This window comes from Haemophilus parainfluenzae (assembly GCF_014931375.1).
Lineage (GTDB): Bacteria > Pseudomonadota > Gammaproteobacteria > Enterobacterales > Pasteurellaceae > Haemophilus_D.
On sequence record NZ_CP063117.1, the window covers coordinates 1 to 230686 of the forward strand.

Genomic DNA, 230686 nt, shown 5'->3' on the forward strand with positions numbered 1-230686 from the left:
GTGAGCCTTTCTACCCTATGGCAAGATTGCTTATCACAACTACAAGATCAGGTTTCCCCGATGGATCTCAGCACATGGTTACGCCCATTACAAGCGGATATCATCTCGCAAGATCAAGTGGTGTTATATGCGTCAAATATGTTTGTGAAAAGCTGGGTAGAAAATCATTACTTGGCCCAAATTCATCAAATTTGCCAAGCCCTTGCTAAAAATCCAAATTTACAAATTATCGTAAAAGAAGGGGTAAAACCGGCTCCAAAAGCTGTTGAATCATCCTCAACTCAAACAACTAATCATCAAGAAAGTGCGGTGAGTTTTCAGCAAGAATCTGATGTGCCGACTAAATTTGAATCACACCTAAATCGTAAACATTTATTTGAAAACTTTGTTGAAGGTAAATCAAACCAACTCGCTCGTGCTGTGGGTCAAAAACTTGCCCTTGCACCTGGTGAACCAACGGCAAACCCATTCTTTTTATATGGGGGGACAGGTTTAGGTAAAACTCACTTATTACACGCAATCGGTAATGGCATTTTAGCGAATAAACCGAATGCCCGCGTGCTTTATATCCATGCTAATAACTTTATGCAGCACATGGTAAAAGCAATGCGTGATAATAAAATGGATCAATTCAAAAAATTCTATCGTTCTCTTGATGCATTATTAGTGGATGATATTCAATTCTTCGCAGAAAAAGAAAAAACACAAGAAGAGTTTTTCCATATTTTCAATAGTTTATTTGAAACTGGTCGTCAAATTATTTTGACCTCTGACCGCTATCCAAAAGAAATTGAGAAAATTGAAGAACGCCTAAAATCTCGTTTCGGCTGGGGGTTAACCACTGCGATTGAGCCACCTGATTTGGAAACTCGTGTTGCGATTTTGCTGAAAAAAGCAGAAGAACATAATATGGAGCTACCAGAAGAAGTGGCATTCTTTATTGCCCAACGCTTACGCACCAATGTTCGTGAATTAGAGGGTGCCTTAAACCGCGTGAAAGCGATGCAAGACTTCAAAGGTGGTCACATTGATATTGATTTTGTTCGTGACACATTAAAAGATATTCTTGCCTTACAAGAACGTTTGGTAACCATTGAAAATATTCAGAAAGTCGTGGCAGAATACTATCGAATTAAAGTGGCTGATTTAAAATCAAAAAGCAGAGCAAGATCAGTCACTCGCCCACGCCAAGTTGCGATGGCGTTAGCAAAAGAATTAACCAATAAAAGCTTACCGGAAATTGGTCGTGCCTTTGAACGCGACCATACGACAGTTTTAAATGCTTGTCGTGAAGTGCCAAAATTCCGTGAAAAAGACAGCAGTATTCAAGAAGATTGGGCGAATTTAATTCGCACATTATCTGCATAAGGAGCCAATGATGCAATTTAGCATTTCAAGAGAAAATCTACTAAAACCCTTACAGCAAGTTTGTGGCGTATTAAGCAACCGTCCGAATATTCCTGTATTAAATAACGTGTTATTACAAATTGAAGATAACCGTTTAACGATTACAGGTACAGACCTTGAAGTTGAGCTTTCTAGCTATACGCAACTGTCATCTTCAACGGCAGATGGTGCTTTCACCATTCCGGCTAAAAAATTCTTAGATATTTGCCGCACACTGTCAGATGAATTTGAAATTACCGTTACCTTTGAAGAAGATCGCGCCATTGTAGAGTCTGGTCGCAGTAAGTTTAACCTCACTACTCTACCTGCTGAAGAATATCCAAATCTGACGGATTGGCAATCTGAAGTGGATTTTGCCTTACCGCAAAGCACCTTACGTCGCTTAATTGAAGCAACTCAATTTTCAATGGCAAACCAGGATGCCCGCTATTTCTTAAACGGCATGAAATTTGAAACCGAAGGTAATTTATTACGTACTGTTGCAACTGACGGTCACCGTCTTGCGGTTTGTACGATCGAATTAGATCAAGATCTGCAAACTCATTCAGTTATTCTTCCTCGTAAAGGTGTATTAGAACTAAACCGCTTATTAGAAAGCAGTGACGAACTTGCTCGTTTGCAAATCGGCACGAATAATCTTCGTATTCACTTAAACCACATTGTGTTTACCTCAAAACTCATTGATGGTCGTTTCCCTGATTACCGTCGTGTATTACCACGTAATGCAACTCGTATCGTAGAAGGTAACTGGGAAACTTTAAAACAAGCCTTTGTACGTGCATCTATCCTTTCAAATGAACGTGTACGTAGCGTGCGTTTAAACTTAAGTGAAAACCAACTAAAAATTACCGCATCTAACCCAGAACACGAAGTGGCAGAAGAAATTGTGGATGTAAATTACCAAGGCGAAGAAATGGAAGTGGGCTTTAATGTGACTTACATTTTAGATGTATTGAACGCCTTAAAATGCCAACAAGTACGTATTCGCCTCACTGATGCATCATCAAGCTGCTTAATTGAAAACAGCGAAGATGCAAGCGCAGAATACGTCATTATGCCAATGCGCCTCTAGAAATAATGGCCATTTCCCGCTTAATTGTTGAAAAATTTAGAAATTTAAATGCCGTGGATCTTGAATTTGATCACGGCTTTAACTTTTTAGTCGGCAACAATGGCAGCGGAAAAACGAGCTTATTAGAAGCAATTTTTTATCTAGGACATGGACGCTCTTTCAAAAGTGCGGTCGCAAATCGCATCATTTCTTACGACGAACCTCATTTCACGCTTTTTGGACAAATACAAGAAAGCCAACATCAATGGTCTGTTGGCTTACAAAAACTTCGTCAAGGTAATACCATTGCGAAAATAAACGGTGAAGACGGCAATAAAATTGCCGATCTAGCTCACCTTTTACCCATGCAATTAATTACGCCTGAAGGACTTACCCTATTAAACGGTGGGCCAAGTTTTCGACGTGCATTTTTAGATTGGGGTTTATTCCACCACCATAATAGCTTTCATTCCTCTTGGGTTGCCTTAAACCGTTTATTAAAACAACGAAATGCCGCACTCAGTCAAAACCAGCCTTATTCTGCAATAAAAATATGGGACATTAAATTAGCTAAATTAGCCCATCAAGTGAGTGATTGGCGCGCTGAATATGCAGAAGCCTTACGTCCTGAGATCGAAAAAACCTGCCAGTTATTTTTACCTGAATTAGAAATTACTGTGAGCTTTCATCAAGGCTGGGAGAAAGAGACAGAATATGGAGAATTATTGGCGCAAAACTTTGAGCGAGATAAAGCCATTGGCTATACGGTTTCAGGTCCACAAAAAGCCGATTTTCGCTTTAAAGCTAATGGGCTCCCCGTGGAAGATGTGCTCTCTCGTGGGCAATTAAAATTATTGATGTGTGCGCTACGTTTAGCCCAAGGTGAACACTTAATGATTCAAAAACAACGTCATTGTATCTTTTTAATTGATGACTTTGCCTCTGAATTGGATCAACATAAACGTGCGCTTCTAGCTGAACGCTTGCAACAAAGTGGATCTCAAGTCTTTGTTACTGCCATCACTCAAGGTCAACTCAAAGAGATGCAAGTGGAAAAAGGAAAATTGTTCCAAGTGGATACCGGTAAGATCACCGAATTGCAACCATAAAAAATAATCCGATCGGTTTAAGGATCGGATTACGTTTAAAACAATGCTATTTTTGACCGCACTTTAGTTTGGTTTCCATTCACCATTCAATACGGTACCAATCACATCATAATCTTTTGTGAACACCGCCAAGTTTGCTACCTTACCAGCTTCAACTGAGCCTAAACGATCATCTACGCCAATCGCTCTCGCAGGGTAAAGGTTACTCATGCGAATTGCTTCTGCTAATGGAATCTCTACATATTCCACAGCATTTTTGATGGATTCCATCATGGTAATTGATGCACCTGCAATCGTACCATTTGCGTCGTAGCAACGACCGTCTTTCACATAAATCGGTTTTCCTACAAAAGTGAAGGTTTCCAATTCAGGTGGTGCACCTGCAGCAGCAATAGAATCGGTCACAATACAAAGTTTATCACCTTTCGCTTTCTTATCTAAACGAACATTACCAAAATTCACATGCACGCCATCTACAATAATGCCAGTGTAAACATCGGAGTCTAATACTGCACCAACTACGCCCATCGCACGTCCTGAGCTGATCGGCGACATCGCATTGTGTAAGTGAGTCGCAAAAGTCGCACCTTTATGAAAAGCGGCTTTCGCTACTTCATAAGTCGCATTAGAATGCCCAATAGACACAATAATACCTGCTTTCACAAAATCAGGAATATATTGCACGGTTGGGTTTTCAGCGGCAATGGTAAGCTTGGTGATAACATCCGCATTATCACATAAGAAATCTTTCATCTCTGGCGTCGCTTCACGGATATATTCTGGGCGATGCACGCCTTTTTTCTCAAGACTTAAATAAGGGCCTTCGATGTGTAAGCCAAGCGCTTGATTTTTATGCTTATTCAAATACTCACGCATGATATTTACTGCGTATTTGATATCTTCATCCGGTGCAGTAATAAACGTTGGTAAGAAACTGGTACAGCCTGATTTTAAGTTCGTGGCTTGCATGATTTCTAATGTTTCTACGCTTGTTTGATCGTTAAACATCACGCCACCGCAGCCGTTTAATTGCAGATCAATAAAGCCGGCTGTGAGATTATGCCCTTTTAAATCAATGGTTTTAATCCCACTTTCTAATTCGCTTTGTGGAATAACGGATTGAATATATTCCCCTTTAATAACCACCGCATAATCTCTTAACACCTCATTTTTCGTGTAGATTACGCTGTTAATTAATGCATACTTCATCATACCTTCCTAAAATCAAATTAAAATTAACCGCACTTATAACACACTATGAATCGCGCGTCCTTCCAATTCAGTAAAATATTTCACTGTTTTGACTTTCAATTCTTGCAATGCAGGCTCATCACAGACTAAAACAAAATGGCGATGGAGCTGTAAGGCACTTACCGTCCAAAGGTGATTAATACCGCCTTCTACCGCTGCTTGCACGGCTAAGGCTTTATTATGGCCCGTAGCTAAAATCATCACTTCTTCAGCATCAAGTAATGTCCCTACACCGATTGTTAAAGCATATTTGGGTACTTGATTTACATCGTTATTAAAGAAACGAGAATTCGCGATAATAGTATCTGGCGTTAAGGTTTTTATACGGGTACGCGAACTTAAAGAAGACGCAGGTTCATTAAAGGCAATATGGCCATCAACACCTACGCCCCCCATAAATAAATGAATTTTGCCGTAAGATTTAATTTTTTCTTCATAACGACGACATTCTCCATCATGGTCATTGGTATTACCATTCAAAATATTGATATTTTGCGGTTGAATATCAATATGATTGAAGAAATTATTATGCATAAAACTGTGATAGCTTTCTGGATGTTCTTTTGGCAAGCCCACATATTCATCCATATTAAAGGTCACCACATGTTTAAAACTCACTTCTCCCGCTTGATTTAATTTAATCAATTCTTGATAGGTCTTAAGTGGAGTACTACCTGTTGGTAAACCTAATACAAAAGGACGTTCTGCTGTAGGTTTAAAATGATTAATTCGATCAGCAATATGACGCGCCGCCCAACGGCTGACTTGTTGTTCATTGTTCAGAGGAATGAGACGCATAATAACCTTCCTTATCCGTACAACACTGACATTCTTTCCTCCCTCCATTGAAGAGAGAGGAAAGAAGTAAGTGCGGTCACTTTTCCATTAATTTATAAATATTTTGCTTTTAACTCTTTTGCTTTTGCTAATTGCTCTGGTGTTGCTTTCGCTGTCATTGGCTCACGGCAATAACCTGCATCCACACCCTCTAGTTTCAATAACTCTTTGATAGTGAGATATAAGCCATTCGCTAAAATGCCTTCGATAAGGTCATTGGTCACGTGTTGAACTTGAAGCGCATCAGCCAATTTACCTTGTTTGGTTAATTCAAAGATTTGTCTTGCACGCACACCATTTACGTTGAATGTACTGCCGATCGCACCATCTACACCAAGAGATACTGCCGGCACCATCATTTCATCAAAACCAGCCCAAATGAGGTGATTTGGATAAGCTTTTTTCAAGCGTTCCAATAGATAGAAATCCCCAGCGGTAAATTTCACACCTAGCACTTTCGGGTTTTTATAAAGTTCGCCGAATTGCTCAATCCCCATATTCACGCCAGTTAAGAACGGAATTGAGTACACGATCATGTTATTGCCTGTTTCAGCAATGATAGTGTCATAGTAATGTTTGATTTCAGGGAAGCTGAATTTATAGTAGAACGGGGTTACTGCAGAAAGACTGTCATAGCCTAATTCGGTTGCATATTTACCTAATTCCACTGCTTCATGTAAGTTCACACTACCCACTTGTGCGATTAGCGCGACTTGGTCTTTTGCTTCATCTTTCGCGATACGGAAAATTTGTTTTTTCTCTTCCGTAGAAAGCATGAAGTTTTCACCTGTTGAACCGCCTACATATAAACCATCAATTTTCATCTTATCAATGTTATAGCGAATGATTTCACGCAAACCTTTTTCATTGATAGAGCCATCTTCATTGAATGATACTAATAACGCACTAAAAATACCTTTTAAGTTACGCATTTTTCTCTCCTATTTGATACGTTGTTCTAAAATGACATTTAATGTTTTTTGCTTTATTTTGACTGCACTTTCCTGTGATGCCTGTACTAATAAAGCGTAAATCAAATCTAATACGAATAATTGGGCAATCTTCGTGCCGATAGAGTCGCCTTGCAACTTGCCTTGCTTATTCCCATTTACTAAAACAAGATCGGCATATTCTGTGATGGGTGAACGCAAACTGTGCGTAATCGCAATGGTTTTGGCACCGTTTTCTTTGGCAATTTTCATGGTATGAGTGGTTTCTTGAGAATAACCGGAATGGCTCAAACCAATTGCCACATCTTTTTTCGTCAATAACAATGCCTGCATATACATAAAATGGTTGTTACCCGTGGCATCTACTTGCACACCGATACGCATCAATTTATTTTTGGCATCTTCCGCGGTAATACCTGATGTACCCACACCAAATAAAAAGACTCGATTTGCTTGCTGAATGGCTTTTACTGCTTCTTCCAACTGCTCAAAATCTAATAAATTAATGGTTTCATCCATCACGTTATTGATGGCAGATTTCAGTTTATGTGCAATATTCAATGAGTTGTCAGAATCGGTAATATCTGAATCTAATACGGTGTTATCTTTGCCATCTTTTGTGGCAAGCTCGATGGATAATTCCAATTTAAAATCACTGAAGCCTTTAAAGCCGAGAGTACGGCAAAAACGCACAAAGGTCGCCTCCCCCACTTCTAAATGGGCGGCAATTTCAGCTAAAGGAGCTTGCACCGCAAGATCGGGATTTAATAAAATCGCATCCGCAATTTTCTTTTCAGTCTTCGTTAAACTACGATACAACGAGCTAATGGTATTTAAAATATTGCCGTTTTTAGCCATAAACCACTCCCGTATTTTTTGCTTGTAATAAGCAATCTTTTACCCAGTAAGCCGCGCCAATCAAGCCTGCATCTTGTCCAAATTGAGCGCTTTCTAATTCGCAGTGATAAACAGCGGGAAGTTCACTTAATAAAGATTGAACTAACGGTAAATAGCCTTCTGCCAATCCTACGCTACCGCCAACCACGACTTTTTGCATGTCTAATCCAATCTTCAAATCCGCAATTAAATTTGCAATGGCTTGTGCTGAACGAGTCACAAGTGCGGTTGCTTTTTCATCATTTTGGCGGAAACGCACAAAGACTTCTTTTGGATCACAAGGATCATCCCATTGAGAAGAAACCGCTTCAATCGCGCGACCTGATGCAATGGCTTCGACGCAGCCACGGCGACCACAACCGCAAATGGGACCATTAGGATCGGCCAAAGTATGGCCTATATGCCCCGCAATACCGTTTGGCTCAGTAAGTAAACGATGATTTAAAATTAAACCGCCCCCTACGCCTGTGGAAACAGTAATAAAGGTAAAGTTTTGAACATCATTAGGATTTTGTAGTTGATACTCTGCATAGGCTGCCGCTTGCACATCATTAAGTAAACCAATCGGTTTATCAGTATGCTGTGCAATGCTGTCTTTTAATGGGAATTGGGCTAATCCACCCAGGTTTTTAGGATTAAGTGCGGTCAGAATGCCTTGATTAATAATGCCCGTTGAAGCAACGGCGACATAATCAAACTGCCCTTCATATTCTTTTACCAACTGAGCAAGGGTTTGATGCATCGCTTGCGCAGCATCATCTTGTGGCGTGGAAATCTGTTTTCGGTGTTGAATTTCACCATTTTTCACTATAGCAGAAGCGATTTTCGTGCCACCAATATCTAATGCCAAACAACGCTGTAATGTCTGACCACTATCCACTGTTAATGACATATCTTCTTCCTTTATTTTTTCGCTGAATGAATGGCTTCGGTAAACCAACTTACGATATGCTCTAAACGCGTTAATGCAGAACCAACTGTCACACAATAAGCACCAATTTCAATTGCTGTTTTCGCCAACTCAGGGGTGTTATAACGTCCTTCCGCCATGACTCGACAGCCTGCAGCTTTCAAATCTTTAACTAATTGATAATCAGGCTCCTCCGGCACACTACCACCTGTGTAGCCAGACATCGTACTGCCCACGATATCAAAACCCAGTTTTTGACAGTACAAGCCTTCTTCTAAATTCGAACAATCCGCCATGGCCAAACAGCCTAATTCGTGGATTTTTTTGACCGCACTTTCAATATCTACCGGTCTAGGGCGATTCGTACCATCCACGGCGATAATATCTGCACCGGCTTTCGCTAAATCTTCAATATCATGCAAAAACGGGGTAATTCGTACAGGGCTGTCAGGTAAATCACGTTTCACAATACCAATAATCGGTACATTCACAGTAGGGCGTGTTGCTTTAAGATTTTCTATGCCCTCGATACGCAATCCGGCGGCTCCACCAGTGACAGAAGCCTGTGCCATGGCTGCCACGATTTCTGGTTTATCCATCGGGCCGTCATCGACAGGCTGACAAGAAGCAATAAGACCAAATTTGATTTTATCTAAGACTTCATTATGTGATAATTTCGACATATAAACTCCTACATTAGACAGTAACACCTGGTTTCCTTTTGGCTTTCTGGCCATTATAGTAAAACATAGTAAAACTTGCACCATAAAAAAATATTTTTTGAAGTACAATTTCAAAATTTGTGATCGGCTTCTCAATTTTGAGATAAAGTTGCCACATTTATACAAAATATTTTTTTTTACTTTAGAATATGAAGTAATACTTCATTACTATAATATAGGAGAAAAAAATGAATGTGTTAGGTTATGCGCAAAAAATTGGGCAAGCCTTAATGGTACCTGTTGCTGTCTTACCAGCAGCGGCTGTACTAATGGGGATTGGTTATTGGCTTGACCCAGATGGCTGGGGAGCTAACAGTCAACTTGCTGCATTTTTAATTAAATCAGGCGGTGCTATCATCGATAACATGGGCCTGCTTTTTGCCGTTGGCGTTGCTTTCGGTTTATCTAAGGACAAACATGGTTCCGCTGCACTTTCAGGTTTAGTGGGTTACTATGTGGTAACCACTCTACTTTCACCTGGCAGTGTTGCTCAGCTACAACATATTGATGTAAGTGAAGTGCCAGCCGCCTTCGGGAAAATCAATAACCAATTTATTGGGATTTTGATCGGGGTGATTTCAGCTGAACTTTACAATCGCTTCTATCAAGTAGAATTGCCAAAAGCGCTTTCCTTCTTTAGCGGAAAACGCCTTGTGCCAATCGTTGTTTCTTTTGTCATGATGTTCATCAGCTTCGTATTGCTTTACATCTGGCCATATATTTTCGGCGGTTTAGTGTCATTCGGTGAAAGTATTAAAGACTTAGGCGCTGTTGGTGCAGGTCTTTACGGTTTCTTCAACCGCTTACTCATTCCTGTTGGCTTACACCACGCATTGAACTCAGTATTCTGGTTTGACGTTGCAGGCATCAATGACATTCCAAACTTCTTAGGTGGTGCGAAATCACTTGCTGAAGGCACTGCAACGGTTGGTGTAACCGGTATGTATCAAGCAGGTTTCTTCCCTGTCATGATGTTCGGTTTACCGGGTGCCGCATTAGCGATTTATCTCAGCGCTAAACCAAGCCAAAGAACTAAAGTGGCATCAATCATGCTTGCGGGTGCGTTTGCCTCATTCTTCACTGGTATCACTGAACCATTAGAATTCTCTTTCATGTTTGTTGCGCCAGTGCTTTACTTCATCCACGCAGTATTAACTGGTATTTCTGTCTTTATCGCAGCAACAATGCATTGGATCGCAGGCTTCGGTTTCAGTGCGGGTCTCGTGGATATGGTGCTTTCATCACGCAACCCATTAGCCGTTGAATGGTATATGCTAATCGTACAAGGCTTAGTATTCTTCGTGATTTACTATGCAGTATTCCGTTTTGCAATTAAAGCTTTCAACTTAAAAACATTAGGTCGTACAGAAGAAGCAGAAGAAACCACTGCAGCACAACCAGCAGCGAGCCAATCTCGCGAAGAAAGAGCTGTCAAATTTATTGATGCTTTAGGTGGTGCTGATAACTTCAAAAATATTGATGCTTGTATCACTCGCTTACGTTTAAGCTTAGTGGACCAACACAAAATTAATGAAGAACAGCTTAAGTCTCTTGGCGCAAAAGGTATCGTGAAAATTGGTAACGATGGCTTACAAGTGGTTCTCGGCCCTGAAGCTGAACTTGTAGCAGAAGCCATGAAACAAAAAGTGAAATAACACACACCAAATGAAATACTGACTCAGAAATGGGTCGGTATTTTTTTGCCAACAAAAAAGTAAAAATGACCGCACTTTAGCTGAGAATTTCTTTCTCGAGTTGAATTAAATGAATATCTAAAAATTAGAAATTATTTTGAAGGGTGGTGGAACTAAGCAGAATTGGTCTTAACAGCAAGTGGCTTACTGCATCGCATCCCTGCGGGATTTCTACCTAGCCCACCATAGATTTAAAGCATCTCTGGGGTTCCAGTCTGCGATATAAAATTAAAAGATTCAGAATCTTTTAAAAGCCACTTATATATTCAGGAGACCAATCCTGACTTCCAAAGAAACTACATTGGAAGGCAGTGGTATGATAGAAGCCTTCCGCTATTTTGTCAATTAAGATATTGCACTAAAAGAAGTATTTTTTCGCTTTTCGTATAAAAATTAACAAAGGCATTTCAACTATCACATCAATGTAACAAAAACAAAATAACCGTCTTATTAAAGACGGTTATTTTTGCTATCGAGTGCCGTAAACCACAATGGTTTTACCGTGCGCATGAATTAAATTTTGATCTTCCAGCATCTTAATTATTCGCCCTACGGTTTCACGTGAACAGCCCACCATTTGACCGATTTCCTGACGCGTAATTTTAATTTGCATACCATCAGGATGAGTCATGGCTTCAGGTTGTTTTGCTAGATGCATAAGCGCCTGAGCAATACGGCCTGCCACATCTAAAAAGGCCAAGTTAGTCACTTGTCGAGATGTATTCTGCAAGCGTTTTGATAACTGAGAAGTAAGGAACATTAAAATCTCAGGATTAATTTGAATAAGCTGACGATATTTTTTATAGGAAATTTCTGCAATTTCACAAGGAGTTTTCGTTTTCACCCAAGCAGAACGTTTCGAACCTTCGTCAAATAAACCCGCCTCACCAAAAAATTGTCCGGCACCTAAATAAGATAAAATCATCTCTTTGCCTTCATCATCTTTCGATGAAACCATCACCGTTCCTTTAATTAAGAAATATAAAATATTGGCATCTTCTCCTGCATGGATTAAAGTCGATTTTGCCGGATATTTATGTAAATGACAGTGAGTTAGGAACCAATCCAGAGCAGGATCGCGTTGCTGATCATCGTCTTGTAACTTTTGTTCTTCAAGTAATTCTACATCTTCTGACATATAAGCTCCTATTGATTCATTTTAGAAATTCCATTTTATCTTTGATATCAATGGATTCATGTAATTCTGACCAAACAATCACTGCACTTCCATTGTGAATCTTGTTTAGTAGGTGTTGTTTTTTTTGTTCTAACGAAAATTCGTGTGAACCATAATCAGTACCTTCTCTAAGTACCACACTTTCCACAATATTTTCTAAGGTTTCTGTTGGCAATTCTTGCCACGGAATAATCATATATTTATCAACTAAAGTCAATTAAGCAAAAAGCGGTTCTAGAAAACGCCATTGCTGTTCAAAACTTTGATTTGCGCCTAAACGGAAGTTTGTGCGGACATAACGCATAAACTGCCCTTCACAAAGCGTCACTAAATGCCCTGCAATAATACGTTCATCGACATTAAAACCCCGCCCTTCGCGTAATTTTCGCATTTGTAAAATATTCACAAATTGCATTTCAAGACGATCGAAAAATTGCGCAACACGAGCCTGTAAAAGAGGCTCTTCAAACATCAAGGCATGTCCGGTCAAAATGCGTGTCAAACCAGGATTTTTACGCGCAAAGTCGAGGATCATCTGCATAATGTCACGCACTCGATTCATCGTATTGGTTTCATTACGAATTGATGTGGTGATACGGCTAAATAAATTCGCTTCAATATTATCGATCAACGCTTCAAACATTTTAGTTTTACTTGGGAAGTAACGATAAAGTGCCGCTTCTGACACCCCTACTTCTTCCGCTAAACGCGCTGTTGTCATACGCTCCATTCCGCGTTCAGAATGCAACATATGGGTAAGCACCGTCAACACTTGTTGCCGACGTTCTTTTACCGTGCGTTTTTCGATTTTTGGCGGTTTGATTTCCGCGGCAATCTCATCAACTTCTACGAGAGATAATTGTTCTACCATAGTCTATTTTTTACCTGAATGACCAAAACCGCCCTCACCGCGTTCAGTTTCGGTAAATTCACTAACAATATTGAATTCAGCTTGTACTACTGGCACAAAGACTAATTGCGCAATACGATCACCAACTTCAATTTTGAACGGTTCATGGCCACGATTCCATACAGACACCATTAATGGACCTAGGTAATCTGAATCAATTAAGCCCACTAAGTTACCTAATACGATACCATGTTTATGACCTAAACCCGAACGAGGCAGAATCACTGCTGCAAGGTTCGGATCGGCAATATAAATTGAAAGGCCTGTTGGGATAAGTTTGGTTTCGCCTGGCTGAATTTCAATGCCCTCTTCAAGCAATGCACGTAAATCCAAACCTGCTGAACCTTCGGTTGCATAGGTTGGTAAAGGAAATTCGTTGCCAATACGGCTATCTAAAATTTTTACATCAATTTTTTTCATGCTTATTTATCCTTTAAAAGAAATCTGTCATACAAAAGTGCGGTCACAAAATCCAACGAATTTTGAACGTATTTTATTTGTGATAATGCTCAACAATTTCGGTGACCAACACTTCTGCCAATTTATTTTTATCAGCTAACGGCAACGCTTTTTCGCCTATTTTCCAAAAGATCTGCAAAGCATTTTGGTCTTGTCCGAATACTTGCCCACCCGATACATCATTCGCACAAATCATATCTAAATTTTTGCGTTGAAGTTTGCTCTTCGCATACTCAGCGACATTTTGCGTTTCAGCTGCAAAGCCCACAACAAATGGACGATCTTTTTCTAAACTAGCCACACTAGCGATAATGTCTGGATTTTTCACCAATTTAAGAGAAAGCTCATCGTTATCATTGGTTTTCTTAATTTTTTGATCGGCAACTTCCGCAACTCGATAATCAGCCACCGCAGCACAGCCAATAAAGATGCTATTTTTGACCGCACTTTCAAGGGAGGCTTGCCACATTTCATGGGCAGTTGTCACATCAATACGATGAACATTTTTCGGTGTAGCCAGATTAACAGGCCCCGCAATTAAGGTAACATTTGCCCCACGTTTTGCAAAGGCCTCGGCAATTGCAAAGCCCATTTTACCTGAGCTGTGATTAGAAATATAACGAACCGGATCGATAGCTTCACGCGTCGGACCAGCTGTAATAGTGACACTTAAATCTACTAAATCTTGTTGGATAGCAAAAAGTGATTGAAGTGATTCGAAAATTTCAGCGGGCTCAGACATTCTGCCTGCGCCCACATCACCACAAGCTTGAAAGCCACTATTTGGCCCAACAAAATGAATACCTCGCGCAGAAAGGGCGGTCAAATTTTGTTGTGTAATCGCCTGGCGGTACATTTGCTGATTCATAGCCGGTGCGAGCAAAATAGGTGCACTTGTCGCGAGACAAATCGTACTGAGTAAATCATTTGCCATTCCAACGGTTAAACGCGCAATAAAATCGGCACTGGCTGGCGCAATCACAATCGCATCAGCCCATTTGGCCAGCTCAATATGTCCCATGGCTAATTCAGCTTGTGGATCAAGTAAAGATTGAGAAACCGCATTACCCGAAATGGCTTGTAGCGTTAAAGGTGTGACAAATTCAGCGGCGGCTGGCGTTAAAGCCACTCGAACTTCTGCGTTAGATTTGCGTAATAAACGAATAAACTCAATGGTTTTATAGGCGGCAATGCCTCCTGTAATCCCGACAACAATACGCTTTCCGCTCAAGCTCATTTGCTACTCCGCTACGACTTAATAGAATGGATATGTTTTGTGTGTTAGTACTTAACAACTTAAGGTCGCCTATTTTACTTCAAATTTCGCCAATAAAAAATTTTATTTTTGCGATCGCGATTCCAAAAATAAAACAGATAAGTCGCAAAGATTGAAAACATCATGAAAATTGACCGCACTTTTTTCTTTTCATTAATTAATATGCAGACAAACTCTCCTTTAATGCCTCGTGAAAAATTATTGGAATACGGCGTTGAAGCCCTAGAAGATCACGAATTACTTGCTATTTTTCTACGAACAGGGATTAAAGGTTGCCCTGTCATGGAATTATCACATAGCGTGCTGCAATATTTTGGTTCCCTTCGAGCCTTATTAAGTGCAGATAAAGAAGCCTTTTGCAAAGTAAAAGGATTAGGCATTACGCAGTTTATTCAACTACAAGCCACCACAGAAATGACAAAGCGGTATCTGAAGCAAGAATTACTGATAGAGCATGTATTTAGCGACACATCTACGGTAAAGCTTTATCTTCAAGCGGAGCTTCATCACGAAGAACGTGAAATTTTTATGGTGTTATTTCTAGATAATCAACATCGTTTGATTAAAAAAGAGCGGTTATTTTTAGGCACAATTAATGTAACGAATGTTTATCCACGAGAAATCATCAAAGAAAGCCTTTACTGCAATGCAGCCGCCTTAATTTTGGCTCACAACCACCCTTCTGGCCTAGCAGAACCGAGCTATTCCGACAAAATGATCACACAAAAAATTATTGAAGCTGCTGAGTTAATGGACATTCGTATTTTGGATCATTTTATTGTCGGCAAAGGGACTTGTTATTCTTTTGCTGAACATAATCTGTTATAGTTTTAGGGAATTTGATGATTTTTTTATCGTTCATTTCCATTTAAAGACGGAAAAATCGCTTTTGGACTTGAGAAATGAAAATAAAGTCAGTATAATTTGCGACCTTTAATATAGTAAGTGGGTCGGATACTGCGACCTGACGAGGAAGCAAGCTTAGTTTTAAGCTTCATTATCCGAACCATAAGCTCGAGCTTATATTTAAATTATTGGAGATTATTATGTCTAGAGTTTGTCAAGTAACAGGCAAGCGTCCAGCTGTGGGTAACAACCGCTCACACGCGTTGAATGCGACACGTCGTCGTTTTCTTCCAAACCTTCACACTCACCGTTTCTGGGTTGAAAGTGAAAACCGTTTCGTGACCTTACGTTTAACTGCGAAAGGTATGCGTATTATCGATAAAAAAGGCATTGATGCAGTGTTAGCTGAAATCCGTGCTCGTGGCGAAAAAATCTAAGGAGCTAAAACATGGCAGCTAAAGGCGCTCGTGAGAAAATCCGTTTAGTTTCTACAGCAGAGACTGGTCACTTCTACACAACTGATAAAAACAAACGTAATATGCCTGAAAAAATGGAAATCAAAAAATTTGATCCAGTAGTGCGTAAACACGTTATCTATAAAGAAGCAAAAATCAAATAATTTTGCTGATTTGAAAAAAGCCCGACATTGTTCGGGTTTTTTTATATCACAAATTCATTACCGAGATTATCTATGCCTGAACTTCCTGAAGTCGAAACAGCCCTACGCGGTGTCAGTCCCTATTTAAAAGGTTTTACCATTGAAAAAATTGTAGTCCGTCAACCACAATTACGCTGGGTTGTCTCTCCTGAATTAACAACGCTCAAAAACGTCAAAATTTTAGATACTTCTCGCCGTGCGAAATACCTCATTATTCATACTGAAAAAGGTTATATCATTAGCCATTTAGGCATGTCTGGCTCTGTTCGAATTGTGCCGCACGATAGTCCTATTGATAAACACGATCACCTTGATATTGTAATGAATAATGACAAATTACTGCGTTATAACGACCCGAGACGCTTCGGTGCATGGTTATGGACGGAAAGCTTAGGTGACTTTCATCTTTTTCTAAAACTTGGTCCAGAACCACTTTCTGATGAATTTAATGCGGAATACCTTTTTAAAAAATCACGCAAAAAATCGACCGCACTTAAAACCTTTTTAATGGATAATGCTGTCGTCGTGGGCGTAGGAAATATTTATGCCAATGAAACACTCTTTTTATGTGGTTTACACCCAATGAAATTAGCCGAAAATCTCACGCGGAACCAATGCGCCTTACTCGTTGAAACAATTAAAAACGTATTAGCGAAAGCTATTACACAAGGTGGAACAACATTAAAAGATTTCTTACAACCCGATGGCCGTCCTGGTTATTTTGCGCAGGAATTGTTAGTGTACGGAAACAAAGATAAACCTTGTCCAAAATGTGGCACAAAGATTGAAAGCATGATTATTGGGCAACGCAATAGCTTTTATTGCCCTCATTGTCAGAAAAAGAAATAGGCGTGATACACGCCTATTGTTTTAGAAAAAGGTACTCCAGAAATGAGAAATCGGCATAGCGAGGAAAAGAGCCGGCAGCATATTCGCCACATGGAACATTTGGATATTACAAATGCGAAAGCCTGCAGCTATCATTAGCATACCGCCTACCGCAGCAAAATCACCTCGCATTTCAGGTGTCACGAAAGGAATAATGAATACCGCAGAATAAGCTAAGATCACTTGAACCAATGTTTGTGGCACAAAAATACTTGCCACAGAAATGCCGAGTGATGTGGCAAAGATCATCGCCGTGAAAAAATCTAAAAAGGATTTCACAATGAGGATATCAAAATTACCACTCATCCCCTCATTCATCGCCCCGAAAATACCTGTTCCACTAAATGAAAATAAAATCACAATCGCAACAAATTTAGACAAGAACTCTTCTTGGCTATGCATGCTACTTGGTGTATCAGGGAACATCTTTTCAACAAGGCCTTTGGCTGATGATGCGAGCTTATTGATCCCGTGTTCTAATAAAAGCAATTCCCCGATTATCGTCCCTAATAACACCGATAAAATCATTGCCGGCATATTGGTGGTTTTCGCCACCATCACAATACCCATGCCCATGGAACACAAACCAAAGATTAAGGTTAGATTAGTGCGTAAACGCTCTGGGATGCGCCCACCGAGTGCTGCCCCAATAACTGCGCCACTGATAATCGCCAGTGCATTAATATAAGGTCCGATAATCATATTCTTCTCCGAGTTAAGTTCTTTCTATTATACGAAAAACAGGATGAAAATCGACCGCACTTTTAGCAATAAAAAAGGCATGGTTTCCCATGCCTTTTGTTTATTAACGATAAATTACCAGTGGTAACCTGCACCAACTGCTACACCCACTTTACCTTGAGTATCGCTAGTACCGGCTAAACGAATAATGATTTTACCATTATCTGAAATACGTGACATACCTAATGCCACTGCATTTTGACCTTGGTAATTACCCGCTGCCACAGATACCATGCTCTTACCTGGAATGTAAGCTTGTGGTAATTGAGACGCCGCTAACGCGCTCGCTGTACCTGCATTGACACGTTTACCTAACTTGTTAACTTGACCATTTAAGTGGTTGATCTTGTTATTCATGTCAGCTTTTACTTCGTGTAATTGGCTGCCGTTTACCGCATCAGTACTGTCTGCTGCAATACGTCCTGGCGCAACATTGGTAATTTGTTTATTACCTGCATCAATACCATTTTTAGTCATACTTGGACCATTTTTAATGGTGACGCCATTGCCATCAATCACCGTATCACCCGTAGTGAATTTATTCGCTGTTACGCTTTCCACTTTAAGGTTTTTCTTGATACCTACACGAACATTACCGCTCTTATCAATGTTTGTCATCACATTATCGCCACCATCAAACTCACTCCAGTTTGTGTTGCTATCTGCGCCTTTCACATTGATTTGGCTATTTAATTTCGCACCGTAAACATCGCCTACGTTTGCGCCAAATTTTAAGCCATCGCTTAATGTTGCGATAGTTTCACCACCAAAGTTCATACGATTTGGTGTTTTACCATCAAGATTCGGCGCTGCATCTTTACCACTTACTACTGTAATTGGCGTTGAATTAGCACCTTCGCCAAGGTTGATAGTGGTGGTATTAACTGTTTTCGCGGTGACATTTTCAGCTTTCAAATCTTTTGTGGTTGAAATGGTAAAATTCATACCAGCTTGCTTAATTTTGATATTTTGTCCAGCAATATAAGTCACGGTATCACCTGGGCTTACCTTTTGACCAGTTTCAGTTTCACCTTCAGCTTCACCACCGTCTTTATTCACAGTGACATTCCAACCAGAATTATTGATTGCATTTGCAACAGTGGTTGCATTCACCAATTTAGAGCCGTCTACAGGTGTATCAATTTTTCCTGTTGTATTAGGTGTTAAATTAGTAGTCGCTACAGCATTATAAAGTTGGCTACCGTTTATTGCATCTTTGCTATCTGCATTCACATCACCATCTGCAACATTAGTGACTTTGTTTCCACCTGCATTCACGCCAGTATTAGAGATTGATACAGTTTTATTTGGATCTTTAACTGAACCATCTGCATTCAAATTATCCGCTTTATTAACTGCAACACCTGCTGGAGTGATTTTTGTCACATCACCTGATGCATCTTTAAATTCAGCGCTATTTAACCCTTTTAAGTCTTTAGCTAACTGAACTTCTAATGTATCAGTGCCATCTGCTTTAACATTGATATTACCTGCTGCTGATTTAAAGTTTGTTGACTCTGCTTCAGCTACACCTTCACCTTTAATTTTCACTAAGGTATTCAGTTTATGTTTGTTTACCGTACTTTCATTATTACCTGTAAACTTCAAGCCATCATTTAAAGTTGCAACACTTTCCCCGTTTACATCTAGGCGAGGTTTCTTAGTTGTATCATCACCATCTACACCAGCAGGGCCCTCTGCGGTCTTAATTGTAAGTGGATTTGCACCATCTTTACCCGCTAGACCGATTGAACCATCTTTTCCGTTAATTGAAACAGCAGAACCATCTTTACCTTTAACATCTAACGATCCATCAGTACCTGGTTTTCCATCTTCTGCTTTTTCGCCTAGTGTCATATTATCTGATGTCGCAATTTCATAACCATTTGTAATTTGGGTAACCTTAATATTTTTACCTTGATTAATTGCAAATGTTTCATTGCTCGTAATACGTTTATCTGCGTCAGAAAGAGCCGGTGTCTCAGTACCATTCGTTGTTAAATTGAAGCCCATACCATCAATTTTCTTATTGATTGTATCGCCTAATGAATATAATTGACTACCGTTCACAGCTTCTTTGCTATCCGGTGCGACATTACCGTCTGCCACGTTGCTAATTTTGTTACCTGCAGCATCAATACCTGATTTAGTCACACTTGGGCCACCAGTAATCGTCAAACCATCGTTATTAATGGTTGTATCACCTGCTGTTACATTACCTGTAGCATTAACATTAGTCACATTAATCGTGTCATTTAACTTAAATGTTACATTATTGCCATCTTTAGTGATTTGAATGTTGTCATTAGCACTTCTTAAATCGACTGTCGCATCTGGTGCGATATTAGATTTATTTTCACCGGTATTTACTGATAGATTCCAACCTTTGTTAGCAATCTCTTTCACTTCTTTCAATTGTGAAACATTCACTGCATCAGTGTCATCGGTACCTGCTGCAACACCTGTGATTTTTTTGTCACCTGCATTAATACCTGATTTGGTTACACTTGGTCCACCGTTAACAGTTAAACCATCGTTATTAATGGTTGTATCACCTGCCTTGACGCTATCAACTTTAAGATCTTTGTTTAACTTAACTTGAACACCATTAGGATTCGCTTCAGTGGTAATATTATCATCACCAGTAATTGCGACTTTATCACCTAATTTCTTAACATCAGACTCTTTAGTATCACCTGTAAACGTTAAACCTTTAGTGTTAACGGTAGTATTCGCATCAACACCTTTTTGAATATCATCTTTTGTTGCTTGAGAAAGATCGACAGCATAATCTGTTACGTCTACGCCATCCGCATTTTTAGTCGTGCCGTTAGTTGTAACAGAAACTGCAGCTGAACCATTTGAAACAGAGGCCGAAACTTCTCTATCAATTTTCTGACGAGTTGCATCATCAATTTTAACTTCAATACCATTGCCAGTTGCGACTGTCGTTAAACCATTTGAACCTGTGATATTTAAAGATTGTGTTGCGAGATTAACCTCGCCAGCCCCTGTATTACCTGCTGTAGTCAGGTTGATGGCTTTAATGGCGGTATCAACTGCCCCACTGGTTACAGCCTTATTATCCCCTGCTGTAACGGCAGTTGATTTATTTAACGTAAATGTCACATTGTTTGCATCGGCTGTACTTGTAATATCGGTACCATCACCTACAATGCCTAAAGATTCACCTAATTTTTTGACCGCGCTTCCGGTATTACCCGTGAAAGTAATTGGCATGTTACGCACCTTATTAATTGCGTCAGTGACATCACCTGCCGTAGCAATATTATTAGGATTTGTAGCTGTTGCATTACCAGTTGTCGTATTAGTCGTGATATTTGTTGTATTCACATCAAATTTCACAATAGTGCCATTTTCAGCATCAGTTACATTTACTGTGGTTAAATTACCATCTTTAAAGTTCACAAAACCATTGTTATTGATACGTGATTTAGAAGTACCATTTTGTTGTACGTTAAAGCCACTATAAGTTAATACGGTATAAAGCTGTGAACCGTTAATTGCATCAGTAGAGTCTGCAGTAACACGGCCCGCACCAACATTTTGAATTTGACGTTCAAAACCCTCTTTACCAACAGAAACAGCACCAAGCGAATTATTAGCTAAACCAGCTTTAAACTGTTTATTTTCACTCACGCCATTATCATTTTTGAAAGCGGCTTCATGGGCTGTTCCACCGAAAATATTGCCACCTGCCACACTATCTTTACCTAACGCAACCGAATTTTGCACCGTTGCATTAGCTGATGAACCAATCGCTACACCATCAGCTGCCGATCCAGCTGCGCCCTTACCGATAGCAATAGATGCTTGTTCTGAAGCATTAGCATTATTACCTATTGCGATACCATAAATGCCACTAACATTTGCATTTGCCCCCGTAGCAACGCCTGCATAAGCAGAAGAGGCAGTATGGCCAATGGCCACGCCTAACTCTTTAGCATCTGTATTAGAACCTAGTGCTGTCGAGTTAGTAACGGCTTTAGCATTTGTACCCACTGCTGTAGCATTACCACCATTAGCATGGGTCGCAAAACCAATCGCTGTAGAATTTGAAAAATTACTGGTTGCATTATTACCTAATGAAACGCCATTAACTGCACTTGATTTCGCATCTGGGCCAATTGCAATAGAATTAACTGCCGTTGCACCATTATTATTTTTATTTCCCTCAACAGTCGAATTAACCGAGAAATAACGAATTTTTTCAATTTCTGCCATCGCAGCATAAAGCTGAGAACCATTGATTGCATCAGTCGAGTTTGCAGAAATATCACCTGGTGATAAGTTGATGAGTTGACGTTCATAGCCTTTTTTACCAATGGAAACAACATCCCCCGCGATAGTATCAGCACCACCCGCCCAAGTATAAGTTGTCCCTAAAATAGTACGAGTAGTATAGGCAACCCCTGCTTTATCCGTTGCGGAACCGCCACCAATCGCTACTGAGTTTGCAAACGATGCATTAGCCCCAGTACCAACAGCGACAGCATTCGTTTTTTGAGCTGCAGCCAATGAACCTAATGCTAATGAAAGATCCCCAGATTTTGTTTTTGTTCCTAATGATACAGCAGCTTCCCCTGCAATTGTATTCATCCAACGAGGGCTTTGAAGCTCCCCTCCAGTTAAATCTCTAAATGCTTGTTGAACCGTTCCCGTTTTATCTTGGCCATTAGTATTGATATAAGTCGTTTGTGTAGCCGCTGCTGAATCAGTATCATCCCCACCAATCGCAACCGATGCATTACCATAAGAAATAACATTACCGCCAATCGCAATTGATTGATCGCCTCGAGCCCATGCACCCTCAGTAATAGAATTACCACCAAATGTAGCCGCTTTATCAGCTCTAATGCCAGCTCCAATAGCAATAGACTGGTTTACTCGTACAACAGAAGTGCTATCGCCAACTTGAGCATTTTGACCGATGAGAATATTACGACTACCCGTTGTTCCACCATAATTTCCTGTGCCATCACCAATCAGCACACTATTGTCATAACGACCATTTACGCCATAACCAATAGCGGTAGTACTTCCACCGCTTGCTGATGTGGCACTGTTCCCAACCGCAATACTAAAAGGATGTACATTTGTAGGCGCATTGCTTCCATCCCCCACAATCACTTTCGCTTGCGCCGGCATCATCACTGCAGATAAAGAAAGTGCAAATGCTGAAAGTTTAAAAAGAGAAGATAAACGTGTTTCGCTTGTTACACGTTGTTCTGAGTTTGAAGAAGCTTTTACGGCTCCTTTTGCTAATTCTGATGTGACGACAAAAGATTGTGTCGTTTTGTTCCAAATAATCTTAAATACTTTGTTCATAAAAAGGTTCTCCCAAACAAATAGGCCAATAAGTTGTTGCGAAGCTAAAATAATGCAAACTAAGCAAGTAAATAGTAAAGTCTTTGGAGTATATAGGAGCTAAGCATAAGATCAAGGAAATGTTTGCTTTTTACACTGTTTTTTACAAAAAATTTACATTTTAACGTTTGCGTAAAAAGCGAACATTAAAAAAGTACTCAGGATGGGCTAATCACATGGGTTTAATCCCTCTCAAACAAGTAAAAAAACACGATGAAAATCAACCGCACTTTTGCCTCTTTTAGAATATTATCCTTTACCACTTTCTCAATACCAGCATACCCCTTTATGAGTATTTTTATTTTAAAGTTTGATCAACCTCAAAGTTTTGAAAAAAAACCTTAGGAAAACTACTGCTTTTTGGTATCTTATGCTTGCGTTGAGCTATTTTTATGAGTGAATTCAAAAGCTTAATAGGAATTGTTCGCATTTAAAATTGTTTTTTTATTCTTTCCTAATGGAGTGATTATCGTGAACGCATTGAGAAAAAGCCTTGTTTTGGCCACTTCTTTCGCAGCTTTAGGTGTGTATAACTCAGCGATGGCTGAAATGGTATACAAGCCTGTTGAACAACCTGTGGAAGCACCAAACCCTAATTTAAAAATCGAAGCAGTGAATGAAAAATTTGCTGAGAAATATCCTAGCCAATTCAATTCGTGGAAAGCGACTGAAAAAGGTGACAAAATTATCTACGCCGACGAACAAGATCCTCGTTTAATCGTGTTATGGGGCGGCTATTCTTTTGCAAAAGAATATAACGCACCTCGTGGTCACGTTTATGCAGTAGAAGATGTACGTAATATTTTACGTACTGGTGCGCCCAAAAATGCAAATGATGGCCCACAACCAATGGCATGTTGGACTTGTAAAGGTCCAGACGTTCCTCGTTTAATTGCAGAATGGGGTGAAGATGGTTACTTTGGTGCCAAATGGGCTAAAGGTGGACCAGAAATTGTCAACTCGATCGGTTGTGCTGACTGTCACGATACGACCTCTAAAGACTTTGCTGAAGGCAAACCTGCATTACGTATTGCTCGTCCACACGTTCTTCGTGCATTAGATCACTTAAATAATGCACTTCAAGCAAAAGCAAAAGCTGAAGGTAAAGAACAAGCTAACTTAAGCTTTAACACAGCTGCTCGTACTGAAAAACGTGCTGAAATCTGTGCAAACTGTCACGTTGAATACTACTTCGCGGGCGACTTAAAACAAGTAACCTACCCGTGGAACAACGGTCAAACTGTTGATGACATCGAAAAATACTACGATGATATCGGCTTCAGTGACTGGACTCACTCTCTTTCTAAAGCACCAATGTTAAAAGCGCAACACCCTGACTTTGAAATTTGGTCTTTAGGTATGCACGGTAAAAACGGCGTAACTTGTATCGACTGTCACATGCCTAAAGTACAAGGTAAAGACGGTAAAGTTTACACCGACCACCAAATCCAAAACCCATTCGATGCATTTGATACCACTTGTGCAAACTGTCACGATCAAAGCAAAGAAAAACTTAAAGACATCGTTGCTTCACGTAAAAAAGAAGTGAAAGATGTAATGGGTCGTTTAGAAGATCAAGTTGTTCGTGCTCACTTTGAAGCGAAAGCGGCATGGGATGCAGGTGCAACTAAAGAAGAAATGGAACCTGCTTTAATGGATATCCGTCACGCTCAATGGCGTTGGGACTACGCAGCAGCAAGCCACGGTGGTCACATGCACGCACCTGATGTAATGCTTCGCGTATTAGGTTCTGGCATAGACAAAGCAGCGGATGCACGCGCTAAACTTGCAGCAATCTTAACTAAACACGGCGTGAAAACTCCGGTTGAAGTACCAGATATTTCTACAGCTGATAAAGCATGGAAAGTAATGGGTATCGATATCGAAAAAGAACGTCAAGCGAAAAAAGAATTCTTAGAAACTGTTGTACCTCAATGGGTAAAAGAAGCGAAAGCCAATGGCAAATTAGCTGAAGATACCGCAACAAAACAATAAAAAAAGAACCGCACTTTGTAACTAAAGTGTCGAAGTGCGGTCATTTTTAACCATATATTTGAGGTAATCAGAATGAATTTAACTTCTTTAATCAGCAAATCGGCAAAATCCCTTGCATTGCTTGCAATGCTTGCGGCAATGCCAATGGCTGCAAGTGCGGAAGAGATGGCAAAAACACCTGCCTCTCAACTCACTTATGAGCCACAATTGGATAACCAACGTGATCCAAACCAATATTGTGCAAAATGTCACAAATTTGACAAAGTCGATAAAAACCAAACTTTAGATCAATCTGGTGGTGAATTACACTTTGGTAAATTCCACGGCGCACACTTAAATCAAAAAAGCCCTAACACAGGTAAACCGATTAACTGTGTAAACTGTCACGGTAATATTTCGGAAGATCACCGTCGTGGTGCAAAAGATGTGATGCGTTTTGATGGCGATATCTTTGGTGATAAAAAACCAATGTATAGCGCACAAGAACAAAACCAAGTTTGTTTTGCTTGTCACCAACCTGCAAAACTTCGTGAAAAACTTTGGGCGCACGATGTTCACGCAATGAAATTGCCTTGTGCAAGCTGCCACACATTACACCCGAAAGATGATGCGATGAAAGGTATTCAACCGAAAAATCGTGTGAAACTTTGTGTAGATTGCCACGGCGAACAACAAAAACGCAAAGCGGCAAAAGACGCACAATCACAAACGCAATCAACCGAACAAAAGGATAAATAATGACAGCTTGTTCACGCCGAAACTTTGTTTCCGGCATGGGGGCACTAATCCTTATGACGGGGACATCAGTTACCTCTTTAGCGAAAGAGGAAAAGGCGGATAAACCGAAACGCTATGCAATGGTACACGACGAAACAGCTTGTATCGGCTGTACCGCTTGTATGGATGCTTGTCGTGAAACAAACCACGTTCCTGAAGGCGTTTCACGTTTGGAAATTCTCCGTAGCGAACCTTATGGCGAATTCCCAAATCAAGAATACGAGTTTTTCCGTCAATCTTGCCAACATTGTACAAACGCCCCTTGTGTGGCTGTTTGTCCAACCGGTGCATCATTTATTGATCCTGAAACAGGTATCGTCGATGTGCATAAAGATCTTTGTGTAGGTTGCCAATACTGTGTTGCAGTTTGTCCTTACCGCGTACGTTTCATTCACCCAGTACACCGTACTGCGGATAAATGTAACTTCTGTCGCGATACAAACCTAGCAGCTGGCAAACAACCTGCTTGTGTAGAAGCTTGTCCAACCAAAGCATTAACCTTTGGCGATATGAATGATCCAAGCAGTGCAGTTTCCCGCAAAGTGAAAGAAAATCCGGTTTATCGCACTAAAGTGGAATTAGGTACTCAACCAAATCTTTACCATATTCCATTCCAACACGGGGAGCCAAGAAGATGACATTAGATTATCCTGTTCCGTTTCACACACCTAATTTGGTGTGGGATTCAACAATCGCTATCTATTTGTTCTTACTTGGTATTTCTTCCGGTGCGGTACAATTAGCGATTGCTTATAAACGTAGTCACAAATTAGAAAATCCTAGCAAAAACTGGATTATCCGAGCGGCCGCCGTTTTAGGTTCTGTGCCAACATTAATTGGTTTAACCCTGTTAATTTTCCACTTGGCACGTCCTTGGACATTCTGGAAATTGATGTTTAACTATCAATTCAACTCTGTAATGTCTATGGGGGTAATGTTATTCCAAGTTTATATGCTGTTCTTGGTATGTTGGTGTGCGGTTATCTTCAAAGAAGATATCATGGCGTTCATTCAACGTTTTATGCCAAAACTTGGCTTCGTCGGTAAAATTATCAATGTATTAGAACGTTTAACTGGTCCTGTAGAAGTTATTCTCTTCATCTTAGCCGCTGTGCTAGGGGCTTATACCGGTTTCTTACTTTCAGCATTGATCAGTTACCCAATGTTAAATAACCCTGTTCTACCAGCGTTATTCTTGGCTTCAGGTACCTCTTCAGGTATCGCTGCAACCTTCTTATTTATCCTCATTGCAGGTAAATTAAAAGGTGATAGCCATGAATCACACTTCATTCACAAATTTGAAGTGCCAATTATGGTAACTGAACTTGGTTTATTAATCTGTTTCTTTGTTGGTCTACACTTCGGTGGTGGTCAGAAAGTGGTTGCATTACACAATGCTCTTTCCGGCTTCTGGGGGGCTGTGTTCTGGATTGGGGTATTCTTAATTGGTATCTTAATTCCACTATTTGCCAACCTTGCCGTAAAAGACAACTTAAAATACAACAAGAACTTTATTATCCTTGTGTCAATCTTCGACTTAATCGGGGTTCTCTGCTTACGTTACTTCATCTTGTATGCAGGACAACTTACCGTTGCGTAAGGATAAATTTCTTATTTAATCAAAAGGCGTATACAATACGCCTTTTGTTTATTTAGAAGACTAAAGTGCGGTTAATTTTACGTATGTTTTTCATGCTTAAAATCAACCTTATTTTGTAAAATACAACCTTTGATACTGAAGAATACTATGCTTCCCGAACTCGGATTTCTCTCATTACTCTTCGCCACCACTGCAGCGCTCTTACTTTCCATCGTGCCGCAAATTGGTATTTGGCGAAATAAACCCACTCTCACCAATACAGCTTGGGGATTAAGCTATTGCTTCGGTATTTTTACAAGCGTATCCATCGGTATTCTCGCCTACTCTTTTGCGACAGATGATTTCACATTGGAATACGTCGCGGCGCATTCTAATTCTCAACTACCGACATTTTTCAAAGTGGCCGCCACTTGGGGCGGGCATGAAGGCTCCATTTTATTTTGGCTTTTCACATTAAGTCTTTGGTTGGTGGCTTTTGCTTTTTTCTCTCGCAAAAATGACCGCTCTTTTTCTGCTCAAACCCTCTCTTTACTCGGCTTAATTTGTCTTGGGTTTGCTATTTTCATTTTGTTCTACTCCAATCCATTTGGACGTGCATTCCCTGCCCCAGCAGAAGGGCGAGATCTCAACCCAATGCTGCAAGATATCGGCTTAATTTTCCACCCGCCGCTTTTATATGTGGGTTATGTGGGCTTTGCCGTTAACTTTGCCATGTCCATTTCAGCTTTAATCTTTAATCGTTCTGCACAAGCAATTGCGCGTGCAATGCGAGCTTGGGTTCTCGTTTCTTGGTTATTCTTAACATTAGGGATCGTGCTCGGTGCATGGTGGGCATATTACGAATTAGGCTGGGGCGGCTGGTGGTTCTGGGACCCAGTAGAAAATGCTTCACTTATGCCATGGTTATTGGGACTCGCACTTTTACACAGTTTGATGGTGACTGAAAAGCAAGGCATGTTTAGCTACTGGACAACACTCTTTTCCCTACTCGCTTTTGCATTCAGTGTATTAGGCACATTTATTGTCCGTTCAGGCGCATTAACTTCCGTGCACGCCTTTGCTTTAGATAGTTCCCGTGGTTATGTGTTATTGCTCATTTTCTTCTTACTGACTGTCGGCTCGCTCAGCTTATTTGCGCTACGCACAAATACCAACGAAAGTGCGGTCAAATTTCCACTCATTTCTAAAACTGGGGCGATTTTAGGTTTAAACATCGTATTGACCGTGGCCACCGTCAGCACATTCTTAGGCACTTTCTATCCAATGCTATTCCAAGCCATGAATTGGGGCAGTATTTCCGTAGGAGCCCCTTACTTTAATAGTATTTTCTTACCCTTGCTTACGTTAGTGCTTTTTGCCATGGCGGGCACTCTTTGCTTAGGCTGGTTTAAAGCCGATAAGAAACACTTTTTCAAACGCTTGTTATTACTCATTCCTGCAGCAGTGATGGCTTATGGCATGATTTGGAATGCGTTGCAAAATGACAGTGCGTTACGTTTCCATTTCTTCGCTTATGTGTTGCTCACCCTCGCTATTTGGGTATTATTCGTCACCTTATGGCAAAATTGGGCAAAAGTCAGACTTGCCTATTTCGGGATGATTCTCGCACACTGTGGCGTGGCTATTGCGACAATGGGCGCCGTGATGAGTAGTTACTTTGGCAGTGAATTAGGTGTTAGACTTGCACCACAACAAAGCCAGCAATTAGGTCAATTTGAATTCCATTATGATCGTTTTTCCAATGAAATTGGGCCAAACTTTACCGCCGAAGTTGCTTTCTTTAACGTGTCAAAACAAGGCAAACCTTACGCTGAAATTGTACCAGAACGCCGCTATTACGACGTTCGTACCATGACCATGAGTGAAGTGGGTTTAGATGCTGGTCTTTGGGGCGATTTATATATTGTGATGGGCGATAACTTAGGCAAAGGTGAGTTCACATTCCGCTTACATTACAAACCACTTATTCGCTGGTTATGGCTCGGAGGCATTTTAATGGCACTTGGCGCATTATGTTCAGCCATCAATTTGAAGAGAAAACGCGATGAATAAAAAGTTTATTTTGTTTTTACCACTGATTTTATTATTGAGCGTTTGCTTACTGCTTTTTGTTGGTTTGCATAAAGATCCCAAACAAATTGCCTCTGCACTCATTAATAAGCCCGTGCCGGAATTCTATCAAGCAAATCTACTTGAACCGAGTCAAATTGTCAGCCCAAGAGATTTCCCAAAGAAACCTTTTCTGCTTAATGTGTGGGGAAGTTGGTGTGGCTATTGCCAACAAGAACACCCTCTTTTGATGGAAATATCAAAAGAAGTCCCCATTGTTGGAATCGACTATCGTGACAAACCTCAAAATGGCATTGCGATGCTCGAACGCATGGGCAATCCGTTCATACTTACCATTGACGATAGCCGTGGTGAATTTGCGATGCAATTGGGCGTAGATGGTGCCCCAGAAACCTATGTTGTCGATGAACACGGCATGATCCGTTATCGTCATTCTGGCTATATGGATCGTGAAACGTGGCTCACTGAGATCAAACCAAAACTTGATGAATTAACAAAAAAGTAAAATGAAAAAATTAACCCGATTTCTGACCGCACTTTTACTGACTTTCGCCCTTTTTGCTCACGCAGAAATGGTGGATACCTATGCGTTTAAAAACCAAGCCGATCGTACTCGAGCTGTTGAACTGGCAAAATCTTTACGTTGCCCACAATGTCAGAATCAGAATTTAGTTGAGTCCAATTCGCCGATTGCTTATGACTTACGTATTGAAGTCTATAAAATGGTAGATGAAGGAAAAACGAATCAGCAAATTATCGACACGATGACAGCACGTTTTGGTAATTTCGTGAACTATAAGCCCCCTTTCCAATGGAATACCGCACTCCTCTGGCTATTGCCTATTTTGCTATTAATTGGTGCTTTTGCATTGATTTTGTTTTCCACTAAAAAATCAGAAGACGCCCCCAAACCACTTGAAAATCAACCTCATACAGCGCCTAAAGAAGAAAAAAGTGCGGTCAAATTTGAAACCAAATCCGCTATTTGGGTCTTTGCAATCTTATTGATTCTTCCTTTAAGTTATTACTTCTCCCTTGATCGTTTTGAGCGTGTTCAACAAGGCGAAAAAGAGATGGTTGAGCTTGCCAATAAAAAAGCCGATACATCAATGGTGCATCAAAAAGAAGATATGGTGCTCAAAATTCAAAATAAAATTCGAGAAGATGTGAATAACCCTGAGCTTTGGGCTCAGCTTGGTGATGCCTATATGCAAAATGATGAATTTGATCATGCGCTCATCGCCTATAGCAATGCAGAAAAAATTTCAGGCATAACACCGGCTATTTTAGGCTTAAAAGCAACCGCACTTTATTATCAAGCAGGTCAAAATATCACACCACAAATCCAGCAAATAATGGATGAGGCGTTAAAACAAGATAAACATGAAATCTCGGTAATCACATTATTGGCGACTGAAGCTTTTAAAAATCACGAAGCTGAAAAAGCCAAAGCTTATTGGCAGCAATTATTAGATTCAGGTAATGCTGCCGTGGATCGTCGTACTGTCATCCAACGAATCAAAATGATAGACTATTTTGAAAAAGGGCAAGTATCACAATAAATTATGAGTCGCTATTCAGAAAATATCATTATTGGAGCCGGTGCAGCCGGCTTATTTTGTGCCGCTCAGTTAGGCAAACAGGGCAAACAAGTCACAATTTTTGATAACGGTAAAAAAATTGGTCGAAAAATTTTAATGTCTGGCGGTGGATTCTGTAATTTCACCAATATGGAAATTACGTCTGGCCGTTATATCAGCCAGAACAAACACTTCGTCAAATCCGCCTTAAAACGTTATACACAATGGGATTTTATTGCTTTAGTCGCTGAGTATGGCATTCCTTACCACGAAAAAGAATTAGGTCAGTTATTTTGTGATAACGGTGCAGAAGATATCGTAAAGATGCTCGGAACGGAATGTGACAAATACGGTGTTCACATTCAACTACGAAGCGAAGTGAGTGATGTTGAAAGCGTTGAACACAGCACTAATGCACGGTTCAAATTAAAGGTAAATGCGATTGAATGGCAATGTCGAAATTTGATTATTGCCACGGGTGGGCTCTCTATGCCTGGCTTAGGCGCTTCGCCTTTTGGCTATCAAATTGCAGAACAATTTGGATTAAATGTGATTCCTCCGCGAGCAAGTCTTGTGCCATTCACGTGGCGAGAAAGTGAAAAATTCTACGCGGCACTATCCGGAATTTCATTAGACGTAGCGGCAACAAATCAAAACAAAACCTTTACTCACCAAATGCTATTTACCCATCGTGGTTTATCAGGCCCTGCTATTTTACAGATCTCCAATTATTGGCAACCGGGTGAAAGCATTCATTTAGATTTATTGCCCTATAACAACATTCGTCATCATTTGGATGAAATGCGTCAATCTTCACCTAAATTACAATTAAAGACCGTATTAAGTCGATTATTACCAAAAAAATTAGTCGAACTTTGGTTAGAACAAGGCTTGATTCAAGACGAAGTGATTGCAAATTTAAGTAAAGTGCGGTTAGAAAATCTAGAGAATTTAATCCACAACTGGCAATTTATACCTAATGGCACTGAGGGCTACCGAACGGCTGAAGTCACGATGGGTGGTGTCGATACTCATGAAATCTCATCTAAAACCATGGAAGCGACAAAGATTAAAGGCCTCTATTTTATTGGTGAAGTGCTCGATGTTGTTGGCTGGTTAGGTGGTTACAACTTTCAATGGGCATGGAGTTCTGCTGCCGTTTGTGCAATGGGGATTGCTGAAGGCTAATAATTCTCTGCATTAATTATTTTCATCATAAATGAAAAAATCATTACTTTGATCATGAAATATCCTTACGTTAAAATCAGCATACGAAAATAAAAAAGAAGGATATAAACATGACATCAAGAACACTTCCCTTTCACGCTGATACAGTCGGTTCATATTTACGTTCTCAACCTTTAAAAGAAGCCCGTGCAAAATTTGCAGCAGGTGAAATTTCTCGTGAACAATTAACGGAAGTTGAGGATCAAGAAATTGCTAAATTGGTACAAGCTCAGTTAGATGCTGGTATTCAAGTCATCACTGATGGGGAATATCGCCGTGCATTTTGGCATATTGATTTCTTAGAAAACCTAAATGGCATCGAAGGTTATCACCCTGAACATGGTTATAAATTTAATGGTGTGGAAACCAAACCTTACAATACTCGCTGCTGCGGTAAAGTATCTTGGAATCCAAACCACCCATTTATCAAACATTTTAAAAAATTAAAAGACATTGTTGGAGATTGCGGTGTCGTAAAATATACCATTCCAAGCCCAAATCAATTAATGTATCCAATTCAATGGGATACTGGCGTTTATGCGACACGTGCAGAATTTGCCAAAGATGTTCAACAGGCTTATAAAGATGCGATCAAAGCCTTCTATGATGCAGGTTGCCGTTATTTACAATTTGATGATGTATATTGGGGATCACTCTGTAACAATCACTTAAAACCTGAATTTGAAGCAGATAAAGCACAAGCGCTTGAAAATATTCAAGTTGTATTAGCTGCTAAACCAGCTGATATGGTTATCACAACGCATGTTTGCCGTGGCAATTTCCGTTCAACCTATTTATTAACCGGTGCATACGATCCTATTGCGGATGCGTTATTTGGCCAAACCCAATACGATGGCTACTTCCTGGAATATGATGATGAGCGTTCTGGTGGGTTTGAACCATTAAAACACTTTGCCAATAATCCACACAAAGGCCGAGTCGTATTAGGCTTAATCAGTTCAAAATTCCCTGAATTAGAAGATAAAGCGGCTATTAAATCTCGCATTGAAGAAGCGACTAAATATGTTCCACTTGAACAGCTTTGCTTAAGCCCACAATGTGGTTTTGCGTCAACCGAAGAAGGGAATATCATGACGGAAGCACAGCAATGGGCAAAAGTCCGTTACGTTGAAGAAATTGCTAAAGAAGTATGGGGTGAAGATTAATTCATTTCATAAAAACATACTGTTTTTTAACCGCACTTTTGTAATCTGAGAGCGTAGCAATACGCTCTTTTTTATTACTTCCTTTCAATAAATAAAAAAGCTGATGTTATTCACATCAGCTTTTCATTATCAATTTGTCACTAGATTTGCGTTAAATCAACGTTTTTCGTTTCTTTTGAGGCTAATAACGCTAACAAGGTTAAGAATGCATTAATGGCTAAATAAATCCCCACGCCCATTAAGCCATAAAGTGCATTGATTTTTAATGAAATCATTGCCGCAATGGTTGCCCCGATAATGGATGCAATATTGTAGGCTAAAGAAGCGCCAGAATAACGTACTTCCGTTGGGAATAATTCAGGTAATAACGCCGCCATTGGACCAAATGTCATGCCCATTAATGCCATACCAATTACTAAGAAAGCAAATACAGAAGCTGGTGTACCGTTTCCAAGGAATAATGGCATACATAATGCAAAAATTAAAATGCTGACCGTTGTCCAAATTAACCATTTGCGACGACCGATTTTATCTGCATAAAGACCTGAAATACTGATAAAAATCGCAAAAACGATCGCACTCATTAAAAGTAATCCCGTGAAGGTATTGGCAGGAATGCCTAACCCCATAGGATAGCCCGCTTCTGAAAGGGTTGCCGGTGTACGAGAATACGCTTGAGCAAAGGCAGTCATAATATAGAACAAGGAATAAGTCGCCACCATAATAAAGGTACCAATCACCATCGGTTTAAAGTGTTTAGTAAATACCACACTCACCGGTGCTTTTAATTTTTTCCCTTTTTCTTCCGCTTCAACGAAGACATGGCTCTCATGTAAAGTTAAACGAACATACAACCCAACTAAAACTAAAGCTAAAGAAGAAACAAACGGGATACGCCATGCCCACTCAACAAGGGCTTGTTGCCCCCAGAAATAGCTCACTAAGAAGAAGGTCGCATTAGCCACAAATAAACCAATTGGCGCACCTAATTGAGGGAATGTGCCATACCAAGCTCGTTTTCCTTCTGGCGCATTTTCTGTTGCCACTAAAGCAGCACCGCCCCATTCACCACCAAGACCAATCCCCTGACCGACTCGGCAAATACATAACAAAATCGGTGCCCAAATACCAATTTGAGAATAAGTCGGCAATAAACCGATAACGACCGTCGATCCGCCCATTAAAACCAAAGAGGCGACCAAGGTTTTCTTACGGCCAATCTTATCACCGAAGTGCCCAAATAAAGCAGAGCCAATTGGACGAGCAAAGAACGCTAAGGCTAGTGTTGAAAGAGAAAGCAAATCATCTGAAAGCGGATCGCCACTATGGAAGAATTGCGTGTTAAAAACTAATACTGCCGCAGCGGCATAGATATAATAATCGAAGAATTCAATTGCGGTACCCACCATAGAGGCTAAAGCAACCTTAAGTGGATCATTACGAAGTTGTGAGGACATTTTGCTTCCTTAAGAGTCAAATAAAATGAAAGGGCTAAATCCTAGCATTTCCCTTAAGGTTGAGCAATTTTTAATACGATATTTTCGATTTTTTCAGCAAAATATGTCGGATTTTCTAAATGTGCATTATGACCAGCGTCAGGAATAAGCGTTAAATTGAGTTGATTAGCCTCTGCCATTTGACGAAACTTCTGATCTCGCTCACCACAAAAATAAAAAAATGGCAGCAAACTTGACCGCACTTTCTCTCGAAAATCAGGCTGTTTGGCAAGGCTAGTGGCTAATAACATATGACCAATGTTTGCCCCACAATTGGCTTTTCGCTTGTCAATTAATGCTTTGCGTTGCTGATGATTTAAATGAGAAAAAACAGGCTGTTGATACCAATCTTCGAGCACGGTTTCAGGCTTTTCATGAAAAAAACACTCAGCCCACATTTCGTCATTGACCAAACGACTTTGCTTTTCTTGCTCAGACTGTAAACCTAAATTCGCCCCTTCTAAAATGACGGCCTTTAAATGCCCTATTTTCACTTTCGCTTGCAGTGCATAATATTGTGCGATTCGTCCACCAAGTGAATAACCGATTAAGATATAAGGCTCATTTTTTATGAGATGTTGAATTTGTTCTTCAAGGCTCTGAGCGGTTTGCTCAAAATCTTCAACGGCAACAGCTTTATTCTCTCCATGAAACGGTAAATCGAGAGAGAGACAACGAAAGTGCGGTAGATTTTCAATGACTTTTTGCCAATCTGATTTCGTGCCTAATAGGCCGTGGAGAAAAACAAGATTCATCATAATAATGCCATATAAAGAAATCCCCTCTATATAAGAGGGGAAAAAATTATTCACCAATCACCGCGTGGCTGATTTGTTCAATCAAGCGCTTATAGGTTGCGCTGCCGTCACTTGGGTTTGTTTTGATTTCAATTAATGTCGCACGGCGGCGAGTATAAGCTTGTTTTAACACGGAGCTTAAATCTGCCCAGGTGTAAGGCAAGGCATATTTTAAGCCAAACATTGCCGCGACTTGAGAGAAATCACCATTATGTGGCAAGCGATAGAACTGCTCTTTCACCTCTTCATCCACTGGCAACATATCAAAGATTGCGCCACCATTATTGTTAATCACAAAAATAATGGTTGGTTGAGTCACATTCTTAAATAAGGCTAAAGAGTTTAAATCATAAAGCGTAGACGTATCACCAATCATGGCCACCACAGGTTGATCGGCACCGATACCAATACCTGCAGCCGTTGCTAATAAGCCATCAATTCCGCTTGCACCACGGTTGGTATAAATCGGATACCCTTCGGGTAATTTGGTTAACGCATCAACCAAACGCACAAAAAGACTGTTTCCTAAGAACAAAATACCGTTGTAAGGTAAAACACGCTCAATATGATGTGCTAATGAGGCTTCATTAAGATTGCCACCGACCTGTTGTTCAATAAAAGTTGAACAGAATTTTGAAAGCGCAAGTGGTTCGAGTAACCAAGGCTTTTGACGCAATGGCGGGTGTGCACGTAACCAATGATGAGCTTTGGCGTTAAAGCGAGTTTGCGTATGGTGGTTTGGATCAACTGCATTTTGACTTTGCTCCACCACCCAAAATTCACCTTGGAATTCCGCTAAGAATTGGTTAATACGTTTACTGATAAAACGAGAACCAAATTGAATCACGATATCAGCTTGAAGTAATTTTTGCTTCACCGTTTGGTTTGCTAGCCAAATATCTGCATAAGGCATGAGAGGCTCAACACCTGATTGAATATCCGTAAGCAAAATCCACCCCATGGTATTTGCCCATGAGTTAATGCCCATTGCTTGTTCAGGCGTTAATTGTCCTGCCACAATCACACCACGTTTCGTACGCCAAGTATCCCAATTCTCGTGCATCAACACTTCTTGTTGTAATGGCTGATGATCAACCCAATTTTTAGGCTGACTTAACCAACGTTGAATTGGCATTAACCACGGATGGCCGTCAATTTCTTGTTCTTGCGCATTATAAAGTGGCTCTGCAAAAGGTACATTAATATGTACCACGCCTGGTTGTTGTTTTTGTTTATAGCAAGCTTGTTCTAACGTAGAAATTAACCATTTCGCCGCATAATCTGCTTGAGGCTTTGGTAGATTGACACTTGCCACTGGGTAATCAGCAAACATATTTTGTTGCACGATAGCTTGATTCGCACCACATTCCCATAATTCAGGTGGGCGATCAGCGGTAAGAATAATTAAATTCACGCCTGTTTGACGAGCTTCAATAATCGCAGGATATAAATTTGCTGCTGCAGTACCCGAGGTGACAATCACGGCAACAGGCGCTTGAGTAGATTTTGCAATCCCCAACGCAAAAAAGCCTAAGCCACGCTCATCAAAATGACTATGGCACGTTGCTCGAGAGGCATTTTGTAAACGCACAGCTTCTAGCGTTAAAGGTGTTGAGCGAGAACCAGGCGCAATACAAAAGTGACTCACTCCTTGGTGAACCAAGGTTTCTAAGATCACTTTTGACCAACAACGATTAAATACGCTTACAGACATTCTTCTTATTCTCCGTTATTCTCTGCAAACAGGGAAATGAGCCCTGCCGCTTTACGTTCAATTTCTAACCACTCTTCTACAGGTTGTGAGCCTTCCACAATACCGGCTCCAGCAAATACACGCACTCGGTTTTCTTCAATAAAAGCCGAACGAATGGTGACGCAAAATTCTGAAAGATGTTGACTCATCATGCCTAATGTACCGGCATACCAACAACGATCAAAAGTTTCAATTTCAGCCAAGGCTTTCTTTGCTTGCTGCTGTGGTAAGCCTGATACAGCCGCCGTTGGATGAATCGCCTTCAGTAAATCGGCATCCGTACAAAGTGCGGTCAATTTTGCTTGCATTTTTCGAATCAAATGCTGCACTTTGCGTAATGACTTTAATGCGACATCATCAACAGTAATTTGTTCCACTAAGTGACTGATATTTTGTGAAATATCCTCAACTACCAACCAGTTTTCATTGAGGTTTTTTTCATCATTTAACAGCCAATTCGCACGTTCATCATTTTCACTTGGATTATCACTAACAGGTGCTGTGCCCGCAAGCGCCTCCGTAAATAACTGACGATCATCTCGTGCGAATAAGCGTTCAGGCGTCGAACCTACAAAACAGTGTTCAGCATTATCTGCCCATAAAAAATGGTAACAACCACTATTTTTTGCTTGGCTTGCTGCAAGAAAATCTTTTCCGTTTAACTCACCCTGAAGACCAAACACGGTTTCATTCGCCAAAACAAGCTTGGTTAATTCCCCTTGTCGAATTCGACTGAGTGCTTGATTGACCCAATCGCACCACGTTTCTTGGTTTGCTTTTGGCACCATGCTTTCGATGGTTAATTGATTAAGTGGTAAAAGTGCGGTCGTTTTTTCGAATGAATTCAATACCGCTTTTGCCAGATTAAGCTCATTTGTTTCAACAAAAACTGAAATCTCAGTCTCGCCATGTTGTTGTTCAATTAAAACTTGAGGCAAAATAAACTGGCTTTCACCTTGAAACTGTAAACCACCGACTAAAGGGAAATCGTGTTCTTGGATAAATTGCTGTGCCAAATTCACATCTGAAAATGACCGCACTTTCCCCACCGCTGCGACGGTTTTATCTTCATCACGAAAACGTAAATAAAATTGTGGATAAACAAGTTGCCCCTTCATCCATGCCAAAAGATCAACACCCAATTTCATCTTCGTCTGAAGACGTGCAATAGCGGATTGCTGATCAGTTGTCACCAAGGTTTCAAACTGGCGAATTAGCTCAGATTTAGCTTGTTCTAAAGGGCCCATGAAAAATAATAAAACACACAAAAAATTAGCCCATATTCTACCGCACTTTAATACATTCAAAAAATTTTTTTATTAAATCTTTTCAAGATAAGAATTTAAGCGTAAATTAGACGTAATTTTTGAATGAAAATCTAATTATCATAGGATGTTATTAATGAGATCTTTTCCGAAATCAGACAAATTAGAACACGTTTGCTACGATATTCGTGGACCGGTTCACAAAGAAGCTTTACGCCTAGAAGAAGAAGGCAATAAAATTTTAAAACTGAATATCGGCAACCCTGCCCCATTTGGTTTTGAGGCGCCTGATGAAATTTTAGTTGATGTTATCCGCAACCTACCATCTGCACAAGGTTACTGCGATTCGAAAGGGTTATATTCGGCACGTAAGGCTATCGTGCAATACTATCAATCTAAAGGTATTCATGATGCGACAGTAAACGATGTGTACATCGGAAATGGTGTATCTGAATTGATTACTATGTCCATGCAAGCACTTCTCAATGATGGTGATGAAGTCTTAGTTCCAATGCCAGACTATCCATTATGGACAGCGGCTGTGACCTTAGCGGGCGGAAATGCAGTACATTATTTATGTGATGAAGAGGCTGGTTGGTTCCCTGCTATTGATGATATTCGCGCAAAAGTCAATGCCAAAACCAAAGCTATCGTCGTGATCAACCCGAACAACCCAACGGGTGCAGTTTATAGCAAAGAGTTACTTGAAGAAATTATCCAAGTTGCACGTGAAAATAATCTGATTATTTTTGCAGACGAGATTTATGACAAAATTCTCTACGATGGTGCTGTCCACCACCATATTGCAGCTCTTGCACCAGATGTATTAACCATTACATTCAATGGCTTATCAAAAGCGTATCGTGTTGCGGGTTTCCGTCAGGGTTGGATGATTTTAAATGGTCCAAAACAACATGCTAAAGGCTATATTGAAGGCTTAGATATGCTGGCATCTATGCGTTTATGTGCAAATGTGCCAATGCAACACGCCATTCAAACCGCATTAGGTGGCTATCAAAGTATTAATGAATTTGTTCAGCCTGGTGGTCGTTTGCTAGAACAACGCAATAAAGCCTATGAGTTGCTCACTCAAATCCCGGGTATTAGCTGTGTAAAACCAATGGGAGCGATGTATATGTTCCCGAAACTCGATATCCAAAAATTCAACATTCATAGTGATGAAAAATTTGTGCTCGATTTATTACGTAAAGAGAAAGTACTTCTCGTGCACGGTAAAGGCTTTAACTGGCATTCACCGGATCACTTCCGTGTGGTGACACTTCCTTATACCGGTCAATTAGAAGAAGCCATTGGCAAATTGGCACGATTCTTAGAGACTTATCGTCAATAATAAAAAAGAGCGGTTAATTAACCGCTCTTTTTTATTTCATGATTTATAACTATGCCCAGAAATAACGCACCACATGGAGGAAAATAGGTGCGGAGAAACAAAGTGAATCCATTCGATCTAAAATACCACCATGGCCACTGATCATATTCCCCCAGTCTTTCACACCCATACTGCGTTTCATTGCTGACATCACGAGCCCCCCTAAGAATCCCATTAAGCAAATTAACAGACTCATTAAAAAGGCTTGCCATGCATTAAATGGTGTCAGCCAATGAAGCAACATACCCAATAAACTTGCGCTTAATACCCCACCAACAAAACCCTCTACTGTTTTAGATGGCGATAAGGTTGGTGCAATTTTATGCTTACCGAAAAGTTTACCCCAAACGTATTGCAACACATCACTTGACTGTACTACCAAGATTAAGAAGATCATTAATAAAAGATTTTTTCCTTCATAACCAGAGATATCAAGGGTCAATAAAGCGGGAATATGTGAAATACAGAATACACTAATCATCAATGCCCACTGAATTTTTGTTGAACGATCTAAGAAATGCGCCGGATCGCCGAGTAATGCCGACAGAATAGGTAAAAATAAGAAGCCATATACGGGAATGAAAATGGTGAACATGCTAAACCAATCAATGGCGACTAAAAAATATTGCAATGGCAAGATCACATAAAAACAAGCGGCTAGCGCAAGATGATCGCCTCGACGAATATTCAATAGAGAAAGAAACTCACGCAATCCCATAAATGAAATAATCAAAAAGAGCCCAATTACGCCATAAAAGCCCAATAAACTCGCAATAAAGATAATCCCAATCATCACCCACCAAGCATTGATGCGTGCATTCAGGTTATCAATAACGCTATTTGGTGTATCCACACCCGATCTGCGTTTTAAAATATATCCTACTGAGGAAGCAAATATTAAGGCGATAAATAAACCACCGAAGAGTTGCCATATTTCTGTCATCATTTGCTCCTAAGATTTGCCTTTTTCACTGACATTTAAACTTAATAATGCTGATTGAGCACGTGTTAAAAAGGCCTCTTTAGCCTCTCCGTTCTCAATCTTTAATGGTTCGCCAACATAAAGATCACATAATAATGGGATCGGTAAAATAAAGCCTTTTGGTAAAACATTATTCATATTACTAATCCAAACGGGCACAAACTCACAATCAGGGTTTTCTTTGGCTAAATAAAACAATCCACTTTTAAACGGCTGAAGTGGTAAATCACCATCCATCTTACGAGTTCCTTCAGGAAAAATAATCAGGGAGTCATTGACTAATGCTTCACTCATTTGTCGTATGGCTGCTTTTGGATCTTGGCTATTACGCTCAATCAGTAACATATTAAACACTTTATAGGCTAGAAAGCGGCGAATCGCACCTTTCGTCCAATAATCTTTGCCTGCAACAGGACGTGTTTGCTTTCTCACTTCATAAGGTAATGAAATCCAAAGTAAGATAAAATCACCATGGCTGTTATGATTAGCAAAATAGACACGATGCCCTTCTGAAGATTGTTCAGCTATCGCTGCTTGAGGTCGAACACCTGTAATAAAAGAGGCAAAACGACACAATAAAAAATCGATTAATCTCGCGATCATATTTACTCCTATTACTCCGTCACTTCCGCTAATCCATTTTTTACTCGCTTAATACAAGTCACGATGAGCAAGATAATCAGGATATTCGCTACCCACCAGAAAAGTGAATGCAAACTACCACTCACCGCATAGAGTAAACCGAGTACACCAAACACAAACGCACGATCGCTTTTACCCATTGGGCCATCATAACGACGCGTTTTGCCTTGAACTTGCCCCAAAATACCACATAACTCACTCAACGCGGCAAGCCAAATAATACTTGAGATTTGAACGCCATCAAAAGGTGCGACAAAAGCAAAAGGAAGGTAAAGTGCTGCATCAGAGACGACATCAGTGATCTCATTAAGATAGACGCCTAATCGACTTTTTTGATTAAATTCACGTGCGAGCATGCCATCAATGGCATTCAACGCCATACGCAAAAACAACCAAATAGGGATAAGGAAGAAAAGAGAAGAAAATGTCGGAAATAGTGCGAGAACCACACCGAGTAAAATAGAAAGTAAGCAGGCAATTAGCGTAACTTGATTTGCCGTTACGCCTTTTGCCGCTAATTGCCTAACTAAAGGTCGAAGTAAATTCTGAAATTTGGGTTTTAAGGCATAGATACTCATCTACCATCTCCTTGTTTTTATTAAAAAACATAAATATGTTTCCAATAATAGGACGGTATAGAGTATTACTCAAGTTTTTTATTCATCCATATAACCTAAACTTCTTAAGGCACGTTCATCATCCGCCCAACCGGACTTCACTTTTACCCAAAGTTCAAGGTGTACTTTATTATCAAATAAGCGTTCCATGTCAGCACGCGCTTCCATACCAATGGTTTTAATTTTTTGCCCTTGAGCACCGATCACCATTTTCTTTTGGCCTTCACGCTCAACTAAAATCAAGCCATTGATTTCATAAGTACCACGCTCATTTACTTTAAATTGTTCAATTTCAACCGTTACCGAATAAGGTAGCTCTTCCCCTGTGAAACGCATTAATTTTTCACGAATAATTTCTGATGCCATAAAACGCTGTGAACGATCCGTTACATAATCTTCAGGGAAGTGATGAACGCCTTTACGTAATGATTGACGAACAATTTTCTCTAATTGATGGACATTATTACCACGTTGTGCAGAAATCGGCACAATGTGAGCAAAGTTAAACTTGCTGCCTAAATCTGTAATAAATGGCAATAAATCATCTTTATTCTTAATATTATCAACTTTGTTGATGGCGAGTACGACAGGTGCTTTCGCATTACGTAATTTGTTTAACACCATTTCATCATCGGCATTCCAATGTGTACCATCCACGACGAAAATAATGAGATCTACATCCCCGATTGCCGAGCTTGCTGCACGGTTCATTAAACGGTTAATCGCGCGTTTTTCTTCGATATGAAGCCCCGGCGTATCTACGTAAATTTCTTGGTAGATACCTTCCGTTTTAATTCCCACAATACGATGACGTGTAGTTTGCGCCTTGCGAGATGTAATCGAAATTTTTTGTCCTAAAATTTTATTTAACAGGGTGGATTTCCCTACATTTGGGCGACCTACTATAGCGATAAAGCCACAATAGGTCTCTTGTTCTTGATTTAATTCGGTCATTTAATTTCCAATGTTTTTAAGATTTGTTCTGCGGCCGCTTGTTCTGCTTTACGGCGGCTAGAACCTTTCGCAATAAAAGTGCGGTCAATATTGGGTACATTTTTTACTGTACATTCTACGGTGAAGGTTTGGCAATGGGCTTCGCCTTCAATTTTTATTACTTCATAGGTTGGTAAGGCAAAATGCTTACCTTGTAAATACTCTTGCAAGCGCGTTTTGGCATCTTTTTGGTTATCACCCGGTTTAATTTCGGCGAGTAACGTTTTATACCAGCTACGCACAATATCTGCCGCTTTATCAAAGCTTGAATCTAATGCCATTGCGCCAATTACTGCTTCAACACAATCCGCCAAAATCGATTCACGACGAAAGCCACCACTTTTCAATTCACCAGAACCTAAGGACATATAATCCCCAAGCTCAAAATTGCGGGCAATCATCGCCAGGGTTGGCTCACGAACTAATGTGGCACGCATTCTGCTAAGTTCACCTTCATTACAACGAGGGAATTGATGATAAAGCGCATCCGCGATGACATAATTGAGAATCGAATCACCTAGAAATTCTAGGCGTTCATTATGTTGAGTGGAGGCACTGCGGTGTGTCAGTGCCAATTTTAAATTTTTTAGATCGGAAAATTGATAACCAATTTTTCGTTCTAGACGATCTAAATGATTCATATTAATTAATTTTTGTAAAGAAACGGTCTAAACGGAAGCCTGTAGGCCACTCATTTGGTTCTTTTTCTAAACTCATCCAAATATAAGTGGCTTTACCCACGATATTTTTTTCTGGTACAAATCCCCAAAAACGGCTGTCATCACTATGATCACGGTTATCCCCCATCACAAAATATTGCCCTTCAGGCACAATCCATTCAGCAGTAGGTAAGCCTTCTTGTGGATAGAATTCAATCCCCGAATAACGGCGCATTGGCTCCACTAAAATACTGTGTGTCACGTCACCGATTTCCAAATATTCCACTTGCGTTGGGAATGCTGGATTTGTGGGTTCTTGTTTATATTCAAACGCTTTAGTTTGGCAATCTACTTCGCAAGGTTTGCCATCTTTGCCATAAACCAGTGTTAGAGCACTTTTTTCAACATCAAGGATAATGCGGTCACCGCCTTTCCCTATAATACGTTTAATGTAATCTACACCAGACATATTGTTTTTAGATGTTAACGCAAGATTTTCAGCATAAGCCGCTCGTGTTGCCCCTAAACTTGTACGAAGTAACGCTTGCTCCGGTGCTTTAAACACAATTACATCACCACGTTCTGGTTTGTTACCTTCAATAATCGTATTTTGGAAAATAGGATCTTTAATGCCATAAGTATATTTGTTCACGACGAGGAAATCCCCTACGCGCAAGGTCGCTTCCATTGATCCAGATGGAATTTGAAATGGCTCAAAAATAAATGAACGCACAAGGAATACCACGGATAACACAGGGAAAAGCGAAGAAATAAATTCTGAGCCTTCTGAAATAGGCTCAATTTTCGCTTTTTCTTCATCCGTTAATGCTTTGCCTGAGCGTTGTTCTGCGCGTGCGATTTGACGACGACGTCTTGGCATCACGGCAAAGCGGTGATAACACCATAAAATGCCAGAAAGTGCGGTCAAAATCAGCAATAAAATGCTAAATGTGTTAGGCAGTTGGAAATGGTCTAACGCTTTCCAACCGGCAAAGCCCACGACTAACAACAGAATAAAAAATACATTCGACATAGCTCTTTCCTATTTATCCTTACCAACGTGTAAGATCGCTAAAAATGCTTCTTGCGGTACTTCCACGTTACCTAAAGACTTCATTCGTTTTTTACCTTCTTTCTGTTTCTGTAAGAGTTTTTTCTTACGACTCACGTCACCACCATAACATTTTGCTAATACGTTTTTACGCAATTGTTTTACCGTTGAACGAGCAATAATGTGGTTACCAATCGCTGCTTGGATCGCGATATCAAATTGTTGACGTGGAATAAGCTCGCGCATTTTTTCAACTAACTCACGACCACGATAAGGCGCATTATCTTTGTGAACAATTAACGCTAACGCATCAACACGATCACCGTTGATCATTATATCCACGCGCACCATGTCTGCCGCTTGGAAACGTTTGAAACCATAATCCAAAGAGGCATAACCGCGAGAAGTTGATTTCAAGCGATCGAAGAAATCTAATACTACTTCGCCCATTGGGATTTCATAAGTTAATGCAATTTGGTTACCGTGATACACCATATTGGTTTGTACGCCACGTTTTTCCACACAAAGGGTAATCACGTTACCTAGGAATTCCTGTGGTACCAACATATTACATTCCGCAATGGGCTCGCGAATTTCCGCAATATTATTTAACGGTGGCAGTTTTGATGGACTGTCCACATAAACTACTTCACCATTGGTCATTTCGACTTCATAAATTACAGTTGGTGCCGTGGTAATCAAATCAAGATCGTATTCACGCTCTAAACGCTCTTGAATGATCTCCATGTGTAAAAGCCCCAAGAAACCACAACGGAAACCAAAACCTAAAGCCGTCGAGTTTTCTGGCTCATAGAAAAGTGATGCATCATTTAGGCTTAATTTACCCAACGCATCACGGAAAGCTTCATAATCGTCAGAGCTAACAGGGAATAAACCAGCATAAACCTGCGGTTTTACTTTCTTAAAGCCTGGCAATACATGACTTGCCGGATTGTGTTGATGGGTTAAGGTATCCCCTACTGGGGCCCCTAAAATATCTTTAATCGCACAAACAACCCAACCTACTTCGCCGGTATTTAATACTGTTGTATCCACTTGTTTTGGCGTGAAAATACCTAGACGATCGACGTTGTAAGCTTGCCCAGTGGACATTACTTTGATTTTGTCACCTTTACGCAACACACCATTCTTAATACGAACTAATGACACCACGCCTAAATAATTATCGAACCAAGAGTCAATAATCAACGCTTGTAACGGTGCATCAGGATCACCTTCTGGTGCAGGAATTTTCGCAACAATTTCTTCTAATACATCTTCAATACCTACACCGGTTTTCGCCGAACAACGTACCGCTTCCATCGCATCAATACCCACTATGTCTTCAATTTCTTCTGCAACACGTTCAGGATCCGCTGCTGGCAAGTCGATTTTATTTAAAATCGGCACGACTTCTAAATCCATTTCAATGGCGGTGTAGCAGTTTGCCAAGGTTTGTGCTTCTACGCCTTGTCCTGCATCCACAACTAATAATGCCCCTTCACAAGCTGCAAGAGAGCGCGATACTTCATAAGAGAAGTCCACGTGCCCTGGTGTATCGATAAAGTTTAATTGGTAAGTTTCACCGTTTTTGGCCTGATAATTTAAGGTTACACTTTGGGCTTTAATGGTAATGCCGCGCTCACGCTCAAGATCCATGGAATCCAACACCTGCGCTTCCATTTCACGATCCGAAAGCCCCCCACAGGTCTGAATTAATCGGTCAGAAAGGGTCGATTTACCGTGGTCAATATGGGCAATAATAGAAAAGTTGCGAATATTCTTCATAAATAGATTAGTTTTCTCAAAAATCATTAAATTTAACTGGCGGATTGTACCTGAAAAGCGCGGAAATCGCTAGGGATGAAAGGGAAAAGTGCGGTCAAATTTTCAAACCTTTTAGATAAAACAAAACCCCGAATTACTTCGGGGTTTCTTTTTCCATTCAAACTGAAATTATAGACTTTCAGTGAAAGTACGAGTAATAACGTCGCGTTGTTGTTCTGGTGTTAAAGAGTTGAAGCGTACTGCGTAACCAGAAACACGGATAGTTAATTGAGGGTATTTATCCGGGTTGTTTACTGCATCTTCTAAAGTTTCACGACGTAATACGTTTACGTTTAAGTGTTGACCACCTTCAACTTTAACAGTTGGTGCTACGTTTACCGGTAATTCACGGTATTCGATTTGGCCTAATTCGCTCACTGCTACTACTTGGTCTTCTGCGAATTCAGCTTTTGCACATAAACAACGAGCTTCATTTTTTTCGCTGTCTAATAACCAGAATGAGTTTAAAAGATTGTCATTTGCTGCTTGAGTAATTTGAATACCTTTGATCATAAAGTGCCTCCTAATTTGGCGGTTGTATATTTATTAAACTGTGCAAATTTTATCAAACTATTTGAAGAATTCAATTAATTTTGACCTAAAACAGGTTCTTTTTTCTGACTAATTTTTGAAAATTGATCTAGATTAAAGTTTCAGCCACAGCAAGGCCTCAACACACTCTAACTTTTAACAAACTGTTAACATAACTCGAATGAAGCCTTTCTAAGCAATTTCATTTATAATGTGCTCAAGCTTATCCAATAAGGAAATACAGAATGAAAACCTGGACAGATGTTATCGGTCAAGAGAAAGAAAAACCTTACTTTAAACACATTCTACAACAAGTTCATCAAGAGAGACTCGCGGGGAAAACTATTTACCCTCCGCAAGACGAAGTGTTTAATGCCTTTAAATATACGGCATTTGATGAGGTGAAAGTCGTTATTTTAGGACAGGATCCCTATCATGGCCCAAATCAAGCGCACGGTTTAGCTTTTTCGGTAAAACCCGAAGTGGCCATTCCGCCCTCTCTGCTGAATATGTATAAAGAATTGACTAATGATATTCCTGGTTTTCAAATGCCAAATCATGGCTACTTGGTGAAATGGGCGGAGCAAGGTGTACTACTGCTTAACACCGTACTAACTGTAGAGCGCGGCATGGCACATTCACACGCTAAATTTGGTTGGGAAGTTTTTACAGACCAAGTAATTGCAGCACTTAATGAACACCGTGAAAAAGTCGTATTTTTACTTTGGGGAAGTCATGCACAGAAAAAAGGGCAATTTATTGATCGCAATCGTCATTATGTTTTAACTGCCCCACATCCTTCTCCCCTTTCTGCACATCGTGGTTTTTTAGGATGTCATCATTTTTCTAAAACTAACGAATATTTAAAACAACATGGTTTAACTGAAATTGATTGGCAAGTTTAAGATTGCGACTCAACATCAAGCGGGAGATTCTTTTCCCGCTTTTCTTCCTTTTTCTGCTCTCGTCTTTTTTTAAAAAAATCACTCAATTTCTGACCGCACTTTTCTGCGAGCACGCCAGAGGTAATTTCTAATGTGTGATTCATTTTATAATCATCAAAGAAATGAAAGCGAGAACCTACTGCCCCCGTTTTATAATCTGACGCACCGAAGACTAAACGTTTAATGCGGCTATGTAAAATCGCACCCGCACACATAGTACAAGGCTCAAGGGTGACATAGAGTGTGGTATTGAGCAGGCGATAATTTTGAATATTTTGCGCTGCGTTACGCAATGCGACAATTTCAGCGTGAGCGGTTGGATCATTTTCAATGATAGATAAATTCCAGCCTTCACCGAGAATATTTCCTTCATCATCCACCAACACCGCCCCGACAGGAATCTCACCGAGTGCTTCTGCACGATCGGCAAGCATCAGAGCGTGTTGCATAAATTTCTCGTCTAAATCTGACCGCACGTTAAACGCCTAAACAGAGAAAGGATATTTGATTGGTTCGTGAGATTGATAGCCCACCACCTTGAAATCATCCATTGTTACCCAAGTTTCAAGATCTTCAAGGGTTTTAATATCAGGATTAATTTCTAATTGTGGTGACGGGAATGGTTCACGTTTTAATTGCACATCACGCATTAACTCTAGTTGGTCTTCATAAATATGCGCATTTACAATTTTATGATATGCCTTACCCGGTTTATTACCAGTAATTTGCGCCATTAATGCAAGGAAAGTAAAAACTTGAATTTGATTGAAGTTTAAGCCAAGTGGCACATCACAAGAACGCTGATAACTGGTTAAGTGCAATGTATCGCCCACTAAGGAAAATGTGTGAGTGTGCATACAAGGACGCAAACAACCCAAATCAAATTCGCCTGGATTGAAGAAAGTCAGGATTTCGCCACGATCATCAATACCTCGACTTAAATTATTCACAATTTTACGAAGTTGATCGATGGTTTCGCCATTCGGTTTACGCCATGCTCTACCTTGTACACCATAGACGCGGCCCATATCATCGGTGCCTTTACGATGTGGATTGGCAAGCCAAGCGGCATTTTCATTGGCATTGGCATCCCATGTTTTGGTGCCAAGTTTACGGAAATCTGCCGCATTATCATAACCACGAATATAACCTAAAAACTCCGCAATTGCCGCTTTCCAATAGCTTTTTCGCGTGGTAATTAAGGGGAATTGATTATTAGCAACATCATATTCTAAATCCGCATTAATCACTGTAAGGCAACGCTTACCAGTACGCTCATTAGCAATCCACTCACCCTCATTTACAATACGTCGGCAAAGATCTAAATATTGTTTCATAAAAAACTCCTTACTAATGAACCGCACTTTTCGAGCGATTGTATGCCCATGCCATAATTAACCCACCGCCAATAATCATCGGCAAACAAAGCGCTTGTCCACGAGTCATGATGCCTAAGAAAGATTCCACTTCAGGCTCACGGACATATTCAACGATAAAACGGAAAATCCCGTAACCAACAAGGAATAATCCTGCTACCGAACCTACAGGACGAGGCTTTTTAATAAAGACATTCAGAATAATAAACAGCACGAAACCTTCTAAGAACGCCTCATAAAGCTGTGAAGGATGGCGAGGTAATAACAATGGATCATTTGGGAAAATCATGGCCCAAGGGACATCTGTTTCTCGTCCCCAAAGTTCTAAATTGATGAAATTACCAATTCGTCCCATCCCTAAGCCAAATGGAATCAAGGGCGCCACAAAATCTGCCGTTTGCCAAAAGCTTCTTTTTTGAGAATAAGAGGTCCAAATCATTGAGATAATCACCCCAATTAATCCACCATGGAATGACATTCCCCCTTCCCAAACACGAAATAAATACAGCGGATCTTGTACAAAATGATCGAAATTATAGAAGAAAACATCCCCAATGCGACCACCTAAGAACACGCCCATAAAGCCATTAAAAAGTAACGTATCCACTTGATCGACTGTCCAACCACTATTTGGTTGATTGGCACGACGAACCGCTAGCCAACGAGCAAAGATAAAGCCTAATAAATACATTAAACCATACCAACGCAACCCTATATTGCTATTACCAAAAGTGAAAATAGTCGGATCAAAATGCGGAAGCATCAAAAATTCTGAATTCATAACATTCCTTATTTAATAAACATATCAACTGCGATCGCAATTAATAGCAAGGCAAAGCCTTTTTTCAAGGTTGGGACAGGGAGTTTGGAGGTTGCTGTTGCCCCTAGTTTAGAAGTGAAGAATGAAGTGCCCGTAATACCAAGCACGGCAGGCAAATAAACATAACCTAGGGAATAATCTGGCATGGAAGGATTACCCCAACCACTCACCATAAAGCTAAACATGCCTGATAAACCAAGAAGCGCGCCACAGAATGCAGAAGAACCGATAGATTTTTTCATATCAATCCCGCGGGAATTTAAAAATGGCACGATAAAACCACCACCGCCAACGCCTGCTGCACTTGATGCCATCCCAATTAAAATACCACCGATAACAGATGCTTGTGTTGTTAAAGGTTTGGTTTTCCCTGTGTTTTTCTTAATAGAAATCACCATTTTTGCCGCTAAATATACGACTAAACAGGCAAAGATTTTGGCTGATACATCACGATCAAGTTTGCCAATAAACAAACCAGAGATAAAGACCGAGATCATCACCATCGGTGCCAATACTTTCACGGCACTCCAGACTATATTACCTAGTTTATGATGACGCTGTGCAGAAGAAAATCCAGTAATCACAATGGTTGCAAATGAAGTCCCTAATGCGGTAGACATCAGCAAGGGTTCAGGTACGCCTACCATCGGCAATAAATAAACCAAGGTAGGGACGATAATTAACCCACCACCAATGCCAAATAATCCGGCAAGAAAACCAACCACAGACCCGACAAGCAAACAAAGTAAAATAAAAGTGAGCATTATTGCCCCCTTGATTTATAAAACGAACGTTTTTGATATTTAGAAGAACCATTTTTACGCGGCGCATGATAAGGTTTATTTGTCTCATGCTCTTGCGAATTTTCAAGCAATGTTTTTTCGTTGCCAAACATCACTTGGGCAAACTCTTTCATCGCTTTGCGATAAACATCTTTCTTAAAGGACACAACCTGACGTACGGGATACCAAAAACTTACCCAACGCCAACCATCAAATTCTGGTGATTTTGTTGTGTTCATATTAATATTTTTTTCATCCCCCACTAATTGCAACAAAAACCAACGTTGTTTTTGCCCAATACACACGGGTTTGCTGTCATAACGCAGCAATCTTTTCGGCAGCTTATAACGCAACCAATGTTTAGACGCGTAAAGCACCTTCACATCTTTGGGTTGCAAACCAACCTCTTCATATAATTCACGATACATGGCTTGTTCGGCACTTTCATTATCGTTAATTCCACCTTGCGGGAATTGCCACGAATTCTGCCCGTATCGTTTAGCCCAAAGCACCTGCCCTTTGCGATTACAAATGACAATGCCTACATTTGGACGGTAGCCATCAAAATCGATCACTATCGTTCACCTTAAATTTTGTACAAAAATAATTTGCAGATTGTTTCATAAATTCGCTTTTTTATCAACCGAATGGGCATATTTACCCTATTGTGGATAACTCTGTGGGTAACACTTGGATAGTCTAAATTTAACTGTGTATAAAAATTAAAAACCGCTTTTCACACTTCATTTTTTTCATTTTTGCATAACCTTTAATCAAAAATTTTCCAAAAAAAATGACCGCACTTTTTCTCATCAAAGTGCGGTCAAAAATTCAGCCATTTTTTAGTTTAAACATTCCTGGCTTGGTGAAGAAATAACAGCTGTGAGTTATTCAATATTTCTGTGGATAAAATTGTGATTGAGCAAATGGTGACTGTTGCATAACTCTTCTTAGCATTTTACCATAGAGCTTTGAGGAAAAATTTTATCTTTAATTTCATAAAGATAACGATTATTCACAGAAATCATCTTATTCACATTCAAGTAAAAATTTTAGTGGTTATTTTTCATCCAAGCCTTTTTTGACTAACGCTAAATAGCGTTCCCATTCAAAATATTGACCAGGATCGATCTTACGACCAGGCGAAATATCGCAATGCCCAACGATACGATCGAGCGTTATTTTCGGGTAAGCTTGCATGATATCTCGTGTTAATGCAGCAAGCACTTGGTATTGCTCCGCTGTAAAAGGTTGTTCATTACTGCCCTCTAGCTCAATCCCAATCGCAAAATCATTACATTTATCCCGTCCTTCAAAGCAAGAAAGCCCCGCATGCCATGCTCTATCATTGAAACTAACGTACTGTGTCACCTTGCCATCCCGTTCAATTAAACAATGGGCAGACACGCGAAATTGATAAATTTCCTCAAAATAGGGATGGATGGTTGGATCGAGTTTACCTTGGAAAAAATCATCTACATATCCACCACCAAATTGTTCTGGCGGCAAACTGATGTAATGAATGACGAGTAATGAAATATCCTCTACATCAGGACGTTCATCAAAATGTGGTGAAATCACTTTTCTTGCCTGGCTTAACCAGCCATTTTTTATCTTATTCATCTGTTTTTCTGCGATTAAATTTTATTTTTGCGATCGAGATCGCAAAAGAAGTGCGGTCAGTTTCACTTTCATTTTTCCCTTTTACACAATGTTGCAGCCAATCCTGGCATTTTTTTATTCAACCAAAAGGAAATTTAATTTAATGAAACTCACTTTTTCTAAACCTTTACATAAAGGTTTTACGTTAATTGAATTGATGATCGTGATTGCGATTATTGCTATTCTCGCGACGATCGCCATTCCGTCTTATCAAAATTATACCAAAAAAGCAGCTATCTCCGAATTGTTACAAGCTTCTGCACCTTATAAATCTGATGTGGAACTATGTATCTATAGCACCAATGCCCCAACAAACTGTTCAGGTGGCTCAAATGGCATTGCAGCAGATATCACTACCGCAAAAGGCTATGTCAAATCCATCACCACGAAATCAGGTGTGATTACGGTGACTGGAAATGGTGCATTGGATGGGATCAGTTATTCTTTAACGGCGACAGGCTCAACCTCATCAGGTGTTACCTGGACAACTGCTTGCCCAAGTAATGCTGATTTATTCCCTGCAGGCTTCTGTTCTTCTGCTAAATAGCGAAACATGGCTTATCAAGCAATCGCAAAAAATGGCGAGATTTATCATATCTCGCCACAATATTGGCAACAAAACCAACAGCAACAATCATTGCTGCTGCGTTACTTTGCGCTCCCTCTTAAAGAAGACGAACACCATTTATGGCTTGCGGTGGATTCGCTGAATAATCTTGCGGCTTGTGAAACCTTTGCTTTTTTAAGTGGAAAATTGGTTGAACCGATTTTATTTGAAACGACTCAACTCAAACAACTTTTACAATCCCTTGCACCTAAAGCCAATCAAATCGAAGAGCAAACCACGTTTTATCATCATTCAGAAGACGAAAGCACGGCTAATTTAGCTAATGAAGATGAACCCGTTATTCAATTATTAAACAGTATTTTTGAAACAGCCCTGCAAAAAAATGCCTCCGATATTCATTTAGAAACTCAGCCAAATGGGCTCTTAATTCGTTTACGTATTGATGGTGTGCTCCAACCGCAACCGATTATTAGTAAAGCGCTCGCCAATCGTGTAATTTCTCGCCTTAAACTCTTAGCCAAACTGGATATCAGTGAAACTCGGCTACCACAAGATGGCCGCTTTCAATTCAAAACTACATTTTCCGATATTTTAGATTTCCGCCTTTCTACCTTGCCTACGCATTGGGGAGAAAAAGCAGTATTACGATTACAACAAAATAAACCTGTCCAACTAAGTTTTGCTGAGTTGGGTATGACACAAAACCAACAAAGTCAATTTCAACATGCGCTCAGCCAACCGCAAGGTTTAATCCTGGTGACAGGCCCAACAGGAAGTGGAAAAAGTATCTCGCTTTATACTGCACTTCAATGGCTCAACACACCAGATAAACACATTATGACGGCAGAAGATCCCGTTGAAATTGAATTAGAAGGCATCATTCAAACTCAAGTAAATCCGCAAATCGGTTTGGATTTTAGCCGATTACTTCGTACATTTTTACGACAAGATCCCGACATTATTATGCTTGGTGAAATTCGAGATGAAGAAAGTGCATTGATGGCATTAAGAGCCGCTCAAACCGGCCATTTAGTGCTTTCTACCTTACATACCAACGATGCCATCTCAGCGATTTCACGCTTGCAACAACTAGGTATTCAATCTCACGAAATTGAAAATAGTCTCTTATTAGTTATCGCACAGAGATTGGTGCGTAAACGTTGCTTAAAGTGCGGCCAACATTTTAGTGATTCTTGCGATTGCCATCAGGGATATCGAGGTCGTATTGGTGTGTATCAATTTTTACAATGCGAAAACAATCGCTACCAAACTGATTTCGATTCACTTTATCAAAGCGCGTTAGAAAAAGTAAAAGATCACGTCACCGATCTCGCCGAAATTCAACGCGTGTTAGGTAAAAAATAGGTAACACTATGGCAAAGCAAAAACTCTTTTATTTTCAAGCCTATGATCAGCGGCAACAATGGCAAAAAGGTAGTCTTGTTGCACAATCTAAACAAGCTGCGCAATTTCTGTTAATTGCAAAAGGTTTTAGTAGAATTCGCTTGCAACAAGATTGGCAACTTAATCAAAAACCGAAAAATGCAGAAATCAGTGCTTTATTGAATCAATTGGCTACTCTGCTCAGCTCTGCCATTCCATTAAAAAATGCATTGCATATTTTGCAAGATAACTGCACACAATTGGGATTGCATCAGTGGCTTGGTGCCTTAATTGAGTTAATTGAAAGTGGTCTTCCGTTTTCACAAAGTTTAGAAATACAAGGAAAGTATTTAAATTTTCAAGAAATTCAGCTCATTCAGGTGGGAGAAATGACAGGAAAACTGGCAGAAGTATGCACTAAAATCGCAGAACGTCGAACGCAATCATTAGCGCTTCAACGCAAATTACAAAAAATTATGCTTTATCCTGTCATGGTATTAGGTATTTCGCTTTCACTTACGTTAATTTTACTGCTTTTCGTTGTACCACAATTTGCTGAAATGTATGGCGAAAATTCCGCTGAATTGCCTACATTAACAGCTGTGTTATTAGCCATGTCTCAATTCCTACAACATCATTTTATTTCATTGATGATTGTCTGCATTTTCGCTCTTTTTATGCTGAAGATGGCATTAAAACATTCTCTTTGGCTGAACCAAAAAAAGAATACACTGATTGGTCGCATGCCAATTTGGGGCAATATCATTTGCCTTTCTCGTTTAATCAGTTTTAGCCATAACCTGCAATTAATGCTTCAATCAGGAGTGGCATTAACGCCTGCGTTAAATAGTTTTCTTCCCAAACAGCAAACTTGGCAAACACAACGTACCTTAAAAGGCGATATTCTGCTACAACAAGAAGTGCGGTCAATTTTACAGTGGGTTTCTCAAGGCTATCCATTTTCAGAAAGTGTCAGTAGCCATCTTTTTCCAATGGAAGCGCAGCAAATGCTACAGATTGGAGAGAAAAGTGGAAAACTTGCATTGATGTTGCGACATATTGCTGACAACTATCAAGAAAAGCTTAATCATCAAATTGATTTACTTTCCCAACTTTTAGAGCCATTAATGATGCTCATTATTGGTAGTTTAATTGGTATCATAATGATGGGGATGTATCTGCCAATTTTTAATATGGGTTCGGTAATCCAATGATGACATTCGCCTTTTTCTTATTGGGAGGTTTCGCTGGCATCTTTGCTTGGCTTTATATTGATCATTTTATCCCTAATCTCCAACAAGAAATTTATCAGAACTATATCGAACTTTATCCTGAAAACAGACCCATTTTCCATAGCGAAAAAGCAGCCATTCAATCTCAAAAGTGTGGTCATATTTTCCTTTATTTTTTAGGGTTTGGACTCTGTTTTGCTGCACTCTATTATTTTCTTCAGGATGAATTATTTACTTTATGGCTCGCGATTACGCTTAGTCTCATCTTTGTTATCAGTTGGCTAGACTGGCACTATCAACTGATTTCACCTACACCTTGCCTGTTTTTATTTTTCCTGGGTTTATTCGGCGCACATCAAAAACTTTCAATTCTGACGCTTTCTCAAAGTTTAGAAAGTGCGGTTAGTTTTTTCGGTGTTTTTTATATCATCTATCATTTGTCTAAATGGTTTTATAAGAAGGAAGCTTTAGGCCGTGGCGATTATTGGCTTGCTTTGGGAATCGGCACTTATCTCACCATCGCGCACTTACCACTTTTCTTATTCATTGCCTGTCTATTAGGCATCATAGGTTATTGGATTTCTCGTAAACCTGTTTTACCTTTCGCGCCCTTTCTTTGCTTATCTTTAATCATCACCAGTGCAATAACCCTATAAATGTAATATATTGGCAACATTGAAAAATATTATGTTTAAGAAGTGGATGTAAAACATCCTCCTCTTAAATCAAGTAGCAAGGAATATCATGACTTATATTGTAGGCCTTACTGGTGGTATCGGTAGTGGAAAAAGCACGATTGCAAATCTCTTTGTTGACCTTGGTGTACCCATTGTTGATGCTGATATTGTGGCAAGAGAAGTGGTCGAAAAAGGCTCGCCGCTGCTTGCTCAAATTGCTGAGCACTTTGGAAAATCGATTCTGACTGAAGAAGGTGAATTAAATCGAGCTGAGCTACGAAAAAAAGTATTTGCAGACGAAAATGAAAAAAACTGGCTCAATCATTTATTACATCCTGCTATTCGCGAAAGAATGTTAGCGCAATTAAATGCTCAGACCGCTCCTTATACCTTGTTTGTCGTTCCACTGCTTATTGAAAACAAGCTCACCACGCTTTGCGATCGCGTACTTGTTATTGATGTTAAACCTGAAACTCAACTCGCTCGTGCATCATCGAGAGATCATAATAATATTCAGCAAATTCAAGCTATTATGAATGCACAAGTCAGCCGAGAAGAAAGATTAAAATGGGCGGATGATATCATTTCAAATGATGCAAAATTGCCAGAAAACTTACCGCACTTAAAACAAAAAGTGCTAAAATTGCACCAATTTTATTTAAGTGAATCGAGAAAGAAAAATGTCTGATGAAATTTTTGAAGTCCCCTGCCCAACATGTCAAAAGCCAGTGCCTTGGACACAGGAAAGTCAATTTCGCCCTTTTTGCAGCAAACGTTGCCAACTCATTGATTTAGGTGAATGGGCTGCAGAAGAAAAAGCCATTCCAAGTGATACTGCTGATTTTGCCATGGATCCCAATCTCAGTGATGAATGGAGTATCAAATGAGTCTTCAGCATCAAGATAATGGTAAACAGGGTGAGTTTTTCTTACTCGATGAGCAAGGAAAGAAAATCGCGAAACTCACCTATTTTTATGAAACACCCGATACCATTAATGCTAATCACACGTTTGTTGATGAGTCTCTTCGAGGACAAGGTGTGGCAGACAAACTCTATCAAGCCTTAATTCATTTTATCCAGGCTAAAAAGCTGACATTACACCCAACTTGTAGCTATATTGCAAGAAAATGGGAACGAACCCAATCTTCTCAATCCCAAGCTTAAACCTATTAATAAGCATTTTATTTTTAAGGATATTTTTCCGACTTCGTGGTATCCTTAGCCCCATTTATTTATGAGAACCTGTTATTTATTATGCAAGAAAATTATTTAAGTCAGCAGCGGTTTGCTGATCTTCCATTACATCCTATCGTACAAAAAGCCCTACAAGACAAGGGATTTGAATATTGTACTCCGATTCAAGCTTTATCATTACCTATCACATTACAAGGAAAAGATGTTGCTGGCCAAGCGCAAACCGGCACAGGTAAAACAATGGCATTTTTAACGGCAACATTTCATCACTTATTAACACATCAACCTGATTTTGCCACCAATCAACCCCGTGCATTAATTCTTGCACCAACCCGTGAACTGGCCGTGCAAATTAATCATGATGCTGAGTTATTAGCAAAAACAAGTGGATTACGAACCGCACTGGCTTATGGTGGTGATGGCTATGATAAACAACTTAAAGCGATTGAAGCCGGTGTGGATATTTTAATTGGTACAACTGGTCGTGTGATTGACTACGTGAAACAAGGGATTATCCGTTTAGATGATATCCAAGTCGTAGTATTGGATGAAGCGGATCGTATGTTTGATTTAGGTTTCATTCGTGATATTCGTTATTTATTACGTAAATGTCCTTCTCCGCAAGAACGACTCACCATGCTCTTTTCTGCAACGCTCTCTTACAAAGTGCGTGAACTTGCCTTTGAAGATATGAATTCCCCAGAATACATTGAAATTGAACCAGAACAAAAAACGGGGCATCGAATTAAAGAGGAACTATTCTATCCCTCAAATGAAGACAAAATTCCTCTCTTGCTCACGTTAATGGAAGAGGAATGGCCAGAGCGTTGCATTGTTTTTGCGAATACTAAACATAAATGTGAAGAAATTTGGGGCTATTTAGCCGCAGATGGTCATCGAGTAGGATTACTCACGGGTGATGTAGCACAGAAAAAACGTCTTTCATTGCTCAAACAATTTACCGATGGTGAACTCGATGTTATCGTCGCAACCGATGTGGCCGCGCGTGGATTACATATTTCAGATGTGACACACGTCTTTAACTTTGATTTACCTGATGATCGAGAAGATTATGTTCACCGCATTGGCCGTACTGGTCGAGCGGGTGAAAGTGGTGTGTCTATCAGCTTTGCTTGTGAAGAATATGCGATGAATTTACCGGCAATTGAAGAATACATTGGTCATTCTATTCCCGTCAGTCAATATGACCCGAATTCATTGATTAGTGATATTCCAAAACCTTATCGTTTAAAACGCAATCCTACGCCTCAAACGAGAAATATTACGACGAGAAAAACAAACTACCGTCGTAAAAACTAAAAAGAAAAGCTGATGAACCTCTTCATCAGCTTTTTTATGATTAATGCAATCCGACCCGTCGACGTGCAGTACGCATCAATAAGAATACCCACGGCCATAATACGCCTGATGCAATGGCACCAAAGATTTCCTGCCAGTTAAAGAATGCTCCATGTAACGAGAATTCAACCAAGAAAATTGCCACTCGAATGGCAAAAACGAAAAGAAGCACTAATAAACTTTGAAACCAAAGGGAAAGATTGCGCAACATTAAGTAATATTTAGAAACAAAATAGAAGGCGACAGAAAGCACTAATGCATGCACGCCTAGAATAGAGCCAAGCACAATATCCCATAAAACGCCGAGTAAAAATGCCCAACCAATGCTTACTCTATCAGGTAAAGCAAGGGTCCAGTAAAGCAAGACTAAAATCAACCAAGAAGGTTTAAAGGCTTGAAAGCCTGCTGGCCATGGTGCTAACTCCATCACTAATGCTACAACAAAGAAGCATAAAATGGTCGCCCATTGAAAAATAAAACGCCCTTGCATTAGTCTTCATCCCTATGTTCTTGTTGATCTGGAGAAACCGGTTCCTCTTGTTGAGGCATTGTGGTTGGAATTTCAGGATCCACGATTTCTTTTCCTGTATGCGGTTGAGTGTTATCCGCTTGGTCATCCGTAATTTTGGTTTTACTCACAGAATGTGTCGCTTCATGGGCTTGGCTTTCTAAACGTTGCTGTACTAAACGACGCACTTCTTCTGGTGACATGGATTTCACTTTCGACATATCAAGATTGCTCGGCCAAAGTAAAAGCAAATAACGCAAACGATCTAATTCGGCCAAAGGCTTCGCTTTTACCGTCGCAAAATAATTAGAACCATCACGAGACACACTTTGTACCACTGCCACCGGATAGCCTTCCACAAAACGGCCGCCCAAACCCGAAGTTACTAATAAATCGCCTTTTTCAATATCTACGGAACGAGGCACATTATCTAAGGTAAGTTCATCAGAGTGTCCTGTACCGCTTGCGATCACTCGCACATCATTACGTAAAACTTGCACTGGGATAGAATGGGTTACATCCGTTAAAAGCAAGACTCGGCTGGTGTTCTCACCCACAGATATAATCTGCCCAATCATTCCTTTTTCATCAATCACAGGCTGACCAACATACGCACCATCACGTTCACCTTGATTGATCACCACTTGCTGACGATAAACATCAGTTTCAGCAGTAAGTACTTCGGCAATTTTTTTGTATTCATCGGTCCGTAAAGGCGAATTAAGCAGTAAACGAAGACGTTGGTTTTCTACTTTGAGTTGATCCAATAATAAAAGATCAGCATTTTTCTCACGCAATTGCTCACGCAATACTTTATTTTCAATAAGCAGTTTATTGGTATCCACCAAATTGCTTGATACACCATCTAGAACTGTTCTTGGCCCATTCGCAAGGTAATACAATCCTCCAACGGCAGTTTCCATCACACTACGCGCCTTCGTCATTGATGAAGTTTGTCCATCAACTAAAATGAGTGTCATAGAAGCAATCACCGCTAATGCTAGTCGGATACCTAATGGTGGTGCTTTACCAAAAATGGGTTTCATTCACTGTCCTAGGGTTAAAAGGAAAAGTGCGGTCAAAAAATCAGACGAATTAAAAACGCCGATTTTTCTGACCGCACTTTTAGAGATTAAATTTCGTCGCTAAAAATATCGCCGCCGTGCATATCAATCATTTCGATTGCTTCACCGCCACCACGAGCTACGCAAGTTAATGGTTCTTCTGCGATGATTGCCGGTACACCACATTCTTTTGATAACAACACATCAATGTTGCGTAATAAGGCACCACCACCTGTTAACACCATACCGCGTTCAAAAATATCTGCTGCGTGTTCTGGTTGGCATTCTTCAAGTGCTGTGCGTACTGCTGCAACAATACCATTTAATGGTTGTTGAAGAGCTTCTTGTACATCACGAGAGGTTAGTTTGAATGAGCGAGGCGCACCTTCAGCAAGGTTATGACCGTGCACTTCCATTTCTAAAATTTCATCACCTTCTTGAATGTAAGCTGAACCAATTTCGTGCTTGATACGCTCTGCAGTTGGTTCACCTATTACAGAACCAAAAGTACGACGAACATAAGAAATGATTGCTTCATCAAAACGGTCACCACCAATACGTACAGAAGATGAATACACGATACCGTTTAAAGAAATCACCGCAACTTCAGTGGTACCACCACCGATATCAATGACCATTGAACCGATCGCTGTAGAAACCGGCAAGTTTGCACCGATTGCTGCCGCCATTGGCTCTTCAATTAAATAGACTTCACGTGCACCTGCACCTAATGCTGATTCTTTAATTGCGCGACGTTCAACTTGAGTTGCACCAGCCGGTACACAAACGAGCACACGTGGGCTAGGACGCATGAAGTTACCGCTATGTACTTGTTTAATAAAGTATTGCAACATTTTTTCAGTCACAGAGAAATCAGCGATGACACCATCTTTCATCGGACGAATTGCGACAATGCTTTTTGGTGTACGACCAAGCATTTGTTTTGCTTCTTTACCTACTGCCGCAATGCTTTTGTATGCGCCCATACGATCTTGACGAATTGCCACTACTGATGGCTCATCAAGTACGATACCTTGGCCTTTCACGTAAATTAATGTATTTGCTGTACCTAGATCGATAGAAAGATCGTTTGAAAATAAACCACGAATTTTTTTGAATAACATAAGAATTCCGTCATTAGTTTGGTGAAAAATTACTCATTTCTGAGCATAGAAAAAAATTGTGCTAAATGTACCAAAAAATCGAGCTTGATAACAGGATTTTTTGCCTTGATCCTCTACACTTACCTCGCGATTTTTTCTAACAAGGTAAGTGCGGTCAATTTTAGTGTCATTTTATATCTGATTTCGGTCAGTGAATTGCCACTCACCATTACCTAAAATCATCAATTGTTGCTGATGGAAAGCCTGCAAGGTTGAACGATGCCCTACGCTAATAACCGTTGTATGAGGTAAGCGTTCTTTTAATAGACGATACATCGTATCTTCTAAACCTTCATCCATACTCGCCGTGGCTTCGTCCAGAAAGGCGACTTTCGGCTTATGTAATAGCAAACGAGCAAAAGCCAAGCGTTGTTGCTCACCGAGAGAAAGAATTCGTGTCCAATCTTGTTCTTGATCTAAACGATCTTGTAAATGCCCTAAAGACACTTGTTTTAATACCTCAATCATCTCATCACAATTAAAGTCCTTTTCTTCATTCGGATAAGCCAGTGCCGTTAACAAACTACCTTGCGGTAAATAAGGCTTTTGCGATAAGAACAGCTGATGAGTAGGACAATACACATCCCCTTTAGAATATGCCCAAAGCCCTGCCACAGTTCTCAACAACGTGGTTTTACCCACGCCTGAATTACCTTGAATTAATAGAGTTGAACCTTGTGGCAACGTCAAATTTAAATTCTCAATTAAGGTTTTTCCAAATGGATTACTGATGCTTAAATCCTTAAAAATCACGTCAGTTTCATGTTCGTGTAAATGGGAAGTAGATTGGCGATTCGCCATATCAATCGCATAACTAAAGCCAGTTAAACGATCTAATGTGGCCTTGTATCCGGCAAAACCATCGTAAGAATTACGAAAGAACGAAAGATTTGAATGTAATTTACCAAATACTTGTAGCGTTTGCATAAGATCGCCGAGTTTAATTTGCTTCTCAAAATAACGTCCCACTTGAATGAGCAAAGGGAACACAACCGAAACTTGGCTAACCACTAGGTTAAAACCAGAGAATTTTAATGTTCGATAAACAATATCCCACATGTTATTGATCACCGAGCCGAATTGTTTATAAAGTTGACTACTCTCGACTTTCTCACCCGCATAAAATGCTACACTTTCCGCATATTCCTTGATACGAATTAAAGAATAACGATAGTTAGCGTTTAAGCGTTCATTGACGAAATTCAACATAATTAATGGACGCCCTAAACGGAATGCAATCGCGGTCGTGATAATCACATAAGCAAATACCAAGAACACCATCATGCGTGGAATTTCAGTACCAAATACAATCATTGGTCCCGCTAATCCCCACAATAAGATCGTATAAGAAATCATGGAGGTGACAGCATCTATCACCCCTGTACTTAAAGAGAGCGTGGTTCGCACATAGGATTGCACATCTTGTTGAATACGTTGATCGGGGTTATCTAAGTTAGCGGAAACATACTGCGTTTTATAGTACGCGCGATTAGCCATCCATTTATCCACTAGCTGACCATTCAACCATTCGATCCAATCAATAGAAAAACGTTGCTCTAAATAATAGCTCAGCAATGCGGCGATGACTGAGCTTGTCGCAATCACACAAAACAGCACCATTTGATCCCAAAACACAGGTTCATTAAATTCCTGCAAGGATGTGTACATATTGTTATACCACTCAGAATGCACCAAGCTAATACGCACACTGACTAATGTCATCGCCACAATTAATAAGAAAAATAGCAAAGGTTTAATACTTCGACGTGGTGAAAGATACCCGCCCGCAAATTGCCAAAATTGTTTACCCCAGTGGGTAAAACGGACTAATAAGAAAATACCAAAGCTAAACACAACAGCCGTCATCGCTAATGTTTTTACTATCCATAAAAGCGAATTAATGGCCTCTTGAGCGTAATCCATAATCAACCTATAAAATCAAAAAAGTGCGGTCATTTTAGGCGGTGTTTATTTTTAAGCAAGAAAAAATGTGATGGAGATAACATTTTTTGACTTTGTCACAAGCAGGTAAGAAATCTAATTGATATAATCCAAAATAGTTAAATTTTTAATAAATTAGAGGTCGGTATGAGTGAAACTGCGATTACCATTAGTTTGCTTGCCCTCGTTGCCGTGATTGGCCTATGGATCGGGCATTTTAAAATTAAAGGTGTAGGTCTGGGTATTGGGGGCGTGCTATTTGGTGGGATTTTAGTTGCCCATTTTACCACTCAATATGGCATTAAATTAGATAGCCATACATTACATTTCGTGCAAGAGTTCGGCTTAATTCTGTTTGTTTATACGATTGGTATTCAAGTGGGGCCGGGCTTTTTTGCTTCCTTACGAAAATCAGGCTTAACCTTAAATGGGTTAGGCATTTTAATCGTTGCACTTGGTGCAGTGGTGACAATTCTCATTTATAAGCTTGCGGATATTCCTCTTGATGTCGCGCTTGGTATTTACTCCGGTGCGGTAACCAATACCCCATCTCTCGGTGCGGGTCAGCAAATCCTTTCTGAATTAGGTATGTCGCAAACGACGTCTAACATGGGGATGGCCTATGCAATGGCTTATCCTTTTGGAATTTGTGGCATTTTACTTTCTATGTGGCTTATTCGTCTTTTCTTTAAAATTAAAGTGGATGAGGAAGCAGCAAATTTTGAAAAAGAAAGTGGTCATGACAAAGAAGCACTCAAAAGCATGTCTCTGAAAGTCACCAATACTAATCTCAATGGTATCCATTTGATTGAAATTCCAGGTTTTGATGATGAAGATGTTGTCTGCTCTCGCTTGAAACGGGGTGAGCTTGTTATAGTGCCGAAAGCAGATACCGATGTTCAACTTGGCGATATTTTACATTTAGTCGGCAATCCTGAAGGCTTGAAAAAAATGCACCTTATCATCGGGGAAGAAGTGGATATCCCGGTAGCCAGTTTGAGCGGAGAGATTCGTTCTGAGCGCGTGGTCGTCACCAATGAAAAAGTACTCGGAAAACAAATTCGTCATCTCGGCATTCATCAAAAATATGGTGTTGTCATTTCGCGTTTAAACCGTGCAGGTGTGGAATTGGTACCAACTGCCCATACTACCCTTCAATTTGGTGACGTATTACACATGGTTGGAAAAACTGACATTCTCAACCAAGCCATTTCAGTTATTGGTAACGCTAAACAAAAACTACTTCAAGTTCAAATGTTACCAGTGTTTATTGGGATTGGCTTAGGGGTATTACTCGGCTCAATTCCTTTCTATATTCCAGGTTTCCCTGTGGCATTAAAATTAGGGCTAGCAGGCGGACCGTTAGTCGTCGCATTGATCTTGGCTCGAATTGGGTCTATCGGAAAACTCTATTGGTTTATGCCGCCAAGTGCGAACTTGGCGTTGCGCGAAATTGGTATTGTGCTCTTCCTTGCTGTAGTCGGTTTAAAATCTGGCGGTAGCTTTGTAGATACACTCACCAATGGTTCCGGTCTTGAATGGATGGGCTACGGTATTTTCATCACTCTTGTACCATTAATGATTGTAGGTATCATTGCACGTTTATATGTAAAATTAAATTATCTTTCACTTTGTGGCCTATTAGCAGGTTCGATGACGGATCCTCCTGCGCTTGCTTTCGCGAATGAACTGAAAGAAGGAAGCGGTGCCGCAGCACTCTCCTATGCGACAGTCTATCCGCTCACCATGTTCTTACGGATCATTTCACCACAATTATTAGCCATTCTTTTATGGGTTTAATACCCTTTCAAACTTGGGGCAGAATAGCTGCCCCAATATTCATGCTAAGCACTATGACTGCCATAAAACAATTCAAATAAAATCTGCCCCAAGCCTACCCCTTTCCCTCATTCAATGATAGAATTCATCGCTTTATTTAAATAGGAAAAGAAATGTCATTAGTTGAATTTGTAATTGATAAACTCGATGATTTAAAAGGCACCGAAATTGTGCACTTTGATGTAAAGGGCAAATCATCGATTACTGAAAATATGATTATTTGTACCGGCACATCTAGCCGCCAAGTCTCTGCGATGGCCGATAACCTTATTGCAGAATGTAAAAAAGCCGGTTATGAGACCTTTGGTGAAGAAGGCCGTAATGCGGCTGATTGGATCGTGGTGGATCTTGGCCAAACCATCGTGCACATTATGCAACGTGATGCACGTGAGATGTATCAGTTAGAAAAACTTTGGGCATAAAGTGCGGTCAATTTTGACTGTGTTTTGAAAGGGAAAAGGATGAAAATTACATTAATTGCAGTGGGAACGAAAATGCCGGCTTGGGTTACCACCGGATTTGAAGAATACCAACGTCGTTTTCCTAAAGACATGCCTTTTGAACTCATTGAAATCCCTGCAGGCAAGCGTGGAAAAAATGCGGATATTAAACGCATCTTAGAGCAAGAAGGCAAAGCAATGCTCTCGGCTTGTGGAAAAGGCAAAGTCGTGACATTAGATATCCCTGGCAAACCTTGGACAACACCACAACTTGCTGAGCAATTAGAGGGTTGGAAAAATGATGGTCGTGATGTGTGCTTACTCATTGGCGGGCCTGAAGGTTTATCCCCTGAATGCAAAGCGGCAGCAGAACAAAGTTGGTCACTGTCACCACTCACACTGCCCCATCCATTAGTGCGAGTTGTCGTGGCAGAAAGTTTATACCGCGCGTGGTCACTGACGACAAACCACCCTTATCATAGAGAATAACGTATTACATTACCGATGAATTTAAAAAAATTCTTTTCTGCACCAACCAATGAACCGATCCGCGATAAAAAAGCGGAGCGGAACTTGTTTGCGCGTCGAACATTAGTCGCATTCATCGGTATTTTAGCCCTAAGTGGTGTGCTATTTGCTAATATTTACCATCTCCAAGTGGTGAATTACGACATGTATCAAACTCGCTCTAATGGTAACCGTATTAAATTACTTCCGCTTCCTCCTACTCGAGGATTAATTTACGACCGTTACGGCGAATTACTGGCAGAAAACCTCACTTTTTTCGGTTTATATATCGTGCCGGAAAAAACAGAAAATCTAGACCGCACTTTTGAAGAATTGCGCTATGTTGTAGGACTCACTGATGAAGACATTGAGCATTTCAAAAAAGAGCGTCGTCGTGGTACTCGCTATACGCCGATTTTACTCAAACCAAGCTTAACGGAAGAACAAATTGCCCGTTTTGCAGTAAACCAGTATAAATATCCAAGCCTTGATGTACGTCCTTATTTCAAACGAAATTACCTATATAGCGAAGCCATGACTCATATTTTGGGTTATGTTGGACGCATTAATGACCGAGATGTTGAGCGCCTAAAAAAAGAAGAAAAATTTGCTAACTATTCCGGTTCTACGGACATGGGGAAACTGGGTATTGAACGTTATTACGAAGAACAACTCCATGGTACAACCGGTTTCGAAGAGGTTGAAATTAATAACCGTGGTAAAGTTATTCGTAAACTACGTGAACAACCTGCCACCGCGGGTAAAAGTATTCATCTGACTATCGATTTTACTCTTCAACGCTATATTATGTCGCTCCTTTCAGGTCAAAAAGGCGCTGTTGTTGTGCTTGACCCGAAAGATAACAGTGTATTAGCGATGGTTTCAACCCCAAGCTATGACAATAATTTATTCGTCGATGGCATTTCTTCTAGTGATTACAAACGTTTACTAGAAGATCCTACTCGACCGCTTTACAGTCGTGCGACACAAGGTGTGTACCCGCCTGCCTCTACTGTAAAACCATTCGTTGCTGTTGCAGCATTAACTGAAGGGGTGATTACGCCTAATACCACAATTTTTGACCCAGGCTACTGGACATTGCCAAACTCAACAAAACGTTTCCGAGATTGGAAAAAAACAGGACATGGTTATACGGATTTAAACAAAGCCATTACTGAATCATCGGATACATTCTTCTATCAAACCGCCTTTAATTTAGGTATTGATCGTTTCTCCATGTGGATGAAACGTTTTGGGTTTGGTATGCCGACAGGTATTGAAATTCAAGAAGAAGCCACGGCCAATATGCCGAGTAAAGAATGGAAACAAAAACGTTATAAAAAACCGTGGGTGCAAGGCGATACAATCTCTGTAGGGATTGGTCAAGGTTATTGGACAGCGACACCATTACAAGTGGCAAAAGCAACCTCTATTGTGGTCAATAACGGTAAAATTCATACGCCACATTTAATGAAATCCGTTGAAGGCGCCACCATTGAACCGTATCAAGACCCGCTTTTATATGAAGATATTACCGAACCGAAACAAGCTTATTGGGATGCGGCTAAGCGCGGGATGTTCAATGTGGTAAACTCTGGTGCAGGGACAGGACGAAAAGCCTTTATCGGCACGAATTACCATGTAGCAGGGAAATCCGGTACTGCGCAGGTTTTCAGCTTAAAAGAAAACCAAAAATATAATGCTGCAGGATTGAAAAAAGAATTGCATGACCATGCTTGGTTCACAGCTTATGCACCTTATGAAGATCCCAAATTAGTTGTCACCATTATTTTAGAAAATGCGGGCGGTGGTTCAAGTAATGCGGCACCAATTGCACGGCAAATTATGGATTTCTACTTGAATAAACGCTTGCCACAAATTGAACGTCAAGAAAATGCTGAAAAAGAGAAAAAGACGGACCAAACTGATTTAGATGCGCCAGCACTAGAATCTCAACCAAGTGAGAATGAATAATGGAAGAAAAAGTGCCTTTATGCTTGCGATTATGGCAACGCTTACATATTGATTTTTTATTATTTATTGGATTAGCCGCTATTACGGCTTATGGCGTGCTTGTGCTTTATAGTGCATCAGGCGCCAGTGAAGTCATGTTCCAAAATCGTATTATTCAGGTCGTATTAGGTTTTGCCGTGATGATGATTATGGCGCAACTTCCCCCTAAATTTTATCAGCGACTCGCCCCTTACTTATATTTGGTGGGTTTTATCATGCTGATTTTGGTTGATGCTATCGGTACAACCAGTAAAGGGGCGCAACGTTGGTTAGATCTTGGGTTTATTCGCTTTCAGCCTTCTGAAATTGTCAAACTCGCGGTACCATTAATGGTCGCGGTATATTTAGGTAACCGTCCATTACCACCGAAAATGAGCGAAACCTTTATTGCTATCGCCATGATTATTGTGCCAACTTTACTTGTGGCTATTCAACCAGACTTAGGTACATCAATTCTGGTTAGTGCATCAGGCTTATTCGTGGTATTCTTAGCAGGGATGAGTTGGTGGCTTATTCTTGCTGCAGTAGTTGGCTTAGCGGCATTTATTCCTATCATGTGGATGTATTTAATGCATGACTACCAACGCATGCGTGTATTAACCTTACTTGACCCCGAGAAAGATCCACTTGGGGCGGGTTACCATATTTTGCAATCCAAAATTGCTATCGGTTCAGGCGGTATATCTGGCAAAGGATGGATGCAAGGGACACAATCCCAATTAGAATTTTTGCCTGAACCACACACTGATTTTATTTTTGCCGTGATGAGTGAAGAACATGGAATGGTCGGTTTTCTTATTCTGATGGCAATTTATTTGTTTATTATTATCCGTGGCTTAATAATTGCGGTAAATGCAGAAACCTCTTTCGGGCGTATTCTTGCTGGTGCAACCACACTGATATTCTTCGTTTATGTCTTCGTGAATATTGGTATGGTGAGTGGCATTTTGCCTGTTGTAGGGGTGCCTTTACCACTCTTTAGCTACGGCGGTACCTCATATGTCGCCATCATGGCAAGCTTTGGTTTAGTGATGTCCATTCATACTCACAAACCTCGCTTTATGAAAGGGAACTAATTTCCCTTTTGGCTTTCTTATGAAGAGCACCGATAATCTTGAAAGTAATAAGTATGACATTAAAAAATATCTTAAAAACGACCGCACTTTTCACCTTGATAAGCAGCTCAAGTTTTTCTGCTTTTGCCGATACGCAAAAAATGTATGGTATTCAAGGGGATTCGCTGTCGATTACTACGACCGTTCAAGCGCCACAAAGCTATGAAGTGAATGGTAAAACATATACCACACAAGGTGATGAGGCAAAGTCCTATTCAAAAGAAGGGACAGCAAGTTATTACCACCATAAATTTAATGGTCGTAAAACAGCTAATGGTGAACGCTATGATTCGGCACTTTTCACTGCCGCACATAAAACCTTACCTTTGAATTCTTATGCGGTTGTTACAAACTTACATAACAATCGCAAGGTGATTGTGCGAATTAATGATCGTGGTCCGTTTAGTGAGAAACGTATCATTGACTTATCTCATTCTGCCGCAAAAGAATTAGGCCTTATTGCTCGTGGTACAGGGCAAGTAAGAATTGAAGCTTTACATGTGGATCACAAAGGTCAAATTTCAGGTGCGGGAGCAAAAACGCTTGCCAAGCATGCTAAAACGCAAGAAGCCAGTGAGCGTTTAGTCGTCAATAAAAATAGCGAAAAAAAAAATCAAAACTTAGACAGCACAAACGATGCAAAAACTATTTTCAAGCTAAAACTACTCGCGCTGTCGTCAAAAAGCCAAGCAGAAAGCATCATCACAAAACTCGCGTTAGATGACATCAAAACGGAAATTAACCAAAATGGGCAAAACTATGAAATCCATTTTGGTCCATTAGCGGATCAAGCGGATATTAATCAATTAAAAACAAAATTACAAAAAACGATCAATGGGCAACCCGTAATCGTTTATACTTATAAAAACCAATAAGCTATTAAAGGAAATGCTATGTTAAAACAATCTGCAAAATTGAAAAAAATTGTACTCTTCTCGGGATTAATAGCAGCGTCAACATTTGCTGCCGCTGAAGATATTCAATACGGTATCGCTGTACCGGAAGTGAATGCGCAAACTTATGTTTTAATGGATTACAATTCTGGTGCGGTACTTGCATCACTTAACCCAGACCAACGCCAATACCCTGCTTCATTAACAAAAATGATGACTAGCTATGTGGTTGGTGCAGCATTAAAACAAGGTAAAATCCATAATGAAGATATGGTGACAATTAGCGAAAGCGCTTGGGGTAGAAATTTCCCTGATTCATCAAAAATGTTCTTAAATTTAAATCAACAAGTGTCTGTGGGTGATTTAAACAAAGGGATTATCATTGTTTCTGGTAATGATGCCTGTGTTGCTGTAGCTGAACATATTTCGGGTACCGTGGCTAACTTCGTTGATACCATGAATAAATACGTTCAACAATTTGGCTTAAAAAATACTAACTTCACCACACCACATGGTTTAGACGATCCAAACCAATATTCAACTGCACGTGATATGGCGATTATTGGTGCACATATTATTCGTGATTTACCGGAAGAATATAAAATCTACGCAGAAAAAGACTTTACTTTCAACAAAATCAAACAACCTAACCGTAATGGCTTATTATGGGATAAAACCATTAATGTTGATGGTATGAAAACCGGTCACACAAGCCAAGCAGGTTATAACCTTGTCGCATCAGCAACAAGTCCAAACAATATGCGTTTAATTTCTGTTGTAATGGGTGTACCGACCTATAAAGGCCGTGAAGTAGAAAGTAAAAAACTCTTACAATGGGGTTTTGCTAACTTTGAAACCTTAAAAACTCAAAAAGCAGGTGAAGAAATTTCAAAACAATCTGTTTACTACGGTGATAAAGGTGACGTTAAACTTGGTGTCTTAGAAGATGGCTTTATCACTGTGCCAAAAGGTAAACAAACTGACTTAAAAGCTCGTTATGAATTAGATAACAAATACTTACAAGCTCCTTTAGCAAAAGGTCAAGTGGTAGGTAAAATCGTTTATCAATTAGACGGCAAAGATGTCGCTACCGTAAATCTTCAAGCATTAGAAGATGTACAAGAAGGCGGCTTCTTAGGTAAAGGTTGGGACTGGTTAGTGTTAACAGTTAAAGGATTATTTGACTAAACACCTTGAAAATTAACCGCACTTCCCCATTTATATCACATCAATAAATTCGTAAGGTGTGTGAATTTAGCTGATTCACGCACCTTATTCTTAAATTAAGGAAACAACATGGCAACCGAAAACGATTATGAAAAATTAAAAGAAGTAATGGAATTCCCCGCTGCAATGACATTTAAAGTCGCAGGTGTTAACCGTGAAGGTTTAGCGCAAGACATCGTAGCAGTGATACAAAAATATTTACCGGGTGATTATATTCCAAAGGAAAAACGCAGTAGTAAAGGCACGTATAATTCAGTTTCGATTGATATCGTCGCGCAAAACTTTGAGCAAGTAGAAACCCTTTACAAAGAACTTGCAAAAGTTGAAGGCGTCAAAATGGTTCTCTAAGATGAACAATACTGATTTAATTGTCCGTCAATTAGGATTACAAGATTATCAGGAAATCTGGCATAAAATGCAGGAATTCACGGATAATCGAAATGCAGAAACCACCGATGAAATTTGGCTAGTTGAGCATCATCCTGTTTTCACACAAGGCCAAGCAGGCAAACCGGAACACTTATTACAACGCAGTAATATTCCTGTTGTTCAATCTGATCGTGGTGGTCAAATTACCTATCATGGTCCTGGTCAGCAGGTCATGTATGTGCTCATTGATATTAAACGTCATGAACATTTAAATGTTCGCCAATTAGTGACCGCACTTGAACAATCCGTTGTAAAAACCCTAGCAGACTATGGTATTGAAGGTTATCCCAAACCAGATGCACCTGGCGTGTATATTGATGGCAAAAAAATCTGTTCATTAGGTTTACGCATTCGAAAAGGCTGCTCTTTCCATGGCCTCGCGTTTAATATCAATATGGATCTTAATCCTTTCCATTACATTAATCCTTGTGGCTATGCAGGGCTTGAAATGTGTCAGCTTACTGATTTTATCGGTAAAGAAGAGGCAACACTTGACAAGGTTTCCCCAAAATTAATTAAACACTTTGCCGAACTTTTGGGCTATAATGTTACAAATTTATAACATTCACTTTTATAACACATTTAAAAATGCCTGAATCAGGCATTTTTCTTTAGGAAAGAACAATGTCAACGCCTTTTAAAATGGAACGCGGTGTGAAATACCGTGATGCCGCCAAAACATCGATTATCCCTGTTAAAAACATCGATCCTAATCAAGAATTATTGAAAAAGCCGGAATGGATGAAAATCAAATTGCCATCTAGCTCATTAAAGATTGAGACTATCAAAAACGGGATGCGTCGTCATGGGCTACATTCTGTCTGCGAAGAAGCGTCTTGTCCAAATCTACACGAGTGCTTTAACCATGGTACGGCAACCTTTATGATTTTAGGGGCGATTTGTACTCGTCGTTGCCCATTCTGTGACGTTGCACATGGTAAACCCTTACCGCCCGATCCGGATGAACCACGTAAATTAGCTGAAACTATCCAAGATATGAAGTTGAAATATGTGGTAATTACCTCTGTAGACCGTGATGATTTACCCGATCGTGGTGCAGGTCATTTTGCTGAATGTGTAAAAGAAGTGCGTGCATTAAATCCTGGCATCAAAATTGAGATTTTGGTTCCTGATTTCCGAGGACGTATTACTCAAGCCTTAGAAAAATTAAAAGACAATCCACCGGATGTATTCAATCACAACTTGGAAAATGTGCCTCGTTTATATAAAGAAATTCGTCCAGGTGCTGATTATCAATGGTCTTTAAAATTACTCCATGATTTCAAAGAAATGTTCCCAAACATCCCAACTAAATCAGGTTTAATGGTTGGATTAGGTGAAACCAATGAAGAAATTCTTGAAGTGATGAAAGACTTACGTGCAAATGGCGTAACCATGCTTACACTGGGTCAATATCTCCAACCAAGTCGCCACCACTTACCGGTTGCACGCTATGTGCCACCAGCCGAATTTGATGAGTTCCGTGATAAAGCCAACGCAATGGGCTTTGAACACGCAGCTTGTGGTCCATTTGTTCGCTCGTCCTACCATGCTGATTTACAAGCAAGTGGTGGATTAGTGAAGTAATCCAAAACAGCTAAAAAAATGACCGCACATTGAATCTCAAGTGCGGTCATTTTTTATGTCATCCTTTCAGCTAGTCAGTTGCTGCTGGCTTCTCTTCTTCGCCCTCATCAGTCTCCATCATGCTTTCTTGACGAAGGTCTTCAAGGGTGCGACCATTAATTAAGTAGCCATTTTCCGTTTTTTCCACTCTAGAAACGTAATTATCACCTTCTTCTACAAATTCTCGGTGAAGTTTTCCATCATGTTTCACAAAGCTACTTAAATATTGCCAAAAGTATGAATTTTCCTTAATAGCTAAGGCTTTTTCATTTTGATTATCAAATAACATTTTACTTAATGTCAGATTAAATGTGCCTTCAATATTATCTGGAATCATGTCTGATGAATCATCTTCGGGCACTTGAGGCACAATACCACTCACTTCCAATTTAACTGGATAAGCATTGGTCTCTGGATAAGTATTTAGATTTAAATTCAACGTTGCATTATCAACGATTAAATCAAGCTCTTTCCAGGAGTTTTTGATGTATTTATCAAATGTAGCTGACGTTAAATGTGTGCTGCATAAAGCCCCATAAAATGGTGCTGAGCAAAATCTTGCTGATAAATGCGCTTTGCTGTGATTAATTTTAAATGGTGCATCAACTGCTAATTTTTCAAATTGGAACCCTGCACTTGGATAACTGGCTTTATTCGCAGACAATGTGATATGTTCATTATATTGATCATTGTCTAGTGTTTCCGTCTTATCACTGGCTGATACGTCATCAAGCACTAGATCGGCCATATTAAATGATTTTAAGGCTGCCTCAATATTGGTTTTGCCACTGAATTCTCTCACCCATTTATCTTTGGCATTCAAGAAGTCTTTATTGTCTTTTGATGGTGCCTCTTTCTCAGCAAAAGCATCTAATAAAAACGGTACAAACGCCAATTCGTTTGCCACGTTGTAATCATCTAACTGAATATTAACTTTACCGCCTTTAGCTTCCCATTTACGCTCTTCATCAGCAGGGGTTTGTTTCACACTATCAACATTCAGTTTAAAATCTACATTAGCCTTGGTTAAATCCGTATTCGCCAACTTAAGTTCAAGACCGGCATTTTGTAAGTTAAAGTAAGGTTGATTATTTTTAGGCACATTGACAGAAAGCACGGATAATGAACCATCAAAACGATCGTTTTGTGTAAAAATTTTCGTTAACAAATTGACGCCATCTTTAATGTCTAGTGAGCCATCACTTAATTTTTTAAATTCATGATGAAAATTGACTGCACTTGGCACGCCATTTTGTTTAATCAATAAATTCAAACCACCAGCTGTTGCTTGGCTTTCTTCTGTCGTACGGCTTTTATTGGCAATACGTAAAATATCACTACTGAATTTCGTACTCAGATCACGCTTATCTGCCTCACCTGATTTCACGTCAAAGTGGTACGTCGCATTTTTCATATAAACATGGGTGTTTTCGCCATTTAACAACGCCACTTCGGCATTTTTCGCGGTTAAGTCAATACTTGATAGATCGTATTGATTTGCGCCGACAGGCACTAGGCGAGCTTCACCTTCAATTTGTTCCAGTTTAGTGTCTTTATCGTAATTAAAACCACTTAAGGTGGTTTTTAGCTCAACTTCTTTATTTTTTAAGAAATGAAGACCGATAGAAAGGTTTTGGGACTTATTCGCAAAATCACGGAATTCCGTCAAAATATCAGACTGTAAATAATCCCCTACCGGCGAAAATTTACTATTAATCGTGTTTTTATCAATCGTGATATTTAATGTTTTATTTAATTGACGAACTAATTGATCGGACAGCTGAGACTCCGCTGTAATGAAGAAAGGCAGCGCCGTGAGCTTAGTTGAAATCACATTTGTGGTTTTCGCATCACTATCTTTTACACTAAAGATCAACTCACGAATAAAAAAGTTTTTCGCGGTTTGCGTCACATTTAAGGTTGCTTGGTTATCCAAAGAATAAGGGAAATTTTTTAACACCTGATCGATTTTATGATTGGTGTAAAATTGTGCGCCGATCCCAAGTGCCACTGCGATAGCCGAAATCGTCAATGCTATTGTTCTTTTCTTGCTCATAATGTCCCCAAATACGATCTCACTTTACGATCTCAAAATCCTTTTGAAAAATTAACCGCACTTTTATCTTCAAAGTGCGGTCAGTTTCCAGTCTATTTTAGCCTAAGATTTTATCTAACTCTTGGCTTACTTCTTCCACTTTTTGAGTACCATCTAAACGGAAATATTGCGTATTACCTGCTTTTGCTTCAGCTTGGTAATAATCAATTAATGGGCTGGTTTGTTTGTGGTAAACCGCTAAACGATCTAACACAGTTTCTGGTTTATCATCCGCACGGATAATTAAATCTTCACCCGTTACATCGTCTTTACCTTCCACTTTTGGTGGGTTGTAAACGATGTGATAAGAACGGCCAGATGCTTGGTGTACGCGACGACCACTCATACGTTCAACGATCACTTCATCCGGTACATCAAACTCTAAAACGTAGTCAATTTTCACGCCAGAATCTTTTAATGCATCCGCTTGTGGAATCGTACGTGGGAAACCATCTAATAAGAAACCATTTGCACAATCTGGTTGAGAAATACGATCTTTTACTAATGCAACGGTTAATTCATCCGGTACTAATTTCCCTTCATCCATTAATGCTTTTGCTTGTTTACCTAATTCTGTCCCCGCTTTAATCGCTGCACGGAACATATCCCCTGTTGAAATTTGTGGGATGCCAAACTTGTTCATAATAAATTGTGCTTGTGTGCCTTTTCCTGCACCTGGTGCACCTAAAAGAATAATTTTCATACGAATCTCCAATAAATAATAGACCTGTTTAAAATACCGTTAAAGCCTTGTTTGGTCAAATGATTTTGCTGTTAATTTTGACCGCACTTTATTTTATTTTAAGCTTTTTCATTTCCTTTTTCATTCCATGGCGCCACCCAGAATAAACAAATCATTCCTGGGATAGCGAGGAATAAACAAATCCAGAAAAAATGATAGTAACCTACTGCTTTGACCAAGTAACCCGATAACATACCAAGCCCTTTACTCGGTAAAGCAGAAAGACTGGTAAATAAGGCTAACTGAGTGGCAGTATAAAGCGGATTGGTTTCACGAGCCATAAAAGCAACAAAGGCAGCAGTGCCCAGACCAACACCGATATATTCCCCCGCAATCACGAAACCTAATTTCCAAAGTTCAGCTGCACCGATTTGGTCAAAATGCCCAAATGCAGCTAACCAAATAAATCCACCAATAGTGATTAATTGGATAAAACCAAATACCCATAATGCGCGGTTAATGCCTAGGCGCAACATAATCACGCCCCCCACGAGACCGGCAGAGATACTTGCCCAAAGTGAAGTGCTTTTTACCACCAACGCAATATGCTCTTTTTCAAAGCCCATGTCATAGACGAATTTAGTTTGTAACGTAGTAGCAAACGAATCACCAAATTTATACAAGAACAAAAAGAGTAAAAAACCGATGGCTTGGGCGACACCTTTGCGTTGGAAGAACTCTTTCAAGGGTATCCAAAACACCATATAGAAAGGTTGCTCACGATCGACCTGTGCAATCTGCGGTTCTTTCGCTAAAAAGAGCGTCATAAATATGCCCGCTAACATACAAAGTGCGGTCAATAAAAAGACGGTTTCCCATGGATAAATCGTCGCTAAATAAAGTGAGAGTCCCCCAGGAATTAAACCTGCAACACGATAAGCATTGATATGGATGGTGTTTCCCAATCCTAATTCATTATCGGTCAAAATTTCACGGCGATAAGCATCAAGCACAATATCTTGTGTCGCAGATACAAAGGCAATAAATGTCGCAAGTTTAGCCACTGTTCCCAACTGTGCCACAGGATCAAACTGACTAATCGCATAAAGCGAAATCAGCAAAATCACTTGAGAAATCAATAACCAACTACGACGACGCCCTAAAAAATGCGGAAAATAGCGATCTAATAACGGTGCCCATAAAAACTTCAAACCATATGGCACCATCACCCCTGTCAATGCACCGATTAATTCAACGGAAAGCCCTTTATCTGTCAGCCATACCGGCAACATTTGCAATAACACAAAAAGTGGTAAACCTGAGCTAAATCCAGTGAAGACACAGATCAGCATTTTGCGGGTAAATATTTGACTAGAAAGGGATTGTTCTGACATAAAGTGCGGTTATTTTTGAGCGTGTTTCATCTGATTAAAATATTAAGGGCGGAATGATACTCCGCCCAACAAGAGTGAGATTAATCTCTGTATCCTTTCGGATTATTTTTTTGCCAATTCCAGGTATCTTTCATCATTTGCTCAAGGCCTCGCTCAGCTGTCCAATTTAACTCTTTTGCAGCAAGACTTGGATCGGAATAGCAGGTTGCAATATCGCCTGGGCGACGTGCGACAAGACGATATGGAATTTTAATATTGTTCGCTTGCTCAAACGCTTTCACCATATCAAGCACAGAATACCCAGTACCTGTACCCAAGTTATAAATGTGTAAACCCGCGTCATTTTCATGGCGATTTAATGCTTTTAAGTGACCAATCGCTAAATCCACCACATGGATATAATCACGTACCCCTGTGCCATCATGAGTATCATAATCGCTACCAAACACCGAAAGTTGTGGTAATTTACCAATGGCAACTTGGCTAATGTAAGGTAATAGATTATTTGGAATGCCGTTTGGATCTTCACCAATCAAGCCACTTGCATGCGCACCCACTGGGTTGAAATAACGTAAGATCGTCATGCTAAATTGCGGTTCAGCTTTAGCAACATCAGTCAGAATTTGTTCCACCATGTATTTAGATGTACCGTAAGGATTGGTTGTACCGCCCACTTTGCAGTCTTCTGTAATTGGAATAATTTCTGGATCACCATAAACCGTTGCAGATGAACTAAATACAAAGTTCCACACGCCTGCTTTTTTCATTTCTTGAATCAAAACAATCGTGCCCGCTACATTGTTCATATAGTATTCGGCTGGTTTTTGAACACTTTCACCCACAGCTTTTAAACCCGCAAAATGGATGACCGATTGAATACTGTTTTCAGCAAAGATTTTTTGCAATAAAGCACGATCTAAAATATCGCCTTCATAAAACTTCACGTCTTTACCGGTAATTTCTTTGACTCGCTCTAAAGATTTTGGGGAGGAATTGCATAAATTATCCAATACCACCACTTCTTTATTTGCATTTAATAATTCCACTACGGTGTGTGAACCGATATAGCCGGCTCCACCTGTTACTAAAATCGCCATGGGTTGCTCCTTAATCATTTTGTTCGTGAATTATAACATTGATTTCTACGATACATAAATTTATCCCCTTTTTTGACCGCACTTTGGTGTGATCGTTGTCACAGAATAAACATTTTTCTATAGGAATTTGATTTGGGTCATTGAAGCACCTCTCGATGAAGCGAATAATAGCCTGCGAAAATCGAAAAGATAAAGGAAGACAACATGAAACCTCAAACACTTCAAAAAACCGCACTCGCATTACTCGTTGGTTGGTATGCTGCCAATGCAGCCGCTTATTCTGAACAAGGCCAAGCTGGTAATACCAAAAGCTGGGAAAGCGCCGAATATCTCAAGGACTGGGGCTTGACCTCAATGAATGCCTCCACGGCTTACGCCCTTGGCTTTAATGGTTCAGGCGTAAAAATCGGCGTGATGGATTCGGGTGTACTATTAAACCACCCTGAATTTCAAGATGGTCGCATCCACGTTGTAAAAACAAAAGGGACTTACAGTAAAGATGGCATGCGTTATCCCGATGCCTCTGTGGGCAATGGCCCAATTAATAAAAACGAACCGGTAAAAAACGGCAAACGTAATTTTGATAAAACAGATAATGGCGTATTTACTAAAGGTGAAGCCTTCAATATTGACGGCACATGGCATAAATATACCAATGATGCGCACGGCACCCATGTTGGTGGGACAATGGCGGCAACGCGTGACGGCAATGAGATGCACGGTGTAGCATTCGGCGCTAATCTGTATTCTGCCAATACCGGTGGTAACGACAACATGACCTATGGTCCAAATCAAGACTATGGTTTCTTCTTACAAGGCTACTCTGCCCTAGCAGATGCCGGTGCAAAAGTGATTAATAACAGTTGGGGTTCAAACCGTCGTGTCAATTCATCCTTTGCCGGTGCCTTAGGCTATAAACCAAAATATGATTGGCGTGATGTGCCTGAATATGGCGTGCAATATTATGATGTACCAAAAGCACCTGAGCCAATTTCTAGTCCTGCGGCACATATTTATTTAAGTAACTTAGGCGAGGCTGAAAAAGCTTATTATCAATTTGTGACCAGTGGTGAGAAAAACTTTGTTGATGCGGCTTATGAAGTGGCAAAAAATAAACAAGTAATTCAAGTCTTTACCGCGGGTAACCGCAGTATGATGGCGGAATCCTTTACGCGTGCTATGTTGCCCTATTTCAGACCTGATGCAGAAAAATACTGGGTAAACGTCACGGGGCAAGTCGGTGGTGAAGGCTATCCTAATGATTCGAATGACGATGTGAGTGATGAAAAAGCAGGCGCAGATATTCAAGAATTTAACCTCGCCGGCCATTCAAAATGGTGGACGATTGCAGCGCCATCCGCCAACATCTATTCCTCCTACATTCAATTACAAGACAACAATACTTATGGTGACCCTATTTACAAATCAGCTGGTGGTACTTCAATGGCTGCGCCTCACGTAAGTGGTGCATTAGGTGTTATCTTTTCTCGCTATCCATACATGACAACCGATCAAGCACGCGATGTTATGCTCACTACAGCAAGACAAACTACGCTTCGTAAAGGGCTTGAAGGTAAACCGTTAGAACGTTGGGAAACTGAACAAGGTGTACCAAGTAACGTTTGGGGGTGGGGAATTTTAGATCTTGGCAAAGCCATGTTTGGCCCAGGTCAATTCTTAGGAAACATGAAAATCAACCTCAATCAAAATGATGTTTGGTCAAATGATATTAGCGATAAAGCCATCAAAGCTCGTCAAGTCGAAGATCAAGCTGAAGCGGCGACTTGGGCAACACGCAAAGCAGAATTACAAGCGTTAATGCAAAATCGTGCAGGCGCGACAGCTGAAGAAAAAGCTGAATATCAAGTAGGTTTAGCACGTGAAGTGGCTCGTAATGAACGTGCCGCACAAGGTTATGTTGGCGCCTTAACTAAAAATGGGGCTGGCACCTTAACCCTCACCGGTAATAATAGTTTCACTGGCGCGATTACCGTAAATGAAGGGCAACTTTCAGGGTTAAATCAATCCCTTGGTTCGGCACAACAAGTTATCGTAAAACGAGGTGCAACATTGGAAGTGTTACCGAAAGCGGAAGTCACTAAACCAAGTGAGAATGGATTTGTCACCGAAACCTTAACTAGCACCGCGAAAACGGTCACTGCAACAGTGGAAAAAGGTGGTCGTTTCTTACTGAATAATGGTATTGCTAACGTCAATGCAACCTTTGCTGACGGTTCTATTTTAGTACCAAATAAATTTGACGAAGAAATTCTGCCTCAATTACAACAAGATCCACAAAAAGTGGTTTCAGTACAAGGTTCTGGCTCATTTGTAGGAGCTGAAAATGCGGTAGTTGAAACACCTCGCACTTATGATTTCCTTACGGTTAAAAATGAAAGTAATGCGAATACGTTGAAAGTGACCATTCAGAAAAAAGCCCTTGCATCTGCAGCAACCACTGAAAATGAAGCGGCTATCGCCAATGCCTTAGATGCCGCAACAAAAAGCCCGGCTTACCAAAGCCTCATTTGGGGAACAAAAGAAAATGCTCGCCAAGCCTTTGCTCGTTTAAGCTATGATGAAGATCTGGCGACACAACAACACAACGTATTAAACGGCTTATTGCTTCGCCAGCAACTTGCCCAACCAGGTGCAGTAAGAGCGCAACTTAATGCAGGTACACAAATTTGGACGAGTGGCACCTTCACTCACTTCAGCACGGATAGTTTAAGCAGCCATGCGTACAATCAACTTGTGGGTATTGATGCAACCATTGATACAAACAAACATTTAGGTGTATTTGTTGGCTCAACACAAAACAGCCACAAAATTGACCGCACTTCGAAAGATCGTGCTGTGCATTTAGGCTTAACAGCTGAGCATCGTTTCAACGTGTTAACACCAAAAATTGGCTTTATTCAAAGCTGGGGGAAACACGAACAACGTGCTGAATTTGCACAAGGGGTGAAAAGCCATAGCCAAACACAAAATGTCTTTGCTGAACTTGCCTACACTGGCTTAAAAGGCGAACATTTCGCGATTGAACCTTATGCTGGCGTAAGCTATATGCACATCAAAAATAAAGGTGTGACTAAAGGCGAAGTGCAGTTAAAAGACAACAATCGTGATTTAATCGTCACCTCTGTAGGTTTACGTCCATCCATTCCATTTGCAATTGGTGGCGTTCAATTAAATCTATTAGGTGATGTGGCTTATCATCGTTTCCATAAAGATAAAGCCGCTGAAGGCAGCTTGGTGCTCAATAACCAAGGCGTAGCAAATCTTTATGGTAAAGAATTGAAAAATATCGTCACGACAGGTGTGGCATTACAAGCGCAATTTACTCCGGCATTCGGAGTAAAAGTCGGCTATCAAGGTGCTTATAACCACGATACCAAAGCGAATAATGTGAATGCGGAATTACGTTTCTCGTTTTAACGATATCTAATGATGCAAAAGTGCGGTCAATTTTTGAGAGGTTTAAAAACTCTTTGAAAATTGACCGCACTTTGATATTTCCATTTTTCCAATCTACTTGTAAATAATTAAAAATGAGCTTTATATAGCACACCTTTAAAATTTATTCCCAAAGTAAATTAAATGCCCTTTTTGGAATACTTTTCCATTAACTCAATCACCGGTTTAAATTTAGGATCTTGTGAACGATATTTTTTGATCCCTTCTAAAATACCATGCTGTCCAGTAAAGAAATCTACATCTCCCCCGTTATCTAGCATTAATTGAAGCAAATCCAGCCTTTCTGGGAAACCATTAATATAGGATAAAGGTGTAATTCCTCTTTCATTTGGTAAATTAGGGTTTGCACCAGCCTTAAGTAACGCTATCGCAGCATCAATATTTTTACTTCGTAATGCATAATGCAAGGGAGTCATTCCGTACATATCTTGCGCATTAATCTCCACTCCATGTTTTATATAAAACTCCACAACCGACAACGGAGCCGCAAAAATTAAATTACACTGGTGTAGCCAATTCCATTTATCTGCCGATACATAGTGAATATCTAACTTTTTACTTATAAAGAAAATATCCTCCAACATTGCGATATTTCCTTCTCTATCTGCTATCGCAACAAGCATCTTAGGGTCATCTTTATATTCTTCATATAAATTTGTCATATTAGTTTCCTCTTTTGTGTAAAAACAATTTCATATCCTCTTTAATTTTTTGAATATCACCATTTCCCGGCATCTCATTTCTATGGCTTCGATTTTCAGAACGATTCTCTAGCCTAAAAATGTTGGGTCTTGAATTTACGTAATCATTAAATTCCTGTCTTGTTAAACCCAATTGTTTAGCAGCCTCTTCTAATCTTCTATGCTCCCATCCTGGAATATGCCCTATATCAAACGGACCATTCACTATTTCACCTGTTTCTTTATGAAGTAATACATTATCTGAAACCTGCTCATATTGTGAAAGAATATTTTTTCTTATAGTGAATAAAAACAAAAGGCATCAATCTGATGCCTTTTTAATTCATTAAAATGAAAATTAACGTTCGTTCCAACGTTTTATCGATTCACCAATCACTTCTTTGGTTTACTTCAAAAATGCCGCATGATAGGCAATATGCTCACCAATAAAACTGGCGATGAAGTAATAGCTATGATCGTAGCCTTTGTGGAAACGCACATCGACCGGTTGATTTGCCACACGACAGGTTTCGATAAAATCTTCGGTGCGCAATTGTGTTGGCAAAAACTCATCTTCTAAGCCCTGATCAATACGCATACCTTGCACTTTATTACCTTGTTGAATAAGCGAGCTGGCATCATATTGCTGCCATTTTTCACGATCTTCCCCTAAATAAGCAGTAAAGGCTTTTTCTCCCCAAGGCACGAGGCTTGGCGATAAAATAGGCGAAAAGGCAGAAACACTTTGATAAAGTTCTTGGTTTCGTAGTGCCAATACCAATGCACCGTGTCCGCCCATTGAATGTCCCATAATGGAACATTTGCCATTGGTAGGGAAATTTGCTTCAATCAGCCCAGGCAACTCATTCAAAATATAATCATACATTTGATAATTCGTCGCCCAAGGCTGCTCGGTCGCATTAAGATAAAAGCCCGCACCCTGCCCTAAATCGTAAGCCGCATCGTTCGGCACTTGCTCTCCGCGAGGACTGGTATCGGGCGCAACCACAATTACTTGATGTTCTGCTGCATAACGCTGGAAGCCTGATTTGGTAATGAAATTTTGTTCAGTACAAGTTAAGCCTGAAAGCCAATAAATCACACCAAGCGGTCGATTTTCCGGATTATTTGGCAAATAGACGGCAAATTTCATTTCGCATTGAAGCGTTTGGGCATCATGTGCCCAAACTTGTTGCAAACCGCCAAAAATTTGATGTTGTTCAATCAGTTTCATAGCGTACCTTAGTAATGAATAACCGTGCGGATCGATTTACCTTCGTGCATTAACTCAAAGGCTTCATTGATTTGATCGAGTGTCATTGTATGAGTCACAAACGGCTCTAACTGGATGTCACCTTTCATTGAATCTTCCACCATTTTCGGAAGTTCAGAGCGGCCTTTCACGCCACCAAATGCGGTGCCTTTCCAAACACGACCTGTGACCAACTGGAACGGACGAGTTGAAATTTCTTGTCCTGCACCCGCTACGCCGATGATAATGGATTGTCCCCAACCACGGTGTGCACTTTCTAATGCTTGACGCATTACGTTTACGTTGCCGATACATTCAAAAGTGTGATCAATACCCCATTTATTAATGTCTAACAACACATCTTTGATCGGTTTATCGTAATCGTTAGGGTTTAAACAATCCGTTGCACCAAACTGTTTTGCCAACTCGAATTTTGAGGGATTGGTATCGATAGCAATAATACGACCTGCTTTAGCTTGACGTGCACCTTGCACCACAGCTAAACCAATCGCTCCCAAGCCAAACACCGCAACAGAGTCACCTTCTTGCACTTTTGCTGTATTATGTACCGCACCAATACCTGTGGTAACGCCACAGCCAAGTAAACATACTTGTTCGTGGTTCGCTTCTGGGTTGATTTTCGCCAGTGACACTTCTGCAACAACAGAATATTCACTAAAGGTTGAACAGCCCATATAATGATAGATTGGCTGACCTTGATAAGAAAAACGCGTCGTGCCGTCCGGCATTAAACCTTTACCTTGTGTATCACGCACTGAGACGCATAAGTTGGTTTTACCTGAACGACAGAACTCACATTCACCACATTCTGCGGTGTAAAGCGGAATAACGTGATCACCTGGTTTTACGCTTAACACGCCTTCGCCCACAGCAACAACCACACCCGCACCTTCGTGCCCAAGCACTACTGGGAATACGCCTTCAGGATCACTTCCTGATAATGTAAATGCATCAGTATGGCACACGCCCGTGTGAGTGTTGCGGATTAACACTTCGCCTTTGCGTGGCATTTCTACGTCGATTTCTACAATTTGTAAAGGTTGATTTGGGGCGAATGCCACCGCTGCTCGAGATTTGATCGTTGAATTGATTTGTTTAATTTCCATTGTTTTTCCTCTTAATTCATTGACAAAATTGCCTTGCCTAAGCAAGATAGTCATAGTTTATACTTTAGAGCTCACTCTAAGGCAAGCGTTTTTTGCAACTTTTTATTTGGAAGGAAGGGAAATGACTTACACCACAGCTAAAGCTGCCGAAAAAATCGGTATTTCTGCCCACACTTTACGCTTTTACGACAAAGAGGGCTTATTGCCTAACGTTGGACGCGATGAACACGGTAATCGCCGTTTTACAGATAACGACTTGCAATGGTTGAGTTTATTACAATGCTTGAAAAATACAGGAATGAGCTTAAAAGACATCAAACGCTTCGCTGAATGCACCACTATTGGCGACGATACCATTGACGAACGCCTTGCATTATTTGAAAGCCAAACAGAAAATGTGAAGCGCCAAATTGCCGAATTAAAACGCTATCTAAACTTGCTGGAATACAAGTTAGCATTTTATCAAAAAGCCAAAGCATTAGGCTCGGTGGAAGCCGTGAATTTACCACAAATTCCTGAAACGACCTAAGTTAGACGTTGGGTCCAACTTTTTGGGTTGGTCAAAATTGACCGCACTTTTGCTCATAGATAAATAAAAAGGCATCAACGTGATGCCTTTTCAATTCATTAACATGAAAAATTAACGTTCATTCCAACGTTTGATTGATTCACGAATCACTTCTTTCGCTTCTTCTACATCGCCCCAGTGAGTCACTTTTGTTGAACCTGGTTTTTTCAATGCTTTGTAGTTATTGAAGTGGAATTCAATTTGTTTGATTAATTGCGCTGGCACATCTGCAAGGCTGTTGTATGCATTGCCGGTATCGCGGTCATCTGCTGGCACACAAACGATTTTATCGTCTACTTCGCCATCATCAACGAATTTCATCACACCGATTACTTTTGCTTCTAGGAATACACCTGTTGCAAGTGGTTGGCGAGTTAATAATAAAACGTCTAACTCATCGCCATCTTCGTCTAAAGTTTGCGGAATGAAACCATAGTTAGTTGGTTTTGCGAAGATCGCAGGCTCAACACGGTCTAATTGGAACGCTGCAACTTTACGGTTCCATTCGATTTTGTGGCAGCTCCCTTCTGGAATTTCATTTACCACATTGATAATGCCGGCATCTACATCGCCTGGCGTTAAAATTTGATTAAAATCAGCCATTGTTTTTCCTTTTTTGATTACGTTAAAAACTTTCAGAGTATAGCAGTTTTTAGCCGATAAAAAAATATGCGAAAAACATCCTCAAAACTGACCGCACTTTCCCATCCAACTTCTATAAAACAATTACGCAAACGTTTACTTTTAAATGATTTACTATAAAATAGCACATCTTTTTGATTATTAACCTAGGGGACTTTATGTCAAGTTTAGAAAAAACCTTTGAACTCAGTAAACGCGGTTCAACGGTTCGTCAAGAAATCATCGCGGGTTTAACCACCTTCTTAGCCATGGTGTATTCCGTGATTGTTGTGCCTAAAATGCTTGGTGATGCAGGCTTTCCGGCTGAATCTGTGTTTATCGCAACCTGTTTAGTCGCGGGGCTTGGATCGATCTTAATCGGCTTTTGGGCAAATGCGCCAATGGCGATCGGCTGTGCCATTTCATTAACTGCCTTCACCGCATTTAGCTTAGTGATAGGTCAACATGTTTCTATTCCTGTGGCATTAGGTGCCGTATTCCTCATGGGTTTGGTGTTCACCTTAATTTCTGCAACAGGTATTCGTTCATGGATCTTACGTAATCTACCGTCAAGTATTGCACACGGCGCGGGGATCGGGATCGGCCTATTCTTACTTTTAATCGCCGCAAATGGCGTAGGCTTAGTGGTCGGCAATCAAGCGGGTTTACCGGTTAAATTAGGCGATTTCACCTCATTCCCAGTAATGATGTCTTTAATCGGTCTTGCATTCATTATCGGTTTAGAAAAAATGAAAGTGAAAGGCGGAATTTTATGGGTCATCATCGCGATTACTATCGTAGGTTTAATCTTCGATCCAAACGTAACATTCAATGGCCAAATCTTCAAAATGCCAACCTTTGGTGAAAACTCACTTTTCTTACAATTAGATTTACAAGGTGCATTACAACCTGCTATTTTACCGATTGTTTTTGCTTTAGTGATGACTGCCGTATTTGATGCAACAGGTACTATTCGTGCTGTTGCAGGACAAGCGAACTTATTAGATAAAGACGGACAAATCATCAACGGCGGTAAAGCCTTAACCTCTGACTCTGTAAGTAGCTTATTCTCAGGTTTATTCGGTACTGCGCCAGCCGCCGTTTATATCGAATCTGCAGCAGGTACAGCCGCAGGCGGTAAAACGGGGATCACCGCTATCGTAGTCGGTGTATTGTTCTTATTAATGTTATTCTTCCAACCACTTGCATTCTTAGTGCCAGGTTATGCAACTGCACCGGCGTTAATGTATGTGGGCTTATTAATGCTAAGCAATGTGAGCAAATTAGACTTCGATGATTTCGTCGGCGCAATGAGCGGCTTAGTTTGTGCGGTATTCATCGTGCTCACCGCAAACATCGTAACGGGTATTATGCTTGGCTTTGCGGCATTAGTAATTGGACGTATCGTGAGTGGCGATGTGAAAAAACTCAACATCGGCACCATTATCATCGCTATTGTACTTGTCGCATTCTATGCTGGCGGCTGGGCGATTTAATTAAATATCATCATGACAAGGCGAACGAATAGTTCGCCTTTTTTATTTCTAGCCTAAAAAACAATCGAAAAACCAACCGCACTTTTACTTTACAAATCCCTAAATCCGCCTAAAATACAGGCCTTTAATACGGCTTGCCAAAAGCAAGCTACTGACCTGAAATCAGACAAGAGAACATTATGACAACCCCATTTAAACCTGAATTACTCTCCCCTGCGGGCTCCCTCAAAAACATGCGTTACGCCTTCGCGTATGGCGCGGATGCCGTTTATGCAGGCCAACCACGTTACAGCTTACGTGTACGCAACAATGAATTTAATCATGCCAATTTAAAAATCGGGATTGATGAAGCCCATGCACTTGGCAAAAAATTCTATGTGGTCGTAAACATTGCACCGCATAACTCCAAACTCAAAACCTTTATCAAAGATTTACAACCTGTGATCGACATGGGCCCCGATGCCTTAATTATGTCTGACCCAGGCTTAATTATGTTGGTGCGTGAAAACTTCCCGGATATTGATATTCACCTTTCTGTACAAGCAAATGCCGTAAACTGGGCAACCGTAAAATTCTGGAAACAAATGGGGTTAACTCGTGTGATTTTATCGCGCGAATTATCCATTGAAGAAATCGCTGAAATTCGCCAACATGTGCCCGATATCGAACTCGAAATTTTCGTACACGGTGCGTTGTGCATGGCATATTCTGGTCGTTGCTTGCTTTCTGGCTATATCAACAAACGTGACCCAAACCAAGGCACTTGCACGAATGCTTGTCGTTGGGAATACAAAATGGAAGAAGGCACCACGGATGAAGTGGGCAACATTGTGCCTAAAATCGATCCTGCTCAACAAATTGAAGTGAAAAATGTGGCACCAACCTTAGGCGAAGGCTCAGTAACGGATAAAGTCTTCCTTTACACAGAATCACAAAAGCCAGATGAGCAAATGACGGCGTTTGAAGATGAGCACGGCACTTACTTTATGAACTCAAAAGACCTGCGCGCAGTACAACACGTAGAAAAATTGACCGCACTTGGTGTGCATTCTTTAAAAATCGAAGGCCGTACTAAATCATTCTATTACTGCGCAAGAACCGCACAAGTTTACCGCAAAGCCATTGATGATGCGGCAGCAGGCAAACCATTTGATGAAAGCTTAATGGATACGTTGGAATCCCTTGCCCATCGTGGTTATACCGAAGGTTTCTTACGTCGCCATACGCACGATGAATACCAAAATTACGAATACGGCTACTCTATCTCTGAACGCCAACAATTTGTCGGTGAATTTACCGGTAAACGTAATGAACAAGGTATGGCTGAAGTAGCGGTGAAAAATAAATTCTTGCTTGGTGATGAGGTCGAAATGATGACACCACAAGGCAACATCGTCTTTAAGATTGAAAAAATGCTTAATCGTAAAAACGAAAATGTGGAAGCTGCACTTGGCGATGGCCACTTTGTCTTTTTAGATGTGCCACAAGACATCCAACTTGATTATGCTTTGTTAATGCGTAACTTGGTCAACACCAACACTCGCAATCCACATAATTAATTTGTTAAAAAATTGTTGCATTTGTTAAAGAATGTACTATAATACGTCCCATACCTGATTTGTTAATTCAACAACTCATAGTATGACTCCAAATATTTTGCCCTTTCACCTTTTTGAAAGGGCTTTTTTTATGTCAAAAAAACACTCCAAATCATATAAATCACTCCATTTTAAAATCAATTAACTTCATATTATTTATAAAAAAATATATAAAAAATCATTATTGACATTAAAATGAGATCAGGAGTAAATTAAGCGAAGTAATTAAAGTAATCATAAATATAAGGGATTATTTTATGTTTGCGAAACTCTCCTACTACGCCCATTCCGCCCAAGACGAACTCGGCAACCTCTTGCCTTACGAACACTGGCAAACCTTGCAAAGCCATTCGGTCAATGTTGGGGAAATAGCGGCGGAGTTTGCTCGGGTATTTGGTGCGCAGGAAATTGCCTACCAGACGGGACAACTTCACGATTTAGGGAAATATTCAGAACCCCTTAATCAGCGATTGCATGGTGGCCCATCAGTCGATCATGCTACTGCCGGAGCAAAAATTGCTGTCGAACGTTGGGGAAATGCTATCGGCAAACTGATGGCGTTTTGCATAGCTGGGCATCATGCAGGGTTGGCTAATGGATGTAGAGAAGGTGATAACCGCAGTACTTTGAAACAGCGTTTGGCGTTGCAATTTGGTACAGATATTCCCGCTCTCGATAACTTGTGGCAACAAGAAATCAAACTCCCTCAAAACCTATCCCCACCGCCACTCAAAGCCGACGCGCATCATCCTTATTTCTCCTACGCTTTTTTCACCCGAATGCTCTATTCCTGCTTGGTGGATGCTGATTATCTCGATACCGAAGCCTTTTATTTAAACCTAGAAAACAACACCGTCGAGCGCGGCGGTTATCCCGATTTAAACGCCTTACAACACAATTTCAATCAATTTATCAACGCTTTCCGACGACGTGTCGCCCAAGCTCCAGAGCAAACCGAAGCCGAAAAACGCAATGCCGCCTTAAACCGCCTGCGCAGCGAAATTCTCGATCATGCCGTAGAACAAGCGGCACAACCGCAAGGGCTGTTCACGCTCACGGTGCCTACCGGCGGAGGCAAAACTTTTACTTCTATGGCATTCGCATTGGGACACGCCAAACAGCACGGTATGCGACGTGTGATTTACGTCATTCCGTTCACCAGCATCATCGAACAAAATGCCGCCGAATTCCGCAAAGCCTTTGGCGAATTGGGTGAGCAAGCCGTGTTGGAGCATCACAGCACCTTCGACGATGACAAACTGCAAGACGAAGCCACCAAAGACAAATTGTGCCTTGCCTCGGAAAACTGGGACGCGCCGATTGTCGTGACCACCGCCGTGCAATTCTTTGAATCCCTCTTTGCCGATCGCTCCTCGCGCTGCCGCAAGCTGCACAACATCGCAGGCTCCGTCATCATCCTCGACGAAGCACAAATGCTGCCGCTTAATCTTTTGCTGCCCATCATGCAAGCCATCAAAGAATTGGCGCAAAACTACCGCTGCAGCGTCGTCATGTGCACCGCTACCCAGCCAGCCGTGCAAGCCGAAAACGGCTTCTATCGCGGCTTTGAAAACGTGCATGAAATAGCCCCAAAACCGACCGCACTTTTCGACAAACTGCGCCGCACCACCGTGCAACACATCGGCACACAAACCGACGCCGACCTGCTCGCCAAACTTACTGAACACCCGCAAATGCTCGTCATCGTCAATAACCGTCGCCACGCCCGCAGCCTGTACGACCAAGCCAAACACCTTGACGGTACGTTCCACCTGACCACCTTAATGTGCGCCAAACACCGCAGCCAAAAGCTCGATGAGATCAGAGGTCGTCTGAAAAGCGGAGAACCCTGCCGCGTTATCGCCACCTCCTTAATCGAAGCCGGCATTGATGTGGATTTTCCGCTGGTAATGCGCGCCGAAGCAGGCCTAGACAGCGTTGCCCAAGCCGCAGGACGCTGCAACCGCGAAGGCAAAAGGCCGTCTGAAAACAGCTTTGTATGGATATTCGCGCCCGAAGAACAATGGAAAGCCCCGCCCGAACTTGTTACCCAAGCCGCCGTTATGCGCCTGACCGCCGACAGCTTTTCAGACGACCTCTTATCAACCCAAGCCGTCGCCGCCTACTTCGCCGAGCTTTATCAATTAAAAGGCAGCGAACTGGACAATAAAAAAATTCTGAAAATGCACAACGATACAGGGCAAAGCCTCGATTTCCCATTCCAAACCATCGCCGACAAGTTCCGCATGATCGAAAGTCACATGCAGCCGCTGATTATTCCGTTCGATGTTGATGCTGAAAACCTCATCAGCAGCCTGCACCACGCCGACCACATCGGCGGACTCTTACGCAAACTGCAACCCTACACCGTCCAAATCCCCGAAAAAGCCCTCGCCGCTTTGTATAAAGCAGGACGTATCGAACCGATTAACGAGAAAAACTTCGGAAAACAGTTTTATACGCTGATTGGACTGGATTTGTATGATGAAGTGGCGGGGTTGAGTTGGGAGGATGTGGAGTTTTTGAAGGGGGAGAGTTTGGTGTTTTAACTCGATCTCTATTTTTAACCTAATAAAAGGAAACCGTTATGTTTATAAAAGTATTTGTTTATCTAATTTTAAAGGATTTATCGGTGATAACCATCGGATTAACTTTAAGACCCCTGATGGCACTACGCCAGGTAGTGGTTTAAATATTTTTATTGGAGAAAATAATTCAGGAAAGTCAACAATTTTTGAAGCTATAGATTTTTTACAAAATGGTACAAAAGGTGATATTGATAGAATCATAAGTAAATCCGAAGGTAATGGAATATCACGCCAAGCTTGTGTTGAGTTAACTTTTTGTGGTGATATTCAACACACTATAGAACATTTTTGCCAGCCTAATAAAAGAGCTGTATTTTCTGGGTTGCTTAGAGTTATTCAAGAACTTAAAGCTAAAAGAAGCACAGAAAATTTGGGTAGAGTAGATTTATGGGATGAAGATAAACAAGAATATACTAATCCTAGTGGTATAGATGCACCATTCAAAAAACTTTTTGAAACAAATTTTATTTGGGCTGACACAAATCCAAATGACGAAGCTGCTTTCGGTTCTACAACACTATGTGGGTTATTACTTAAAGAAATAGCCAAAGCACATGTTAACTCTACTGATTATAAAGAATTTCAAGATAGCTTTAATAAGGTGTTTAATACGTCAACATCTAGTTTGCGCCAACAAATTGCAGTTATTGAAGAAAAAGTTCAGAGTATTTTTAGTGAGCAATTTGGGCAAGCTGATATTCGTTTCAAATTTGATGAATTAAAAGTAGATTCTTTTTTTAAAAACACTTCTATCTTTATTAATGATGGCGTGGACATTCCAATGTCGGAGAAAGGTAATGGAATGCAACGTTCGGTTGCATTAGCATTACTTCAAGTTTATGCAGAAGAATCTGCACATGATGAAGAACAGGGACAGACTAAGCCATTCTATTTGTTTATTGATGAACCTGAACTTTGCTTACATCCCAAAGGGCAAACTAAATTACTTGAAGCATTATTAGAAATCTCAAGAACTAAGCAAGTATTTTTAACCACACATTCTCCATATTTTTTGGTTACTCCGTACTTAAACAATGTTGGTCTGTTTATTTTTAGAAAAGATGGAATTAGCAATATTGTAGAAGACGCTTCATTGAAGCCAATGTATCCTTGGAGCCCAACTTGGGGAGAAATTAATTTTAAAGCGTATAAATTGCCTACAGTAGAGTTGCACAATGAATTATATGGAAAATTACAACATGACAGTGGAAAATTTCGAGAAAAGGAATTTGACCAGTGGTTGCAGAGTAAGAATATTCAGTTCACTAAGCAATGGATACGAGAGAGTAATGGAGCTGCACAAGCTCCATATGGCGTAACATTGCAAACATTTATCCGTAACCATATTCATCATCCTGAAAATCGACAAAATACACTTTATACGGAAGATGAGCTTAAACAATCCATTGAGGAAATGATTGGATTGTTATAGTTGAAAGAGTAAAAAGTGCGGTCAATTTCCCCAACGTTTTCAAAACGTCGTCTGAAACCGCACTTCCCAACCAAACAAAGAAAATCCAGCTATTCGAAATTTTCGAATAACTGCCGATGACAACCAAAAGGAGAACCAAATGAACCAAATCCGCCTACATATTTGGGGCGATTATGCCTGTTTTACCCGTCCGGAGATGAAGGTGGAGCGGGTGTCTTATGATGTCATCACACCGTCGGCGGCGCGCGGGATTTTGGCGGCGGTGCATTGGAAGCCGGCGATTCGGTGGGTGATAGACCGCATTTATGTGTTGAAACCGATTCGGTTTGAGTCGGTGCGGCGCAATGAGTTGGGCGGTAAGATTTCGGCGGGTAAGGTCAGCGGCGCGATGAAGCGCAAGCGTGTTGCCGATTTATATACGCTGATTGAAGACGACCGCCAGCAGCGCGCGGCGACGGTGCTTAAAGACGTGGCTTATGTGATTGAAGCCCATGCGGTGCTGACAGCAAAAGCAGGGGCAGATGAGACCGTTACCAAGCATATCGAGATGTTCAAACGCCGTGCGAAAAAAGGGCAATGCTTCCAGCAGCCTTGTTTGGGGGTGCGTGAGTTTCCTGCCGATTTTGCGTTGATTGACGAAGGCGAACCACTGCCGCCATCAGCATTATCGGAAAGCGAGGCAAACCGCGATTTAGGCTGGATGCTGCACGATATTGATTTTGACCACGGCAACACGCCGCATTTTTTCCGCGCAGAAATGAAAGACGGCGTGATTGATGTGCCGCCGTTTTACGCCGAGGAGGTGAAAGCATGATTCTTGCGTCCCTTGCCCGCTATTACCGCCGTTTGGCAGCGGAAACCGATGAAATGGGCAATCCGAAAGTGCCGCCTTATGGCTTTAGCGAGGAGAAAATTGGCTGGATTTTGGTGTTGGATAAAGAAGGTCGTCTGAAAGATGTGATACCACATTTATCCGAAGATAAAAAACCACAGCCTAAATATATGAGTGTTCCTAAAGTTGGTGGTTCTGATAGTAATAGTATAAAACCAAAATTTTTATGGGGTAACAGCCAGTATATATTAGGCATAACTGCAAAGGAAACAAAGGATCCTAGTAGAACCACACGGTGTTATAACTCTTTCAGAAGCTATCACTTGGGTTTACTAAAAGACTCTCAAGATGAAGGTTTATTGGCACTAAGAAAATTTTTAGAAACATGGCAACCTGATATGTTTCAAAATCAGCCATGTAAAAAAGAAATGCTAGATACCAATATGGTATTTAAACTTAGTGGTACAAGTGGATATATTCATCAACGAAAAGATGCTTTAAAACTATGGATTCAAGAAATAGAGAATGAAGAAATCTCGGATGGTTTTTGCTTAATTAGTGGTGAACAATCAAAAATTGCAGAAAAACATCCTGTAATTAAAGGGGTAAATGGCGGTAAAGCAGAACAAATGATTGTATCGTTCAACAAAGAAGCCTTTGCCTCTTTCGGCAAGGAGCAAGGCGCAAATGCGCCTGTTTCCGAACAATCCGCTTTTGCCTACACCACTGCGCTGAACTATCTGTTGCGCCAACGTAATCAAGAAGCGAATAACCACTGCCTGACCATTGGCGATACCAGCACGGTCTTTTGGGCGGAAGCGGATGATAACGCCACGGCGCAGGCTGCCGAAGGCTTCTTCGCGCACGTGTTCACGCCACCGGATAATGAACAAGAAAGCGCCAAAATTTTCAACGTATTGGAACAAATCGGCAAAGGTCGTCCGCTGCAAGAAATTGCGCCCGAACTTTCTGCCAATACCCGTTTTTATATCTTAGGGCTTGCCCCCAATGCCGCACGGATTTCTGTTCGGTTTTGGCTGGACACCACGTTTGGGCAGCTGGCGGAAAATTTGGCGCAGCATTGGCAAGATTTAGCCCTTGAGCCTTGCGCATGGAAAACGCCGCCGTCTATTTGGCGACTCTTATTGCAAACTGCCGTATTGGGCAAAAGCGAAAATATCTCCCCCGTGTTGGCAGGTGAAATGACCCGCGCCGTGATTTGCGGCACGCCGTACCCCTTGAGTTTGCTGTCGCAACTGATTACCCGAATCCGCGCCGACGGCGATGTAAACAGCCTGCGCGTGGCAATGATGAAAGCCGTATTAGAGCGGCGTTTTAGAAAAGGTTTTATCGAAGAAGGAGTTCCTATGAGTTTGAACAATGAAAGCCCGAATCGCGCCTATCTTTTAGGGCGGCTGTTTGCCGTGTTGGAGCGCATTCAATATCAGGCGTTGGGCGAATTAAATGCCGGCATTGCCGACCGCTATTACGGCTCTGCATCTGCCGTGCCGTTTTCCGTTTTTCCGCGCCTTTTGTCGGGCGCAAAACACCATTTATCGCGCTTGCGTAAAGACAAAGCCGGTATGGCAGTGAATTTGGATAAAGATTTGGGCGAAATCATTGCCAAACTGCCCGAAACCTTTCCGCGCCATTTGAGCATTGACGAGCAAGGCCGCTTCGCTATCGGCTATTACCATCAAAAACAAAGCTATTTTGCTAAAAAAGAAACCGCTGAAACCATTGAAAACTAAGGAGCCAGAAAATGTCTGCCATTCAAAACCGCTATGAATTTGTTTACTTTTTTGACGTAACCAACGGCAACCCCAACGGCGACCCAGATGCGGGCAATATGCCGCGTCTTGACCCTGAATCCAGCAAAGGTTTGGTAACCGATGTCTGCCTGAAACGCAAAATCCGTAATTTTGTAGAAATCAGCAGCGAAAACGAAGCCGGTTACGAAATCTACGTCAAAGAAAAGAGCGTGTTAAACCTGCAAAACAAACGTGCTTATGAAGCGCTTGGCATTGAGCCGGAAGCCAAAAAACTGCCAAAAGACGAAGCCAAAGCCCGCGACATTACCGCTTGGATGTGCAAAAACTTCTTTGATATCCGCACCTTTGGCGCCGTGATGACCACCGAAGTCAACAGCGGACAAGTGCGCGGCCCGGTACAACTGGCGTTCGCCCAATCCATCGACCCGATTGTGCCGCTGGAAGTTTCCATCACCTGCATGGCGGTAACCAAGGAACAAGATTTGGAGAAAGAACGCACTATGGGGCGTAAATACATCGTCCCTTACGCGCTCTACCGCGTGCACGGCTTTATCTCCGCCAACCTTGCCGCCAAAACCGGTTTTTCAGACGACGACTTAGCCAAACTCTGGCAAGCCCTGACGCTGATGTTTGAACACGACCGCTCCGCCGCCCGTGGCGAAATGGCGGCGCGCAAACTGATCGTTTTCAAACACGACAGCGCACTCGGCAGCCAGCCTGCACATAAACTGTTTGATGCCGTGAAAGTCGAACGCGTAAACGGCGAATCAGGTACGCCCGCAAGCGGTTTTGGCGATTACAAAATCAGCGTAGTTTCAGACGGCCTGAATGACGTAAGCGTGGAAAAGTTACTTTAAAAAACACTTGAAAAGATGACCGCACTTTTAACCGAAACCCAAAGGGAAAATCAGGACACGCGCCTGATTCCCCTTTCCGCTTTGCAACACTACGCCTTCTGTCCGCGCCAATGCGCGCTGATTCACAACGAGCAGGCGTGGGCGGAGAATTATTTAACCGCGCAGGGCAAAGCGCTTCATGAGCGGGTGGATTCGGGCGAGCCCGAAACTCGCAAGGGCGTGCGTTTTGAGCGGACGGTGCATGTGTCTGCGGAGAAACTGGGCATCAGCGGCGTGTTGGATTTGGTGGAAGTGGACACGAAAACAGGTAGCCTGAAACCCGTGGAATACAAACGCGGCAAGCCCAAACCCGACCCGATGGATGAAATCCAGCTTTGCGCCCAAGGCTTGTGTTTGGAAGAGATGACAGGGCAAGCCGTCTCTGAGGGCGCATTGTGGTATATGCAAACCCGCCACCGCGTCCCCGTCGTGTTTTCAGACGACCTACGCGCCCAAACACGCGCCACCATCGCCGCCGTGCGCGAACTCCTAAACAGCGGCCAAACCCCGCCGCCCGACTACGGCAAACGCTGCAAAGCCTGCTCGCTGGTAGAGATTTGCCAGCCTGAGTTGTTGGGAAAACGGGATAGGAGTGTGGGGTATGTGGAGGGGTTATTTACTAATGATTAAAGGATATAAACATGAATTGCATATATTGTAGGGAAGAGAAACAAATTGATGAATTCAGCTTGGAGCATGTTGTCCCACAGTTTCTTGGTGGAAATTTTGTATCAGATAAATTTAAAACAAGAAATGTGTGCAAAAAATGTAATAACAATCTAGGACTTTTTGTTGATGCTGCATTTGAAAAAGATTGGTTGGTATTCAATCATCTAAAGAGTCAGGCGTATGCATTTTTTAATCCGAAAGCACCAACATCTCTTCCTTTGCATTACATGGGGCATAGTGTAATAAATCCACCGCATATGGTAGATGGAGAAATATGTGAGTATTGGTTAGGACCACTAGGGGAGCAAATCTTTTGGATTAGACCGGATGATGAAAAGCTATATTGGTACGCTGGAGGAAATCCGCGTACAGTTAAAAAGCAGAAAACAAGAGCATATTTTATTTTTGCTGAACGTTCTTTAAAAAATTTTGAGTTGGCATTACTGTCATTTAAAGATGCTTTTGAGGGCAAGCCTGTCAAGAAAATTATGTGTACTCGTTTAGACGAAGAAAATATTTTACCTAGAATAGGCTTTTCAAATCCTGATGACATAGATCAAGAAAGAATAGAATTCTTTTTAGAAAGTGTAAGAGGTGGAAAAGAACAGCATTGCAAATACCATAAAAACGTATTTGCTGAAAATCGATTTATTGCGAAATTAGCACTTGGAATTTTGCATTGTTTATTCAATAAGAGCAAATTTTCTAGTGAGTACATGGAAGAGCTTTATAAGGGCTTGTGGTATAGAACAGGAGATAATATCCCTAAAATTCCTGGTTCAGGGGCACTTCATGAAGGTAAAGATTTAAAAAGGTTATTAGGTGTTCCGTATGGCACGACTATATCTATTTTAAAGAGTAACAATCTATTGATTATGAATTTAAATATTGGCACAGAACTTAATTATTCTATTCAATGTGGAGAAATTGAAGAGTTAGATAGTCAAGAGGCAGAAATATTTGATCAAGGCGGATTATGTATTGTTATTTATAAACCTTTACAACGTTTTATTGAGTTGGGACTGTATGAATTTATAGCACATAAAAGTGGAGATTATATTAATGATGACTTATCTGAGATTGAAAGTATGCTCCACAATAATGAGGATTATTTTAAGAATTTATAACTGAGAGTTGGTTAGGTTATGGAGTTCCTCTTAACCCAACATACCGTCTTCAAGTAGTCTGTATGCGCCGTTATCCCCAAAGTGCGGTCAAAATCTAAGGAGTTTCCCCATGCGCAAACTGCAAAACACGCTCTACATCACTACCCAAGGCAGCTATTTGCATAAGGAGCGGGAGACGTTGGTGGTGGAGCAGGAGCGTAAAAAGGTGGCGCAGTTGCCGGTGCATTCCATCGGGCATATTTTCTGTTTTGGGAATGTGTTGGTGTCGCCGTTTTTACTGGGGTTTTGCGGTGAAAATAATGTGAATTTGGCGTTTTTTACCGAAAACGGACGTTTCTTGGGACGGCTTCAGGGACGGCAGAGTGGCAATGTGCTGCTGCGTCGGGCGCAGTATCGGGTGTCGGAGCAAAATCCCGTGCCGATTGCGCGCAATATCATTGCGGCGAAGATTCAGGCGAGTAAGCGGGTGCTTCAGCGGCAGATTCGCAATTACGGCGAGAATGCGGCGATTCAAAGTGCGGTTGATGCTTTGAATATTTCGCTGCGGCAGTTGAAGGGCGCGGCGGAGCTGGACGTAGTGCGTGGTATTGAGGGCGATGCGGCGGCGCGTTATTTCGGCGTGTTCGGGCAGCTTTTGAGCGAAAAAAGCGGCTTTACTTTTGACGGACGCAACCGCCGTCCGCCCAGAGATGGGGTGAATGCGCTGTTGTCGTTTGTGTACAGTATTTTGGGCAAGGACATCAGCGGTGCACTGCAAGGCGTGGGGCTGGATCCACAGGTAGGTTTTCTGCACGCCGACCGACCAGGGCGCGACAGTTTGGCGCAGGATATTTTGGAAGAATTCCGCTCGTGGTGGGCAGACAGGCTGGTGTTGTCGCTGATTAACCGTGGGCAAATCAAACTGCAGGATTTTATTACCGAGGCAAGCGGCGCGGTAAGCTTGAAAGCGGAGGCGCGTAAGCTACTGTTTCAAGCCTTGCAGGCGAAAAAACAGGAGAAAATCGTTCATCCGTTTTTGGACGAGGAAGTGGAAATCGGGCTGCTGCCATATATTCAAGCGATGCTTTTAGCGCGCCATCTGCGCGGGGATTTGGCGGAATACCCGCCGTTTTTGATGAGATAAACCATGTTAATGCTGATTACTTATGATATTTCTTTTGACGATCCAAACGGGCAAGCGCGATTGCGCCGTATCGCAAAACATTGCTTAGATTACGGCGTGCGCGCGCAATATTCAGTATTTGAATGTGATGTCACGCCTGACCAATGGGTCGCGTTGAAAAACAAACTGTTGGAAACCTACGATCCCACATGTGACAGTCTGCGTTTTTATCATTTAGGCAGTAAGTGGCGTAATAAAGTGGAGCATCATGGGGCAAAACCGGCAGTAGATGTATTTAAAGACGTGCTTGTCATTTAGTTCGCTAACCTGTTGTTCTCATTAAAACCCTGATGGGATAGCGATCTTTATTTTCTTTAACAATTTGGATGAATTAATTTATTTGTATAACGACAATGTGGCCGTTATACTTACCAAACTCCTTATCATAAAATCAGTTAGCGAAATACAGTGTTTAATGCACTGATTTTTCTTGTTTTTTTATGTAGGGAGCAGCCGCCTTCGGGCGGCTGTGTGTTGAAACCTTATAATATTGTCTAACTTCAGATAATGCTTTACGCAGCCGCCTTCGGGCGGCTGTGTGTTGAAACTTTCACTATTTGAATCAATGTGCTGAATAGGGTCGCAGCCGCCTTCGGGCGGCTGTGTGTTGAAACATTGTTGCTTTTTTTGCCTTTATGGTCTAATGCTGCAGCCGCCTTCGGGCGGCTGTGTGTTGAAACAAACCAAGCTTATTCGATACAACAGCATTATTTTGCAGCCGCCTTCGGGCGGCTGTGTGTTGAAACTGCTGCGCAAAAAGGAGAAGGTACGGACAGCTTGGCAGCCGCCTTCGGGCGGCTGTGTGTTGAAACATATCATTTAATAATATGCGCTCCTGCTTGCCTGCAGCCGCCTTCGGGCGGCTGTGTGTTGAAACTAATGGCTCAAATTCCTCAAAATATTTCCCATTTTGCAGCCGCCTTCGGGCGGCTGTGTGTTGAAACAAGGTTGCGAAATACGACCAAATTCCACAAAGCCAAGCAGCCGCCTTCGGGCGGCTGTGTGTTGAAACAACATGGGATAAGTTACCACCAAATGCTCAAGCTGCGCAGCCGCCTTCGGGCGGCTGTGTGTTGAAACTAAGGTTACCAGTTATGAATCAAATTTAGATCCAAGCAGCCGCCTTCGGGCGGCTGTGTGTTGAAACTAATTCTTGGTTTTTTTGACCTTTTACGATAGAAGGCAGCCGCCTTCGGGCGGCTGTGTGTTGAAACACTATAATGCTCCTTGGTTAGATGCAACTTTATGGCAGCCGCCTTCGGGCGGCTGTGTGTTGAAACATTATTGCATCGCCTGTTGGCAATAAATCACCTTGGCAACCGCCTTCAGGCGGTTTTGCGTTGCAATAAAACTCAATAAATTTGAATAGTATAATATTTACCTTCCTACTCTATCCCTCAACCCAATTCATACCCAACAACATTCCCCCTTGTATTTCCCACCCATTCGCTCTAGACTATGCCCCATTTTTAGCTTTCATGATTTATAATTATGCGTGTTTCCGACTTTCATTTTGACTTACCTGATGAGCTGATTGCTCGTTACCCTAAAAAAGATCGCTCTTCTTGTCGTTTACTACAACTAAACGGCGAAAACGGGGAAATTTCTCACCGCACGTTTACTGATGTATTAGATTTAATCGGCGAAGGTGATTTGTTGATTTTTAACAATACGCGCGTAATCCCTGCTCGTATGTTTGGTCGTAAAGCCAGCGGCGGGAAAATTGAAGTGTTGGTGGAACGTGTTTTAAGTGAACATCATTTCTTAGCGCATATTCGTTCATCAAAAGCTCCGAAAGAAGGTGCTGAATTATTTTTAGGTGAAGATAAGCTCGGTGAAAATAATGGCGTAAAAGCGATTATGGTCGGTCGTCAAGATGCCCTTTTTGAGGTGGAATTAGCGGATAAAAGTCGCAATGTACTTGATGTGTTACAAGAAATCGGTCATATGCCTTTGCCGCCTTATATCGATCGCCCTGATGAAGAAGCGGATCAAGAATGTTATCAAACCGTATATAACAAAGTGCCAGGTGCAGTGGCTGCACCAACAGCTGGTTTGCATTTTGATGATGAGCTTTTACAAAAATTACACGAAAAAGGCGTTAATTTTGAATTTGTAACTTTACATGTGGGCGCCGGTACATTCCAACCCGTACGTGTTGAAAATATTGAAGATCACATTATGCATGCAGAATATGTGGAGCTTTCTCAAGAAGTCTGCAATGCCATTATTGAAACGAAAAAAGCGGGCAAACGTGTCATTGCTGTGGGGACAACATCAGTGCGTTCTGTCGAAACCGCTGCCCTATCTGCGGAAGAAAATGGCAACCCAGATTTAATTGAACCTTATTTTTCTGATACGTCCATTTTTATTTACCCGGGCAAATCATTCCGTGTAGTGGATGCGTTGATTACCAACTTCCACTTGCCAGAAAGTACATTGATTATGTTGGTGTCTGCCTTTGCTGGCTTTAGCCACACCATGAATGCCTATAAAAGTGCGGTCGAAAATCGCTATCGTTTTTTCAGTTATGGCGATGCAATGTTCATTACCAAAAATCCCAATGTGAAAGGCTTAGAATAAGTGGTTTGACTTATTTTCAACCAACTCATAAAATACCTATCAAGAAGCCTGTACTAACAGGCTTTTTTATTGAACAACAACCTACGAACTGTTTATTCGTTGAGGAAAAAAATGAAATATGAATTAGATAAAACCAGCGGCAGTGCACGTCGTGGTCGCTTGGTGTTTGAACGTCCACAAGGCACGTTCACCGTAGAAACCCCTGCTTTTATGCCAGTGGGTACTTATGGCACCGTAAAAGGCATGACACCAGAAGAAGTGCGTGCGACAGGTGCAGAAATTTTGCTTGGTAACACGTTCCATCTATGGCTTCGTCCTGGACAGGAAGTGATGCGTAAACACGGTGATTTACATGACTTTATGCAATGGCATCGTCCGATTTTGACTGACAGTGGCGGTTTCCAAGTATTTAGTTTAGGTAAATTACGCAAAATCACCGAAGAAGGCGTAAAATTCCAAAACCCAATTAACGGTGAGCGCATTTTCCTTTCGCCTGAAAAATCCATGGAAATTCAATATGATTTGGGTTCTGACATCGTGATGATTTTCGATGAATGCACGCCTTATCCTGCGACTTTCGATTATGCAAAAAAATCCATGGAAATGTCTCTTCGTTGGGCAAAACGCAGCCGCGATCGCTTTGATGAATTAGGCAATAAAAATGCACTATTCGGTATTATTCAAGGTGGCGTATTTGAAGAATTACGCAAAGTATCACTAGAAGGCTTAGTCAATATTGGCTTTGACGGTTATGCGGTGGGCGGTTTAGCGGTAGGCGAACCAAAAGAAGACATGCACCGTATTTTAGAATACATCTGCCCACAAATTCCAGCTGACAAACCGCGCTATTTAATGGGCGTGGGTAAGCCAGAAGATTTAGTGGAAGGCGTGCGTCGTGGTATTGATATGTTTGACTGTGTAATGCCAACCCGTAACGCACGTAACGGCCATTTATTCGTCACGGACGGCATTGTTAAAATCCGTAATGCAAAATACCGCGATGATACGAGTCCATTGGATCCAGAATGTGATTGCTACACCTGTAAAAACTACACAAAAGCGTATTTATATCATTTAGATAAATGCGGTGAAATTTTAGGTGCACGCTTAAATACCATTCACAATTTACGCTATTATCAACGTTTAATGGCGGAAATTCGTCAAGCTATCGAAGACGATCGTTTTGATGATTTTGTGGTGGAATTCTATGCTCGCATGGGCAAACCTGTTCCCCCATTACAATTAGTAGATAAATCATAATTGATGAAAGTGCGGTAGAAAAGTGATTCGTTTTTTGACTGCACTTTTTAACAAAGGAAACCTTATGCAAATCCTTGAACCTCAGCAATTTGCCACTTGGAATGAGCCGATTGATATGCTTTACGCCTGTCATAGCAAGGTGAAACGCTTTTGTAAGCAGCTCACCATTCTTCCAGGCTATTTAGAAAAGAATGGCGTGAATCAAGCCGTATTAAATGATGTGAAAACCATTTTGCAGTATTTTAATCACGCGGCGCCACTTCATCATGATGATGAAGAAAAAGATTTTTTCCCTGCTTTAATTGAAAAAGCGCCTCAAGCGAAAGAATCGGTAGATGAATTAGAACGCCAACATGTTACTTTGCATGAAAATTGGGCAAAGCTTTCGGAGCAGCTGGAAGAATTGATTGCAGAGAAACGCACTGATGTAGATGAAAGGCTGATTACGCTATTTGTAGCAAGTTATGATAGACATCTTGCCCTTGAAGAGCCGCTATTTGAGCTTGGTAAGCAATATTTATCCGCAGAACAACTCACAGCTATGGGCAAAATTATGTTTGCTCGTCGCCAAGCTTAAACCATGAAATATCAATTAAATTTGACCGCACTTTCCTGCCCGATTCCGCTTTTAACGGCGAAGAAAGCTTTGGCAAATTTAGCGCCAAATGATGAATTAGTTTTGCAATTAAATCGTCAAAGTGCGGTAGAAAATTTTGTTGTTTTTTGTGAAGAAAATCAATGTGAATTAGTGGATAAACATTGGCTTTCCGAGCAAATCTTCGAAGTTTGCTTGAAAAAAATCAATTAATCCTAAAATTCTCGTTGTTATTGCCTTCATCGGCTTTTACTGAATGCCGTTTTATGGTATTTTACGCACACTTTTAACTTTTCATTTATAAGGAAAACACAATGGAAGCACAAAGCCCAATGTCCACGTTATTTATTTTCGTGATCTTCGGTTTAATTTTTTATTTTATGATTTACCGTCCACAAGCGAAACGTAACAAAGAACACAAAAAATTAATGTCTGAATTAGCGAAAGGCACTGAAGTATTAACCGCTGGTGGTTTGATTGGTAAAATCACCAAAGTAACCGAAGGTGCTGAAATTGTTATCGCTTTAAACGATACTACTGAAATCACGATTAACCGTAACTACATCGTTTCAGTATTACCGAAAGGTTCTGTAAAATCTCTCTAATTTAAATTCCTAAAGGGAAAACTATGTTAAATCGTTACCCATTATGGAAGAATCTAATGGTGATCCTTGTGGTCGCCATTGGTGCTTTATACTCTCTTCCAAATATCTATGGTGAAGATCCTGCGGTGCAAATTTCCGGTACACGCGGACAACAAGCAGACACCACCGCATTAACTGAAGTACAAAATGTACTGAAAGAAAATAACCTTCCAACCAAATCTATCGTTCTTGAAAATGGCTCCATTCTTGCCCGTTTCACCAACACAGATGACCAACTTCTTGCCAAAGATAAAATTGCAGAAAAACTTGGCACTAACTACACCACCGCATTAAACCTTGCACCGGCAACACCGGCTTGGTTAAGCAGCATTGGTGCAAATCCAATGAAATGGGGTTTGGACTTACGTGGTGGTGTACGCTTCTTAATGGAAGTGGACATGAATTCTGCGCTTGCTAAACGTCAAGAACAGTTACAAGACACATTACGCAACGAATTACGTAAAGAAAAAATTCAGTTTACGGCGATTAAAAATGGCGACAAATTTGGTACAACGGTCACATTAGAAAACGCAGACCAAATGTCAAAAGCAGCGCGTATTATTCGTCAGTTACACCCAACATTAGACGTGTCTGACATTGGTGACAACACCTTAAACCTTGCCCTTTCAGAAGCGGCATTAACAGAATCACGTAACTTAGCCATCGAGCAAAACTTAACGATTTTACGTAAACGTGTCGCTGAATTAGGCGTAGCTGAAGCGGTTATCCAACGTCAAGGTGCAGAACGTATCGTTATCGAATTACCGGGTGTTCAAGATACGGCGCGCGCAAAAGAAATCTTAGGGGCAACCGCAACACTTGAATTCCGCATTGTGAATTCATTAGTGAACCCTGAATCCGCTGCTCGTGGTATGTTGCCTTCTGATACAGAAATCAAATATGACCGTCAAGGTCGACCTGTTGCGCTTTACAAACGTGCGGTATTGGGTGGTGAACACATCATCAACTCAAGTTCTGGTTTAGACCAAAACACCAGTACGCCACAAGTAAGTGTAACCTTGGACAGTGAAGGCGGCGAAATCATGTCGCAAACTACCAAGAAATACTACAAAAAACCAATGGCAACCTTGTATGTAGAATACAAAGACAACGGTAAAAAAGACGAAAATGGCAAAACCATTTTAGAGAAAAATGAAGAAGTCATTAACGTCGCAACCATTCAAGGGCGCTTTAGTTCTAACTTCCAAATTACGGGTGTAAGCAGTTCTGCAGAAGCACAAAACCTTTCTATGTTATTAAAATCAGGTGCATTAATTGCGCCAGTGCAAATTGTTGAAGAACGAACAATCGGTCCTTCTCTTGGTGCACAAAACGTAGAACAAGGTATTGATGCAAGCTTCTGGGGCTTAATTGCCGTCATAGTCTTCATGCTGATTTACTATAAAATCTTCGGTATTATCGCAAGCTTCGCCTTGGTGATTAATATCGTTTTATTAGTCGGTTTGATGTCTATCCTACCTGGTGCAACACTCACCATGCCGGGGATTGCGGGTATCGTATTAACCCTGGGGATGTCGGTGGATGCCAACGTACTTATTTTTGAGCGTATCAAAGAAGAAATTCGTAATGGTCGTCCAATCCAGCAAGCCATTAACGAAGGTTATAACGGTGCATTCACCTCTATCTTCGATGCGAACTTAACCACAATTTTAACGGCAATCATTCTTTATGCTGTGGGTACCGGTCCAATTCAAGGCTTTGCGGTAACCCTTGCATTAGGTGTAGCAATTTCAATGTTTACAGCGATTACTGGAACACGTGCTATCGTGAACTTCCTATACGGCGGTAAACGTCTTGAAAAATTATCAATTTAGGTAGGATAAGATGAGATTATTTGCAAAAGATAAAAACGGACATTTTATCCGTGAAGTGAATGGGATTAAATTGCCATTCCCTCTCACTGAATTTATGAAAGTGAGATTTGTAGGGTATGCATTTTCCGCAATTTTAATGGCGATTTCCCTCTTCTTCATTGTGACAAAAGGCTTCAACTGGGGCTTGGATTTTACCGGTGGTGTGGTATTTGATACTCACTTCTCACAACCGGCTGATTTAGAAAAAATCCGTGGCACATTAAATCAAAATGGGATTGCAAGCCCGATTGTACAAACAACGGGTTCTGTACAAGACGTGATGATTCGCTTACCGGCTGACAATAACGATTCTGCTATTGGTGATCACGTTAAAAGCATGCTCCAAACAATTGACCCTAATATTCATATTAACAGTATCGAATTCGTCGGTCCAAACGTTGGTGAAGAACTGGCTCAAGGTGCGGTTTATGCGACCCTTGCAACCCTAGCAATGATGTTAATTTACGTGGGCTCACGTTTTGAATGGCGTTTAGGTTTTGGTGGTATTGCCTCACTTGCGCATGACGTGGTGATTACACTCGGTGTATTCTCTGCATTACAAGTCGAAATGGATTTAACCTTCGTGGCGGCGATTCTTTCCGTTGTAGGTTATTCTATCAACGATAGTATCGTGGTATTCGACCGTGTTCGTGAAAACTTCCGTAAAATTCGCCGTGTAGAAACCATCGATATTATTGATATTTCCTTAACGCAAACCTTATCGAGAACCATCATGACATCTCTCACAACGCTTCTTGTTGTGATTGCCTTGTTCTTCTTTGGTGGTCCATCAATTCATAACTTCTCATTAGCGTTATTAATTGGTATCGGTTTTGGTACTTATTCATCAATCTTTATCGCGATTGCGATTGCTTATGATATCGGCCTACGCCGTGAACATATGATTCCACCAAAAGTGGATAAAGAAGTAGATGATTTACCTTAATCTATTAAACATCAGATAAAAAGAAAGCCACCATAACGGTGGCTTTTTTATTGCTAAAATTATGACATTTTATGACCGCACTTTAGTCGTTTACATCACCTAATAAAGCCGCATATTTCTTCGTTGATTCAGAGCTTTCTAAGGTAATTTTAAACGCCATTGTTAGCGGCACTGAAAGTAACATACCGACTGTACCGAGCAACCATCCCCAGAAAAGCAACGAAAAGAATACGACCAAGGTAGAAAGTCCTAAGGTTTTCCCCATCATTTTCGGTTCAATAATATTACCAATCACAATATTGGATGCAATAATACCAGCTGTCACGCCCATACCTACACCAAATCCATTCAGTAATAACGCTTGAACAATAATAGGCACTGCGGCAATAATCGAACCAATATTCGGAATGTAATTTAATAGGAAACTTAACGTCGCCCATAAAATGGCATATTGGACATCCATGACATCCAACAAAATCCACGTCGAGACGCCGGTAAGCAGACTAATCACCGTTTTCACACCAAGATAACTAATCACACCGTCTAAAATACGATCGATGTGATGTTCTTCCGCGACAACATCATGTTCATTATCACTTAAAACTAAAGCAAGTTTATGCTTCATGGTTGGTGCTTCAAGCAGCATAAAAATCACCGCTAAGATCAACACAAAAACATTCGTCACCACACCAGAAAAGTTTAATAACAAACGGCTCACAAAGTTCATGATCACACTTGGATCAAAATGCTCCATAATGGCTTCGCGAGAAATTACAATCGGCAATTTCAGTTTTTGAGCTAATGCCATGGCATCATTTATACGCTCTGAAAGCAACACTTTATATTGAGGAATTGAGCGAGTGAATTCCTGCACACTGCTGTTAATTAATCCTGCCAGGAAAAAGAATATGATTAAAATTAAGATAAACAACAAGGCAATCGCAATACCATGTGGCACTTTGCGTTGTGTCATCGCTTTAATTACCGGCGAACAAATAATGGCGATAAATAATGCCAATAAAAAAGGCACGACAATCTCCGCCGCCAATTTAATTCCCGCAAATACAATCACTAAAGCTGCCATTGCGACTAAAGTGCGGTTAAAATTTAAGTTTTTTTCCACTAAATGGCTTCCTCATTTTCTTCGCCTGTACGAACACGGATCACGCGTTCTACATCATAAACAAAGATCTTCCCATCACCGATTTTCCCTGTTTGGCAAGTTTCAACAATGGTTTCAAGACATTGTTCAAGTAAATCATCCGGCACGACAATTTCCATTTTCACTTTAGGTAGAAAATCCACCATATATTCCGCACCGCGATAAAGCTCTGTATGCCCTTTTTGGCGGCCAAAACCACGGACTTCAGTCACGGTCATTCCGCTAATACCGATATCAGATAAATTTTCACGCACATCATCTAATTTAAATGGCTTAATAATGGCTTCGATTTTTTTCATCTTATTTCTCCAAATTTTCACGGCGCGCGGCTTTCGGGCGGAAGCTTGTAATCACTTCAGGTTTGGTATCAATATAAATACCATCAATTAATTGCAAACAGTAAGGCACTGCACTAAAAATCCCTTTCACTAAGACTTTGCCTTGTTCATCTTTCACGCCTTCTAAGGTTTCTTTGATGGCTTTTGGTTGACCCGGTAAATTCAAGATGAGACTGTTTTTACGAATCACACCAACTTGACGAGATAGAATCGCTGTCGGCACAAAATGCAAACTGACTTGACGCATTTGCTCGCCAAATCCTGGCATTTCACGATCGGCTACCGCTAACGTTGCATCTGGTGTCACATCACGTTTTGCCGGCCCTGTACCACCAGTGGTTAGCACTAAATGACAATGGTGCTCATCCACCAATTCTTTCAACGTTTGTTCAATTAATGGCTGATCGTCTGGAATTAATCGTGTTTCCACTTCAAAAGGATCTACCAACGCTTGCTCTAGCCATTGTTGTAATTCGGGAATCCCTTGATCTTGATACACACCACTTGATGCACGATCTGACACTGAAACCAAACCAATTTTTAAAAGTGCGGTCATTTTTTTCCTCATTTTTATACGCAATACACAGCGTCATTCTACCCTATTTTATCTTTTACCAAAGCATAAAAAAGCCATTTAGCTTTCACTAAATGGCTTTTCATTTTACAAATTATTGTCTGGCTTGAACTTTGCCATCCACATAATCCACTGTGACTACTTTACCTGGTAATAATTGACCAGATAGAACTTGTTGTGCCAAGCTGTTTTCGATCTCTTGTTGGATTGCACGTTTTAATGGACGAGCCCCATAAATTGGGTCGTAACCCACTTCACCAATGAAATCTAATAACGCTTCGGTAAATACCAATTCGTAACCACGGGTTTCCATACGTTTTGCTAAACGTTCTAATTGGATGCTTGCAATCGCACGGATATTGTCTTTACCAAGTGGGTGGAATACCACAGTTTCGTCAATACGGTTGATGAATTCCGGACGGAAATGTTGACTCACCACAGACATCACTAAGGCTTTCATTTCACCATAGCTTTCGTCTTTGCTACCTTGGATCAAATCAGAACCCAAGTTAGAGGTCATAATCACCACCGTGTTACGGAAGTCCACAGTACGGCCTTGACCATCAGTTAAACGACCATCATCCAATACTTGTAACAAGATATTGAATACATCCGCATGGGCTTTTTCCACTTCATCAAGCAAAATCACCGAATATGGACGACGACGTACAGCCTCAGTTAGGTAACCACCTTCTTCATAGCCTACATATCCTGGAGGCGCACCCACTAAACGAGATACGCTGTGTTTTTCCATAAACTCTGACATATCGATACGCACCATCGCATCTTCGCTGTCAAAGAGGAATTTCGCCAATGTTTTGCAAAGCTCAGTTTTACCCACACCAGTTGGACCTAAGAATAAGAAAGAACCAATTGGGCGGTTAGGATCAGAAAGCCCTGCACGGCTACGACGAATCGCGTTTGCAACGGCATCGACTGCTTCTTCTTGACCGATCACACGTTTGTGCAATTCTTCTTCCATGCGTAAGAGTTTTTCTTTCTCACCTTCCATCATTTTAGAAACTGGGATACCCGTTGCTTTAGAAAGCACTTCGGCAATTTCTTCATCAGTTACACGATAGCGCAATAGGCTCATTTCTTTGCCTTCACCGGTTTCAGCGGCAGCAAGTTGTTTTTCCAATTCAGGAATACGACCATATTGAAGCTCAGACATTTTGCTTAAATCGCCAGCACGACGTGCTTGCTCCATTTCAGTTTTCGCTGCATCTAACTCTTGTTTGATGTGTTGAGAACCTGAAAGCGCTGCTTTTTCTGACTTCCATACTTCTTCAAGCTCAGCATATTCACGTTCTTTGTCAGAAAGTTCTTTTTCTAACATGTCTAAACGTTTACGGCTTGCTTCGTCTTCTTCTTTTTGTAACGCCTGTTGTTCCAATTTTAATTGGATGATACGGCGTTCAAGACGATCAAGCGGCTCAGGTTTAGAGTCAATTTCCATACGGATACTAGAAGCCGCCTCATCGATTAAGTCGATGGCTTTATCCGGCAATTGACGATCGGAAATATAACGATGCGAAAGTGTTGCCGCTGCTACGATTGCTGGGTCAGTAATATCTACATGGTGATGGATCTCATAACGCTCTTTCAAACCACGTAAGATCGCAATGGTATCTTCTACACTTGGTTCATCTACAAAGACTTTTTGGAAACGACGTTCAAGCGCCGCATCTTTCTCGATATATTGACGATATTCGTCTAACGTTGTTGCACCCACACAGTGTAATTCACCACGTGCCAAACTTGGTTTTAATAAGTTACCTGCATCCATCGCACCGTCAGTTTTACCTGCACCAACCATGGTATGGATTTCATCAATAAAGAGGATCACGCGACCTTCTTCTTTTGCAAGTTCATTTAATACCGCTTTTAAACGTTCTTCAAATTCACCACGATATTTTGCACCTGCAATCAAGGCACCCATATCTAAAGAAAGGACACGTTTGTTTTTCAAGCCTTCCGGTACTTCACCATTGACAATACGTTGTGCCAAACCTTCTACAATAGCGGTTTTACCTACACCAGGCTCACCGATTAATACTGGGTTGTTTTTGGTACGACGTTGCAATACTTGAATGGCTCGACGAATTTCTTCATCACGACCAATAACCGGGTCGAGTTTGCCACTTTCAGCACTAGCTGTTAAATCAATCGTATATTTTTCAAGAGCTTGTCTGCTTTCTTCTGCATTTTGATCGTTCACGCTTTGTCCTCCGCGAATATGTTGAATCGCTTGTAAAATTTGTTCTTTTTTCGCACCACATTTTTTCAAAATGTCATTTAATGCACCGCGCTCTTCAAGAGCCACTAATAAGAACAATTCACTGGAAATAAATTTATCTTGTTTTTGTTGTGCTAATTTGTCACATAAATTCAATAAGTTGAGTAATTGACGAGAAATTTGCACGTCTCCGCCATTACCTGACACTTGTGGCAATTTATTCAATTCTGCGTTTAATTCATTACGTAATAACGCGACATTCACGCCACTTGCTGTCAAAATCGGTGCAATTGAACCGTCTTGTTGATTTAAAAGTGCGGCCAATAAATGCACTGGTTCGATAAACTGATTATCTTTACCAAGCGCTAATGACTGCGCTTCACTGAGTGCTTGTTGGAATTTAGTGGTAAATTTTTCAATATTCATATCTTATCTTCTCCTGCATAAAATTGTTGGGGTCATCCCCTTTATGAGTAATTAAATAAGACCCTTTTTTGGTATTTCAAGAGAAAAAATCAACTATTTTTAATTTTTTCTATCAAACTTTACTTCTTGATAGGTTTAAGCAACTAAGATTTGATGAAGTGGCACGTCCCACGCTTCTGTTGGAAGCTGTTCGACTTGCTGACATTGATGAGCTAATCCCACTGGGATAAAAGAAGACTTCTGCCAATGTTGTAAGGTGCGATCATAAAAACCACCACCCATACCTAGACGATTACCTTGTTTGTCAAACGCGACGAGTGGCGTAAAAAGAATATCTAATTCCTCTAAAGGCAATACGCTCTGAACATTGAGTTTTGGCTCCCAAATGCCAAATTTATTTTTCAGCATCGGAGTATCAGGCAAATAACGTAAAAACAAAAGGTGATTCGGATTGAAAGGATGCAAGACAGGCAAATAAACCTGTTTACCTTGCGCCCAAAGGGTTTTGATAAGTTTCTCTGTGGAGATTTCACCATCAAAGGAAACATACAGGGCAATATGCTGTGCATTTCGTTCTTCAATTAATGCAAGCGCTTGTTGAGTGATGGAGTCTTCCGCCTGTTGCTGCTGAAGTGCGGTCAAATTTGCTCGTGTTTTACGAATTTGTTGACGGAGTTGATTGCGAAGCGTCTGCTGTGTTGATTTCATTCGATTGGAAAGAATGGATTTAAGAGAAAGGTCCCAGAGTGCCGCTACGAGTAGTAGTCCTTGAACCCGACGGTCCAAGGAAACCGGTAAGGCCATTTTTAGGTTTCTTTAGTCCAATGACAAAGTCAAAGGTCAAGCCTACACACCAATGGCGGGAAACCGATTTATAAAGTTCTAAGTATCGGCTCAGGGACATAACCCATCCACGAACACCCCAGGAAATCTTTTAAATTTATACTAGCTCAATTTGATTGGTTTGACTAGCCTTTATTTGAATAATTTTGCTTATTTAAGCACGTCCCACAAGGGACGGGATTATTTTTTAACCGGTTGAATTAAATCAGACTCTTCCGGTTTTTTCACGTCCGCAAATTGTTTATCTTTATTCGCATCGATGACTTGTTGAGTTTGACTTGCTAATTGTTGTAAACCCATTTTTTCATAGGCTTCTTTCATTAAGAATAAGCCTTCGTAAGTCGCTTTAGCATCTGGATATTGTTGTAACATACCCACTACACGGTTTGCTACCGCTACCCATGCATCACGTTTTGCATAGAATTTTGCAATTTCTAATTCATGACGAGCTAATGAATCTTTGATGTATGCCATACGTGCTACTGCATCTTGTGAATATGGGCTATTTGGGAACGCACGCACTAAGCTTTGGAAGTTTGAAAACGCTGTTTTCATTGAAGTTGTTTCACGCGTTGCACGATCGATACCAAAGAAATCTTGAATCATGTTATCAGCCGTTGCCAAGTTAGTTAAACCCGCCATATACACTGCATAGTCACGGTTTGGACTTTGTGGGAATTGGTGTAAGTAGTTATCTACAGTTACCAACGTTGCGGTGTAATCTTGCGTTTTATAGTTTGCATAAATTAAATCAAGCATTGCTTGCTCTTGGTAAGTACTACCAGGGAAACGCTCTGTTGCTGCTTTTAAATAACGAATCGAGTCAGAATAGCTTCCTTCTTGCAATGCTGCAGCCCCTTTTGCATAAAGATCATCAACAGAAGCTTGTTCAACTTCTTTATTACCACTGCTACAAGCTGCAATCGCGAATGAGGTCAATGCAATAAGTGCAAGAGATTTTATTTTACGCATTCTTTTTTCCTTAATTTTTACGAAAATCAATAAATAAGTTACAATTAACGAATATTGTATAGAACATTACACAATAAGCCAACTTTTTAAATTTTTAGATGGATTTTTTATGCCACAAATGACCTTAATGGCTGAAATTCAGCCCGAACAAATGGGACAGCGTTTAGACCAAACCCTCGCAGAGTTGTTCCCAGAATATTCCCGTTCGCGTTTAAAAGCCTGGATTGAAGCAAAACAGGTAAAAATGAACGGTGAAATTGCCGATATTCCACGTGCAAAAGTTTATGGCGGAGAGCAAATTGAGATTTCGGTAGAAGTGGAAGATGAAAACCGTTTTGAGCCACAAAATATTCCGCTCAATATCGTTTATGAAGATGACGATATTATCGTGATTAATAAACCTAAAGATCTCGTCGTCCACCCTGGTGCGGGCAATCCAAATGGCACGGTACTTAACGCGCTACTCTATCACTATCCACCTATTGCCGAAGTACCGCGCGCAGGAATTGTGCATCGTTTAGATAAAGACACAACGGGTCTCATGGTTGTTGCTAAGACGATCCCCGCACAAACGAAACTCGTACGAGACTTACAAAAACGTAAGATCACTCGTGAATACGAAGCCGTCGCAAGTGGCATTATGACTAAAGGTGGAACCGTAGATCAGCCAATGGCTCGCCACGCGACAAAACGCACATTGATGGCGGTTCACCCAATGGGTAAACCGGCTGTGACGCACTATCGCATTATGGAGAATTTCCGTAATTACACGCGTTTACGCTTACGTTTAGAAACGGGGCGCACTCACCAAATTCGTGTGCACATGGCGCATATCGCACATCCATTATTAGGTGATCAAACTTATGGCGGCCGTCCTCGCCCACCTAAGAATGCAAGCGAAGCCTTCACTGAAGTACTACGCAATTTTAAACGCCAAGCCTTACATGCGGTTATGTTGCGTTTAGCTCACCCGATTACGGGAGAAATGATGGAATGGTATGCGCCATTGCCGGATGACTTTGTCGAATTACTGCATGCGTTAAAAGCGGATTACCTCGAACATAAAGACGAGTTAGATTATTAAGATGAAAACCATTGTTCCAAACTGGAATGTTCCACCACATATCCAAGCGTTTACAACCACAAGAGAAGGTGGTGTAAGCCTGCCGCCTTTCGAGAGTTTCAATTTAGGCGATCATGTCGAAGACGATAAAAGTGCGGTCAAAACTAACCGCACTTTATTGGTCGAAAAATTTAATCTGCCACATTTCCCGTTGTTTTTAACTCAAACACACAGCACTCGTGTAATCACGGTGCCTTATGAGGGCAATCATTTAGAAGCCGATGCGGTTTACACCAATCAACCTAACCAAGTATGTTTGGTCATGACGGCTGATTGCTTGCCAGTTTTATTCACCAATAAACAAGGCACTGAAGTGGCTGCAGCCCATGCGGGCTGGCGTGGACTCTGTGATGGTGTATTAGAAGAAACAGTGAAATGTTTCCAATCAGCCCCCGAAGAGATTATTGCGTGGTTTGGACCTGCTATCGGCCCTAATGCATTCCAAGTTGGCAAAGAAGTGATTGAGCAATTTATGGCTTTTGACCCAATTGCAGAAACGGCTTTTCGACCCGATCCGAATGAATCAGGAAAATACCTCGGCAATCTTTATCAAATTGCTACTCAACGCCTCAACAAATTAGGTATTACCCAAATTTACGGTGGGGAGCATTGCACATTCAATGAAAAAGAGAGCTTCTTTTCCTATCGTCGAGATGGCAAAACAGGTCGAATGGCGAGTCTGATTTGGATAAAAAAATAAACCTATCAATACAACAAACCGCACCTTAAAGTGCGGTTTATTTTTGGCTTATTCTGGATAGTTTTCGAACCAACTTTCTAAAATCAAGCAAGCAGAAATCCCATCGACTTTGCCTTTATTGAGAGCACGATAACCGCCACGCTGGAAAATTTCATCGCGTGCAGAAACCGTTGTCAAACGCTCATCTTGAAGTTCTACCTTTATACCGAAACGACCATTTAAGCGATTGGCAAATTTTTTCGCACGAAGTGTTAAATCTTGCTCGGTACCATCCATATTTAAAGGCAATCCCACCACGATAACATCAGGTTTCCAGTCTTTTAAGCATTTTTCAATAGCATCCCAGTTTGGAATTCCATCTTGCGCTTTAAATGCAGGTAATGCTTGTGCCGTACCTGTGATACTTTGCCCGACCGCACAACCAATGCTTTTTGTGCCAAAATCAAACGCGATCGCCGTGATGCCCATTAACTATGCCCTACTTGTGAAAAGACAAAATTATGAGGATTAATCCCTAATAATTGATTCGCGGCAGGATAACGATCTTCATAAATAGTTTCAAATAAAATGGTGTCTGAAGCCGGTGCCACTAACCACGCATTATCTACAATCTCTTGTTCAAGCTGTCCTGCTGTCCAACTGGCACAACCGAGTGCAACCAGATATTTCTCAGGCGCATCCGCTGAACCAAAGGTTTCCACAATATCTGCTGACGTGGTGAGATACATATCATCAGTAATTTTATAACTATGCTCAAATTCTTTCGCTGTTTTCTTATGCAAAATAAAACCACGCTCAGAATGTACCGGTCCACCCGCAAGTACAAGTTCATTGCTAAAAGTGCGGTCATTTTTCATCATAAAATTCATTTTTGAATATAGCTCTGCAATGCTTAAATCGGTGGGCTGATTAATCACTAAGCCCATCGAACCTTGCTCATTATGCTCGCACATATACACCACAGTATTTTGGAAATAATCCTCCAACTGTGGCATCGCAATTAAAAATTGCCCTTGTAAATCCATCATTATCCCAAATCTCCAAAACAAATTTGTAACGCACTAATGGCTGCTAAAGAAGCCGTTTCTGTGCGTAGTACACGCTTTCCTAATAAAATTTCAGTAAATCCTTGTTGTTCAGTTTGTGCGATTTCTTGAGGTGATAAACCACCTTCTGAACCAATAAGCAAACGAACCCCTTCTTTTGGAATAGAAGGCAAGGTTTTAATAGAATATTGGGCTCTTGGATGTAAATTCAATTTCAATGCACCATCATTCTCTGCACACCAATCTTGTAATTTCATTAACGGACGAATTTCTGGCACAACATTGCGACCACATTGTTCACAAGCGGCAATAGCAATTTTTTGCCATTGTTGAATTTTCTTATCCATGCGTTCGCCGTCTAGCTTCACGCCACAGCGTTCTGACCATAATGGTGTAATCACATTCACGCCCAATTCCACAGATTTTTGAATGGTAAATTCCATTCGATCGCCGCGTGAAATAACCTGCCCTAAATGAATCGATAAATTCGACTCTTTATCGCTCAATTCACAGCCTAGAATTTCCACTTTAACGGCTTTTTTGCTCGCTTCAATAATTTTGGCCGAATAAATATGATTACTACCATCAAATAATTCAATTTGCTCACCTTCAGTCATGCGAAGTACACGTCCTACGTGATTAGCCGCATCTTCTGAAAGTTGGCAAGTAGATTGATTTTTAAGGGATTCTGGATGATAAATTCTTGGAATACGCATAATATTGAGTCTTTGATATAAGGAAAAAGTGCGGTCATTTTCAACCGCACTTTTCATATTATTCTGTTGCTAAATCTTTTGGCAAACTTTCTAAAATGGTTCGCCAATAAGCGGAAGTCACTTGCTTGTGTTTACGAATACAACCTACCACTAAATCAGATTGACCACTTTCACAAATATCACGCAATTCTACATAAAAATCATGTGTCACTTGGCGATGTTTTTCCTCACTAAAGAATAGCAAACCAATTTTATGATAAACACCACGTAAGCTATTAAAAATTAAACGGTAGAAAGGTTTATTCGCCATTACGGTAAACTGACGGAATAAAGCATAGTCAAATTCCATGTAGCTTTCAGCAGTATTCTCTAAAGCATCCATCCCTTTAAACAAGGCGGCAGAGGCTTTAGGTGAATATTTTACGGCTTCATAAATATAAGATTCCGACATGCGACTACGCAATGACAACATATTTTCAATAATTAACGGCGCACTTTGGCGATCTAAGGTAATTAAAGTTTCAATGATGCTTGGACCTGCTGTATCCCAAATATCATTGACTTTTGTCGGTTTGCCATGTTGAATGGTAAGCCAGCCATCACGAGCCAAACGCTGTAATACTTCACGTAATGTCGTGCGTGTTACACCGATTTTATCGGCTAAATCACGTTCAGAAGGAAGGTTAGTGCCGGCAGGAAATACATCATCCCAAATACTTCTAACAATATATTCTTCGGCAAGCGCGGCTGGGCTTTGAGCCCGTAAAAGGGTATTATCTGTTTGCATGAGTATGAAATAAATATAAAAAAGTCTAAAAAGATCAAAAAAATGTGATTTATTCACTAAATCTTCAACTGGTCTATTATCCTTTAAAGCAGTATATATTACAATGACAGGACTATAAAAAAACGGAGTTCGATATGACTTACACACAAGCATTTATGAAAAACTTTCTGGGCTCGAGCCCTGATTGGTATAAATTAACTATTATTACCTTCTTGGTAATTAATCCCATTTTATTCTTTTTTGTCAGCCCATTTTTTGCAGGCTGGTTACTCGTCGCAGAATTTATTTTCACCCTAGCCATGGCATTAAAATGTTACCCTCTTCAACCAGGTGGTTTATTAGCATTTGAAGCCATTGCTATTGGTATGACAAATGCGGAACACGTTAAAGCCGAGATCATGGCAAACTTTGAAGTGGTTTTACTTTTAATCTTCATGGTGGCTGGTATTTATTTTATGAAGCAACTTTTGCTTTATGTGTTCACCAAATTATTAGTCCGTATCCGTTCTAAAATCGTACTTTCCTTAGCATTCTGTTTCAGTGCAGCATTTCTTTCAGCTTTCTTAGATGCGCTTACTGTTGTTGCTGTAATCATCAGTGTTGCTATGGGTTTCTATGGGGTTTATCACAAAGTCGCATCCGGTAAAACACTACAAGATGCGCTTGATATTTCTGATGATAACAAAATCAATAATCATGAAACCTTAGAAAAATTCCGCTCTTTCTTACGTAGCTTAATGATGCATGCTGGTGTGGGTACTGCACTCGGTGGCGTAATGACTATGGTGGGCGAACCACAAAACTTGATCATTGCAGAACAAGCTAAATGGAATTTCATTGAATTCTTCTTCCGTATGGCGCCTGTGACTATTCCTGTCTTTATCTGTGGATTACTCACTTGTGTTTTAGTTGAAAAATTTAAAGTGTTCGGCTATGGCGAAAAATTACCAGAAGAAGTATGGCAAGTCTTAGCGGATTTAGATCGCGAAAATGCAAAAAAAATGTCTAAACAAGATAAGATTCGTCTTTCTGTCCAAGCTATTATCGCGGTTTGGTTAATCTTAGGCTTAGCCTTCCACTTAGCGGCTGTCGGCTTGATTGGTTTAAGTGTGATTATTCTTGCAACAACCTTTACAGGTGTAACTGATGAACATGCCATTGGTAAATCATTCCAAGAAAGTTTACCTTTCACTGCGTTATTAGTGGTATTTTTCTCTATTGTTGCGGTGATTATCGATCAAAAACTCTTTGCGCCAATTATTCACTTCGTATTAAGTTCTGAAGAGAAAACACAGTTAGCGCTATTCTACGGTTTCAACGGTTTACTTTCCGCAATTTCGGATAACGTATTCGTTGCAACGGTTTACATTAATGAGGCGAAACATGCGCTTGCGACAGGTGCTATTGCACCGCATCAATTTGAATTACTTGCTGTAGCAATCAATACAGGGACAAACTTACCTTCTGTTGCGACACCAAACGGTCAAGCCGCATTCTTGTTCTTATTAACATCATCGCTTGCACCGTTAATTAAACTTTCTTATGGTAGAATGGTCTATATGGCATTGCCTTACACTATCGTATTAACGCTAGTTGGTTTCCTTGCAATCGAATTTATTCTACCAGAAATGACAATTTGGCTTGCAAACCTTGGCTTAATTCTTCCAATTTAATGAAGCATAAGGAGAAAGAATGCTCGACTTTTTTAAGCAATTGTCCCTTAAGCGTTCGGCGTGGATCTTTTTGGCATTTACTGCATTTGCCTTAGAGTCGACCGCACTTTATTTTCAATACGGCATGGGTTTGCAACCTTGCGTACTTTGTGTTTATGAACGTTTAGCTGTTGTGGGTTTATTCGTCGCTGGTCTTATCGGTGCCTTAGCGCCAAGTTCGCTTATTATCCGCATTCTTGCTCTTATTGTTGGTTTATTTAGTGCAATCAAAGGATTAATGATCTCCATTCGACACCTCGATTTACAAATGAACCCAGCGCCCTGGAAGCAATGTGAATTTATACCAAACTTTCCAGAAACATTACCATTACATAAATGGCTACCTGCGGTCTTCAATCCGACAGGTAGCTGCAACGAAAGCCAATGGTCACTTTTCGGTATCACCATGGTGCAATGGTTGGTATTTATTTTCGCTGTCTATGTCATTGTGTTGGGATTAATTACACTTTCACAAGTGAAGAAAAGTCGAAATCGACGCCTCATTTTTAAGTAGTCTAATCGCATACTAAAAAGCCTAGAGATATTCTCTAGGCTTTTTTTATTACTGAAAGTCATTCTGTACTCAACATTATTCAAGAAAGAAATACCAATAAGGCATTAAGATCAACCAAATAAAGGCACTGAGAATAACAACAAATTTAAAACTGAAATGTTTGGTTTTATGACGAAAGCGTTTCATCCCGCAATAAACACCAATAAACCCACCAAGCAGGCTTAATAGAAAGAAAGTATTTTCAGAAATTCGCCAGCCATGACGAACCGCGCGGACTTTGTCTTTCCACATTAAAAAATAAGCGGCGATATTCACCGCCGCTAACATCACAAATAAAAGCTGAATCAGCATTATGCGTAAACTGGAAGACGTTTGCAGATTGCCAATACTTTTTCTTTGGTTGCTGCAATCACTTGTTCTTCGTTTTCTTTGCCTAATGCATCTAATACATCACACATCCAGCCGGCTAACTCACGACAGTCTTGTTCGTTAAAGCCACGACGAGTCACCGCTGGTGTACCAACACGAATACCAGAGGTCACAAATGGTTTTTGTGGATCATTTGGTACAGAGTTTTTATTCACTGTGATGTTCGCTTTACCTAACGCAGCATCAGCTGCTTTACCGGTTAAGCCTTGTTTAATGAAGCTCACTAAGAATAAATGGTTTTCTGTGCCATTTGAAACCACGTCATAACCGCGTTGTTTAAACACTTCTACCATTGCTTTCGCATTTTTAATCACATTCGCTTGGTATTCTTTATAAGCTGGCTCTAACGCTTCTTTGAAACATACTGCTTTCGCCGCAATAATGTGAACTAATGGACCACCTTGGTTTGCAGGGAAAACAGAAGATTGTAAGCGTTTATAAAGCTCTTCATCACCGCAAGAAGAAAGGATTAAACCGCCACGTGGACCACCTAAGGTTTTATGGGTAGTTGTTGTGACAACATGTGCATATGGTAATGGGTTTGGATATAAACCTGCTGCGATTAAACCTGCAACGTGCGCCATATCCACAAATAAATACGCGCCCACTTCATCCGCAATTTCGCGCATTTTTTTCCAATCTACAACCTGAGAATAAGCAGAGAAACCCGCCACAATCATTTTTGGTTTGTACTCTAATGCTTTTTGACGGACATCTTCATAGTCAATTAAACCATCAGCAGTGATACCATAAAGTACAGAATTATAGATTTTACCAGAGAAGCTCACTTTCGCCCCGTGGGTTAAGTGACCACCGTGTGCTAAATCCATCCCTAAAATAGTATCGCCAGCATTGATTAATGCGCCATATACCGCCGCATTGGCTTGTGAACCTGAGTGTGGTTGTACGTTTACATAATCCGCACCAAACAACTCTTTAGCACGATCAATCGCTAACTGCTCAACAATGTCTGCGTACTCACAACCGCCGTAGTAACGTTTACCTGGGTAGCCTTCAGCATACTTGTTAGTAAACTGTGAACCTTGCGCTTCCATTACGCGTGGACTTGCATAGTTTTCAGATGCGATAAGCTCGATATGCTCTTCTTGACGACGATTTTCGCCCTGAATAGCTTGCCATAGAACCGGATCGTAATCAGCGATGTTCATACTTTTTTTAAACATTGTGTTTTCCTCGTTGTTTGAATTATTTGTGTATAGTTTACCTGTTTCCAAGTAAAAACTTAATCAAAAATTTCGATCATATTTTTCATTATTACAATGAAAAACATTCATTTATCTAAATCGAGCCTTTTTCTTTCACTAATTTCTCAATTAGTTTAACTTCTTTTGTTTTCTCGCCAGCACCCAGTTTATGGCATTGGCTGGTTTCTTTCGTATAAGTATTAAAATTGGTCATCCTTGTTGGGCTTTTCATTTTAATCTTCATATCCAAATGATTACCGCAGTTATTACAAGGTGAAACAAATTCCTTATCTAACTCTTTAAATTCTGGAGATTGTTCAATAATTTTCGCAACTTGTGGTGAATGTGCTGTTTTAAATAGACGATCCGTAAAGTCATAACTTAACTTGCCATCATTCGCCTGCCATTTGGCTTTAGCTTGCAATAAATAACGCATCCAGCCTTCTTTTGTATCAATCTGAGAGATACCACGCATCAGCACAGTTTGATCCGCTCGATAAGTGACATAATCAAAATGCTCAACCGGTAAAGGGGATTTGGCTGCAGGTTTTACATGGCAAATCCAATCGCCGACTAAGGCTTTTTCCTGTTCTGTTTGTTGATGTGCCGTTGCACATCCCGATAACAATACTGCGACAAGACTACTTAATACTAATTTTCTCATCATAATTCTCCTCTTATTAATCAGATCCCCGCGCCTAAAAATAAAGTGCGGTTGAAATCGTATTTGTTTTTCTTAATCGTGCCTATTTCTTCACAAACCACTTATTTAATAACTGAATGTCTTTGTCATTCTCAGTGACTCGTCGGCAAGTCGCATAATTCTTACCGAGAATAAGTTGATTGCCATTTTGTTTCAGCTCAATTGGCATATCCGTATGATTAGCAGATTTACTATAAAATGCTGCCAACTCTTCTTTTTCTTGTTTTTGTAAGGCTTTATTTTGCTTGATGACTTTAGCCACATTTTTACTGTGAGCCGGCACCATAGAACGATTGATAAAATCAAAACTCAAGACATTATTTTGAGCCTGCCATTTCACCTTGCCTTTGGTTAAATAACGAATAGTGCTCTCTTTATCTAATTCGATACTAGAAATGCCTCGTAACATCCCTGTTCCATCAGATTTCAAAACAAAATGATCTAAACGATCGTAAGTTTGTTTATCTTTTGTCGGAATAGTATGACAAATCCATTCGCCATCTAACGTTGAGCTTAATGTTGAGCTTTGTGAAACATTTGAAGCTCCGGCACAACCTGTTAATAATACTGCTACAATACTACCTAATATTAACTTTCTCATAAGATACTCCTTTTATTGACAGTAGGGATAACATTGATTACAACAAAGTAGGGAAATTTTTATTTAATCCGGAATATGCAAAAGGCGGCAGTTACATAAATCATCACTTTCAAATTCTGATATTTCACCTGCAACCTTATTCGGAATGGGAAATAAGCGTACAGTTAGTGGTTTATTTAAGCGAAATGCCATCGTTCCTGTGTCGCGCATAATAGCTGCTATGCTTTCTGCCTTAACATTTCCCGCCACGGGAACCGTGTCTAAACCGATACCACATACGGCGCTATAAGTCAGTAAAGCTCGAATATCAAAATAGTGTTTTTGAGTCCCTTCGGCTAAACCTAAATCTTCTGTCACCGCCAACATTAATCCAGAAAACCCAACTAATGGTACGCGTTGGATTGATTTAAACACTTTTGTCAGTAAGGCAGAAACCTCGACTGAACCAGCTGCACCAAAATAAGGTAATCCCATTAATTCATAGATTTTTGTCATGGATGAACAATTTTTCGATGGTGCAGCCGAACTATCAATGCCTGCAAACTCAAATTCACCTGATAATTTGACCGCACTTAGCATTTCTAATACTTGATCTACATGATATTGCAGCGCTTGTGACATAGCCTGATAACAATCAGCATAAAATTGATTATGAGGCGATTTTGGCACAGGTTTTAATACTTCGACTAATAAATCGGGTGTTTCTAACCCAATGACAAAACTGTTTGGCAAATGACTTAGATGATAACCGGCGGGGAAATAAGGAATAAATGGCTTGCAGTTAAAATTCACAGTAAAGTTAAAATTACCTTCGCCACGTGGTGTGATGTTTGCAATTTTTTGCACGGCATAAACAGATTGCTCGATAAGTTCATTATCTAACACGCCATTTTCATCTAATGGCACATTGACACAAGCATTACACAAGTCACCATAAGCTGCGATTAACTCTGGCAATAACGCGATTTCCTCTTTATTTCTCGCCGCACCTATCGCAAATCGAAGACGAATGCCACTTTCATTAAACTTATTCAGTAACTCTGTTAAATACTGCAAATCTGCTTTTGCTGTTTGCAAATTGGTTAAATCCAAATATTCACCAAAAGGATTGGTAATTACTCGAATCGATTGCAAGGTATAACCTGCTTTCTGCACAGCTGGCAATAACAAATCCACATCACGTTTCACCGAATAAAGGGCGTCTTCCCATTGCGTTTTATCTTTATGTAACGTCAGAAAAAAACTTATGGTACGAAGACGACATAATTCCTTATTTTTATAATCCATTCGAGCCCTTACCATTAAAGTAGTTGATTTTTATTGTTCACGAGCGACGGCACGATGACCAATGTCTCGACGATAAAAACGTCCAGTCCATTGAATTTGCTCAGCGAGTTTTAAGGCTTTTTGTTGCGCTTCAAATACGCTTTCGCCTAATGCAGTAACACAAAGTACGCGACCGCCATTCGTAACTAATTTGCCTTCTTTTTCTGCGACGCCCGCTAAGAAAACTTTCTCATTTTCGACCGCACTTTGTGGTAAACCGCTAATCACATCGCCTTTACGATAATCGCCTGGATAGCCTTCCGCGGCTAACACAATACCTAAGGACGCTTTTGGATTCCATTGGGATTTCACTTCATTCAATTTTCCCTCGCAAGCTTTAAGACAAAGCTCAACGAGATCTGATTCGAGGCGTAGCATAATAGGCTGTGTCTCTGGATCGCCAAAACGGCAGTTAAATTCAATTACTTTCGGCTGACCATTTGGCATGATCATTAATCCTGCATACAAGAAACCGGTGTAAACATTGCCTTCTGCCGCCATGCCATTAACCGTTGGATAAATCACTTCACGCATAATGCGATCATGAATTTCAGGTGTCACCACAGGTGCAGGCGAATACGCCCCCATGCCACCAGTATTCAAACCTGTATCATTTTCGCCCACGCGTTTATGATCTTGACTGGTTGCCATAGGCTCGACGTTTTTACCGTCCACCATGACGATAAAGCTGGCTTCTTCGCCATCTAAAAACTCTTCAATCACCACTCGGCTACCCGCTTCACCAAAGGCATTGCCAGAAAGCATATCACGCACAGCGTCTTCCGCTTCTTGCAATGTCATTGCAACGATTACGCCTTTGCCCGCCGCCAAACCATCTGCTTTTACGACAATTGGTGCACCTTTTTCACGCAAGTACGCCAATGCAGGCTCTACTTCAGTAAAGTTTTGATATTCTGCCGTTGGAATTTTGTGGCGCGCGAGGAAATCTTTGGTGAATGCTTTTGAACCTTCCAATTGTGCAGCCGCTTGAGTTGGACCAAAAATTTTCAATCCCGCCTCACGAAATGCATCAACCACACCAATCACTAATGGAGCTTCAGGGCCAACAATGGTTAATCCAATTCGTTTATCTTGAGCAAATTTCACTAAGGCAGGGATATCTGTCGCAGAAATATTTACGTTTTCTACTTTGTGTTCCAATGCTGTACCCGCATTGCCCGGTGCGACAAAAACTTTGTCCGCTAATGGAGATTGTGCAGCTTTCCAAGCCAAGGCGTGTTCACGACCGCCATTTCCGATGATGAGGATGTTCATGTTATAGTCCTTGCGTATGCCTAATTTAAAAAAGTGCGGCTATTTTTTCCTGTAATTTCCCCTCTTTTGTAAAGAGGGGGCTAGGGGGAGATTTAAACGATATTGAATTTAGTATGAGCTTGAGATCACTTCTGCCAAATCTCCCCTTCCCCTCTTTGCTAAAGAGGGGGATAGTTAGATAAATTAATGTCTAAAATGTCTCATTCCAGTTAATACCATCACCATATTATGTTCATCCGCTGCATCGATGACTTCTTGATCGCGCATTGAACCACCTGGATGGATAACACATTGAATCCCTACTTTCGCCGCCGCATCAATACCGTCACGGAATGGGAAGAATGCATCAGATGCCATCACACAACCGGCTACGGTTAAACCTTCATCCTGTGCCTTAATCCCTGCAATCTTCGCAGAATATACGCGGCTCATTTGGCCTGCACCAATGCCGATAGTTTGATTATCTTTGGCGTAAACAATGGCATTCGATTTCACAAATTTTGCCACTTTCCAGCAGAACAATAAGTCTTTTAGTTCTTGTTCAGTTGGTTGACGTTTACTTACCACTTTTAAATCATCCACGCCAACCATGCCTAAATCCGCATCTTGTACTAATAAACCGCCGTTTACACGTTTAAAATCCAAACGTTCAGAACGAGAGATCCATTCACCACATTCAAGTAAACGAACATTTTTCTTACGTTTCACGACTTCTTGCGCTTCAGCTGATACTTTCGGTGCAATAATCACTTCAACGAATTGGCGCTCCACGATTTCATTCGCAGTTTTTTCGTCTAATTCACGGTTGAAAGCAATAATGCCACCAAATGCAGAAGTTGGATCGGTTTGGTAAGCGCGGTTGTAGGCGTCTAAAATATCTTTACCTAAAGCTACACCACATGGATTAGCGTGTTTAACGATCACGCAAGCCGGCTCATCAAATTCTTTCACGCATTCAAGTGCGGCATCAGTGTCAGCAATATTATTGTAAGACAAGGCTTTACCTTGTAGTTGGTGGGCTGTAGCTACACTTGCTTCTTTCACATTTAAATCAACATAGAAAGCCGCATTTTGATGAGAGTTTTCGCCGTAACGCATGGTTTGTTTACGCACGAAGTTAAGGTTTAAAGTACGTGGGAATTGACCGCACTTCGCATTCGCGTCTTCTTCCTCTGCCACATGATACGGTTTCACCATTTGTCCAAAATAGTTGGCAATCATAGAATCATATTGAGCGGTATGTTCAAATGCTTTAATCGCAAGGTCAAAACGAGTTTCAAGTGTTAGGCTGTTGTGGTGTTTATCCATTTCAGCAAGAATGTTGTTAAAATCATGATTATTCACCACGATCGCCACATCTTTGTGGTTTTTCGCTGCAGAACGCACCATGGTTGGTCCGCCGATATCGATATTTTCTACCGCGTCTTCTAACGTACAATTTGGCTTCGCTACTGTTGCGGCAAATGGATATAAATTCACAACGACCATATCAATGCCTTCAATGCCATGTTGCTGCATAATAGCGTCATCTGTACCACGACGACCAAGAATACCGCCATGTACTTTTGGATGTAAGGTTTTCACTCGACCGTCCATCATTTCAGGGAATCCCGTATAATCAGACACTTCTGTCACCGGTAAACCATGTTGCTCCAATAATTTTGCGGTACCGCCAGTGGAAAGTAGTTTTACACCACGCTGTACTAAGCCTTGAGCAAATTCTACGATACCGGTTTTATCAGAAACACTCAGTAAAGCCTGACGAATTGGACGATCTGTCATTACATTTTCCTTTCATTAAATGGTTAAAAATAAGCGGGGGGAATTATAGCGCAAACGTTTGCGTTTATATAGAAAAAATTTTCCTGGTAAGCGCACTTAAAGTGCGGTGATTTATTTAAGCGATTTTAAAAACAAAAAAGCCCGCAAAATGCGGGCAACAAAGTAATGAGATGATTGATTAACGTTTGCGGTTATCTAGAGCAAATGCGCCAGCACCCGCAAACACAAAATAGAAGAACACTAAAGAATAAAGTAAAGCGAGTTCACCACCGTTCGCGATTGGGAAGAATAAATTCCCTTTACCTGCAGCGTGCATAAAGAAATACGCATAAGCCATTTGACCAGAAAGGATAAATGCCGCAGGGCGAACAAATAAACCTAAAATTAATAGGATTGAACCGACAATCTCAATTACCCCACCGACGATCATCAGTGGATCGCCCACTGCGCCATTACCGCCCGTCATCGAAATTGGGAATTCCCAGAATTTCGCTGTGCCGTGTAAGATAAACATATACGCGGCGACGATACGTAATAAAGCTAAAACATACGGAGAGTATTTTTCTAAGTTTTTCATAAAGTTTTCCTAATAAAAATAAAAAGTGATTTGAGAACGGGGTGTATATTAATGATTAACTCAAAGCCAAACAATACCTCAAATCGAAAAGGACTTTTTACTATTAGGAAATAATTTTATGCTTTACTGATTTTCTCAATCCATTGTAAAAACTCAACTGGTGGCATGAATCCGTTAACACGACTCCCCTCAATTTCTTTTCCATCTCGGTTAAAGAACAAAATAGTCGGTAAACCTAACACTTTATATTTTGCCATTAAAGCGCGGTTTTCTTCGGAGTTTTTTGTCATATCAACCTGAAGGAGCAGCATGTCATCAAAGGCTTTTTGTACACTTTGATCACTGAATGTTTCTTTTTCAAACTCTTTACAAGCGACACACCAATCCGCATAAAGATCGAGCATCACAAGCGGTTTGTTATTTTCCACCAGAACTTGTTGCAATTCAGCTTCGCTTTTCACTTTCTTAAATTCAACATGAGAAACCGCTTTATTTTCGACCGCACTTGGTGCTTGGCTTTCGCCCCACACCCAAGTTTGAAGCGGTTTAACACTAATCATGGCTGCCACTAAAAAGAGAATTCGGAATACCCAACCGGTACCATTTTTTGGCATTTGGAAAGCAAACCAAATAAAGAATGCGGTACCAAGCATCGCCCATAATCTTGGCGTCCATTCATCCGGCAAAATACGAGAAATTAAGAATACTGGTAACGCGAGCATCACAAAGCCAAAGAGCTTTTTAACGGTTTCCATCCACATGCCTGATTTAGGCAAGATTTTATTCCCAAATAAAGTGATTAAAATCAGCGGTACGCCCATACCCAACGCGAGCAAATAAAGCGTGAGCGCACCCGTAAATAAATCACCACTCTGCGCCACATAAAGCAAGGCGCCAGAAAGCGGTGCTGACGTACAAGGCGAAGCCACAAGCCCTGCAATCATCCCCATTAAGAACACGCCACCAAAGGCACCAGCTTTTTGCTGTTGGCTAAGTAAAGACAGTTTTGTTTGTAAGGAGCTTGGAAGCTGTAAAGTGAATACACCGAACATCGACAATGCTAACAAGACAAAGATGATTGATAAGCCAATCATCACATAAGGATGTTGTAAAGCGACTTGGAATGGCAAACCAATTGCAGCCACAATCAAGCCTAGCAAGGTATAAGTCAGCGCCATCCCCTGCACATATACAAAACTTAATGCGAAAGCGCGCCACATATTAGGGCGTTGATTTTGACCAATCACTATCGCTGAAAGCAACGGCAGCATTGGTAACACACAAGGGGTAAAAGCCAAACCTAAGCCCAATAAGAAAAAGCCAAATACGGCATATTTGCTATTAAATAAGCTTTCCGCTAAACGATCTTGCTCTGCTTTAGGTTGTGCGGAAAGTGCGGTCGATTTTTCCGATGTTTTTTCAGTATTAGCAATCTGTGCGATAGGCAAATCAGCCACTTTGATTTCTTTCACTTCAGGCGGATAACAAAAGCCCGATGTACAACCTTGGTAAGCAATTTCAACCACATCTTCGGCTTTTAATGGCGGATGGCTTGCTTTAAAAATAGCTTGCACGGGCTTTTTGAAAATCTTCATTAAGCCAAAATAAGGATCGTTATAATCTTCAGGTGAAATAGAAAATGTCGGCACATCAAATGATGAGGTTTCCTCTTGGTTGAGCTTCACAGAAATTTTCTCTTGATAGAGATAATAGCCTTCTGCAATAGACCAATTGACGATCACATTTTCTTGATTCTCGCTTTTCGCAGCTGAAAATTGAAAAGCCTCATCCACAGGTAAGAAAGCCGGTTTCTTATCAAAAAGACCGGCTTGAGTGGAAAGAGCGGTAAAAATAAAAAATAAAAAAAGAAGAATTCGCTTCATCATAAAGTCCCAACTATTGTTCCTACTAAAATTCTAGCATAGATCAAAAGAATGTTAATAATTTATGACTTAGATCATAAAATTAAATGTAATTTAAACAATGACCGCACTTTTCTGTTGTTACAGCAATGTTACAATTATAGAATATGCCCATAACAAAGAATAACAAGGAGCAACGAATGGCTACCCCCAAAATTCTCATCGTGGAAGATGAAGCGGTAACCCGTAATACGTTAAAAGGAATTTTTGAAGCTGAGGGCTATGAGGTATTACAAGCACAAGATGGTGCCGAAATGTATCGTCAGTTAAGCTCAGAAACGGTTAATCTCATCGTATTAGATATCAACTTACCCGGTAAAAATGGTTTATTACTGGGCCGTGAATTACGTGAAAAAACACCTATTCCTCTGATTTTCCTCACAGGGCGAGATAATGAAGTTGATAAAATTTTAGGTTTAGAAATTGGGGCCGATGATTATCTCACTAAGCCATTTAACCCAAGAGAACTCACCATTCGTGCAAGAAATTTATTGCATCGTACGATGACATTAAATGGCAAAGAGGCCCATTTACAACGTGAGAACTATCGTTTTAATGGTTGGACACTGGATTTAAATAGTCATAATTTAATTACACCTGAAGGCACTGAGTTTAAGCTACCGCGTAGTGAATTTCGTGCCATGTTGCATTTCTGTGAAAACCCAGGAAAATTGCAAACTCGCGAAGAATTATTGCTAAAAATGACAGGGCGTGAATTAAAGCCACAAGATCGTACTGTGGATGTAACAATTCGCCGCATTCGGAAACATTTTGAAGATCATCCTAATACACCTGAAATCATTGCTACCGTGCATGGTGAAGGTTATCGTTTCTGTGGTGAATTAGAAGAATAATCTCTCATTAAGTAACAAAAGGCTGAGTCAAATCAGCCTTTTGTTTTTTTGCTATCCAGGGCGAGATTCGGTAAAATCAACGCCAATTTACGATTAATGAACAACGGATACCAATGACCAAAAAGAAAGTCAAAGTCGGCTCCAACACCATTGCCTTAAACAAACGAGCTCGACACGAATATTTTATTGAAGATGAAATTGAAGCCGGCCTTGAATTACAAGGTTGGGAAGTGAAATCAATGCGCGCAGGTAAAGCCAATATCAGCGATAGCTACATCATTTTTAAAAACGGTGAAGCCTATTTATTTGGTGCGACCATTCAACCATTAAGCTTGGCCTCTACTCACGTGGTTTGCGATCCAACGCGTACACGTAAGCTTTTATTGAATAAACGTGAACTAGATAATCTTTTCGGTAAATCAAGCCGTGATGGTTTTACTATTGTTGCCCTTTCTCTTTATTGGAAAGGCCCTTGGGCTAAGATCAAAATCGGTCTTGCGAAAGGTAAAAAACAACATGATAAACGTGATGATATTAAAGAACGTGAATGGAAAGTGGCGAAAGAGCGTATTATGAAAAATGCGAATCGTGGATAACTGTCCAACCAAACAGACAAAATGCCTTTCAATCGAAAGGCATTTTTCTTTTTCTCAATATGAAAAAAATTCTCATGGTTATGAATAAAAGTACATTGATAATCATTCTCTTTTAAATTAGTATCTTCGCCCAATTCTTTTCGTTATATAAGGAGCTCTAATGAAAAAAGGCATTCACCCTGAAAATTATCGTACCGTTTTATTTTATGATTCCAACGCGAAACAAGGCTTTCTGATCCGCTCTTGTGCTAAAACTAACAACACCATGAAATGGGAAGATGGTAACGAATACCCTGTATTTATGTGTGATACCTCATCTGCATCTCACCCATTTTATACCGGTAAAACCCGTCAAATTGGGAATGAAGGTCGTGCAAGTGAATTTGCAAACCGCTATGGCAAATTTGGTGCATTTAAATCAAAATAGGAATATTCAATGAAAGTATTATCTTCGCTAAAAAGTGCTAAAAACCGTCCTGGCTGCAAAATTGTTCGCCGCCACGGTGTCGTTTATGTCATTTCGAAAACCAACCCTCGCTTTAAAGCACGTCAAGGTGGGAAAAAGAAAGGTTAACAGCAATAAAAAAAGAGCGGTCAATTTCCGCTCTTTTTTTCATTTAGGCATTAAGGTTTATAAATAAACTCAACGCCTTCTTCATCTTCTTCGTCCCAATCATCCCAGTCGTCATCTTCATCATCAAATTGATGTTCAGAAAGCTGTTCTTGATGGTAGTCTTCCCATTTGAATTTCACTTCTTCCGGTTTATTTTCTTCTACTTCAGCGTCACGCGGATTCGCTTCAATGAAATCCATAATATCACGACAAAGTGGCGGTACATTCTTACCGGTTGCGGCAGAAATGAGGTGATACCCTTCTTCCCAACCAAGACGCTCGGTAATCTCTTGAGCTCGTTCATGCGCCTCTTCTTCTGTCATCGTATCAATTTTATTGAAGACTAACCAACGCGGCTTATCTGCCAATTTTTCGCTATATTGGAATAATTCTGACTCGATGATCGCAATATTATCTGCAGGATCGGATTCATCAATTGGGTTAATATCTACTAAATGAATTAACACACGACAACGTTCCAAGTGTTTTAAGAAACGAATCCCTAAACCAGCGCCATCCGATGCACCTTCAATCAATCCAGGAATATCTGCCACCACAAAGCTATGACTCTCATCCACTTTCACCACACCTAAACTTGGTACTAAAGTGGTAAATGGATAATCAGCGACTTTTGGTTTTGCGGCTGAAACGGCACGAATAAAGGTGGATTTACCCGCATTCGGTAAACCTAGCATCCCGACATCCGCAAGAAGCATTAATTCTAATAATAAATCACGTTTTTCACCTGGTGTACCCATGGTTTTTTGGCGAGGCGCACGGTTCACTGAAGATTTGAAACGTGTGTTCCCTAAACCATGATAACCGCCTTTTGCCACTAACATTTTAGCGCCATGCTTTGTTAAATCGCCAAGCACTTCTTTGGTATCATTATCAATTGCACGCGTTCCCACCGGCACACGTAACGTAATGTCTTTACCGCGACGACCGGTACAATCTGAGCTATGGCCATTTTCACCACGCTCTGCAGCAAAACGTTTCGTAAAGCGATAATCGATCAAAGTATTTAAGTTTTCGTCTGCAACCAAATAAACATCACCGCCATCACCGCCATCCCCGCCATCTGGGCCACCTTTTGGGATAAATTTTTCACGGCGGAAACTTACACAACCGTTTCCACCATCCCCTGCTTCCACACGAATCAGGGCTTCATCAATAAATTTCATAAAAACTCTCCAATATTTAACCGCACTTTACTTTGATTGCGGTAATAATTTATGTCCGATTGCCGACAAAATTGCTCCGCATACTACAACAAACGCCCCAATATAGCTAATCATATTTAATTCTGGTGCGGCAAAATTCTCAGGGCTCACATAATGGGCAAGATGGGCAAAGAAAATGGTAAAGAGTGGTACTAAGGTTATCACTACGCTTACTTTAGAAACCTCCCAACGATTAAGTGCCTCAGCATAAGCCCCATAACCAAATAAGGTATTTAAGCAGCAATAAACAAAACAACCGAATGCAAACGGGGTGAGGTTACTCACTTGTGAGAATTCAGCTACAGGTGTAAAGACTAAAAGACAGCCGAAATACATCATTAATAAAATTTGTTGCGAACTAAAACGACGGAGCATAAGCTTTTGTGCCATACCATAAGCCACCCAAACTAATGAAGCAGTCAGGCTGAGTAAGACACCTGTTAAATAACCACTCTCTCCTTTAAACACATCAAGCTTGTCATTGAAGAAAAGCACCAACCCAGCCAATAACAGACCTAAACCAATCTTTTGATGTAATCCGAGCTTTTCTTTAAAGACAAAAATACCGCAAATTAACATACCAAAAGAAGAAAAATGAATAAAAATTTGGGCTGAAGAAGGATCGATAAAATTAAGTGAGCTATTAAATAAAAAGAAATTACCCGCTAATCCTGCTACACCGATGAGTACAAGCCAAATGAAACGACCACCTTTCGAAAATTGTGGCAATTTTTTCTTGTAACCTAACAGAATCAATAGTGCAAGAGAAGCCACCGCAAATCGATACCAGACGATCGTTTGTGGTGTCATCACTGATAGAACCTGTTTTAACGCAATAGGTAAAGATCCCCACGCCATCGCCGTAATTAAAGCGAAGAGAAAACCTAAAAGCGGTTGTTGTTTCATGATATCTTCCTTTATTTTACTAAAGTGCGGTTAGGAATTAAGATAAATTTCGACTAAGAAATATCAAGATAAGCAATAGTGCCAGAATAACAAATGTGATTGATGATTGTAAATTACAGATAAAAAAGAAAACGCCCCACAGATAATGCGGGGCGTTTATCAAATCAGATGTAAAATTATTCAGTTACAATACTTACGTATTTACGGCTTTTCTCGCCTTTAACTTCAAATTTTACTTTACCGTCAGCGGTAGCAAATAAGGTGTGGTCACGACCCATACCTACGTTGTTACCTGCGTGGAATTTAGTACCACGTTGACGTACAATGATGCTACCTGCTAATACAGATTCGCCACCGAAACGTTTAACACCAAGGCGTTTAGCTTCAGAATCACGACCGTTACGAGTTGAACCACCAGCTTTTTTAGTTGCCATCTACTTGATCTCCTCTGAAATTATGCTTGAATCCCAGTGATTTTCACTTCTGTGAACCACTGACGATGACCTTGTTGTTTACGGCTGTGTTTACGACGACGGAACTTAACGATTTTAACTTTATCGCCACGACCTTGTGCCACAACTTCAGCCACTACTTTCGCGCCAGCTACTACTGGTGCACCAATTTTAACATCTTCACCATTAACGACCATCAACACTGAGTCGAACTCAACTGTTGCGCCAGTTGCAAGTTCAAGTTTTTCTAAACGAACTACTTGACCTTCGCTCACACGGTGTTGTTTACCGCCACTTTGGAAAACTGCGTACATAAATACTCCGCTATAATTGTGCTTCTCCGTTACTATTTTCGGTCCGCACTTCAAAATTCATATAAATAGGTTGCAAATTCTACGGAAAAAACAACTCGATCGCAAGCACTTATTTGCAATAAAATAAAAAAAAGCGCTTTTCCTCGAGTTTAATTTCAGAAACCCTGAAAAATCGGGTAAAATTCACCGCACTTTTCTTTTATATACACAACCATCGAACCAAATGAAGATGAACAAACAAGATTTAATGGATATGCATGCAATCCAAGCATTAACAGATGCGGATATGCAGAAAGTCAACCAAGCCATTTTAGCACAAATTAACTCCGATGTGCCGATGGTTAATCAGCTTGGTTTTTATATTGTACAAGGTGGCGGAAAACGTATTCGACCACTTATTGCGGTTTTAGCAGCACGTGCATTAGGCTATGAAAGCGATAAAGTGGCGACTTGTGCTACCTTTGTAGAATTTATTCACACGGCTTCTTTATTACATGATGATGTGGTAGATGAATCGGATATGCGTCGTGGTCGAGCAACGGCAAATTCTGCCTTTGGTAATGCGGCTAGCGTATTAGTGGGAGACTTCATTTATACTCGCGCCTTCCAGTTAGTGGCGCAGTTACAATCGCTAGATATTCTTCGCATTATGGCGGACGCCACCAACGTGTTGGCTGAAGGTGAAGTTCAACAATTAATGAACGTGAACGATCCGGATACCACTGAAGAAAGCTATATGCGCGTGATTTATAGTAAAACGGCACGTTTATTTGAAGTGGCAGCACAATCTGTTGCAATTGTTGCAGGTGCTGAAAAATCAATTGAAACCGCATTTCAAGAATATGGTCGCTATCTTGGTACCGCATTCCAATTAGTAGATGACGTGCTAGATTACAGCGCAAACGCTGCAGCATTAGGTAAAAATGTGGGTGATGACCTCGCTGAAGGTAAGCCTACTCTTCCTTTATTACACGCAATGCGTCACGGCAACCCACAACAAGCCGCGCTTATTCGCGAAGCTATTGAACAAGGCGGAAAACGTGATGCAATTGATGAAGTGCTTGCGATTATGGCAGAACATAAATCCCTTGATTACGCGATGGATCGTGCGAAACAAGAAGCGAAAAAAGCGGTTGATGCCATTGCCTTATTACCTGAAAGTGAATACAAAAAAGCCTTAATTTCACTGGCTTATTTATCGGTAGACCGAACTTATTAATATGACTGAAGAACAAATTCAACCGCAAAGTGCGGTCGATTCTCAACCTAAATTTCAAAAAACACGTAAACAAAAAGTGCGCAAGGATCCCAATGCGCCTTTTATTCGTGAAAAACTCGAATTACCTGAAGGGCATAATAAGCTACTTCTCCACTCTTGCTGTGCGCCTTGTTCGGGTGAAGTGATGGAAGCCATTTTGGCCTCAGGTATTGAGTTTACGATTTATTTTTACAACCCGAATATTCATCCATTGAAAGAATATTTAATTCGTAAAGAAGAAAACATCCGATTTGCCCAAAAATTCGGGATTCCATTTATTGATGCAGACTACGATCGCCAACAATGGTTTGATCGCGCAAAAGGCATGGAGTGGGAACCTGAACGTGGCATTCGCTGCACCATGTGTTTTGATATGCGTTTTGAAAAAGCTGCTGAATATGCTCATGAACATGGCTTCCCTGTATTTACCAGCTGTCTTGGTATTTCTCGCTGGAAAGACATGGATCAAATTAATGGTTGTGGTCACCGTGCGGCTGAAAAATATGATGATGTGATTTATTGGGATTACAACTGGCGTAAAGCAGGTGGATCGCAACGCATGATCGAAATCAGTAAACGCGAACGTTTTTATCAGCAAGAATATTGTGGCTGTGTTTATTCTTTACGAGATAGCAATAAATGGCGTGAAGAAACAGGGCGGCAAAAAATTGAAATTGGTAAACTCTATTACACGCCAGATTAAAAAACACATAAAAAAAGAACCGCACTTTCAACATGCGGTTCTTTTTTATTTAATCTACGATGGTACGCCCACCTAATGCATTCTCTAAAGAATGATCTAACTGCTGAATTCGCGTACATAACACGTTTTCAATCTGGGCATTTTTATTCTTTTCTTGGGTTAATTCAAAACTTAAATTCAAGGCAACAATAGAAAGCACTCGGTCTAATTGTAATAAACCTGTACGCTCTTTCATTTCAGACACTTGAAGATCTAAATTACGCGCCGCTTGACGCAAAATCTCTTCTTGTTCTGCAGGGACATTCAAGCGCAGCACTTGCCCTAATACAACAACTTCAACCAGTTTTAATGACATGTTATTCCCTTATGTTGAATGCTCAAGTGAGCCTATTATGCCACAGCCAAACGCCTTCGTCATACTTTTTACGTTTAATTGACCGCACTTTATCCGTTCGCCCCATTTCGCAATTTACGCTATAATGCGACACTTTTCATTATTTTTGAACGGAATATTTATGCCAACTATCGCTCCTAATCCATTAGTCCTAGTGGACGGTTCATCTTATTTATATCGTGCTTTTCATGCTTTTCCGCCACTCACCAATTCAGCCGGCGAGCCGACTGGTGCCATGTACGGTGTATTAAATATGCTCAAAAGCCTGATTTCGCAAGTGCAACCGAGCCATATTGCGGTAGTCTTTGATGCAAAGGGCAAAACGTTCCGTGATGAAATGTTTGAACAATATAAATCCCATCGTCCACCGATGCCGGACGATCTGCGCAAACAAATTCAGCCATTGCACGATATTATCCGTGCCCTTGGCATTCCTCTGTTAGTCATTGAAGGCGTGGAGGCTGACGATGTCATCGGTACCTTAGCGGTAGCGGCTTCTAAAACCAATCAAAAAGTCTTGATTAGTACCGGTGATAAGGATATGGCACAACTGGTGGATGACAACATTATGTTGATCAACACCATGAATAACACCTTATTAGATCGCGAGGCCGTGATTGAAAAATACGGTATTCCGCCAGAACTCATCATTGATTACTTAGCGCTAATGGGCGATAGCGCCGATAATATTCCAGGCGTTGCGGGTGTCGGTGAAAAAACGGCTCTCGGTCTCTTGCAAGGTATCGGCAGCATGGCAGAGATTTATGCCAACTTAGACAAAGTGGCCGAATTGCCAATTCGTGGGGCAAAAAAATTAGGGGATAAATTATTGGCTGAAAAAGAAATGGCCGATTTATCCTATCGTCTTGCCACGATCAAAACCGATGTCGCTCTCGATATCACTCCGGAACAACTTACCCTTGGTGCAAGCAATAACGATCAACTCACTGAATATTTCGGCCGTTATGAATTCAAACGTTGGCTCAATGAAGTGATGAATGGTGCTGATTCCATTACTAATAATAACGAACGACCAACCAAGATTAATCACTATCAAGCTACGCCTGCGCTCGCTCAAAATAATGACGATGAAACATTGCCGGCAATTCAAATTGATCGTAGCCGTTATGAAACCTTGATCACCGAATCGGATTTAAATCGTTGGGTAGACAAACTCAATCAAGCCAAACTTTTTGCTCTAGATACTGAAACCGATAACTTAGATTATATGGCTGCCAACTTGGTGGGCATTTCCTTTGCGTTCGAAAACGGTGAAGCGGCTTATTTACCGCTACAATTAGATTATTTAGGCGCACCAAAAACGCTTGAAAAAACAACCGCACTTGCTCTGTTAAAACCGATTTTAGAAAATCCTGCTATTCAAAAAGTCGGGCAAAACTTCAAATACGATCTCACTATTTTTGCTCGTAATGGTATTGATGTGCAAGGTGTGGCTTTCGATACTATGCTTGAATCCTACGTGCTCAACAGCACAGGCCGTCATAATATGGACGATCTGGCGAAACGTTATTTAGGGCATCAAACCATCAGTTTTGAAGAGATTGCAGGCAAAGGTAAAAATCAGCTGACCTTCAACCAAATTCCGTTGGAAAAAGCCGCCGAGTACGCTGCGGAAGATGCTGATGTAACGATGAAGCTGCAGCAAGTGCTATGGGAAAAACTCTCTAAAGAACCTACTCTTAAAAAACTCTTTAAAGAAATGGAATTGCCGTTGTTAGGCGTACTTTCCCGTATGGAACGTCGCGGTGTTTTAATTGATAGCGATGCGCTATTCCTACAATCCAACGAAATTGCTAACCGTTTAAGTGAATTAGAAGAACAGGCCTATGTCTTGGCGGGACAGCCATTTAATTTAGCCTCTACCAAACAATTACAGGAAATTTTATTTGATAAATTAGGTTTGCCGGTCATTCAAAAAACACCAAAAGGGGCGCCATCCACCAACGAGGAAGTATTGGAGGAACTCGCATTTAGCCATGAATTGCCGAAAGTGTTGGTAGAACATCGTGGTCTCAGCAAACTAAAATCGACCTACACTGATAAATTACCGCAAATGGTAAATCCGCAAACTGGTCGAGTGCATACTTCCTACCATCAAGCGGTGACAGCCACCGGTCGTCTTTCATCAAGTGATCCGAATTTACAAAATATTCCGATTCGTAATGAAGAAGGTCGTCGTATTCGTCAGGCATTTATTGCGCGCGAAGGCTTTACTGTTGTGGCAGCCGACTATTCGCAAATCGAGCTACGCATTATGGCGCACCTATCACAGGATCAGGGCTTAATTAATGCCTTTACCCAAGGCAAAGATATTCACCGCTCTACTGCGGCAGAAATCTTTGGTGTCTCACTAGATGAAGTGACTTCCGAACAACGTCGTAATGCTAAAGCGATTAACTTCGGGTTAATTTACGGTATGTCAGCCTTTGGCTTATCGCGTCAACTCGGTATTGGCCGTGCCGATGCTCAGAGCTATATGGATTTGTATTTCAAACGCTATCCGGGCGTACAAACTTTTATGCACGATATTCGCGAAAAAGCCAAAGCCCAAGGCTATGTAGAAACCCTATTCGGCCGTCGTTTATATCTGCCAGATATTAACTCTTCTAATGGTATGCGCCGTAAAGCTGCCGAACGTGTCGCGATCAATGCACCAATGCAAGGCACCGCCGCAGACATTATTAAACGTGCCATGATTCAATTGGATCAAAAACTACAAAACGATCCCGATATTGCGATGATTATGCAGGTGCATGATGAATTGGTGTTTGAAGTGCGGTCAGAAAAAGTCGCGTTTTATAGCGACCTCATCAAAACACAAATGGAAAGTGCCGCTGATTTAGTGGTGCCATTGATTGTAGATGTGGGGCAAGGCACTAACTGGGATGAGGCTCACTAACAAATTTAGTCATGAATAAAGTTATTAGAAGTCACCTATTTACGGCTGAACGCGCTTGGGGAGCCCTTGATATTACCAATATGAATGGCATTTCCGTGCGTCTTCACTGGACAGATAAACCTTACAAATGGCATATCAATGACGGTGAAGAAGTCTTTGCTGTCATGGATGGTACGGTGGAAATGCGCTACAAAGAAGAGGGCCAAGAGAAAGCCGTATTACTCCATACGGGTGATATTTTTTATGCGGATATCGGTACCGAACATGTTGCTCATCCACAAGGCGAAGCACGTATATTAGTCATAGAGAAAGAAGACAGTATTTAATAAATTAAAAGAATTTTATGAATCAAGAAAGACTCAACGAAATCGAAAAACCATTAATTCAAATTGTAGAACGCGATGTCGTTCCTGCACTTGGCTGTACTGAACCTATCTCTCTGGCGCTTGCAGCAGCAACGGCAGCTAAATATTTAGGCAAAACACCTGAACGTATTGAAGCCAAGGTGTCACCAAACTTAATGAAAAATGGATTAGGCGTTGCGGTACCTGGAACAGGCATGGTGGGCTTGCCTATTGCCGCGGCGATTGGTGCTTTAGGCGGTGACCCAGGGGGTGAATTAGAGGTATTAAAACACATCACACCAGAACAAGTTTCACAAGCCAAAGCGATGCTTGATAAAAAGCTCGTTAATGTCGATATTCATCAAACCGATCATATTTTATACTCGGAAGCCGTGTTGTTTGCGGATAATGACCGAGTGAAAGTAGCCATTCAAGATCAACACACAAACATCATTTTAATTGAAAAAAATGGCGAAGTTATTTTTGAGAAAGAACATGATGAATGTGCTGATTGCGCTCCTTGTGATATTTTCAAACAGGTGAGCGCACGTGAAATCTTTGAATTTTCTTGTGAAGTTGAGCTCGATAAAATCAGCTTTATCGGACAAGCTGCCACTCTAAACCGAGCGCTGTCTAACGAAGGATTACGTGAAAATTACGGCTTACACATTGGCAGAACGTTACGCAAACAAGTTGGTAGTGGCTTAATGTCAGATGATTTACTCAGCAAAATCATGATCGAAACCACTGCAGCCTCCGATGCACGTATGGGTGGAGCTACATTACCAGCAATGAGTAATTCAGGCTCTGGCAACCAAGGGATTGCCGCGACTATGCCCGTGGTTGTGGTCGCCGATTATTTAAACGTGAATGAAGAAAAACGTCTCCGAGCCCTCTTCTTATCACACTTAATGGCTATTTATATCCACAGCAAATTACCTAAACTGTCAGCCCTTTGTGCGGTAACAACTGCCTCTATGGGGAGCTGTGCAGGCATTGCCTATTTGCTTACGGGCAAATTTGAAACCGTGAGCATGGGGATTTGCAGCATGATTGGTGACATCAGCGGAATCATCTGCGATGGCGCATCCAATAGCTGTGCAATGAAAGTATCCACCAGCGTAGCTTCTGGCTATAAATCAGTTCTCATGGCAATGGATGAAACCCATGTGACAGGCAATGAAGGTATCGTTGAACACGATCTCGATCGCACTATCGACAATCTATGCTCGATCGCTTCGAAGAGTATGCATCATATTGATCGCCAAGTGATTGAAATTATGGTGAGTAAACCCTGTCCTTAATATCGTGATAACTTACGATAAAGTGCGGTCAGAAAAACACACAAATTTCTGACCGCACTTTTTTTATATCAAAAAAACATATTTTCTAGCCAAAAGTTATTGGCGTCACCTTCTTATTTTTTTAGAAAATACCAACCTACTTAGTTCTAAAAGAGAAGGAATATTTATGCTTTTAACCGGATTACTTTGCGGAATTTTACTCGGATTTGTGATGCAGCGTGGGCGCTTTTGTATTACTGGCGCATTTCGCGATATGTATGTCACCAAAAATAACAAAATGTTTGTCGCCCTTCTATTGGCGATTACCGTGCAATCCATCGGTTTCTTTCTCTTAAAAGAAATCGGTGTATTAAATGTCGATCCCGCTGAAAATTTTGCCTTTTTAGCGGTGATTATCGGTGCCTTTGTATTTGGTATCGGCATTGTTCTTGCTGGCGGTTGTGCAACAGGAACTTGGTACCGTGCTGCGGAAGGCTTAGTCGGCAGTTGGGTCGCGTTATTCACTTATATGTTGTTAAGTGCCATCATGCGTACTGGCCCATTAGGCGAATTCAATAAAACTTTACGCAGTATCAATATCGAACAACGCAACATTTACGATACATTCGGTATCTCACCTTGGTGGTTAGTCGCATTATTAACTTTAGTGACAGCTTTCTATGTGTACAAACATCTCAGTAAACCAAGCGTAAAAGTCGCGGCATTAAAACCGAAGAAAAAGGGACTTGCTCACTTATTATTTGAAAAACGCTGGCACCCATTTTTCTCTGCCGTATTAATCGGATTAATCGCACTTGCCGCTTGGCCACTCAGTGTTGCTACGGGTCGTGAGTTTGGACTTGGGATCACTGGTCCATCCGCTAATATCATGCAATTCCTCGTTACTGGCGACGGTAAATTTATAAACTGGGGCGTATTCTTAGTTTTAGGGATTTTTATCGGGTCATTCATCGGTGCGAAAGCAAGCAATGAATTCCGTGTTCGTGTACCAGATGCCACCACGATTCTACGCAGTGGGCTCGGTGGTATTCTCATGGGCATTGGCGCAACCCTTGCGGGTGGCTGTTCTATCGGTAATGGCTTAGTCGAAACCGCCTTTTTCTCTTGGCAAGGTTGGGTATCATTGCCATTGATGATTCTCGGCACTTGGGTGGCCGCCTACTTCACCATTATCCGTCCACAACGTTTAAAATTAACAAAAGCATCATAAGGAGTTTATATGATCGTTAAATTACCAACACTCGGCCTAGTTTGCCCCTTTCCTCTCGTTGAAGCCAAAGAAGCTATGGCTAAGTTAAATAAAGGCGATGGTCTAGAAATTGAATTTGACTGCACACAAGCCACTGAAGCCATTCCCGCTTGGGCGGCTGAAGAAGGTTATGAAGTCACAAACTTCGAGCAAATTGATGATGCCAAATGGTCGATTACAGTGATTAAATAATAAAAAAGTGCGGTCAGAAAAATATATAAATTTCTGACCGCACTTTTGCTTTAATAAATCGAAATAATTAAATCAATTCTACTGGTACTTTCACCACCAGTTTTTTCACAAAACTTGATTTGCCGTTTACGGTGCAACCTGGTTTATGTGGCTCATAAGGGAAAAAGACAGCGAACATTTTTGGTAAAAGTGTCACCGTACTTTTATTTTCAATTTGTGGGGTAAGTTGATAGTCATCGGCATCACGATATTCATCGTATAAGCTGAGGTTTGGATAAGTCGCGCTTACTTCAACATTCTCTTCACCACGAATAAGTAATTGAATATCTAGATATTTGTGGTGAAGTTCAGCTTGTTTGCTATCCGCTTCAACCGTATCAAATTCCATGACATTCATATAAACTTGATCGCTTAAATCATGACGGCCATTTTCTAATGCTTCAAGATCTAAAGTATTGAGATGATCGCAAATGTCCGCGATAACTTTTGGTAAACCCACTTTGAAATTTGGGTTATTTAATGCACTGATAATCATAGAGTCTCCTTACGTATGTATTTGTATGAGAATATGATAACAAGTTGCTTATATTAAATAAAGTTACCAATAAATTTAAAACTCTGTATAATAAGCGAGCTTTATTTTCTGCATTAGCGTGCGGCTATCAAAAGAAATTTTTAAACGCCAAAAGTGCGGTCATTTTTCGAGAGATTTCTTTTGCTAGTCGCAATCTGGAAAATAAAGCTTTGTTTTAAATATTATTTTGAAGGAAAACATTGTGAATCCAATTGTTAAACAATTTAAATACGGTCAACATACCGTTACTCTAGAAACCGGCGCAATTGCACGTCAAGCAACTGCTGCGGTTATGGCAAGCATGGACGATACCACGGTATTCGTGACTGTTGTGGCTAAAAAAGATGTGAAAGAAGGTCAAGACTTCTTCCCATTAACCGTAAACTATCAAGAGCGTACTTATGCGGCGGGTAAAATCCCTGGTGGTTTCTTCAAACGTGAAGGTCGTCCATCTGAAGGCGAAACCTTAATCGCACGTTTAATCGACCGTCCAATTCGTCCATTATTCCCAGAAGGTTTCTTCAACGAAATCCAAGTTGTGGCAACTGTAGTTTCTGTAAACCCACAAATCAGCCCTGACTTAGTGGCAATGATCGGTGCTTCTGCAGCATTAACTTTATCAGGTGTACCTTTCAATGGCCCTATCGGTGCTGCGCGCGTTGGTTTTATTGACAACCAATTCGTATTAAACCCAACTATGGCTGAACAAAAACAAAGCCGTTTGGACTTAGTGGTTGCAGGTACTGACAAAGCCGTATTAATGGTTGAATCTGAAGCTGACATTTTAACTGAAGAACAAATGTTAGCGGCGGTCGTATTTGGTCATCAACAACAACAAGTTGTGATTGAAGCAATCAAAGAATTTGCAAAAGAAGCGGGTAAACCACGTTGGGATTGGGTTGCACCACAACCAAACACAGATTTAATCAACAAAGTAAAAGCGATTGCTGAAGCACGTTTAGGCGATGCATACCGCATTACTGAAAAACAAGCACGTTACGAACAGATTGATGCGATTAAAGCGGATGTGATTGCACAAATCACAGCTGAAGATGAAGAAATCAGCGAAGGTAAAATTGTGGATATTTTCACCGCACTTGAAAGCCAAATCGTTCGTGGCCGTATCATTGCAGGTGAACCACGTATTGATGGTCGTACCGTTGATACCGTTCGTGCATTAGATATTTGTACTGGTGTATTACCACGTACTCACGGTTCTGCAATTTTCACCCGTGGTGAAACGCAAGCATTAGCCGTTGCAACGTTAGGTACTGAACGTGATGCACAAATCATTGATGAATTAACAGGTGAACGTCAAGATCACTTCTTATTCCACTACAACTTCCCTCCATACTCTGTAGGTGAAACGGGTATGATCGGCTCGCCAAAACGTCGTGAAATCGGTCACGGTCGTTTAGCAAAACGCGGTGTAGCAGCGGTTATGCCTAGTCTTGCAGAATTCCCGTATGTCGTGCGTGTTGTATCTGAAATCACTGAATCTAACGGTTCTTCTTCTATGGCATCTGTATGTGGTGCGTCTTTAGCATTAATGGATGCGGGCGTTCCAATCAAAGCGGCTGTTGCTGGTATCGCAATGGGCTTAGTGAAAGAAGAAGAGAAATTTGTGGTTCTTTCAGATATTTTAGGTGATGAAGACCACTTAGGTGATATGGACTTTAAAGTGGCCGGTACACGTGAAGGTGTCACCGCACTTCAAATGGATATCAAAATTGAAGGTATCACCCCTGAAATTATGCAAATTGCATTAAACCAAGCAAAAGGTGCACGTATGCACATTCTTGGTGTAATGGAACAAGCAATCCCTGCACCTCGTGCAGATATTTCTGACTACGCGCCGCGTATTCACACCATGAAAATTGATCCGAAGAAAATCAAAGATGTTATCGGTAAAGGTGGTGCAACTATCCGTGCATTAACTGAAGAAACTGGTACTTCTATCGATATCGATGATGATGGTACAGTGAAAATTGCTGCAGTAGATAGTAGTGCAGCGAAAAACGTGATGGCACGTATTGAAGAAATCGTTGCTGAAGTTGAAGCGGGCGCAATTTACAAAGGTAAAGTGACTCGTCTTGCTGACTTCGGTGCGTTCGTGGCTATCGTTGGAAATAAAGAAGGTTTAGTTCATATTTCTCAAATCGCTGAAGAACGTGTAGAGAAAGTGAGTGATTATCTTCAAGTTGGTCAAGAAGTGACAGTTAAAGTGGTTGAAATCGATCGCCAAGGTCGTATCCGATTAACCATGAAAGATCTTGCACCAAAACAAGAAACTGAAGCAGAATCTGCACCAGCAGAAGAGACTTCTGTAGAACAAGAATAATCTCACAGGGTGTGTAAAAAACCTTACACACCCGTTTTGATTATCAAACTAACTTATAAAACAATGCAATATTTTCGGTTATTCCGTTTTCTAGTTTCATTATCTAGCCTAAGTCTGACTTTATTTATTTCCGGTTGTGTACAATCGGGAAACGTGTTTGTCGCACCAAATAAAGTCGTACTCGCAGATCAAACGCCGAATACGCACTTCGAACAAGAAGTGATGATTACCCGAATCGGGCAAGTTTTATTAGTTGGTAAAATGAGTAATGAAGAACGAGCGACGCTTCACTTTGAACGTGGCGTTTTATATGATTCCCTCGGTTTATGGGGCCTCGCACGTTATGACTTTACACAAGCCCTTGCGTTACAGCCAAAGATGGCTTCCGTTTATAATTACTTAGGGCTTTACTTACTGCTTGAAGAAGATTACGACAGCGCATTAGAAACCTTTAATGCGGTGTTTGAGTTGGATCCAAGTTATGACTATACCCACCTTAATCGTGGTTTAAATTTTTATTACGTCGAACGCTATAATCTTGCTGAAGACGATTTGATGAAGTTTTACGAAGCCGATACTAAAGATCCCTATCGCGTACTCTGGCTCTATTTGAACGAACAAAAATTAAAACCACAAGAAGCCCATGCCAACCTTGTTGAACGAGCTAAAGGGCTATCTAAGGACTTCTGGGGAACAAATATCGTTCAATACTATTTGGGTAATATTTCCGTGAGCGACTTGCAAGAACGGGCAACCAAATTTGCAGAAAATTCACAACAATATGCAGAAATATTAACCGAAACCTACTTTTATCTAGCAAAACAAAAACTCAATTTGGGGCAAATTGATGAAGCTGCAGCTTTATTCAAACTTGCTATTGCGAATCAGGTGTATAACTTTGTTGAGTATCGTTTTGCCGTGTTAGAGCTGATGAAATTGAAACCGGCTCAAACAGAAGACGAAAAAGAAGAAAAAAGTGCGGTCACAAAAACTGCTGTTTTTTAGACTTGCCTCTTTCTTGTGTAACAAATAAACCTGAAAGCGAAATTGAGCTTTCCTTACTTATATTCGAGCATTTTAATGACAGACAAAATCACTTTTAATGATTTAGGCTTGCCTGAATTCATTCTAAAAGCCGTTTCTGACCTTGGTTTTGAAACACCTTCGCCAATCCAACAAGCTTGTATTCCTGCTCTTCTAGAAGGCAGAGATGTACTTGGTATGGCGCAAACCGGTAGTGGTAAAACTGCCGCATTCTCGTTACCTATTTTGGCAAAAATTGATCCTGCCGCAAAACATCCACAATTATTGGTGATGGCACCGACCCGTGAACTTGCCATTCAAGTTGCCGATGCTTGTGAACACTTTATGAAATATGCAAAAGGCATCAATATCGTTACTCTTTATGGTGGTCAACGTTATGACATCCAGTTACGTGCATTAAAACAAGGTGCACAAGTTGTTGTTGGTACACCAGGCCGTATTTTGGATCATATCCGTCGTAACACATTAAATCTATCTGAATTAAAAGCTATCGTACTTGATGAAGCTGATGAAATGCTTCGTATGGGCTTTATTGATGATGTAGAAACCGTTATGGCTGAATTACCGGAAGAACACCAAACAGCCCTTTTCTCAGCGACTATGCCTGAGCCAATTCGTCGTATCACAAAACGCTTCATGAACAACCCACAAGAAGTGAAAATCAAAGTAAATAACGATAATGCGCCAGATATTGAGCAAAATTGTTGGTATGTTCAAGGTTTCCGTAAAAATGAGGCATTATTACGTTTCTTAGAAGTGGAAGAGTTTGATGCAGCAATCATTTTTACCCGTACCAAAACGGGTACACTTGATGTGACCGAATTATTAGAAAAACACGGTTTCCGTGCTGCGGCATTAAACGGTGATATGACTCAGCAATTACGTGAGCAAACCTTAGATCGCTTACGTAATGGTAGCCTTGATATCGTCGTTGCAACCGATGTGGCTGCGCGCGGTATTGATATTGAACGAATCAGCCTTGTAGTGAACTATGACATCCCACTTGATGCAGAGTCTTACGTTCACCGTATCGGCCGTACTGGCCGTGCTGGTCGTTCTGGTCGTGCATTATTATTCGTTGAACCACGTGAACGCCGTTTACTTCGCAATATCGAACACTTGATGAAAAAACCAATCAATGAAGTTGAATTGCCAAATCATGAAGTATTGCAAGCCTGTCGTCGTAAAAAATTCCAAGACAAGATCACCAAGCAATTGGAACATCACGATCTGGAAATGTATCGTAGCTTATTGGAAGATTTATTCACGGCAGATCAGGATCAAGAAGATATTGCTGCAGCCATGTTGATGTTACTTCAAGGAAAACAAAAACTCATTCTTCCACCTGATCCACCAATGGATAAACGTCGTCGTGACCGTCATGATCGCGGTGATCGTCGTGAAAATCCACGTTCAGCTGAACGTCGTGGTGAACGTAAAGGCTACGGCACACCACAGCCGATGGATTTATATCGCATCGAAGTAGGTCGTGCAGATGGTGTAGAAGTGCGTCATATCGTAGGTGCGATCGCAAATGAAGGTGATATTAACAGCCGTTACATTGGCCATATCAAACTTTACGATGACTACTCTACTGTTGAATTACCACAAGGTATGCCAAAAGAATTGCTCCAACAATTCGGAAAAACTCGCGTTTTAAATAAACAAATGCAAATGAGCTTTATGGGTGCAGCACAGTCAGACAATAGACGTGGTGGCAATGACTTTGGTGGAAAAGGTCGCCGTAATGAACGTGGAGACCGAGGCCAAGATCGTTTCCGTGGTGAACGTAATGGTGAGCGTCGTCAGCGTAAATTTAACGATAAAAATGACCGCACTTTTAATGAACGTAGTCGCCGAGATCGCCAACGTTAATCCTTATTTAACAGCCCCTTGAAGTAAAAGGGGCTTTTTTATTGTCTTAATTCTCGTTACAATCGTCTCTTATCTCAATTTATAAGGTTTATCTATTGAAAGGTCTATTTTTACGTATTATTGCTGCTTTTGCATTATTACTTTGGGCAATTGATATGGTTTTCCCTTGGCAAAAAATTATGCAATCGGAGCAAAACCCTTACACCACGATCAAAAATCGCGGTAGCCTAATTGTCGGCACCATTAACAATCCCATTTACTATTTTATTGGGAATGAAGGCGAATCAGGCTTGGAATACGAATTAGCAAAAAACTTTGCTGATTATTTAGGGGTTCGCTTACAAATTAAAACCTTAGAAAATAATGATCAACTTTTTAATGAATTAGAGAACAATAATATTGATATCGCCGCTGCGAATCTTTTGTTCCAGCCTCAGCGTGCAGAAAAATTTCAGTTAGGACCATCTTACACCTCCGCCTCTTGGCAGCTTGTGTATAAAAAAGGTGAAAATCGCCCGAAAGATTTAGCGCAAGTCCAGCAAGAAATTATTATTTCTGCGGGGGAAGACTTAGAAAAATTATTATCCCTCGCGCAGAAAAAACTTCCTGCACTTAAATGGCAGAATAACAAACAGTTAACCCAAGAGGAATTATTAATTCAAGTGGCGGAAGGCAAAATTCCTTATACCATTGCAAACAGTATTGATGTGGCGGCTGCACAACAAATTCGCCCTAACTTAGCAATTGCATTTGACCTAACGGATGAAATGACCGTGCATTGGTATCTTTCCAATCAATCCTATAATGAGCTACAAGCAGGCTTATTGGATTTTATGAATAATGCCATTGAAACGGGATTAATTGATCGTATTGAGGAAAAATATTTCCGCCACATTACTGCCTTTGATTATGTAGATACTCAGGCTTATTTAGAGGCGGTTGAAAAAATCCTTCCTCAATATCAACCGCTCTTTGAAAAATACAAAGGGAATTTAGACTGGCGATTATTAGCTGCTGTAGCCTATCAAGAATCGCATTGGGACCCTTATGCTACCTCTCCAACAGGTGTGCGCGGGATGATGATGCTTACCAAAGATACGGCTGTGCGGATGAATATTAATAATCGCACTGATGCCGAACAAAGTATAAAAGCGGGATCGGAGTATTTGCATTGGCTACTCGACCAAATGCCAGACAGTATTCCAGAAGAAGATCGAATTTGGTATTCTTTAGCAGCATATAATATGGGATTAGGGCATATTTTGGACGCACGTCGCTTAACAAAAAAATTAGGTGGTAACCCAGATAACTGGTTAGATGTAAAAAATAATCTTCAACTATTATCGGAAAAGCGCCATTATTCAAACTTAAAATATGGCTACGCCCGAGGCTATGAAGCCTACCAATATGTCGAAAATATTCGCCGTTACATGAACAGCATTGTGAATTATCATCGCGTTCAAGAAAACCAAGCGACTGCAACAGAGTAAGTGCGGTCAGAAAAAGCAACGTTTTATTGAACTCAAAGAAAACAAGGAGAAAAAGATGTTAAAAAGAAAAACTTTTTTAAAGAAAAAAGCATCAAGAGATATCTCTGCCTCACGCAACTTGCGTTTAAGACGCTTAAAACACCGTAAAGCAAAACAATTCCAACGCCATGCATTACAATTAGTGATTCAAGATATCTAAAAAAGGGCGAACATCATGTTCGCCCTTTTTATTTATTCATTATCCTTTATTTTTCAAAAGAATCTTTCAAACGCTCATCTGCTCGGCGGGATTCGCCTTTATGTTGAAGTTTATTTAATTGGCGTTCTAATTTTTCTTCAACTTCATTGATCGCTTTATACATATCATCAGCCGTTGCAGTGGCTAACAGATTACCTAACGGGGTTCCAATTGAAGCCTCTACAGAAAAGCCGTTTGGCACTTTACTTAAAACAAAGTGCGGGCTAATCAGTTGAGTGTGCCATTTCTCTAATTTTGCAAGTCTTCCCTCCACATGTTCACGAATTGCAGGGGTGATTTCCATTTGTTTACTTGTGATATTGAGTGTCATAGCATTTACCTCTTTTGCTTAAATGAACCCTTCGGTTCCGTTCATCTTTAATAACAACATATCGACCTTGAACCACTTTTTCAAGTGCTTTTAGGTAAATAAAAAAACAAATGTTCAAAAATATGATCGGGATCTAATTTCTGAAAAAATGTGATTTCATTTCCGTGTAAACTTGTTATGATGTAAAGCTGTAAACAACAAAGGGAAGCGTTCAGCTTCCCTTTTCTTTTTACGATATGAATTAGGCTAATTCATCTTGATCATGTTGTGTGGCTTTTAAACGTTCAAAGTAATCTTTGGTTTCTGAAATAATCTCTTTGCGTAAACCAATTAATGCGACTAAGTTCGGGAAGGCCATTAAACCATTCACAATATCCGCTAAGATCCAAATTAAATCTAAAGTAAGGAATGAACCTGCTCCGACTAAAACAATAAACATGAAGCGATACAATTTAATACCACGAATACCAACTAAGTAAAGGAAACAACGCTCACCGTAGTAGCACCACCCTAAAATAGTGGTGAAAGCAAAGAATAATAATCCTACTGTTACAATCGTTGCACCAAATGATGTACCTAATCCCTGTGCAAAAGCATAGTTAGTCACACTTGCACCTGAGAGCTCTGGGTTACTCCATGCTCCCGTAATAACTAGCACTAAGCCCGTCATCGTACATACGATGATGGTATCTAAGAATGTCCCTGTCATCGAAATTAAACCTTGGCGAACGGGCTCTTTCGTTTGCGCTGCTGCGGCTGCGATTGGCGCACTTCCTAAACCTGATTCATTTGAGAAAATACCGCGCGCCACACCCGATTGAATGGCTTTCATCACGGTAAAGCCAACTGCACCACCTAAAGCTGCCTGAGGATTAAACGCACTCTGAATAATTAATGAAATTGCAGCAGGTAATTTATCGTAATTAACGATTAAGATGATAATTGAGGTCGTCACATAACCCAGCGCCATAAAAGGCACAATGACTGCAGAAGCTCTCGCAATACGTCTTACTCCACCAAGAATAATCATAGCGACCAATACCGTCACCACAGTTGCACTAATCACAACAGGCACGTTAAAGGTGTCTTGCATCGCATGCGTAATCGCATTCACTTGAGGGAAAGTACCGATACCGAAAAAGGCCACCAACACCCCAAATAACGCAAATAATTTCGCTAACCATTTGATACCAAGACCACGTTCGATGTAATACATTGGTCCACCAGCCATAAAACCGTATTTATCGCGCACACGATATTTCACTGCAAGCAAACATTCGGCATATTTGGTTGCCATGCCTAATAATGCAACTAGCCACATCCAAAAAATCGCGCCAGGTCCACCCGCTTGTACTGCGGTCGCTACACCCACGATATTCCCTGTACCAATGGTTGCCGCTAATGCGGTACAAAGTGCAGCAAAAGAAGACACGTCCCCTTTGCCTTTATTTGCACCACGAGCAAATAAATAGCCCAAGGCACGAGGCAAATAACGAATTTGCAAAAAGCCTAAACGAAGGGTGAGATAAAGTCCGGTTCCGGACAAAAGAATAAGTAGGGGCGGTCCCCATATAAAGCTACTAACAGCCGATAAGATTGTCTGTAATGACATTGATGATTCCTCGTCGTTTAAAATACAAATAAACTCGACAAGGAGACAAGAAGAATCCCGATAGAAATATATTGATAATACGGATTGTCTTTTGCCCCTGTCCTTTTGCCTGAGCGTTTGGAAAACAATCGAAAAATCGACCGCTCTTTTGCGCCTTCGGCGTCCATTTACATCGATAAAATGCAATGGATCTCTCCAAGGGTTCGTCCAGTAACAGTCCCTGCAATCTTGCGATTGCGCCTGAAAGATTTTACCTCGTCGGCGTAGGGGCAATTCCCTACTCTCCAGCTACCTTCTTCCGAACTCACTTTTTACGTTTTATTTTTTATCGCAAAAAGTGTCGCGAATTTTAGCAAACTTGAAAGGCTAACTCAATGGATTGACAAAAAAAGGCTTAGATAACAAGGTGAAAGCAGATAAAAACAAAGTGCGGTCAAAAATTTTCTTATTTTTTGACCGCTCTTTTTTTTAATCAAAAAAGAAAGGCAGGTCATTACCTGCCTTTATCCATTTTAATAATTATAAAATCTCTTTTGCTTTTGCTACCACGTTATCTACGGTGAAACCAAAGAGTTTAAATAATTGATCTGCTGGTGCTGATTCGCCAAAGCTGTTCATGCCTACTACACGACCTTCAAAGCCAACGTATTTATACCAGAAGTCTGCAATACCTGCTTCGATTGCAACACGTTTAGTTACAGCAGCTGGTAATACGCTTTCACGGTACGCTGCATCTTGTTTATCGAAACGGTTAGTGCTTGGCATAGAAACTACGCGTACTTTTTTACCTTCAGCACTCAACACATCTGCAGCTTTCACTGCTAATTCCACTTCAGAACCAGTCGCAATGAAGATTAACTCAGGTGTGCCATCACAGTCTTTTAATACATAAGCACCACGTTTAACTGCCTCTAATTGTGCAGAAGTGCGGTCCATTTGTGCTAAGTTTTGACGGGTAAAGATCAACGCACTTGGGCCATCTTGACGCTCAACCGCTTGTTGCCATGCGATGGCTGATTCCACTTGGTCACATGGACGCCATGTTTCAAGATTTGGAATTAAGCGTAATGATGTAGTTTGCTCAACTGGTTGGTGAGTTGGTCCATCTTCGCCTAAACCGATCGAGTCGTGTGTATAAACAAAGAGTGAGCGTTGTTTCATTAATGCCGCCATACGCACCGCATTGTGTGCATATTCGTAGAACATTAAGAAAGTTGCGCCATAAGGAATGAAACCGCCGTGTAAAGCAATACCATTCATGATCGCAGACATACCAAACTCACGCACACCATAGTTGATATAGTTACCGCCTATGTTTTCGTGTGCACGAATTGGTTTAGAACCGCTCCATAACGTTAAGTTAGAGCTTGCTAAGTCTGCAGAGCCACCTAAGAACTCAGGTAATACATGTGCATAAGCTTCGATTGCATTTTGTGATGCTTTACGGCTCGCAATGCTTGCAGGATTCGCTTGTAATTTTTCAATGAACGCTTTAGATTCTACTGTCCAATTTGCCGGTAATTCACCGTTTACACGACGTGTAAATTCTGCAGCAAGTTCTGGATATGCTTTTGCATAAGCCGCAAATTTTTCTTCCCAAGATTTTTCTGCTGCAGCGCCTTTTTCTTTCGCAGACCATTCTGCATAGTACTCAGCCGGAATTTCAAATGGAGCATATTCCCAGCCTAGAGCTTTACGGGTTAATGCGATTTCTTCATCACCTAATGGTGCACCGTGGCAATCATGAGAACCTGATTTATTTGGTGAACCGAAGCCGATGATGGTTTTACAAATAATTAACGTTGGTTTTTCTTTTTCGGCTTGAGCAAGAATGGTTGCAGCACGAATTTGTTCTGCATCGTGACCATCTACATTACGGATTACTTGCCAGCCATAAGCTTCAAAACGTTCTGCCGTATCATCGCTGAACCAACCATCAACATGACCATCAATCGAAATATTGTTGTCATCGTAGAATGCGATTAATTTACCTAGGCCTAATGTTCCTGCTAAAGAGCAAGCTTCGTGAGAAATCCCTTCCATTAAACAGCCATCACCTAAGAACACATAAGTGTGGTGATCGACAATTTCATGACCTTCACGGTTAAATTGACCTGCTAATGTTTTCTCAGCAATCGCCATACCCACGGCATTAGTGATACCTTGGCCTAGTGGACCAGTAGTGGTTTCAACACCTGGTGCATAACCATATTCTGGGTGTCCAGGGGTTTTAGAATGTAATTGACGGAATTGTTTTAAATCTTCGATAGAAAGATCATAGCCTGTTAAATGTAATAAGCTATAGATCAACATTGAACCGTGGCCATTAGAAAGTACAAAACGGTCGCGATCGGCCCATTTAGGATTGCTTGGGTTGTGTTTTAAGAAATCGCGCCATAATACTTCAGCGATATCTGCCATTCCCATCGGTGCACCTGGGTGGCCTGATTTCGCTTTTTGTACCGCATCCATTGATAGCGCACGAATTGCGTTGGCGAGTTGTCTACGAGTTGCCATGTTTTTCTCCTATCTAAATAATTCCCAGTATTCTACCTTATTTACTGATTGGCTTAACCAATATTTGCAATTTTATTTACCTTGATCAAATTCTTCGACGACGTTGATGGAAACGTTGGCTACTCGATTTACCTTGTAAATTGACCACCGTTTTAGTTTCCACTGGTTTTCGATATGTTCGACGATAATGACTTAAAAAATAATGAATGGAACTGGCGAATAAAGCGCCTAATAAAAAGACCACGACAATTTCACCATATAAGCGGTGAAAAACTTGATTGATTTTATTCTGTGTTGTTTGAGCATATTGGGCGTCAAAGGTCACGCGCAAAAAGCCACGAACCGCGTTATTAGAAGCAGAATAAATAGGCTCAACAATTTGTTGTGTTGAAAACTCACCTTCATTTTTATGTTCTAGGCCTAGTTGCTCACGAAGGTTGCCTGTATTGGTACTTTGTGCCAATTCTTTACCGTTATAATCATAAATAGTCGCATCGAGCACAAAGTTTTCTTTGACTAAATTATCTAAATTTTCGACGAGCTGATCGGATTTCGCATTATTGGTTAATAAAACTGAAAATAAATTGGTTTGCTGACGAACCAAAGTATGCGATAAATTCGCTACTTGATTCACACTTGAAAGCTGTGAACCAATCTTAAATTGTTTCACACCAAACAAAATCACCGTCATGGCACCGATACAAAGCAGCACGATGAGCCCAAACATCAGTGATTTTTGAAGTTTTTCTTTAATTAATTGCACGTTGTTTTTCCATTTTTTCGCCAAGATCGGCTAGAATAGATGAGTATTCACAATTTACAGGATTTTCTATGCAAATTCAAAACCTTGCAAGCATTACCCAAAAATATCCCCAATTTCCTACCGCACTTTCGTCTGATTTGCCTCATCCCGATGAAACTCATGCGTTTATTTTATACGGCACAACGCTGAATTTAGCCAAATTACTCGAATTCCAACAAAAGTGCGGTCAATCTTTCCTGTGTTTTGATGCATGGAACGTAGAAAAAAATACCGTTGTCCTTTTAAAAGGCAAATGGCTAGCCGATTTTATTGCCCATGCCCACGACCTGCAATTAGACATCGCTAAACTGGATTTTGATGCAAAATTATCAGAAAAAGGTTTATTGGTGATGGATATGGATTCTACGGTAATTCAAATTGAATGCATTGATGAAATCGCTAAACTGGCTGGCACAGGTGAATTAGTTTCTGCCATTACTGAAAGTGCCATGCGTGGCGAGCTCGATTTTGAACAAAGTTTGCGTCGACGTGTGAGAACACTTAAAGGCGCACCAGAAACGATTTTGCAACAAGTACGTGAAAAATTACCGTTAATGCCGGGCTTAATTGAAACCATTAAGACATTACAACAACATGGTTGGAAAACTGCCATTGCTTCTGGTGGTTTTACCTATTTCGCCGATTACTTAAAAAGTTTATTAAACCTCGATTTTGCGGCGTCTAATCAATTTGAAATTATTGATGGCACGCTGACTGGCAATGTAAAAGGTAGCGTGGTCGATGCACAATACAAAGCGAATACCTTGCAAAAACTCGCTGAAGAATACAACATTCCACGCAAAAATACCCTTGCTATTGGTGATGGCGCTAATGATTTAGCGATGATGAAGGTCGCCGGATTAGGCGTAGCATTCCATGCCAAACCGAAGGTGCAACAACAAGCACAAATTGTGGTAAACTTTGCTGACTTAACCGCACTTTTATGTCTTTTAAGTGCAAATGATCGAATTTAATTCATTTTGGGAGAAAACTTATGCCATCTTTTGATATCGTATCTGAAATTACTATGCACGAAGTGCGTAATGCGGTTGAAAATGCAAACCGCGTATTAAGTACACGTTATGATTTCCGTGGTGTGGAAGCCGTCATTGAATTAAATGAAAAAAGCGAAACAGTGAAAGTGACCACAGAATCTGATTTCCAATTAGAACAATTAATTGAAATCTTGATTGGTGCGTTTGTAAAACGTGGCATTGAGCATAGCTCATTGGATATTCCAACAGAAAGTGAACATCACGGTAAACTTTACACCAAAGAAATCAAATTAAAACAAGGGATTGAACCAGAGATGGCGAAAAAAATCACTAAATTAGTGAAAGATTCAAAAATCAAAGTTCAAACTCAAATTCAAGGTGAACAAGTACGCGTAACCGGCAAATCCCGTGATGATTTACAAGCTGTTATTCAATTAGTGAAAGGCGCTGAATTAGGTCAACCATTCCAATTTAATAACTTTAGAGATTAATTTAATGAAAAAATATCTTTGGGTATTTTGGGCTGCCGTTCCACTATGTTCGTTCGCAAATGAGAATGCCATGAATCTCGGTGATAGCGTCATTGATGTTGTAAAATGTGAAAGCACCAAAGGGGAAAAACTTTGGGTCGCGCTAAATAATCTTAAAACATTCACTTACATGAAAAACGATGTGAATGTGGCTGATCAAACGATAGATAATGCTTACTTACAAGCTTATGCCACAGAAGCGACTCTTTTTCTTCCATCAACAGAAAATAATCAGTTGTGGACGATAATAAAAGAAAGAGCAGTAGATAAGACGAGCATCAGTCAAGTTACTATCGATTTGCGTAATAAGAAAGGTAAGCTAATTTCTCATGCTGCTTGCAAACGAAATGACGAGACTTTTTCATTATTAATGGGATCGAGTTTCGATATAAAAGAGCCTACCGATAAAATCCTTGAATTAATGGATCCACTTCCACAATAAAACTAAAGAGCGGTCAAAAAACACAACATTTTTTGACCGCTCTTTTTATTTGCGTTAATTAAGCTAATCTCGCTTTTGCTTCTGCAATCGCTTCTGCTACACGAAGTGGTGAAACCCCACCTTTCGCACAACGTTTATCTAAACAAGATTGTAGTGAAAGAATGTCATATACATCATCCCCTACCACATCACTGAATTGACGGAATTCAGGAATGGTTAAGTCTTCCAAGGCTTTGCCTTTTTCAATGGCATAAACCACGGTTTCACCGACAATATGGTGAGAATCACGGAATGGTACACCTTTTGCTACAAGATAATCTGCTAGCTCTGTTGCATTTGAGTAGCCTTTTAAAGCAGCTTCACGAGTACGATCGGTATTCACTTTTAATTCATCTAATACAAAAGTCGCCATATCTACGCAATCTTGCCAGGTATCTAATGCATCAAAGATCCCTTCTTTGTCTTCTTGCATATCTTTGTTATACGCTAACGGTAAACCTTTTACAGTCATCAACATACCGGTTAATGCCCCCATGACACGGCCAGCTTTACCACGAATCAATTCACAAGCATCAGGATTTTTCTTTTGCGGCATTAAAGACGAACCTGAAGTCACACGATCTGACAATTCCACAAAATTCGCTTCACCACTGTTGAAAATAATCATATCTTCAGCAAAGCGAGAAAGGTGCACCATACTTAAAGAAGCTGTTGAGAGTAATTCCACAATATGGTCACGATCAGAGACGCTATCCAAACTATTACGCGTCGCAAAAGCAAAACCTAAATCTGAGGCTAATTGTTCACGATCGACCGCATAGGCAGTTCCCGCAAGTGCACCGCTGCCTAATGGGCAACTATTCATGCGTTTATAAGCATCGGCGAGACGTGAATAATCACGCTCAAACATTTCCACATAAGCCATGCACCAATGAGCAAAAGTGATTGGTTGTGCACGTTGTAAATGGGTATAACCCGGCATCACCGCATCTTGCGTATTTTCCGCTGTTTGCACCAAATGACGTTGAAGATTACGAATAGATGCTTGCAACTCCGTTACACGTTGTTTGCACCACATTTTAATATCAAGTGCAACTTGGTCATTACGGCTACGACCCGTGTGTAATTTTTTACCTAAATTACCCACTTTATCAATAAGTTTACTTTCCACCCAGCTATGAATATCTTCTGCATCATCCTGCAAAATCGCTTGTGGATTTGACCGCACTTCGATTAATAATTCATTTAAGGCAACTTCTAGCTGTTGTTGCTCTTCAGCACTTAATACACCGACATTGACTAAAGCTTTAGACCAGCCAATGGAGCCTTCAATATCTTGCTCTGCCAAGCGATAATCAAAACGCAGGCTATCATTAAAATCTTTAAAACGTTTATCTGCCGCTTGTGTAAAACGACCACCCCAGAGAGCCATAGGTTATCCTTCTTTTAATATTAAAATTGATTAATTATTCAATTATTACGCATAACTAATCAAGATGCAATAATAATCTCTTTATGGTTTGCTATTTTACCCTGTTTTTTCTAACAAAAACTAGACAGTATTAAATTTTAGTGGTAATTTACGCACCATTCTTAAGGGCATTGCCCACCATTCAAACATTTCAGTATTATCAACTCTTATTCGTTCCAACATTATTAATTATGCATCTTACAGAACTTAAAAATACGCCTGTTTCTGATCTTGTGAAACTTGGCGAAGAACAAATGGGTTTGGAAAATCTTGCCCGTTTACGTAAACAAGATATTGTTTTTGCGATTTTGAAACAACACGCAAAGAGCGGTGAAGATATTTTTGGCGGTGGCGTGTTAGAAATTTTACCCGATGGTTTCGGTTTCTTACGCTCCGCAGACAGTTCCTACCTTGCTGGTCCTGATGACATCTACGTTTCTCCAAGTCAAATTCGTCGCTTCAATCTTCAAACTGGTGATAAAATCGAAGGCAAAATCCGTCCACCAAAAGAGGGCGAACGCTATTTTGCACTTTTAAAAGTCGACCAAGTCAATGATGACAAACCTGAAGTCTCTCGTAGCAAAATCCTTTTCGAAAACTTAACTCCATTACATGCGAATTCCCGTTTAAGAATGGAACGTGGTAATGGCTCAACCGAAGATTTAACCGCGCGTATTTTGGATTTAGCCTCTCCGATTGGTAAAGGTCAACGTGGTCTTATCGTGGCACCACCAAAAGCCGGTAAAACCATGTTGCTACAAAATATTGCACAAAGCATCACGCACAACTACCCAGAATGTGAACTTATTGTACTTTTAATCGATGAGCGTCCAGAAGAAGTAACGGAAATGCAACGTTCGGTAAAAGGTGAAGTGATTGCCTCTACCTTTGATGAACCTGCTGCTCGTCACGTTCAAGTGGCTGAAATGGTTATCGAGAAAGCCAAACGTTCTGTTGAGCACAAAAAAGATGTGGTGATTTTACTCGACTCTATCACGCGTTTAGCACGTGCTTATAACACCGTTACGCCAGCATCCGGTAAAATTCTCTCTGGTGGTGTGGATGCAAATGCGTTGCATCGTCCAAAACGTTTCTTTGGTGCGGCGCGTAACGTAGAAGAAGGCGGGAGTTTAACCATTATTGCTACCGCACTTGTAGATACCGGTTCAAAAATGGATGAGGTTATCTTTGAAGAATTTAAAGGTACCGGTAATATGGAATTACATCTTTCTCGCAAAATTGCTGAAAAACGAGTGTTCCCAGCAATCGACTTCAACCGTTCTGGTACGCGTAAAGAAGACTTACTTACCACACCAGATGAATTACAAAAAATGTGGATTCTTCGCAAAATCCTTAACCCAATGGGTGAAGTGGAAGCGATGGAATTCCTCATCGACAAACTTATGGTGGCAAAAACCAACGATGAGTTTTTTGAAATTATGAAGCGGTCTTAATGTTGACCGCACTTAAAAACAAAAAAGGCTTGGAAAACCAAGCCTTTTTTATTTTGCGAATTATTCGCCCAAACGCTCTTTAATACGAGCTGATTTACCTGAACGTTCACGTAAGTAGTAAAGTTTAGCTTTACGTACTGCACCTTTACGTTTAACAGCGATAGAATCTACAGCTGGAGAGTGAGTTTGGAATACACGCTCAACACCTACACCGTTAGAAATTTTACGTAAAGTGAATGCTGAGTGCAAGCCACGGTTACGAATTGCAATAACCACGCCTTCGAATGCTTGCAAACGACGTTTGCTACCTTCAACTACCCATACTTTAACTTCTAAAGTATCACCTGGGCGGAAGCTAGGTACGTTTTGTTTTAATTGTTCTTGTTCAAGTTGTTTGATAATGTTAGACATTGTTTGATCCTTTATTGATCCTAGATGTAACTGAAACTAACTGTTATGCTCGGCTTGCGCCTCTTTTAACAGTTTACGTTGTTCGTCAGTCAGAGCTAGGCCTTCTAAGAGCTCAGGGCGTCGGAGCCACGTTCTTTGTAGCGATTGTTTTAATCGCCATTTCCGAATTTCTTCGTGATGTCCCGACATCAGCACGGGTGGTACAGTTAATCCTTCTAACACTTCCGGTCTGGTGTAATGCGGACAATCTAATAAACCATCTGCGAAAGAATCTTCTTCTGCAGAGGCTTGCTTACCTAATACACCGGGAATAAAACGCGCAACAGCATCAATTAATGTCATTGCCGGCAACTCCCCACCGGTCAGAACGTAATCGCCGATTGACCATTCTTCATCGATTTCAGTTTGAATCAATCGCTCATCAATACCTTCGTAACGTCCACATACCAAAATCAATTTCTGATTTTGAGCAAGTTCGGTTACGCCACCTTGATCGAGTTTACGTCCTTGTGGCGAAAGGTATATCACCTTTGCGCCTTCTCCTGCAGCAGCTTTTGCTGCATGAATCGCATCCCGTAAAGGTTGCACCATCATCAGCATTCCCGGACCACCACCATAAGGGCGGTCATCCACAGTTTTATGCTTATCGAATGTAAAATCTCTTGGATTCCAACATTCCACCTGCAGAAGATTATGTTTTACGGCTCTACCTGTAACCCCAAATTCCGTAATCGCTTTAAACATTTCGGGGAATAATGAAATCACCCCTATCCACATAAAAAGCCTACTACATTACGTTTATGCATACTTGAGATTAGAAACCAGCGTCCCAATCCACTTCAATTGTTTTCGTGGTGAGATCGACTCTTTTAACTACTTGTTCATACAAAAACGGAATTAACCGCTCTTGTTTCCCAAAAGCATCTTTAGTATTGGCTTTAACCACTAACACATCATTAGAACCGGTTTCCATCATCTCTGTTACGGTTCCCATTGTATAACCTTCTAGGTTGACGACTGAACAACCGATTAAATCGTGCCAGTAATAATCCCCTTCTTCCAGTTCTGGGAATACAGATAAATCCACACCAATTTCAACATTTGCTAAAGTTTGTGCGGCTTCACGATCATCAACGCCTTTTAATTTAACGATGATTTCGTGATTATGATGACGCCAGTTTTCTAATTCCGTTGGCTGCCATTCGCCTTTGATTTTTAAAAACCAAGGTTGATATTCAAAAATGCTTTCAGCTTGTTCTGTTGATGAATAAATACGTAACCACCCACGGATACCGTAGGTTGAGCCTAATTTGCCCACAACTTCAATACGTTGTTGTTCCATATTTTTCACCTATCTTAGTTTAAGAACTAAATCAAAAAGCGAGATTATGCTTTTTGAGCTTCTTTTACCAAAGTTGCAACACGATCTGAAAGTGATGCACCTTGAGCAACCCAGTGGTTTACACGCTCAAGATCAACACGAAGACGCTCTGCATTACCTTGTGCGATTGGGTTGAAGAAACCTACACGCTCAATGAAACGACCGTCACGTGGTGAACGACTGTCAGCTACTACGATTTGATAAAATGGGCGTTTTTTAGCTCCGCCACGAGATAAACGAATGGTTACCATAACCTTCCTCTAAATGTTTAATTACTAAAAGAATATTCTCAAACTCGAAAGTAATTTAAGAATATAGCTTACTTTTTTCTCTGTATATATAGACAAAAAGCCTGAAGATTTTACACTTTTTGAGCAAAAAAGCAAGCCAATAGCCTATTTCTACTTGAGAAATTCACCATAAAAAATGACCGCGCTTCATCACAAAGTGCGGTCAATTTTTCATTCATTTATTGGATTAATAAACCCCTTGAGCCAACATTGCATCGGCTACTTTTACAAAGCCTGCTACGTTTGCGCCAACTACATAGTTAATGTTTGCTTGGCCTTCTGCTGAACCGTATTTTTTACAGTTTGCATGAATATCTAACATGATACGATGAAGCTGTCTGTCCACCTCTTCAGCTGTCCAGTATAAACGTTGTGAACTTTGCGCCATTTCTAAACCTGATGTTGCAACACCACCTGCATTAGCCGCTTTACCAGGGCCAAATAATACACCAGCTTCTAAGAATGCTTCTGTCGCTTCGATAGTGGTTGGCATGTTTGCACCCTCAGCAACCAATTTCACACCGTTTGCAATTAGAGCTTTAGCGTCTAAAATCTCTAATTCGTTTTGGGTTGCGCAAGGAAGTGCAATATCTGCTTTCACTTCCCAAGGGCGTTTACCCGCAACATATTGCAAACCAAACTGTTCCGCAAATTCTTTTACGCGACCACGTTTTACGTTTTTGAGTTCTAATAACGCGGCTAATTTTTCACGATCAAAACCTTCTGGTAAATACACATAACCCGCTGAGTCAGAACAAGTTACGACTTTCGCACCGAGTTCCATCGCTTTTTCAATGGCATATTGAGCCACGTTACCCGAACCAGAAACTAAAACCGTTTTATCTTGGAAGCTATCCCCTTTCTCTGCAAGCATTGCTTGGGCAAAATAAACCAATCCATACCCCGTTGCTTCAGGGCGTATTAAGCTCCCACCGAATGAAAGACCACGACCAGTAAAGACACAAGCAGCTTGGTTTGATAATTTTTTCATATAGCCTGCAAGATAACCGACTTCGCGACCACCCACACCTATATCTCCCGCAGGCACATCGGTATCCGGACCTACATGACGATACAATTCAGCCATTAATGCTTGGCAGAAACGCATCACTTCAGCATCTGATTTGCCTTTAGGATCAAAATCAGATCCCCCTTTTGCACCGCCCATTGGCAATGTGGTTAAGGCATTTTTAAAGATCTGTTCAAAACCTAAGAATTTTAAGATTGATAAGTTAACGGATGGATGAAAACGCATACCCCCTTTAAAAGGCCCAATTGCACTGTTGAATTGCACGCGGAAAGCACGGTTTACTTGAACTTGACCTTTATCATCAGTCCATGCCACACGGAATTGGATTGCGCGCTCTGGCTCAACTAAACGCTCTAATAAAGCTTCTGAACGGTATTTAGGGTTTGCTTCCAAGAAAGGCCAGATTGACGTGAAGACTTCACGAACGGCTTGTAAAAATTCAGGTTGGTGACCGTCGCGTTGAGCCACTTTTTCAAGAAATGCGTCTAATGATGCTACTGCTGACATAGGATTTTCCTTCTAGTAGTGAGTTAATATGATGTGTGTAACGTTATTTTATTTATCACCGTCTTGTTGCGGCGTGTCATCAATATAACAATAGAAAAATCAACTAGGCAATAGTTTTTTTATAGAAAAAATGAAAAAAAAATAAAAAACGAGAAAACATTTAATATTTCCTCGTTTTTATTAGATGAAATCTAAAATTAGCTCCTAGATTAGCACTTCAAGTTAAAAAGTGCTTATTTATTTTTACCTTCTAAGTAAAGCCATTCAGCGACTTGCTTCGCAAAATACGTCAAAATACCATCCGCACCCGCACGCTTAAAGCAAAGCAATGATTCCATAATGCATTCTTTTTCTTTCAGCCAACCATTTTGAATGGCTGCCATATGCATCGCATATTCACCAGAAACTTGATAAGCAAAGGTTGGCACGCCGAAATAGTCTTTCACACGATATACCATGTCTAAATATGGCATACCTGGTTTCACCATCACCATATCCGCGCCTTCTTGTAAATCAAGAGCCACTTCTTGCAAGCCTTCATTACCGTTGGCTGGATCAAGTTGATAGGTTTTCTTGTCACCACCTTTAAGGTTGCCGGCAGAACCAACGGCATCACGGAATGGACCATAATAATTAGACGCATATTTTGCAGAATACGCCATAATTTGCGTATTGATATGACCATTTTCTTCCAATGCCTGACGAATACGACCAATACGTCCATCCATCATATCACTCGGAGCCACAATATCAGCACCTGCTTCAGCGTGTGAAACAGCCTGTTTAATCAGGATATCTGTTGTAATATCGTTTAATACATAGCCTTCTTCATCAATGATCCCGTCTTGTCCATGTAGTGTATAAGGATCGAGTGCGACATCGGTTAATACCCCTAATTCTGGATAAGCGGCTTTCAATGCTCTCACTGCACGCTGTACCAAACCATTCGGGTTAAATGCCTCATCCGCCATTAAAGATTTTTTATCTTGCTCAACTACAGGGAATAATGAGATCACTGGCACGCCGTATTTCACTAAAAGACCTGCTTCGATTAATAACTGATCGATCGTTAAACGTTCAACTTTAGGCATAGAAGGAACTGGTTCACGATGATTTTTACCTTCAATGATAAATACCGGATAAATTAAATCATTCGCGGTTAAAGTATTTTCTGCCACTAAACGGCGACTAAAATCATGTTTACGTAAACGACGAAGACGACGGGTTGGAAAACCGCCTAAAATTTGTTGAGTCATAATAATATTTCCTGTTTTTATGATATTAAAAGGGCGTATCACCTACGCCCATTTTCTTAATCTTTGTGATTCAAATCACCCTGATTTTCTACCGCACTTGCCTCTTCTTCATCCTCTTTCGGTTGATAGAAACGTGCAACTAACAAGCCTAATTCAAAGAGAAGACACATTGGTACAGCAAGTAAAGTTTGAGAGAACACGTCTGGTGGCGTTAAGATCATGCCAACAAAGAATGCTCCCACAATAATATAAGGGCGTTTTGCCGCCAATGCTTTCGTTGTTGTGACACCTGTCCAGCAAAGCAAAATAATGGCAACGGGTACTTCAAAGCACACACCGAAAGCCAAGAATAATGCTAGCGCAAAATCAAGGTAACTGCTGATATCTGTTGCGATAGCCACCCCTTCTGGTGCAGTTTGCGTAAAGAAACTAAACACGAAAGGGAAAACAACATAATAAGCAAACGCTACACCGCAATAGAATAAAACTGTACTGGAAAATAATAATGGATAAATTAAACGTTTTTCATGTTGATACAGTGCCGGTGCGACAAATGCCCAAATTTGATAAAGCAAATAAGGTACCGAAATAAATACCGATACAATCGCGGTTAATTTAATTGGCGTAAAGAAAGGCGTTTGGATATTGGTTGCAATCATCGTTGCACCCTTTGGCATCACCGCGGTTAAAGGTGCGGCGACAAAATGATAAATATCATTAGAAAAATAAACCAACGCCACAAAAACCACTAGAATACAAATTACACAACGTAATAAGCGGTTTCTGAGTTCAACAAGATGGGTAATTAACGGTTGGGAATCGTCCGTCATATTGCTCATAATTATTCTCTAGGACTTCGCTTCAGATTTCGGTGCAGGCTGTAGCTCCACATCATCCGGCGAATAGTAATCGGATAAACGCTCAGTTAATTCAGCTTGTTCATGAGGTTCAAGTGCGGTCAAATCCACTTCTGTTTTTTCAGATTCCAAAACTTCGGCAGTTTCATTCTCTGCATGTTCTGTGGATGCTGTTTCAACCGGTTTCTCTGCTGTTTCTTGTGTGCTTACCTCAAGTTTTTCCGCAGAATCAGCCGGATTTTCAGCCGCACTTTTAATTTCTTTAATTTGCTCTTCCACCGTTGTACCTGCTGCAGCTGCTTTTTCTTCTAACTCTGCGCGCATTTTTTGAGCTTGCTCTTTCAGCTCTTCAACGGTTTTACTTAAATCTGGGGAAAGCTGTTTGAGATTAAGTTGTTCCGCTTTCTTAATACTATCTTGCAACTCTTGCAATTTAAGCTCTTGTTTTAATTCATTTTGAACATTAGCTGCCAACCCACGGATCGTTTTCACCCAGCCCATTACCGTGCGAATAGCCACAGGTAAACGCTTAGGGCCTAGAACAACTAAGCCCACAAGCATTAATAAAACAAGTTCGGAAAAACCAATATCAAACACGGTTATGCCTGTTCTTTATCTTTTACAGTTTCAGTTTTTTCAGCGGTGTTTGTACCGTCTTTAATTTGAGTAAATTCCGCATCTTTTTTCGGCTCGTCATCAGACATCGCTTTTTTAAAGCCTTTTACTGCTGCGCCAAGATCAGATCCCGCATTGCGTAATTTTTTTGTACCGAATACTAATAAAATCACGACTAATAAAATAATCATTTGTGCTGGGGATAAACCAAACATAGAAAAACTCCGTTAGAATTAAATTGAAAATTTGGGCTTGAATATACTCTTTTTATGCATTTGTCTCAAGAGGTAATTTTAAAAGTGCGGTCAAAAAAATTAGAGGATTTTCAACCGCACTTTAGTCTTATTATTCAGCCAGTTCTGTTTACTCATGAGACAGGAATTATGAAATAACAAAATCCAGTTCTTTCATGTATCGCTCATAACATTGCAAGATGTCCACGATCAAATCCTCTTCATTTGTAATACTCAAAGGATAACCTTCCAATTGAATATTGGTTGAAACCATTAATGCATGATGAACTTGTGCAGTTTCAGGCTCAGGCTTCTCGAACAAGGTAATTTGGTAAAAAAACTCTTCTGCTAATCCATTTTCAATAGAAAGAACCAGTTGATTATTATCACGACCAAAATGCTGCTGTAAGGTCACATTTAAACCATAGGTACCAATGAGTAACTGGCGCAACTCTCTCATTGCCAAAAGTGCCGTTGTTTTTAAATGTAAAATGGCATCATCTCGCTTAGGTTCAATCACTAACTGTCTTAAACGGCTACGCCAGTTTGCACCTGTCCACAAATCTGAAACCTCTGTGGAATAATATTGACGTTCAAGTCGTAAACCTTTCAACAAACTCCATGCCATCACAGACATCAATAGAGCAAAAGGTAAAGAAAAAAACAACATCGTTGATTGGAGTATTTCAATACCGCCAAAAAGATAAAGCACAAACGTAACTGCTGACAATAGCCCTCCCCAGAACATAGATTGCCAACGAGGTGAAACCTGGCTTTTGTCTTCAATCGCGATATTATTAAGCGTATAAATACCAAAGTTAATGGTGACGATAAAAAAGAGTGTGATAATAAATAAAGCTAACGTTTTAGTTAAGCCGGAATAGGGTAAATAACTTAGAAAATCAAAAAGGAGTGACCCCACATTATTTACAGCTTGACCTAATGCCCCCTTAGCAAGATGTTCATTCACCCAAATTGCCCCATTTCCAAATACTGTGAACCATAAAACAAAGAATAAACTTGGCACCATCAATACGCCGAAAATAAACTCCCGTAAAGTTCGTCCGCGAGAAATCCGTGCGATAAAAATTCCAAACCCTGGCGCCCATGAAAACCACCATGCCCAGTAAAAAACTGTCCAATCCATAAACCAGTCTAGATGTTCTACATCATAGGCATAAGCCTTGAAGCCGACTCTAATTAAACCGCTTAAGTAGGTACCAATATTTTCTGTAAACGCAGAAATTAAATATATTGTCGGACCGAATAACAAAACCAGTAACATAAAGAGAAATGTGACGCCTAGATTAAGCTCACTAAGAATGCGGAACCCGTTGGCGATACCCTGCAGTGAAATTAAGATAGCAATGATAAAAACACTCACTAAAATAAGGGGAACCAAATACGGTGAGTTATCCAATAAATGCATTGAATGGAATGCGGCAGCCAACCGAATCGCACTGTAACCTAAGGTTGCGACTACGCCAAATAAGGTGGTACAAATCCCGAGAATATCAATGACATCCCCTACTTTTCCATTAATCTTTTCTTTCAGTAAGGGATAAAAACAAGAGCGTAAAGAAAAGGGTAATTTATAGCGAAATCCGAAGTAAGCTATCGTAAGTGCAATTAATCCATAAATAGCCCAAGCACTGATACTCCAATGAAAAATACTAAAAAATAATGCCGTTCTAACTTTCTCATATTCACCTATTGGTGAAAGAAAATGTGAAAGCGGTTCAGCAACACCAAGAAAAACAATGCCAATACCAATTCCAGAGGTGAAGAGTAATGCAATCCAAGAGCCTAATTTAAACTCTGGTTCTTCCTCATCACTCCCGAGTTTAATATCGCCGTATCGTCCTAACGCCAAGAAAAGTAAAAAGAATAGAAAAAATGCACTCAGTAAAATATAAAACCAGCTAAATTGAGAGAAAATAAATGCTTTCGCCGCAGCAAGATAAGATATCGTTTGCTGCGTATCAAATAAAAGGGCTGCAATAATCGCTAAACTAAAACCTAAACTGCCCCAAATAACATTTGCTTTGAAAGTATTTTGTATCTTCATATTTGTTTTAAGATAAAAAGTGCGGTTAAAAATTAAGAGGATTTTCAACCGCACTTTATTCTTATTATTCAGCCAGTTCTGTTTGCTCGTGTGCCATCAATTCTTGACCCACATCGTCTAGCAAACTTAAGTAACGTTCATAATGTTTCAACATATCGGCAATCAATTCATCTTGGTCCATATATTGCACATCATAACCCACTCGACCATCAAAGAAATAAGTGTATGGCTCATAGGTCATACTATGTTGGATATGTGGCAAGTTATCATCATTAATTAATTGCTCTGACACCTCACGACCGATAGATTTCACCCCGTACATAAAGTCTCGCATCAAATCTTTTTGAATGACTAACTCGACTGCAGGTTCATCTTGATCAAATAACGTGTTAATTTGTACGCTTAAGTCATATTTGCCAATCAACTCTTGACGTAATTCGCGCATAGCCGGTAATACCGTATGTTTAAGGAAACGTAAAATATCTTTTTCTTGCGTTTGGTTCATCATTTGTTCCAAACGTTCTTTCCATTTATCCCCCGTCCAGAAAATACTGGTTGGATTCACTTTGGTATCAAAATATTTTTTATCTGCACTTAAACCTTTCCATAAACTAAAGCACATCAGTAACATCAACATCGCGAAAGGTAATGCCACCAACAAGGTCATTGCCTGCAGGTTTGCCAAACCACCCGATTGCATTAAAACAATCGCGACGACTGACATTAATACACCCCACATCACAGCCTGCCAACGAGGTGCTGCAAGGCTTTTATCGCGTGATGCAATGTTATTTAATACATAAATACCGGAGTCTGCCGAGGTGATAAAGAATAAAGAAATCACCACCAAACTCACTAAACCCGTCACACCAGAAAGCGGTAAATAATCTAAGAATTTAAAGAGTAACGTTTCAGGCGAGGAAATCATTTGCCCTAACGTACCTGCAGCTTCACCATCATTCAACCAAATGGCCGTATTACCAAATACGGTAAACCACAAGATGCCGAACATGCTAGGAATCACCAACACGCCAAAAATAAATTCGCGAATGGTACGTCCTCTCGAGATACGCGCAATAAATAAACCGACAAATGGTGCCCAAGAACACCACCATGCCCAATACAGAATTGTCCAACCGCTAAACCAGCCAGTATGTTCTTGTTCATAAACATAGGTTTTGAAGCTTAATTGGACTAAGTTGCTGAGATAAGTTCCGATATTGTCGCTAAAAGCGGATAATAAATAAAGTGTTGGCCCCGCCACTAAGACGAAAATCAACAAACAGAAAGCTAATGTTAAATTCAGCTCACTTAAGATTTTTACCCCTTTCCCTACACCGGAAATCGCGGAAAATATCGCTAAACTCATTACCACGGCAATTACGACAACTTGCAAGCTGAAGCTATTTTCGCTAATCCAGCCTAATTGATGTAAGCCTGCCCCCAATTGAGAAGCACCGAAACCTAACGTTGTAATAATACCAAATAAGGTAGCAAGTAACGCCATAATGTCGATAAGATCGCCTAACTTGCCATTAATACGCTCTTTCAATAACGGATAGAAACAAGAACGTAATGCCAAAGGTAATTTGTAACGGAATCCAAAGTAAGCCAATGCCAACGCAATCGTGCCATACACCGCCCAGGCATGAATTCCCCAGTGGAATAAGGTGTGTAACAAGGCTTCTTGTTGCTTATGCTCTGCGCTGCCTGTGGTAATATCAGATAAGTAATGCGTCAATGGTTCTGCTACACCAAAGAACATCAACCCTACCCCCATACCGGCAGCAAATAACATCGCCAACCAAGACAGAAAACCAAATTCAGGCTCTTCTTCATCATTGCCTAATTTGATATTACCTAGGCTACTGACTGATAAAATGACTAAAAAGCCCAAAAATACTGAGAATGCTAATACGTAAAACCAACTAAAGTTGGCAAAAATGCCCGATTTAGCAGCATTTAATAAAGTTTGTGTTTGTTCAGGTGCGATTAAAATCATCGCGACAAGCAACACCACAAAAAATAACGTTGCACCAATCACTAAAGGATTGAACGACGTTTGCTTTTCCATAAATTTAGATAAAGACAACGCTTCCCCCTTAAAAATTAAGTGAATAAAAATAAAATCAGATTAAATAAAATAAGGCTTTAAGCCCTAAATGGTGAGATGGAACCATCGCAAATGATAGCACGGAGAAGTGCGATTTTGAAGGAAACGCTCAGTAGGATTTGAGTGGATTGTTTCCAAATACGAAATATATATTATCAAAATATCAATATTTTTTCAAATTGCCTAAAATTGAAAAATCATGAAAGAAAAAGTGCGGTCAGAAAATCTTTAAATTTCTGACCGCACTTTATTGAATATAGACTAAATTCGTTCTTCGATAATGCCGCCACCTAAGCAGACTTCATCTAGGTAAAACACGGCTGATTGGCCTGGTGTGACCGCTGCTTGTGGTTCATCAAAAATCACTCGGATGCAATCATCATTAATTGGCTCAACCAAACAAGCGATGTCCGTTTGACGATAGCGCGTTTTAACCGTACAACGGAATGCTTCACGTACTGGTTCACGATTTACCCAGTGGAGCTGTTTAGCAATTAAGCCTTTAGAGAACAAACGTGGGTGATCATGTCCTTGTGCCACAATCAATTCATTGTTTTCGACATCTTTATCTACTACATACCAAGCTTCATCACCAGCATTTTTTAATCCACCGATACCCAGCCCTTTACGCTGTCCGAGTGTGTGATACATCAAGCCTTCATGGCGCCCAATAATCTCGCCATCTACGGTACGAATATCGCCCGGTTGTGCAGGCAAATAACGCGCTAAGAAATCCTTAAACTTACGCTCACCGATAAAACAAATTCCCGTAGAGTCTTTTTTCTTCGCAGTAATTAAACCTAAATCTTCTGCAATAGCACGTACAATTGGCTTTTCAATTTCACCAACAGGGAAAAGGCTTTGGCCTACCTGATTTTTACTCAAAGTATAAAGGAAATAGCTTTGGTCTTTGTTGCTATCTAAACCACGCAATAGCTCTGCTTGATTATCTGCACCACGACGACGTACATAATGGCCGGTAGCAATATAGTTAGCGTCCAAATCTTCTGCTGCATATTCCAAGAAAGCTTTAAATTTAATTTCTTTATTGCACAAAATATCCGGGTTTGGCGTACGACCGGCTTTGTATTCTGTTAAGAAATGTTCAAACACGTTATCCCAATATTCCGCCGCAAAATTGATTTTATGTAGCTTAATACCTAGTTTGTCGCATACTACCTGGGCATCAGCAAGATCCGCTGCTGCTGTACAATAATCGGTATCGTCATCTTCCTCCCAGTTTTTCATAAACAGGCCTTCCACTTGGTAGCCTTGCTGTTGAAGAATAAACGCAGATACGGAGGAGTCTACCCCACCAGACATACCACAAATGACTTTTTTAGTGGCATTTTCGGCAAGTTGTTCTGCACTCAAGGGTGCGAAATGTTGATTATAAGTATTTGAAGTTAACATAAGTCTCCCGTAACTTCGGTTAAGGCGAAGCACATTGGTGATAATGATTAAAACATAGCGGAATGACTTCCGCCCCATAAATTAAGGTTATTGCACAAAGTGCGGTTGATTTTGAGTGAATTATTTCACTTCATAAAATTGCGAATTATCGTCTTTCTTCGCAAATTTTTGTTCGTATTCAGCTTTGGCATTTTCATCGCCAGCATCTAATTTTTCTTGTAAAGTGTCGCAAGGTTTATCGCAGTCACAGGCTTTAGCGATACCGAGTGATGAAAGTCCGCCACAGCTGCCCTTTAAGCTTTGTTTTTTAAAGATAAAGCCCACAGACATTAATACAATAATGGCCACAAAAGCGATTAGGGTAAAAAATAAAGTTTGCATGATTATTCCTTATTTGCGAGTAACTTTTGGAAGGCTGAAGACATTTTTGTTTCAAAGCCTTGTTCCGTTTTCATAATTAAATAAACCGGAATATTTTCTTTCTCAGCCACTTCCAATGCTTTATCTTCACCAAGTACAAATAGGCCTGTAGATAAGCCATCAGCAGTCATTGAGCTTGGTGCAAGCACGGTAATTGAGGCTAAATGATGCTGAATTGGATATCCCGTTTTTGGATCGATTTCATGAGCAAAGCGTTGACCATTTTCCTCAAAATAAATACGGTAATCGCCAGAGGTCGCCATCGCCATATTATTTAAACCTATCACTTCTTGAACGGCTCTTTCACCGGTATTATTCGGTTTTTCAATGGCGATTTGCCACGCTTTATTTTCGGCATTTTTACCTTTTGCACGGATTTCTCCGCCAATTTCCACCATATAGTTTTGTACGTGATTTTGCTCTAAAACATCCGCAACTTGATCCACACCAAAACCTTTAGCAATAGATGATAAATCAATATAAACCTGTGGCACGGCTTTACTTAAAGTTGGGGTTTTACCGCTCATATCAAGGTGAATTTTATCAATTCCCACCCAACTTTGACGTTCAGCAAGTTGCTCTGGGGTTGGCTTACGTTCTGGGCGTTTTTCTGGCCCAAAGCCCCATAAATTTACTACAGGCCCTACTGTCACATCCAATGAACCCTCAGTAACCTGATTTAAACGAATCGCTTCTTGTAATACTTTGGCAAAGTCCGCAGAGATGTCAATTGGCGTATTCACTTGTGTATTTTGATTAAAACGGCTCAATTCGGAATCTTTAATGTAAGTGGACATTTTCTGATTCACATCTTTTAAAACCACTTCAATCTGCTCATGTGTTTTTTCAGCATTTTCTTTAACTGAACCGTCATCAATGTAGCGGATATGGTAAGTGGTTCCCATGGTTTTACCGCTAAGTGAAATAATTTCCGGATCTTTTTGACAGGCCGTCAACAGGGTAAATAACACCAGTAAAAACAGTGGTTTAGCTTTCATATTATATTTGATATATTTCAGCCAATATCTATATTGTATTAATAGATATTGGCTATTGATTTAAAATTATTGAAGTGTTTCATTAACTTTAGATACATCTTCAATTACATATTTTGCATTAAAGATTAATCCAGGAATTAGTGCATTTGGTTTGTTATTAAAGCATGCAAAAGTATTCTTATATGTTCTAGGTTTAATTACATTATAAGCCGTACCATTCATCATATATACAAGATTACCATTCATAAGACTCAGCTCTTGATTAACTACATTTTTACCAGAAATTCCAACGTTAAAACTTTGAGACTGGTTATCTATCGCAACAAAATATTTACATCCAGCTGATAAACTCATCTCTGCAGCCTTTCTTAGCCCATATCGATAAATAGCACCCCTGCCAGTAAACCCATTTCCTGAAGATGTAACTTCAAAGATAGTATCATCCAATCTAATACCTGTAACGCCCCCTCGCAATCCTCTTTCTTGATAAGGAGTTGAACAAGCTGTTAATGTTAATATAGTAGTCATAATTAAACTTAGAATTAATTTTTTCATTTTATTTTCCTTTAGGTATATAAAATGGTCAAATTTACGGAATTTCCATAAATTTGACCCATATTTAAAATCAACCACCGAAGTCATCTAATAAGATGTTTTCATCTTCAACACCGAGGTCTTTCAACATTTTGATTACCGCCGCGTTCATCACCGGAGGTCCACACATGTAGTATTCACAATCTTCTGGTGCTTCATGATTTTTCAAATAGTTTTCATAAAGTACGTTGTGAATAAAGCCGGTGTAACCTGTCCAGTTATCTTCTGGTAACGGATCAGATAATGCCACGTGCCATGTAAAGTTAGGATTTTCGGCTTGAAGCTGATCAAAATCTTCTACATAGAACATTTCACGTTTAGAGCGTGCACCATACCAGAATGACATTTTACGTTTAGAGTGTAAACGTTTTAATTGGTCAAAGATATGAGAACGCATTGGTGCCATACCTGCACCACCACCGATGAATACCATCTCATTATCGGTTTCTTTCGCGAAGAATTCACCGAATGGACCAGAAATTGTCACTTTATCACCTGGTTTTAATGACCAAATGTAAGAAGACATTTGACCTGGAGGCGCATCAGGTTGACGTGGTGGAGGCGTTGCAATACGCACGTTAAGCATAATGATACCTTTCTCTTCTGGATATGAAGCCATTGAGTAAGCACGGATAATATGCTCGTCCACTTTAGACACATAACGCCATAAATCGTATTTATCCCAATCTTCGTGGTATTCTTCTGGAATATCAAAATCTTTATAGTAAACCGTATGTGGATCAGCTTCGATTTGGATATAACCACCTGCACGGAAAGGTACTTCCTCACCTTCAGGAATCGCTAATTTAAGCTCTTTAATAAAGGTAGCTTTGTTATCATTAGAAATAACGGTACATTCCCATTTTTTCACGCCGAAGATTTCTTCTGGAAGTTCAACGTCCATATTGCCTTTTACATTCACTTGACAAGCTAAACGATAACCTTCTTTTGCTTCACGTTTATTAATGTGAGAAAGTTCGGTTGGTAGAATTTCACCACCGCCACTTTTCACTTTCACTACACATTGACCACAAGAGCCACCGCCACCACAAGCAGAAGAAACGAAGATACCTTTACTTGCTAATGCACCAAGCAATTTGCCACCAGCAGGTAAAGTGATCGCTTTTTCAGGATCGTCATTAATAGTAATGGTGATATCACCAGAATCCACTAATTTTGATTTAGCGAATAAAATAATCGCAACGAGCACTAAAAGGATAACCGTAAATGCCGCAACACCTAATAATAAAATTGAAGATTCGCTCATTTATGCCTCCTTATAACTGAATTCCAGAGAATGACATAAAGCCAAGCGCCATCAAGCCAGCAGTAATAAAGGTAATCCCTAATCCTTTTAAGCCTGCCGGTACATCGGCATATTTCATTTTTTCGGTTAAGCCTGCAAGCGCAACGATTGCTAACATCCAACCTAACCCTGCACCCACACCATAAACTGCAGATTCTGCAAAAGTGTATTCACGTTGTACCGCAAAAGATACACCACCAAAGATCGCACAGTTTACGGCAATAAGTGGAAGGAAGATACCTAATGCGTTATAAAGTGCTGGGAAGAATTTATCTAAAGTCATTTCAAGTAATTGAACAAGACCCGCAATAATCCCGATAAAGGTAATGAAGTTTAAAAACTCAAGGCTTACCCCTTCTACCAATGCGCCATCTTTTAATACGTGTTCATACACAAATTGGTTCGCAGGTACCGCAATACCAAGTACTACGGTTACCGCAACACCAAGACCAAATGCCGTAGAAACTTTCTTAGAAACCGCAAGGAAAGTACACATCCCTAAGAAGAAAGAGAGCGCCATGTTTTCAATGAAGATCGCCTTCACGAATAGGCTAATATAATGTTCCATTGATTATTTCTCCTGTTGCTCAGGTTTCCACGTTCTTAAGCCCCAAATAACGAAGCCGATAATAAAGAACGCACTTGGTGCAAGAAGGAATAAACCGTTTGGTTGATACCAACCGCCGTCTTGAATAGTTTGGAATACAGGGAAACCAAACAAACGACCAGAACCGATTAATTCACGTAATGTGGCGACAATTAATAAGATCGCACCATAACCTAAACCGTTACCGATACCGTCAACAAAGCTTTCTAACGGTGGTGATTTCATCGCAAACGCTTCTGCACGGCCCATTACGATACAGTTTGTAATGATAAGACCGACGAATACAGAAAGCTGTTTAGATAAACCATAAGCATAAGCTTTTAATACTTGGTCAACCAAGATTACTAAAGACGCGATAATCGCCAGTTGCACAATGATACGGATACTATTTGGAATATAGTTACGAATCAATGAAATGAACAAACTGGAAAAACCGGTTACCAAACTTACCGCAATCGCCATAACGATCGCTGTTTGTAATTGGGTTGTTACCGCTAATGCAGAACAGATACCCAAAATTTGCAAGGCAATCGGGTTATTTTTAGCAATAGGATCTAATAAAAGACCTTTTAAATTTACTTTTGCATCAGCCATTATTTGATTTCTCCTGCTTTAAATTTCGCTAAGAATGGACCAAAGCCATTTTGGCTGAACCAATAATCAAATGAACCTTGAACACCATTACTGGTTAAAGTTGCACCTGATAAACCATCTACACCGTGCTCTTTATCTGCAGCAGAGCTACCTTTATAGATTTTGAATTTTTGGTTACCTTGTTCATCGAATAATTTTTTATCAACGAACTGTGCTTGCCAACGTGGGTTCGCAATTTCGCCCCCAAGACCAGCTGTTTCACCTTGATCATAGTAAGTAATACCTTTGATGGTATTTGCATCTGGTGCAACAGAAACAAAACCATACATGGTTGACCATAAACCACGGCCATACATTGGTAATACCACTTGGGTTACATTGCCTTGTTCATCTTTTACAAGATAAACACGCGCTTGGTTTGCACGAACCTTAATTCCTGCTTTATCAGCCTCAGCTGGGATAGCTTGGCTTTTAGCTGGATCTTTAACGGCATCTTTAGGTTCAAATTTATTAATTTCTTCTGCTGAAGCTTGAACGTAATCACCACTTTGCAAATCCACTAAACGTGGTTCAATAAATTTGCTGTAAGTGTCTTTAATTACTGATGCATTATCTTCTTTCATTAAGCCAGCAACAGTTAAAATGTTACGTTGAACGTCGAGTGCTTTTTGTTCATCTTGTTTGGATTTTAATGCTACTGCAGCACCAGAAACCACGATAGAACACACTAAACTTAGCAACACAACAACGGTAACTGTACCGCTAACGCTATCTTTATTAAATTTAGCCATTTGTTCTTGCTCTCCGACGTTTGATATTTGCTTGAACCACGATGTAGTCGAAAATTGGTGCAAATAAGTTTGCAAATAAAATCGCTAACATCATCCCTTCTGGATAAGCTGGGTTCACTGTACGAATTAATACAGCCATCACGCCAATTAACGCACCGTACCACCATTTACCCGTGTTGGTAAATGAAGCGGATACAGGGTCTGTAGCCATGAAGATCATACCAAGTGCAAAACCACCTAATACAAAGTGCCAATGCCAAGGCATTGAGAACATTTGGTTAGAATCAGAACCGATTAAGTTGAATAAGGTTGCAGTACCAATCATACCGATCATGACACCAGCCATAATGCGCCAAGAAGCAATTCGAGTGAATACAATCACTGCACCACCGATTAATAACGCAAGCGTTGAAACCTCACCCATTGAACCTGGGATATTACCAATGAATGCATCCATCCAAGTAATAGGTTGACCGGTTACAGTGTGTTGTAATGCAGCTTGACCACCTTGAGACCATTGTGAAAGTGCGGTTGCACCAGAGAAACCATCTGCAGCAGTCCATACTAAGTCACCCGAAATTTGAGCCGGATAAGCAAAGAATAAGAATGCACGACCAGCAAGTGCAGGGTTCATAAAGTTACGACCTACACCACCGAAGATTTCTTTCGCTACCACGATACCAAAGCTGATACCAAGCGCTGCTTGCCATAATGGCAATGTTGGTGGAACGATTAACGCAAATAAAATGGTTGAAACGAACATCCCTTCATTTACTTCGTGACCACGCACCACTGAAAACAATAATTCCCAAATTGTACAAACAGTAAATACTACTAAGTAAATTGGTAAGAAGAAGATCGCCCCTAACGCCATTTTTGAGCCCCAAGTTGCATTATTGGTTAAATCTAAACCTAATGAACTTGCAAGCGCATAGTGCCAATCGTTAGCAATTAATTGATCTAAATTGCCTAATTGATTTAAAGCTGGGATCGCTTGGTTACCCACATTGTACATCCCGTAAAAAATCGCTGGGAACAACGCAAGGAAAACCGTAATCATCATACGTTTTGAGTCTAACGCATCACGAACGTGTGTGTTTTTGTGCGTTACCGTACCTGGTGTATAAAGCAAGGTATAAATCGATTCAAAGATCGGATAAAGCTTGCTGTATTTACCGCCTGGTAAAAACGCGGGTTCCATTTTTTCAAAAAGATTTTTTAAACCCATTTTTAACCTTCCTTCTCAATCTTATCCAATACTTGACGCAAGATTGAACCGTATTCATATTTGCCCGGGCAAACGAAAGAACATAATGCTAAGTCTTCTTCATCTAATTCAAGACAACCTAACGCTTGTGAACCATCGGTATCGCCCACGATTAAATCACGTAATAATAATGTCGGTAAAATATCCAACGGCATCACGCGCTCATAGCTACCGATTGGTACCATTGCACGCTCACCACCATTTTCTGCGGTAGTGAAGTTGAATAATTTTTTACCAAAGTGACCCAATACGGTACGGGTAATCGAATATTTGTTCGATTGTGGTGTGATCCAACCTAAGAACTCTTTCTCATTACCTTCTGCAATCACAGACACTTGTAATGCATAACGACCTAAATAGTCATGAGCATCTTTTGCAGTTTGACCACAAAGCACAGAACCAGAAATCACACGGTTATTACCGTCTTTTAACTCACCTGCCGTTAATTGAGAAAGGTTAGCACCGATTACTGTACGAACTAAACGAGGTTCTTTCACTTGCGGACCAGCAAGAGAAACAATGCGTTCTACATAAAGTTCGCCCGTAGTGAATAATTTACCGACAGCAATCACATCTTGGTAATTGATGTGCCATACGGTTTTATTCACACCCACCGGATCGATAAAGTGAATATGTGTCCCCACTAAACCAGCAGGATGAACACCACCAAAATCATGTACTTTTAGGTTAGGTAAATCCACGGTTGGGATATTGCTATCACCCGCTTTACATAGATTTAATGGTTTATTTGGGAATAGACGACTTAATACGGTTAAACCGTCAATAAAATCTTGCCAATGCTCTTTTAACACCACCTCTGGATTTGCTGCCAAAGGATTGGTGTCCATCGCATTTACAAACAGAGAAGAAGGTTCTGCATCTACGGCAGGCACTTTGCTGAACGGACGAGTGCGGAACGCTGTCCACAAACCGGATTCAACGAGGTTTTGTTTAACTTGTTCAGAAGAAAGCGTATTGAGCTCACCTGCGTTATATTTAGCGAAAGTAACTTGATCGTTACCTTGCACATCAATGACCACAGATTGTAATACACGTTTTTCGCCACGATTAATTACAGTGATAGTACCACTCGCAGGGGCTGTGAAAACCACTCCAGGGTTTTTCTTGTCTTCAAAAAGCACTTGGCCTTTTTTCACGACATCGCCTTCGCGTACCTTCATAGAAGGACGCATACCCACATACTCTTCACCAAGAATCGCAACCTGATTCACAGCGTTACCGCTATGGATTACTTGTGCTGGTTTTCCTGCAATAGGAAGATCCAAGCCTTTTTTGATTGTAATCATACTGTTTGCACTACTTTTCTAGGTTAAAAACACGATTGCGATTAAAGCATACACTCTAAAAGCAATCTCGCGATTGAGCGTGACAGAAAACACTTTGAGATCAAAGTATTATTAACTGACACATAAATTTAAAAACTCAAATCTGTTTAATTTCTCGACGAGTAAGGAATGACTTACACATCCAGAAATTGAAATTCGAAAATTAAAAGCGCCTTATTCTATCGGAAAATGGGCTTTTATTCCACTTTACGCCCCCATTTTTTGTGAAATATTTGTGGACTTTTTAGACGGATATTTATCTGGAGCAAAATAAATATCCATCAAAATAAAAAGAGAGAACGCTTATCGCCTTCTCTCTTCTTATGAAAATCTAATATAGGGAACGTAAGGGAATACTTACTGTCCAACACCAAGACAATTTGGTGATTTTGGAAATGCTTCGCCTAGGCTCTCCCATTCGCTTTTTGTATAAAGATGAAGAGCTAATGCGTGAATGCCATTTTTTAAATCATCGGCAAAAAGTTGATAAAGTTTTTGGTGACGTTGCACCTTGCGCATGCCTTCAAAAGCATCGCTAACAATCACTAATTTAAAATGAGAATCAGCCCCTCGACCAGAACTATGCATATGGCTTTCATTTTCCACGGTAGCAAAGTGCGGTTGAAATTCGGCTTGAATTCTCTCTAATAACTCTTGCTGTTTTGACATAAATAAACTCCCTAACTTTTTGCTATACATTCAGCGTTAAGTTTGTAAGAATAACACAAATTAACCTAATTCAATGAGGAAATTATGAAAGTAACAAACAAAATCAAAGCATTATCAACAATGACGTTGGCCGCTACGACATTATTTTTAGCGGGTTGCCAAGCGCAATCTAATACCTTAACTTTTACCCCTCAATCACCGACTGCATCCATGAATATTAACCAATCAGCAGTGGTGACCGTCAATACTCGCGATTCTCGTCCACAACAAGAAATTGCAACTTATACTAAATCAGGTGAGCTGATTAAATTAAACGCATCACCAAGCGTTACTCAACTTTTCCAACAAGTGATGCAACAAAATTTAGTCAGCAAAGGTTTCCGTATTGGACAAGCTAATAATGCAAATGCTGGCGTAACTGTTGATGTAAAAGAATTCAACGCTAAAGTTGAGCAAGGCAATTTACGTTATACCTTAAACAGCAAAATTCAAGCGGTGGTTTATGTACAAGGCCCACGCGGACAATACAACAAAACCTTTAATGCAACCCGTTCACAATCTGGCGCATTTAATGCGAGCAATGATGAAATTCAAAAAGTGTTAGGCGAAACCTTCAAAGATATTGTTAATAATATTTATCAAGATCAAGAAGTTACTAACGCAATTAATCAATATACCAATTAATTAAAAAGTGCCGTGTCCTTTTCAATAATCACTTGACGAATACGCCTTTCAAGCGTAACATTCGACCGATTTTTTAACGAGAAGGACACACACTTTGGACAGTCATAGTCGATACCGAATATCGCTTTAGACTCTCGCCTCTTATCAGCGAGAGTTCGCTGGTAATCAATTTACCTTTCTTCGGCATCTTTTATCGAACGAAACCCATTTTAAAAACATACAAAAATTTGACCGCACTTTTCTCTCGTGCCAATTTCGTTTGATCTTTTTTTGTTCACAGTTGGATCTTCATAATCCCAAAAGGAGTATGACCAATGATTAACGCTTTTGCCATTAACGATTCCCGCTTGCTTCGTATTGATGACGAACCAGCCGATCTCAGTTCTGCCATTTGGCTAGATTTACTGGAGCCGACAGGGGAAGAACGTGAGATGTTGCAAGAAGGCTTAGGACAAAGTCTCGCCTCATTCCTCGAATTGGAAGACATCGAAGCATCCGCGCGTTTCTTCGAAGACGAGGACGGTTTGCACTTGCACTCATTCTTTTATTGTGAAGACGAAGAAAATTACGCCGACCTCGCAAGCGTGGCGTTTACTATTCGTGATGGGCGCTTATTTACCCTACGTGATCGTGAATTACCCGCATTCCGTTTATATCGTATGCGTTCCCGTAGTCAACGATTATTAGAATGTAATGCGTATGAAGTTTTGCTCGATTTATTTGAGACCAAAATTGAGCAATTAGCAGATGTTATCGAAAACGTGTATGCCGATTTAGAAAAATTAAGTCGCGTGATTTTAAATGGTACACAAGATGAAGCTTTCGATGAAGCCTTAAATACCCTAACAGAACAAGAAGATACCAGTTCTAAAGTGCGTTTGTGTTTGATGGATACACAACGTGCATTGGGTTTCTTGGTGCGTAAAACTCGCTTACCGCCAAATCAGTTAGAACAAGCACGAGAAATCTTACGAGATATCGAATCATTGCAACCGCATAATGAATCATTGTTCCAAAAAGTAAACTTTTTAATGCAGGCGGCAATGGGTTATATTAATATCGAGCAGAATAAAATCATGAAATTCTTCTCGGTGGTGTCGGTGATGTTCCTACCGGCAACACTTGTGGCATCTACTTACGGGATGAACTTTGAATTTATGCCAGAGATCCATTTTAAATATGGTTACCCAATGGCTATTGGATTAATGATTGGTGCGGCGCTTACGCCTTATATCTATTTTAAACGGAAAGGTTGGTTATAATGGAAATTTCCCAAACTGCATTATTTTTAGGATCGATTATCGATCTGTATTGTTTAGTGTTAATTTTACGCGTATGGCTCCCCTTAGCGAACGTGGATTATTACAATCCTATTTCTCAATTTACGCTGAAATTAACCCAGCCAGTTATTGCCCCATTGCGTAAAGTTTTTCCTGTGGTGAAAAAAGTGGAAACTACTGCACTGGTTTTAGTCTTCTTGCTTTGCGGATTGAAATCGGTTCTGTTTGGCGGGTTAAATCTCAACTACTTCCTACTATTGGGCATATTAGGGCTGATTAAAAATATCGGTATAGCCATTTTCTATGTGTTAATCGCTGGCGCAATTTTAAGTTGGTTTAATCGTGGCAATAACCCTGCATTCTATGCGTTATATCAACTTACTGAGCCATTATTAAAACCAATTAAACGTATTTTACCAACTGTGGGCGCGATTGATTTTTCACCGATGGTTATCGCCATTATTCTGTTATTTTTGAATAATCTCTTTTACGACTACTTCCAGGTTTTATGGGCTATCGCCGCTTAAAGTGCGGTCAAAAATAACATTATTTTTTCGGGCTGGATCTTCCAGCCCTTATTGTAAATGTGGTGAGTAAATTTAGTTATGTCAGCAATCGAACAAACACCTGAAGGACTACGTCTTAAAATCATTCTGCAACCCAAAGCCAGTAAAGATCAAATTGTGGGATTGCATGATGATGAACTCAAAATCACGATTAGCGCACCACCTGTTGATGGTCAAGCAAATACTCACTTGCTGAAATTTTTGAGTAAAGCATTCAAAGTACCTAAAAGCTCGATAGTTCTTGAAAAAGGTGAATTAAACCGACATAAACAAGTTTGGATTCCTTCGCCCAAATTAATTCCATCTGAAATTCAAAATCTCTTATAAAATCAGTAAAAAAATCACCGCACTTTCTACCAATTTTCCCCATTTTACGCTATCCTATACCACATTTTATAAAGCAAAATATGCCGCAAAGTGCGGTCAAAATTTAAGGTGATTTTCTATGCAACAACATTACCGTCCTGATTTGATTGAACCCGCTGTTCAACAATATTGGGCTGAAAATAAAGTCTTCAAAGCCATCAAAGATACATCTAAAGAAAAATATTACTGCCTTTCAATGTTCCCTTACCCATCTGGTCGTTTACACATGGGCCACGTGCGTAACTACACGATCGGTGATGTGGTTTCTCGTTATCAACGTATGAACGGCAAAAATGTGTTACAGCCAATTGGTTGGGATGCATTTGGTTTGCCGGCTGAAGGGGCTGCAATTAAAAATAAAACTGCACCCGCGAAATGGACTTACGAAAATATCGAATACATGAAAAACCAGCTCAAAATGTTGGGCTTTGGTTATGACTGGGATCGCGAAATTGCGACCTGCCGTCCAGAATACTATAAATGGGAACAATGGTTCTTCACTGAGCTTTACAAAAAAGGCTTAGTGTACAAAAAAAACTCAACCGTAAACTGGTGTCCGAACGATGTAACTGTGTTGGCGAACGAACAAGTGCACGACGGTTGTTGTTGGCGTTGTGATACTCCAGTAGAACAAAAAGAGATCCCTCAATGGTTTATTAAAATCACTGATTATGCAGAACAATTATTAGGTGGATTAGACCAACTACCACAATGGCCAGATATGGTTAAAACCATGCAACGCAACTGGATCGGTCGTTCTGAAGGGGTAGAAATTACTTTTGATGTAGCAGATACCGCAGAAAAAGTTGCGGTTTATACCACCCGTCCAGATACCTTCTATGGCGTAAGCTATTTAGGTATCGCGGCAGCGCATCCATTAGCGGACTTAGCGGCAGAAAAAAATCCTCAATTGGCTGAATTCATCCGTGAAGCGAAAAACGCCAAAGTGGCAGAAGCAGACCTTGCCACTATGGAGAAAAAAGGGATGGCAACTGGCTTATTTGCGATTCATCCGTTAACGGGTGAAAAACTACCAATTTGGGTCGCAAACTTCGTATTAATGCACTACGGTACTGGCGCGGTAATGGCGGTTCCAGCACATGACCAACGTGACTTTGAATTTGCTCAAAAATACAGTTTGCCAATTAAACAAGTGATCGCACCGCTTGCGGATGAAGAAATTGATTTAACTAGACAAGCTTTTGTTGAGCACGGAAAATTGGTTAACTCTGCTGAGTTTGACGGTTTGGATTTTGATGGCGCATTCAACGGTATCGCGGATAAATTAGAAAAATTAGGTGTAGGTAAACGCCAAGTTAACTATCGTTTACGTGACTGGGGCGTTTCCCGTCAACGTTATTGGGGTGCACCAATTCCAATGCTGACCTTGCCAAACGGAGAAACCGTACCGGCACCAATCGAAGATTTACCGATTATTCTACCGGAAGATGTGGTCATGGATGGCGTGAAAAGTCCAATTAAAGCGGATCCAAATTGGGCGAAAACCACTTTCAACGGAGAGCCTGCATTAAAAGAAACCGATACCTTTGATACCTTTATGGAATCGTCTTGGTACTACGCTCGCTATACTTCACCTAGCTATGCTGAAGGCATGTTGGATAAAGATGAAGCTAATTACTGGTTACCGGTGGATCAATATATCGGTGGTATCGAGCACGCGACAATGCACTTGCTCTACTTCCGTTTCTTCCATAAATTATTGCGTGATGCAGGTTTCGTCACTAGCGACGAGCCGGCACAAAAATTATTATGCCAAGGCATGGTGTTAGCCGATGCGTTCTATTACACCAGTCCAACCAACGAGCGTATTTGGGTAAGCCCAACGCAAGTGACCCTTGAGCGTGATGAAAAAGGTCGAATCATCAAGGCCACTGATCTGGAAGGCCATGAATTAGTGCATACCGGTATGACCAAAATGTCGAAATCGAAAAACAACGGTATCGACCCACAAGAAATGGTGGAAAAATACGGTGCAGATACCGTGCGTCTCTTCATGATGTTCGCGTCTCCTGCAGAAATGACACTTGAATGGCAAGAATCTGGCGTAGAAGGTGCAAAACGTTTCTTAGGTCGTGTATGGAATTTAGTGTATGAATACAGCCAAAATCCTGCAAAAACCGCTTTAGATGTGACCGCACTTTCTGCAGACCAAAAATCACTTCGCCGTGATGTCCATAAAACAATCGCGAAAGTGAGCGATGACATTGGTCGTCGTCAGACTTTCAATACGGCTATTGCAGCAGTGATGGAGTTAATGAACAAATTAACCCGTGCACCATTAGAAAGCGAACAAGATCGCGCTGTTATGGCTGAAGCATTAAGCGCAGTCGTGCGTATGCTTTATCCAATCACTCCGCACATCTGCTTTGAATTATGGAAAGCGTTAGGCAACGAAAGCAACATTGACCATGCAGAATGGGTGAAAGCTGATGAAGCGGCGATGGTAGAAGATGAAAAACTTATCGTGGTGCAAGTCAACGGTAAAGTACGCGGTAAAGTCACCGTTGCAGCTGATGCGGATGAAGAAACCGTGAAAACTGTTGCATTTGCAGATGAAAATGTGAAGAAATTTACTGACAATACACAAATCGTGAAAGTGATTTATGTACCAGGTAAATTGTTAAATGTGGTGGTTAAACCGCAATAATCCATAAAATAACCGCATTTTATTCCAAGCGTTGCATAAACAGCTCTTAACCAAAATAAAGTGCGGTGAATTTTACAGGTAATTTTTATGATGAAATCAATCAAAACGATCTGCTTAGTTGGGGTAACAGCCTTTTTAACTGCTTGTGGTTGGCACTTTGATAATGGTGCTGCGGTTCCTGCAGAATTAAAAACAATGGCCCTTGAAAGCAGCGACCCATACAGTGAAATGTCAATGGCAATGCGTAAGCAACTGCTTAGCAACAACGTAAACCTTGTTCCTGCAAAACAAGGTGTGCCAGTGTTGCGTTTAAATAAACAGACTTCAAGCGATAAAGTGGCGTCAGTCTTTAAACAAGGCCGAGAAGCAGAAAAAGTATTGACCCTTGATGTTGAAGCAAGTGTACGCTTGGCTAACGGAGAAACCTACCCAATCTCTGCAAAAATCAACCGCACTTTCTTTGATAACTCGCGTGCTGCATTAGCAAAATCAGCTGAGCGTGATGTGATTTGGAATGATATGCGCGAACAAGCGGCTCGCCAATTAATTAATAAAATGGCTGCCTTGCAACATCAAGTTCAAGGAAAATAATGAACCGCATTTTTCCTGAGCAACTGGCCTCTAACCTGAACAGCCATTTAGCGAAAGTCTATTTTTTGGTTGGGACAGATCCCCTGTTGCTCAGTGAAAGTGAAGATCTCATTCATCAAGCCGCCCTTCTTCAAGGTTTTGATGAAAAAAATCAAATCACCATAGATACTAATACTGACTGGTCTGCATTAATTGAGGCCAGCCAATCTATGGGGCTCTTTTTTAATAAGCAAATTTTCATTCTCAATTTACCCGAAAATCTGACCGCACTTTTGCCAAAAAACCTTCAGCAATTTATCAGTGGATTAAATGAAGATAGCTTGCTTGTCCTCACCTTGCCTAAATTGTCTAAAGCAGCCGAAAAACAAGAGTGGTTTATTCAGGCGAATCAATTTGAGCCACAAGCTGTTATCGTGAACTGCCAAACACCGAACTCAGAACAACTTTCTCGTTGGGTGAAGCATCGTACAAAAAATATGGGATTATCAGCTGATGAGGAAGCCGTTCAACTGCTTTGTTATAGCTATGAAAATAATCTACTGGCATTGAAACAAGCATTACAGCTTTTAGATTTGCTTTATCCTGATCACAAACTCACGTATAACCGCGTTAAATTAGTCGTAGAGCAATCTTCTGTCTTTACCCCTTTCCAATGGATTGATGCGTTATTATCAGGCAAGGCAAATCGCTCAAAGCGGATTTTGCGTGGTTTACAAGCTGAAGATGTGCAACCTGTTATTTTGTTGCGTACTTTACAGCGTGAACTACTCACGTTGCTAGAATTAACAAAACCACAACTACGCAATCCCTCTCTTAACACGAGTTTGCCTACACAGACACTCAAAGCGGATTTTGACCGTCTCAAAATTTGGCAGAGTCGTCGTCCTCTTTATACAGCGGCAATACAGCGACTCACCTATCAAAAACTCTTTGAAATTTTGCAAGAGTTGGCAGATATTGAGCGCACAACCAAGCAAGAATATGGTCAAGACGTGTGGGTAAAATTAGCAGACTTATCGGTTAAATTTTGCTTATAAAAAAATCTCGGCGTTAACCGAGATTTTTTATTATTGCGCAATTTTTAAATCTTGATACAGATAATTTCGATAGCTATTCACTAAATCCATATCCTTTGCATCTTCGAGCTTACCTTGGCTTAACTGACGCATAGCGATATTTGCTCGCATAAAGTCATCTTTCGGTGATAAACCTGCCACATCAAGTAATACGCCACCAACAAAGGCTAAATCTAAGAAATCTTGCTGTTGAACAAAGTCAGTTTTACGATTAGTTCTAACCACAAATTGAGTCACATAATCTGGATTTACAAAATTACCTTTTTTCGGTGGAAGCTGATTATCAAAAGCGACTTGGTGATCACCAAAATAACCGAATACATAAGGTGTTTCTCGTGCTTTTAAATAATCATTCAAGCCTTCGATTGCCTCATTAAGGCTAGCAATGCGATCAATATAATCATTTAAGCAAGAAATCGCTTTTCCCCCTAAACGCTTACTCGCCAAATTAAAATGATTTGGCATGTTCGTGTTGTAAGGGCCATGCTCTTTCATGGTTAGCACATAGACAAACATGGGCTGTTTCACATTTTCCAATGATGGATGCTGTTTCTGCAGAATCAGTTTGGTGTAATACATCATCTCTTCACTGCTAATATGCCAAAGATTTTTGCTGATTGATGCGGGATAGCCTAAATCTTGTGGTTGTAACATCAAGTCAAAACCAAAGTGCTCATAGGCAGGTTTTGCGTTGTAGTTACCTTTCGTAAAAGGCGATAATGCCACACAAAAATAGCCTTGCTCACGAAGATTTTTAATAAAACCCGTCTGTAAGTGTGGCACAACCGAATAAAACACCCCACTTGCTAAAGCACCAAAATCGGTTGAAGGCACCCCTGCAAGGAAAGCAAATTCAGATTTCCACGTTGCGCCACCCAGCGTATGTACACGCAATGGACTTACAAATGCGGTATCTTCCTGCTTATTAAACATTGAAAATGGCGGGATGGTTTCTGCATCAAAATCAAATTGATGGGGATTCAAGGTTGATTCTTGTAAACACACCACAATGTCAGGCTTTTCTGCACTTTCAGTTTTGCTCTCTGCCTTTTCACTTAAAAGTGCGGTCAGTTTTTCTTTAAATTTTTGGCTATCGCCTTCAAATTCTGGCACTTTAAAGAATACGCCACGACAAGACATTGGCAGGTTTAAGAAAACATCTCGACCATCATCTGGCAATGAATCTAGCCAGACTTTTGTCGCATCCGGATCTTTAGAATAATACCACATTAAACCAAAGCTTGTTGCTGCGAGTATTGCTGCAAATACGCGAAATCCAACAGATGCAGTTTCAACATCTGACCAGCCAAAGATAGCATACCCCAACAGACCTAATAGCCCCAACACGCCGAAAATGGCCCCTTTATAATGTAAGAGGGTTTCCCAATTTCGCCAGTCTGTTACAAGCCAAAAATCTGAAATGAGTAAAGGTTGTTTGTAGTAATGAATTTTCATTCGATGGAATAGCATCAACACCACAAAAAGTACGGACGCAAAATTCAATCCGCGTTGCCATTGACCGGTTATCGCAAACATTGAACTAAACAATAAGACGAATAATGCAATCGCAAAAAAATATGTCCAACGATAATGCGAATTGACGATAAAAATCACCGTCGCAATAAAAAATAAACTCAGAAAAATACTTGGAATCATAATAAATAAATTTGATTAAATGTTATTTGACACTTTCAGCCACTAAACGCTGAATCAGCTTTAAATTGGCTGGTGGGAATTGCCCTGCATCAAGCTCACTTTGTTCAAGCCAAAAACCTTCCTGACCTTCTCGACCAAACGGCTCGCCAATCCATTCAGTGACCAGATAAAAACTAAAATCTAAAATTTTGGTTGGATATTCAAATTGAAAACGTTCGTACAGCTCAGCATTTAAAATGTGAATGCCAATCTCTTCTTCCAATTCTCTTTTTAAAGCTTCTTCAGGTGTTTCACCTGCATCAACTTTGCCACCTGGAAATTCTAATGCTTGCGCAAAATCTTGCCCTTCTAAACGCTGGGTCAAATATAGCTGCCCAAATTCATTACGAATAATCCCTGCCGCAACTTGAATGATAGGCTTACTCATCGTTTTTCCTTATCTCGAAAGTAGAAAGAGCGGTCATTTTTAGCGGTGTTTTAAACACGCAAAAATTTAACCGCTCTTTACCTTAACTAAGCATATCGGGCTTTACTGCCGTGACAATGCTTGTATTTTTTACCTGACCCACAAGGACAAGGTTCATTACGTCCAATATGACGATCAGAATAGTCCTCGCTTTGAGCTTGCTCTGTATTTTCATCTACAGGTTGATGAGTTAATGCTTCACGTTCAGCCATTTCTTGACGTGCACGTTCCGCTTCTTCAATCTCTTCCTGTGTACGGACTTTCACGCGAGTAAGTGTCATAATCACATGATGTTTTAAAGAATCCAACATTTCAGTAAACATACGGAAAGATTCTTTTTTGTACTCTTGTTTTGGATCTTTTTGCGCATAACCACGTAAATGGATACCTTGACGTAAATAATCCATTGCCGCCAAGTGCTCCTTCCAAAGCTCATCAAGAGTTTGTAACATCACACCTTTTTCGAAATGACGCATGGTTTCTTCACCCGCAAGCGCTTCTTTCGCTTTGTATTCATCTTCGGCTTCTTGAATAATGCGCTCACGCAAGTTTTCTTCATGAAGATTGTTATTTTCTTCTAACCAATGTTCAATTGGTAACTCAAGACCAAACTCTTGCGCTAAACGCTCTTCTAAGCCTTTAATATCCCATTGTTCTTCCAATGATTGTGGCGGAATATATTGGTCAATCACATCATTAAATACATCGCTGCGAATTGCTTTGATAGTCTCTGAAATATCATCGTTATCGAGCAAGTAATTACGTTGTTCGTAAATTGCATGACGTTGGTCGTTAGCCACATCATCATATTCAAGCAAGTTTTTACGACCATCAAAGTGGAAGGCTTCTACTTTCGCTTGCGCCGATGCAATCACTTTAGCGAGAAGTTTAGACTCCATCGCTTCACCTGGTTGGGTGAAGGCTTTACGCATCATATTTAATTTACCTTCATTCAGATAAATACGCATTAAGCCATCTTCCAAAGAAAGGTAGAAACGTGAAGAACCTGGGTCACCTTGACGACCTGAACGACCACGCAACTGGTTATCAATACGGCGTGATTCATGACGTTCTGTCCCGATAATGTGTAAGCCACCAGCTTGCATCACGATCTCGTGATTTTTCTCCCACTCAGCTTTAAGTGCCTCAATTTGCTCTGGAGTTGGGTTCTCTAATTTTGCCGCTTTTGCTTTCCAGTTACCACCGAGGATAATATCGGTACCACGACCCGCCATGTTAGTTGCAATGGTTACTGCACCTGGCGCCCCTGCTTCCGCAACAATTTCCGCTTCTTGTGCGTGGAATTTTGCATTCAATACGTTGTGTTTGATACCCGCTTTATCTAACGCTTGAGAAAGCATTTCAGATTTTTCAACTGATACGGTACCGACAAGAACTGGTTGATTGCGAGCGACACAGTCTTTGATATCTTCAATAATTGCATTGAATTTGTATTCTTCATTCTCAAACATGACGTCCGTACGATCATCACGAATCATTGGACGATTGGTTGGGATAACGACAGTTTCCAAACCATAAATTTGTTGGAATTCAAAGGCTTCGGTATCTGCTGTACCAGTCATACCCGCTAATTTGTCATAAAGACGGAAGTAGTTTTGGTAAGAAATCGACGCAACAGTTTGGTTTTCACTCTTAATTTCTACGCCTTCTTTTGCTTCGATTGCTTGGTGTAAACCATCAGACCAACGACGACCCGCCATAGTACGACCAGTATGTTCATCGACGATCACGATCTCACCATCTTTCACGATATAGTCTACATCGCGCTCAAATAAAGTATTCGCACGTAACGCTGCCATAACATGGTGTAGCAATACAATGCGCGCTGGTGAATAAAGAGAATCACCTTCTGGCATTAAACCTTGTTCAATTAACCAATTTTCAACTTTTTCTTGACCACGTTCAGTCAAATACGCTTGTTTGGTTTTAAGATCTAAGGTGTAGTCGCCTTCACCGGTATATTCTTCCGTATCTTCTTTTTCTTGCTTAATTAAATTCGGAATTAGTTTATTTACCGCAATATAAAGTTCAGAGCTGTCTTCTGCTTGGCCTGAAATAATCAATGGTGTACGCGCTTCATCGATTAAAATTGAGTCAACTTCATCCACTAAGGCATAGCCTAAATGACGTTGGAAACGCTCTTCTTTGGAATGGGCTAAGTTATCACGAAGGTAATCGAAACCTAATTCGCTGTTTGTCGCGTACGTAATATCTGCCGCATAAGCTTCACGTTTTGCTTCAGGCGGTAAACCAGGGATATTCACTCCAACAGTCATACCTAAGAATTCAAATAATGGGCGGTTAGTTTCCGCGTCACGACGTGCTAAGTAATCATTCACGGTTACAACGTGTACACCTTTACCTTCCAACGCCATCAAATAACAAGGCAAGGTTGCGGTTAAGGTTTTACCTTCACCCGTACGCATCTCTGCGATACAACGGTTTGTTAGCACCATACCACCGATTAATTGCACATCGAAATGGCGCATACCGAGTACACGTTTACCCGCTTCACGCACGGTAGCAAACGCTTCAGGTAAAAGTTGTTGTAAAGTTTCACCATTAGCTAAACGACTACGGAATTCTTCTGTTTTTGCTCTTAATTCATCATCACTTAATGCTTCAAAAGCGGGCTCCATTTTGTTGATTTTCGCAACTTGTTTTCTTAATCTGCGTAAAATACGTTCGTTACGGCTGCCAAAAATTTTTGTTAAAAAACTCATAATTTCTCTTTCAAATAAAAATAAAAAGGATCATCCGATTAAAAAATCGGCTCGTTCAAATATAAAGGAAAATTAAATGATAGCTGGACCGGCGCGAATAGGAGCAAAAACAGGAAACTCTGCCGCGATAAAGTGCGGTTGAATTTTTTCGTGTTTTTGATTGGAATGGGTTTTGTGATTTGTTGGCTGAGGTTGAACCTGCAATGCTTGACGAATTTCACGCACTGCAATCAACATATGTTGTTCAGATGATGTTTGGTAATTTTCGCCACTCATATTTGATGAAGGCGGCGCCTCCAATCCCTGAGCAACAGGTAAAGCAAAAATCGCAATCATGCTTAACAGCAACTGCGACCAGAAATTTGTTTTACCTTTGTTTGATTTCATCATCTTATTGTCTCTGACAAAATTTGTGTGTATTGTATCGGAAATTCAACGTAAAGTCATTATTGGGGTATTTTTGTGGAAAACAAGCATGAGCGTTATCAAAAAGCCATGAATATTATTGATGTGCTGGAAGGATCTCAATTTGCCAAAATCATGCAGAAAGGGTTAATGTTGAATGAACTGAACCAAAACATCAGCCGCCTTTTCCCACAAGAATTCAAAGGGCTCTTTCGGTTAGGTTCCATCACAGATGGGAAACTCTTTGTTGAAGTCAAAAGTGCAGTCGTTCGCCAAGGGATTTTATTTCGCCAAAGCGAATTACTCGCCGCAATTCAACCGACTTATCCCGAAGTAAAAGGCTTTGAGATTAAAATCAATCCCGAACTAACCTACTAAACTAACCTTTAAAGATAGCGATTAATTCTTTTACTTTAACTCGTTTTTCTGAGGATTGACTGATCGAGCGCTGTACTTTAACGCGTTTAAATTTTGCCCCTTTATAAATCTCACGCGTAAATTTCGTATCGTGGTTAGAAATCACAACAGAAATTTGCTTTTCTTTTTGCGCTTTTTTGGCGCATTCTGCTAAATTCTTTTGATGTTCAAGGCCAAAAGCATTCCCTGCATATCCAGTAAAATTAGTATCTTGCGGAAGCGGTGCATAAGGCGGATCACAATAGATCACGCTGTGTTTATCCGCTAATTCAAAGGTCTGTTGAAAATCAGCGCATAAAAAGACCGCACTTTGTGCTTTATGGGCGAAATAGCGCAATTCATCTTCAGGGAAATAATGGGTTTTATAAGCGCCAAAGGGCACATTAAACTCATTTTTACTGTTATAACGGCACAATCCATTAAATCCAAAACGGTTCAAATAAAGGAACAACACGGAGCGATCGAAAGGATCAGTTGATTGATTAAAAGCATCTCGTTGTGCGTAATAATACTCGGCTGTATTCGCATTTTCAGCGAAGAAAATTGGCTTACAAGCCTCAATATAGGCATCCACATTTTCTTTGACGATATTAAACAAGTTAATTAAATCAGGATTAATATCCGCCAAAATATAACGTTCAAAATGGGAATTTAAAAAAACAGCGCCCGCGCCAACAAAGGGTTCAATCAAACACTGTTTTCTTTTTGGGAAGACTCGGTTGAGATCGTCCGTTAAACGAAATTTACCGCCCGCCCATTTTAAAAACGGGCGGTGTTTAATTCGAGGTTTCGTTTTGTTATTTTTTGGACGCAACATGAGAGCAATGACAGTTAGTCATGTTGTGTGCAACGCTCAATCGCGTTTAGCACAAGAGATTTGTCAGTATCAGTCGCCACATAGGCTTGTCCAAGCTCTTTTAGCAACACAAGCCGCAATTTGCCTGCTAGCACTTTTTTATCACGCATCATGTGCGGTAAATAATCGTCTGGCTGCATGGTATCAGGCGAAACAGTCGGCAAATTAGCACGCGCTAAAAGTTTTTCTAAACGTGCGACATCTTCAAAAGAAAGATCGCCTAATTGTTCAGATAACACCGCTGCCATCATAGTTCCAGCTGCAACAGCTTCACCATGTAACCAGTTTCCATAGCCTAAATGTGTTTCGATCGCATGACCAAAAGTATGACCGAGATTTAATAATGCACGATCGCCTTTTTCAGTTTCATCGCGCGCAACAACATCGGCTTTGATTTGACAACAACGCGCAATGCAATGCTGCAGTGAATGTTGATTTAATGCGACTAATTCATCAATATGTGCTTCAAGCCATTCGAAAAAGGCATAATCTAAAATCGCCCCATATTTAATGACTTCCGCAAGTCCCGCATTCACTTCACGTTTTGGCAAGGTATTGAGTGTAAGCGTGTCAATAATCACCGTAGAAGGTTGATAAAACGCGCCAATCATATTTTTGCCTAACTCATGATTAACGGCGGTTTTGCCACCAACAGAAGAATCCACTTGAGCCAATAATGTAGTAGGAATTTGAATGAAACGCACACCACGCTGATAACTTGCAGCCGCAAAACCTGCTACATCACCAATCACGCCACCACCTAATGCAATAATCGTAGTATCTCGCCCATGATTATGCTTTAAAAGTGCGGTAAAAATGAGGTTTAAAGACTCGAGCGTTTTATATTTTTCGCCATCAGGCAATAATACCGATTCAACCTGACAACCTATTTTTTCTAACGTTTCTGTAACAGGCTCAAGATAATATTGTGCGACAGTTGGATTAGTCACGATCATCACTTTATCCCCTTTCTTCAGCGGGTAACAGGTTTCATCTTTAAGTAAACCTTCCCCAATATAAATAGGATAACGACGTTCTTTTAATTCAACATTTACGCACAACATTTTAAATCCTTAGAGTGAACCGTTTAAGCCGTTTAGATTGTCAATTAAATCAACAATTTGATTAACCATTACTTTGGCATTTTGCTCATCTGTTGGCAAAGTAATATCTGCAATTTCTTCGTATAACGGATTGCGTACTTTAGCTAAATCTTCCAACACTTGGCGTGGGTTATCTGTTCCTTGTAATAAAGGACGTTTTTTATCACGTTGCGTACGTTGATATTGTTTATCTACTGAGGTTTCTAAATAAATCACAATACCACGAGCAGAAAGATAATTACGATTCTCTTTTGACATCACTGCTCCCCCACCAGTGGAAAGCACAACGCCTTGTAATTGGGTTAATTCATTGATAATTCGCTCTTCACGCTTACGAAAACCTTCTTCGCCTTCTAAATCAAAAATCCAGCTAATGTCTGCTCCCGCACGTTCCTCAATTACTGCATCTGAATCGACAAAGTCCATATTCAATTGTTGCGCAAGCTGACGGCCAATGGTGCTTTTACCTGCGCCCATTGGACCTACTAAAAAAATATTACGTTTTTCAGCCATTGTTATTCTTCTAACTTACTTAAATAATGTTCAATTTAATCTTTCCTAATAAAAACTGGCCACCTGAAAAAATGGTAGCCCGAAAGATCACCCAAAAAATAATGAGGATTATCGCAATAAATCCCCCTATGTTTCAACCTTTAGCAGGAATTTATTTTAAGAAGAGCAAAAGTGCGGTCAGTTTTAGGAATGTTTATGAATGATAAAGTCAAATGTAGCATTGAGATAAAACATCCTAAAATTTAACCGCACTTTACAAACAAAAAAGGCTATTCAAACGAATAGCCTTTTCTTTTATCTGTTAGTTATTATAGATAACCAAACAAGCTTGTGAAAATGTAACCAAAGATACATGAAGTGATTACACCGATTAAGCCCGGTAAAATAAAGCTGTGGTTAATTACAAACTTACCAATGTGGGTTGTGCCTGAACGGTCGAATTGGATTGCCGCAAGGTCACTTGGGTAAGTTGGTAAAATGTAGTAACCGTAACAAGCTGAAGCAAAGGCTAATATAACAGCTGGATCAACGCCGATACCTAAAGCTAATGGAACGAATGCAACCAATGCTGCCGCTTGTGAGTTTACGAATTTAGAAATTAATAACAACATCACGGCGTAAGTCCAAGGATGTGCTTTTACCACATCACCAAGTGCTGCTTTCATCATTGGAGTGTGAACGGTAAACATGGTTTCTGCCATCCAAGAAATCCCGAATACAGCCACTAATGCAATCATACCTGAACGGAAAATTTCATTTTTACTGATTTTACCCGCATCAGTTTTAGTAAAGATAACAATTAATGCACCCGCTAATAACATGAAGATTTGAATAACGTGAACCATACTTAAATTCACTTTTTTCTTCGCAGTGTCTTTTAATACGATTGCAGCGTTATCGATAGTTTCAGTTTTATCACCCGCAGTGATGACAACATTGTTATCTTGAGCGGTAATTGTTTGAGCGACTTCACCTTTATCGTTATAAATTGCAACGTTATTGTAGGCTGTTTGTGTTTTCGCTTTGCTGTCTTTAACATCAAGCACTAATGTACCATCTTTTGCTAATGCAACAATTTTACCGTCTTTAACATTGAAAGATTTCACTGCTTTATCGGCAGAAACAATTTCAACTACTTGAGCTGGTGCTGATTTTTCAAAGGCTGGGCGTAAATCTTTAAAGTAACCTAATACCGCTACCACTAAAATTGCACCAAAGAAGATCCACATCGCATTCCAGCTAGATTGTGGTAATTTTTTATCTAATAATGATGTGCTATCACCATAAACATATTTTTTGAATTCTGGATCTTTTAATTTCTCTTGGAATTCTGGGTCTTTATCTAAATCTTTACCGCGGAACCAGCTGAAAATACCGATAGCCAATACACCGCAAAGGGTTGAAGGCACGGTAATTTTTAATAAATCTAAATAACCATCAAAACCTGCTAATGGTGTTTTAGCATTCACTAAGAATGTGGTTAAAGTCACTACTGCCACAGAAACAGGTGACGCAATGATACCCATTTGAGAAGCAATTGAGCTTGCTGCCATTGGACGTTCAGGACGAATATCATTTTTGATCGCAATATCATAAATGATTGGTAACATGGTATAAACCACGTGACCTGTACCACATAAAATAGTTAAGAAACAAGTTACAAATGGTGCCAAAATACTGACATATTTCGGGTTACGACGAAGCATTTTCTCCGCGATTTGTAACATGACATCTAAACCACCACTGGCTTGTAATGTTGCCGATGTCACTACCACCGCAAGGATAGTTAGCATTACATCGATAGCTGGCTTACCTGGTTCAATACCAAAGCCGAAAACAAGAACAATTAAGCCTACCCCACCAAGCATACCCAGTGCGATACCACCTTTTTTTGCCCCGTAAAACAAACAGATAAGAACAATAACAAGCTGAATAGCAAACTGGCTACCTTCACCTAGGTTCATTAGAAAATCCATAAGATACTCCGAATCATTTTATGGTTAATTAGAAAAAATTTTGATCGAATACTAGCATCAAAATTAACTCATAATAAGTACTTTTAAGGTAAATCTTGTTTTAAATCAAAAAATAAAGGGACTTAATAATAAAAGCAAATCTGAGAAAGATTAAAAAAGGAAAGTGCGGTCAGAAATTTAAGAGATTTAGATATATTTTTTTATTTGAAGATAAAGAATGTAGAAAAGAAATTTAAAGAAAAAAATTAGGCGACCTAAAAGATCGCCCAACTTAAAAATTACTGATTGTTTTGAACGTAGTCAATCGCAGATTGAACAGTTGTGATTTTTTCAGCTTCTTCATCAGGAATTTCGATATCGAATTCTTCTTCTAAAGCCATTACTAATTCAACTGTATCTAAAGAGTCCGCACCTAAATCTTCAACGAAAGAAGCTTCTGGTTTTACGTCTTCTTCTTTAACACCTAATTGTTCAACGATGATTTTTTTCACGCGTTCTTCAATACTCATTTGTTTTTCCTATTGTTGTTTTAACTCATTTAAGAGCGGTTAGTGTATGCATTTTTGATAAAGTTGCAACTATTTCTTAGGTGGTCGCACCACAAAAAAACAGGCAATGTAAAAACACATACAGAGAAAAAGTTACATTGCGATTGGGATTTTATCATTAACTAAACTGCTTTGCTATATGTTATAGACAAAATCACTCATATATCCCCATGAAAGGGTTAGCTCATATATAAGCCACCATTCACATGTAATGTGGTACCGGTAATATAAGCCGCATCGTCAGAAGCTAAAAACGCTACCGCTTTTGCGATATCTTTTGGCTCACCTAAACGACCGGCTGGGACATTACCAAGAATACCCGCTTTTTGTTCTTCAGTAAGCACTTCTGTCATATCTGTTGCGATAAAGCCTGGCGCCACAACGTTTACAGTAATACCACGTGATGCCACTTCTTTTGCTAAGCCTTTAGAAAAACCAATTAAGCCGGCTTTTGCGGCACAGTAGTTAGATTGACCAGGGTTACCCATTGAGCCCACCACTGAACCGATAGTAATGATACGACCGAAACGTTTTTTCATCATTGAGCGTAACATTGCTTTAGAAAGATGGAATACAGAAGTTAAGTTAGTTTGCATAATATCGAACCATTCTTCATCTTTCATACGCATCAATAAGTTATCACGGGTGATACCTGCGTTATTCACAAGAATATCAATATCACCAAATTGTTCTTTAATTTGTTCTAATACGGCATCAATGCTTTCTTTGTCTGCCACATTTAATACTAAACCTTTCCCTTTATCGCCAAGGTAAGCTGAAATTGTATCAGCACCTTTTTCAGAGGTTGCGGTACCAATTACAAATGCACCTTTTGATGCTAATTCTTCTGCAATTGCGCGGCCAATACCACGTGTTGCACCTGTCACTAATGCGATTTTATTTTGCATTTTTAATCCCCTTTTATGCTAATAATGCTTCAACAGCATCTAATGATGCTGCATCATTTACTGATGTTGCTTGTAATTCTGCCACGATACGTTTTGTTAAACCGTTTAATACTTTACCTGGGCCGATTTCAACTAAAACTTCTACGCCATCTTGCGCCATTTTCTCAACGGTTTCAGTCCAACGAACTGGGCTATATAACTGACGAATAAGTGCGGTACGAATTTCTGCACTTTCTGTTTCCGCTTTGACATCCACGTTGTTTAATACTGGTGTTGCTGGCGCATTAAGCGTAATGCCTTCAAGTGTTACGGCCAATTGTTCTGCTGCTGGTTTCATTAATGCACAATGTGAAGGCACGCTTACCGCTAATGGTAAAGCACGTTTTGCACCCGCTTCTTTACATAATGCTGCTGCACGTTCTACCGCTTCTTTCGCTCCAGCAATGACTACTTGACCTGGTGAGTTAAAGTTTACCGCAGATACCACTTCGCCTTGCTCGGCTTGTTTACATGCATTGATAATCGCTTCATTATCTAAGCCAATAATCGCATACATTGCACCAGTACCTTCTGGTACTGCTTGTTGCATTAATTTACCGCGTAATTCCACTAATTTAATCGCATCTTTAAAATCAATGACACCTGCACAAACTAATGCTGAATATTCACCTAAACTGTGGCCAGCCATCACGCTTGGTTGTAATTGTGGGTATTTTTCTTGCCATACACGGAAGATCGCAACGGATGCCGCTAATAATGCCGGCTGAGTTTGCCAAGTTTTATTCAATTCTTCTGCCGGACCTTGTTGAACCAAGTTCCATAAATCATAGCCAAGCGCTTCTGATGCTTGTTTAAACGTCTCAGTGACTACCGGATATTCGTTAGCAAGATCAGCTAACATACCAACAGCTTGAGAACCTTGTCCTGGAAAAACCATTGCGAATTTTTTCATGTTTTCTTCCTATTTCTTCATCGTTTAAATGTTGAAAGTGCGGTCAAATTTAACCGCACTTTTAAAATTCTGTCGGGATTCTAACAAAATAATTAGAATCGCACCAATGCTGAACCCCAAGTCCAACCACCGCCAAAAGCTTCGAGTAAAAGCAATTGACCGCGTTGAATTCGGCCATCACGCACCGCCTCATCTAAAGCTGTTGGTACAGTCGCCGCACTGGTATTGGCTGTACGATCAAGCGTTACCACCACTTGCGACATATCCATCTCTAATTTTTTTGCTGTCGCCGTGATAATACGTAAATTTGCTTGATGCGGCACAAGCCAGTCGATATCTGTTTTTTGGAGATTATTAGCAGAAAGGGTTTCTTCCACCACATTAGAAAGCTCGCGCACCGCTAATTTAAAGGTTTCATTACCTTGCATTTCAATATAGCCCGACTTCTCCACGCCACGTTCTGCTTGTGGAAGTTGCAATGCCGCATTGTTATCTGGCGATGCATGTAAATGCGTTGAAATAATGCCTTCTTGCTCTGATGCTTCTAAGATCACCGCACCTGCACCATCACCAAACAACACAACAGTACTACGATCAGTTTCGTCTAATTTACGCGAGTTAAGATCCGCACCAATAACAAGAGCTTTTTTCACGCTGCCTGAACGAATAAATTTATCCGCTACGCCTAAAGCATAAACAAAACCGGTACAAGCCGCTGCTAAATCAAAAGAAATCGCATCTTCAATGCCTAATAAACCTTGAACTTGACAAGCTGAACTTGGATAAGCGTGAGAACCACTGGTTGTCGCAACGATAATCAACTCAATTTCTTGAGGATCAAGATTGGCCATTTCAAGTGCTTTTTTAGCTGCTTCACATCCCATTGTTGCGACAGTTTCATCTGTTGCAGCAATACGACGTTCACGAATGCCAGAACGCGTCACGATCCATTCATCTGAAGTATCAACCATTTTTTCCAAATCCGCATTGGTACGAATATGGCTCGGCAAATAGCTACCGGTGGATAAAATTCTACTATTCATCATATCAAAACTTATTAATTAATAACGTTGTAAACCCGCCAAGATTTTTTGTGGAATTTGCAAACGAGCTTGTAAAGCTGCATCTGCAATTGCACGAGCAAATGCATCCACATTTGCGCCGCCATGACTTTTCACCACAACAGCCGTTAATCCGAGTAAAGATGCCCCATTATATTCATCTGGGTTAATGCGTTTCAAGCGATGATAAGCATCCTTAAAGAAAAAACGCAGAATAAATTTGGCAAATGATTTAAAAATAGGCTGTTTTTCTTTTCCTTTCAGAAGGGATAACAGATTCTTAGCTGCCCCTTCAAGGGTTTTTAATGCAATATTTCCCGAAAACCCATCACTCACGATCACATCAGCCACACCATTTAATAAAAAGTTACCTTCAATAAAGCCGGTATAATTAAGAGCGGTCGATTTTTCTAATAAATTCGCGGCTTCACGAATGGATTGATGTCCTTTAATTTCTTCCACACCAATATTGAGTAAGGCAATACGTGGATAAACTAAGTTCAATCGGTTTTCGGCAAAGATCGAGCCCATGACGGCAAATTCATAAAGATTTTGAGCAGAGCATTCTACGTTTGCGCCTAAATCTAACATCACGGTTTTATCACCCGTCATCGACGGTAATAAGGATACCAACGCTGGGCGTTGAATTCCTTCTAAAGGCTGTAAGAGTACCTTTGACAATCCCATCAATGCGCCCGTATTTCCTGCGCTCACACAACCTTGTGCCTCTCCTTTCTGAACCATTTCAATCGCTAAACGCATCGACGTGCCTTTGCTATGACGCAATGCATGAGAAATACCTTGATTGTTATCAATAGTCTTAGTGCAATGATGAATTTGAATACGTTCTAAAAGAGAAGAAGGTGCATTTTCCAGTAAAGGGGAAATTTGTTGGCTATTGCCAAACAGCACTAAAGAGAGCATTGGATCTGCTTCCAACGCTGAAAGAGATGCGGGGATAGTAATACGGGGACCAATGTCCCCGCCCATCACATCTAACGCTAAGGTTAGACGGTTCAAGTGAATACCTTATAAGTAAAATTACTTATTGATCACTTTGCGACCACGGTAGTAACCGTCAGCAGTTACGTGGTGGCGTAAGTGAGTTTCACCGCTTGCTTTATCCACTGATACTGCAGCAGTAGTTAATGCATCGTGTGAACGACGCATATCACGACGTGAACGAGATTTTTTGTTTTGTTGAACAGCCATTGGCTATACTCCTAAATTTAATTTACTTTTGCTTTAAATTAGCTAATACAGCGAACGGGTTCGGTTTTTTTGCCAATTCTTCAGGCAATTCGCCAAAAACCTGTTCGTGCGCGGACACTTCACAGTGTTCAGATGAATGCATTGGAACAAGCGGTAGAGCTAAAATAAGTTCGTCTTCCACTGCACCAAGTAAATCTATTTCACCAAACTCATTAAATTCGATTGGCTCATAAATTTCCGGCAAGTCATCAGCCTGATCCCAATTAGCCACCGGACTATACATAAAATGACATTCCAATGTTTGTTTGAATGGTTCGCCACAACGTTGACAGTCTAATTCGACATCAACTTGTACTTGCCCTTTCATCACCACTAATTTTTGTGGATCAATATAAAACGATAATGTTACCTGTGCATCGCTGAGCACTTTCCCCGTAGATTCAGCTAAACGCACTAACTGACTAGCGGTATAATAACCATCATAATCAATTCTTTGTTGAGCGTCTTTAACCGGATCAACGGTTAGGGGTAGTTTTACCTTTTGCATAGGGTGCGAATATTACCTGTTGTCAATAAAATAGTCAAAGGAAATTCGCACTAATTATGAGAAAAGTTCAATCTCTATCTAAACTCTCTCAAGATTTACACCTTTGCAAAGTGCGGTCATTTTTTCCTGTGTTTTACTCAGCATGCTCACTCAAGAAGCCGCCACTTTGATGTTTCCAAAGGCGAGCATAAAGGCCATTTTGTTCAAGCAATTCTGCATGAGTCCCTTGCTCGACAATTTGCCCTTTATCTAACACGATTAAACGATCCATTGCTGCAATAGTGGATAAACGGTGAGCGATGGCAATAACCGTTTTATTTTCCATCATCTTGTCGAGACTTTCCTGGATCGCCACTTCCACTTCGGAGTCTAGCGCACTGGTCGCTTCATCCAACAGTAAAATTGGCGCATCTTTTAACATGACACGCGCAATCGCAATACGTTGGCGTTGGCCACCTGACAGTTTCACCCCACGTTCACCAACATGAGCATCATAGCCTTTTCTACCTTGCGCATCGCTGAGATAAGGGATGAAATCAGCTGCTTCCGCACGTTTAGCCGCATTGAGCATTTCTTCATCGGTCGCTGTTGGGCGACCATAAATGATGTTATCGCGAACAGAACGGTGTAAAAGCGAGGTATCTTGTGTTACAAGACCAATCTGACTACGAAGGCTTTCTTGGCTTACATCTAAAACATTTTGACCATCAATGGTAATTGAACCTTCTTGCGCTTCGTAGAAACGTAGAAGTAAATTCACAATGGTTGATTTGCCCGCACCAGAACGACCAATTAAGCCCACTTTTTCACCCGGTTTGATGGTGAGATTAAAATGGTTAAGTAACGGTTTATTCGGATCATAGGCAAACGAAACATTATTAAATTTGATCTCACCTTGTTTTACTTCTAATGCAACACAATTTGGCTTATCAACAATGGTATGCGGTTTGGTTAGTGTTGCCATACCATCATTCACTGTCCCGATATTTTCAAATAAACGAGCTGATTCCCACATAATCCAACGAGAAAGACCATTTACACGTAACGCCATCGCGGTTGCTGTAGCTACTGCTCCCACACCGACTTGACCGTTTTGCCACAACACCACGCCTAAAATCGCGGTGCTTAACGTTAAGAAAATATTGGTTGCATAAGTTAAGGTATCTAATGAACTCCCCAAACGCATCTGTGCATGCACGGTGACCATAAATTCTTCCATGGAACGTTTTGCATAATTGGCTTCTCTAGCATCATGTGAAAATAGTTTTACCGTTGCAATATTTGAGTAAGCATCTGTAATACGCCCTGTCATTAAAGATCGCGCATCAGCTTGTCGTTGTGCAGTTTTCGCTAAACGAGGAATAAGCAAACGTAAAATAGTCAAAAATGCCACAATCCATAAGAAAAACGGCACTAAAAACCAGGTATCTAAAGCCGCAAGCACTAAGCCGGAGGTGATAAAATATACGGCAACATACACCAGCATATCCGCAATGGTCATGACGGTATCACGCACCGCAAGCGCAGTTTGCATCACTTTCGCCGATACACGACCTGCAAATTCATCTTGGTAGAAACTTAAGCTTTGCCCCAGCATCAAACGGTGGAAATTCCAACGCAAACGCATTGGGAATACCCCTTGTAACGTTTGTAAGCGTACATTCACGCCCACAAATGACCATACAATACTGAAAATGAGCAAAGCTGCCATACCGGCAAGCAAATGCCCTTTTTCTTGCCAAAGTGTGGTTGGTGAATAAGCGCCGAGCCAATCTACTAATAATCCCATAAATTGGAAAAGTAAGGCTTCCATCACCCCAGTACCGACCGTCAATACCGCGAGTAAAAAGATCCAGCCCTTCATGCCATCAATGCTTGACCAAATAAAACGGAACAAGCCTTTTTCAGGCGTCGTTGGATTGCTTTCCGGATAAGGATTTAAACGGTTTTCAAACCATGAAAATATTTTATTAAACATAATAATACCCTAAAAATACAAGGCGACAGTGCCGCCTAAAGTGCGGTCATTATAGCGTAAGTTTTGAACGATGGGCTACGCTTTACGAAACTGACTCGGTGAAAGCCCATAAATTGCCTTAAATGCTTTACTAAAATGTGCTTCTGATTGATACCCCACTTCAAGGGTGATTGCCAAAATAGTCTTTTGCGTATTTTTCAATAAAACAGCCGCCATTTCTAACCGCACTTGTGTGAGAAATTTTCCTGGTGGCATCCCGAGTTGCTGTTGAAATATCCGCATAAACGTTGCACGAGACATAGATGCCAACTCGGCTAATTGCTCAATATTCCAATCTAATTGAGGTGAAAACAGGATTTTTTCAAGGACTTGATTCAGTCTTTTATCCTGCAACGCGGCTAATAAACCCTGATTGAGTAAACCTATTTGCTGAGCATGACGCAAAATATAAATAAACAACACATTTGATAGCGCGTCTATCACGGATTTTGTGCCTTGCTCCGGTTTCTCAGCTTCTTGTAAAAAAAGTGAAACCAAAGGCTGCACAGGCGTATTTTGTAGCGAAAGATGTAAATGATCAGGTAACGAATCAATTAATAAAGACGGTTTTTGATAATAAAACGTCCCACAAAACATCTTCAGATCAGGCGTACCTGCTCCTATTTGATGGACATTAAAAAGTGCGTTTGATTGCTCTCTCTGTAGGCTATTCTCTCTTTTTTGTTGAGAACTGCCCAAAAAGTGTGGTCGATTTTGAGGGAGAAAAAAGAGATCGCCTTTTTTTAAATGAAATTGTTTTCCCGTCAAGGTTACCCAACACTCACCTTGCTCGATTAAATGAAATAAACCTTGATATTCCGCTGCATCAGGCTGATTTTCAACTTGCCAATCCCCTTGAAACAAGCAGCGAATATTGATTTCCCCGCGCACTTGTGCCAGTTGCGTTAATTTATCTAAATAATCCATCATGAGATTTTCCGTCTAAAAGTTAAGACAATTTGACAAGTATCATACGCTAATCTGCTTATAATTTCTCTCGAAATTTGTACTAAATTTAAGGAGAAAAACAATGTTTGCAGATTGGAAAAATGATGTAGCACACGTTAAAAAATCATTCGGTGCATTAGGTAAAAAATACCCAAAAATGTTACAAGCTTACGGCGCATTAGGTGCGGCTGCAGCAGAAGGTAACGTATTAGATGCCAAAACCCGTGAATTAATTGCATTAGCGGTTGCCGTAACAACTCGTTGTGAAAGCTGCATTGGCGTGCATGCTGATGAAGCTGTGAAAGCAGGTGCAACTGAAGAAGAAGTGGCAGCAGCATTAGCGATGTCTATCGCATTAAATGCAGGTGCAGCTTACACCTATTCTCTTCGTGCATTAGAAGCTTACAACGCACAAAAAGGCGAATAATTCGCAAGGAACTTTATGATTCTTTTAGCCCTCATTTGAGGGCTTTTTTTATCTCTAAAATTGACCGCACTTTAAAATAAATTCAATGCTCTCATCTGAGCCACTACTTGATCTACCTGAATTTCAGCCATTAAATTTTTGCCTTTTAATTTTGTCGCCCAAGGCAATTCACTTGAAGGTTTTCCTTGTTCTTTTTGCACATTTTCTTCATATACTGACACCACATTATCCAAATTATGATAAGGCGCGGTGCGCAATGGATTGTGATAGGCATACAATCCAATGACAGGTGTTCCTTGCGTGGTAGCGATATGAGCTGGACCAGAATCAGGCGAGATGACTAAATTTGCTTGATGAATTAATGCAGCAAGTTGTTTCAAACTGGTTTTTCCAGATGCATCAACCGGTTCAAAATCACAAAGTGCGATAATTTTTTTCACCATTTCTAATTCGCGTTTTGCTGGCGAGCTACAAAAAATCACATTCACATGATGTTGATGAGCAATATTTGCCACTTCCGCATAACGCTCTACCAACCAATCTTTCTCGGCTTTACTAGAACAAGGGGAAATAATCAGATTTTTACGTGTAGGATCAATGAACTGTTTGGCATATTCTCGATCTGAATCAGAAATTGCCAATTGCCAAGAAAGCATTTCTGCTGGTGGTACACCAAGATAATCTGCAAAAGCCATGAAGCCGTCTAGCACATGAGGCGTTTTCGGATCTTGAACTCGACGATTCACAAACAACCACTGTCCTTCTCGAGAACGTTTTTTGCCAAACCCAATTTTATATTTCGCTTGAATACCAAGAGAAATAATCGAAGCACGAAATGCTGTCTGCATATTCAAAAGCGCATCAAATTGATTGTTTTTCAAAAACATCCATAAATTCCACACGCCTTTCCAACCGCTCTTTTTATCGTAAGGGACAAGCTCCACGCCTTCAATGCCAGAAAGAAGGCCCATTTCTGTTTTTCCCACAATCCACGTTAATTTTGTTTGCGGCCAATAACGTTGAATATGTTGTACCACCGCAAGTGCATGGCAAACATCACCCACCGCAGACAAACGCAAAATACAAAGTGATTTAGGGGGAGAGGTAAAAAGTGGAGAATGGGACATTTGAGTTCCTCGCGCATTTAATTTCCGTCTATTTTAAAGTAGAATGAGAGCATTTTCTATTATTCGGTTCAACTAAAATGCTTGAATTCCAACAAGATAATCAATTCTTTCTTTTTAATCTCACAGAAAAACCAACAGAGCCCGCTTCATTTTTTGAATCAGCTTTTTGGGAAAAACAACAACGTATTATCGGTTCAGCCAAAGGACGCGGCACAACCTATTTCCTGAATACAAAAGATCTGTTTGGTGTAAACACTGCCCTCCGTCATTATTATCGCGGTGGTTTATGGGGAAAATTCAACAACGATCGCTATCGTTTTCAATCATTGACTGAAACTCGCAGCGTGGCGGAATTTCAGCTTTTAAATCAACTCCATCAAGCAGGTGTAGCCGTACCCAAACCGATTGCTGCACGTGTTAAAAAAGGCAAACTAGGAATTTGCTACCAAGCGGATATCTTGAGTGAAAAGATCGAAAATGCCCAGGATCTGACCGCACTTTTACAAACACAGCAACTGCCGAATGACATCTGGCAAGCCATTGGTAAATTAATTCGTCAGCTGCATGATTTACAAATTTGCCATACGGATCTCAATGCCCATAATATTCTCGTTCAACAACTCGGAAATGAACAAAAATGTTGGCTCATTGATTTCGATAAGTGCAGTCAAAAATCAGGCGATTTTTGGAAACAAAGCAACCTAGAAAGATTACACCGCTCTTTTGTCAAAGAAGTCGGCAGAATGAATATTCAATTCAATGAAGAAAACTGGGCTGAGTTATTGAAAGGTTATAACACCCCAAACGCCTAAGAAAGGACAATAAAAAAGACCGCCTAATGCGATCTCAATAGATGGTCCCCCTTGCCGGACTTGAACCAGCGACCAAGCGATTATGAGTCGCCTGCTCTAACCGACTGAGCTAAAGGGGGAAAGTGCGGGTGATTATAGAGAAATAATCCGTTGAAGTCTATATACAAAAGGATGGTCGTTTGAAAATTGACCATCCTTTTTAGATCTATTATTGCAATACCGAAATATCCGCCACTTGTAAGAACAGGCCTTGTAACGTGTTTAAAATCGCTAAGCGGTTTTGGCGTAATGCTGGATCTTCAGCATTTACCATTACGTTATCAAAGAAACTGTCTACCGGTGCACGTAAGTTCGCTAATTTATCTAATACTGCGGTGTAATCGCCTTGTGCTATAAGCGGTTGTACTTCAGTGCGTAATGCAAGTACGGCTTCAGCAAGGGCTTTTTCTGCTGGCTCTACACAAGCGGTCAAATTGATCTCGCCAATTGCAGCATCCGCTTTCGCTAAGATATTGCTTACACGTTTGTTTGCTGCTGCTAACGCTTCCGCTGAATCTAAAGTACGGAAGTGTGAAACCGCACGCACGCGCGCATCAAAATCAGCAGGACGAGTTGGACGACGCGCCAATACCGCTTGAATCACATCCACTGCAATGCCTTCATCTTGATACCATGCACGGAAACGACCGAGCATGAAGTCCACTACATCAGCAACCACGTTTTGATTCGTGAGTTTATCACCGAAAAGTGCGGCTGATTTTGTCACTAAATCTTCTAAATCAAGTGGTAAGTTTTTTTCTACGATAATACGTAATGCACCTAATGCCGCACGACGCAATGCAAATGGGTCTGCGCTGCCTTTTGGCGCTTGGCCGATACCGAAGATACCCGTTAGGGTGTCAAATTTATCCGCTAAAGCGACCGCACTTGCAACGAGTGATTTAGGTAATTCATCCCCTGCAAAACGTGGCATATATTGTTCGTTTAATGCCACTGCGACTTCTTCATCTTCACCGTCATGACGAGCATAATGCATCCCCATTACACCTTGCGTATCGGTAAATTCAAACACCATGTTGGTCATTAAGTCACATTTTGATAGTAAACCCGCACGTTTTGCTTTTACTTCGTCTGCACCGATTTGTTTTGCAATTTCACCTGCAAGTTGTTCAATACGGTCAGTTTTGTCTTTCAATGTACCGAGTTGTTGTTGGAACAATACGGTTTCTAAGCGTGGTAAACGATCAACCAGTTTTTGTTTTAAGTCGGTTTTGAAGAAGAATTCCGCATCGGTTAAACGTGGGCGAACCACTTTTTCATTCCCTTCGATAATCGCGGTTGGATCTTCTGGATTGATGTTCGATACAAAAATAAAGTGCGGTAATAATTTGCCGTCTTTGTCATAAATTGGGAAATATTTTTGGTCACCTTTCATAGTGTAAACCAACGCTTCCGCTGGCACCGCTAAGAAACGCTCTTCAAATTTTGCCGCTAAAACGTTTGGATATTCCACCAATGAGGTCACTTCTTCAAGCAAGCTTTCTTCAATGTCCGCCACGCCGCCAAGTGCGGTCGCTTTTGCTTGAGATTTTGCCAAAATTTCTGCTTTACGCTCATTAAAATCTGCTACTACAGAACCTTTTTCACGCAATAATTGTGGATATTGGTCGGCATGTTGAATTTCGAATTCTTTCTCGCCTAAGAAACGGTGACCGCGAATGGTGCGCGCACTTGCCACACCTAAAATTTCGCCTTCGATTAACTCATCACCTAACAACATCGTCACTGTGTGAACCGGACGGATAAATTGCACGGTTTTGTCTGCCCAACGCATTGGTTTTGGAATTGGCAATTTCGCCAACGCATTTGCCACAATGTCGTTAAGCAAGTTTTTGGTCGGCTGACCTTCAATTTTTGCACGGTGAACAAGCCATTCACCTTTATCAGTTGCAATGCGTTCTGCTTGTTCAACAGTAATGCCACAACCACGCGCCCAGCCTTCTGCTGCTTTAGTTGGTTTACCTTCCGCATCAAAAGCGGCTGAGACTGCAGGACCGCGTTTTTCGATTTCTTTGCTTGGTTGCTGTGTGGCTAAGTTCAATACTTTCACCGCCAAACGACGCGGCGCCGCAAACCACTCGATTTTATCGAAGGTTACGCCAGCTTGGTTTAATTCCGCCTCAACGTTATCCGCAAAAGAGGTTGCTAATGTTTTGAGAGCTTTTGGTGGCAGCTCTTCTGTGCCGATTTCTACTAGGAAGTTTTGGGTTGTCATTTTGTTTCTCTTATTTAAAAATTCTGTAGATTTAAATTCTTATTTTCTTTGTTATTACCTCTGCCAAATCTCCCCTAACCCCTCTTTGCTAAAGAGGGGATTGGATCTTTGGAGGGTTAAATATTTATGTTCTACTTTAACGTTTTTTGAAAGCAGATAATTTAATCTCTATTGAAATTAAAATGTAAATGAGTCAGTTACTATCAATTTACTCAATAAATCCCCCTCTTTAGCAAAGAGGGGTTAGGGGAGATTTGGCAGAGGTTAATCCAACCTCATACTCAATCAGCCCTCACATTCTCCAAAAACAAATAAATCTGCTCTACTACACCTTCAATTTCACGCATGACTTCATCATTACTAAATCGCATCACCGTAAAACCAAGTGAATTTAATTCTGCATCTCGCAATGCGTCTTTTTCCTGATAATCAGGTTCATAGTGCTGACTACCATCTAATTCGATAATCAGCTTTGCTTTCGCACAATAAAAATCAACGATATAACTTAAAAGTGGCTTTTGTCGATTAAATCGAAATCCTAATAATTGATCTCGATTGATGCGTTGCCATAATTTTCTTTCCGCATCCGTTTGATCCACTCGCAATTTCTGCGAATTCTCTTTTAAGTATTTTTCATAGGGTTGCATGAACGCTATTTCTTACCGTTCTTAATACTCTCACTCAACACCTGTTGAAAACGTTCGTAATCACAGAAGCCCTTTTCATCTTTTTCACAGCCTTTGAGAGTTAAGGCGGTTTGGTTTGGTGGTGTTGATAAACTTAATGGCGTGATATTAATCAGCTGTTCAGTGGTTTGATAAACATAATCCAACTTAAATTTGAGCTTACCACTGGGTTTGTGTTTCCACACTTCAAATAGCAACTTGCCACCGATTGGGATATTTTCCAACGAATCATCCAACTCATAAGGCTCAACACCCAGTGCGGCAAGCAGAGCGACGATATTAGAATCGTGTCCAACCAACAAGTTAATTTTGTTTTCACTATTTAGCTGTTGCTGAATAAATGCCAATAGCGGGTATGATGCATTTTGTGCTAACGCTTCGTTATTTTTAAATAACGTGCGGTAATATTCATTTTTAATTTCGTTAATTGCACGCCATTTTTCTTGGCTATCCACACGACCATTTGCAATTTCTGAATCAGGCTTACCCACATAATGCGCGAGCAATAATGCACTGACAATTTTCTTCCCGGTGCTGATAGAGCCAGTAATCTTGACCGACTTACCGTCTTTAATACTGTATTCGCCAACTTTTCCACCTAAATCACACTCGCCTTTTTGCAAGCAGTTTGGTGAGTTTTTATAATCGATGATTTCACTCAATAGCGCATAATTTGGTGCTAATTTTTTCTGTAAAGCGGTTAAATCTACATTATTTTTTGCTGATTCGATCAAAGCTTTACTTGGATTGTGGACTTTTGTCGTAAAAATTGGATCTTTTTCTGAACCAATTTTACCGTGATGTTGCAGTTGAACATTACAGCCCGCAAATGCACCAGAAACAATCGCTTGCCCTGTTGCAATGGTGCGTTGCACACCATTTGCATAAGCAAAAATGCCTTCGCCCGATGCACAACGTTCTGTTGTTAGTAACCCTTTATCTGCAAGCCATTGACCTAAATACTGTCCGAAATAGGTTTCTAGCACCGTCCCTTTTGCCGTGAGATAGCCAGATGGTACATTCCATTTTGCCCATTCATAAGGGGAATATTTCGCCATTTCTTGCGGATCTTTTTCCACTGGTGAACGCAATCCGTGTCGGCTGAAAATCAATACTTTCTCTAATTCATAATCAGAACTTGAGGAAGTTTGACCATTTTCTGTTGCAAACACACTACTTGCTAAAGCTGAGCCAAGCAAAAGTGCGGTGAATTTTAGGGTTATTTTTTTCATATTCGAGATTTAATCATTTAATGTTGAAATTGAGCTATAAAAATTCAAGGCATATTTGGTGCCGTAAACTAACACCATAAATACTGCAACAATATTGACTACCGCAAAAAAGATTAGTTGTTTACTGTTGCTCTCCACCCAGAGCATTTTAAATAATGCGAGCGTACCAATATTTTCATCAAGTTCGCTCTCTCCGCCTAGTGTTCTTAAGGTTTTCAGCATCTTGCGTACAAAAGCGACGGTATTTATTGCCATGACGCTGAGTGCAATAAATCCTGAAGCCAAACTTAAAAACAGCACGAGCACATTACTCCACGCCCAATGTGTCCAATTCAGCTCAGAATACATAAATAATGCGAGTGATAAAAACAACACAGCGGGTGTTAAATTTCGCAAAAACATTAAATAGTCATCACCAATTCTAAATAAAAATTGCAAAAAACTGACTTTCTTCATTACTTTAAAAAATCTCTTTTAATTTGGATTCATCTAAAATAACACGGTCATCATCTAACAATAATGCCGGAAAGCCCGCATAGCCTTGTGCTTTTGCATCATCAAATGCGGCATGACGATCACGCAAACGCAACCATTGTTTCAAGTTTGGAATGGAAGATAATACTTCCACTGCCTCATAATCCACGCCCAAGCGTTTTAACTCTGCCACAAATGGCGCAGTATCAGGGCAATCTGCTGCATAATAAAGGATAGGTTTCATTATTCACCTCCTTGTTCTGCTGCCGCAGTTGGATTTAATTTCGGGTCAGCAATTTTCGTTAAACGGTTACGATCGCGATGTTCAAATGGTGCATCATAATTTGGAATAATCATGGTTGTGGTTTGATCATATGACCAAGTGCCATCATTATGGAATTTCACCGTCATTTCAAAACTTTCCGTGGTAAATGAACGCTCCAAGAACGGATTCGAAATGATGCCGTTTGTGAGTGAACCACGTACCGCTTTTACCGTAAACTCTTTCGCATCAGCCGGTGCATTACCGACCGCAATAAACGTTTGGCCACGTGGAATGCTGCCCGTTAATAAAATATTGCCTGTTTCAGGCTCCCATAACCAATAACCCACTTGGTCGTGGAAGGTTTCTACTTCACCTGGTTGTATAATATGGGCGTGGTAGCGCAATCCATAGTACAGTTGCGGACCATTGGTTTGCGCATCTGTTGGATGAGCTTCATAATGTTCGATATAAGGATCTTTTTCTGGCCCTTCTGCTTTCGGGTTGATATCCACACCACGCTTACCTTCCCAAACACCCGCTAATCTAGCCAATGGGCCTAAATTCGCGAGCGTATTAGGATCAGTTTCTGCTTCAGTATAAATATCATCTGGGTATTGAAAATCTTTCATCATTTTCTCCTTATATTGTTGGGTTGATGCTTAAAGTGCGGTTGTTTTTTCTCCTTATTTTTTACAACCAGGGAAACCTAAGGCTTCACGGCTAGCATAGTATGCTTCCGCCACACCTTTAGTTAATGCACGAATACGTAAAATATAGCGTTGACGCTCTGTAACCGAAATCGCTTTACGTGCATCTAACAAGTTGAAGCTGTGTGCTGCTTTTAAAATGCGTTCGTAAGCCGGTAATGGTAACGGACGTTCTAATTCTAATAAGCTTTTCGCTTCTTTTTCGTATTGATCAAAGCAGTAGAATAAGAAATCGGTATCCGCGTATTCAAAGTTGTAAGTTGATTGCTCGACTTCATTTTGATGGAATACATCACCGTAAGTGGTTTTACCAAGCGGGCCATCAGACCAAACTAAGTCATACACCGAATCCACGCCTTGAATGTACATAGCTAAACGCTCTAAACCGTAAGTTACTTCACCTGTTACCGGTTTACATTCTAAGCCACCTACTTGTTGGAAATAGGTAAATTGGGTGACTTCCATACCGTTTAACCATACTTCCCAACCTAAACCCCATGCACCTAAAGTTGGGTTTTCCCAGTTATCTTCCACGAAACGGATATCGTTTTGTGTTGGATCAAAACCGAGCATTTCAAGGGAACCTAAATAGAGTTCTTGAATGTTATCTGGAGACGGTTTAATCACCACTTGGAATTGGTAGTAATGTTGTAAACGGTTTGGGTTTTCGCCATAACGACCATCGGTCGGACGACGTGAAGGTTGCACATAAGCAAATGCCATCGGCTCTGGACCTAATGCGCGTAATGCAGTCATGGGGTGAGAAGTACCTGCGCCCACTTCCATATCAAAAGGTTGCACAACGGTACAGCCTTGATTTGCCCAATATTCTTGCAAGGCTAAAATCATACCTTGGAATGTTTTTACGTTGAATTTTGTACTCATAATTTATTTAATAACAATGTGATGAAAAATACAGGCATTATACTTGAAACTATAGGGCGGATAAAGGCGAAAAAGTGCAGTCAGAAAAATCCTTAAATTTTTTATTTCTCTTAAATTTCATTCATTTTCATGATGAGTTATTTTCATCATAATAGGTTTGCTTGCCAAGCCTCAAATGTGTAAACTGCTGGCGCTTTTATACAGACCTTTATCCTAGGGATTTTAAAATGAAAAAAAATGTGATTACTTCAGCGATTTTATTAGCGATTCCAGCATTAGCTGCGGCTGAAGACGTGGCAAAATTAGATGTGATTAACGTCTATTCTGCATCAGCCACCCCAACTAGCCTTCATCAAACAGCCTCATCTGTTACCGTTTTAACTGAAAAAGATTTTGCACAGCGTGGTGCAACTTATGTCAGTGATGTGTTGAAAACTGTGCCAAGTTTAGCCGTGAGCAAGTCGGGTGGTCGTGGCACATTAACCAATGTGTTTTTACGCGGTGCGGATGCAAACCACACTGCAGTGATTATTGATGGCGTGAAAGTGAACCCAGTTTCTGGTTATGGCTTTGATTTCGGTGGCTTAGCATTAAGCAATATTGACCGCATCGAAGTATTGCGCGGGGAGCAATCAGCTCTTTGGGGAAGTGATGCGATGGGTGGTGTGATTTATATCACCACGAAGAAAGGCTTAGAAAAAGGTAAAACCTTCAACGTCGATTACGATTTTGGCACAGGCTCTAATCGTACGGTAGATGGTTCATTAACCCTTTCAGGCTCAAATAACGGTTTCTATTATGCTTTACACGGCGACAGCCACCATACCAAAGGTATTTCAGCACTCAGCAAAAACCGATTTAACTATACCGCGCAAGATGGCACAGCGGTAAGTACCGGTGGTTCAAGCGAACGCGATAAATTCCACCGTGATAATGCTTCTCTTCGTTTCGGCTATGACGATAACCAAAAAGGTTTTGATTTCTTAACCTCTCACAGTAGCCAAACTGCTAACTTTGATAACAGTGCAACGGATGAAAAAGGCCACTACACTCGCACACGTGATACCTTATTCAAATTAAGCGGTTTCTTAGGTAATGATGATCAATTGCTTAAACATAAGGTTGGTGTAAGCCATCTCAAAACTGACAGCGATACCATTGGCTACACATCGGCTTACGATGCGAAAAAACTCAATGCGAACTATCAATTAGATGTCAATTTCGATCGTGAAGGCACACTCACACAAGGTTTAAGCTTCTTAACTGACTATCAAAAAACAGATTTCAACTCGTCTTATTTCAATAATGCAGGTAATAAGAAACTTGTTGAGAAAAGCTTAGCGGCTGAATATCGCTTATTGCACGATGCAGATCATAGTTTGAATATTAGTGGTCGTTACACTGATAGCTCTGAATATGAAAACTCATGGACTGGCCGTATCGCAGGCGCTTACCGTTTACACAATAACGTGAAAGCACACGCAAGTTTCGGTTCAGCGATTCAAAACCCGACGATCACTGAATATTACGGTTACAATGCGCGCTACATCGGCAACCCGAATTTACAACCTGAGAAAAGTTTAGGGGGCGATGTAGGCTTCTTATTTGAAACGGATGATAACCGTCATAGCCTTGATGTGACCTATTTCGCTCGTAATGTGAAAAATGCCATTAGCAGCGAAGTAATCAACTTCACCACTTATGCAAGCCGTGCCGTAAACCTTGAAGGTAAGAGCAAAGTGAAAGGTGTTGAAGTGGCTTATAACGGTAAAATCACCGATGCATTAACAGCTTATGCGAACTATACCTACACACAAACCCGAGATAGCAAAGGTGCTGAATTAGCACGTCGTCCAAAACATTTAGCGAATGCGGGCTTAGCATACCAAATCACTGAAAAGTTAGGTGCTGATGTGAATGTGTCTTATACCGGCAAACGCATGGATACCTACTATTCACCAACCTACAGCACGCATAAAGTAAAATTGCCATCTTACACCTTGGCAAACTTAGGCGTAAATTATAAAGTGACGGATAGCTTGACGATTTATGCAAACCTTAACAACGTATTCAATAAAAAATACGAAAACGTACTGGGCTACGGCCAAGAAGGACGTAATGTTTACGTTGGGTTAAAAGGATCGTTCTAATTCTTCCTTACCTATAAGGGCGTGCTTAGCACGCCTTTTTACATTCTTGATGGCGTAGCGTATCATTATCTATATGCAAAAAACTCGCTTAATTTTAATCGCACTTTTTCTTCCGTTTACCGCTCAGGCTTCGGAACAATTTGTCTCACTTACGCTTTGCAGTGACAGACTGCTTATCGAACTGGCTGAGCCTTCGCAAATTGCTGCACAGTCACCTTATTCGAAAAATCCGTTGATGATGTTAGACAAAATCAATACCAACAAACCTGTGCTGGAACCGCAATTAACGGAATTATTGCCCTATTTAGATAAAACTATTCTGATTAATGAAACTTTTTATCCCCAATTAGTCGCAGAGCTGAAAAAACTCGGTGTGAAGATTATCCCGATAAACGACAGCCCACAAACGCCAGATGAATTATTTGCGCTGATTCTAGAATTAGGCAAACAACTGGGTAATGAGCAAAAGGCGGCAGATTTAGTAACAAAACTCAAATCGCAAAACGTTCACTTAAATCGACCGCTTACCAATACGCTGATTTTATCGGAAACAGGTGTGGTAGAGAGTTACTATCCGCAATATCCTGTGCTGTTAAATTTACTCGGATTAACGCCACTAAAAACACCACTGACCGCACAAAATTTCTCGTTAGAAAAAGTGATTTTAAGTCAGCCAAATGTACTGATTTCTCTGACCGACAAACAAGGTTACAATGCACAAGCCGAATTGCTGCAACACCCTATGTTGCAAGATTTTTTCAAAAACCAACCGCTTGTCAGCATCCCAATGAAATATACTTATTGCTTTGATCACGGTGTGTGGCAAGGGGCGGAGAAGATTTATCAACAGTTAAAATAATGTAGCTGACAAATCTCCCCTAACCCCTCTTTGCTAAAGAGGGGAATTCCATTATTAAATTAACTCTAGATGGCATATTTATATGTCTTTATGTATAAATGATTAGAATAAAGCATCAGAATTATAAATCCCGACACTATAATCCCCCTCTTTAGCAAAGAGGGGTTAGGGGAGATTTGACAAAATAAAATTAACAAATGATATTTGGATTACATAGGAAATTGATCATTGACCAAAACACTAAAATTAAATACCGCACTTTTCTTCGCGTTGCTGTCGATTAGCGGATTTGCGATTTATCATCAGCTAGGCGACTTTGCCCATCTCAAAAATGCGGATGGTGTGCTCACCGATATGCGCTCGATGGTGCTGTGGGATATTCGTTTTCCACGCATTGGTTTAGCTTTATTGACGGGCGCTAGCCTAGCGATAGCGGGCAATGCGATGCAAGGTATTTTCCAAAATCCATTAGCAAGTCCGGGCTTACTCGGCAGTAGCTCTGGAGCAACAGCTGCTAGTGTATTTATCCTCTATTATTTTGCCGTGCCATTTTCACTGCTCTTAGCGGGTGGTGTGATTGGTGCGCTTTTAAGCTTTTTCATCGTGTATTTGATCGCTAAAAACTACGGCACCACGATGATGATTCTAAGCGGTTTAGCGGTTAATATGTTGCTTGGTTCAGCAATTGCATTACTGCTTTCCAATGCGGAAAGCCCATGGGCATTAGCTGAACTTTATCGTTGGCTACAAGGCTCGTTGATGTGGGCTAAATTAGATACCCTGCTTATTTCACTCCCCATTGTTCTGGCGGGGATTTTCTGTTTATACCACACTCGCCGATACTTAGATTTACTCACCTTTGGTGAGGAAACAGCGAGCACTATGGGAGTAGATCCGAAACGTAGCTTTTTCATCAGCACCTTTGGTGTGGCTTTATTAGTGGGGGCGACCATTCCACAAACCGGTACCATTGGCTTTATCGGCTTAATCGCGCCACACTTCGCCCGTATTTTACTGAAAGCTCGCCCATCACAGCTTTATCTCACCAGTGCATTAATTGGGGCATTATTGCTGTTATTGGCCGATTTAGCGATTTTATATATCCCACTGTTCTCACATATTTACATCGGAACATTAACTGCGCTTATCGGCGCGCCTTGCTTGATTTGGATGTTATTAACGCAACAGAGAAAAATCTATGATTAGAATTGAAAAACTCACCCAATCCTATTGCTTAAATGACATCAACTGTACGCTTCCATCAGGTAAATTGATTGGCATTATGGGCGCCAATGGTGCGGGGAAATCTACATTATTAAAAACCATTGCAGGCATCTTGCCCTTAAAACAAGGAGAAGTTTGGTTCGATAATCAGCCATTAAGCAACATGAATACGACTGAAAAAAGCCAACACATTGCTTATCTTGCACAAAATACGCAAATTCATTGGGATTTATCCGTTTATGATGTGATTGCGTTAGGCTTGGCAGCTCCGTTACCAAAAGAAAAAGAGCGGTCAAAAATTCAAGCGTTTTCAAAAAAATTTGCAGTAACTCATTTACTCGATAAGCCATTTCAACAACTTTCTGGAGGCGAAAAAGCACGAGTACAACTTGCTCGTTGCAGTATTAAAGAATCCCCTGTTTTATTGGTGGACGAGCCGATTGCGCCACTCGACCCTTATTATCAAATTGATATGATGGAACAGCTTAAATCACTCACACCACAACACACATGCATCGTCGCAATTCATCACCTTTCATTGGCTTATCAATTTTGTGATGAAATTATTCTATTAGAACAAGGCAAATTGTTAGCAGTTGGTGAAACGCAAGCCGTATTAAATGCGGAAAATTTGGCGAAAGCCTTTCATATTCGGGCTGAAATTGATCCTCTGAAAAAGACTATCTCAAAAATTGAAAAGCAATAAAATAAAAGCACTTAGCGATTCACTAAGTGCTTTTTTTATAGAAATGAATTACGGTTGAATTTCTGAATCAACAAAGAAATAAGCGATTTCTCGTTTGGCGCTTTCAACACTGTCAGAACCATGAACAGAATTTTCACGCTGGCTTAACGCGAAGTCTTTACGGATAGTACCTTCTGCCGCCTCAGCGGGATTCGTTGAACCAATCAAAGTGCGGTAATCTTTTACGGCATTTTCTTTTTCCAATACAGAAACCACTATCGGGCCAGAGAGCATATACTCCACCAACGGGTCAAAAAATGGTTTACCTTGATGTTCCGCATAGAAACCTTCCGCTTGCTCTTTGGTTAATTGCACCATTTTAAGCGCAACAACACGGAATCCCTGTGATTCAAAACGCCCTAAAATAGCACCAATTAAATTACGCTTTACTGCATCGGGTTTGATAATTGAAAAAGTACGTTCTGTCATAAAATCCTACTTAACTTGCTTTCGTTACTAATAAATTTGCTAAAGTTTTCACACCAATTCCGGTTGCACCAACCGCCCATAAATCACTACCTGATTTACGATAAGTGGCCGAACAATCAATATGTAACCAACGTTGTTGATAGTTTTTCACAAAATACGATAAAAATGCCGTTGCAGTACTTGCGCCCGCGACAACCGGCGCTGTACCTGTATTTGCAATATCCGCAAAAGAAGAGGTAATTTGGCTACGATGAAATTCTTCGAAAGGTAAACGCCAGAACGGTTCATTTTCTTCTTTGGCAGCTTGAAATAGGCTATTTACCAACGCATCATCCATAGAAAGCACGCTGTGGTAATCATTACCGACTGCCACTTTCGCTGCACCGGTTAAGGTTGCACAATCAACAATAAATTGTGGATTTTGACTATCGCCTTCAATTAAGCCATCCGCCAATACTAAACGGCCTTCCGCATCAGTATTTAGAATTTCAGCTGTAACACCATTTTTATATGTGATGATATCACCTAATTTAAACGCATTACCGCTCACCAAGTTTTCTGCGCAGCATAGATAAAGTTTAACTCGTTGATTTAAACCGTGCGCAATGGCAAATCCTAATGCACCTGTTAATAATGCTGCGCCACCCATATCGGTACGCATGGTACTCATACCATCACTTGGTTTGATGCTGTAACCACCACTATCAAAAGTAATACCTTTACCAACCAAGCACGCTAATACAGGCGCATTTGGGTCATTAGTCGGATTAAAATCTAATTGCAACATAGCGGGCGGATTAATAGAACCACGACCCACAGTAAAGATCCCATGGTAACCTTGCTCTTTTAATGCTTCACCAGAAATGATTTGAAAACTGACCGCACTTTTATCGGCATAATTTTCGGCTTGTTTAGAAATAAACTCAGCCGCGCGTTCTGCTAATTTAATTGGAGTAAGAGTTTGTGCCGGTTCATTAATAATGCCACGTACAAAATCACCACATTCAATACGCGCTAATAACTCATCTTGCGGCTCATCATCTAAGTGAGGAAACTCAATCGAATAATCTTGCTTCGCTGTGTAAAAACCTTGATAAAATGCCCAGCAATTTTCTAATTCCCATGCATCACCCACAAGTTCAACGTCTTTAATGCCTTGTCCACGTAATTTACGTGCGGCTTTTTGCACTAAAACAAGGTTCGATTTTTCATCATCTTTAAGATGAATAACGGCTTGATCTTGATTAAAACTTAAAATGGCATTTTTGCCCCAACTCTCCGAAGCGGGAGCTATCGATAATGTAATTTGCATGTGGTTCTTCTCCTTTATTTATCTATTATTCTCTAGGTACCATTTTACCGTTTGACGAAGTCCTTGTTCAAAGGTTATTTGCGGTTGCCAACCTAATTCTGCATGAATTTTAGAACAATCCAATGAATATCGTACATCGTGACCTGGTCGGTCTTTTACAAAAGTAATTAAACCTTCGTAATACTTAATGTGATTAGGCTTATTTGGCAACAGTTCTTCGAGTAACTCACAAATCATTTTAACTACTTCAAGGTTTGTTCTTTCACAATTTCCGCCAATATTATAGCTTTCCCCGACTCGACCTTTTGTTAAAACTAAATATAAGGCTTGAACATGATCTTCCACAAATAACCAATCACGAATCTGCTGCCCATCACCATAAATTGGCAAAGGCTTGCCCATCACAGCACTTGAAATCATTAAAGGGATAAGCTTTTCAGCGTGTTGATAAGCTCCATAGTTATTGGAACTGTTTGTGATAATCACCGGCAAACCATAAGTGCGATGCCAAGCGTGCACCAAATGGTCACTCGCCGCTTTTGAGGCTGAATAAGGGCTACTCGGATGATAAGGAGACTGTTCAGTAAAGGCAGGATCAGAAAGGGATAAATCCCCATACACTTCATCTGTAGAAATGTGGTGAAATCGAAAGGTCGTTTTTTTAGCTTCGTCTAAGGTATACCAATAATTCTTAGCAACCTCTAACAATGTATAAGTACCCACAATATTGGTTTGAATAAAATCAGCCGATCCCGTAATAGAACGGTCAACATGACTTTCTGCCGCCAAATGCATCACCGCATCTGGCTGATATTTTTCAAAAATGCTTTCTATCACCTTAAGATCACAGATATCAACTTTTTCAAAAGCATACCGAGTACTATTTTCTATGTCTTTTAAGGATGATTGATTTGCAGCATAAGTCAGCTTATCAACATTGATAACAGAATCTTGAGTATGATTAATGATGTATCGAATGAGGGCGGAACCGATGAAGCCAGAACCACCGGTGACGAGAATTTGCTTCATCAATAGGCCCCTGTTTTCTTACAAACTACTTTAGCCGTTTTAAGTAAGATCACAATATCATTCCATAAAGACCAGTTTTTAGCATACCAGGTATCGAAATAAACTCGCGTATCATAGCTCACGTTATTCCGCCCACTTACCTGCCATAAACCCGTCATTCCAGGTTTAGCCATAAGGTAATAATCAACGTCCTCTTGATAATAAGACAATTCTTCTTTCACTATAGGACGAGGTCCAACTAAACTCATCTCACCTTTAAGTACATTCCAAAGCTGTGGTAGTTCATCTAAACTTCTCGCTCTTAACCATTTTCCAATTGGTGTAATGCGTGGATCATCTTTAAGTTTGAAGTCTTTTTCCCATTCTAATCTAGCATTTTCATCCGTTGCTAAAATCTTTTCTAACACTTCATCTGAATTATTCACCATTGTTCGAAACTTCAAACATTTGAATTTCTTTTTGTACTGACCAATTCTTGGATGCTCGTATATGAAATTACCGCCATCCCTTGTAATTATAAAATATAAAGGAATACAAAATGGTAACAATAAAAGCAAGAGAAAAGATGAGCCTAAGATATCAAAGGTTCTTTTAACAATCTTAGATGAACGTTTTGCTAAATTATTATTTACTCTAAAAAGCACCATTTCCTGGCTAAATAAAAAAGACATATCCGTGCCATAAAGTGGAATACCTCGGAAATCAGGAATTACTGAAATAGAACGGCATCCTTTACGAATTAAATAACGCAACCAGAAATCTTGCTTAATCTTATTTTCTTCATCAATTGCTAAAATAAACTGGGTAAATTCTGGGGAGACTAATTTCATGAGTAACTCAGGGTTATGACGCATAACGGGAATACCCTCAATAAACTCTGAATGGTAATCTTCTGTTGTCACAAATAATTTTATGTCAAATCCTAAATACGATTCGTTATTTAAAGCGTTAAATACCTCTTTAGCATTTTTCCCATTGCCAATAATGATGGTTTCTTTTAGATACATTCCGCTTTTTATTAAAAGATTTTTTACAAAAATTCGGGAGAAAGGAAGTCCAACAAAGATACAAATCCAAGTTACAGACCAGAAATAACGGGAAACATATAGACGAGAAAAGGCAACAATCGCCAATTCAATAATGAAAAGAATCAATAAGGTACGGATAATTTCTTTTAATTCAAACCAAAACGGTTTGCGGTAAGTATAGTGCCGTAATCGTATCCAAAACCACAACACACCAACGAAAGATACACAGGCGTGAATCAATACATAGGTATTAAATTCTTCCAAAGGAAAATAAAAACGGCCGCCACGGGCGATATCTAACACTTCATAAGCAATAAATAATGAACTAAAAAGTGTTAAAAAATCAGTAGCTAACAAAATAAATTTACACCACGTAATTTTATGCATAGTGAAATCCTTATCTTAGAAATTTCCGTTTTAATAAATTAATCGCTTTTTTTAACAAATTCTCGCCTTCCAAATTAACTACCGGAATTTCACAAAACTTTAACTGATGATAAACCAACCAAACATTGAATAGACGCTCAGCAATAAAACCAAAGACTCTTTTTTGGTAGCTATCATACTGGGTTATATCTATTCGCCTTTCTAATTCAAACAAAATAGGGAAAAGCCATTCACAGTATTCTGATGCTTTCTCTGATGACATGACAAACATATTATAAATATGTATCTTTCTACCTTGCATAATTGCATCAAAGCTCGTTATGTACTCAGGATGCAATTCAGAAATAATTTCCCTTGTACAATTCAGATCCTTAACATGATGGGCATGTTGGTAGTGAGAATAAATTGATTCAATAAAATAATTTCGTTTTTTCGGTAAAATTGCTTCATATTTTTCTAGAAGAGATAGCAACTCTCTTTCTGATGCAATATGCTGTTTCTTCAAACATAACTTTTTACCTGCAAAATAACGTCGATAGTGTACTAACCCAACATATTGGTTATTTTTAAAGATACCATTTTGCCAAGCCCAATAAAGTCCTGTTAATTCACAAAAACTACTATTTTTTTCAGCTATATTCACACCAATGCTATCTTGGTAAAACCTTTCATTTTTTAGATCACTTGTAGTCTTCCCTCCCACAAAAAGCGGGCAATAGCATGCAGAATCTGGAAACTCATAGTCTTTATGCGTAATCACTAATACAGTAAGCTTTTGCATATTATTTTAAGTAATCCTTATGATGAGTAAAATCACCCATTATGCCATGAACAATCCCTCTAACAGCAATATTTAACTTAGAAAAACTCGGTTTTGTAAATAAATAAAACCACAATGTTTTAAGTATAAATGCAGAAACATGCAAATAGCTACTATATTTTTTATAATTGGATACGGCATTTCTACACATGCAATAAAGCTTCAACTTCGATGGTGTATCATTAAAATGTAGTTTGTTAAAAAACATCGGCGTACCTAATGATTCATCTTTAGGGTGATAAAAATAAGCATCCACGATAGAAGCAATATCTACACCATATTTTTTCATTCTTGCCGTGTATTCCATATCATCCCCCCAAATAAAATACTCTTTTAAAGGGAAACCGACCTTTTCAACCACTTTCGATGAAAGCAGAATACCGTTAAATGGAATAACAATACCGTCTATTTTTTCTTTGATTTCTAACGTATTCAGATCAGCTAAAGTATCTAATCTTTTCAACGTTGAAGGTAATCGCATAGGAAAACAAAAGTTATTTGATTGTTTAATATCAAGCACTAATGGACCTAAATAATTATTTTCTGTTGCAAATGGGAGTAACTTATCTAGACAATCTGCAGCAGGAACACCATCATCATCCATCAACCAAATATAATCAAAACCTTGTTCAAACGCATACTTGATCCCTTCATGGAACCCACCTGCCCCGCCCATATTTTCGGGCAACGTGATTAAAGTAAAAGCATCATTGTTTATCCAGCCATGCTCATCTAAAAAATCGGCTGTACCATCAGTACTGGCATTATCAATCACCACAACATGAGATAAAGGATGTGTTTGGGCTTTCAACGCATTTAAACAATTTAATAATAATACTTTGCGGTTAAACGTTACAACCACCGCACAAATTGATTTTTCAGCATGCATAATCAACTCAATTTTATTTAAACAAAAGCCATACACGAAATCGTATATGGCTTTATTTCTAGACTCGCTATACTTTAGTCCATATTTACATAAAAAGGTTTAAGTGCGGTCTGTTTTTCTAATGATTCTTTTACAACATCAGCTGTTTCTAAGGCTTCTTTAATCGTCACATCCATATCTAAATAACGATAAGTACCTAAACGCCCTACGAAAGTCACTTGCGTTTCCTTGTTCGCTTTTTCAACATATTGTTGTAAAAGAGCTTTATCTTTCACTAAACGAATCGGGTAATACGGAATATCATTTTCACCACATAGACGGCTAAATTCACGATAACAAATCGTTTTCTCGTGTTGTTCCCATGGTGCGAAGTGTTTATGCTCTGAAATACGAGTATATGGTACTTCTTCATCACCATAGTTAATTACCGCATTACCTTGGAAATCGCCTTCATCACGGAATGCCTCAAAATCTAAGGTACGATAACCTAAGCGACCTAATTCAAATCCAAAGTATGCATCTAAAGGACCTGACCAGAAAATATGATCAAATTCTGCTTTCATCAATTCAGCAAATGGTGTATTTAAACGCACTTCAATATTTTCATGATCTAAAATCGCTTTCACAATTCGTGTATACCCCTCTTTCGGCATACCCTGGAATTTATGTGCGAAGTAGTTATCGTCATAGTTAAAACGCACAGGTAAGCGTTTTAAAATGCTTGCCGGTAACTCTTTTGGCTCAACACCCCATTGTTTTTTAGTGTAACCATAGAAGAAAGCTTTATACAAATCCTTACCTACAAAACGCATTGCTTGCTCTTCAAAGGTTTGTGGATCAGTAATAGACAAGTCTGCTTGTGCTTCAATTAACGCTTTTGCCTCTTTTGGTGAGCAAGTTTTACCAAAGAATTGGTTGATCGTATGTAAATTAATTGGTAAAGAATAAACCGCACCTTGGCTAATCGTTTTTACGCGATTAACAAATGGCATAAACTCACCAAAGTTGTTCACATAATTCCATACTCGCTCATTATCTGTATGGAAAATATGTGGACCATAAATATGCACCATTACATTTGTTTCAGCATCACGTTCAGAGTGACAGTTACCTGCTACATGGCTACGAGAATCGATAACAACCATTTTATAACCTTTCTCTGCTAATTCGCGAGCGATAACGGCGTTGGAGAAACCTGCGCCGACTAATAAAAAATTTTTCATAAACACAATCCTATCCTATATCATTCTTTAAAATATTTAGTTCTTAGACTCATAAAAGGTTTTTCGATAGAGTAAAACGACAAGGCTGCCATACCAATAATAAATGGTAATCTAATCAAATTGTTCCCTATACTTTCTGCTAAGGTAGTTGGTTCTGACAAATTTAATAAATCTGACACAATCATAGCAACAGGAAGATGTAAAAGATAAATAGAAAAACTCAAACTACCTAACCAAGAAAAAAACTTACTTAATCCTGCCACTAATTTATTTGAGGGGATATCAATCATTAAATAGGAAACAATTATAATTCCGTAAAAAACAGCTTCCAAAGGGAAATCAATAACAGAAGATAAGAATTTATTCTGTTCAGCTGGAATGTTATACTTTAGAATAAATGTTAAACTGGCAATAGATAAAATAATTAAAGAAAGAAGAACCAATCTATTTTTAGTAAATACTTTTTCTATATACAACACACCGAATAATATACCAATAACAAATTGATCAATTCTCCCCACTATTGAATGATACAAATTATAATAT

General features: G+C 40.4%; 224 protein-coding genes, 1 tRNA gene, 1 other RNA gene, 1 CRISPR repeat array and 1 riboswitch (1 of these 228 cut by a window edge). Of the genes, 95 read left to right on the plus strand and 131 right to left on the minus strand.

Features of this window, described 5'->3' with window-relative positions; all coding sequences use genetic code 11:
• The 3 genes from dnaA to recF are packed head-to-tail and all read left to right on the plus strand — an operon-like array spanning position 1 to position 3567.
• Positions 1–1368 carry a chromosomal replication initiator protein DnaA gene (dnaA, locus tag INP95_RS00005; RefSeq protein WP_197560649.1) on the plus strand — a complete coding sequence of 456 codons (1368 nt, stop codon included), beginning with the start codon at positions 1–3 and terminating at the stop codon, positions 1366–1368.
• 10 nt (positions 1369–1378) lie between these two features.
• Positions 1379–2479 carry a DNA polymerase III subunit beta gene (dnaN, locus tag INP95_RS00010; RefSeq protein WP_014064018.1) on the plus strand — a complete coding sequence of 367 codons (1101 nt, stop codon included), beginning with the start codon at positions 1379–1381 and terminating at the stop codon, positions 2477–2479.
• Positions 2480–2484: 5 nt separating this feature from the next.
• Positions 2485–3567, plus strand: a complete 1083-nt coding sequence (recF, locus tag INP95_RS00015) for a DNA replication/repair protein RecF (protein WP_049385033.1) — start codon at positions 2485–2487, stop codon at positions 3565–3567.
• 63 nt (positions 3568–3630) lie between these two features.
• Here the strand turns inward: recF and nagA are convergent, their stop codons facing one another.
• From nagA to INP95_RS00045, 6 genes are all read right to left on the minus strand, one after another.
• Complete coding sequence (gene nagA / locus INP95_RS00020; RefSeq protein ID WP_197561015.1) at positions 3631–4776, minus strand: N-acetylglucosamine-6-phosphate deacetylase; 1146 nt, start codon at positions 4774–4776, stop codon at positions 3631–3633.
• A 36-nt stretch (positions 4777–4812) separates the two neighbouring features.
• Complete coding sequence (nagB, locus tag INP95_RS00025) at positions 4813–5616, minus strand: glucosamine-6-phosphate deaminase (protein ID WP_197560650.1); 804 nt, start codon at positions 5614–5616, stop codon at positions 4813–4815.
• 92 nt (positions 5617–5708) lie between these two features.
• The gene (gene nanA, locus INP95_RS00030) at positions 5709–6587 is read right to left on the minus strand and encodes an N-acetylneuraminate lyase (protein WP_049367080.1); all 879 of its coding nucleotides are present in this window, start codon (positions 6585–6587) and stop codon (positions 5709–5711) included.
• Between the two features lie 9 nt (positions 6588–6596).
• Positions 6597–7463, minus strand: a complete 867-nt coding sequence (locus INP95_RS00035; protein ID WP_197560651.1) for a MurR/RpiR family transcriptional regulator — start codon at positions 7461–7463, stop codon at positions 6597–6599.
• On the minus strand, positions 7456–8394 hold the full coding sequence (locus INP95_RS00040) for an N-acetylmannosamine kinase (RefSeq protein WP_197560652.1): 939 nt from the start codon (positions 8392–8394) through the stop codon (positions 7456–7458). Before INP95_RS00040 ends, INP95_RS00035 begins: the two co-directional genes overlap by 8 nt.
• A gap of 11 nt (positions 8395–8405) precedes the next feature.
• The gene (locus INP95_RS00045) at positions 8406–9095 is read right to left on the minus strand and encodes an N-acetylmannosamine-6-phosphate 2-epimerase (protein ID WP_197560653.1); all 690 of its coding nucleotides are present in this window, start codon (positions 9093–9095) and stop codon (positions 8406–8408) included.
• A 227-nt stretch (positions 9096–9322) separates the two neighbouring features.
• Here INP95_RS00045 and nagE point away from each other — a divergent pair, with 227 nt between their 5' ends.
• A complete protein-coding gene (gene nagE, locus INP95_RS00050; RefSeq protein WP_014064025.1) occupies positions 9323–10789 on the plus strand; it encodes an N-acetylglucosamine-specific PTS transporter subunit IIBC in 1467 nt (488 codons plus the stop codon).
• A 508-nt stretch (positions 10790–11297) separates the two neighbouring features.
• Here the strand turns inward: nagE and crp are convergent.
• The 5 genes from crp to coaBC form a co-directional block, all read right to left on the minus strand.
• Positions 11298–11966: a cAMP-activated global transcriptional regulator CRP gene (gene crp, locus INP95_RS00055; RefSeq protein WP_014064026.1), complete on the minus strand. Its 669-nt coding sequence runs from the start codon at positions 11964–11966 to the stop codon at positions 11298–11300.
• Between the two features lie 16 nt (positions 11967–11982).
• The gene (locus INP95_RS00060) at positions 11983–12201 is read right to left on the minus strand and encodes a YheU family protein (protein WP_005695554.1); all 219 of its coding nucleotides are present in this window, start codon (positions 12199–12201) and stop codon (positions 11983–11985) included.
• Positions 12202–12222: 21 nt separating this feature from the next.
• Entirely contained in the window at positions 12223–12876 is a 654-nt protein-coding gene (gene slmA / locus INP95_RS00065; protein WP_005698358.1) for a nucleoid occlusion factor SlmA, read from the minus strand.
• Positions 12877–12879: 3 nt separating this feature from the next.
• Complete coding sequence (dut, locus tag INP95_RS00070) at positions 12880–13335, minus strand: dUTP diphosphatase (protein WP_197560654.1); 456 nt, start codon at positions 13333–13335, stop codon at positions 12880–12882.
• A gap of 73 nt (positions 13336–13408) precedes the next feature.
• Positions 13409–14611, minus strand: a complete 1203-nt coding sequence (gene coaBC / locus INP95_RS00075; protein WP_197560655.1) for a bifunctional phosphopantothenoylcysteine decarboxylase/phosphopantothenate--cysteine ligase CoaBC — start codon at positions 14609–14611, stop codon at positions 13409–13411.
• A 201-nt stretch (positions 14612–14812) separates the two neighbouring features.
• On the opposite strand from coaBC, the gene radC reads away from it, so the two are divergent.
• From radC to mutM, 4 genes are all read left to right on the plus strand, one after another.
• The gene (gene radC, locus INP95_RS00080) at positions 14813–15478 is read left to right on the plus strand and encodes a RadC family protein (protein ID WP_197561016.1); all 666 of its coding nucleotides are present in this window, start codon (positions 14813–14815) and stop codon (positions 15476–15478) included.
• 218 nt (positions 15479–15696) lie between these two features.
• Entirely contained in the window at positions 15697–15933 is a 237-nt protein-coding gene (gene rpmB, locus INP95_RS00085; RefSeq protein ID WP_005599762.1) for a 50S ribosomal protein L28, read from the plus strand.
• A gap of 11 nt (positions 15934–15944) precedes the next feature.
• Positions 15945–16115, plus strand: coding sequence for a 50S ribosomal protein L33 (gene rpmG / locus INP95_RS00090; RefSeq protein ID WP_005613503.1), 171 nt, complete (start codon positions 15945–15947; stop codon positions 16113–16115).
• 72 nt (positions 16116–16187) lie between these two features.
• On the plus strand, positions 16188–17003 hold the full coding sequence (mutM, locus tag INP95_RS00095) for a DNA-formamidopyrimidine glycosylase (protein WP_197560656.1): 816 nt from the start codon (positions 16188–16190) through the stop codon (positions 17001–17003).
• Positions 17004–17024: 21 nt separating this feature from the next.
• Here mutM and INP95_RS00100 read toward each other — a convergent pair whose 3' ends face one another.
• Both INP95_RS00100 and INP95_RS00105 read right to left on the minus strand, forming a co-directional pair.
• The gene (locus INP95_RS00100) at positions 17025–17744 is read right to left on the minus strand and encodes a DUF554 domain-containing protein (RefSeq protein WP_197560657.1); all 720 of its coding nucleotides are present in this window, start codon (positions 17742–17744) and stop codon (positions 17025–17027) included.
• Positions 17745–17858: 114 nt separating this feature from the next.
• Positions 17859–23132 (minus strand): YadA-like family protein, encoded by a 5274-nt coding sequence (locus INP95_RS00105; protein WP_197560658.1) that lies wholly within the window; start codon positions 23130–23132, stop codon positions 17859–17861.
• A gap of 510 nt (positions 23133–23642) precedes the next feature.
• Here INP95_RS00105 and nrfA point away from each other — a divergent pair.
• The 9 genes from nrfA (at position 23643) to INP95_RS00150 (ending at position 33586) form a co-directional block, all read left to right on the plus strand.
• Positions 23643–25166, plus strand: coding sequence for an ammonia-forming nitrite reductase cytochrome c552 subunit (gene nrfA, locus INP95_RS00110; protein WP_197560659.1), 1524 nt, complete (start codon positions 23643–23645; stop codon positions 25164–25166).
• Positions 25167–25238: 72 nt separating this feature from the next.
• Positions 25239–25904, plus strand: a complete 666-nt coding sequence (gene nrfB / locus INP95_RS00115) for a cytochrome c nitrite reductase pentaheme subunit (protein ID WP_115912313.1) — start codon at positions 25239–25241, stop codon at positions 25902–25904.
• Positions 25904–26581 (plus strand): cytochrome c nitrite reductase Fe-S protein, encoded by a 678-nt coding sequence (gene nrfC, locus INP95_RS00120; protein WP_005695543.1) that lies wholly within the window; start codon positions 25904–25906, stop codon positions 26579–26581. Before nrfB ends, nrfC begins: the two co-directional genes overlap by 1 nt.
• Entirely contained in the window at positions 26578–27543 is a 966-nt protein-coding gene (nrfD, locus tag INP95_RS00125; RefSeq protein WP_111387462.1) for a cytochrome c nitrite reductase subunit NrfD, read from the plus strand. The genes nrfC and nrfD overlap by 4 nt, the downstream gene beginning before the upstream one ends.
• Positions 27544–27690: 147 nt before the next feature.
• Positions 27691–29595, plus strand: coding sequence for a heme lyase NrfEFG subunit NrfE (gene nrfE / locus INP95_RS00130; RefSeq protein ID WP_197560660.1), 1905 nt, complete (start codon positions 27691–27693; stop codon positions 29593–29595).
• Positions 29588–30118, plus strand: coding sequence for a DsbE family thiol:disulfide interchange protein (locus INP95_RS00135; RefSeq protein WP_005697924.1), 531 nt, complete (start codon positions 29588–29590; stop codon positions 30116–30118). The genes nrfE and INP95_RS00135 overlap by 8 nt, the downstream gene beginning before the upstream one ends.
• 1 nt (position 30119) lies before the next feature.
• The gene (nrfF, locus tag INP95_RS00140; protein ID WP_065243011.1) at positions 30120–31175 is read left to right on the plus strand and encodes a heme lyase NrfEFG subunit NrfF; all 1056 of its coding nucleotides are present in this window, start codon (positions 30120–30122) and stop codon (positions 31173–31175) included.
• Between the two features lie 3 nt (positions 31176–31178).
• Positions 31179–32381, plus strand: coding sequence for a BaiN/RdsA family NAD(P)/FAD-dependent oxidoreductase (locus INP95_RS00145; protein WP_065243012.1), 1203 nt, complete (start codon positions 31179–31181; stop codon positions 32379–32381).
• Between the two features lie 110 nt (positions 32382–32491).
• The gene (locus tag INP95_RS00150; RefSeq protein ID WP_197560661.1) at positions 32492–33586 is read left to right on the plus strand and encodes a 5-methyltetrahydropteroyltriglutamate--homocysteine S-methyltransferase; all 1095 of its coding nucleotides are present in this window, start codon (positions 32492–32494) and stop codon (positions 33584–33586) included.
• A gap of 140 nt (positions 33587–33726) precedes the next feature.
• Here the strand turns inward: INP95_RS00150 and INP95_RS00155 are convergent, their stop codons facing one another.
• The 4 genes from INP95_RS00155 to INP95_RS00170 are packed head-to-tail and all read right to left on the minus strand — an operon-like array spanning position 33727 to position 38879.
• Positions 33727–35043, minus strand: a complete 1317-nt coding sequence (locus INP95_RS00155; RefSeq protein ID WP_049363035.1) for an MFS transporter — start codon at positions 35041–35043, stop codon at positions 33727–33729.
• Between the two features lie 53 nt (positions 35044–35096).
• A complete protein-coding gene (gene menH / locus INP95_RS00160) occupies positions 35097–35840 on the minus strand; it encodes a 2-succinyl-6-hydroxy-2,4-cyclohexadiene-1-carboxylate synthase (protein ID WP_197560662.1) in 744 nt (247 codons plus the stop codon).
• A 46-nt stretch (positions 35841–35886) separates the two neighbouring features.
• Entirely contained in the window at positions 35887–37593 is a 1707-nt protein-coding gene (gene menD / locus INP95_RS00165) for a 2-succinyl-5-enolpyruvyl-6-hydroxy-3-cyclohexene-1-carboxylic-acid synthase (protein WP_197560663.1), read from the minus strand.
• Positions 37594–37598: 5 nt separating this feature from the next.
• Positions 37599–38879 (minus strand): isochorismate synthase, encoded by a 1281-nt coding sequence (locus INP95_RS00170; RefSeq protein ID WP_197560664.1) that lies wholly within the window; start codon positions 38877–38879, stop codon positions 37599–37601.
• A 154-nt stretch (positions 38880–39033) separates the two neighbouring features.
• Between INP95_RS00170 and INP95_RS00175 the strand changes: the two genes are divergently transcribed.
• Entirely contained in the window at positions 39034–40248 is a 1215-nt protein-coding gene (locus INP95_RS00175; RefSeq protein WP_005697883.1) for a pyridoxal phosphate-dependent aminotransferase, read from the plus strand.
• A 49-nt stretch (positions 40249–40297) separates the two neighbouring features.
• Here INP95_RS00175 and INP95_RS00180 read toward each other — a convergent pair whose 3' ends face one another.
• The 8 genes from INP95_RS00180 to grcA all read right to left on the minus strand — a co-directional run bounded on the left by INP95_RS00180 (position 40298) and on the right by grcA (position 47571).
• Positions 40298–41230 carry a phosphatidate cytidylyltransferase gene (locus INP95_RS00180; RefSeq protein WP_186821521.1) on the minus strand — a complete coding sequence of 311 codons (933 nt, stop codon included), beginning with the start codon at positions 41228–41230 and terminating at the stop codon, positions 40298–40300.
• 9 nt (positions 41231–41239) lie between these two features.
• Positions 41240–41872: a lysophospholipid acyltransferase family protein gene (locus INP95_RS00185; RefSeq protein WP_197560665.1), complete on the minus strand. Its 633-nt coding sequence runs from the start codon at positions 41870–41872 to the stop codon at positions 41240–41242.
• Between the two features lie 11 nt (positions 41873–41883).
• The gene (locus INP95_RS00190; protein ID WP_197560666.1) at positions 41884–42489 is read right to left on the minus strand and encodes a CDP-alcohol phosphatidyltransferase family protein; all 606 of its coding nucleotides are present in this window, start codon (positions 42487–42489) and stop codon (positions 41884–41886) included.
• A 78-nt stretch (positions 42490–42567) separates the two neighbouring features.
• A complete protein-coding gene (gene era, locus INP95_RS00195; RefSeq protein ID WP_005695525.1) occupies positions 42568–43482 on the minus strand; it encodes a GTPase Era in 915 nt (304 codons plus the stop codon).
• A complete protein-coding gene (gene rnc, locus INP95_RS00200; RefSeq protein ID WP_005699979.1) occupies positions 43479–44162 on the minus strand; it encodes a ribonuclease III in 684 nt (227 codons plus the stop codon). The genes era and rnc overlap by 4 nt, the downstream gene beginning before the upstream one ends.
• Position 44163: 1 nt before the next feature.
• Positions 44164–45213, minus strand: a complete 1050-nt coding sequence (gene lepB / locus INP95_RS00205) for a signal peptidase I (protein ID WP_005700021.1) — start codon at positions 45211–45213, stop codon at positions 44164–44166.
• 9 nt (positions 45214–45222) lie between these two features.
• The gene (gene lepA / locus INP95_RS00210; RefSeq protein ID WP_032827441.1) at positions 45223–47019 is read right to left on the minus strand and encodes a translation elongation factor 4; all 1797 of its coding nucleotides are present in this window, start codon (positions 47017–47019) and stop codon (positions 45223–45225) included.
• Between the two features lie 168 nt (positions 47020–47187).
• Entirely contained in the window at positions 47188–47571 is a 384-nt protein-coding gene (gene grcA / locus INP95_RS00215; protein WP_005697846.1) for an autonomous glycyl radical cofactor GrcA, read from the minus strand.
• Between the two features lie 248 nt (positions 47572–47819).
• On the opposite strand from grcA, the gene ung reads away from it, so the two are divergent.
• Positions 47820–48494 (plus strand): uracil-DNA glycosylase, encoded by a 675-nt coding sequence (gene ung / locus INP95_RS00220; protein WP_258172059.1) that lies wholly within the window; start codon positions 47820–47822, stop codon positions 48492–48494.
• Here ung and tadA read toward each other — a convergent pair.
• The 6 genes from tadA to ampD all read right to left on the minus strand — a co-directional run bounded on the left by tadA (position 48491) and on the right by ampD (position 53134).
• Complete coding sequence (gene tadA, locus INP95_RS00225) at positions 48491–49009, minus strand: tRNA adenosine(34) deaminase TadA (protein WP_152682592.1); 519 nt, start codon at positions 49007–49009, stop codon at positions 48491–48493. The two genes, ung and tadA, sit on opposite strands and share 4 nt — an antisense overlap.
• Before the next feature lie 9 nt (positions 49010–49018).
• Positions 49019–49870, minus strand: coding sequence for a thymidylate synthase (locus INP95_RS00230; protein WP_049384516.1), 852 nt, complete (start codon positions 49868–49870; stop codon positions 49019–49021).
• A gap of 13 nt (positions 49871–49883) precedes the next feature.
• Positions 49884–50690, minus strand: coding sequence for a prolipoprotein diacylglyceryl transferase (gene lgt / locus INP95_RS00235; RefSeq protein ID WP_197560667.1), 807 nt, complete (start codon positions 50688–50690; stop codon positions 49884–49886).
• 8 nt (positions 50691–50698) lie between these two features.
• Positions 50699–51493 (minus strand): sulfite exporter TauE/SafE family protein, encoded by a 795-nt coding sequence (locus INP95_RS00240; RefSeq protein ID WP_070776080.1) that lies wholly within the window; start codon positions 51491–51493, stop codon positions 50699–50701.
• Positions 51493–52086, minus strand: a complete 594-nt coding sequence (gene rppH / locus INP95_RS00245) for an RNA pyrophosphohydrolase (protein ID WP_049384519.1) — start codon at positions 52084–52086, stop codon at positions 51493–51495. Before rppH ends, INP95_RS00240 begins: the two co-directional genes overlap by 1 nt.
• Positions 52087–52570: 484 nt before the next feature.
• Positions 52571–53134 carry a 1,6-anhydro-N-acetylmuramyl-L-alanine amidase AmpD gene (gene ampD / locus INP95_RS00250; protein ID WP_049371639.1) on the minus strand — a complete coding sequence of 188 codons (564 nt, stop codon included), beginning with the start codon at positions 53132–53134 and terminating at the stop codon, positions 52571–52573.
• A gap of 142 nt (positions 53135–53276) precedes the next feature.
• Here ampD and INP95_RS00255 point away from each other — a divergent pair, with 142 nt between their 5' ends.
• The 8 genes from INP95_RS00255 (at position 53277) to rhlB (ending at position 59548) form a co-directional block, all read left to right on the plus strand.
• On the plus strand, positions 53277–53720 hold the full coding sequence (locus INP95_RS00255) for a prepilin-type N-terminal cleavage/methylation domain-containing protein (protein ID WP_049369499.1): 444 nt from the start codon (positions 53277–53279) through the stop codon (positions 53718–53720).
• A gap of 6 nt (positions 53721–53726) precedes the next feature.
• The gene (locus tag INP95_RS00260) at positions 53727–55106 is read left to right on the plus strand and encodes a GspE/PulE family protein (RefSeq protein ID WP_049384520.1); all 1380 of its coding nucleotides are present in this window, start codon (positions 53727–53729) and stop codon (positions 55104–55106) included.
• 8 nt (positions 55107–55114) lie between these two features.
• A complete protein-coding gene (locus INP95_RS00265) occupies positions 55115–56338 on the plus strand; it encodes a type II secretion system F family protein (protein WP_049384521.1) in 1224 nt (407 codons plus the stop codon).
• The gene (locus INP95_RS00270) at positions 56335–57012 is read left to right on the plus strand and encodes a prepilin peptidase (RefSeq protein WP_049384522.1); all 678 of its coding nucleotides are present in this window, start codon (positions 56335–56337) and stop codon (positions 57010–57012) included. The genes INP95_RS00265 and INP95_RS00270 overlap by 4 nt, the downstream gene beginning before the upstream one ends.
• An 88-nt stretch (positions 57013–57100) precedes the next feature.
• Complete coding sequence (gene coaE, locus INP95_RS00275; RefSeq protein WP_049384523.1) at positions 57101–57721, plus strand: dephospho-CoA kinase; 621 nt, start codon at positions 57101–57103, stop codon at positions 57719–57721.
• Positions 57714–57920, plus strand: a complete 207-nt coding sequence (gene yacG, locus INP95_RS00280; RefSeq protein ID WP_005695505.1) for a DNA gyrase inhibitor YacG — start codon at positions 57714–57716, stop codon at positions 57918–57920. The genes coaE and yacG overlap by 8 nt, the downstream gene beginning before the upstream one ends.
• Complete coding sequence (locus INP95_RS00285) at positions 57917–58198, plus strand: GNAT family N-acetyltransferase (protein WP_049384524.1); 282 nt, start codon at positions 57917–57919, stop codon at positions 58196–58198. Before yacG ends, INP95_RS00285 begins: the two co-directional genes overlap by 4 nt.
• A gap of 90 nt (positions 58199–58288) precedes the next feature.
• Entirely contained in the window at positions 58289–59548 is a 1260-nt protein-coding gene (gene rhlB, locus INP95_RS00290) for an ATP-dependent RNA helicase RhlB (RefSeq protein WP_070776274.1), read from the plus strand.
• Between the two features lie 40 nt (positions 59549–59588).
• On the opposite strand, the gene mreD is transcribed toward rhlB, so the two are convergent.
• The 4 genes from mreD to INP95_RS00310 form a co-directional block, all read right to left on the minus strand.
• The gene (gene mreD / locus INP95_RS00295) at positions 59589–60077 is read right to left on the minus strand and encodes a rod shape-determining protein MreD (protein ID WP_049364929.1); all 489 of its coding nucleotides are present in this window, start codon (positions 60075–60077) and stop codon (positions 59589–59591) included.
• Positions 60077–61141 carry a rod shape-determining protein MreC gene (gene mreC, locus INP95_RS00300; RefSeq protein ID WP_197559694.1) on the minus strand — a complete coding sequence of 355 codons (1065 nt, stop codon included), beginning with the start codon at positions 61139–61141 and terminating at the stop codon, positions 60077–60079. The genes mreD and mreC overlap by 1 nt, the downstream gene beginning before the upstream one ends.
• A gap of 86 nt (positions 61142–61227) precedes the next feature.
• Positions 61228–62283 (minus strand): rod shape-determining protein, encoded by a 1056-nt coding sequence (locus INP95_RS00305; protein WP_014064069.1) that lies wholly within the window; start codon positions 62281–62283, stop codon positions 61228–61230.
• A 171-nt stretch (positions 62284–62454) separates the two neighbouring features.
• A complete protein-coding gene (locus tag INP95_RS00310) occupies positions 62455–64245 on the minus strand; it encodes an ABC transporter ATP-binding protein/permease (RefSeq protein ID WP_197560668.1) in 1791 nt (596 codons plus the stop codon).
• A 165-nt stretch (positions 64246–64410) separates the two neighbouring features.
• Between INP95_RS00310 and INP95_RS00315 the strand changes: the two genes are divergently transcribed.
• The 10 genes from INP95_RS00315 (at position 64411) to lipA (ending at position 74313) form a co-directional block, all read left to right on the plus strand.
• Positions 64411–66063 carry a putative transporter gene (locus tag INP95_RS00315; protein WP_049364926.1) on the plus strand — a complete coding sequence of 551 codons (1653 nt, stop codon included), beginning with the start codon at positions 64411–64413 and terminating at the stop codon, positions 66061–66063.
• A gap of 152 nt (positions 66064–66215) precedes the next feature.
• Positions 66216–66524, plus strand: coding sequence for a ribosome silencing factor (rsfS, locus tag INP95_RS00320; RefSeq protein WP_197560669.1), 309 nt, complete (start codon positions 66216–66218; stop codon positions 66522–66524).
• Positions 66525–66563: 39 nt separating this feature from the next.
• Positions 66564–67031: a 23S rRNA (pseudouridine(1915)-N(3))-methyltransferase RlmH gene (gene rlmH, locus INP95_RS00325; RefSeq protein ID WP_197560670.1), complete on the plus strand. Its 468-nt coding sequence runs from the start codon at positions 66564–66566 to the stop codon at positions 67029–67031.
• 15 nt (positions 67032–67046) lie between these two features.
• Positions 67047–69023 carry a penicillin-binding protein 2 gene (gene mrdA / locus INP95_RS00330; protein WP_197560671.1) on the plus strand — a complete coding sequence of 659 codons (1977 nt, stop codon included), beginning with the start codon at positions 67047–67049 and terminating at the stop codon, positions 69021–69023.
• Entirely contained in the window at positions 69023–70138 is a 1116-nt protein-coding gene (gene rodA / locus INP95_RS00335; RefSeq protein ID WP_197560672.1) for a rod shape-determining protein RodA, read from the plus strand. The genes mrdA and rodA overlap by 1 nt, the downstream gene beginning before the upstream one ends.
• A gap of 53 nt (positions 70139–70191) precedes the next feature.
• Positions 70192–71052 carry a septal ring lytic transglycosylase RlpA family protein gene (locus INP95_RS00340; protein ID WP_197560673.1) on the plus strand — a complete coding sequence of 287 codons (861 nt, stop codon included), beginning with the start codon at positions 70192–70194 and terminating at the stop codon, positions 71050–71052.
• 18 nt (positions 71053–71070) lie between these two features.
• Positions 71071–72258 carry a D-alanyl-D-alanine carboxypeptidase family protein gene (locus INP95_RS00345; RefSeq protein WP_049369508.1) on the plus strand — a complete coding sequence of 396 codons (1188 nt, stop codon included), beginning with the start codon at positions 71071–71073 and terminating at the stop codon, positions 72256–72258.
• Positions 72259–72366: 108 nt separating this feature from the next.
• Positions 72367–72645 carry a DUF493 family protein YbeD gene (gene ybeD, locus INP95_RS00350; protein WP_049369509.1) on the plus strand — a complete coding sequence of 93 codons (279 nt, stop codon included), beginning with the start codon at positions 72367–72369 and terminating at the stop codon, positions 72643–72645.
• Position 72646: 1 nt separating this feature from the next.
• Positions 72647–73288 (plus strand): lipoyl(octanoyl) transferase LipB, encoded by a 642-nt coding sequence (lipB, locus tag INP95_RS00355; RefSeq protein WP_197544825.1) that lies wholly within the window; start codon positions 72647–72649, stop codon positions 73286–73288.
• Between the two features lie 62 nt (positions 73289–73350).
• Positions 73351–74313, plus strand: a complete 963-nt coding sequence (gene lipA, locus INP95_RS00360; RefSeq protein ID WP_049374329.1) for a lipoyl synthase — start codon at positions 73351–73353, stop codon at positions 74311–74313.
• A 70-nt stretch (positions 74314–74383) separates the two neighbouring features.
• Here the strand turns inward: lipA and INP95_RS00365 are convergent, their stop codons facing one another.
• From INP95_RS00365 to galE, 4 genes are all read right to left on the minus strand, one after another.
• Entirely contained in the window at positions 74384–76408 is a 2025-nt protein-coding gene (locus tag INP95_RS00365) for a hypothetical protein (RefSeq protein ID WP_197560674.1), read from the minus strand.
• A 97-nt stretch (positions 76409–76505) separates the two neighbouring features.
• A complete protein-coding gene (gene adk, locus INP95_RS00370; RefSeq protein WP_049369513.1) occupies positions 76506–77150 on the minus strand; it encodes an adenylate kinase in 645 nt (214 codons plus the stop codon).
• Between the two features lie 98 nt (positions 77151–77248).
• On the minus strand, positions 77249–78523 hold the full coding sequence (locus tag INP95_RS00375; protein ID WP_049369514.1) for an MFS transporter: 1275 nt from the start codon (positions 78521–78523) through the stop codon (positions 77249–77251).
• An 80-nt stretch (positions 78524–78603) separates the two neighbouring features.
• Positions 78604–79620, minus strand: coding sequence for a UDP-glucose 4-epimerase GalE (gene galE, locus INP95_RS00380; protein ID WP_014064082.1), 1017 nt, complete (start codon positions 79618–79620; stop codon positions 78604–78606).
• 204 nt (positions 79621–79824) lie between these two features.
• On the opposite strand from galE, the gene INP95_RS00385 reads away from it, so the two are divergent.
• Positions 79825–83058 carry a S8 family serine peptidase gene (locus INP95_RS00385; RefSeq protein ID WP_197560675.1) on the plus strand — a complete coding sequence of 1078 codons (3234 nt, stop codon included), beginning with the start codon at positions 79825–79827 and terminating at the stop codon, positions 83056–83058.
• Positions 83059–83216: 158 nt separating this feature from the next.
• Here INP95_RS00385 and INP95_RS00390 read toward each other — a convergent pair whose 3' ends face one another.
• The 4 genes from INP95_RS00390 to INP95_RS00405 all read right to left on the minus strand — a co-directional run bounded on the left by INP95_RS00390 (position 83217) and on the right by INP95_RS00405 (position 86156).
• Positions 83217–83759, minus strand: a complete 543-nt coding sequence (locus INP95_RS00390; protein WP_049384537.1) for an ankyrin repeat domain-containing protein — start codon at positions 83757–83759, stop codon at positions 83217–83219.
• A gap of 1 nt (position 83760) precedes the next feature.
• The gene (locus INP95_RS00395; protein ID WP_049384538.1) at positions 83761–84093 is read right to left on the minus strand and encodes a GH-E family nuclease; all 333 of its coding nucleotides are present in this window, start codon (positions 84091–84093) and stop codon (positions 83761–83763) included.
• A gap of 90 nt (positions 84094–84183) precedes the next feature.
• Positions 84184–85011 carry an S-formylglutathione hydrolase gene (fghA, locus tag INP95_RS00400; RefSeq protein WP_049384539.1) on the minus strand — a complete coding sequence of 276 codons (828 nt, stop codon included), beginning with the start codon at positions 85009–85011 and terminating at the stop codon, positions 84184–84186.
• 8 nt (positions 85012–85019) lie between these two features.
• The gene (locus tag INP95_RS00405; protein ID WP_521698342.1) at positions 85020–86156 is read right to left on the minus strand and encodes an S-(hydroxymethyl)glutathione dehydrogenase/class III alcohol dehydrogenase; all 1137 of its coding nucleotides are present in this window, start codon (positions 86154–86156) and stop codon (positions 85020–85022) included.
• 121 nt (positions 86157–86277) lie between these two features.
• Between INP95_RS00405 and INP95_RS00410 the strand changes: the two genes are divergently transcribed.
• Positions 86278–86685 carry a MerR family transcriptional regulator gene (locus tag INP95_RS00410; RefSeq protein WP_049367164.1) on the plus strand — a complete coding sequence of 136 codons (408 nt, stop codon included), beginning with the start codon at positions 86278–86280 and terminating at the stop codon, positions 86683–86685.
• Positions 86686–86796: 111 nt separating this feature from the next.
• Here the strand turns inward: INP95_RS00410 and INP95_RS00415 are convergent, their stop codons facing one another.
• Positions 86797–87327 carry an inorganic diphosphatase gene (locus INP95_RS00415; protein WP_005695476.1) on the minus strand — a complete coding sequence of 177 codons (531 nt, stop codon included), beginning with the start codon at positions 87325–87327 and terminating at the stop codon, positions 86797–86799.
• A gap of 197 nt (positions 87328–87524) precedes the next feature.
• On the opposite strand from INP95_RS00415, the gene INP95_RS00420 reads away from it, so the two are divergent.
• The 18 genes from INP95_RS00420 to secF all read left to right on the plus strand — a co-directional run bounded on the left by INP95_RS00420 (position 87525) and on the right by secF (position 108819).
• Entirely contained in the window at positions 87525–88841 is a 1317-nt protein-coding gene (locus INP95_RS00420; protein ID WP_197560676.1) for an NCS2 family permease, read from the plus strand.
• 179 nt (positions 88842–89020) lie between these two features.
• Complete coding sequence (gene trhP / locus INP95_RS00425; RefSeq protein WP_178160863.1) at positions 89021–90400, plus strand: prephenate-dependent tRNA uridine(34) hydroxylase TrhP; 1380 nt, start codon at positions 89021–89023, stop codon at positions 90398–90400.
• Between the two features lie 296 nt (positions 90401–90696).
• Complete coding sequence (gene cas3, locus INP95_RS00430; RefSeq protein WP_197560677.1) at positions 90697–92988, plus strand: CRISPR-associated helicase Cas3'; 2292 nt, start codon at positions 90697–90699, stop codon at positions 92986–92988.
• Positions 92989–93040: 52 nt separating this feature from the next.
• Positions 93041–94459 carry an ATP-dependent nuclease gene (locus tag INP95_RS00435; protein ID WP_269475390.1) on the plus strand — a complete coding sequence of 473 codons (1419 nt, stop codon included), beginning with the start codon at positions 93041–93043 and terminating at the stop codon, positions 94457–94459.
• A 139-nt stretch (positions 94460–94598) separates the two neighbouring features.
• Positions 94599–95273 (plus strand): type I-C CRISPR-associated protein Cas5c, encoded by a 675-nt coding sequence (gene cas5c, locus INP95_RS00440; RefSeq protein WP_197560678.1) that lies wholly within the window; start codon positions 94599–94601, stop codon positions 95271–95273.
• Complete coding sequence (gene cas8c / locus INP95_RS00445) at positions 95270–97042, plus strand: type I-C CRISPR-associated protein Cas8c/Csd1 (protein ID WP_197560679.1); 1773 nt, start codon at positions 95270–95272, stop codon at positions 97040–97042. The genes cas5c and cas8c overlap by 4 nt, the downstream gene beginning before the upstream one ends.
• A gap of 11 nt (positions 97043–97053) precedes the next feature.
• Positions 97054–97920, plus strand: coding sequence for a type I-C CRISPR-associated protein Cas7/Csd2 (gene cas7c, locus INP95_RS00450; RefSeq protein WP_197560680.1), 867 nt, complete (start codon positions 97054–97056; stop codon positions 97918–97920).
• Positions 97921–97935: 15 nt separating this feature from the next.
• On the plus strand, positions 97936–98589 hold the full coding sequence (gene cas4 / locus INP95_RS00455) for a CRISPR-associated protein Cas4 (RefSeq protein WP_197560681.1): 654 nt from the start codon (positions 97936–97938) through the stop codon (positions 98587–98589).
• A gap of 11 nt (positions 98590–98600) precedes the next feature.
• Entirely contained in the window at positions 98601–99755 is a 1155-nt protein-coding gene (locus tag INP95_RS00460; protein WP_197560682.1) for an HNH endonuclease, read from the plus strand.
• A 109-nt stretch (positions 99756–99864) separates the two neighbouring features.
• On the plus strand, positions 99865–100878 hold the full coding sequence (gene cas1c, locus INP95_RS00465; protein WP_197560683.1) for a type I-C CRISPR-associated endonuclease Cas1c: 1014 nt from the start codon (positions 99865–99867) through the stop codon (positions 100876–100878).
• Between the two features lie 3 nt (positions 100879–100881).
• The gene (cas2, locus tag INP95_RS00470; protein ID WP_005635213.1) at positions 100882–101175 is read left to right on the plus strand and encodes a CRISPR-associated endonuclease Cas2; all 294 of its coding nucleotides are present in this window, start codon (positions 100882–100884) and stop codon (positions 101173–101175) included.
• 191 nt (positions 101176–101366) lie between these two features.
• Positions 101367–102197: a CRISPR direct-repeat array (repeat unit 32 nt; unit sequence GCAGCCGCCTTCGGGCGGCTGTGTGTTGAAAC).
• Between the two features lie 211 nt (positions 102198–102408).
• Positions 102409–103500: a tRNA preQ1(34) S-adenosylmethionine ribosyltransferase-isomerase QueA gene (queA, locus tag INP95_RS00475; protein WP_197560684.1), complete on the plus strand. Its 1092-nt coding sequence runs from the start codon at positions 102409–102411 to the stop codon at positions 103498–103500.
• Positions 103501–103611: 111 nt separating this feature from the next.
• Positions 103612–104760, plus strand: coding sequence for a tRNA guanosine(34) transglycosylase Tgt (gene tgt / locus INP95_RS00480; RefSeq protein WP_197560685.1), 1149 nt, complete (start codon positions 103612–103614; stop codon positions 104758–104760).
• A 64-nt stretch (positions 104761–104824) separates the two neighbouring features.
• A complete protein-coding gene (locus INP95_RS00485) occupies positions 104825–105337 on the plus strand; it encodes a hemerythrin domain-containing protein (protein WP_070868951.1) in 513 nt (170 codons plus the stop codon).
• Between the two features lie 3 nt (positions 105338–105340).
• Complete coding sequence (locus INP95_RS00490; RefSeq protein ID WP_005695469.1) at positions 105341–105568, plus strand: sulfurtransferase TusA family protein; 228 nt, start codon at positions 105341–105343, stop codon at positions 105566–105568.
• 101 nt (positions 105569–105669) lie between these two features.
• A complete protein-coding gene (gene yajC, locus INP95_RS00495) occupies positions 105670–105960 on the plus strand; it encodes a preprotein translocase subunit YajC (RefSeq protein WP_005695468.1) in 291 nt (96 codons plus the stop codon).
• Positions 105961–105983: 23 nt separating this feature from the next.
• Positions 105984–107834: a protein translocase subunit SecD gene (gene secD, locus INP95_RS00500; protein ID WP_111327299.1), complete on the plus strand. Its 1851-nt coding sequence runs from the start codon at positions 105984–105986 to the stop codon at positions 107832–107834.
• Between the two features lie 10 nt (positions 107835–107844).
• The gene (secF, locus tag INP95_RS00505; RefSeq protein ID WP_005697896.1) at positions 107845–108819 is read left to right on the plus strand and encodes a protein translocase subunit SecF; all 975 of its coding nucleotides are present in this window, start codon (positions 107845–107847) and stop codon (positions 108817–108819) included.
• An 82-nt stretch (positions 108820–108901) separates the two neighbouring features.
• Here secF and INP95_RS00510 read toward each other — a convergent pair whose 3' ends face one another.
• The 7 genes from INP95_RS00510 to bamD form a co-directional block, all read right to left on the minus strand.
• Entirely contained in the window at positions 108902–109942 is a 1041-nt protein-coding gene (locus INP95_RS00510; RefSeq protein ID WP_049364902.1) for an AI-2E family transporter, read from the minus strand.
• On the minus strand, positions 109942–110280 hold the full coding sequence (gene glnB / locus INP95_RS00515; RefSeq protein WP_005697836.1) for a nitrogen regulatory protein P-II: 339 nt from the start codon (positions 110278–110280) through the stop codon (positions 109942–109944). The genes INP95_RS00510 and glnB overlap by 1 nt, the downstream gene beginning before the upstream one ends.
• A 1-nt stretch (position 110281) precedes the next feature.
• A complete protein-coding gene (mog, locus tag INP95_RS00520; protein ID WP_070868949.1) occupies positions 110282–110875 on the minus strand; it encodes a molybdopterin adenylyltransferase in 594 nt (197 codons plus the stop codon).
• A 112-nt stretch (positions 110876–110987) separates the two neighbouring features.
• Entirely contained in the window at positions 110988–113558 is a 2571-nt protein-coding gene (gene clpB, locus INP95_RS00525) for an ATP-dependent chaperone ClpB (protein WP_197560686.1), read from the minus strand.
• Between the two features lie 135 nt (positions 113559–113693).
• On the minus strand, positions 113694–114266 hold the full coding sequence (locus INP95_RS00530; RefSeq protein ID WP_005697907.1) for a 5-formyltetrahydrofolate cyclo-ligase: 573 nt from the start codon (positions 114264–114266) through the stop codon (positions 113694–113696).
• 26 nt (positions 114267–114292) lie between these two features.
• Positions 114293–114490: non-coding RNA, 6S RNA (ssrS, locus tag INP95_RS00535), on the minus strand.
• Between the two features lie 91 nt (positions 114491–114581).
• A complete protein-coding gene (gene bamD, locus INP95_RS00540; protein ID WP_005697879.1) occupies positions 114582–115373 on the minus strand; it encodes an outer membrane protein assembly factor BamD in 792 nt (263 codons plus the stop codon).
• 109 nt (positions 115374–115482) lie between these two features.
• Between bamD and rluD the strand changes: the two genes are divergently transcribed.
• Both rluD and pgeF read left to right on the plus strand, forming a co-directional pair.
• A complete protein-coding gene (gene rluD / locus INP95_RS00545) occupies positions 115483–116457 on the plus strand; it encodes a 23S rRNA pseudouridine(1911/1915/1917) synthase RluD (protein WP_197560687.1) in 975 nt (324 codons plus the stop codon).
• Position 116458: 1 nt separating this feature from the next.
• Positions 116459–117196, plus strand: a complete 738-nt coding sequence (gene pgeF / locus INP95_RS00550) for a peptidoglycan editing factor PgeF (protein ID WP_197560688.1) — start codon at positions 116459–116461, stop codon at positions 117194–117196.
• A gap of 48 nt (positions 117197–117244) precedes the next feature.
• On the opposite strand, the gene ruvX is transcribed toward pgeF, so the two are convergent.
• Genes ruvX through fadR form a run of 4 tightly spaced genes read right to left on the minus strand, consistent with a single transcriptional unit; the run spans position 117245 to position 119745 of the window.
• The gene (gene ruvX / locus INP95_RS00555) at positions 117245–117664 is read right to left on the minus strand and encodes a Holliday junction resolvase RuvX (RefSeq protein ID WP_197560689.1); all 420 of its coding nucleotides are present in this window, start codon (positions 117662–117664) and stop codon (positions 117245–117247) included.
• The gene (locus INP95_RS00560; RefSeq protein WP_197560690.1) at positions 117664–118224 is read right to left on the minus strand and encodes a YqgE/AlgH family protein; all 561 of its coding nucleotides are present in this window, start codon (positions 118222–118224) and stop codon (positions 117664–117666) included. The genes ruvX and INP95_RS00560 overlap by 1 nt, the downstream gene beginning before the upstream one ends.
• Positions 118224–118958: a 16S rRNA (uracil(1498)-N(3))-methyltransferase gene (gene rsmE / locus INP95_RS00565; RefSeq protein WP_197561019.1), complete on the minus strand. Its 735-nt coding sequence runs from the start codon at positions 118956–118958 to the stop codon at positions 118224–118226. Before rsmE ends, INP95_RS00560 begins: the two co-directional genes overlap by 1 nt.
• 58 nt (positions 118959–119016) lie before the next feature.
• Positions 119017–119745, minus strand: coding sequence for a fatty acid metabolism transcriptional regulator FadR (fadR, locus tag INP95_RS00570; protein ID WP_197560691.1), 729 nt, complete (start codon positions 119743–119745; stop codon positions 119017–119019).
• A 134-nt stretch (positions 119746–119879) separates the two neighbouring features.
• Between fadR and nhaB the strand changes: the two genes are divergently transcribed.
• Positions 119880–121418, plus strand: a complete 1539-nt coding sequence (gene nhaB, locus INP95_RS00575; protein ID WP_070590397.1) for a Na(+)/H(+) antiporter NhaB — start codon at positions 119880–119882, stop codon at positions 121416–121418.
• 19 nt (positions 121419–121437) lie between these two features.
• Complete coding sequence (gene dsbB / locus INP95_RS00580) at positions 121438–121971, plus strand: disulfide bond formation protein DsbB (protein ID WP_070590393.1); 534 nt, start codon at positions 121438–121440, stop codon at positions 121969–121971.
• 75 nt (positions 121972–122046) lie between these two features.
• Here dsbB and INP95_RS00585 read toward each other — a convergent pair whose 3' ends face one another.
• The 9 genes from INP95_RS00585 to INP95_RS00625 form a co-directional block, all read right to left on the minus strand.
• Entirely contained in the window at positions 122047–122322 is a 276-nt protein-coding gene (locus tag INP95_RS00585; protein WP_049372809.1) for a DUF1294 domain-containing protein, read from the minus strand.
• On the minus strand, positions 122322–123584 hold the full coding sequence (glyA, locus tag INP95_RS00590) for a serine hydroxymethyltransferase (RefSeq protein ID WP_070590391.1): 1263 nt from the start codon (positions 123582–123584) through the stop codon (positions 122322–122324). Before glyA ends, INP95_RS00585 begins: the two co-directional genes overlap by 1 nt.
• A gap of 115 nt (positions 123585–123699) precedes the next feature.
• The gene (locus tag INP95_RS00595; protein ID WP_232088518.1) at positions 123700–124272 is read right to left on the minus strand and encodes a hypothetical protein; all 573 of its coding nucleotides are present in this window, start codon (positions 124270–124272) and stop codon (positions 123700–123702) included.
• A gap of 79 nt (positions 124273–124351) precedes the next feature.
• Complete coding sequence (locus INP95_RS00600) at positions 124352–124909, minus strand: hypothetical protein (RefSeq protein WP_197560692.1); 558 nt, start codon at positions 124907–124909, stop codon at positions 124352–124354.
• 63 nt (positions 124910–124972) lie between these two features.
• Complete coding sequence (locus INP95_RS00605) at positions 124973–126196, minus strand: DUF711 family protein (RefSeq protein ID WP_197560693.1); 1224 nt, start codon at positions 126194–126196, stop codon at positions 124973–124975.
• A gap of 30 nt (positions 126197–126226) precedes the next feature.
• On the minus strand, positions 126227–127510 hold the full coding sequence (gene purD, locus INP95_RS00610; protein WP_197560694.1) for a phosphoribosylamine--glycine ligase: 1284 nt from the start codon (positions 127508–127510) through the stop codon (positions 126227–126229).
• Positions 127511–127693: 183 nt separating this feature from the next.
• The gene (gene purH / locus INP95_RS00615; RefSeq protein WP_197560695.1) at positions 127694–129292 is read right to left on the minus strand and encodes a bifunctional phosphoribosylaminoimidazolecarboxamide formyltransferase/IMP cyclohydrolase; all 1599 of its coding nucleotides are present in this window, start codon (positions 129290–129292) and stop codon (positions 127694–127696) included.
• 178 nt (positions 129293–129470) lie between these two features.
• Entirely contained in the window at positions 129471–129869 is a 399-nt protein-coding gene (locus INP95_RS00620) for a DoxX family protein (RefSeq protein ID WP_197560696.1), read from the minus strand.
• A 116-nt stretch (positions 129870–129985) separates the two neighbouring features.
• Positions 129986–131752, minus strand: coding sequence for a protein-disulfide reductase DsbD (locus tag INP95_RS00625; RefSeq protein WP_197561021.1), 1767 nt, complete (start codon positions 131750–131752; stop codon positions 129986–129988).
• 179 nt (positions 131753–131931) lie between these two features.
• Here INP95_RS00625 and arcA point away from each other — a divergent pair, with 179 nt between their 5' ends.
• From arcA to ykgO, 4 genes are all read left to right on the plus strand, one after another.
• Complete coding sequence (gene arcA, locus INP95_RS00630) at positions 131932–132645, plus strand: two-component system response regulator ArcA (protein ID WP_070582579.1); 714 nt, start codon at positions 131932–131934, stop codon at positions 132643–132645.
• A 113-nt stretch (positions 132646–132758) separates the two neighbouring features.
• Positions 132759–133241, plus strand: a complete 483-nt coding sequence (gene smpB, locus INP95_RS00635; RefSeq protein WP_005695438.1) for an SsrA-binding protein SmpB — start codon at positions 132759–132761, stop codon at positions 133239–133241.
• Positions 133242–133401: 160 nt separating this feature from the next.
• Positions 133402–133668 carry a type B 50S ribosomal protein L31 gene (locus INP95_RS00640; RefSeq protein WP_005695437.1) on the plus strand — a complete coding sequence of 89 codons (267 nt, stop codon included), beginning with the start codon at positions 133402–133404 and terminating at the stop codon, positions 133666–133668.
• A gap of 9 nt (positions 133669–133677) precedes the next feature.
• Positions 133678–133815 (plus strand): type B 50S ribosomal protein L36, encoded by a 138-nt coding sequence (gene ykgO, locus INP95_RS00645; protein ID WP_005695435.1) that lies wholly within the window; start codon positions 133678–133680, stop codon positions 133813–133815.
• A gap of 50 nt (positions 133816–133865) precedes the next feature.
• Here ykgO and cgtA read toward each other — a convergent pair whose 3' ends face one another.
• The 4 genes from cgtA to rplU all read right to left on the minus strand — a co-directional run bounded on the left by cgtA (position 133866) and on the right by rplU (position 136749).
• Positions 133866–135038: an Obg family GTPase CgtA gene (gene cgtA / locus INP95_RS00650; protein ID WP_197560697.1), complete on the minus strand. Its 1173-nt coding sequence runs from the start codon at positions 135036–135038 to the stop codon at positions 133866–133868.
• A 27-nt stretch (positions 135039–135065) separates the two neighbouring features.
• A complete protein-coding gene (locus INP95_RS00655; protein ID WP_197560698.1) occupies positions 135066–135983 on the minus strand; it encodes a DMT family transporter in 918 nt (305 codons plus the stop codon).
• A gap of 176 nt (positions 135984–136159) precedes the next feature.
• A complete protein-coding gene (rpmA, locus tag INP95_RS00660; protein WP_005539872.1) occupies positions 136160–136417 on the minus strand; it encodes a 50S ribosomal protein L27 in 258 nt (85 codons plus the stop codon).
• 20 nt (positions 136418–136437) lie between these two features.
• Positions 136438–136749 carry a 50S ribosomal protein L21 gene (rplU, locus tag INP95_RS00665; RefSeq protein ID WP_005695431.1) on the minus strand — a complete coding sequence of 104 codons (312 nt, stop codon included), beginning with the start codon at positions 136747–136749 and terminating at the stop codon, positions 136438–136440.
• A 229-nt stretch (positions 136750–136978) separates the two neighbouring features.
• On the opposite strand from rplU, the gene ispB reads away from it, so the two are divergent.
• Together ispB and INP95_RS00675 are read left to right on the plus strand one after the other, a co-directional pair.
• On the plus strand, positions 136979–137968 hold the full coding sequence (gene ispB, locus INP95_RS00670) for an octaprenyl diphosphate synthase (protein ID WP_005697829.1): 990 nt from the start codon (positions 136979–136981) through the stop codon (positions 137966–137968).
• A 1-nt stretch (position 137969) separates the two neighbouring features.
• Positions 137970–138710 (plus strand): epoxyqueuosine reductase QueH, encoded by a 741-nt coding sequence (locus INP95_RS00675; protein ID WP_049362358.1) that lies wholly within the window; start codon positions 137970–137972, stop codon positions 138708–138710.
• A 49-nt stretch (positions 138711–138759) separates the two neighbouring features.
• Here the strand turns inward: INP95_RS00675 and INP95_RS00680 are convergent, their stop codons facing one another.
• Positions 138760–139065 carry a cell division protein ZapA gene (locus INP95_RS00680; RefSeq protein WP_005695425.1) on the minus strand — a complete coding sequence of 102 codons (306 nt, stop codon included), beginning with the start codon at positions 139063–139065 and terminating at the stop codon, positions 138760–138762.
• Positions 139066–139225: 160 nt separating this feature from the next.
• On the opposite strand from INP95_RS00680, the gene polA reads away from it, so the two are divergent.
• The 5 genes from polA (at position 139226) to INP95_RS00705 (ending at position 145113) form a co-directional block, all read left to right on the plus strand.
• Complete coding sequence (polA, locus tag INP95_RS00685) at positions 139226–142024, plus strand: DNA polymerase I (RefSeq protein WP_197560699.1); 2799 nt, start codon at positions 139226–139228, stop codon at positions 142022–142024.
• Between the two features lie 11 nt (positions 142025–142035).
• A complete protein-coding gene (locus INP95_RS00690) occupies positions 142036–142350 on the plus strand; it encodes a cupin domain-containing protein (protein WP_049369550.1) in 315 nt (104 codons plus the stop codon).
• 17 nt (positions 142351–142367) lie between these two features.
• Positions 142368–143672 carry an L-cysteine desulfidase family protein gene (locus tag INP95_RS00695; RefSeq protein WP_197560700.1) on the plus strand — a complete coding sequence of 435 codons (1305 nt, stop codon included), beginning with the start codon at positions 142368–142370 and terminating at the stop codon, positions 143670–143672.
• A 166-nt stretch (positions 143673–143838) separates the two neighbouring features.
• Positions 143839–144882: a YeeE/YedE family protein gene (locus tag INP95_RS00700; RefSeq protein ID WP_269475387.1), complete on the plus strand. Its 1044-nt coding sequence runs from the start codon at positions 143839–143841 to the stop codon at positions 144880–144882.
• A gap of 9 nt (positions 144883–144891) precedes the next feature.
• A complete protein-coding gene (locus INP95_RS00705; RefSeq protein ID WP_005631077.1) occupies positions 144892–145113 on the plus strand; it encodes a sulfurtransferase TusA family protein in 222 nt (73 codons plus the stop codon).
• Between the two features lie 67 nt (positions 145114–145180).
• Here the strand turns inward: INP95_RS00705 and nanQ are convergent, their stop codons facing one another.
• Positions 145181–145648, minus strand: coding sequence for an N-acetylneuraminate anomerase (gene nanQ, locus INP95_RS00710; RefSeq protein ID WP_111387336.1), 468 nt, complete (start codon positions 145646–145648; stop codon positions 145181–145183).
• A gap of 241 nt (positions 145649–145889) precedes the next feature.
• Here nanQ and pnp point away from each other — a divergent pair, with 241 nt between their 5' ends.
• The 5 genes from pnp (at position 145890) to INP95_RS00735 (ending at position 152636) form a co-directional block, all read left to right on the plus strand.
• Positions 145890–148028 (plus strand): polyribonucleotide nucleotidyltransferase, encoded by a 2139-nt coding sequence (gene pnp / locus INP95_RS00715; protein WP_049364873.1) that lies wholly within the window; start codon positions 145890–145892, stop codon positions 148026–148028.
• A gap of 63 nt (positions 148029–148091) precedes the next feature.
• Positions 148092–149033: a protease adaptor lipoprotein NlpI gene (gene nlpI / locus INP95_RS00720; protein WP_197560701.1), complete on the plus strand. Its 942-nt coding sequence runs from the start codon at positions 148092–148094 to the stop codon at positions 149031–149033.
• Between the two features lie 75 nt (positions 149034–149108).
• Positions 149109–150947, plus strand: coding sequence for a DEAD/DEAH box helicase (locus INP95_RS00725; protein WP_197560702.1), 1839 nt, complete (start codon positions 149109–149111; stop codon positions 150945–150947).
• Between the two features lie 95 nt (positions 150948–151042).
• Positions 151043–152437 carry a membrane-bound lytic murein transglycosylase MltF gene (gene mltF, locus INP95_RS00730; RefSeq protein WP_049372788.1) on the plus strand — a complete coding sequence of 465 codons (1395 nt, stop codon included), beginning with the start codon at positions 151043–151045 and terminating at the stop codon, positions 152435–152437.
• A 55-nt stretch (positions 152438–152492) separates the two neighbouring features.
• On the plus strand, positions 152493–152636 hold the full coding sequence (locus tag INP95_RS00735; protein WP_005697833.1) for a hypothetical protein: 144 nt from the start codon (positions 152493–152495) through the stop codon (positions 152634–152636).
• Positions 152637–152682: 46 nt separating this feature from the next.
• On the opposite strand, the gene hpf is transcribed toward INP95_RS00735, so the two are convergent.
• The 4 genes from hpf to INP95_RS00755 all read right to left on the minus strand — a co-directional run bounded on the left by hpf (position 152683) and on the right by INP95_RS00755 (position 157898).
• Positions 152683–153006 (minus strand): ribosome hibernation-promoting factor, HPF/YfiA family, encoded by a 324-nt coding sequence (gene hpf, locus INP95_RS00740; protein ID WP_005695412.1) that lies wholly within the window; start codon positions 153004–153006, stop codon positions 152683–152685.
• 241 nt (positions 153007–153247) lie between these two features.
• Entirely contained in the window at positions 153248–154618 is a 1371-nt protein-coding gene (locus INP95_RS00745; protein ID WP_049355830.1) for an alanine/glycine:cation symporter family protein, read from the minus strand.
• Positions 154619–154705: 87 nt separating this feature from the next.
• Positions 154706–154827, minus strand: a riboswitch (glycine riboswitch).
• A 310-nt stretch (positions 154828–155137) separates the two neighbouring features.
• Positions 155138–157135, minus strand: coding sequence for a transketolase (tkt, locus tag INP95_RS00750; RefSeq protein ID WP_197560703.1), 1998 nt, complete (start codon positions 157133–157135; stop codon positions 155138–155140).
• Positions 157136–157220: 85 nt separating this feature from the next.
• Entirely contained in the window at positions 157221–157898 is a 678-nt protein-coding gene (locus INP95_RS00755; RefSeq protein WP_197560704.1) for a YtjB family periplasmic protein, read from the minus strand.
• Between the two features lie 68 nt (positions 157899–157966).
• Here INP95_RS00755 and serB point away from each other — a divergent pair, with 68 nt between their 5' ends.
• From serB to INP95_RS00770, 3 genes are all read left to right on the plus strand, one after another.
• Positions 157967–158911 carry a phosphoserine phosphatase gene (gene serB / locus INP95_RS00760; RefSeq protein ID WP_197560705.1) on the plus strand — a complete coding sequence of 315 codons (945 nt, stop codon included), beginning with the start codon at positions 157967–157969 and terminating at the stop codon, positions 158909–158911.
• A 20-nt stretch (positions 158912–158931) separates the two neighbouring features.
• Positions 158932–159423: a YajQ family cyclic di-GMP-binding protein gene (locus INP95_RS00765; protein WP_049371578.1), complete on the plus strand. Its 492-nt coding sequence runs from the start codon at positions 158932–158934 to the stop codon at positions 159421–159423.
• Positions 159424–159493: 70 nt separating this feature from the next.
• A complete protein-coding gene (locus INP95_RS00770; protein ID WP_197560706.1) occupies positions 159494–159904 on the plus strand; it encodes a hypothetical protein in 411 nt (136 codons plus the stop codon).
• A 58-nt stretch (positions 159905–159962) separates the two neighbouring features.
• On the opposite strand, the gene argH is transcribed toward INP95_RS00770, so the two are convergent.
• On the minus strand, positions 159963–161336 hold the full coding sequence (argH, locus tag INP95_RS00775; RefSeq protein WP_197560707.1) for an argininosuccinate lyase: 1374 nt from the start codon (positions 161334–161336) through the stop codon (positions 159963–159965).
• 230 nt (positions 161337–161566) lie between these two features.
• Here argH and rho point away from each other — a divergent pair, with 230 nt between their 5' ends.
• On the plus strand, positions 161567–162829 hold the full coding sequence (rho, locus tag INP95_RS00780; protein WP_005695393.1) for a transcription termination factor Rho: 1263 nt from the start codon (positions 161567–161569) through the stop codon (positions 162827–162829).
• 60 nt (positions 162830–162889) lie between these two features.
• Here the strand turns inward: rho and rplS are convergent, their stop codons facing one another.
• From rplS to INP95_RS00890, 22 genes are all read right to left on the minus strand, one after another.
• Complete coding sequence (rplS, locus tag INP95_RS00785) at positions 162890–163240, minus strand: 50S ribosomal protein L19 (protein ID WP_005697898.1); 351 nt, start codon at positions 163238–163240, stop codon at positions 162890–162892.
• 36 nt (positions 163241–163276) lie between these two features.
• Positions 163277–164017 (minus strand): tRNA (guanosine(37)-N1)-methyltransferase TrmD, encoded by a 741-nt coding sequence (gene trmD, locus INP95_RS00790; RefSeq protein WP_005634352.1) that lies wholly within the window; start codon positions 164015–164017, stop codon positions 163277–163279.
• 37 nt (positions 164018–164054) lie between these two features.
• Positions 164055–164582, minus strand: coding sequence for a ribosome maturation factor RimM (gene rimM, locus INP95_RS00795; RefSeq protein ID WP_070590304.1), 528 nt, complete (start codon positions 164580–164582; stop codon positions 164055–164057).
• Between the two features lie 44 nt (positions 164583–164626).
• A complete protein-coding gene (rpsP, locus tag INP95_RS00800) occupies positions 164627–164872 on the minus strand; it encodes a 30S ribosomal protein S16 (RefSeq protein ID WP_005697005.1) in 246 nt (81 codons plus the stop codon).
• A gap of 226 nt (positions 164873–165098) precedes the next feature.
• A complete protein-coding gene (gdhA, locus tag INP95_RS00805; protein ID WP_070590301.1) occupies positions 165099–166448 on the minus strand; it encodes an NADP-specific glutamate dehydrogenase in 1350 nt (449 codons plus the stop codon).
• A gap of 233 nt (positions 166449–166681) precedes the next feature.
• Positions 166682–167704, minus strand: coding sequence for a porphobilinogen synthase (hemB, locus tag INP95_RS00810; RefSeq protein ID WP_070590298.1), 1023 nt, complete (start codon positions 167702–167704; stop codon positions 166682–166684).
• Between the two features lie 56 nt (positions 167705–167760).
• The gene (gene tatC, locus INP95_RS00815; protein WP_197560708.1) at positions 167761–168543 is read right to left on the minus strand and encodes a twin-arginine translocase subunit TatC; all 783 of its coding nucleotides are present in this window, start codon (positions 168541–168543) and stop codon (positions 167761–167763) included.
• A 9-nt stretch (positions 168544–168552) separates the two neighbouring features.
• Positions 168553–169158: a Sec-independent protein translocase protein TatB gene (gene tatB, locus INP95_RS00820; protein WP_070867831.1), complete on the minus strand. Its 606-nt coding sequence runs from the start codon at positions 169156–169158 to the stop codon at positions 168553–168555.
• 2 nt (positions 169159–169160) lie between these two features.
• Positions 169161–169391, minus strand: a complete 231-nt coding sequence (locus tag INP95_RS00825) for a twin-arginine translocase TatA/TatE family subunit (RefSeq protein WP_005697873.1) — start codon at positions 169389–169391, stop codon at positions 169161–169163.
• A 166-nt stretch (positions 169392–169557) separates the two neighbouring features.
• On the minus strand, positions 169558–171477 hold the full coding sequence (locus tag INP95_RS00830; protein ID WP_197560709.1) for a BCCT family transporter: 1920 nt from the start codon (positions 171475–171477) through the stop codon (positions 169558–169560).
• A gap of 64 nt (positions 171478–171541) precedes the next feature.
• Entirely contained in the window at positions 171542–173569 is a 2028-nt protein-coding gene (locus INP95_RS00835; protein ID WP_197560710.1) for a BCCT family transporter, read from the minus strand.
• A 282-nt stretch (positions 173570–173851) separates the two neighbouring features.
• Positions 173852–175003, minus strand: coding sequence for a tRNA 2-thiouridine(34) synthase MnmA (mnmA, locus tag INP95_RS00840; protein WP_197560711.1), 1152 nt, complete (start codon positions 175001–175003; stop codon positions 173852–173854).
• 120 nt (positions 175004–175123) lie between these two features.
• On the minus strand, positions 175124–175384 hold the full coding sequence (nqrM, locus tag INP95_RS00845; RefSeq protein WP_049372770.1) for a (Na+)-NQR maturation NqrM: 261 nt from the start codon (positions 175382–175384) through the stop codon (positions 175124–175126).
• Between the two features lie 2 nt (positions 175385–175386).
• Entirely contained in the window at positions 175387–176421 is a 1035-nt protein-coding gene (locus tag INP95_RS00850) for an FAD:protein FMN transferase (RefSeq protein ID WP_197545886.1), read from the minus strand.
• Positions 176422–176487: 66 nt separating this feature from the next.
• Positions 176488–176976 carry a CC0125/CC1285 family lipoprotein gene (locus tag INP95_RS00855; protein WP_197545887.1) on the minus strand — a complete coding sequence of 163 codons (489 nt, stop codon included), beginning with the start codon at positions 176974–176976 and terminating at the stop codon, positions 176488–176490.
• Between the two features lie 70 nt (positions 176977–177046).
• Positions 177047–178282 (minus strand): NADH:ubiquinone reductase (Na(+)-transporting) subunit F, encoded by a 1236-nt coding sequence (nqrF, locus tag INP95_RS00860; protein ID WP_005698140.1) that lies wholly within the window; start codon positions 178280–178282, stop codon positions 177047–177049.
• A gap of 10 nt (positions 178283–178292) precedes the next feature.
• Positions 178293–178889, minus strand: coding sequence for an NADH:ubiquinone reductase (Na(+)-transporting) subunit E (gene nqrE, locus INP95_RS00865; protein ID WP_049362633.1), 597 nt, complete (start codon positions 178887–178889; stop codon positions 178293–178295).
• 3 nt (positions 178890–178892) lie between these two features.
• Positions 178893–179522: an NADH:ubiquinone reductase (Na(+)-transporting) subunit D gene (locus INP95_RS00870; protein ID WP_049379887.1), complete on the minus strand. Its 630-nt coding sequence runs from the start codon at positions 179520–179522 to the stop codon at positions 178893–178895.
• Positions 179522–180313, minus strand: coding sequence for a Na(+)-translocating NADH-quinone reductase subunit C (locus tag INP95_RS00875; RefSeq protein ID WP_005695373.1), 792 nt, complete (start codon positions 180311–180313; stop codon positions 179522–179524). The genes INP95_RS00870 and INP95_RS00875 overlap by 1 nt, the downstream gene beginning before the upstream one ends.
• A complete protein-coding gene (locus INP95_RS00880; protein ID WP_070590272.1) occupies positions 180306–181541 on the minus strand; it encodes an NADH:ubiquinone reductase (Na(+)-transporting) subunit B in 1236 nt (411 codons plus the stop codon). The genes INP95_RS00875 and INP95_RS00880 overlap by 8 nt, the downstream gene beginning before the upstream one ends.
• A gap of 2 nt (positions 181542–181543) precedes the next feature.
• A complete protein-coding gene (locus INP95_RS00885; protein WP_197560712.1) occupies positions 181544–182887 on the minus strand; it encodes a Na(+)-translocating NADH-quinone reductase subunit A in 1344 nt (447 codons plus the stop codon).
• Between the two features lie 396 nt (positions 182888–183283).
• Entirely contained in the window at positions 183284–183595 is a 312-nt protein-coding gene (locus INP95_RS00890) for a BolA family protein (protein WP_049369782.1), read from the minus strand.
• Positions 183596–183679: 84 nt separating this feature from the next.
• Between INP95_RS00890 and INP95_RS00895 the strand changes: the two genes are divergently transcribed.
• The 7 genes from INP95_RS00895 to holA all read left to right on the plus strand — a co-directional run bounded on the left by INP95_RS00895 (position 183680) and on the right by holA (position 190787).
• Entirely contained in the window at positions 183680–184279 is a 600-nt protein-coding gene (locus INP95_RS00895) for a YajG family lipoprotein (RefSeq protein ID WP_197560713.1), read from the plus strand.
• A gap of 314 nt (positions 184280–184593) precedes the next feature.
• Positions 184594–185541: a magnesium/cobalt transporter CorA gene (gene corA, locus INP95_RS00900; protein ID WP_197560714.1), complete on the plus strand. Its 948-nt coding sequence runs from the start codon at positions 184594–184596 to the stop codon at positions 185539–185541.
• The gene (locus tag INP95_RS00905; RefSeq protein ID WP_049358015.1) at positions 185541–186086 is read left to right on the plus strand and encodes a YggT family protein; all 546 of its coding nucleotides are present in this window, start codon (positions 185541–185543) and stop codon (positions 186084–186086) included. Before corA ends, INP95_RS00905 begins: the two co-directional genes overlap by 1 nt.
• 78 nt (positions 186087–186164) lie before the next feature.
• Positions 186165–186452 (plus strand): DUF167 family protein YggU, encoded by a 288-nt coding sequence (gene yggU / locus INP95_RS00910; protein WP_049358014.1) that lies wholly within the window; start codon positions 186165–186167, stop codon positions 186450–186452.
• Between the two features lie 118 nt (positions 186453–186570).
• The gene (gene leuS / locus INP95_RS00915; RefSeq protein WP_197560715.1) at positions 186571–189159 is read left to right on the plus strand and encodes a leucine--tRNA ligase; all 2589 of its coding nucleotides are present in this window, start codon (positions 186571–186573) and stop codon (positions 189157–189159) included.
• Positions 189160–189246: 87 nt separating this feature from the next.
• Positions 189247–189750 carry an LPS-assembly lipoprotein LptE gene (locus INP95_RS00920; RefSeq protein ID WP_197560716.1) on the plus strand — a complete coding sequence of 168 codons (504 nt, stop codon included), beginning with the start codon at positions 189247–189249 and terminating at the stop codon, positions 189748–189750.
• Positions 189750–190787: a DNA polymerase III subunit delta gene (gene holA, locus INP95_RS00925; protein ID WP_070590239.1), complete on the plus strand. Its 1038-nt coding sequence runs from the start codon at positions 189750–189752 to the stop codon at positions 190785–190787. Before INP95_RS00920 ends, holA begins: the two co-directional genes overlap by 1 nt.
• A gap of 30 nt (positions 190788–190817) precedes the next feature.
• Here the strand turns inward: holA and INP95_RS00930 are convergent, their stop codons facing one another.
• The 4 genes from INP95_RS00930 to secM form a co-directional block, all read right to left on the minus strand.
• Entirely contained in the window at positions 190818–192482 is a 1665-nt protein-coding gene (locus INP95_RS00930) for a sulfatase-like hydrolase/transferase (protein ID WP_070590236.1), read from the minus strand.
• 22 nt (positions 192483–192504) lie between these two features.
• A complete protein-coding gene (gene mutT, locus INP95_RS00935; protein ID WP_005699596.1) occupies positions 192505–192909 on the minus strand; it encodes an 8-oxo-dGTP diphosphatase MutT in 405 nt (134 codons plus the stop codon).
• An 86-nt stretch (positions 192910–192995) separates the two neighbouring features.
• Entirely contained in the window at positions 192996–195692 is a 2697-nt protein-coding gene (gene secA / locus INP95_RS00940; protein WP_197560717.1) for a preprotein translocase subunit SecA, read from the minus strand.
• A gap of 72 nt (positions 195693–195764) precedes the next feature.
• On the minus strand, positions 195765–196082 hold the full coding sequence (gene secM, locus INP95_RS00945) for a secA translation cis-regulator SecM (protein WP_005698080.1): 318 nt from the start codon (positions 196080–196082) through the stop codon (positions 195765–195767).
• Positions 196083–196154: 72 nt separating this feature from the next.
• Here secM and INP95_RS00950 point away from each other — a divergent pair, with 72 nt between their 5' ends.
• Positions 196155–196475 carry a DciA family protein gene (locus INP95_RS00950; protein WP_070590223.1) on the plus strand — a complete coding sequence of 107 codons (321 nt, stop codon included), beginning with the start codon at positions 196155–196157 and terminating at the stop codon, positions 196473–196475.
• A gap of 1 nt (position 196476) precedes the next feature.
• On the opposite strand, the gene INP95_RS00955 is transcribed toward INP95_RS00950, so the two are convergent.
• The 13 genes from INP95_RS00955 to INP95_RS01015 all read right to left on the minus strand — a co-directional run bounded on the left by INP95_RS00955 (position 196477) and on the right by INP95_RS01015 (position 209134).
• Positions 196477–197331: a Dam family site-specific DNA-(adenine-N6)-methyltransferase gene (locus INP95_RS00955; protein WP_070590219.1), complete on the minus strand. Its 855-nt coding sequence runs from the start codon at positions 197329–197331 to the stop codon at positions 196477–196479.
• Positions 197332–197345: 14 nt separating this feature from the next.
• Positions 197346–198434 (minus strand): 3-dehydroquinate synthase, encoded by a 1089-nt coding sequence (aroB, locus tag INP95_RS00960; protein ID WP_197560718.1) that lies wholly within the window; start codon positions 198432–198434, stop codon positions 197346–197348.
• Between the two features lie 9 nt (positions 198435–198443).
• On the minus strand, positions 198444–198986 hold the full coding sequence (gene aroK / locus INP95_RS00965; protein ID WP_005699620.1) for a shikimate kinase AroK: 543 nt from the start codon (positions 198984–198986) through the stop codon (positions 198444–198446).
• A gap of 308 nt (positions 198987–199294) precedes the next feature.
• Positions 199295–200962, minus strand: coding sequence for an anaerobic C4-dicarboxylate transporter (locus INP95_RS00970; RefSeq protein WP_005699616.1), 1668 nt, complete (start codon positions 200960–200962; stop codon positions 199295–199297).
• Positions 200963–201240: 278 nt separating this feature from the next.
• Positions 201241–201471 (minus strand): acyl carrier protein, encoded by a 231-nt coding sequence (acpP, locus tag INP95_RS00975; RefSeq protein WP_005544465.1) that lies wholly within the window; start codon positions 201469–201471, stop codon positions 201241–201243.
• A gap of 218 nt (positions 201472–201689) precedes the next feature.
• Positions 201690–202418, minus strand: a complete 729-nt coding sequence (gene fabG / locus INP95_RS00980; RefSeq protein WP_005695317.1) for a 3-oxoacyl-ACP reductase FabG — start codon at positions 202416–202418, stop codon at positions 201690–201692.
• A 13-nt stretch (positions 202419–202431) separates the two neighbouring features.
• Positions 202432–203370 carry an ACP S-malonyltransferase gene (gene fabD, locus INP95_RS00985; RefSeq protein WP_005699605.1) on the minus strand — a complete coding sequence of 313 codons (939 nt, stop codon included), beginning with the start codon at positions 203368–203370 and terminating at the stop codon, positions 202432–202434.
• A gap of 92 nt (positions 203371–203462) precedes the next feature.
• Positions 203463–204413: a beta-ketoacyl-ACP synthase III gene (locus INP95_RS00990; protein WP_070590666.1), complete on the minus strand. Its 951-nt coding sequence runs from the start codon at positions 204411–204413 to the stop codon at positions 203463–203465.
• 18 nt (positions 204414–204431) lie between these two features.
• Complete coding sequence (plsX, locus tag INP95_RS00995) at positions 204432–205451, minus strand: phosphate acyltransferase PlsX (protein WP_070590205.1); 1020 nt, start codon at positions 205449–205451, stop codon at positions 204432–204434.
• 21 nt (positions 205452–205472) lie between these two features.
• Entirely contained in the window at positions 205473–205643 is a 171-nt protein-coding gene (gene rpmF / locus INP95_RS01000; protein ID WP_005544470.1) for a 50S ribosomal protein L32, read from the minus strand.
• Between the two features lie 22 nt (positions 205644–205665).
• Positions 205666–206190, minus strand: a complete 525-nt coding sequence (yceD, locus tag INP95_RS01005; RefSeq protein ID WP_049357999.1) for a 23S rRNA accumulation protein YceD — start codon at positions 206188–206190, stop codon at positions 205666–205668.
• A gap of 133 nt (positions 206191–206323) precedes the next feature.
• Complete coding sequence (locus tag INP95_RS01010) at positions 206324–208168, minus strand: ABC transporter ATP-binding protein (protein ID WP_049383913.1); 1845 nt, start codon at positions 208166–208168, stop codon at positions 206324–206326.
• A 75-nt stretch (positions 208169–208243) separates the two neighbouring features.
• Entirely contained in the window at positions 208244–209134 is an 891-nt protein-coding gene (locus INP95_RS01015; protein WP_049383917.1) for a cupin domain-containing protein, read from the minus strand.
• Positions 209135–209237: 103 nt separating this feature from the next.
• On the opposite strand from INP95_RS01015, the gene INP95_RS01020 reads away from it, so the two are divergent.
• Positions 209238–209582 (plus strand): carboxymuconolactone decarboxylase family protein, encoded by a 345-nt coding sequence (locus INP95_RS01020; protein ID WP_005698020.1) that lies wholly within the window; start codon positions 209238–209240, stop codon positions 209580–209582.
• A 71-nt stretch (positions 209583–209653) separates the two neighbouring features.
• Here INP95_RS01020 and INP95_RS01025 read toward each other — a convergent pair whose 3' ends face one another.
• Positions 209654–210709, minus strand: coding sequence for a glycosyltransferase family 9 protein (locus INP95_RS01025; RefSeq protein ID WP_197560719.1), 1056 nt, complete (start codon positions 210707–210709; stop codon positions 209654–209656).
• Positions 210710–210786: 77 nt separating this feature from the next.
• Here INP95_RS01025 and INP95_RS01030 point away from each other — a divergent pair, with 77 nt between their 5' ends.
• The gene (locus INP95_RS01030; RefSeq protein ID WP_197560720.1) at positions 210787–211521 is read left to right on the plus strand and encodes a 3-deoxy-D-manno-octulosonic acid kinase; all 735 of its coding nucleotides are present in this window, start codon (positions 210787–210789) and stop codon (positions 211519–211521) included.
• Positions 211522–211563: 42 nt separating this feature from the next.
• Here the strand turns inward: INP95_RS01030 and INP95_RS01035 are convergent.
• The 8 genes from INP95_RS01035 to glyQ all read right to left on the minus strand — a co-directional run bounded on the left by INP95_RS01035 (position 211564) and on the right by glyQ (position 218045).
• Positions 211564–211640 (minus strand) — tRNA-Ile (locus INP95_RS01035).
• Positions 211641–211729: 89 nt separating this feature from the next.
• Positions 211730–213796, minus strand: coding sequence for a glycine--tRNA ligase subunit beta (gene glyS / locus INP95_RS01040; protein ID WP_197560721.1), 2067 nt, complete (start codon positions 213794–213796; stop codon positions 211730–211732).
• A gap of 281 nt (positions 213797–214077) precedes the next feature.
• A complete protein-coding gene (locus INP95_RS01045) occupies positions 214078–214443 on the minus strand; it encodes an endonuclease domain-containing protein (RefSeq protein ID WP_049369793.1) in 366 nt (121 codons plus the stop codon).
• Between the two features lie 5 nt (positions 214444–214448).
• On the minus strand, positions 214449–215714 hold the full coding sequence (locus INP95_RS01050) for a histidine-type phosphatase (RefSeq protein WP_197560722.1): 1266 nt from the start codon (positions 215712–215714) through the stop codon (positions 214449–214451).
• Between the two features lie 9 nt (positions 215715–215723).
• Positions 215724–216170 carry a hypothetical protein gene (locus INP95_RS01055; RefSeq protein WP_049384805.1) on the minus strand — a complete coding sequence of 149 codons (447 nt, stop codon included), beginning with the start codon at positions 216168–216170 and terminating at the stop codon, positions 215724–215726.
• Positions 216171–216174: 4 nt separating this feature from the next.
• A complete protein-coding gene (locus INP95_RS01060) occupies positions 216175–216432 on the minus strand; it encodes a hypothetical protein (protein ID WP_049380690.1) in 258 nt (85 codons plus the stop codon).
• Complete coding sequence (locus INP95_RS01065; protein WP_049384806.1) at positions 216432–217082, minus strand: FABP family protein; 651 nt, start codon at positions 217080–217082, stop codon at positions 216432–216434. Before INP95_RS01065 ends, INP95_RS01060 begins: the two co-directional genes overlap by 1 nt.
• 54 nt (positions 217083–217136) lie before the next feature.
• On the minus strand, positions 217137–218045 hold the full coding sequence (glyQ, locus tag INP95_RS01070; protein ID WP_005695296.1) for a glycine--tRNA ligase subunit alpha: 909 nt from the start codon (positions 218043–218045) through the stop codon (positions 217137–217139).
• 227 nt (positions 218046–218272) lie between these two features.
• Between glyQ and INP95_RS01075 the strand changes: the two genes are divergently transcribed.
• The 4 genes from INP95_RS01075 (at position 218273) to INP95_RS01090 (ending at position 222984) form a co-directional block, all read left to right on the plus strand.
• Positions 218273–220195, plus strand: coding sequence for a TonB-dependent receptor plug domain-containing protein (locus INP95_RS01075; RefSeq protein WP_070590181.1), 1923 nt, complete (start codon positions 218273–218275; stop codon positions 220193–220195).
• 73 nt (positions 220196–220268) lie between these two features.
• Positions 220269–221054 carry a substrate-binding domain-containing protein gene (locus tag INP95_RS01080; RefSeq protein WP_070590176.1) on the plus strand — a complete coding sequence of 262 codons (786 nt, stop codon included), beginning with the start codon at positions 220269–220271 and terminating at the stop codon, positions 221052–221054.
• Between the two features lie 228 nt (positions 221055–221282).
• On the plus strand, positions 221283–222260 hold the full coding sequence (locus INP95_RS01085; RefSeq protein WP_197560723.1) for a FecCD family ABC transporter permease: 978 nt from the start codon (positions 221283–221285) through the stop codon (positions 222258–222260).
• Positions 222253–222984 carry an ABC transporter ATP-binding protein gene (locus tag INP95_RS01090; RefSeq protein WP_070590170.1) on the plus strand — a complete coding sequence of 244 codons (732 nt, stop codon included), beginning with the start codon at positions 222253–222255 and terminating at the stop codon, positions 222982–222984. Before INP95_RS01085 ends, INP95_RS01090 begins: the two co-directional genes overlap by 8 nt.
• 48 nt (positions 222985–223032) lie before the next feature.
• On the opposite strand, the gene ndk is transcribed toward INP95_RS01090, so the two are convergent.
• The 8 genes from ndk to INP95_RS01130 form a co-directional block, all read right to left on the minus strand.
• Entirely contained in the window at positions 223033–223452 is a 420-nt protein-coding gene (gene ndk, locus INP95_RS01095; protein ID WP_049367312.1) for a nucleoside-diphosphate kinase, read from the minus strand.
• A gap of 10 nt (positions 223453–223462) precedes the next feature.
• On the minus strand, positions 223463–224764 hold the full coding sequence (gene pepB / locus INP95_RS01100; RefSeq protein ID WP_070590165.1) for an aminopeptidase PepB: 1302 nt from the start codon (positions 224762–224764) through the stop codon (positions 223463–223465).
• 18 nt (positions 224765–224782) lie between these two features.
• Positions 224783–225793, minus strand: coding sequence for a dTDP-glucose 4,6-dehydratase (gene rfbB, locus INP95_RS01105; RefSeq protein ID WP_070590162.1), 1011 nt, complete (start codon positions 225791–225793; stop codon positions 224783–224785).
• The gene (wbaP, locus tag INP95_RS01110) at positions 225793–227208 is read right to left on the minus strand and encodes an undecaprenyl-phosphate galactose phosphotransferase WbaP (protein ID WP_070590155.1); all 1416 of its coding nucleotides are present in this window, start codon (positions 227206–227208) and stop codon (positions 225793–225795) included. The genes rfbB and wbaP overlap by 1 nt, the downstream gene beginning before the upstream one ends.
• Positions 227209–227218: 10 nt before the next feature.
• Positions 227219–227989 carry a DUF4422 domain-containing protein gene (locus tag INP95_RS01115; RefSeq protein WP_197560724.1) on the minus strand — a complete coding sequence of 257 codons (771 nt, stop codon included), beginning with the start codon at positions 227987–227989 and terminating at the stop codon, positions 227219–227221.
• A 1-nt stretch (position 227990) separates the two neighbouring features.
• Entirely contained in the window at positions 227991–228917 is a 927-nt protein-coding gene (locus tag INP95_RS01120) for a glycosyltransferase family 2 protein (RefSeq protein ID WP_197560725.1), read from the minus strand.
• A gap of 74 nt (positions 228918–228991) precedes the next feature.
• A complete protein-coding gene (gene glf, locus INP95_RS01125; protein ID WP_197560726.1) occupies positions 228992–230140 on the minus strand; it encodes a UDP-galactopyranose mutase in 1149 nt (382 codons plus the stop codon).
• A gap of 20 nt (positions 230141–230160) precedes the next feature.
• Positions 230161–230686, minus strand: the 3' end of a protein-coding gene (locus INP95_RS01130; protein WP_197560727.1) for an acyltransferase family protein. The gene runs 578 nt beyond the window's last position; the window shows 526 of its 1104 coding nt (coding positions 579–1104); the start codon falls outside the window, past its right edge; its stop codon occupies positions 230161–230163.

Excerpts from the sequence above, each read along its gene's own strand:
- INP95_RS00485 (WP_070868951.1), top strand. The coding sequence starts at position 104,825 with ATGCAAATCCTTGAACCTCAGCAATTTGCCACTTGGAATGAGCCGATT.
- INP95_RS00680 (WP_005695425.1), bottom strand. The coding sequence starts at position 139,065 with ATGTCATTAAAACTGGTTGAAGTTGTTGTATTAGGGCAAGTGCTGCGC.
- hpf (WP_005695412.1), bottom strand. The coding sequence starts at position 153,006 with ATGACACTCAATATCACAAGTAAACAAATGGAAATCACCCCTGCAATT.
- INP95_RS01080 (WP_070590176.1), top strand. The coding sequence starts at position 220,269 with ATGCAAAAAACTCGCTTAATTTTAATCGCACTTTTTCTTCCGTTTACC.
- rlmH (WP_197560670.1), top strand. The coding sequence starts at position 66,564 with ATGAAAATTACATTAATTGCAGTGGGAACGAAAATGCCGGCTTGGGTT.
- INP95_RS00135 (WP_005697924.1), top strand. The coding sequence starts at position 29,588 with ATGAATAAAAAGTTTATTTTGTTTTTACCACTGATTTTATTATTGAGC.
- galE (WP_014064082.1), bottom strand. The coding sequence starts at position 79,620 with ATGGCGATTTTAGTAACAGGTGGAGCCGGCTATATCGGTTCACACACC.
- INP95_RS00655 (WP_197560698.1), bottom strand. The coding sequence starts at position 135,983 with ATGAAACAACAACCGCTTTTAGGTTTTCTCTTCGCTTTAATTACGGCG.
- cas5c (WP_197560678.1), top strand. The coding sequence starts at position 94,599 with ATGAACCAAATCCGCCTACATATTTGGGGCGATTATGCCTGTTTTACC.
- INP95_RS01025 (WP_197560719.1), bottom strand. The coding sequence starts at position 210,709 with ATGTCCCATTCTCCACTTTTTACCTCTCCCCCTAAATCACTTTGTATT.
- nagB (WP_197560650.1), bottom strand. The coding sequence starts at position 5,616 with ATGCGTCTCATTCCTCTGAACAATGAACAACAAGTCAGCCGTTGGGCG.
- nqrM (WP_049372770.1), bottom strand. The coding sequence starts at position 175,384 with ATGCAAACTTTATTTTTTACCCTAATCGCTTTTGTGGCCATTATTGTA.
- rho (WP_005695393.1), top strand. The coding sequence starts at position 161,567 with ATGCATCTTACAGAACTTAAAAATACGCCTGTTTCTGATCTTGTGAAA.
- INP95_RS00885 (WP_197560712.1), bottom strand. The coding sequence starts at position 182,887 with ATGATTACAATCAAAAAAGGCTTGGATCTTCCTATTGCAGGAAAACCA.
- INP95_RS01120 (WP_197560725.1), bottom strand. The coding sequence starts at position 228,917 with ATGCATGCTGAAAAATCAATTTGTGCGGTGGTTGTAACGTTTAACCGC.
- yacG (WP_005695505.1), top strand. The coding sequence starts at position 57,714 with ATGTCTGATGAAATTTTTGAAGTCCCCTGCCCAACATGTCAAAAGCCA.
- INP95_RS00700 (WP_269475387.1), top strand. The coding sequence starts at position 143,839 with ATGCTTTTAACCGGATTACTTTGCGGAATTTTACTCGGATTTGTGATG.
- INP95_RS00375 (WP_049369514.1), bottom strand. The coding sequence starts at position 78,523 with ATGTCAGAACAATCCCTTTCTAGTCAAATATTTACCCGCAAAATGCTG.
- rsfS (WP_197560669.1), top strand. The coding sequence starts at position 66,216 with ATGTCATTAGTTGAATTTGTAATTGATAAACTCGATGATTTAAAAGGC.
- nrfC (WP_005695543.1), top strand. The coding sequence starts at position 25,904 with ATGACAGCTTGTTCACGCCGAAACTTTGTTTCCGGCATGGGGGCACTA.
- INP95_RS00690 (WP_049369550.1), top strand. The coding sequence starts at position 142,036 with ATGAATAAAGTTATTAGAAGTCACCTATTTACGGCTGAACGCGCTTGG.
- INP95_RS00830 (WP_197560709.1), bottom strand. The coding sequence starts at position 171,477 with ATGAAGATACAAAATACTTTCAAAGCAAATGTTATTTGGGGCAGTTTA.
- yceD (WP_049357999.1), bottom strand. The coding sequence starts at position 206,190 with ATGCAAAAGGTAAAACTACCCCTAACCGTTGATCCGGTTAAAGACGCT.
- INP95_RS00310 (WP_197560668.1), bottom strand. The coding sequence starts at position 64,245 with ATGGATTACGCTCAAGAGGCCATTAATTCGCTTTTATGGATAGTAAAA.
- dnaN (WP_014064018.1), top strand. The coding sequence starts at position 1,379 with ATGCAATTTAGCATTTCAAGAGAAAATCTACTAAAACCCTTACAGCAA.
- INP95_RS01115 (WP_197560724.1), bottom strand. The coding sequence starts at position 227,989 with ATGCAAAAGCTTACTGTATTAGTGATTACGCATAAAGACTATGAGTTT.
- fadR (WP_197560691.1), bottom strand. The coding sequence starts at position 119,745 with ATGCAAACAGATAATACCCTTTTACGGGCTCAAAGCCCAGCCGCGCTT.
- recF (WP_049385033.1), top strand. The coding sequence starts at position 2,485 with ATGGCCATTTCCCGCTTAATTGTTGAAAAATTTAGAAATTTAAATGCC.
- INP95_RS00490 (WP_005695469.1), top strand. The coding sequence starts at position 105,341 with ATGAAATATCAATTAAATTTGACCGCACTTTCCTGCCCGATTCCGCTT.
- argH (WP_197560707.1), bottom strand. The coding sequence starts at position 161,336 with ATGGCTCTCTGGGGTGGTCGTTTTACACAAGCGGCAGATAAACGTTTT.
- glyQ (WP_005695296.1), bottom strand. The coding sequence starts at position 218,045 with ATGAGTACAAAATTCAACGTAAAAACATTCCAAGGTATGATTTTAGCC.
- INP95_RS00620 (WP_197560696.1), bottom strand. The coding sequence starts at position 129,869 with ATGAAAAACTTAGAAAAATACTCTCCGTATGTTTTAGCTTTATTACGT.
- cas4 (WP_197560681.1), top strand. The coding sequence starts at position 97,936 with ATGACCGCACTTTTAACCGAAACCCAAAGGGAAAATCAGGACACGCGC.
- fabD (WP_005699605.1), bottom strand. The coding sequence starts at position 203,370 with ATGAAAAAATTCGCAATGGTTTTTCCAGGACAAGGTTCTCAAGCTGTT.
- mreC (WP_197559694.1), bottom strand. The coding sequence starts at position 61,141 with ATGAAACCCATTTTTGGTAAAGCACCACCATTAGGTATCCGACTAGCA.
- grcA (WP_005697846.1), bottom strand. The coding sequence starts at position 47,571 with ATGATCAAAGGTATTCAAATTACTCAAGCAGCAAATGACAATCTTTTA.
- era (WP_005695525.1), bottom strand. The coding sequence starts at position 43,482 with ATGACCGAATTAAATCAAGAACAAGAGACCTATTGTGGCTTTATCGCT.
- leuS (WP_197560715.1), top strand. The coding sequence starts at position 186,571 with ATGCAACAACATTACCGTCCTGATTTGATTGAACCCGCTGTTCAACAA.
- cas1c (WP_197560683.1), top strand. The coding sequence starts at position 99,865 with ATGCGCAAACTGCAAAACACGCTCTACATCACTACCCAAGGCAGCTAT.
- INP95_RS00585 (WP_049372809.1), bottom strand. The coding sequence starts at position 122,322 with ATGCTGATTCAGCTTTTATTTGTGATGTTAGCGGCGGTGAATATCGCC.
- INP95_RS00600 (WP_197560692.1), bottom strand. The coding sequence starts at position 124,909 with ATGAGAAAGTTAATATTAGGTAGTATTGTAGCAGTATTATTAACAGGT.
- INP95_RS00850 (WP_197545886.1), bottom strand. The coding sequence starts at position 176,421 with ATGAAAGCTAAACCACTGTTTTTACTGGTGTTATTTACCCTGTTGACG.
- ampD (WP_049371639.1), bottom strand. The coding sequence starts at position 53,134 with ATGAATAAGATAAAAAATGGCTGGTTAAGCCAGGCAAGAAAAGTGATT.
- menD (WP_197560663.1), bottom strand. The coding sequence starts at position 37,593 with ATGTCTGTAAGCGTATTTAATCGTTGTTGGTCAAAAGTGATCTTAGAA.
- lepB (WP_005700021.1), bottom strand. The coding sequence starts at position 45,213 with ATGTCGAATGTATTTTTTATTCTGTTGTTAGTCGTGGGCTTTGCCGGT.
- cas8c (WP_197560679.1), top strand. The coding sequence starts at position 95,270 with ATGATTCTTGCGTCCCTTGCCCGCTATTACCGCCGTTTGGCAGCGGAA.
- INP95_RS00040 (WP_197560652.1), bottom strand. The coding sequence starts at position 8,394 with ATGTCATTAACAGTGGATAGTGGTCAGACATTACAGCGTTGTTTGGCA.
- INP95_RS01030 (WP_197560720.1), top strand. The coding sequence starts at position 210,787 with ATGCTTGAATTCCAACAAGATAATCAATTCTTTCTTTTTAATCTCACA.
- ruvX (WP_197560689.1), bottom strand. The coding sequence starts at position 117,664 with ATGGGCATCACGGCGATCGCGTTTGATTTTGGCACAAAAAGCATTGGT.
- INP95_RS00930 (WP_070590236.1), bottom strand. The coding sequence starts at position 192,482 with ATGATTCCAAGTATTTTTCTGAGTTTATTTTTTATTGCGACGGTGATT.
- ybeD (WP_049369509.1), top strand. The coding sequence starts at position 72,367 with ATGGCAACCGAAAACGATTATGAAAAATTAAAAGAAGTAATGGAATTC.
- INP95_RS01075 (WP_070590181.1), top strand. The coding sequence starts at position 218,273 with ATGAAAAAAAATGTGATTACTTCAGCGATTTTATTAGCGATTCCAGCA.
- nagE (WP_014064025.1), top strand. The coding sequence starts at position 9,323 with ATGAATGTGTTAGGTTATGCGCAAAAAATTGGGCAAGCCTTAATGGTA.
- nanQ (WP_111387336.1), bottom strand. The coding sequence starts at position 145,648 with ATGATTATCAGTGCATTAAATAACCCAAATTTCAAAGTGGGTTTACCA.
- INP95_RS00605 (WP_197560693.1), bottom strand. The coding sequence starts at position 126,196 with ATGGATTATAAAAATAAGGAATTATGTCGTCTTCGTACCATAAGTTTT.
- lipA (WP_049374329.1), top strand. The coding sequence starts at position 73,351 with ATGTCAACGCCTTTTAAAATGGAACGCGGTGTGAAATACCGTGATGCC.
- purD (WP_197560694.1), bottom strand. The coding sequence starts at position 127,510 with ATGAACATCCTCATCATCGGAAATGGCGGTCGTGAACACGCCTTGGCT.
- rhlB (WP_070776274.1), top strand. The coding sequence starts at position 58,289 with ATGCAAGAAAATTATTTAAGTCAGCAGCGGTTTGCTGATCTTCCATTA.
- rnc (WP_005699979.1), bottom strand. The coding sequence starts at position 44,162 with ATGAATCATTTAGATCGTCTAGAACGAAAAATTGGTTATCAATTTTCC.
- gdhA (WP_070590301.1), bottom strand. The coding sequence starts at position 166,448 with ATGTCAGCAGTAGCATCATTAGACGCATTTCTTGAAAAAGTGGCTCAA.
- dsbB (WP_070590393.1), top strand. The coding sequence starts at position 121,438 with ATGCTCGACTTTTTTAAGCAATTGTCCCTTAAGCGTTCGGCGTGGATC.
- rimM (WP_070590304.1), bottom strand. The coding sequence starts at position 164,582 with ATGGAACAACAACGTATTGAAGTTGTGGGCAAATTAGGCTCAACCTAC.
- INP95_RS01090 (WP_070590170.1), top strand. The coding sequence starts at position 222,253 with ATGATTAGAATTGAAAAACTCACCCAATCCTATTGCTTAAATGACATC.
- INP95_RS00890 (WP_049369782.1), bottom strand. The coding sequence starts at position 183,595 with ATGTCAAAACAGCAAGAGTTATTAGAGAGAATTCAAGCCGAATTTCAA.
- INP95_RS00955 (WP_070590219.1), bottom strand. The coding sequence starts at position 197,331 with ATGTTGCGTCCAAAAAATAACAAAACGAAACCTCGAATTAAACACCGC.
- INP95_RS00460 (WP_197560682.1), top strand. The coding sequence starts at position 98,601 with ATGAATTGCATATATTGTAGGGAAGAGAAACAAATTGATGAATTCAGC.
- INP95_RS00675 (WP_049362358.1), top strand. The coding sequence starts at position 137,970 with ATGACTGAAGAACAAATTCAACCGCAAAGTGCGGTCGATTCTCAACCT.
- rpmA (WP_005539872.1), bottom strand. The coding sequence starts at position 136,417 with ATGGCAACTAAAAAAGCTGGTGGTTCAACTCGTAACGGTCGTGATTCT.
- INP95_RS00530 (WP_005697907.1), bottom strand. The coding sequence starts at position 114,266 with ATGAAATCAACACAGCAGACGCTTCGCAATCAACTCCGTCAACAAATT.
- INP95_RS00640 (WP_005695437.1), top strand. The coding sequence starts at position 133,402 with ATGAAAAAAGGCATTCACCCTGAAAATTATCGTACCGTTTTATTTTAT.
- INP95_RS00175 (WP_005697883.1), top strand. The coding sequence starts at position 39,034 with ATGAGATCTTTTCCGAAATCAGACAAATTAGAACACGTTTGCTACGAT.
- crp (WP_014064026.1), bottom strand. The coding sequence starts at position 11,966 with ATGTCAGAAGATGTAGAATTACTTGAAGAACAAAAGTTACAAGACGAT.
- INP95_RS00415 (WP_005695476.1), bottom strand. The coding sequence starts at position 87,327 with ATGGCTGATTTTAATCAAATTTTAACGCCAGGCGATGTAGATGCCGGC.
- INP95_RS00990 (WP_070590666.1), bottom strand. The coding sequence starts at position 204,413 with ATGAATAGTAGAATTTTATCCACCGGTAGCTATTTGCCGAGCCATATT.
- INP95_RS00855 (WP_197545887.1), bottom strand. The coding sequence starts at position 176,976 with ATGAAAAAATTAATTCTAAGTTTAATTATGACTACTATATTAACATTA.
- mutT (WP_005699596.1), bottom strand. The coding sequence starts at position 192,909 with ATGAGTAAGCCTATCATTCAAGTTGCGGCAGGGATTATTCGTAATGAA.
- INP95_RS00745 (WP_049355830.1), bottom strand. The coding sequence starts at position 154,618 with ATGTCATTACAGACAATCTTATCGGCTGTTAGTAGCTTTATATGGGGA.
- nagA (WP_197561015.1), bottom strand. The coding sequence starts at position 4,776 with ATGAAGTATGCATTAATTAACAGCGTAATCTACACGAAAAATGAGGTG.
- acpP (WP_005544465.1), bottom strand. The coding sequence starts at position 201,471 with ATGAGTATTGAAGAACGCGTGAAAAAAATCATCGTTGAACAATTAGGT.
- mutM (WP_197560656.1), top strand. The coding sequence starts at position 16,188 with ATGCCTGAACTTCCTGAAGTCGAAACAGCCCTACGCGGTGTCAGTCCC.
- slmA (WP_005698358.1), bottom strand. The coding sequence starts at position 12,876 with ATGGTAGAACAATTATCTCTCGTAGAAGTTGATGAGATTGCCGCGGAA.
- INP95_RS00285 (WP_049384524.1), top strand. The coding sequence starts at position 57,917 with ATGAGTCTTCAGCATCAAGATAATGGTAAACAGGGTGAGTTTTTCTTA.
- nqrF (WP_005698140.1), bottom strand. The coding sequence starts at position 178,282 with ATGAGCGAATCTTCAATTTTATTATTAGGTGTTGCGGCATTTACGGTT.
- pgeF (WP_197560688.1), top strand. The coding sequence starts at position 116,459 with ATGAAAACCATTGTTCCAAACTGGAATGTTCCACCACATATCCAAGCG.
- INP95_RS01060 (WP_049380690.1), bottom strand. The coding sequence starts at position 216,432 with ATGAAACCTATCCTTTATTATGCAGCAGATTGCCCTGATACTGCGCCA.
- cas3 (WP_197560677.1), top strand. The coding sequence starts at position 90,697 with ATGTTTGCGAAACTCTCCTACTACGCCCATTCCGCCCAAGACGAACTC.
- menH (WP_197560662.1), bottom strand. The coding sequence starts at position 35,840 with ATGATGAATCTTGTTTTTCTCCACGGCCTATTAGGCACGAAATCAGAT.
- yajC (WP_005695468.1), top strand. The coding sequence starts at position 105,670 with ATGGAAGCACAAAGCCCAATGTCCACGTTATTTATTTTCGTGATCTTC.
- INP95_RS00825 (WP_005697873.1), bottom strand. The coding sequence starts at position 169,391 with ATGTTTGGTTTATCCCCAGCACAAATGATTATTTTATTAGTCGTGATT.
- rodA (WP_197560672.1), top strand. The coding sequence starts at position 69,023 with ATGGAAGAAAAAGTGCCTTTATGCTTGCGATTATGGCAACGCTTACAT.
- rfbB (WP_070590162.1), bottom strand. The coding sequence starts at position 225,793 with ATGAAGCAAATTCTCGTCACCGGTGGTTCTGGCTTCATCGGTTCCGCC.
- fabG (WP_005695317.1), bottom strand. The coding sequence starts at position 202,418 with ATGCAAAATAAAATCGCATTAGTGACAGGTGCAACACGTGGTATTGGC.
- nanA (WP_049367080.1), bottom strand. The coding sequence starts at position 6,587 with ATGCGTAACTTAAAAGGTATTTTTAGTGCGTTATTAGTATCATTCAAT.
- cgtA (WP_197560697.1), bottom strand. The coding sequence starts at position 135,038 with ATGAAATTTATTGATGAAGCCCTGATTCGTGTGGAAGCAGGGGATGGT.
- mog (WP_070868949.1), bottom strand. The coding sequence starts at position 110,875 with ATGACCGCACTTTTAAAAATTGGTTTGGTTTCAGTGTCAGATCGTGCA.
- INP95_RS00405 (WP_521698342.1), bottom strand. The coding sequence starts at position 86,156 with ATGGAAATTAAACAAATCAATTCAACGATCAAATCTCGAGCAGCGGTG.
- rplS (WP_005697898.1), bottom strand. The coding sequence starts at position 163,240 with ATGTCTAACATTATCAAACAACTTGAACAAGAACAATTAAAACAAAAC.
- INP95_RS00595 (WP_232088518.1), bottom strand. The coding sequence starts at position 124,272 with ATGATGAGAAAATTAGTATTAAGTAGTCTTGTCGCAGTATTGTTATCG.
- hemB (WP_070590298.1), bottom strand. The coding sequence starts at position 167,704 with ATGACTCAACAAATTTTAGGCGGTTTTCCAACCCGTCGTCTTCGTCGT.
- INP95_RS00365 (WP_197560674.1), bottom strand. The coding sequence starts at position 76,408 with ATGAGCAAGAAAAGAACAATAGCATTGACGATTTCGGCTATCGCAGTG.
- nrfD (WP_111387462.1), top strand. The coding sequence starts at position 26,578 with ATGACATTAGATTATCCTGTTCCGTTTCACACACCTAATTTGGTGTGG.
- INP95_RS00705 (WP_005631077.1), top strand. The coding sequence starts at position 144,892 with ATGATCGTTAAATTACCAACACTCGGCCTAGTTTGCCCCTTTCCTCTC.
- rplU (WP_005695431.1), bottom strand. The coding sequence starts at position 136,749 with ATGTACGCAGTTTTCCAAAGTGGCGGTAAACAACACCGTGTGAGCGAA.
- pepB (WP_070590165.1), bottom strand. The coding sequence starts at position 224,764 with ATGCAAATTACATTATCGATAGCTCCCGCTTCGGAGAGTTGGGGCAAA.
- rpmB (WP_005599762.1), top strand. The coding sequence starts at position 15,697 with ATGTCTAGAGTTTGTCAAGTAACAGGCAAGCGTCCAGCTGTGGGTAAC.
- radC (WP_197561016.1), top strand. The coding sequence starts at position 14,813 with ATGCAGACAAACTCTCCTTTAATGCCTCGTGAAAAATTATTGGAATAC.
- INP95_RS01045 (WP_049369793.1), bottom strand. The coding sequence starts at position 214,443 with ATGCAACCCTATGAAAAATACTTAAAAGAGAATTCGCAGAAATTGCGA.
- INP95_RS00340 (WP_197560673.1), top strand. The coding sequence starts at position 70,192 with ATGACATTAAAAAATATCTTAAAAACGACCGCACTTTTCACCTTGATA.
- INP95_RS01020 (WP_005698020.1), top strand. The coding sequence starts at position 209,238 with ATGTTTGCAGATTGGAAAAATGATGTAGCACACGTTAAAAAATCATTC.
- INP95_RS00420 (WP_197560676.1), top strand. The coding sequence starts at position 87,525 with ATGTCAAGTTTAGAAAAAACCTTTGAACTCAGTAAACGCGGTTCAACG.
- tatC (WP_197560708.1), bottom strand. The coding sequence starts at position 168,543 with ATGAGCAATATGACGGACGATTCCCAACCGTTAATTACCCATCTTGTT.
- INP95_RS00145 (WP_065243012.1), top strand. The coding sequence starts at position 31,179 with ATGAGTCGCTATTCAGAAAATATCATTATTGGAGCCGGTGCAGCCGGC.
- INP95_RS01050 (WP_197560722.1), bottom strand. The coding sequence starts at position 215,714 with ATGAAAAAAATAACCCTAAAATTCACCGCACTTTTGCTTGGCTCAGCT.
- INP95_RS00765 (WP_049371578.1), top strand. The coding sequence starts at position 158,932 with ATGCCATCTTTTGATATCGTATCTGAAATTACTATGCACGAAGTGCGT.
- INP95_RS01015 (WP_049383917.1), bottom strand. The coding sequence starts at position 209,134 with ATGGATTATTTAGATAAATTAACGCAACTGGCACAAGTGCGCGGGGAA.
- wbaP (WP_070590155.1), bottom strand. The coding sequence starts at position 227,208 with ATGCATAAAATTACGTGGTGTAAATTTATTTTGTTAGCTACTGATTTT.
- glnB (WP_005697836.1), bottom strand. The coding sequence starts at position 110,280 with ATGAAAAAAATCGAAGCCATTATTAAGCCATTTAAATTAGATGATGTG.
- INP95_RS01065 (WP_049384806.1), bottom strand. The coding sequence starts at position 217,082 with ATGAAAGATTTTCAATACCCAGATGATATTTATACTGAAGCAGAAACT.
- INP95_RS00560 (WP_197560690.1), bottom strand. The coding sequence starts at position 118,224 with ATGATGGATTTACAAGGGCAATTTTTAATTGCGATGCCACAGTTGGAG.
- yggU (WP_049358014.1), top strand. The coding sequence starts at position 186,165 with ATGTCAGCAATCGAACAAACACCTGAAGGACTACGTCTTAAAATCATT.
- rluD (WP_197560687.1), top strand. The coding sequence starts at position 115,483 with ATGCCACAAATGACCTTAATGGCTGAAATTCAGCCCGAACAAATGGGA.
- secM (WP_005698080.1), bottom strand. The coding sequence starts at position 196,082 with ATGATGAAATCAAACAAAGGTAAAACAAATTTCTGGTCGCAGTTGCTG.
- trhP (WP_178160863.1), top strand. The coding sequence starts at position 89,021 with ATGACAACCCCATTTAAACCTGAATTACTCTCCCCTGCGGGCTCCCTC.
- INP95_RS00260 (WP_049384520.1), top strand. The coding sequence starts at position 53,727 with ATGGCTTATCAAGCAATCGCAAAAAATGGCGAGATTTATCATATCTCG.
- ispB (WP_005697829.1), top strand. The coding sequence starts at position 136,979 with ATGAACAAACAAGATTTAATGGATATGCATGCAATCCAAGCATTAACA.
- INP95_RS00725 (WP_197560702.1), top strand. The coding sequence starts at position 149,109 with ATGACAGACAAAATCACTTTTAATGATTTAGGCTTGCCTGAATTCATT.
- smpB (WP_005695438.1), top strand. The coding sequence starts at position 132,759 with ATGACCAAAAAGAAAGTCAAAGTCGGCTCCAACACCATTGCCTTAAAC.
- INP95_RS00155 (WP_049363035.1), bottom strand. The coding sequence starts at position 35,043 with ATGTCCTCACAACTTCGTAATGATCCACTTAAGGTTGCTTTAGCCTCT.
- aroK (WP_005699620.1), bottom strand. The coding sequence starts at position 198,986 with ATGGCTGAAAAACGTAATATTTTTTTAGTAGGTCCAATGGGCGCAGGT.
- INP95_RS00390 (WP_049384537.1), bottom strand. The coding sequence starts at position 83,759 with ATGACAAATTTATATGAAGAATATAAAGATGACCCTAAGATGCTTGTT.
- INP95_RS01055 (WP_049384805.1), bottom strand. The coding sequence starts at position 216,170 with ATGAAGAAAGTCAGTTTTTTGCAATTTTTATTTAGAATTGGTGATGAC.
- mrdA (WP_197560671.1), top strand. The coding sequence starts at position 67,047 with ATGAATTTAAAAAAATTCTTTTCTGCACCAACCAATGAACCGATCCGC.
- nrfB (WP_115912313.1), top strand. The coding sequence starts at position 25,239 with ATGAATTTAACTTCTTTAATCAGCAAATCGGCAAAATCCCTTGCATTG.
- INP95_RS00105 (WP_197560658.1), bottom strand. The coding sequence starts at position 23,132 with ATGAACAAAGTATTTAAGATTATTTGGAACAAAACGACACAATCTTTT.
- INP95_RS01010 (WP_049383913.1), bottom strand. The coding sequence starts at position 208,168 with ATGTTTAATAAAATATTTTCATGGTTTGAAAACCGTTTAAATCCTTAT.
- coaBC (WP_197560655.1), bottom strand. The coding sequence starts at position 14,611 with ATGAGCTTGAGCGGAAAGCGTATTGTTGTCGGGATTACAGGAGGCATT.
- INP95_RS00695 (WP_197560700.1), top strand. The coding sequence starts at position 142,368 with ATGAATCAAGAAAGACTCAACGAAATCGAAAAACCATTAATTCAAATT.
- nqrE (WP_049362633.1), bottom strand. The coding sequence starts at position 178,889 with ATGGAACATTATATTAGCCTATTCGTGAAGGCGATCTTCATTGAAAAC.
- rpmG (WP_005613503.1), top strand. The coding sequence starts at position 15,945 with ATGGCAGCTAAAGGCGCTCGTGAGAAAATCCGTTTAGTTTCTACAGCA.
- lipB (WP_197544825.1), top strand. The coding sequence starts at position 72,647 with ATGAACAATACTGATTTAATTGTCCGTCAATTAGGATTACAAGATTAT.
- INP95_RS00035 (WP_197560651.1), bottom strand. The coding sequence starts at position 7,463 with ATGGCTAAAAACGGCAATATTTTAAATACCATTAGCTCGTTGTATCGT.
- holA (WP_070590239.1), top strand. The coding sequence starts at position 189,750 with ATGAACCGCATTTTTCCTGAGCAACTGGCCTCTAACCTGAACAGCCAT.
- ykgO (WP_005695435.1), top strand. The coding sequence starts at position 133,678 with ATGAAAGTATTATCTTCGCTAAAAAGTGCTAAAAACCGTCCTGGCTGC.
- INP95_RS00150 (WP_197560661.1), top strand. The coding sequence starts at position 32,492 with ATGACATCAAGAACACTTCCCTTTCACGCTGATACAGTCGGTTCATAT.
- INP95_RS00230 (WP_049384516.1), bottom strand. The coding sequence starts at position 49,870 with ATGAAACAATATTTAGATCTTTGCCGACGTATTGTAAATGAGGGTGAG.
- mnmA (WP_197560711.1), bottom strand. The coding sequence starts at position 175,003 with ATGTTAACTTCAAATACTTATAATCAACATTTCGCACCCTTGAGTGCA.
- corA (WP_197560714.1), top strand. The coding sequence starts at position 184,594 with ATGATTAACGCTTTTGCCATTAACGATTCCCGCTTGCTTCGTATTGAT.
- glyA (WP_070590391.1), bottom strand. The coding sequence starts at position 123,584 with ATGTTTAAAAAAAGTATGAACATCGCTGATTACGATCCGGTTCTATGG.
- ndk (WP_049367312.1), bottom strand. The coding sequence starts at position 223,452 with ATGACAGAACGTACTTTTTCAATTATCAAACCCGATGCAGTAAAGCGT.
- INP95_RS00875 (WP_005695373.1), bottom strand. The coding sequence starts at position 180,313 with ATGGCTAAATTTAATAAAGATAGCGTTAGCGGTACAGTTACCGTTGTT.
- aroB (WP_197560718.1), bottom strand. The coding sequence starts at position 198,434 with ATGTTGTGCGTAAATGTTGAATTAAAAGAACGTCGTTATCCTATTTAT.
- mreD (WP_049364929.1), bottom strand. The coding sequence starts at position 60,077 with ATGCAAGGGCGTTTTATTTTTCAATGGGCGACCATTTTATGCTTCTTT.
- rpmF (WP_005544470.1), bottom strand. The coding sequence starts at position 205,643 with ATGGCTGTTCAACAAAACAAAAAATCTCGTTCACGTCGTGATATGCGT.
- INP95_RS00410 (WP_049367164.1), top strand. The coding sequence starts at position 86,278 with ATGACTTACACCACAGCTAAAGCTGCCGAAAAAATCGGTATTTCTGCC.
- INP95_RS00970 (WP_005699616.1), bottom strand. The coding sequence starts at position 200,962 with ATGGATTTTCTAATGAACCTAGGTGAAGGTAGCCAGTTTGCTATTCAG.
- polA (WP_197560699.1), top strand. The coding sequence starts at position 139,226 with ATGCCAACTATCGCTCCTAATCCATTAGTCCTAGTGGACGGTTCATCT.
- INP95_RS00920 (WP_197560716.1), top strand. The coding sequence starts at position 189,247 with ATGATGAAATCAATCAAAACGATCTGCTTAGTTGGGGTAACAGCCTTT.
- INP95_RS00045 (WP_197560653.1), bottom strand. The coding sequence starts at position 9,095 with ATGTCGAAATTATCACATAATGAAGTCTTAGATAAAATCAAATTTGGT.
- fghA (WP_049384539.1), bottom strand. The coding sequence starts at position 85,011 with ATGAAACTGATTGAACAACATCAAATTTTTGGCGGTTTGCAACAAGTT.
- nlpI (WP_197560701.1), top strand. The coding sequence starts at position 148,092 with ATGCAATATTTTCGGTTATTCCGTTTTCTAGTTTCATTATCTAGCCTA.
- INP95_RS00385 (WP_197560675.1), top strand. The coding sequence starts at position 79,825 with ATGAAACCTCAAACACTTCAAAAAACCGCACTCGCATTACTCGTTGGT.
- INP95_RS00735 (WP_005697833.1), top strand. The coding sequence starts at position 152,493 with ATGTTAAAAAGAAAAACTTTTTTAAAGAAAAAAGCATCAAGAGATATC.
- purH (WP_197560695.1), bottom strand. The coding sequence starts at position 129,292 with ATGACAGATCGTCCAATTCGTCAGGCTTTACTGAGTGTTTCTGATAAA.
- secD (WP_111327299.1), top strand. The coding sequence starts at position 105,984 with ATGTTAAATCGTTACCCATTATGGAAGAATCTAATGGTGATCCTTGTG.
- coaE (WP_049384523.1), top strand. The coding sequence starts at position 57,101 with ATGACTTATATTGTAGGCCTTACTGGTGGTATCGGTAGTGGAAAAAGC.
- INP95_RS00185 (WP_197560665.1), bottom strand. The coding sequence starts at position 41,872 with ATGATCGCGAGATTAATCGATTTTTTATTGTGTCGTTTTGCCTCTTTT.
- INP95_RS00180 (WP_186821521.1), bottom strand. The coding sequence starts at position 41,230 with ATGACAGAAATATGGCAACTCTTCGGTGGTTTATTTATCGCCTTAATA.
- glyS (WP_197560721.1), bottom strand. The coding sequence starts at position 213,796 with ATGACAACCCAAAACTTCCTAGTAGAAATCGGCACAGAAGAGCTGCCA.
- trmD (WP_005634352.1), bottom strand. The coding sequence starts at position 164,017 with ATGTGGATAGGGGTGATTTCATTATTCCCCGAAATGTTTAAAGCGATT.
- INP95_RS00240 (WP_070776080.1), bottom strand. The coding sequence starts at position 51,493 with ATGCTCACTTTTATTTTACTTTGTTTGCTTGTCGGGTCTGTGGTTGGT.
- INP95_RS00315 (WP_049364926.1), top strand. The coding sequence starts at position 64,411 with ATGAGTGAAACTGCGATTACCATTAGTTTGCTTGCCCTCGTTGCCGTG.
- tkt (WP_197560703.1), bottom strand. The coding sequence starts at position 157,135 with ATGGCAACTCGTAGACAACTCGCCAACGCAATTCGTGCGCTATCAATG.
- nrfE (WP_197560660.1), top strand. The coding sequence starts at position 27,691 with ATGCTTCCCGAACTCGGATTTCTCTCATTACTCTTCGCCACCACTGCA.
- INP95_RS00100 (WP_197560657.1), bottom strand. The coding sequence starts at position 17,744 with ATGATTATCGGACCTTATATTAATGCACTGGCGATTATCAGTGGCGCA.
- INP95_RS00190 (WP_197560666.1), bottom strand. The coding sequence starts at position 42,489 with ATGAGTATCTATGCCTTAAAACCCAAATTTCAGAATTTACTTCGACCT.
- INP95_RS00170 (WP_197560664.1), bottom strand. The coding sequence starts at position 38,879 with ATGGGCCCTTTAGAACAAGCTAAATCTGAGCTAATTCGCCAGTTTGAA.
- adk (WP_049369513.1), bottom strand. The coding sequence starts at position 77,150 with ATGAAAATTATTCTTTTAGGTGCACCAGGTGCAGGAAAAGGCACACAA.
- INP95_RS00870 (WP_049379887.1), bottom strand. The coding sequence starts at position 179,522 with ATGGCTGATGCAAAAGTAAATTTAAAAGGTCTTTTATTAGATCCTATT.
- dut (WP_197560654.1), bottom strand. The coding sequence starts at position 13,335 with ATGAAAAAAATTGATGTAAAAATTTTAGATAGCCGTATTGGCAACGAA.
- tgt (WP_197560685.1), top strand. The coding sequence starts at position 103,612 with ATGAAATATGAATTAGATAAAACCAGCGGCAGTGCACGTCGTGGTCGC.
- nhaB (WP_070590397.1), top strand. The coding sequence starts at position 119,880 with ATGACTTACACACAAGCATTTATGAAAAACTTTCTGGGCTCGAGCCCT.
- secA (WP_197560717.1), bottom strand. The coding sequence starts at position 195,692 with ATGAGTTTTTTAACAAAAATTTTTGGCAGCCGTAACGAACGTATTTTA.
- INP95_RS00265 (WP_049384521.1), top strand. The coding sequence starts at position 55,115 with ATGGCAAAGCAAAAACTCTTTTATTTTCAAGCCTATGATCAGCGGCAA.
- INP95_RS00880 (WP_070590272.1), bottom strand. The coding sequence starts at position 181,541 with ATGGGTTTAAAAAATCTTTTTGAAAAAATGGAACCCGCGTTTTTACCA.
- nrfF (WP_065243011.1), top strand. The coding sequence starts at position 30,120 with ATGAAAAAATTAACCCGATTTCTGACCGCACTTTTACTGACTTTCGCC.
- INP95_RS00345 (WP_049369508.1), top strand. The coding sequence starts at position 71,071 with ATGTTAAAACAATCTGCAAAATTGAAAAAAATTGTACTCTTCTCGGGA.
- INP95_RS00255 (WP_049369499.1), top strand. The coding sequence starts at position 53,277 with ATGAAACTCACTTTTTCTAAACCTTTACATAAAGGTTTTACGTTAATT.
- lgt (WP_197560667.1), bottom strand. The coding sequence starts at position 50,690 with ATGAATTCAGAATTTTTGATGCTTCCGCATTTTGATCCGACTATTTTC.
- rpsP (WP_005697005.1), bottom strand. The coding sequence starts at position 164,872 with ATGGTAACCATTCGTTTATCTCGTGGCGGAGCTAAAAAACGCCCATTT.
- INP95_RS00770 (WP_197560706.1), top strand. The coding sequence starts at position 159,494 with ATGAATCTCGGTGATAGCGTCATTGATGTTGTAAAATGTGAAAGCACC.
- cas2 (WP_005635213.1), top strand. The coding sequence starts at position 100,882 with ATGTTAATGCTGATTACTTATGATATTTCTTTTGACGATCCAAACGGG.
- secF (WP_005697896.1), top strand. The coding sequence starts at position 107,845 with ATGAGATTATTTGCAAAAGATAAAAACGGACATTTTATCCGTGAAGTG.
- lepA (WP_032827441.1), bottom strand. The coding sequence starts at position 47,019 with ATGAAGAATATTCGCAACTTTTCTATTATTGCCCATATTGACCACGGT.
- arcA (WP_070582579.1), top strand. The coding sequence starts at position 131,932 with ATGGCTACCCCCAAAATTCTCATCGTGGAAGATGAAGCGGTAACCCGT.
- rsmE (WP_197561019.1), bottom strand. The coding sequence starts at position 118,958 with ATGCGTATTCCAAGAATTTATCATCCAGAATCCCTTAAAAATCAATCT.
- INP95_RS00305 (WP_014064069.1), bottom strand. The coding sequence starts at position 62,283 with ATGTTATTCAAAAAAATTCGTGGTTTATTTTCAAACGATCTTTCTATC.
- INP95_RS00905 (WP_049358015.1), top strand. The coding sequence starts at position 185,541 with ATGGAAATTTCCCAAACTGCATTATTTTTAGGATCGATTATCGATCTG.
- cas7c (WP_197560680.1), top strand. The coding sequence starts at position 97,054 with ATGTCTGCCATTCAAAACCGCTATGAATTTGTTTACTTTTTTGACGTA.
- INP95_RS00060 (WP_005695554.1), bottom strand. The coding sequence starts at position 12,201 with ATGATTATTCCGTGGCAAGAATTGCCAACAGAAACCTTAGAAAATATT.
- serB (WP_197560705.1), top strand. The coding sequence starts at position 157,967 with ATGCAAATTCAAAACCTTGCAAGCATTACCCAAAAATATCCCCAATTT.
- queA (WP_197560684.1), top strand. The coding sequence starts at position 102,409 with ATGCGTGTTTCCGACTTTCATTTTGACTTACCTGATGAGCTGATTGCT.
- bamD (WP_005697879.1), bottom strand. The coding sequence starts at position 115,373 with ATGCGTAAAATAAAATCTCTTGCACTTATTGCATTGACCTCATTCGCG.
- glf (WP_197560726.1), bottom strand. The coding sequence starts at position 230,140 with ATGAAAAATTTTTTATTAGTCGGCGCAGGTTTCTCCAACGCCGTTATC.
- INP95_RS00895 (WP_197560713.1), top strand. The coding sequence starts at position 183,680 with ATGAAAGTAACAAACAAAATCAAAGCATTATCAACAATGACGTTGGCC.
- clpB (WP_197560686.1), bottom strand. The coding sequence starts at position 113,558 with ATGAATATTGAAAAATTTACCACTAAATTCCAACAAGCACTCAGTGAA.
- INP95_RS00270 (WP_049384522.1), top strand. The coding sequence starts at position 56,335 with ATGATGACATTCGCCTTTTTCTTATTGGGAGGTTTCGCTGGCATCTTT.
- INP95_RS00625 (WP_197561021.1), bottom strand. The coding sequence starts at position 131,752 with ATGAAGCGAATTCTTCTTTTTTTATTTTTTATTTTTACCGCTCTTTCC.